General features: G+C 70.8%; 222 protein-coding genes and 3 tRNA genes (1 of these 225 running past the window's edge). 81 read left to right on the top strand and 144 right to left on the bottom strand.

The window, feature by feature from the left end:
* The 8 genes from AB0N73_RS02285 to AB0N73_RS02250 all read right to left on the bottom strand — a co-directional run.
* Window positions 1-233, bottom strand: partial view of a GAP family protein gene (locus tag AB0N73_RS02285; protein WP_363559913.1) — the 5' end (the start) only. The gene continues 439 nt to the left of window position 1, outside the view; 233 of the gene's 672 nt are visible here — the first part of the coding sequence; it begins with the start codon at window positions 231-233; the stop codon falls past the left edge of the window.
* Between the two features lie 2 nt (window positions 234-235).
* Complete coding sequence (locus AB0N73_RS02280) at window positions 236-1819, bottom strand: solute carrier family 23 protein (protein WP_363559911.1); 1584 nt, start codon at window positions 1817-1819, stop codon at window positions 236-238.
* A gap of 82 nt (window positions 1820-1901) precedes the next feature.
* Complete coding sequence (locus AB0N73_RS02275) at window positions 1902-2738, bottom strand: mechanosensitive ion channel domain-containing protein (RefSeq protein ID WP_363559909.1); 837 nt, start codon at window positions 2736-2738, stop codon at window positions 1902-1904.
* 25 nt (window positions 2739-2763) lie between these two features.
* Window positions 2764-3486, bottom strand: a complete 723-nt coding sequence (locus AB0N73_RS02270; protein WP_363559907.1) for a GAP family protein — start codon at window positions 3484-3486, stop codon at window positions 2764-2766.
* A gap of 50 nt (window positions 3487-3536) precedes the next feature.
* Entirely contained in the window at window positions 3537-3740 is a 204-nt protein-coding gene (locus AB0N73_RS02265; protein WP_363559905.1) for a hypothetical protein, read from the bottom strand.
* An 82-nt stretch (window positions 3741-3822) separates the two neighbouring features.
* Entirely contained in the window at window positions 3823-6294 is a 2472-nt protein-coding gene (locus AB0N73_RS02260; RefSeq protein WP_363559903.1) for a LuxR C-terminal-related transcriptional regulator, read from the bottom strand.
* A 119-nt stretch (window positions 6295-6413) separates the two neighbouring features.
* Window positions 6414-6710, bottom strand: coding sequence for an SHOCT domain-containing protein (locus AB0N73_RS02255; RefSeq protein WP_363559901.1), 297 nt, complete (start codon window positions 6708-6710; stop codon window positions 6414-6416).
* 10 nt (window positions 6711-6720) lie between these two features.
* Entirely contained in the window at window positions 6721-7125 is a 405-nt protein-coding gene (locus AB0N73_RS02250; protein ID WP_363559899.1) for a DUF6325 family protein, read from the bottom strand.
* A 202-nt stretch (window positions 7126-7327) separates the two neighbouring features.
* Between AB0N73_RS02250 and AB0N73_RS02245 the strand changes: the two genes are divergently transcribed.
* From AB0N73_RS02245 to AB0N73_RS02235, 3 genes are read left to right on the top strand one after another with little or no spacing between them, the layout of a single operon-like run.
* On the top strand, window positions 7328-7828 hold the full coding sequence (locus AB0N73_RS02245; protein ID WP_363559897.1) for a DUF1269 domain-containing protein: 501 nt from the start codon (window positions 7328-7330) through the stop codon (window positions 7826-7828).
* Between the two features lies 1 nt (window position 7829).
* Window positions 7830-10181, top strand: a complete 2352-nt coding sequence (locus AB0N73_RS02240) for an arylsulfatase (RefSeq protein WP_363559895.1) — start codon at window positions 7830-7832, stop codon at window positions 10179-10181.
* Window positions 10178-11119 carry an HAD family hydrolase gene (locus tag AB0N73_RS02235; protein WP_363559893.1) on the top strand — a complete coding sequence of 314 codons (942 nt, stop codon included), beginning with the start codon at window positions 10178-10180 and terminating at the stop codon, window positions 11117-11119. Before AB0N73_RS02240 ends, AB0N73_RS02235 begins: the two co-directional genes overlap by 4 nt.
* Before the next feature lie 9 nt (window positions 11120-11128).
* Here the strand turns inward: AB0N73_RS02235 and AB0N73_RS02230 are convergent, their stop codons facing one another.
* A complete protein-coding gene (locus AB0N73_RS02230; protein WP_363559947.1) occupies window positions 11129-12010 on the bottom strand; it encodes a formylglycine-generating enzyme family protein in 882 nt (293 codons plus the stop codon).
* 2 nt (window positions 12011-12012) lie between these two features.
* Complete coding sequence (locus AB0N73_RS02225) at window positions 12013-13665, bottom strand: SulP family inorganic anion transporter (RefSeq protein WP_363559891.1); 1653 nt, start codon at window positions 13663-13665, stop codon at window positions 12013-12015.
* 204 nt (window positions 13666-13869) lie between these two features.
* On the opposite strand from AB0N73_RS02225, the gene AB0N73_RS02220 reads away from it, so the two are divergent.
* Entirely contained in the window at window positions 13870-14307 is a 438-nt protein-coding gene (locus AB0N73_RS02220; protein ID WP_363559945.1) for a GNAT family N-acetyltransferase, read from the top strand.
* Window positions 14308-14324: 17 nt separating this feature from the next.
* Here the strand turns inward: AB0N73_RS02220 and AB0N73_RS02215 are convergent, their stop codons facing one another.
* The 4 genes from AB0N73_RS02215 to AB0N73_RS02200 all read right to left on the bottom strand — a co-directional run bounded on the left by AB0N73_RS02215 (window position 14325) and on the right by AB0N73_RS02200 (window position 16877).
* Complete coding sequence (locus AB0N73_RS02215) at window positions 14325-14879, bottom strand: dihydrofolate reductase family protein (protein ID WP_363559889.1); 555 nt, start codon at window positions 14877-14879, stop codon at window positions 14325-14327.
* Window positions 14880-14888: 9 nt separating this feature from the next.
* Window positions 14889-15053 carry a hypothetical protein gene (locus AB0N73_RS02210; RefSeq protein ID WP_363559887.1) on the bottom strand — a complete coding sequence of 55 codons (165 nt, stop codon included), beginning with the start codon at window positions 15051-15053 and terminating at the stop codon, window positions 14889-14891.
* A 68-nt stretch (window positions 15054-15121) separates the two neighbouring features.
* Entirely contained in the window at window positions 15122-16066 is a 945-nt protein-coding gene (locus tag AB0N73_RS02205; protein ID WP_363559885.1) for a redoxin family protein, read from the bottom strand.
* A 238-nt stretch (window positions 16067-16304) separates the two neighbouring features.
* Window positions 16305-16877, bottom strand: a complete 573-nt coding sequence (locus tag AB0N73_RS02200; RefSeq protein ID WP_363559883.1) for a CGNR zinc finger domain-containing protein — start codon at window positions 16875-16877, stop codon at window positions 16305-16307.
* Between the two features lie 64 nt (window positions 16878-16941).
* Between AB0N73_RS02200 and AB0N73_RS02195 the strand changes: the two genes are divergently transcribed.
* Window positions 16942-18198 carry an MFS transporter gene (locus tag AB0N73_RS02195; RefSeq protein WP_363559881.1) on the top strand — a complete coding sequence of 419 codons (1257 nt, stop codon included), beginning with the start codon at window positions 16942-16944 and terminating at the stop codon, window positions 18196-18198.
* 39 nt (window positions 18199-18237) lie between these two features.
* Here AB0N73_RS02195 and AB0N73_RS02190 read toward each other — a convergent pair whose 3' ends face one another.
* Window positions 18238-20610, bottom strand: a complete 2373-nt coding sequence (locus AB0N73_RS02190) for an excinuclease ABC subunit UvrA (RefSeq protein WP_363559879.1) — start codon at window positions 20608-20610, stop codon at window positions 18238-18240.
* 77 nt (window positions 20611-20687) lie between these two features.
* Here AB0N73_RS02190 and AB0N73_RS02185 point away from each other — a divergent pair, with 77 nt between their 5' ends.
* Window positions 20688-21602: an AEC family transporter gene (locus AB0N73_RS02185; RefSeq protein WP_363559877.1), complete on the top strand. Its 915-nt coding sequence runs from the start codon at window positions 20688-20690 to the stop codon at window positions 21600-21602.
* 87 nt (window positions 21603-21689) lie between these two features.
* Window positions 21690-22247 carry a DUF308 domain-containing protein gene (locus AB0N73_RS02180; protein WP_363559875.1) on the top strand — a complete coding sequence of 186 codons (558 nt, stop codon included), beginning with the start codon at window positions 21690-21692 and terminating at the stop codon, window positions 22245-22247.
* A 65-nt stretch (window positions 22248-22312) separates the two neighbouring features.
* On the opposite strand, the gene AB0N73_RS02175 is transcribed toward AB0N73_RS02180, so the two are convergent.
* Window positions 22313-23086 carry an SDR family oxidoreductase gene (locus tag AB0N73_RS02175; protein ID WP_363559873.1) on the bottom strand — a complete coding sequence of 258 codons (774 nt, stop codon included), beginning with the start codon at window positions 23084-23086 and terminating at the stop codon, window positions 22313-22315.
* A gap of 120 nt (window positions 23087-23206) precedes the next feature.
* Between AB0N73_RS02175 and AB0N73_RS02170 the strand changes: the two genes are divergently transcribed.
* Both AB0N73_RS02170 and AB0N73_RS02165 read left to right on the top strand, forming a co-directional pair.
* Entirely contained in the window at window positions 23207-23986 is a 780-nt protein-coding gene (locus tag AB0N73_RS02170; protein WP_363559871.1) for a glycerophosphodiester phosphodiesterase family protein, read from the top strand.
* A gap of 100 nt (window positions 23987-24086) precedes the next feature.
* Entirely contained in the window at window positions 24087-24461 is a 375-nt protein-coding gene (locus AB0N73_RS02165; protein ID WP_363559869.1) for an RNA polymerase-binding protein RbpA, read from the top strand.
* Window positions 24462-24512: 51 nt separating this feature from the next.
* Here AB0N73_RS02165 and lnt read toward each other — a convergent pair whose 3' ends face one another.
* From lnt to AB0N73_RS02120, 9 genes are all read right to left on the bottom strand, one after another.
* Window positions 24513-26048, bottom strand: a complete 1536-nt coding sequence (lnt, locus tag AB0N73_RS02160) for an apolipoprotein N-acyltransferase (RefSeq protein ID WP_363559867.1) — start codon at window positions 26046-26048, stop codon at window positions 24513-24515.
* Between the two features lies 1 nt (window position 26049).
* Window positions 26050-28512 carry a DEAD/DEAH box helicase gene (locus tag AB0N73_RS02155; protein ID WP_363559865.1) on the bottom strand — a complete coding sequence of 821 codons (2463 nt, stop codon included), beginning with the start codon at window positions 28510-28512 and terminating at the stop codon, window positions 26050-26052.
* A complete protein-coding gene (gene tatC / locus AB0N73_RS02150; RefSeq protein WP_363559943.1) occupies window positions 28509-29264 on the bottom strand; it encodes a twin-arginine translocase subunit TatC in 756 nt (251 codons plus the stop codon). The genes AB0N73_RS02155 and tatC overlap by 4 nt, the downstream gene beginning before the upstream one ends.
* Before the next feature lie 62 nt (window positions 29265-29326).
* Window positions 29327-29578 carry a twin-arginine translocase TatA/TatE family subunit gene (gene tatA, locus AB0N73_RS02145; protein WP_363559863.1) on the bottom strand — a complete coding sequence of 84 codons (252 nt, stop codon included), beginning with the start codon at window positions 29576-29578 and terminating at the stop codon, window positions 29327-29329.
* Between the two features lie 71 nt (window positions 29579-29649).
* Window positions 29650-30618, bottom strand: a complete 969-nt coding sequence (locus AB0N73_RS02140; RefSeq protein ID WP_363559861.1) for a WYL domain-containing protein — start codon at window positions 30616-30618, stop codon at window positions 29650-29652.
* A complete protein-coding gene (locus tag AB0N73_RS02135) occupies window positions 30615-31544 on the bottom strand; it encodes a WYL domain-containing protein (RefSeq protein ID WP_363559941.1) in 930 nt (309 codons plus the stop codon). The genes AB0N73_RS02140 and AB0N73_RS02135 overlap by 4 nt, the downstream gene beginning before the upstream one ends.
* A 118-nt stretch (window positions 31545-31662) precedes the next feature.
* The gene (locus tag AB0N73_RS02130) at window positions 31663-32583 is read right to left on the bottom strand and encodes a hypothetical protein (RefSeq protein WP_363559859.1); all 921 of its coding nucleotides are present in this window, start codon (window positions 32581-32583) and stop codon (window positions 31663-31665) included.
* Between the two features lie 4 nt (window positions 32584-32587).
* A complete protein-coding gene (locus AB0N73_RS02125; RefSeq protein WP_363559857.1) occupies window positions 32588-33607 on the bottom strand; it encodes a tRNA (adenine-N1)-methyltransferase in 1020 nt (339 codons plus the stop codon).
* Window positions 33604-34296, bottom strand: a complete 693-nt coding sequence (locus tag AB0N73_RS02120) for an HAD family phosphatase (protein WP_363559855.1) — start codon at window positions 34294-34296, stop codon at window positions 33604-33606. Before AB0N73_RS02120 ends, AB0N73_RS02125 begins: the two co-directional genes overlap by 4 nt.
* Before the next feature lie 96 nt (window positions 34297-34392).
* On the opposite strand from AB0N73_RS02120, the gene AB0N73_RS02115 reads away from it, so the two are divergent.
* A complete protein-coding gene (locus AB0N73_RS02115; protein WP_363559853.1) occupies window positions 34393-35256 on the top strand; it encodes a PAC2 family protein in 864 nt (287 codons plus the stop codon).
* Between the two features lie 11 nt (window positions 35257-35267).
* Here AB0N73_RS02115 and AB0N73_RS02110 read toward each other — a convergent pair whose 3' ends face one another.
* Entirely contained in the window at window positions 35268-36101 is an 834-nt protein-coding gene (locus AB0N73_RS02110) for an undecaprenyl-diphosphate phosphatase (protein ID WP_363559939.1), read from the bottom strand.
* Window positions 36102-36132: 31 nt separating this feature from the next.
* On the bottom strand, window positions 36133-37446 hold the full coding sequence (locus tag AB0N73_RS02105; RefSeq protein ID WP_363559851.1) for a M20/M25/M40 family metallo-hydrolase: 1314 nt from the start codon (window positions 37444-37446) through the stop codon (window positions 36133-36135).
* Between the two features lie 128 nt (window positions 37447-37574).
* Here AB0N73_RS02105 and AB0N73_RS02100 point away from each other — a divergent pair.
* Window positions 37575-37659, top strand: a tRNA-Leu gene (locus tag AB0N73_RS02100).
* An 84-nt stretch (window positions 37660-37743) separates the two neighbouring features.
* On the opposite strand, the gene AB0N73_RS02095 is transcribed toward AB0N73_RS02100, so the two are convergent.
* Window positions 37744-38841: a VIT1/CCC1 family protein gene (locus tag AB0N73_RS02095; RefSeq protein ID WP_363559849.1), complete on the bottom strand. Its 1098-nt coding sequence runs from the start codon at window positions 38839-38841 to the stop codon at window positions 37744-37746.
* Window positions 38842-38892: 51 nt separating this feature from the next.
* A complete protein-coding gene (locus tag AB0N73_RS02090) occupies window positions 38893-40734 on the bottom strand; it encodes a DEAD/DEAH box helicase (protein WP_363559937.1) in 1842 nt (613 codons plus the stop codon).
* A 152-nt stretch (window positions 40735-40886) separates the two neighbouring features.
* Here AB0N73_RS02090 and AB0N73_RS02085 point away from each other — a divergent pair, with 152 nt between their 5' ends.
* On the top strand, window positions 40887-41723 hold the full coding sequence (locus tag AB0N73_RS02085; protein ID WP_363559847.1) for an SGNH/GDSL hydrolase family protein: 837 nt from the start codon (window positions 40887-40889) through the stop codon (window positions 41721-41723).
* Between the two features lie 12 nt (window positions 41724-41735).
* On the opposite strand, the gene AB0N73_RS02080 is transcribed toward AB0N73_RS02085, so the two are convergent.
* Entirely contained in the window at window positions 41736-42545 is an 810-nt protein-coding gene (locus AB0N73_RS02080; protein WP_363559845.1) for an RNA methyltransferase, read from the bottom strand.
* 95 nt (window positions 42546-42640) lie between these two features.
* Between AB0N73_RS02080 and AB0N73_RS02075 the strand changes: the two genes are divergently transcribed.
* From AB0N73_RS02075 to AB0N73_RS02060, 4 genes are all read left to right on the top strand, one after another.
* The gene (locus AB0N73_RS02075; RefSeq protein ID WP_363559843.1) at window positions 42641-43483 is read left to right on the top strand and encodes a Sir2 family NAD-dependent protein deacetylase; all 843 of its coding nucleotides are present in this window, start codon (window positions 42641-42643) and stop codon (window positions 43481-43483) included.
* A 26-nt stretch (window positions 43484-43509) separates the two neighbouring features.
* Window positions 43510-44103: a histidine phosphatase family protein gene (locus AB0N73_RS02070; protein WP_363559841.1), complete on the top strand. Its 594-nt coding sequence runs from the start codon at window positions 43510-43512 to the stop codon at window positions 44101-44103.
* 54 nt (window positions 44104-44157) lie between these two features.
* On the top strand, window positions 44158-45918 hold the full coding sequence (locus AB0N73_RS02065; RefSeq protein WP_363559839.1) for an alkaline phosphatase family protein: 1761 nt from the start codon (window positions 44158-44160) through the stop codon (window positions 45916-45918).
* 73 nt (window positions 45919-45991) lie between these two features.
* Window positions 45992-46465, top strand: a complete 474-nt coding sequence (locus tag AB0N73_RS02060; RefSeq protein ID WP_363559837.1) for an Lrp/AsnC family transcriptional regulator — start codon at window positions 45992-45994, stop codon at window positions 46463-46465.
* On the opposite strand, the gene AB0N73_RS02055 is transcribed toward AB0N73_RS02060, so the two are convergent.
* Window positions 46437-47435: a DMT family transporter gene (locus AB0N73_RS02055; RefSeq protein WP_363559835.1), complete on the bottom strand. Its 999-nt coding sequence runs from the start codon at window positions 47433-47435 to the stop codon at window positions 46437-46439. The genes AB0N73_RS02060 and AB0N73_RS02055 overlap by 29 nt on opposite strands.
* 75 nt (window positions 47436-47510) lie before the next feature.
* On the opposite strand from AB0N73_RS02055, the gene AB0N73_RS02050 reads away from it, so the two are divergent.
* Entirely contained in the window at window positions 47511-48071 is a 561-nt protein-coding gene (locus AB0N73_RS02050) for a CGNR zinc finger domain-containing protein (protein ID WP_363559833.1), read from the top strand.
* On the opposite strand, the gene AB0N73_RS02045 is transcribed toward AB0N73_RS02050, so the two are convergent.
* A complete protein-coding gene (locus AB0N73_RS02045) occupies window positions 48031-48930 on the bottom strand; it encodes an alpha/beta hydrolase (RefSeq protein WP_363559831.1) in 900 nt (299 codons plus the stop codon). The two genes, AB0N73_RS02050 and AB0N73_RS02045, sit on opposite strands and share 41 nt — an antisense overlap.
* A gap of 69 nt (window positions 48931-48999) precedes the next feature.
* On the opposite strand from AB0N73_RS02045, the gene AB0N73_RS02040 reads away from it, so the two are divergent.
* Complete coding sequence (locus AB0N73_RS02040; RefSeq protein WP_363559829.1) at window positions 49000-49731, top strand: exonuclease domain-containing protein; 732 nt, start codon at window positions 49000-49002, stop codon at window positions 49729-49731.
* Window positions 49732-49790: 59 nt separating this feature from the next.
* Here AB0N73_RS02040 and AB0N73_RS02035 read toward each other — a convergent pair whose 3' ends face one another.
* From AB0N73_RS02035 to glgA, 3 genes are all read right to left on the bottom strand, one after another.
* Window positions 49791-50042: a type B 50S ribosomal protein L31 gene (locus AB0N73_RS02035; protein ID WP_363559827.1), complete on the bottom strand. Its 252-nt coding sequence runs from the start codon at window positions 50040-50042 to the stop codon at window positions 49791-49793.
* Window positions 50043-50139: 97 nt separating this feature from the next.
* Window positions 50140-50925, bottom strand: a complete 786-nt coding sequence (locus AB0N73_RS02030) for an ABC transporter ATP-binding protein (protein WP_363559825.1) — start codon at window positions 50923-50925, stop codon at window positions 50140-50142.
* Between the two features lie 38 nt (window positions 50926-50963).
* A complete protein-coding gene (gene glgA / locus AB0N73_RS02025; protein ID WP_363559823.1) occupies window positions 50964-52154 on the bottom strand; it encodes a glycogen synthase in 1191 nt (396 codons plus the stop codon).
* 46 nt (window positions 52155-52200) lie between these two features.
* On the opposite strand from glgA, the gene glgC reads away from it, so the two are divergent.
* From glgC to AB0N73_RS02010, 3 genes are read left to right on the top strand one after another with little or no spacing between them, the layout of a single operon-like run.
* Window positions 52201-53445 carry a glucose-1-phosphate adenylyltransferase gene (glgC, locus tag AB0N73_RS02020; protein WP_363559821.1) on the top strand — a complete coding sequence of 415 codons (1245 nt, stop codon included), beginning with the start codon at window positions 52201-52203 and terminating at the stop codon, window positions 53443-53445.
* Between the two features lie 44 nt (window positions 53446-53489).
* On the top strand, window positions 53490-54131 hold the full coding sequence (gene serB, locus AB0N73_RS02015; protein WP_363559819.1) for a phosphoserine phosphatase SerB: 642 nt from the start codon (window positions 53490-53492) through the stop codon (window positions 54129-54131).
* A 37-nt stretch (window positions 54132-54168) separates the two neighbouring features.
* Window positions 54169-54864, top strand: coding sequence for an alpha/beta hydrolase (locus AB0N73_RS02010; protein ID WP_363559817.1), 696 nt, complete (start codon window positions 54169-54171; stop codon window positions 54862-54864).
* 24 nt (window positions 54865-54888) lie between these two features.
* Here the strand turns inward: AB0N73_RS02010 and AB0N73_RS02005 are convergent, their stop codons facing one another.
* A complete protein-coding gene (locus tag AB0N73_RS02005; protein ID WP_363559815.1) occupies window positions 54889-55599 on the bottom strand; it encodes a beta-ketoacyl-ACP reductase in 711 nt (236 codons plus the stop codon).
* 133 nt (window positions 55600-55732) lie between these two features.
* Between AB0N73_RS02005 and AB0N73_RS02000 the strand changes: the two genes are divergently transcribed.
* Genes AB0N73_RS02000 through AB0N73_RS01985 form a run of 4 tightly spaced genes read left to right on the top strand, consistent with a single transcriptional unit; the run spans window position 55733 to window position 57798 of the window.
* The gene (locus AB0N73_RS02000; RefSeq protein ID WP_363559813.1) at window positions 55733-56323 is read left to right on the top strand and encodes a DUF4190 domain-containing protein; all 591 of its coding nucleotides are present in this window, start codon (window positions 55733-55735) and stop codon (window positions 56321-56323) included.
* A gap of 43 nt (window positions 56324-56366) precedes the next feature.
* Window positions 56367-56726, top strand: a complete 360-nt coding sequence (locus tag AB0N73_RS01995) for a DUF3099 domain-containing protein (protein WP_363559811.1) — start codon at window positions 56367-56369, stop codon at window positions 56724-56726.
* Entirely contained in the window at window positions 56723-56932 is a 210-nt protein-coding gene (locus tag AB0N73_RS01990) for a hypothetical protein (protein WP_363559809.1), read from the top strand. Before AB0N73_RS01995 ends, AB0N73_RS01990 begins: the two co-directional genes overlap by 4 nt.
* The gene (locus AB0N73_RS01985) at window positions 56929-57798 is read left to right on the top strand and encodes an SURF1 family protein (protein WP_363559807.1); all 870 of its coding nucleotides are present in this window, start codon (window positions 56929-56931) and stop codon (window positions 57796-57798) included. Before AB0N73_RS01990 ends, AB0N73_RS01985 begins: the two co-directional genes overlap by 4 nt.
* A gap of 7 nt (window positions 57799-57805) precedes the next feature.
* On the opposite strand, the gene AB0N73_RS01980 is transcribed toward AB0N73_RS01985, so the two are convergent.
* Window positions 57806-59404 (bottom strand): ABC-F family ATP-binding cassette domain-containing protein, encoded by a 1599-nt coding sequence (locus AB0N73_RS01980; RefSeq protein ID WP_363559805.1) that lies wholly within the window; start codon window positions 59402-59404, stop codon window positions 57806-57808.
* A gap of 140 nt (window positions 59405-59544) precedes the next feature.
* On the opposite strand from AB0N73_RS01980, the gene AB0N73_RS01975 reads away from it, so the two are divergent.
* From AB0N73_RS01975 to AB0N73_RS01960, 4 genes are all read left to right on the top strand, one after another.
* Window positions 59545-60582 (top strand): iron-siderophore ABC transporter substrate-binding protein, encoded by a 1038-nt coding sequence (locus tag AB0N73_RS01975; protein ID WP_363559803.1) that lies wholly within the window; start codon window positions 59545-59547, stop codon window positions 60580-60582.
* A gap of 106 nt (window positions 60583-60688) precedes the next feature.
* Window positions 60689-61663 carry an iron ABC transporter permease gene (locus AB0N73_RS01970; protein ID WP_363559935.1) on the top strand — a complete coding sequence of 325 codons (975 nt, stop codon included), beginning with the start codon at window positions 60689-60691 and terminating at the stop codon, window positions 61661-61663.
* A complete protein-coding gene (locus tag AB0N73_RS01965; protein WP_363559801.1) occupies window positions 61660-62718 on the top strand; it encodes an iron chelate uptake ABC transporter family permease subunit in 1059 nt (352 codons plus the stop codon). Before AB0N73_RS01970 ends, AB0N73_RS01965 begins: the two co-directional genes overlap by 4 nt.
* Entirely contained in the window at window positions 62715-63542 is an 828-nt protein-coding gene (locus tag AB0N73_RS01960; protein WP_363559799.1) for an ABC transporter ATP-binding protein, read from the top strand. The genes AB0N73_RS01965 and AB0N73_RS01960 overlap by 4 nt, the downstream gene beginning before the upstream one ends.
* Before the next feature lie 30 nt (window positions 63543-63572).
* On the opposite strand, the gene AB0N73_RS01955 is transcribed toward AB0N73_RS01960, so the two are convergent.
* From AB0N73_RS01955 to sufB, 7 genes are all read right to left on the bottom strand, one after another.
* Window positions 63573-64508 (bottom strand): siderophore-interacting protein, encoded by a 936-nt coding sequence (locus tag AB0N73_RS01955; protein WP_363559797.1) that lies wholly within the window; start codon window positions 64506-64508, stop codon window positions 63573-63575.
* Window positions 64509-64576: 68 nt separating this feature from the next.
* Window positions 64577-65731, bottom strand: a complete 1155-nt coding sequence (locus AB0N73_RS01950) for an aminotransferase class I/II-fold pyridoxal phosphate-dependent enzyme (protein WP_363559795.1) — start codon at window positions 65729-65731, stop codon at window positions 64577-64579.
* A gap of 39 nt (window positions 65732-65770) precedes the next feature.
* Entirely contained in the window at window positions 65771-66100 is a 330-nt protein-coding gene (locus tag AB0N73_RS01945; RefSeq protein WP_363559793.1) for a metal-sulfur cluster assembly factor, read from the bottom strand.
* Between the two features lie 9 nt (window positions 66101-66109).
* A complete protein-coding gene (gene sufC / locus AB0N73_RS01940; RefSeq protein WP_363559791.1) occupies window positions 66110-66880 on the bottom strand; it encodes a Fe-S cluster assembly ATPase SufC in 771 nt (256 codons plus the stop codon).
* A 14-nt stretch (window positions 66881-66894) separates the two neighbouring features.
* Entirely contained in the window at window positions 66895-67224 is a 330-nt protein-coding gene (locus AB0N73_RS01935; RefSeq protein ID WP_363559789.1) for a non-heme iron oxygenase ferredoxin subunit, read from the bottom strand.
* A complete protein-coding gene (gene sufD / locus AB0N73_RS01930) occupies window positions 67221-68402 on the bottom strand; it encodes a Fe-S cluster assembly protein SufD (RefSeq protein ID WP_363559787.1) in 1182 nt (393 codons plus the stop codon). The genes AB0N73_RS01935 and sufD overlap by 4 nt, the downstream gene beginning before the upstream one ends.
* Window positions 68402-69820 (bottom strand): Fe-S cluster assembly protein SufB, encoded by a 1419-nt coding sequence (gene sufB, locus AB0N73_RS01925; protein WP_363559785.1) that lies wholly within the window; start codon window positions 69818-69820, stop codon window positions 68402-68404. Before sufB ends, sufD begins: the two co-directional genes overlap by 1 nt.
* Window positions 69821-70066: 246 nt before the next feature.
* On the opposite strand from sufB, the gene AB0N73_RS01920 reads away from it, so the two are divergent.
* Together AB0N73_RS01920 and AB0N73_RS01915 are read left to right on the top strand one after the other, a co-directional pair.
* Complete coding sequence (locus AB0N73_RS01920) at window positions 70067-71023, top strand: COX15/CtaA family protein (RefSeq protein ID WP_363559783.1); 957 nt, start codon at window positions 70067-70069, stop codon at window positions 71021-71023.
* A gap of 84 nt (window positions 71024-71107) precedes the next feature.
* Window positions 71108-71506 (top strand): dinucleotide-utilizing enzyme, encoded by a 399-nt coding sequence (locus tag AB0N73_RS01915; protein WP_363559781.1) that lies wholly within the window; start codon window positions 71108-71110, stop codon window positions 71504-71506.
* Window positions 71507-71512: 6 nt separating this feature from the next.
* Here AB0N73_RS01915 and AB0N73_RS01910 read toward each other — a convergent pair whose 3' ends face one another.
* Window positions 71513-72439 carry a heme o synthase gene (locus tag AB0N73_RS01910; protein WP_363559779.1) on the bottom strand — a complete coding sequence of 309 codons (927 nt, stop codon included), beginning with the start codon at window positions 72437-72439 and terminating at the stop codon, window positions 71513-71515.
* A gap of 138 nt (window positions 72440-72577) precedes the next feature.
* Between AB0N73_RS01910 and tkt the strand changes: the two genes are divergently transcribed.
* The 6 genes from tkt to pgl are packed head-to-tail and all read left to right on the top strand — an operon-like array spanning window position 72578 to window position 80705.
* On the top strand, window positions 72578-74677 hold the full coding sequence (tkt, locus tag AB0N73_RS01905; RefSeq protein WP_363559777.1) for a transketolase: 2100 nt from the start codon (window positions 72578-72580) through the stop codon (window positions 74675-74677).
* Window positions 74678-74697: 20 nt separating this feature from the next.
* Window positions 74698-75804 carry a transaldolase gene (tal, locus tag AB0N73_RS01900; RefSeq protein ID WP_363559775.1) on the top strand — a complete coding sequence of 369 codons (1107 nt, stop codon included), beginning with the start codon at window positions 74698-74700 and terminating at the stop codon, window positions 75802-75804.
* Entirely contained in the window at window positions 75801-77423 is a 1623-nt protein-coding gene (locus AB0N73_RS01895) for a glucose-6-phosphate isomerase (RefSeq protein WP_363559773.1), read from the top strand. The genes tal and AB0N73_RS01895 overlap by 4 nt, the downstream gene beginning before the upstream one ends.
* A gap of 15 nt (window positions 77424-77438) precedes the next feature.
* Window positions 77439-78989, top strand: a complete 1551-nt coding sequence (gene zwf / locus AB0N73_RS01890; RefSeq protein ID WP_363559771.1) for a glucose-6-phosphate dehydrogenase — start codon at window positions 77439-77441, stop codon at window positions 78987-78989.
* A complete protein-coding gene (locus AB0N73_RS01885; RefSeq protein WP_363559769.1) occupies window positions 78986-79933 on the top strand; it encodes a glucose-6-phosphate dehydrogenase assembly protein OpcA in 948 nt (315 codons plus the stop codon). Before zwf ends, AB0N73_RS01885 begins: the two co-directional genes overlap by 4 nt.
* Window positions 79926-80705, top strand: a complete 780-nt coding sequence (gene pgl / locus AB0N73_RS01880) for a 6-phosphogluconolactonase (protein ID WP_363559767.1) — start codon at window positions 79926-79928, stop codon at window positions 80703-80705. Before AB0N73_RS01885 ends, pgl begins: the two co-directional genes overlap by 8 nt.
* Before the next feature lie 75 nt (window positions 80706-80780).
* Here pgl and AB0N73_RS01875 read toward each other — a convergent pair whose 3' ends face one another.
* The 14 genes from AB0N73_RS01875 to AB0N73_RS01810 all read right to left on the bottom strand — a co-directional run bounded on the left by AB0N73_RS01875 (window position 80781) and on the right by AB0N73_RS01810 (window position 94952).
* On the bottom strand, window positions 80781-81137 hold the full coding sequence (locus tag AB0N73_RS01875) for an RNA polymerase-binding protein RbpA (RefSeq protein WP_363559765.1): 357 nt from the start codon (window positions 81135-81137) through the stop codon (window positions 80781-80783).
* 2 nt (window positions 81138-81139) lie between these two features.
* Window positions 81140-81391 carry a preprotein translocase subunit SecG gene (gene secG / locus AB0N73_RS01870; RefSeq protein WP_363559763.1) on the bottom strand — a complete coding sequence of 84 codons (252 nt, stop codon included), beginning with the start codon at window positions 81389-81391 and terminating at the stop codon, window positions 81140-81142.
* Between the two features lie 109 nt (window positions 81392-81500).
* Window positions 81501-82292 carry a triose-phosphate isomerase gene (gene tpiA / locus AB0N73_RS01865; protein ID WP_363559761.1) on the bottom strand — a complete coding sequence of 264 codons (792 nt, stop codon included), beginning with the start codon at window positions 82290-82292 and terminating at the stop codon, window positions 81501-81503.
* A complete protein-coding gene (locus AB0N73_RS01860; RefSeq protein ID WP_363559759.1) occupies window positions 82280-83497 on the bottom strand; it encodes a phosphoglycerate kinase in 1218 nt (405 codons plus the stop codon). The genes tpiA and AB0N73_RS01860 overlap by 13 nt, the downstream gene beginning before the upstream one ends.
* Window positions 83498-83507: 10 nt before the next feature.
* The gene (gene gap, locus AB0N73_RS01855) at window positions 83508-84518 is read right to left on the bottom strand and encodes a type I glyceraldehyde-3-phosphate dehydrogenase (RefSeq protein WP_363559757.1); all 1011 of its coding nucleotides are present in this window, start codon (window positions 84516-84518) and stop codon (window positions 83508-83510) included.
* 146 nt (window positions 84519-84664) lie between these two features.
* Window positions 84665-85291 (bottom strand): superoxide dismutase, encoded by a 627-nt coding sequence (locus tag AB0N73_RS01850; protein WP_363559755.1) that lies wholly within the window; start codon window positions 85289-85291, stop codon window positions 84665-84667.
* Between the two features lie 130 nt (window positions 85292-85421).
* Window positions 85422-86399, bottom strand: coding sequence for a DNA-binding protein WhiA (whiA, locus tag AB0N73_RS01845; protein ID WP_363559753.1), 978 nt, complete (start codon window positions 86397-86399; stop codon window positions 85422-85424).
* A gap of 38 nt (window positions 86400-86437) precedes the next feature.
* Window positions 86438-87319, bottom strand: a complete 882-nt coding sequence (gene rapZ, locus AB0N73_RS01840) for an RNase adapter RapZ (protein WP_363559751.1) — start codon at window positions 87317-87319, stop codon at window positions 86438-86440.
* Window positions 87320-87346: 27 nt separating this feature from the next.
* Complete coding sequence (gene uvrC / locus AB0N73_RS01835; RefSeq protein ID WP_363559749.1) at window positions 87347-89263, bottom strand: excinuclease ABC subunit UvrC; 1917 nt, start codon at window positions 89261-89263, stop codon at window positions 87347-87349.
* 2 nt (window positions 89264-89265) lie between these two features.
* Window positions 89266-92163: an excinuclease ABC subunit UvrA gene (uvrA, locus tag AB0N73_RS01830; RefSeq protein WP_363559747.1), complete on the bottom strand. Its 2898-nt coding sequence runs from the start codon at window positions 92161-92163 to the stop codon at window positions 89266-89268.
* A gap of 93 nt (window positions 92164-92256) precedes the next feature.
* Complete coding sequence (locus AB0N73_RS01825; RefSeq protein WP_363559745.1) at window positions 92257-93114, bottom strand: hypothetical protein; 858 nt, start codon at window positions 93112-93114, stop codon at window positions 92257-92259.
* Between the two features lie 8 nt (window positions 93115-93122).
* Window positions 93123-93728: a signal peptidase I gene (locus AB0N73_RS01820; protein ID WP_363559743.1), complete on the bottom strand. Its 606-nt coding sequence runs from the start codon at window positions 93726-93728 to the stop codon at window positions 93123-93125.
* A gap of 60 nt (window positions 93729-93788) precedes the next feature.
* Entirely contained in the window at window positions 93789-94310 is a 522-nt protein-coding gene (locus tag AB0N73_RS01815; RefSeq protein WP_363559741.1) for a hypothetical protein, read from the bottom strand.
* 195 nt (window positions 94311-94505) lie between these two features.
* A complete protein-coding gene (locus AB0N73_RS01810) occupies window positions 94506-94952 on the bottom strand; it encodes a MarR family transcriptional regulator (protein WP_363559739.1) in 447 nt (148 codons plus the stop codon).
* Between the two features lie 38 nt (window positions 94953-94990).
* On the opposite strand from AB0N73_RS01810, the gene AB0N73_RS01805 reads away from it, so the two are divergent.
* Window positions 94991-95224, top strand: coding sequence for a hypothetical protein (locus AB0N73_RS01805; RefSeq protein ID WP_363559737.1), 234 nt, complete (start codon window positions 94991-94993; stop codon window positions 95222-95224).
* An 18-nt stretch (window positions 95225-95242) separates the two neighbouring features.
* Here AB0N73_RS01805 and AB0N73_RS01800 read toward each other — a convergent pair whose 3' ends face one another.
* From AB0N73_RS01800 to nirB, 3 genes are read right to left on the bottom strand one after another with little or no spacing between them, the layout of a single operon-like run.
* Window positions 95243-96388: a uroporphyrinogen-III synthase gene (locus AB0N73_RS01800; RefSeq protein WP_363559735.1), complete on the bottom strand. Its 1146-nt coding sequence runs from the start codon at window positions 96386-96388 to the stop codon at window positions 95243-95245.
* 19 nt (window positions 96389-96407) lie between these two features.
* Window positions 96408-97493 (bottom strand): uroporphyrinogen-III C-methyltransferase, encoded by a 1086-nt coding sequence (gene cobA / locus AB0N73_RS01795; RefSeq protein WP_363559733.1) that lies wholly within the window; start codon window positions 97491-97493, stop codon window positions 96408-96410.
* Window positions 97490-100054: a nitrite reductase large subunit NirB gene (gene nirB / locus AB0N73_RS01790; RefSeq protein WP_363559731.1), complete on the bottom strand. Its 2565-nt coding sequence runs from the start codon at window positions 100052-100054 to the stop codon at window positions 97490-97492. The genes cobA and nirB overlap by 4 nt, the downstream gene beginning before the upstream one ends.
* 189 nt (window positions 100055-100243) lie before the next feature.
* On the opposite strand from nirB, the gene nirD reads away from it, so the two are divergent.
* Genes nirD through AB0N73_RS01770 form a run of 4 tightly spaced genes read left to right on the top strand, consistent with a single transcriptional unit; the run spans window position 100244 to window position 106432 of the window.
* Window positions 100244-101314: a nitrite reductase small subunit NirD gene (gene nirD / locus AB0N73_RS01785; protein WP_363559729.1), complete on the top strand. Its 1071-nt coding sequence runs from the start codon at window positions 100244-100246 to the stop codon at window positions 101312-101314.
* A 17-nt stretch (window positions 101315-101331) separates the two neighbouring features.
* A complete protein-coding gene (locus AB0N73_RS01780; RefSeq protein ID WP_363559727.1) occupies window positions 101332-102747 on the top strand; it encodes an MFS transporter in 1416 nt (471 codons plus the stop codon).
* The gene (locus AB0N73_RS01775; RefSeq protein ID WP_363559725.1) at window positions 102744-104834 is read left to right on the top strand and encodes a molybdopterin oxidoreductase family protein; all 2091 of its coding nucleotides are present in this window, start codon (window positions 102744-102746) and stop codon (window positions 104832-104834) included. Before AB0N73_RS01780 ends, AB0N73_RS01775 begins: the two co-directional genes overlap by 4 nt.
* Window positions 104831-106432: an FAD-dependent oxidoreductase gene (locus tag AB0N73_RS01770; protein ID WP_363559723.1), complete on the top strand. Its 1602-nt coding sequence runs from the start codon at window positions 104831-104833 to the stop codon at window positions 106430-106432. Before AB0N73_RS01775 ends, AB0N73_RS01770 begins: the two co-directional genes overlap by 4 nt.
* 15 nt (window positions 106433-106447) lie before the next feature.
* Here the strand turns inward: AB0N73_RS01770 and uvrB are convergent, their stop codons facing one another.
* The 9 genes from uvrB to AB0N73_RS01725 form a co-directional block, all read right to left on the bottom strand.
* Entirely contained in the window at window positions 106448-108517 is a 2070-nt protein-coding gene (gene uvrB, locus AB0N73_RS01765) for an excinuclease ABC subunit UvrB (protein WP_363559721.1), read from the bottom strand.
* Window positions 108518-108564: 47 nt separating this feature from the next.
* Window positions 108565-109161 carry a dephospho-CoA kinase gene (gene coaE, locus AB0N73_RS01760; protein WP_363559719.1) on the bottom strand — a complete coding sequence of 199 codons (597 nt, stop codon included), beginning with the start codon at window positions 109159-109161 and terminating at the stop codon, window positions 108565-108567.
* Window positions 109162-109194: 33 nt separating this feature from the next.
* Window positions 109195-110382, bottom strand: coding sequence for a diguanylate cyclase (locus AB0N73_RS01755; protein ID WP_363559717.1), 1188 nt, complete (start codon window positions 110380-110382; stop codon window positions 109195-109197).
* Entirely contained in the window at window positions 110379-112127 is a 1749-nt protein-coding gene (locus AB0N73_RS01750) for an ATP-binding protein (protein ID WP_363559715.1), read from the bottom strand. Before AB0N73_RS01750 ends, AB0N73_RS01755 begins: the two co-directional genes overlap by 4 nt.
* A 17-nt stretch (window positions 112128-112144) precedes the next feature.
* Complete coding sequence (locus AB0N73_RS01745; protein ID WP_363559713.1) at window positions 112145-113350, bottom strand: hypothetical protein; 1206 nt, start codon at window positions 113348-113350, stop codon at window positions 112145-112147.
* Entirely contained in the window at window positions 113347-115119 is a 1773-nt protein-coding gene (locus tag AB0N73_RS01740) for a HAMP domain-containing sensor histidine kinase (protein ID WP_363559711.1), read from the bottom strand. The genes AB0N73_RS01745 and AB0N73_RS01740 overlap by 4 nt, the downstream gene beginning before the upstream one ends.
* A gap of 133 nt (window positions 115120-115252) precedes the next feature.
* Complete coding sequence (gene rpsA, locus AB0N73_RS01735) at window positions 115253-116713, bottom strand: 30S ribosomal protein S1 (RefSeq protein ID WP_363559709.1); 1461 nt, start codon at window positions 116711-116713, stop codon at window positions 115253-115255.
* A 212-nt stretch (window positions 116714-116925) separates the two neighbouring features.
* Window positions 116926-117588, bottom strand: coding sequence for a deoxyribose-phosphate aldolase (gene deoC / locus AB0N73_RS01730; protein WP_363559707.1), 663 nt, complete (start codon window positions 117586-117588; stop codon window positions 116926-116928).
* A 111-nt stretch (window positions 117589-117699) separates the two neighbouring features.
* A complete protein-coding gene (locus tag AB0N73_RS01725) occupies window positions 117700-118095 on the bottom strand; it encodes a DUF3054 domain-containing protein (RefSeq protein ID WP_363559705.1) in 396 nt (131 codons plus the stop codon).
* An 82-nt stretch (window positions 118096-118177) separates the two neighbouring features.
* Here AB0N73_RS01725 and AB0N73_RS01720 point away from each other — a divergent pair, with 82 nt between their 5' ends.
* Window positions 118178-118669, top strand: coding sequence for an FBP domain-containing protein (locus AB0N73_RS01720; protein ID WP_363559703.1), 492 nt, complete (start codon window positions 118178-118180; stop codon window positions 118667-118669).
* A gap of 22 nt (window positions 118670-118691) precedes the next feature.
* On the opposite strand, the gene AB0N73_RS01715 is transcribed toward AB0N73_RS01720, so the two are convergent.
* Together AB0N73_RS01715 and AB0N73_RS01710 are read right to left on the bottom strand one after the other, a co-directional pair.
* Window positions 118692-119195, bottom strand: coding sequence for a GNAT family N-acetyltransferase (locus AB0N73_RS01715; RefSeq protein ID WP_363559701.1), 504 nt, complete (start codon window positions 119193-119195; stop codon window positions 118692-118694).
* A 61-nt stretch (window positions 119196-119256) separates the two neighbouring features.
* Entirely contained in the window at window positions 119257-120645 is a 1389-nt protein-coding gene (locus AB0N73_RS01710) for a DUF222 domain-containing protein (RefSeq protein WP_363559699.1), read from the bottom strand.
* A gap of 62 nt (window positions 120646-120707) precedes the next feature.
* Here AB0N73_RS01710 and AB0N73_RS01705 point away from each other — a divergent pair, with 62 nt between their 5' ends.
* Both AB0N73_RS01705 and AB0N73_RS01700 read left to right on the top strand, forming a co-directional pair.
* A complete protein-coding gene (locus AB0N73_RS01705) occupies window positions 120708-121046 on the top strand; it encodes a DUF2834 domain-containing protein (protein WP_363559697.1) in 339 nt (112 codons plus the stop codon).
* A 29-nt stretch (window positions 121047-121075) separates the two neighbouring features.
* The gene (locus AB0N73_RS01700; protein ID WP_363559695.1) at window positions 121076-121975 is read left to right on the top strand and encodes a hypothetical protein; all 900 of its coding nucleotides are present in this window, start codon (window positions 121076-121078) and stop codon (window positions 121973-121975) included.
* A gap of 69 nt (window positions 121976-122044) precedes the next feature.
* Here the strand turns inward: AB0N73_RS01700 and AB0N73_RS01695 are convergent, their stop codons facing one another.
* Genes AB0N73_RS01695 through AB0N73_RS01685 form a run of 3 tightly spaced genes read right to left on the bottom strand, consistent with a single transcriptional unit; the run spans window position 122045 to window position 126488 of the window.
* Window positions 122045-124963 (bottom strand): DEAD/DEAH box helicase family protein, encoded by a 2919-nt coding sequence (locus tag AB0N73_RS01695; RefSeq protein WP_363559693.1) that lies wholly within the window; start codon window positions 124961-124963, stop codon window positions 122045-122047.
* 14 nt (window positions 124964-124977) lie between these two features.
* The gene (locus AB0N73_RS01690) at window positions 124978-125679 is read right to left on the bottom strand and encodes a CoA pyrophosphatase (protein WP_363559691.1); all 702 of its coding nucleotides are present in this window, start codon (window positions 125677-125679) and stop codon (window positions 124978-124980) included.
* Between the two features lie 14 nt (window positions 125680-125693).
* Entirely contained in the window at window positions 125694-126488 is a 795-nt protein-coding gene (locus tag AB0N73_RS01685) for an isocitrate lyase/phosphoenolpyruvate mutase family protein (protein ID WP_363559689.1), read from the bottom strand.
* 175 nt (window positions 126489-126663) lie between these two features.
* On the opposite strand from AB0N73_RS01685, the gene msrB reads away from it, so the two are divergent.
* From msrB to msrA, 3 genes are all read left to right on the top strand, one after another.
* Entirely contained in the window at window positions 126664-127116 is a 453-nt protein-coding gene (msrB, locus tag AB0N73_RS01680; protein ID WP_363559687.1) for a peptide-methionine (R)-S-oxide reductase MsrB, read from the top strand.
* 112 nt (window positions 127117-127228) lie between these two features.
* The gene (locus AB0N73_RS01675; RefSeq protein WP_363559685.1) at window positions 127229-128728 is read left to right on the top strand and encodes an MATE family efflux transporter; all 1500 of its coding nucleotides are present in this window, start codon (window positions 127229-127231) and stop codon (window positions 128726-128728) included.
* A gap of 167 nt (window positions 128729-128895) precedes the next feature.
* Window positions 128896-129444, top strand: coding sequence for a peptide-methionine (S)-S-oxide reductase MsrA (msrA, locus tag AB0N73_RS01670; RefSeq protein WP_363559683.1), 549 nt, complete (start codon window positions 128896-128898; stop codon window positions 129442-129444).
* A 120-nt stretch (window positions 129445-129564) separates the two neighbouring features.
* On the opposite strand, the gene AB0N73_RS01665 is transcribed toward msrA, so the two are convergent.
* Window positions 129565-130386, bottom strand: a complete 822-nt coding sequence (locus AB0N73_RS01665) for an SDR family NAD(P)-dependent oxidoreductase (RefSeq protein ID WP_363559681.1) — start codon at window positions 130384-130386, stop codon at window positions 129565-129567.
* A gap of 58 nt (window positions 130387-130444) precedes the next feature.
* Complete coding sequence (locus AB0N73_RS01660; protein ID WP_363559679.1) at window positions 130445-131332, bottom strand: aldo/keto reductase; 888 nt, start codon at window positions 131330-131332, stop codon at window positions 130445-130447.
* 143 nt (window positions 131333-131475) lie between these two features.
* Here AB0N73_RS01660 and AB0N73_RS01655 point away from each other — a divergent pair, with 143 nt between their 5' ends.
* The gene (locus AB0N73_RS01655; RefSeq protein ID WP_363559677.1) at window positions 131476-132990 is read left to right on the top strand and encodes a SulP family inorganic anion transporter; all 1515 of its coding nucleotides are present in this window, start codon (window positions 131476-131478) and stop codon (window positions 132988-132990) included.
* Between the two features lie 175 nt (window positions 132991-133165).
* A complete protein-coding gene (locus AB0N73_RS01650) occupies window positions 133166-133738 on the top strand; it encodes a hypothetical protein (RefSeq protein ID WP_363559675.1) in 573 nt (190 codons plus the stop codon).
* Window positions 133739-133758: 20 nt separating this feature from the next.
* Here the strand turns inward: AB0N73_RS01650 and AB0N73_RS01645 are convergent, their stop codons facing one another.
* Both AB0N73_RS01645 and AB0N73_RS01640 read right to left on the bottom strand, forming a co-directional pair.
* Window positions 133759-134274: an ACT domain-containing protein gene (locus AB0N73_RS01645; protein ID WP_363559673.1), complete on the bottom strand. Its 516-nt coding sequence runs from the start codon at window positions 134272-134274 to the stop codon at window positions 133759-133761.
* Window positions 134275-134296: 22 nt separating this feature from the next.
* Window positions 134297-134818, bottom strand: coding sequence for a bifunctional nuclease family protein (locus tag AB0N73_RS01640; protein WP_363559671.1), 522 nt, complete (start codon window positions 134816-134818; stop codon window positions 134297-134299).
* Window positions 134819-134935: 117 nt separating this feature from the next.
* Here AB0N73_RS01640 and AB0N73_RS01635 point away from each other — a divergent pair, with 117 nt between their 5' ends.
* On the top strand, window positions 134936-135979 hold the full coding sequence (locus AB0N73_RS01635) for an LLM class flavin-dependent oxidoreductase (protein ID WP_363559669.1): 1044 nt from the start codon (window positions 134936-134938) through the stop codon (window positions 135977-135979).
* Window positions 135980-136039: 60 nt separating this feature from the next.
* Window positions 136040-136837, top strand: a complete 798-nt coding sequence (locus AB0N73_RS01630) for an alpha/beta hydrolase (RefSeq protein ID WP_363559667.1) — start codon at window positions 136040-136042, stop codon at window positions 136835-136837.
* Between the two features lie 19 nt (window positions 136838-136856).
* Here AB0N73_RS01630 and AB0N73_RS01625 read toward each other — a convergent pair whose 3' ends face one another.
* Entirely contained in the window at window positions 136857-137318 is a 462-nt protein-coding gene (locus tag AB0N73_RS01625; RefSeq protein WP_363559665.1) for an ASCH domain-containing protein, read from the bottom strand.
* A gap of 44 nt (window positions 137319-137362) precedes the next feature.
* Here AB0N73_RS01625 and AB0N73_RS01620 point away from each other — a divergent pair, with 44 nt between their 5' ends.
* Window positions 137363-137806: a GNAT family N-acetyltransferase gene (locus AB0N73_RS01620; protein ID WP_363559663.1), complete on the top strand. Its 444-nt coding sequence runs from the start codon at window positions 137363-137365 to the stop codon at window positions 137804-137806.
* 12 nt (window positions 137807-137818) lie between these two features.
* Here the strand turns inward: AB0N73_RS01620 and AB0N73_RS01615 are convergent, their stop codons facing one another.
* From AB0N73_RS01615 to AB0N73_RS01560, 12 genes are all read right to left on the bottom strand, one after another.
* Window positions 137819-138379 carry an NYN domain-containing protein gene (locus AB0N73_RS01615; protein WP_363559661.1) on the bottom strand — a complete coding sequence of 187 codons (561 nt, stop codon included), beginning with the start codon at window positions 138377-138379 and terminating at the stop codon, window positions 137819-137821.
* Window positions 138380-138833: 454 nt separating this feature from the next.
* Window positions 138834-139883 (bottom strand): zinc-dependent alcohol dehydrogenase family protein, encoded by a 1050-nt coding sequence (locus AB0N73_RS01610; protein WP_363559659.1) that lies wholly within the window; start codon window positions 139881-139883, stop codon window positions 138834-138836.
* 41 nt (window positions 139884-139924) lie between these two features.
* Complete coding sequence (locus AB0N73_RS01605; protein WP_363559657.1) at window positions 139925-140518, bottom strand: YdeI/OmpD-associated family protein; 594 nt, start codon at window positions 140516-140518, stop codon at window positions 139925-139927.
* Window positions 140519-140554: 36 nt separating this feature from the next.
* Window positions 140555-141121 carry a ribonuclease H gene (locus tag AB0N73_RS01600; protein WP_363559655.1) on the bottom strand — a complete coding sequence of 189 codons (567 nt, stop codon included), beginning with the start codon at window positions 141119-141121 and terminating at the stop codon, window positions 140555-140557.
* A 33-nt stretch (window positions 141122-141154) separates the two neighbouring features.
* The gene (locus AB0N73_RS01595) at window positions 141155-141625 is read right to left on the bottom strand and encodes a hypothetical protein (protein WP_363559653.1); all 471 of its coding nucleotides are present in this window, start codon (window positions 141623-141625) and stop codon (window positions 141155-141157) included.
* A 37-nt stretch (window positions 141626-141662) separates the two neighbouring features.
* Window positions 141663-142571 (bottom strand): rhodanese-related sulfurtransferase, encoded by a 909-nt coding sequence (locus tag AB0N73_RS01590; protein ID WP_363559651.1) that lies wholly within the window; start codon window positions 142569-142571, stop codon window positions 141663-141665.
* A gap of 22 nt (window positions 142572-142593) precedes the next feature.
* On the bottom strand, window positions 142594-142812 hold the full coding sequence (locus AB0N73_RS01585) for a hypothetical protein (RefSeq protein ID WP_363559649.1): 219 nt from the start codon (window positions 142810-142812) through the stop codon (window positions 142594-142596).
* Window positions 142813-142840: 28 nt separating this feature from the next.
* Entirely contained in the window at window positions 142841-144334 is a 1494-nt protein-coding gene (locus AB0N73_RS01580; protein WP_363559647.1) for an amidohydrolase family protein, read from the bottom strand.
* On the bottom strand, window positions 144331-144966 hold the full coding sequence (locus AB0N73_RS01575) for an FMN-binding negative transcriptional regulator (protein ID WP_363559645.1): 636 nt from the start codon (window positions 144964-144966) through the stop codon (window positions 144331-144333). The genes AB0N73_RS01580 and AB0N73_RS01575 overlap by 4 nt, the downstream gene beginning before the upstream one ends.
* Window positions 144966-145961 (bottom strand): DNA-formamidopyrimidine glycosylase family protein, encoded by a 996-nt coding sequence (locus tag AB0N73_RS01570; RefSeq protein WP_363559643.1) that lies wholly within the window; start codon window positions 145959-145961, stop codon window positions 144966-144968. Before AB0N73_RS01570 ends, AB0N73_RS01575 begins: the two co-directional genes overlap by 1 nt.
* Window positions 145961-146503, bottom strand: a complete 543-nt coding sequence (locus AB0N73_RS01565) for a ribose-5-phosphate isomerase (RefSeq protein ID WP_363559641.1) — start codon at window positions 146501-146503, stop codon at window positions 145961-145963. The genes AB0N73_RS01570 and AB0N73_RS01565 overlap by 1 nt, the downstream gene beginning before the upstream one ends.
* A 36-nt stretch (window positions 146504-146539) precedes the next feature.
* Complete coding sequence (locus AB0N73_RS01560) at window positions 146540-147724, bottom strand: ferrochelatase (protein WP_363559933.1); 1185 nt, start codon at window positions 147722-147724, stop codon at window positions 146540-146542.
* Between the two features lie 167 nt (window positions 147725-147891).
* Between AB0N73_RS01560 and pepN the strand changes: the two genes are divergently transcribed.
* The 8 genes from pepN (at window position 147892) to AB0N73_RS01520 (ending at window position 157610) form a co-directional block, all read left to right on the top strand.
* Window positions 147892-150429 (top strand): aminopeptidase N, encoded by a 2538-nt coding sequence (pepN, locus tag AB0N73_RS01555; protein ID WP_363559639.1) that lies wholly within the window; start codon window positions 147892-147894, stop codon window positions 150427-150429.
* Window positions 150430-150567: 138 nt separating this feature from the next.
* Window positions 150568-151479, top strand: a complete 912-nt coding sequence (locus tag AB0N73_RS01550; RefSeq protein ID WP_363559637.1) for an ABC transporter ATP-binding protein — start codon at window positions 150568-150570, stop codon at window positions 151477-151479.
* Entirely contained in the window at window positions 151476-152327 is an 852-nt protein-coding gene (locus AB0N73_RS01545; protein ID WP_363559635.1) for an ABC transporter permease, read from the top strand. The genes AB0N73_RS01550 and AB0N73_RS01545 overlap by 4 nt, the downstream gene beginning before the upstream one ends.
* Window positions 152328-152337: 10 nt before the next feature.
* Window positions 152338-153588: a histidine kinase gene (locus tag AB0N73_RS01540; RefSeq protein WP_363559633.1), complete on the top strand. Its 1251-nt coding sequence runs from the start codon at window positions 152338-152340 to the stop codon at window positions 153586-153588.
* The gene (locus AB0N73_RS01535) at window positions 153585-154262 is read left to right on the top strand and encodes a response regulator transcription factor (RefSeq protein ID WP_363559631.1); all 678 of its coding nucleotides are present in this window, start codon (window positions 153585-153587) and stop codon (window positions 154260-154262) included. Before AB0N73_RS01540 ends, AB0N73_RS01535 begins: the two co-directional genes overlap by 4 nt.
* Before the next feature lie 23 nt (window positions 154263-154285).
* The gene (locus AB0N73_RS01530; protein WP_363559629.1) at window positions 154286-155479 is read left to right on the top strand and encodes a mechanosensitive ion channel domain-containing protein; all 1194 of its coding nucleotides are present in this window, start codon (window positions 154286-154288) and stop codon (window positions 155477-155479) included.
* Window positions 155476-155907 (top strand): globin, encoded by a 432-nt coding sequence (locus AB0N73_RS01525; RefSeq protein WP_363559627.1) that lies wholly within the window; start codon window positions 155476-155478, stop codon window positions 155905-155907. Before AB0N73_RS01530 ends, AB0N73_RS01525 begins: the two co-directional genes overlap by 4 nt.
* A 35-nt stretch (window positions 155908-155942) precedes the next feature.
* Window positions 155943-157610 (top strand): FAD-binding dehydrogenase, encoded by a 1668-nt coding sequence (locus AB0N73_RS01520; protein ID WP_363559625.1) that lies wholly within the window; start codon window positions 155943-155945, stop codon window positions 157608-157610.
* Between the two features lie 6 nt (window positions 157611-157616).
* On the opposite strand, the gene AB0N73_RS01515 is transcribed toward AB0N73_RS01520, so the two are convergent.
* The gene (locus tag AB0N73_RS01515) at window positions 157617-158282 is read right to left on the bottom strand and encodes a hypothetical protein (protein ID WP_363559623.1); all 666 of its coding nucleotides are present in this window, start codon (window positions 158280-158282) and stop codon (window positions 157617-157619) included.
* A 44-nt stretch (window positions 158283-158326) separates the two neighbouring features.
* Between AB0N73_RS01515 and AB0N73_RS01510 the strand changes: the two genes are divergently transcribed.
* Window positions 158327-159205, top strand: coding sequence for an acyl-CoA thioesterase II (locus tag AB0N73_RS01510; protein WP_363559621.1), 879 nt, complete (start codon window positions 158327-158329; stop codon window positions 159203-159205).
* A 10-nt stretch (window positions 159206-159215) separates the two neighbouring features.
* On the opposite strand, the gene AB0N73_RS01505 is transcribed toward AB0N73_RS01510, so the two are convergent.
* From AB0N73_RS01505 to AB0N73_RS01490, 4 genes are read right to left on the bottom strand one after another with little or no spacing between them, the layout of a single operon-like run.
* Window positions 159216-159707 carry a thioesterase family protein gene (locus AB0N73_RS01505; RefSeq protein ID WP_363559619.1) on the bottom strand — a complete coding sequence of 164 codons (492 nt, stop codon included), beginning with the start codon at window positions 159705-159707 and terminating at the stop codon, window positions 159216-159218.
* The gene (gene ettA / locus AB0N73_RS01500; protein WP_363559617.1) at window positions 159700-161379 is read right to left on the bottom strand and encodes an energy-dependent translational throttle protein EttA; all 1680 of its coding nucleotides are present in this window, start codon (window positions 161377-161379) and stop codon (window positions 159700-159702) included. Before ettA ends, AB0N73_RS01505 begins: the two co-directional genes overlap by 8 nt.
* Before the next feature lie 50 nt (window positions 161380-161429).
* Window positions 161430-161909: a hypothetical protein gene (locus AB0N73_RS01495; protein ID WP_363559615.1), complete on the bottom strand. Its 480-nt coding sequence runs from the start codon at window positions 161907-161909 to the stop codon at window positions 161430-161432.
* A 16-nt stretch (window positions 161910-161925) separates the two neighbouring features.
* On the bottom strand, window positions 161926-162405 hold the full coding sequence (locus AB0N73_RS01490; protein ID WP_363559613.1) for a single-stranded DNA-binding protein: 480 nt from the start codon (window positions 162403-162405) through the stop codon (window positions 161926-161928).
* Between the two features lie 218 nt (window positions 162406-162623).
* On the opposite strand from AB0N73_RS01490, the gene AB0N73_RS01485 reads away from it, so the two are divergent.
* Window positions 162624-162860: a hypothetical protein gene (locus tag AB0N73_RS01485; RefSeq protein WP_363559611.1), complete on the top strand. Its 237-nt coding sequence runs from the start codon at window positions 162624-162626 to the stop codon at window positions 162858-162860.
* A gap of 18 nt (window positions 162861-162878) precedes the next feature.
* Here the strand turns inward: AB0N73_RS01485 and AB0N73_RS01480 are convergent, their stop codons facing one another.
* The gene (locus AB0N73_RS01480) at window positions 162879-164312 is read right to left on the bottom strand and encodes a PLP-dependent aminotransferase family protein (RefSeq protein WP_363559609.1); all 1434 of its coding nucleotides are present in this window, start codon (window positions 164310-164312) and stop codon (window positions 162879-162881) included.
* Between the two features lie 62 nt (window positions 164313-164374).
* On the opposite strand from AB0N73_RS01480, the gene AB0N73_RS01475 reads away from it, so the two are divergent.
* Window positions 164375-165097, top strand: a complete 723-nt coding sequence (locus AB0N73_RS01475; protein WP_363559607.1) for a hypothetical protein — start codon at window positions 164375-164377, stop codon at window positions 165095-165097.
* A gap of 152 nt (window positions 165098-165249) precedes the next feature.
* On the opposite strand, the gene AB0N73_RS01470 is transcribed toward AB0N73_RS01475, so the two are convergent.
* Window positions 165250-165322 (bottom strand) — tRNA-Arg (locus AB0N73_RS01470).
* A gap of 208 nt (window positions 165323-165530) precedes the next feature.
* Here AB0N73_RS01470 and orn point away from each other — a divergent pair.
* The 5 genes from orn to AB0N73_RS01445 all read left to right on the top strand — a co-directional run bounded on the left by orn (window position 165531) and on the right by AB0N73_RS01445 (window position 167454).
* Window positions 165531-166160, top strand: a complete 630-nt coding sequence (gene orn, locus AB0N73_RS01465; RefSeq protein ID WP_363559605.1) for an oligoribonuclease — start codon at window positions 165531-165533, stop codon at window positions 166158-166160.
* Between the two features lie 37 nt (window positions 166161-166197).
* Window positions 166198-166273: transfer RNA gene (locus AB0N73_RS01460), tRNA-His, on the top strand.
* Window positions 166274-166316: 43 nt separating this feature from the next.
* Entirely contained in the window at window positions 166317-166658 is a 342-nt protein-coding gene (locus AB0N73_RS01455; protein ID WP_363559603.1) for a metallopeptidase family protein, read from the top strand.
* Complete coding sequence (gene clpS / locus AB0N73_RS01450; RefSeq protein WP_363559601.1) at window positions 166649-166960, top strand: ATP-dependent Clp protease adapter ClpS; 312 nt, start codon at window positions 166649-166651, stop codon at window positions 166958-166960. Before AB0N73_RS01455 ends, clpS begins: the two co-directional genes overlap by 10 nt.
* Window positions 166957-167454: a DUF2017 family protein gene (locus AB0N73_RS01445; protein ID WP_363559599.1), complete on the top strand. Its 498-nt coding sequence runs from the start codon at window positions 166957-166959 to the stop codon at window positions 167452-167454. The genes clpS and AB0N73_RS01445 overlap by 4 nt, the downstream gene beginning before the upstream one ends.
* Window positions 167455-167460: 6 nt before the next feature.
* Here the strand turns inward: AB0N73_RS01445 and AB0N73_RS01440 are convergent, their stop codons facing one another.
* From AB0N73_RS01440 to gatC, 6 genes are all read right to left on the bottom strand, one after another.
* Window positions 167461-167976, bottom strand: coding sequence for a hypothetical protein (locus AB0N73_RS01440; protein ID WP_363559931.1), 516 nt, complete (start codon window positions 167974-167976; stop codon window positions 167461-167463).
* A gap of 34 nt (window positions 167977-168010) precedes the next feature.
* Window positions 168011-168331, bottom strand: a complete 321-nt coding sequence (locus tag AB0N73_RS01435; protein WP_363559597.1) for a hypothetical protein — start codon at window positions 168329-168331, stop codon at window positions 168011-168013.
* A gap of 58 nt (window positions 168332-168389) precedes the next feature.
* Window positions 168390-169643: a DNA polymerase IV gene (gene dinB / locus AB0N73_RS01430; RefSeq protein WP_363559595.1), complete on the bottom strand. Its 1254-nt coding sequence runs from the start codon at window positions 169641-169643 to the stop codon at window positions 168390-168392.
* Window positions 169644-169726: 83 nt separating this feature from the next.
* Window positions 169727-171241 (bottom strand): Asp-tRNA(Asn)/Glu-tRNA(Gln) amidotransferase subunit GatB, encoded by a 1515-nt coding sequence (gene gatB, locus AB0N73_RS01425; RefSeq protein ID WP_363559593.1) that lies wholly within the window; start codon window positions 171239-171241, stop codon window positions 169727-169729.
* Window positions 171241-172755: an Asp-tRNA(Asn)/Glu-tRNA(Gln) amidotransferase subunit GatA gene (gatA, locus tag AB0N73_RS01420; protein ID WP_363559591.1), complete on the bottom strand. Its 1515-nt coding sequence runs from the start codon at window positions 172753-172755 to the stop codon at window positions 171241-171243. Before gatA ends, gatB begins: the two co-directional genes overlap by 1 nt.
* A complete protein-coding gene (gene gatC, locus AB0N73_RS01415; protein WP_363559589.1) occupies window positions 172752-173051 on the bottom strand; it encodes an Asp-tRNA(Asn)/Glu-tRNA(Gln) amidotransferase subunit GatC in 300 nt (99 codons plus the stop codon). The genes gatA and gatC overlap by 4 nt, the downstream gene beginning before the upstream one ends.
* 86 nt (window positions 173052-173137) lie before the next feature.
* Between gatC and AB0N73_RS01410 the strand changes: the two genes are divergently transcribed.
* Window positions 173138-174835 carry a long-chain-fatty-acid--CoA ligase gene (locus AB0N73_RS01410; RefSeq protein WP_363559587.1) on the top strand — a complete coding sequence of 566 codons (1698 nt, stop codon included), beginning with the start codon at window positions 173138-173140 and terminating at the stop codon, window positions 174833-174835.
* Window positions 174836-174877: 42 nt separating this feature from the next.
* Here AB0N73_RS01410 and ligA read toward each other — a convergent pair whose 3' ends face one another.
* From ligA to AB0N73_RS01390, 4 genes are all read right to left on the bottom strand, one after another.
* Entirely contained in the window at window positions 174878-177274 is a 2397-nt protein-coding gene (gene ligA / locus AB0N73_RS01405; protein WP_363559585.1) for an NAD-dependent DNA ligase LigA, read from the bottom strand.
* A 28-nt stretch (window positions 177275-177302) separates the two neighbouring features.
* Complete coding sequence (locus AB0N73_RS01400) at window positions 177303-177935, bottom strand: hypothetical protein (RefSeq protein ID WP_363559583.1); 633 nt, start codon at window positions 177933-177935, stop codon at window positions 177303-177305.
* 134 nt (window positions 177936-178069) lie between these two features.
* Window positions 178070-179164, bottom strand: coding sequence for a tRNA 2-thiouridine(34) synthase MnmA (mnmA, locus tag AB0N73_RS01395; RefSeq protein WP_363559581.1), 1095 nt, complete (start codon window positions 179162-179164; stop codon window positions 178070-178072).
* 10 nt (window positions 179165-179174) lie between these two features.
* Entirely contained in the window at window positions 179175-180356 is a 1182-nt protein-coding gene (locus AB0N73_RS01390; protein WP_363559579.1) for a cysteine desulfurase family protein, read from the bottom strand.
* A gap of 75 nt (window positions 180357-180431) precedes the next feature.
* On the opposite strand from AB0N73_RS01390, the gene glgX reads away from it, so the two are divergent.
* The 3 genes from glgX (at window position 180432) to glgB (ending at window position 186806) form a co-directional block, all read left to right on the top strand.
* Window positions 180432-182522 carry a glycogen debranching protein GlgX gene (gene glgX / locus AB0N73_RS01385; RefSeq protein ID WP_363559577.1) on the top strand — a complete coding sequence of 697 codons (2091 nt, stop codon included), beginning with the start codon at window positions 180432-180434 and terminating at the stop codon, window positions 182520-182522.
* A gap of 175 nt (window positions 182523-182697) precedes the next feature.
* Window positions 182698-184665: a maltotransferase domain-containing protein gene (locus AB0N73_RS01380; protein ID WP_363559929.1), complete on the top strand. Its 1968-nt coding sequence runs from the start codon at window positions 182698-182700 to the stop codon at window positions 184663-184665.
* Window positions 184662-186806, top strand: a complete 2145-nt coding sequence (gene glgB, locus AB0N73_RS01375; RefSeq protein ID WP_363559575.1) for a 1,4-alpha-glucan branching protein GlgB — start codon at window positions 184662-184664, stop codon at window positions 186804-186806. The genes AB0N73_RS01380 and glgB overlap by 4 nt, the downstream gene beginning before the upstream one ends.
* A gap of 6 nt (window positions 186807-186812) precedes the next feature.
* Here the strand turns inward: glgB and AB0N73_RS01370 are convergent, their stop codons facing one another.
* Together AB0N73_RS01370 and AB0N73_RS01365 are read right to left on the bottom strand one after the other, a co-directional pair.
* Window positions 186813-187748 (bottom strand): tetratricopeptide repeat protein, encoded by a 936-nt coding sequence (locus tag AB0N73_RS01370; RefSeq protein ID WP_363559573.1) that lies wholly within the window; start codon window positions 187746-187748, stop codon window positions 186813-186815.
* Window positions 187748-189544, bottom strand: a complete 1797-nt coding sequence (locus AB0N73_RS01365) for a glycosyl transferase (RefSeq protein WP_363559571.1) — start codon at window positions 189542-189544, stop codon at window positions 187748-187750. Before AB0N73_RS01365 ends, AB0N73_RS01370 begins: the two co-directional genes overlap by 1 nt.
* Before the next feature lie 151 nt (window positions 189545-189695).
* Between AB0N73_RS01365 and AB0N73_RS01360 the strand changes: the two genes are divergently transcribed.
* A complete protein-coding gene (locus tag AB0N73_RS01360) occupies window positions 189696-190751 on the top strand; it encodes an AI-2E family transporter (protein WP_363559569.1) in 1056 nt (351 codons plus the stop codon).
* Here the strand turns inward: AB0N73_RS01360 and AB0N73_RS01355 are convergent, their stop codons facing one another.
* From AB0N73_RS01355 to rpsB, 9 genes are all read right to left on the bottom strand, one after another.
* Window positions 190752-191471: an alpha/beta hydrolase gene (locus tag AB0N73_RS01355; RefSeq protein ID WP_363559567.1), complete on the bottom strand. Its 720-nt coding sequence runs from the start codon at window positions 191469-191471 to the stop codon at window positions 190752-190754.
* A gap of 1 nt (window position 191472) precedes the next feature.
* A complete protein-coding gene (locus tag AB0N73_RS01350) occupies window positions 191473-191760 on the bottom strand; it encodes a hypothetical protein (RefSeq protein ID WP_363559927.1) in 288 nt (95 codons plus the stop codon).
* 2 nt (window positions 191761-191762) lie between these two features.
* Window positions 191763-192461, bottom strand: coding sequence for a lytic transglycosylase domain-containing protein (locus AB0N73_RS01345; protein WP_363559565.1), 699 nt, complete (start codon window positions 192459-192461; stop codon window positions 191763-191765).
* A 48-nt stretch (window positions 192462-192509) separates the two neighbouring features.
* On the bottom strand, window positions 192510-193124 hold the full coding sequence (locus AB0N73_RS01340; protein ID WP_363559563.1) for a DivIVA domain-containing protein: 615 nt from the start codon (window positions 193122-193124) through the stop codon (window positions 192510-192512).
* Window positions 193121-194143, bottom strand: a complete 1023-nt coding sequence (locus AB0N73_RS01335; RefSeq protein ID WP_363559561.1) for a phosphatidate cytidylyltransferase — start codon at window positions 194141-194143, stop codon at window positions 193121-193123. Before AB0N73_RS01335 ends, AB0N73_RS01340 begins: the two co-directional genes overlap by 4 nt.
* Before the next feature lie 6 nt (window positions 194144-194149).
* The gene (frr, locus tag AB0N73_RS01330; protein WP_363559559.1) at window positions 194150-194704 is read right to left on the bottom strand and encodes a ribosome recycling factor; all 555 of its coding nucleotides are present in this window, start codon (window positions 194702-194704) and stop codon (window positions 194150-194152) included.
* Window positions 194705-194767: 63 nt separating this feature from the next.
* On the bottom strand, window positions 194768-195484 hold the full coding sequence (gene pyrH / locus AB0N73_RS01325; protein ID WP_363559557.1) for a UMP kinase: 717 nt from the start codon (window positions 195482-195484) through the stop codon (window positions 194768-194770).
* Window positions 195485-195565: 81 nt separating this feature from the next.
* A complete protein-coding gene (gene tsf / locus AB0N73_RS01320; protein ID WP_363559555.1) occupies window positions 195566-196393 on the bottom strand; it encodes a translation elongation factor Ts in 828 nt (275 codons plus the stop codon).
* Window positions 196394-196491: 98 nt separating this feature from the next.
* On the bottom strand, window positions 196492-197439 hold the full coding sequence (gene rpsB, locus AB0N73_RS01315; protein ID WP_363559553.1) for a 30S ribosomal protein S2: 948 nt from the start codon (window positions 197437-197439) through the stop codon (window positions 196492-196494).
* A 287-nt stretch (window positions 197440-197726) separates the two neighbouring features.
* Between rpsB and AB0N73_RS01310 the strand changes: the two genes are divergently transcribed.
* On the top strand, window positions 197727-198242 hold the full coding sequence (locus AB0N73_RS01310) for a M23 family metallopeptidase (protein WP_363559551.1): 516 nt from the start codon (window positions 197727-197729) through the stop codon (window positions 198240-198242).
* On the opposite strand, the gene AB0N73_RS01305 is transcribed toward AB0N73_RS01310, so the two are convergent.
* From AB0N73_RS01305 to AB0N73_RS01260, 10 genes are all read right to left on the bottom strand, one after another.
* Window positions 198239-198829 carry a DUF3060 domain-containing protein gene (locus tag AB0N73_RS01305; RefSeq protein ID WP_363559549.1) on the bottom strand — a complete coding sequence of 197 codons (591 nt, stop codon included), beginning with the start codon at window positions 198827-198829 and terminating at the stop codon, window positions 198239-198241. The genes AB0N73_RS01310 and AB0N73_RS01305 overlap by 4 nt on opposite strands.
* A gap of 37 nt (window positions 198830-198866) precedes the next feature.
* Window positions 198867-199772, bottom strand: coding sequence for a tyrosine recombinase XerC (locus tag AB0N73_RS01300; RefSeq protein ID WP_363559547.1), 906 nt, complete (start codon window positions 199770-199772; stop codon window positions 198867-198869).
* 17 nt (window positions 199773-199789) lie between these two features.
* Window positions 199790-200956, bottom strand: a complete 1167-nt coding sequence (dprA, locus tag AB0N73_RS01295) for a DNA-processing protein DprA (RefSeq protein ID WP_363559545.1) — start codon at window positions 200954-200956, stop codon at window positions 199790-199792.
* Window positions 200953-202482, bottom strand: a complete 1530-nt coding sequence (locus AB0N73_RS01290) for a YifB family Mg chelatase-like AAA ATPase (protein WP_363559543.1) — start codon at window positions 202480-202482, stop codon at window positions 200953-200955. The genes dprA and AB0N73_RS01290 overlap by 4 nt, the downstream gene beginning before the upstream one ends.
* A complete protein-coding gene (locus AB0N73_RS01285; protein WP_363559541.1) occupies window positions 202479-202841 on the bottom strand; it encodes a YraN family protein in 363 nt (120 codons plus the stop codon). Before AB0N73_RS01285 ends, AB0N73_RS01290 begins: the two co-directional genes overlap by 4 nt.
* Window positions 202842-202936: 95 nt before the next feature.
* Window positions 202937-203260 (bottom strand): DUF2469 family protein, encoded by a 324-nt coding sequence (locus tag AB0N73_RS01280; protein ID WP_363559539.1) that lies wholly within the window; start codon window positions 203258-203260, stop codon window positions 202937-202939.
* A 39-nt stretch (window positions 203261-203299) separates the two neighbouring features.
* The gene (locus AB0N73_RS01275; RefSeq protein WP_363559537.1) at window positions 203300-203959 is read right to left on the bottom strand and encodes a ribonuclease HII; all 660 of its coding nucleotides are present in this window, start codon (window positions 203957-203959) and stop codon (window positions 203300-203302) included.
* Window positions 203956-204711 (bottom strand): signal peptidase I, encoded by a 756-nt coding sequence (lepB, locus tag AB0N73_RS01270; RefSeq protein WP_363559535.1) that lies wholly within the window; start codon window positions 204709-204711, stop codon window positions 203956-203958. The genes AB0N73_RS01275 and lepB overlap by 4 nt, the downstream gene beginning before the upstream one ends.
* Before the next feature lie 122 nt (window positions 204712-204833).
* Window positions 204834-205181, bottom strand: coding sequence for a 50S ribosomal protein L19 (rplS, locus tag AB0N73_RS01265; RefSeq protein WP_363559533.1), 348 nt, complete (start codon window positions 205179-205181; stop codon window positions 204834-204836).
* A 163-nt stretch (window positions 205182-205344) separates the two neighbouring features.
* Window positions 205345-205848 carry an MFS transporter permease gene (locus tag AB0N73_RS01260; RefSeq protein WP_363559531.1) on the bottom strand — a complete coding sequence of 168 codons (504 nt, stop codon included), beginning with the start codon at window positions 205846-205848 and terminating at the stop codon, window positions 205345-205347.
* A gap of 120 nt (window positions 205849-205968) precedes the next feature.
* Here AB0N73_RS01260 and map point away from each other — a divergent pair, with 120 nt between their 5' ends.
* Window positions 205969-206751, top strand: a complete 783-nt coding sequence (map, locus tag AB0N73_RS01255; RefSeq protein WP_363559529.1) for a type I methionyl aminopeptidase — start codon at window positions 205969-205971, stop codon at window positions 206749-206751.
* 27 nt (window positions 206752-206778) lie between these two features.
* Here the strand turns inward: map and trmD are convergent, their stop codons facing one another.
* From trmD to rpsP, 4 genes are read right to left on the bottom strand one after another with little or no spacing between them, the layout of a single operon-like run.
* Window positions 206779-207468, bottom strand: coding sequence for a tRNA (guanosine(37)-N1)-methyltransferase TrmD (trmD, locus tag AB0N73_RS01250; protein WP_363559527.1), 690 nt, complete (start codon window positions 207466-207468; stop codon window positions 206779-206781).
* Window position 207469: 1 nt separating this feature from the next.
* On the bottom strand, window positions 207470-208114 hold the full coding sequence (gene rimM, locus AB0N73_RS01245; RefSeq protein ID WP_363559525.1) for a ribosome maturation factor RimM: 645 nt from the start codon (window positions 208112-208114) through the stop codon (window positions 207470-207472).
* Entirely contained in the window at window positions 208114-208344 is a 231-nt protein-coding gene (locus tag AB0N73_RS01240; RefSeq protein WP_363559523.1) for an RNA-binding protein, read from the bottom strand. Before AB0N73_RS01240 ends, rimM begins: the two co-directional genes overlap by 1 nt.
* 5 nt (window positions 208345-208349) lie before the next feature.
* Window positions 208350-208766, bottom strand: coding sequence for a 30S ribosomal protein S16 (gene rpsP / locus AB0N73_RS01235; protein WP_363559521.1), 417 nt, complete (start codon window positions 208764-208766; stop codon window positions 208350-208352).
* 180 nt (window positions 208767-208946) lie between these two features.
* Between rpsP and AB0N73_RS01230 the strand changes: the two genes are divergently transcribed.
* Window positions 208947-210101: a glutamate--cysteine ligase gene (locus AB0N73_RS01230; protein WP_363559519.1), complete on the top strand. Its 1155-nt coding sequence runs from the start codon at window positions 208947-208949 to the stop codon at window positions 210099-210101.
* 4 nt (window positions 210102-210105) lie between these two features.
* On the opposite strand, the gene ffh is transcribed toward AB0N73_RS01230, so the two are convergent.
* Window positions 210106-211650: a signal recognition particle protein gene (gene ffh / locus AB0N73_RS01225; protein ID WP_363559517.1), complete on the bottom strand. Its 1545-nt coding sequence runs from the start codon at window positions 211648-211650 to the stop codon at window positions 210106-210108.
* Between the two features lie 57 nt (window positions 211651-211707).
* Window positions 211708-212262: a helix-turn-helix domain-containing protein gene (locus AB0N73_RS01220; protein WP_363559515.1), complete on the bottom strand. Its 555-nt coding sequence runs from the start codon at window positions 212260-212262 to the stop codon at window positions 211708-211710.
* 53 nt (window positions 212263-212315) lie between these two features.
* Between AB0N73_RS01220 and lipB the strand changes: the two genes are divergently transcribed.
* Window positions 212316-212978, top strand: a complete 663-nt coding sequence (gene lipB / locus AB0N73_RS01215) for a lipoyl(octanoyl) transferase LipB (RefSeq protein WP_363559513.1) — start codon at window positions 212316-212318, stop codon at window positions 212976-212978.
* Window positions 212975-214006 carry a lipoyl synthase gene (lipA, locus tag AB0N73_RS01210; RefSeq protein WP_363559511.1) on the top strand — a complete coding sequence of 344 codons (1032 nt, stop codon included), beginning with the start codon at window positions 212975-212977 and terminating at the stop codon, window positions 214004-214006. The genes lipB and lipA overlap by 4 nt, the downstream gene beginning before the upstream one ends.
* Before the next feature lie 12 nt (window positions 214007-214018).
* On the opposite strand, the gene AB0N73_RS01205 is transcribed toward lipA, so the two are convergent.
* Genes AB0N73_RS01205 through smc form a run of 3 tightly spaced genes read right to left on the bottom strand, consistent with a single transcriptional unit; the run spans window position 214019 to window position 218975 of the window.
* Window positions 214019-214519, bottom strand: coding sequence for a DUF2004 domain-containing protein (locus AB0N73_RS01205; protein WP_363559509.1), 501 nt, complete (start codon window positions 214517-214519; stop codon window positions 214019-214021).
* 50 nt (window positions 214520-214569) lie between these two features.
* Window positions 214570-215442, bottom strand: coding sequence for a signal recognition particle-docking protein FtsY (gene ftsY, locus AB0N73_RS01200; RefSeq protein WP_363559507.1), 873 nt, complete (start codon window positions 215440-215442; stop codon window positions 214570-214572).
* 23 nt (window positions 215443-215465) lie between these two features.
* The gene (gene smc / locus AB0N73_RS01195; RefSeq protein ID WP_363559505.1) at window positions 215466-218975 is read right to left on the bottom strand and encodes a chromosome segregation protein SMC; all 3510 of its coding nucleotides are present in this window, start codon (window positions 218973-218975) and stop codon (window positions 215466-215468) included.
* Window positions 218976-219438: 463 nt separating this feature from the next.
* Here smc and AB0N73_RS01190 point away from each other — a divergent pair, with 463 nt between their 5' ends.
* Both AB0N73_RS01190 and AB0N73_RS01185 read left to right on the top strand, forming a co-directional pair.
* Complete coding sequence (locus tag AB0N73_RS01190; protein WP_363559503.1) at window positions 219439-219690, top strand: hypothetical protein; 252 nt, start codon at window positions 219439-219441, stop codon at window positions 219688-219690.
* Window positions 219691-219736: 46 nt separating this feature from the next.
* Complete coding sequence (locus AB0N73_RS01185) at window positions 219737-220816, top strand: GNAT family N-acetyltransferase (protein ID WP_363559501.1); 1080 nt, start codon at window positions 219737-219739, stop codon at window positions 220814-220816.
* 16 nt (window positions 220817-220832) lie between these two features.
* On the opposite strand, the gene AB0N73_RS01180 is transcribed toward AB0N73_RS01185, so the two are convergent.
* Genes AB0N73_RS01180 through rnc form a run of 4 tightly spaced genes read right to left on the bottom strand, consistent with a single transcriptional unit; the run spans window position 220833 to window position 223158 of the window.
* Window positions 220833-221207, bottom strand: coding sequence for a hypothetical protein (locus tag AB0N73_RS01180; protein ID WP_363559499.1), 375 nt, complete (start codon window positions 221205-221207; stop codon window positions 220833-220835).
* On the bottom strand, window positions 221204-221554 hold the full coding sequence (locus tag AB0N73_RS01175; protein WP_363559497.1) for a PadR family transcriptional regulator: 351 nt from the start codon (window positions 221552-221554) through the stop codon (window positions 221204-221206). Before AB0N73_RS01175 ends, AB0N73_RS01180 begins: the two co-directional genes overlap by 4 nt.
* Before the next feature lie 58 nt (window positions 221555-221612).
* On the bottom strand, window positions 221613-222518 hold the full coding sequence (gene mutM, locus AB0N73_RS01170; RefSeq protein ID WP_363559495.1) for a bifunctional DNA-formamidopyrimidine glycosylase/DNA-(apurinic or apyrimidinic site) lyase: 906 nt from the start codon (window positions 222516-222518) through the stop codon (window positions 221613-221615).
* Between the two features lies 1 nt (window position 222519).
* Window positions 222520-223158: a ribonuclease III gene (rnc, locus tag AB0N73_RS01165; RefSeq protein ID WP_363559925.1), complete on the bottom strand. Its 639-nt coding sequence runs from the start codon at window positions 223156-223158 to the stop codon at window positions 222520-222522.
* Window positions 223159-223229 lie beyond the last annotated feature (71 nt).

The following is a 223229-nucleotide window of genomic DNA, read 5'->3' as shown; positions in this document are numbered from 1 at the left end:
ATGACCCCGGCGACGGGCTTCGACCCGCCGTCGTCCTCATCCGGCAGGATCGAGGACAGGAGGGTGAACACCACGACGGCGACGACGATCCCGAGCACCCACCCGAGGAGGAAGCCGAGGCTCGTGCCGCGTGCCCGGGGGGAGAGCAGCATGAGGATGGCGGCGATGATGGGGATCGGACTGATCGCGATACCCAGCGCCAGGGGGAGGATCTCTCCGATGACAGCACCCATGGTCAGCTCTTCTCGGTGGTGAGGGCGGCGAGGGCCGCACGGTTCGTGGGGAAGACCGCTTCGTCGGCGAGCAGCGAGAGCGCGCGCAGACGGTCGATGATCTGCTGACGGGGTCGGCTGTACGAGAGCGCGACGGAGTGCTCCGCGAGCCAGGTCTTCAGAGCGGCGAACGATTCCGCGCCGGTGACGTCGATGTCGGTGACGGCTTCCAGGTCGAGCACGACGTGGCGCACCGCGGGCGATGCCGTGACGGCGCGCTTCACGGCGTCGGAGAGAACGGTGCCGTTCGCGAAGAACAGCGGCGCCGCCATCCGGATGACGACGACGCCGGGCGCCGTCGACGTGCCCGGCGGGGCGGGGTTCAGAAGCGACGAGCCGGGCTCGCCGTCGGCGGCGAGCACGTCGATCGCGGGTGTGGACGTGCGCTGCGCGAGATTGATCAGGGCCAGCACGAAGGCGACGACGATGCCGGGGATCGCGCCGATGAGCAGGGTCACCAGGAAGCAGACGGCGCCGATGACGAACTCGAACCGGTCCTGCCGCCAGAGCTGACGGAAGTCCGCGATGCCGAGCAGCGGGAGGATGGCGACGCCCACGATCGCCCCGATCGCCGGGGAGGGGATGTGTTCGAGGAGCCCGGTGCCGAACAGGAGCAGGAGCAAGGTGCCGATGGCGGCGATGAGCGTCGGCAGCTGCGTGCGCGAGCCGGCCTGGTCCATGGCGGCGGTGCGCGACGTCGACGATCCGACGGCGAAGCCGCCCGACGCGCCGGAGGCGATGTTCGCCGCGCCGAAGGCGAGCAGGTCGCGGTTGGGGCTGGTGGCGTACTCCCGCTTCTCGCCGTAGCTGCGGGCGACCAGAAGGCCCTCCGCCATCGTGACCATCGTGAGCGCGATCGCCGACGGGATGAGGGCGAGCCATGTGGACCAGTCGAGGACGGGCCACGTGAGAGCGGGGGGACCCGCGTCGACGGGGCCGAGGACGGCCACGCCCTCCCGCTCGAGGCCGGTGGTGACGACGACGACGGTCGCGACGATCAGGACGATCAGCGCCCAGGGGACCGCGCGCGCCAGGCGGCGCCCGACCAGCAGCACCACGACGGACAGCCCCGCGATGAGCACCGACCAGCCGTTCAGCGTCGGCAGACCCGTGACGAGACCGACGAGCTTGTCGACGAACTCGCCGCCGGAGTCGATCGACACCCCGAGCATCTTCGCGAGCTGGCTGACGAGGATGTCGAGCGCCAGCCCGCCGACGAACCCGACGAGGATCGGCTTGGAGAGGAAGGTGGCGAGGAACCCCAGTTTGAAGACCGCCGCGAGGAGGAAGAGCACCCCCGAGATGACCGCCTGCGCGAGCGCCATCGTCAGGTAGTCGGCGCTGCCCGCGACGGCGAGTCCGCCGATGGATGACGCGACGAGCGCCGCGGCGGCCGCGTCGGGGGAGGCGACCAGCTGGCGCGACGAGACCACGAGCGCGTACACGATGGCCGGCACCACGAGCGCGTACAGCCCCGCGGTGGGCGGGAGACCAGCGATCTGGGCGTAGCCGATGTTCAACGGCACGGCGATCGCCAGCAGCGTCACACCGGCGATGCTCTCGGTCAGGGCGTTGCGCCAGGTCAGGCCCGCCAGAGGCCGGCGCTGCGTCGTGGATGAAGCGGCGATGTCAGACCTCCGGAGGCAGGGTGAGGGGTGGGACCGGGATGTCGGAGGTCACCGTGGCGGCGATGCCCTGCTCGGTCAGAGCCGCGGCGATCCCGGCGACCACGGGCGAGACGACGGCGGGAGCCGCCAACGGATGGTGCCAGAATCGGACCAGGAGCGTCAGCCGCTCCGGCTCCACCGTCTGCACGAGAACGGCGACCGGCTCGCGCGTGTGGACGCCGACGACGGCGTGGACGGCATCCGTGATCGTCGCCGAGAGATCGTCCACGCGGGTGACCGACGCGCGCGCCCTCACCTGGACGTCCGATCGCCTCCGCCCGCGTTCGGAGTGGTTCGACAGCGGGCTCTCGAGCACCTGCGCGTTGGGGACGTGCACGGTGCGGCCGTCCCGGGTCACGATCACGACGCTGCGGCCGTTGAGCTCCCTGACCGTGCCGGTGACGTCGGCGACGGTGATCTCATCGCCCACCTTGATCGGGTGCCTCGACTGCAGCACGACGCCGGCCGCGAAGTTGTGCGAGACACCGCGCAGCGCGAGGACGATGACGGCGACGACGACGATCGCGACGGCGATGAGCGGCTGGATCGACGCGCCCAGGAAGGCGAAGGCCACGCCGACGCCGAGCAGCAGGATCGCGTACTTCACGATCCGCGCGGTGAGGATCGCGGCGCCCTCGGTGATGCCCTGCAGCTTCCGCAGGAGCGCGAGCACCGCCTTCTTGGCGATGACCGCGACGATCCAGGCGACGACGATCGACGCGGCGGCGAGGGCGAGATCCCACCCGCTGACCGACGGGGAGGCGAGGAGATCGCCGAGCTCCGGGGGCACGCTGCTCACGATGACACCGCCTGGATCGCCGGCGTCACGACGACAACAGCGCCGAGACGGCCTTCTGGAGCTGCAGCACCGCGATCACCAGGACGAGTGCGGCGTTGAGCACGCTGGTGTGCGACGCGATCCACGTGCGGACGCGGGCGAGCACCGGCGCGGCGGCTTCCCGACGGACGAGGACCAGGACGACCGGGAGGACGATCGGGAGAACCGAGGCCACCCCGAACGCGATCAGCACCACGGCGTCGGTTGTCGGGGCGAGGGCCGCCAACCGCGTGTCGAGCGCCGCCAGGACGGCGCAGGAGAGGTCGATGGGATTCAAGAGGAAGATGCCCAGCCCCAGCGCGAAGGAACGCGCCGGCGTGAACGTCTCGACGCTCCGCAGCCAGCCGGGGAGCTGCGGAGCGGCTGCCGTCACCTGCGCGGGTGTCTCGGCGGCCGCCATCCGCCTCGCGTGCCGTGTGCCCTTGCGATACACCCACCCCGCGCCCGCCAGGAGGAGAAGGCCGAGCAGAAGCCGCACGAGAGCCACCCAGACCGGCGGTGTGCCGACGTCGTGGAGATCCAGCAGACCGAGCACCCAGAAGGAACCCCCGACCGCCAGTGCCACGGCGGACACCCACCCGGTGAGGAAGGCGATCCCGTTGGCGCGGGCACGCCGGGACAACAGCACCGCCACGAGCGCCATGATCGCCAGGGGACTCATGACGATTCCCAGCGCGAGCGGGAGCAACGAGACGATCAGATCGGCCATGGCGTCCATCCTGAACACGGCGTCGTGCGGAGTCGGCGAAGGGGCTCGGGTCAGGCATCCTGTCGGACCTCGATGATCTCGAGCCCCATGTGGGCGATCCGCTGCAGCAGACCGTGCAGCTCGGTCTGATCGTGCAGAACACCGGTGAGAAGCGTCACCGTGGGGCCGATGGCGACGGCGGTCATCTCGGGGAAGGCGGCGGCGAGGTTGTCGGACCGTGCGTAGGGGAGCCGGATCTCGTAGCGTCTCACCACGCCTCCCTCCTCGTGTGCCGTGAGGCCATTGTGGTCAGCGCTCGCCCGCGGCACCTCACCTACAGCGGGTGACTCCTGAGGGTCACAGCAGGCCGAGGTCGCGAGCGGCGCTGACGGCGGCGCTCCGTTCGGCGACGCCGAGCTTCTGGTAGATCGCCCGGACGTGCGTCTTCACGGTGTTCGAGCTGAGGTGCTGGCGCGCGGCGATCTCCGCCAGCGACTGATGGAGCGGGAGCTCCTGGAGGATGTCGCGCTCACGGTTGGTGAGATGCACGAGGGCGGCGCTATGGACGGCGCCCTCGGATGGAGGGACGCATCGCTCGAGGATGAGCGCCGCGAACGGCTCGAGCGGCCCGAGCCGGCCACGACGGGCGGTGAGGAGTGCGGCGCCCTCGTCACCGCGGGCGCGGAAGGGGCGGATCGTGCCGAATCGCTTCGCGTGCGCCAGGGCTGAGAGGAGCCGACGATCCGCTTCGAGTGCTCGGCCGCGTGCCTCGGCGTGCGTCGCCAGCAGCAGCCACGCGCTGACGGTCGCCCCGGCGTGCCAGGACGGGACCCGCGCACGCGCCGCGGCGAGCAGGCGATCGGACGCGCTCGCGTCGACCGGAGACTCGACGATGAAGCGGGCCAGCCCGATCTCGAGGGCCGCGGCACCGAGGATCGGCTCCGCGACGTCGATCAGGGCGCGCGCGGCGGCCCGGCCATCGCGTTCGACACGGACCTGGCAGAGGCGGAACAGGGCGGCGGCGAGCAGGCGCGGGTACTGGCGGCCGGAGGCTCGGAGGAGCCCCTCGAGCTCGTCGACCGTGTCGCGCGCGCTCCCGGTCTCGTCCAGCGCATCGAGCAGGAGCAGGGATTGGGCGGGGACCCGCAGTCCCAGGGCGCCGTCGACGCCGTCGGTGCGGATGATGCTCTCGAGCGGGTCCGCGGGAAGCGGCAGGCAGCGCTCGTAGCGGCGCCCCGCCGCGATGACGACCGCAGCGTCGCGCACCCGCCCGGGTACCGAGCGGGTCGCGCTCTCGGCGCGCTCGGTCAGCGTGTCCTCGACCAGTGCCGCTTCTTCCCAGGCACCGGCCGCCCGCGCACCGTCGGCCGCCGCCAGCGACACCTGCCAGGACAGCCAGACATAGCCGGCATGGTGGGCGGAATCGGCGACCGCGCGCAGCGTCTCGGTTGCGCCCGCCGTCTCGCCGCGTGTCATCGCGGCGAGACCCTCCGCTCCGGTGCAGAGCAGGTCGACGCCGAAGCACCGCCGGCGTGCCGTCCGACCGGCGTTTGCGGTGAGTGCGGCCAGGTGCTCATCGACCTCGGGCGTCGCCGGCGCGGCCAGGACGTGGAGAGCCGCGAGAAGGGTCCGCCCCATGGGGTCGTCGGTGTGCAGCGCGGCCGCATCCGCCCGCCGGAGGAGGCGATCGACCGCCAGACGATCCGTGAACGGCACGCTGCACAGGAGGAGCGCGGTGCATTCGGTGAGGCCGTGGTCCCGCTCCGGGATCGCGTCCACCGCAGCGAGGACCGGCGCGCTGTGTCCGCTCAGGACGAGATCCACCGCGACAGCGGCCAGGAGCGTGCGCAGGACCTGCGTGTCGCCGGACACGATCGCGTGGCGCAACGCGCGCGCTCCGTCGCCGCGATCCGCGAACCACTGCGCCGCGCGGGCGTGGTCGTGCTGGAAGCGGGGGAGATCGCGATTGCGCGCCTCGGCGCGGAGGAAGTCGACGAGCGCGGGGTGGAAGACGACCTGCTCGTCGGCGATCGTCAGCATCATCAGGCGGCGGGAGAGGTCGACCAGGAGGGCGCCCGCGGCGGGTTCCCCCGCGAGCTCGACGACGAGCGGGAGCGGGACGACACCGGCCACAGCGGCCGTGAGGAGGAGGCGCTGCTCGCGGTCGGAGCACGCGCTCAGCACCTCGGAGGCGAGATAGTCGCTTACGGCGCGGTTGTCGCTGGCGAAGTGCCGCAGCTGAGCCCGCGGATCCGACGAGCGTGCCGCGAGCGGCAACACGAGGGACAGCCCGGTGATCCACCCGCCGGTGCGCCGCATGACGGCGTCGACGTCGTGTTGGTCGAGGACGAGGCCGTGCGAGGCCGCGAGCGCGAGGCATTCCTCCGGCGTGAACGCGAGATCGTCGGAGCGCAGTTCGAGAAGGCGCCCGGTGGCCGCGAGATGGGTGAGGCTGCGTCCGGGGTTGTGGCGTCCCGCGACGACGAGACGCAGATCGTCGCGCGCGAGCAGCGCCTCGAACACGGCGTCGGCGAGATGGCGCGGCGCACGATGGACGTCGTCGATCATGAGGACGCGCTGACCGCCGGGGGCCGCGGGCTCCGCGATGTGGCCCGCTTCCAGCGCGTCTCCGCTGACACGCGTCAGCGCGTGGCCGTCCTGTTCGAGCGTCCGCGCCCAGGCGTCCAGCAGCGTGCTCTTGCCCGTGCCGGCGCCGCTCCACACGACGATCGCGCGCACGTCGGGCCCCGACAGCGCCGACACGATGCGCGTCAGCCGATCGCGCCCCAGCAGATGCGCAGACCCGGCCGCACCGTCCCCCGAGCGCACGTGCATCGATCCTCGGACATCCCCCATGAGCCCCCCGTACACAGATCCGTGACCAGTGCGCTTCGGGTACGCGCAGCCAGGCTATCTCCCGTGCCACCGCGGCACCAGGGCCGCGGTCGTCAGGTCAGGAGCTTGGCCTTGGCGGCGGAGTACTCGGCGTCGTCGATCGCTCCCTGTGCATGGAGCGTGCTCAGCTTCTGCAGTTCGCCGACGATGTCGCGCCCCGGTGACGGCGCCGTCACGCTCTGCTGCTGCAGAGCGGTCTCGATCTCGGCCTGCTCGGCATCCTCTTGGGCGCGGCGCGCGGAGTGGCGCATGATGCCGCCGGAGACCGCGGTCGCGGTTCCGGCGACGACGGCGGTGCGCGCCGCCAGCCCCAACAGGCCCGGTCGGCCGAAACGTCGAATGAGCGGCATCGTCTTCTCCTCAGCTCGTGGCGGCGATGGCGTTGACCACGGCCGCGGGGATCCGGTCGGCGACGACGACGTGGCCACCGGCGGCGTCCGCCGCGCCGACGAGGTTCTTCAGCCACACCGACTCGATCGCCAGCAGGACCGCCGTCTGACCGGCGGGCAGCGCTGCCGCCAGATGCAGGGCATCCTCCTCCGCGGCGAGCCCGGGGGCGCCGAGCATGGTGTCGGCGAGGTCGTCGTCCGCGAGCTCGGCGAAATCCACATCTCCGCTGCGACTGCGCCGGATGATCAGCGCATCGAGGAGACGCACACCCGCGTTGTCCAGCTGCCCGCCGACCGCGGCGAGGACGGCGGGAGCCGCGCTATCGTCGGGGATCACCACGACGACGAACTCGAGGGGTCCGTATTCCTCGGCCATGGGTGCGTCCTCTCCGGGTATCGGGCTGTGGTGTCCACCCTCGTGCGGGCACCGCGGGGGAACATCGCCCGCATGGGGTGATATGCCGGGCTGGGGGCGCGCGGATACTGATCGGACCACGCACCGCATCGGCCTTCCGAGCGACGGCAGGCGCTGTGCACTCGTCGGTCGGCGTTGCCCGTCGACTCCGGAAAGGAACCCCATGGCTGATCTGATCGTCATCTCCTTCGACTCCGAGACCCAGGCCGAAGCGGCCTACAACGAGATCCAGGTGCTCCAGAACGATCTCGTCGTCGAGCTCGCCGGCCTCGCGCTGGTGACCGTCGACGGCGAGGGCAAGACCCATGTGCAGCATCCCGGCGCGGTGGGCAACGTCGGGCTCGGTGCGGCGGGGGGAGCGCTGTTCGGAACACTCATCGGCATCCTCTTCTTCGTCCCCTTCGTCGGGCTGGTCTTCGGCGGGCTGTTCGGAGCGCTGTTCGCGGGCATCGACAAGACCGGTCTGAACGCCGAGTTCCGTGAGCGGGTCAAGAGCTCGGTCACCGCCGGGCGGTCGGCCGTGGTCCTCTACGCCACCAAGCTGACCGAGGACAAGTTCGCCGCGGCGCTCGCGCCGTACGGGGGCACGGTGGTGCAGACGTCGCTGTCGGCCGAGGACGAGAAGGCCCTGATCCACGACCTCGACGCCGGCCCGCGGGGCTGACATGTCCGACCGTCGGCGCTCCCACCTGCCGCTTCCCGACCTCGCCTTCACAGGCACCGTCACCTACGACGCGACGGACCCCGACACCCGGTTTCCGCCGATCCAGCCGGTCCGGCCGCCCGAGGGCGCGCCGAATGTGCTCGTCGTCCTCATCGACGACACCGGGTTCGGCGCATCCAGTGCCTTCGGCGGACCCGTCCACACCCCGACGTTCGAACGCGTCGCGGCTGCGGGCTTGAAGTACACGCGGTTCCACACCACGGCGCTCTGTTCGCCCACGCGCGCGGCGCTGCTGAGCGGGCGCAATCATCACACCGTCGGGATGGGCGGGATCACCGAGATCGCGACGTCGGCGCCCGGGTACAGCTCGGTCCGCCCCAACAGCTGCGCGCCGCTGGCGGAGACCCTCAAGCTGAACGGCTACAACACCGCCCAGTTCGGCAAGTGCCACGAGGTGCCGGTCTGGCAGGCCAGCGCGATCGGCCCTTTCGACGGATGGCCGACACCCGGCAACGGGTTCGAGTACTTCTACGGCTTCATCGGCGGCGAGACGAACCAGTGGTATCCCGCGCTGTACGAGAACACGACGCCCGTCGAGCCATGGGGGACCCCGGAGGAGGGGTACCACTTCATGGGCGACATGACCGACAAGGCCATCGCCTGGACCCGGTCGCAGCAGTCGCTCGCGCCGGACGTCCCGTTCTTCACCTACTTCGCACCGGGGGCGACGCATGCGCCGCACCACGTTCCCGCGGAGTGGGCGGACCGGTACAAGGGCGCCTTCGACCAGGGATGGGATGCGCTGCGCGCCGAGACGTTCGCGCGCCAACTCGAGCTCGGGGTCATCCCGCCCGACGCCGTGCTCACCGAGCGGAGCCCCGGCATCCCCGCGTGGGACGAGATGAGCGACCTCATCAAGCCCGCACTCGCGCGCCAGATGGAGGTGTACGCGGGATTCCTCGCCTACGCGGACCACCACGTGGGTCGTCTTCTCGACGCCTATGAGGAACTCGGCATCCTCGACGACACGCTCGTCTACGTGATCATCGGTGACAACGGCGCCAGCGCCGAAGGGTCGATGCACGGCACGACCAACGAGGGCTTCACGATCAACCACATGAACGACCTCGAGACCGAGCAGTACGTGGCCGACCACATCGCCGACATCGGCACGCCGGCGTCGTACAACCACTACGCCGTGGGCTGGGCCCACGCGATGGACACTCCGTATCAGTGGACCAAGCAGGTGGCGAGTCACTGGGGCGGCACGCGGAACGGCACGATCGTCAGCTGGCCCGGCGGCGGAGTGGAGAAGGGCGGCATCCGACACCAGTTCAGTCACGTGATCGACGTCGCACCGACGGTCCTGGCGGCGGCCGGCATCCCGGAGCCGGAGACGGTGAACGGCGTCACCCAGCGTCCCTACGAGGGCACCGCGATGAACTACACCTTCGACGATGAGCAGGCGGAGGAGCGGCACGTCACCCAGTACTTCGAGATGGTGGGGAACCGCGCGATCTACCATCGCGGGTGGACGGCGGTGGCCAAGCACAAGGATCCCTGGCTCGGCTCCGATCACGGACTCGACGAGGATCGCTGGGAGCTCTACCACGTCGACAAGGACTGGACGCAGTCCACCGACCTCGCCGCCGAGGAGCCGGAGCGCCTCGCTCACCTGCAGCAGCTCTTCCTCATCCAAGCCGCCCGTTTCAACGTCCTGCCCCTCGACATCCGGACGGCAGAGCGGTTCAACCCCGACCTGGCCGGGCGGCCGCAGCTCGTCGTCGGCACGTCCCAGACCTTCTATCCCGGTATGCGGCGATTGAGCGAGAACACGACGATCAACATCAAGAACAAGTCGTGGACGGTCACCGCACGGACGACGATCGGGGAGTCCGGGGCGGAGGGGGTGATCATCGCCCAGGGCGGGGCGTACGGAGGGTGGTCGTTCTACGTCCGAGAGGGCGCGCTCGCGTTCGCCTACAACCTGCTCGGCATCCAGACCGACATCGTCCGGTCGGAGACACTCGTCCCGACGGGATCGCACGAGCTGCGCGCGCATTTCGGCTACGACGGCGGGGGACTCGGCAAGGGCGGCACCGTCACGTTGTTCGTCGACGACACGAAAGTGGGGGAGGGGCGTGTCACGCGCACGATCCCGTTCCAGTTCACCTTCGACGAGACGGTGGATGTGGGCGTCGATCTCGCCTCGCCCGTGTCGCCCGACTACGCGGCGACGGGCAACGCGTTCACGGGGGACATCGGGTGGGTGCGGATCGATCTCGGTGACGACGACCACTCGCACCTCATCGACGACGAGCACCGGCTCGCCGTGGCCATGCTCAAGCAGTGAGTCCCGGCGCCGTGCACGATCCGCTGCCGTCCTGGCGCGACACCCCGACCCGGCCGGCGATCCTCGACTTCGTCGAGGCGATCACCGCCGGGCCCGGCGCTCTCGCCCCGGCCGAGCGCATCGCGGTGTTCGACAACGATGGGACACTCTGGACCGAGAAGCCCATGCCGACGCAGCTGCACTTCATCGTCGAGCAGTGGGCTGCGGCAGCACGCGCCGATCCGGGCCTCGCCCCCGAGCAGCCCTATCGCGCGGCGCTGTCGGGAGATCTGAGCTGGCTCGCCGGTGCGATCGACGCGCACGAGGCCGGCGACGACACCGCCCTCCGCGTCATGATCGCCGCCCTCCTGCGGACGACCGCGGCCATGGGCGTCGAGGACTACCGCCGGACGGTGGAGGACTTCTTCCGCGACGCACGACACCCCGTCCTCCGGCGGCCGTACGCCGGCGTGGTCTATCAGCCCATGGTGGAGCTCCTCGGCTTCCTCGACGCGCGCGGCATCACCTGCTACATCGTCTCCGGCGGCGACAGGGACTTCATGCGGCCCATGACCGAGCACAACTACGGCATCCCGCCGGAACGCGTGATCGGATCCGCCGTCGGTCTCACCTACGACGGGGCACGCAACGACGTGCGGTACGGCACGACGTTCGGCTTCCTGGACGACGGCCCCGAGAAGCCGGTGCGGATCTGGAGCAGGATCGGCCGACGCCCGGTCCTCGCGGTCGGCAACTCGGATGGGGACATCCCGATGCTCCGGTACGTGCAGGCGCATCCGCGATCACTGAGCCTGCTCGTCCATCACGACGACAGCGGGCGCGGCGATGAGTCCTACGACACCGGGGCGCAGGCGGCGCTCGGCCAGGCCGCCCGGGCCGGCTTCACGATCGTCAGCGTCCGCGACGACTGGAACGCCGTCTTCCCGGTCGGAGACTGACTCTCGCGCTCATCGTGCGCACCGGAATCCGATGTGCGTCATGGACGTGTCGTCGGACTGCGGCGAGCGTGCCGCAGGTCGGTAGCGCAGGCAGTACTCGGGGGAGCACAGATGCGACCCGCCCTTCAGCACCCGGCGGGGAGAGGTCTCGGTCACGGGTGCGGCGAGATCGGGGCGATCGCCGCGGTCGGGCGCCCGGGACCCGGGAGGGAGGTGTCGCGCGGCGTAGGGGGAGTCCGTCCACTCCCACACGTTCCCCGTCATGTCGAAGAGACCGAAGCCGTTCGCCGGGAAGGTCGCGACGGGCGACGTGCCGACCCATCCGGCCGCGCCCGTGTTGAGGTAGGGGAAGCGGCCCTGCCAGTGGTTCGCGAGGAGCGCGTCGGGGGCATCGGGCTCGTCGCCCCAGGTGAAGTCGGCACCGTCGAGACCGCCCCGGGCGGCATACTCCCACTCCACCTCCGTCGGAAGGCGCTTCCCGTCCCAGGCGGCGAACGCCTGCGCGTCCCGGTAGGCGACCTGCACCACTGGGTGGTCGAGTATGTCCGAGATGTCGCTGCCCGGGCCGAAGGGCTCACGCCATCGGGCGCCGGGGACCCACGCCCACCACTGTCGCCAGTCCCGCAGGTCCACGGGCCCCTCCGTGGGGGTGAACACCATCGATCCGGGTGCGCGTTCCGCATTGCTCAGCTGTGGGAAGAGACGGGCATCGAGCTCCTCCTCGGCCACGGTGACGTAACCGGTCGCGTCGACGAACGCGGCGAAGCGCCGGTTGGTCACCGGTGCGTCATCGATCGCGAACGGCGCGACGGTGCGCTCGTGCACCGGGCCCTCGTCCGCGTAGAAGGCGCCGGAACCCATCGTGAAGGTGCCGCCGGGGAGCGACACCATGCTCATGACGTCCTCCCGAGCGCGTCGGCGGTCGTCGGGTGCGTTCGTCCCCCGGCGGCGAGTCCGCGGTACCAGTCGGTTCCCTGTGCCGTGCGCGCGGCGGCCTCGGGGAGGGCCGCCAGATGCAGGGTGCGTCCTGTGCCCGCGAGCTCGCGATCCAAGTCGGCGAAGGTGTCGAGCACCGTCGTGGAGGTCTCTTCGATCCGGCTCATGTCCACGACGATACGGCGCGCCTCGGGATGCGCGTCGGCCGCCGCGATCACGGCCTGCTCCGTTCCGAGGACGTTCGCGGTGTACAGCGGGGCGAGGAGGACGACGACGAGCGCCGAGCCGTGGTCTTCGGCGCGGATGCGGGGCTGGTTCAGTGCCCGCAGCACCATCAGGAGCGTCACCACGACCCCGGTCGCGACCGCAGCCAGCAGGCCCGCGGTGAGACCGACGACCGTGACGGCGATCGCGATCCAGAAATCTCCCTTTCTGATGCGCCACAGCCGCGCGATGGCGCGGATGTCGATCAACCCCAGGACGGCGACGAACACGAGGGCCGCCAGCGTCGCCTGCGGCAGGAGCGAGAGGACGGGTCCGAGGAAGAGGCCCACCATCACGGCCAGCGCGACCGTCACGAGCGTCGCGACCTGCGTGCGAGCGCCTGCGTTCTTGTTCACGGCGCTCTGCGAGAAGCCGCCCGCCGCAGGCAGGGCTTGGAAGAACGAGCCCACCAGGTTCGCCGCGGACGTAGCCATCAGCTCCCGGTTGCTGTCGATCGCGGGGTCGCCGGGGTCGCGGATGCCGCGCGCGACCGCCGCCGATTCGAGGAAGGCCATCACGGCGATCGCGAAGGCGCCGGGCAGGAGCGCGGGGATGTGGGCGAACGACGGCAGGTGGGGGAGGGGGAGGCCTTGCCCCACCGCCGGGATGAGGTCGATCCCGACAGCGGCCGACACCCCGAACGCCGAGACGAGGATCCCGCCGGCCACCACGATCAGCGGCGCCGGGATCCTCGGCGCGAACCGCTTCAGCAGCAGCAGCGCCAGCACCGATGCGGCACCGAGGAGCATCGTGCCGAGGTTGGCGCGGGGGATTGCTTCGGCCACGGCGACGAGGGAGCGGATGAATCCGTGCCCGGTCGGCTCGTCCTGTTCGCCCAGGAGCTTCGGCAGCTGACCCACGGCGACCGTGGCGCCGACGCCGACCTGGATGCCGGTGAGGGTGGGGCGGTTGATCACCTCGACCACGGCTCCGAGGACGAACAACCGCGCGACGAGGAGGATCACGCCGACCAGCAGCGTGAGAGTGATCAGATCCGCGGGCACCGCGTCGGCGCCGGTCGCCGCGGCCGACTCCGCCGCCACGGTGGAGGTGACCAGCGTCGTCGCGGTGAGCGTGGCGATCGTCGAGGTCGTCGACACGCTCATGGCGCGCGACCCGCCGAGGAGCGCGTACACCGCCATGGGAACGATGCACGTGTAGAGCCCGGTCTGCACGGGCAGGTTCGCGATGGTGGCGTAAGCCATGGCCTGCGGGATCACGACGGCCCCCGCGGTGATACCGGCCAACACGTCGTGGCGCAGGTTCGACGCCTCGTACGAGCGGAGCGTGGGCGCCAGCCACGGCCACCGGATCCTCCGCCCGCCGCGCGCGTCGGCGTGCGTCATGCCGTCGCGACCTTCTTCGCCATGACGTCGCGCCCCTCGTCTCCCGACAGCCCACGCGGCGCCGGTGAGTCGAGGTTAGGACGGGGGAGGGCGACCGCTCTTCGCCCGAAGGGGGTGAGGTGCGACAGCGGTGCCGCTCACTCGTTCGTCACGTCAGCGGCGCGGAGATGGTTGACTCGACGTGTGGATCTCGAGCGGTGCCGGATGGACGACGTGGCCGCCCTGACGGCCTTCCTGGCCGAGGTCGATCTCACCCTGAGCGGCCTGGATGCGCCGAGCGTCCGGCTGTGGATCGAACGCGACGAGAGCGGCGCGATCGTCGGCAGCGCGGGCTACGAGATCAGCGGCGATGGTCACCATGCGCTCATCCGGAGTGTGGCGGTCAGCCCGTCGCAGCGCTTGCGTGGTCGAGGTCGTGCCCTCGCCGGTTTCGCGCTCGCGCGTGCGGCCGAGGAGGGGGCGAGGAGGGCGTGGCTCTTCAGTCGTCGTTCGGGACCGTTCTGGCAGAGCCTGGGGTTCGAGGCCGCCGACCGTGCCGGGCTCGCCGAGGCGCTGGCGGATACGCATCAGGTGCGCTTGTTCCGGCAGACGGGGCAGCTGAGCCGCGAGGTCGCCTGGACGCGGCCGCTCGTCGTGGCCTGATCCAGGTCGAGCGGCGTTCAGCGCACCGAGAGCGAGAGCTGCGCGAACGGCCCGTCCATCGAGACCGACTCGATGGCGAGGCGGTCAGACCCGAACCGCCGGGGGAGCAGCGGCCGACCGCTGCCGAGCGTCGCGGGCGCGACCGTGACGATGATCCGATCCAACCGTCCGGCATCGGCGAACTGGCCCGCGAGATCCCCGCCGCCGACGATCCACACGTCGCGATCGCCCGCCGCGGCGACGATGTCCGCCCACCGATCGGCGACCGGCCCGTCGACGAGCCGGATGTCGGCGCCCGGGACCTCGGGGAGTGCCCGCGAGGAGAACACGTACGCGGGGCGGTCGCCGTAGGCGTCGCGCCAGCGCTCGGGATGCGCGGTGAGGTCGTCGTGCTCGACGACCCATCGATACGTCGTCGACCCCATCACGAGCACGCCGACCGTGTCGAGGAAACTCTCGAAGGCCGACGCCTGATCGGCATCAGGAACCGCGAAGAGCCACGCGAGCGAGTCGTCCTCATCCGCCAGGTAACCGTCGAGGGTGGCAGCGGTGCAATACACGGCGATCGTCATGGGGAGAGGCTACGACCCGCCGCCGACACCGACCGTCTGAACGGCGGTCGCGTCCATGTGCGGGTTCGCCGCGATGTCAGCCACGGCATCGCGCACGCCGCGCACACGGGGATCCGCACTGTCGGACTCGACCACGGCCCCATCGCGCACCACATCGTCCGAGGCCTTCTTCACCCGAAGTCGATTCGCTTGATGGGTCACGGGCTGACCCGTCACTTCACCACGGGCCACGCCAGAAAGTCCTACTTTGCAGGGTTGGCTCGCAGCCAGTCCAGGACCTGCTGAGCGTGGGTGTTCGGCGGGAAGATCGGGTAGAACACGTGCTCGATGCTTCCGTCTCGTACGACCAGTGTCAGGCGGCGGTACAGCCTCGGCTGGCCGTCAGCACTGAACGTAGGCAGCCCCAGCGCACGCTCGAGCTCGAAGTTCTCGTCCGAGATCATCGCGAACGGCAGACGAAGCCGATCTACGACCTCCGCCTGGTACGCGGTGTCCTGACTGGACAGTCCCCACACCGCCGTGACGCCTTCGGCGTGGAGATCGTCGTAGTGGTCGCGGAAGTCGCAGGCCTCGCTTGTGCATCCTCGGGCACCGGGGATGGAGTCCCATCCATCTGGCAGGTCTGCGTCCGGCCGCCCGGTCAGTGGATAGAGGTAGATCACCGTTCGGCCCACATCGAGCTGTGAAAGCTGGACACGACGCCCATCGCTCGTGGGCAGGGAAAGCTCGGGCAGGACTACGCCCGGAAGATGCGCAGCAGCACCGTCGTCCGTAGGCACCGGGAGATTGTCGGGGAGTCTTGTGTGATCGGTCATCGTCTTCTCTTTCGTGAATGTGCGAGAGGCGCTCTTCTCAAGCCGGTCGATCAGACGGGCACGGCGCTCCTGGAGGACTCCGATGGCGCGGTCGATCTCTGCGATGTTGTCGCGGTACGCGACGAGCGAGGACACGCAGTCGTCGCCGTGCTCGTGGCCCTGCGCGATGCAGTCGACGAACGGCATCGCATCACGGATCGCGATGCCGGTAGCTGCGAGGTCTCGAATCTCCGCGACCAACCGAAGATGGCCCTCGTCGTAGTCTCGGTACCCGTTGGACAGTCGTCGTGGCTCTAGCAGTCCGAGCCCTTCGTAGTACCGGAGCGCCTTCGTCGTCACTCCGGTGCGACGCGCCACCTCACTGATCTGCATATGGATCCTCCGCGTCAGAACGTAAGCCTTGCCCCAGAGGGCAAGGTCAAGTCGGTCGGTCCAGCATCTCAGTAAGAAGCGCCCCCATGAACGCGGTCATGGACGCTGACGCCAACGAGATCGTCATGGGGAGAGGCTACGACCCGCCACCGACATCACCCTCGCGATCATCGATCTGACATAATGTGCATTATCGGCATGTTCGCAGCGCCGCTACCGCCGGTCACAATCGAGTGACTTAATCGCGGTTTCGCGCATGGTGTCGCTTGACGCGGTTGCGATTCCCGCACCCCGCGGCGGTACACCAGATGCGGTTGTGGCGTGGCGAGGTGTCGAGATAGACCCAGCCGCACGCGTCGTCGCCGCACTGGCGTGCAGCGCGGAGGTCGGAGGTCAGCAGGTCGTGAGCAAGGAAGGCGATCGACGCACGCGGTCCGGTTGCGTCGGCGGGCGGATGCCAGTGCCACCGGTTGTCGCCGAGCTGCAGGCTCGAGCGGTTGAGGGCGTCGACGTGCTCGCGGGCGATGAGAGCCACGGCGTCCGGAGACTCGTCGAAGACCGCCTCGTAGACGGCTTCGCGGAGCGCGATGATCGCTACATGCTCCGCCGCGGTCGTCTCGGGCGTCGAGGAGGCGAGGGCGCGGAGGGCGTCGGGATCGGCGAGCAAGGCGATCTCGGCGCACCAGTCGAGCACCGCGCCGAAGTCCGGCAGCGTATCGATCGCGCGGGCATCGTCGAGTCGCCAGTGCACCGTGTCGACCAGGTCGAGGGCTGGGTGGCCCGCGACTCGCGGATAGGTCGTCGTGCCCATACTCGACAGTCTAATGCGAGCTGATCCGTTGACGCATTACAACGTGGAACGACATAGTTAACGTATGATCGAGCAATCACGCGTTAGCTCACGGTTGAGCCGCGACTTCGACCGATTCTGGCTGGCGCACGCGACCTCGGCAGTGGGCAGCCAGGTCGGCGATCTTGCCGTGCCCCTGCTGGCGGTCGTCGTTCTGCACGCGACGGCAGTGGAGGCCGGGCTCGTCGGAGTCGCCCGCTGGCTGCCGTTCCTTCTGCTCGCCCTTCCCCTCGGCGTCGTCGTGGACCGTTGCCGGCGGCGCCCCGTCCTCATTGTCGCGGACATCACGCGCGCGGCCCTCATCGTCGCTCTCGTCGCCGTCGCCGTGACCGGCGTGTTGACCTTCCCCGCCCTGTTGGGTCTCGTCTTCGTCATCGGAGCCTTCACCGTCGCCTTCGAGGTGGCGTACCAATCGTTCCTGCCCACGGTCGCCGCGCGGAACGAGCTCGAGAGAGCCAATGGGCGGCTGCAGGCGACGGCCTCCGCGGCTCAGGTCGGAGGGCCGGGTCTGGGTGGATGGCTGGTGCAGACCCTCACCGCCCCCTGGGCCTTGCTCTCGCAAGCCGTAACCTACGCGATCTCGGCTGTCGCGCTCCTCGACATTCGGTCCCGGGAACCGGACCATCCCCGCGTGCGCCGCGGCGCGGTCGCGGAGCTGCGGGAAGGCCTGCGGTACGTGCGTCGCGACCGCTACCTGGTCTCGCTCGTGGGCTTCTCGGCAATCTACAATCTCTTCGCTCAGTGGATCACGGTGCTGCTCCTCGTGCACGCCGTGCGCGAGCTCGGACTGACGGCAGGACATCTCGGCCTCATCTTCAGCCTCGGCGCGATGGGAGCCGTCGTCGGCGCTGCTGCCGCCCCCGCGAGCGTGCGGCGCTTCGGCGTCGGACCGGTCCTCATCGCCTGCGCCGGAGCAGAGAGCCTCGTGCTCGCGGCCATTCCCTTCGCGGAGGTCGCGTGGTCGACCCCCGTGATCGTCGCCGCGCTCGTGGGCGTGTTCGCCGTCAACGGCGCCGGCACCTCACTCTCGAGCGTCGTGGCCTTGACCTTGCGCCAGGTGCGAACGCCCGATCACCTCCTCGGGCGAGTCAACGCGACCATGCGATGGATCTCGTACGGAGTGGTCGCCATCGGCGCAGGCCTCGGCGGTCTTGCGGGCGAGGCGTGGGGCACGCGCACCGGCATCGCCGTGGGGTGCGCGGGCGTGTCGCTCACCCTGGTCTGGGTAACGGCCTCTCCCCTGCGCACCGTGCGCGACACCGCTAGTCTCGCGCTGACATAGCCATCCCTTATCGGCCGACGCGCGACGCGCCGAGAGGGGTCACGGGCCGATATACGCGGCCAGGTGCTGGCCGGTCAGCGTGGATCGGTCTGCGACGAGATCCGACGGCGTTCCCTCGAAGACGATGCGGCCACCGTCGTGCCCGGCGCCCGGCCCGAGATCGATGATCCAGTCGGCGTGCGCCATGACGGCCTGATGATGTTCGATGACGATCACCGACGTCCCCGCATCCACGAGCCGATCCAGCAGCTGCAGAAGCTGCGCGACGTCGGCGAGGTGCAGCCCGGTCGTCGGCTCGTCCAGCACGAGGACGCGACCCTTCTCCGCCATGTGCGTCGCCAACTTGAGTCGCTGACGCTCACCTCCGGAGAGCGTCGTGAGCGGCTGCCCGATCGTGAGGTAGCCGAGTCCCACATCCACGAGACGGCGCAGGATCGCGTGGGCTGCCGGGATGCGGGCGTCTCCGTCGGCGAAGAAGCGCTCAGCCTCCGCCACGGGCATCGACAGCACCTCGCTGATGTCCTTGCCGCCGAGGGTGTACTCGAGCACATCCGCCGAGAAGCGGCGACCCTCGCAGACCTCGCACGGCGTCGACACGCCCGCCATGATCCCGAGATCGGTGTAGACGACACCGGCACCGTTGCAGTTCGGGCAGGCTCCCGCGGAGTTGGCGCTGAAGAGTGCGGGCTTGACGCCGTTGGCCTTCGCGAAGGCCTTGCGGATCGGCTCGAGCAGTCCGGTGTAGGTCGCGGGGTTGCTCCGGCGAGAGCCCCGGATCGCGGTCTGATCCACCGAGACCACCTCGGCATCGGCGGGCAGCGAGCCGTGGACGAGCGAGCTCTTACCCGAGCCGGCGACGCCGGTCAGCACGACGAGGACGCCCAGCGGGATGTCGACGTCGACGTCTGCGAGGTTGTTGGCGGTCGCGCCGCGCACCTCGAGGGCGCCCGTGGCGGTGCGAACCGCGTCCTTCAGGACCGTCTTGTCACCGAGGTGGCGCCCCGTCAGGGTGTCGCTCTCGCGCAGGCCGGCGACACTCCCCTGGAAGCTGATCTCGCCGCCCGCGCTGCCGGCGCGGGGCCCGAGGTCAACGACATGGTCGGCGATCGCGATCGTCTCGGGCTTGTGCTCGACGACCAGGACGGTGTTGCCCTTGTCGCGCAGCTGCAGGAGCAGTGCGTTCATCCGTTCGATGTCGTGCGGATGAAGACCCACCGTCGGCTCGTCGAAGACGTAGGTGACGTCGGTGAGAGACGACCCGAGGTGCCGGATCATCTTCGTACGCTGCGCCTCTCCCCCGGACAGCGTGCCGGCGGGTCGGTCGAGAGAGAGATAACCCAGCCCGATGTCGACGAACGAGTCGAGGGTCTCGCCGAGGCCGGCGAGCAGCGGCGCGGCGGACGCGCGGTCGATGCCGCGTACCCACCGCGCGAGGTCGCTGATCTGCATCGCGCAGGCGTCCGCGATGCTGACGCCCTCGATCGTCGAGGTCCGCGCGGCCTCGTTGAGCCGTGTCCCGCCGCACTCGGGGCAGACCGTGTAGGCGACGGCGCGGTCGACGAAGGCGCGGATGTGGGGCTGCATCGCCTCGCGATCCTTGCTGAGGAACGACTTCTGCACCCGGGGCACGAGCCCTTCGTACGTGATGTTGATGCCCGAGACCTTCACCTTGACGGGCTCGCGGTACAACAGGTCCTCCCGCTGCTGCGCCGTGAGCTCGCGCACCGGCACATCACCCGGGACGAACCCCGACTCGGCGTACATGCGGACCGCCCAGCCGTCGGCCGTGAAGCCCGGGACCGTGATGGCGCCGTCGTTCAGCGACAGCGACTCGTCGAGGAGCTGGCTCAGATCGATGTCGGTGACCGAGCCCATCCCCTCGCAGCGCGGGCACATCCCGCCGAGAACCGTGAACGAGCGTGCCTCGGGAGCCGCGGAGGCCCCGGCGCGCTCCACCGTGATGGCCCCGGATCCCGTGGCGCTCGCGACGTTGAACGAGTAGGCCTGGGGGCTTCCCAGCCGCGGCTGCGCGAACCGGCTGAAGAGGATCCGCAGCATCGCGTTGACGTCGGTGGCGGTGCCGACCGTCGAGCGGCTGTTGGCGCCCATCCGCTCCTGATCCACGATGATCGCCGTCGTGAGGCCTTCCAGCCGATCCACGTCCGGCCGGCCGAGCGAGGGCATGAACCCCTGCACGAACGCGCTGTAGGTCTCGTTGATCATGCGCTGCGACTCGGCGGCGATGGTGCCGAACACGAGCGAGCTCTTGCCCGACCCCGAGACGCCGGTGAACACGGTCAACCGGCGTTTGGGGATCTCGAGCGAGACGTCCTTCAGGTTGTTCTCGCGCGCGCCCTCGACACGGATGACATCGTGCTGATCGGCGGGGTGCTCGTGCGGTGCGTCCCTCATCCGGCTCAGCGTACTTCGTCGACGCGCGGCAGGTTGGCGAGGAACTCGCGCGTCGCCCGGTCTTCTACGCTGGGATGATGCTCGAGAGTCTGACCGGATTCGCCGTGGTCGGCGTCGCGATCCTCGTCGGCTACATCCTCGGCCGCATCGATCTGCTCGGGCCCCACGCCCGTCACGTGCTCAGCAGGCTGACGTTCTACGTCCTCTCCCCCTTCCTCCTGTTCGCCGTGCTGAGCCAGGCCGACGTGACCACGCTGTTCTCGGCACTGCTGCCCGTCTCGGCGGTCGCGGCAGCGGCCGTGATCCTCCTGCAGGCCGTGCTGTCGCGGTTCGTCTGGCGACGCGGAGTGGGTGACACGGTCATCGCCGCGCTCTCGGCCGGGCAGGTCAACTCCAACAACATCGGCATCCCGCTCTCGCTCTACCTGCTGGGCAGCGCGGCGTTCCCGGCGCCCGTCATCCTGCTGCAGCTTCTGATCTTCACCCCGATCGCGCTGGCGATCCTGGATGCGGCGACGTCGGGTTCCCGCTCCTTCGGCCGCATCCTGGTGCGCACCGTCACGAACCCCATCGTCGTCGGCTCCGTCCTCGGAACCCTCGCCTCGCTCGCTCCCTTCGAGCTGCCGCCGCTCGTGGTCGCACCGATCGACCTGATCGCCAACGCCTGCGTGCCGGTGCTGCTCATCAGCTACGGCATCTCGCTGCACGGCCAGCGCGTCCTCGGTGAGCGCGCGCATCGGGGCGAAGTCATCGTGGCGAGCGCCCTCAAGCTCGTGGTCATGCCGGTGGTCGCATGGGGTGTGGCGACGCTCTTCGGGCTCTCCCCCGCCGACGTCCTGGTCGTCACCGTGCTCGCGGCACTCCCGACGGCGCAGAACGTCTTCAACTACGCGCAGCGCTACGGCGTCGGCGAGGTGGTGGCGCGGGACACCGTCTTCGTCACGACGGTGGGCTGCGTCCCCATCCTGCTGGCGATCGTCCTCATCGGGTGAAATCGGGCGTCACCCTCCCCCGCGATGCCGGAAGTCGCGCTACGGTGAGGGCGAACCCTCCCAGGTTTCTCACAGAGAGAGCAGCACATGTCCGAAACCCTCAGCTCTGACGGCAAGTCCGTCGTCAACGGCATCCGTACCGCCTTCGGCATCGGCGGCGTCGTCGCGCTCATCGTCGGCATCCTGATCCTGGTCTGGCCGCTCAAGACGGCCGCCGTCGGCACCGCGATCATCGCGATCTACGCCATCGCCTCCGGCCTCGTCTACGCCGGCATCGGCATCTTCTCGAAGACGCTCAGCGGCTGGGCGCGCGTGGGCCACATCGTGCTCGGCGTGCTGTTCGTCGTCGCCGGCATCGTCGCGCTCACGAACCTCGGCGACACCACGGTGTTCCTCGCGATCTTCGTCGGCGTCTTCATCGGCATCACCTGGATCGTCGAGGGCGTCGTGGCGCTCACGACGCTGGGCGCGGCCGGTTCGAAGGGTTGGACCGTGTTCTATGCGATCGTCAGCCTGATCGCCGGTGTGCTGCTGCTCTTCTCGCCGCTGTACGTCGCGCTGCTGTGGCTGTTCGTCGGCGTCTCGCTCGTGGTGCTCGGCATCGTGCAGATCGTCCGTGCCTTCACCTTCGGCAAGGGCGTCTGACACCTCCGCCGTACGAGGAAGGGCCCCGGATCCAGCGATCCGGGGCCCTTCCTCGTACGCGGGTGTCAGCCCGCGAGGAACGAGGACGTGTCGCCCACGAGACGCGTGTTGTCGGCCGGAACAGGATCGACGCCGGCCCGTGCCACCTCGGCGGCGAACTCGGCGACGTTGTAGAGCTTGCCGGCGTCCTCCCGGCGCAGCGCGATCGCCCCGGGGTTGGCGCGCTCCAGCAGGGTCGCGGTGATCGTGCCCTCGATCATGTCCCCCGACACGACGACCAGATCGACACCGCGCTCGGCGAGGGCCGGGATGCGCTCCCGCAGGGCGTCCTCGCCCGCACGCTTGGACAGCGCGACGGGCTCGTACTCCGCCATCGTCGCGGTGGTGCGGATGAAGTGGGCCTGGTGGCTCGTGACGAACACGACCCGCGAGCCCTCGTGCAGGAGCGACGAGGCCGACTCGAGCACGTTCACCTGGGCGTCGCGGTTCAGCGCGAGCGCGTAATCGGCGGCCATGCCGCTCTCCATGCCGCCGGAGGCGTTCAGCACGAGGATGTCGAGGCCGCCGAACGTGCGCTCCACCTCGTCGAACATCGCGCGGACGGAGGCGGGATCGGTCAGATCCGCACCGATCACCAGCGCCTCCACACCGAGTCCGCGCAGCTCCGTCGCCAGCTTCTCGGCGCGAGGCGCCTTGTTGCGGAAGTTGATGACGACGTTCGCACCGGCCTGGGCGAAGTAGCGCACCGTGTCGGCACCGATGCCGCGGGAGGACCCGGTGACGAGGGCGGTCTTCCCCGCCAGGCTGCCGGGTTCGAGGGGGGTGAGGGTTTCGGGCACAGGTACTCCAGATGTCAGCGGGCGAGCATCATCGCGTCGGAATCGAGCGTCACGATGCCCTCCGACCCTACCAATCCCGCTCCCCCATCCACCCCGGTACGGTGGGCGGAGGAGGCAGTCGTGACACACCCATACCTGCAGGACGCCCGGCACCCGAGGGTTCTCGCGCACCGCGGCCTGATGCCCGCCGGCAGCTCTCACATCGCCGAGAACTCGTTCGCGGCCGTCGCCGAGGCGCAGGCCGCCGGCGCCGAGTTCATCGAGTCGGACTGCCACCTCACGCGCGACGGCGAGGTCGTCCTCTTCCACGACGAGGACCTGTCGCGCGTCGCCGGCGACCCGCGTCTCGTGCGTGACGTCACGCTCGCCGAGCTCGAAGCCCTGATGGCCGACCGCGGTGGTGTGATCTCGCTGCGCCAGGCGTTCGAGGCGTTCCCGCTCACCCGCTTCAACATCGACATCAAGGCCGAGGATGCGGCGGCGCCCGCCGGCATGATCCTCGCGGACTATGCGGAACGCGCGCTCGTCTCGAGCTTCTCCGACCGCCGCCGACTGCGCGCCCTCGCCGTCGCGGCGGGCAAACGGCCGGAGCTGCTGCCGGCTACCTCGCCCGGCAGCGGCCGCCTGGCCCGCGTCCTCGCCGCCGTGGCATCCGGCTCCCGGCCGCTCATCGCCCGCGCCCTGCACGGCCTGGATGCGCTGCAGATCCCCGAACGGCAGGGCCCCCTCCCCGTGCTCACCCGCCGCCTCCTGGCGGCCGCGCATGCGCACGGTGTGGAGGTGCACGTCTGGACGATCAACGATCCGGACGACATGCGCAGACTCCTCGCCCGCGGCGTCGACGGCATCGTCACCGACCGTGCGGATGTGGCGCTGAAGCTCATTACCCGCGAAAGCTGAAAATCAGCTGTGAGTCGAAGCCCGAATGCGGTGCTTCGGATGATCCTCTCAAGTCCGCACGTTATACCGGACAAGCACCACGCGATGAGAGGACCACAAAATGGCAGACCGCAGTCTTCGCGGCATCCGACTCGGCGCCCAGAGCTTACAGAGCGAAGAGGGCGTCGTTTTTCATGACCGCACGCAGCACTCTTACGTCTGCAGCACCTGCAGCAAAGAGACCACGCTGACGTTCGCGGCCGACGCTGAGCCGCCCCAGACCTGGGAATGCCGCGCCTGCGGCGGAGAGGCCGCACTCCGTGTCGGTGACACGACCGTCGTCATCGACCACAGTGACGAGAAGGCCGCTCGCACCCACTGGGACATGCTGCTCGAGCGTCGTTCGATTCCCGAGCTGGAGGAGCTCCTCGAAGAGCGCCTCGCCTTCATCCGCGCGCGTCGCGGAGCCGGCGAGACCGCCAAGAAGAGCGCCTGACCGCTAGCCACTTACGGCGCCGTCCCCTCACGGGGTCGGCGCCGTTCTGTGTCACACCCGACGGCGGCGCCACGACAGGAGACCGGCGGCCCCGAGCGCGGCCAGGCTCCCGAACGCCAGCAGCGCGTGGATGGCGGGCCCCAGCGCGATGGCCGGCGTGACGCCCGTGTGCAGGGGGACGTCGGTGAGCATCGCGCCGGCGACGTCCGCCGGCAGCGCATCGATCACACCGCCGTCCGCGGCGATGACCTGGCTCGTGCCCACGGTGGAGATGTTGACGACGGCACGCCCCGTCTCGATCGCCCGCACCCGGGCGAACGCCAGCTGCTGCAGGTTCTCGTCGGTCCCGCGGAAGTCCGCGTTGTTCGTCTGGAACATGAAGACCTGGGCGCCGTCGTCGATCCCGGCCCAGATGACGTCGTCGTAGATCACGTCGAAGCAGATGGCCAAGCCGATGGGCACATCGTCGACCGTGATGACCGGCGCAGCGGTTCCCGGCGTGTACTCGCGCTGGATCATGCCGATCAGGTCGGGAGCCAGCATCTCGAACACGCGGCGATCGGGCACGTACTCGCCGAACGGCACGGGATGGATCTTGTCGTAGGACTGCGTCGCGCCCAGGCCCGCCTCCCACAGCAGCGACGTGTTGAAGTAGCGGTCGCCGCGGGCGGTCGCCGCGTTCACGAGCAGCGGCGCGTCGAGCCGCTCCGCGAGACGGTCGAGGATCGCGGCCGTCGCGGGGTTGTTCGTCGGGTCGGAGTCGATCCCGCCCTCCGGCCACAGCAGCAGGTCGACGTCCTCGTCGAGCACCGGAGCGGTGGCGGAGCGCTGAGCGCTGAGGACCGAGTTCGCGCCGCGCTCGTCGAAGTATCCCGCCGGGCCGTTGCCCTGCACGGCGGCGACCCGCATGGATCCCGCGGACGCGGTGGGGAACGCCGGCACGAGCAGGAGGAGGGCGAGGGCGCCGACGGGGACCGCCAGCATCCACCGCGTGCGCAGCGACCCGAGGCGCAGGAACTCGACGACCATGGCGCACACGAGGACGACGACGAACCCGACGCCCGACATCCCCACCCACGACAGCAGCTCGGCGAGGGGCCCCGACACCTGCGTCACCCCGATGCGACCCCACGGGAACCCGCCATACGGGAAGGTGCCGATCCACTGCTCACGGAGCACCCAGAGGCCCGCGACCACCGCGGGCAGCAGCAGGAGGCGCGCCCAACGGCCGGGGGCCGCGGCGGGCACCCAGCGGTACGCCCGGGCGATCAGGATGGCGGCCACGCCGGTGAGGAGCGCTTCGAGGAAGGACAGCGCCAGCCACGGCACGGGACCGAGGTAGCGCGCGGTGAACGAGACGTTCACGAGGAAGAAGGCGGCCCCGAAGACCGAGCCCACGAGGAGCGCACCGCTCCATCGGCGGCCGATGAGCGAGACGAGCGCGAGCGGCACGGCCACGAACGGCGCGAACCACCAGCCCAGAGCGGGGAACGCGGTGGTGAAGACGAGTCCCGCGAACGCGGAGACGATCACCGCCGCCCAGAGCGGAAGGGGCGCAGCGGAGGACCCCCAGACCCGACGCGCCATCTCAGGCTGCCGCGTAGGCGACGATGCCGCGCCGGACCGCGTCGAGCGCGGTACGGGCGGTGGCGGCGACCGGGGCGTCCGCGACGAGCGAGAGCTGGTCGAGGAGGTCGATGGTCTGCTTGGTCCAGCGCACGAAGTCTCCTGCTGCCATGTCGGCCTCGCTGAGCACCTGATCGAGGCTCGCGCCCCGCGCCCACGAGTACATCGCCTGCGACAGCCCGGGTGCCGGTGGCTCCGAGCCCGGCAGGCGGTTCTCGCGTTCGAGGTCGTCCAGCCGCTGCCAGAGATCCTCGGTGCGGCTGAGTGCCTCGCGGAACGCTCCGCGGGGCAGGCCCCGCTCCCCCATCCCCGACTCGTCGCGGCGCGGTTCGTACACGAGCGCGCAGACCAGGGCGGCGAGTCCGGGCGCGTCCAACCGTTCCCAGATCTTGCTGCGCAGGGACTCGGCGACCAGGAGGTCGCGTTCGCCGTAGATGCGACGCATCGTCCGACCGGCCTCGGTGAGCACCGTCTCGTCCTCGCTCATGCGCACGTAGTCGAGGGCCGTCAGCACCTGGACCACGCGATCGAACACGCGTGCCACGGTGCCGGTGCGGGTGGAGATCTGCGATCGCATCCGATCGGCCTTGGTGCGCAGCTTCGTGTAGCGCTCCACCCAGCGGGCATGGGAGTCGCGTTCCGGGCAGGACTGACAGGGGTGCCGCTGCAGTGCGCGCCGCTTCTCCTGCATCTCGCGCTGACGTCGATCCCGCGTGGCACGGGACGCATTCGCGTCCTTGCGATTGAGCTTCTCGAGTTCCGCGAGCTCGCGGCGGATCTCCGCGTACTCCAGGAAGTCGCCGCGGTCGCACGTCATCGCCTCGCGGTATCCGGCGAGGGACTCCTCGGCGGCGCGCACCTCGCGCGCGAGCCCGACGACCGAGCGGTCGGCCTGGAACTGCGCGAAGGACGACTCGAGGATCTCGCGGGCGCGCGGGCGCCCGAACTGGTCGATGAGGTTGACCGCCATGTTGTAGGTCGGACGGAAGCTGGAGTTCAGCGGGTACGTGCGCCGGGATGCGAGCGCCGCGACCGCCTGCGGGTCCATGCTCTCGGTCCACTGCACCACGGCGTGACCTTCGACGTCGATTCCGCGGCGGCCCGCGCGTCCGGTGAGCTGGGTGTACTCCCCCGACGTGATGGCCACCCGCGCCTCGCCGTTGAACTTCTCCAGCTTCTCGAGCACCACCGTCCGGGCCGGCATGTTGATGCCGAGGGCCAGAGTCTCGGTCGCGAACACGACCTTCACGAGCTTGCGTCGGAAGAGCTCCTCGACGATCTCCTTGAACGCCGGCAGAAGGCCCGCGTGATGGGCGGCGACTCCGCGCTCTAGGTTCTCGCGCCACTCCCAGAACCCGAGGACCGCCAGGTCGGGTTCGGGCAGCGCGCGCGTGCGCTCCTCCACGATCTCGCGGATGAGGCGACGTTCGTCGGCGTTGGTCAGCCGCAGCCCGGAGCGGCGCACCTGCTGCACGGCCGCGTCGCAGCCGACGCGACTGAAGATGAAGAAGATGGCCGGCAGGAGATTCGCGCGATCGAGGAGATCGACCACGTGAGGGCGATCGATGCGTTCGATGCGCCGGGCATGGGACGGCCGCACCGGACGCGCGGTGTGATGCGGCTTGCGCTTGCCGTCGTCGCGTCGGGACTGCATCGCGCGGCGGTTCTGCTCGTAGGTGCCCGCCGATCCGGAACGGATCCGCATCAGCTCCTGGTTGACCTGCGCCGTGGCCACACCGGCGCGATCATCGAACAGCGGCAGCAGATCGCCGCGCACCAGCACGTGTTGCTCGAGCGGCACCGGTCGTGTCTCCGACACGATGATGTCGGTGTCACCGCGCACCGTGTCGAGCCAATCGCCGAACTCCTCGGCGTTCGACACGGTCGCCGACAGCGACACCAGCGACACCTGCGAGGGCAGGTGGATGATGACTTCCTCCCACACGGCGCCGCGGAAGCGATCCGCGAGGTAGTGCACCTCATCCATCACCACGTACCGCAGGTCGCGGAGCGCCGACGACGACGCGTACAGCATGTTGCGCAGCACCTCGGTCGTCATCACCACGATGCGGGCGTTGGCGTTGATGTTGGTGTCGCCGGTCAGCAGTCCGACGTTCTCGGGGCCGTAGACCTCGCCGAGCTCGCGGAACTTCTGGTTGGAGAGCGCCTTCATCGGCGTCGTGTAGAACGCCTTGTCCCGCGAGGTCTGCATCGCGAGGTGGATCGCGAACTCGCCGACGATCGTCTTGCCCGCGCCGGTGGGCGCCGCCACGAGCACGCTGCGCCCCTCCTCCAGCGACTCGCAGCCCTCGATCTGGAACGGATCCAGCGTGAAGGCCTGCAGAGCCGCGAAGGCGGCGGTCTGCGGATGCTGCTGGCGGCGTGTGGCGCGCGCGAACCTCTCGGCCGGTCCGGGTTCGCTCACGCGCCGGTCTCTTCGAGCAGGGCGGCCTCTCGCTTGCGGCGGCGGCGGTCGAAGAGCAGCGACAGGCCGGCGGCGGCGAAGAACAGCACGATCAGGATCCCGCCGAGCAGCAGCATGCTGATCACGTCCGCGGCGGGCGTGGCGATGGCGGCGAAGATCGTCGCGGCCAGCACGGCGATGCGCCAGCCCTTGAGGATCGCCATCCCCGTCATGATGCCGGCGAGGTTCAGCGCGACGAGGAAGACGGGCAGCACGAACGAGACGCCCATGACGATCAGCAGCTTGAACACGAAGTCGTAGTACTCGGTCGCCGCGTAGAAGTTCACACCGCCCTCGGGGGTGAACGACCACATCACCTCGATGACGTGCGGCATGACGAGGATGCCCATGTAGCACCCGGCGAAGAACAGCGGGATCGCGGCGGCCACGAAGCCGACGGTGTACCGAACCTCTTTGCGCGTCAGGCCGGGCATCACGAACGCCCAGATCTGCCAGAGCCAGACCGGCGCCGAGAGGAAGATGCCGATCGAGAAGGCGATCCGCATCCGCATGTCGAACGGGCCGGTCACGGTGCCGAAGTTGATGGCGGAGAAGTCGTCGCCGCGCTTCTCCGCGATGATGCGGATGGGCTGCTGCAGCCACTCGATCACAGGGCCGCTGATGATGAAGCCGACGATCATGGCCACGACGAGGGCGATCGCCGCGATCATGAGCCGCTTGCGCAACTCGATGAGGTGCTGCCCCAGCGACATCCTCTTCTCGCGACGGGGCTTCTCAGGCTCCTCGACGCGCGGGAGTCCTGTGGTCACGTGGGTCAGTCTTTCGTGTCGGGCACTCCGCCCGACGCCGACGGGGCGTCGTTACGGACCACCGGAGGGACGTCGGTGACGACCGGCGTCGCGGTCGTGGCCGGCGCGTCGTCGTCCTTCATGGCCTTCATCTCACCCTTGAAGACGCGTGCGGACTGACCGACGCTCTTGGCGAGGGCCGGGAGCTTCGCAGCGCCGAAGAGCAGCAGAATCACCGCGAGGATGATGAGAAGGTGCGGCCATCCGAATGCGCCCATGGAGATCTCCCGAAGTGTTCGACGAGTCCTCAGTCTAACCCGCGTTCACTTTGCGGGCCCTGTGCGACGTGTCAGAGATCTCCATATTGGGAAAGGCCCGCGCGGGCCCAGTCCGCGGCGGCGACGCGCGCCGCCGGTGGCGACAGGATCTCGACCTCGCCGGCGCGCCGTGCCGCCAGGCGCCGGAGAGCCCGCTCGTCGACGAGGCGCACGGTGGCCGTGATCGTCCCGTCGTCGTCGTGCAGGTCGGCGTGGGCCAGGAACTCGCCGAGCAGCGACGCGACCGCCGCCGGGAAACGCAGGCGCGCCACGATGTCGGTGTCGCCCGGCTCGAACAGCGGCGGAAGCGCGTCGCCGGCGTGGGTGATCGCGAGGTCGGTGAGACGGAGGTCCGACACGCGGTCGAGATGGAAGGTCCGGGTGGCCTGACGCAGGTGGCACCAGCCCTGCAGGTACCACTGGCCGTCGGCGATGTGCACCTTCACCGGATCGACCGTGCGGGTCGTCGCCGCATCGTCGGGCGCCTTGTAGGTGAACGACACCGCCACCCCGCGGCGGAGGGCCTCATCGACGCGTACCCGCACCTCGTCGACCGCGCCGGGGGCGACGATGACGTCGGCCGGCGTGGCGCCGGCGCCGCGTGCGAGCTTGGTGAGCAGGCCCTCGAGCACCTCGCTCGAGGCGAGACCCGGCAGCGACCCGGTGAGCTGGAGTCCGGCCAGCAGTGCCGCCGCCTCGCGCGCGGTGAGACGCGGCGTGCGTTCGAGACCCACGGTGTGGGTGAGGGCGAGACGATCGTGATTGTCGAGGAGATCCCAGTCGATGTCGAACAGGTCGTTCGCCATCTGCCAGTAGCCGCCGTCGCCCGGACGCCCGATGACGGTGAGCCGCTCGGCCATCTCGCGCATCTGGGCGGGCGAGATCTCGAAGTCGGCCGCGGCGTCGGCGACGGCGACGTCGCCGCGCTCCAGCAGGTACGGCACGAGCTGCATGATGAGCGCCGCACGTTCGGTGGCGATCAAGGGGCGCCGGGCGCTCATGCGACGTCCTCGTGGCGGGCGATCGTGGCGCGCAGGCGCTCGATCACGAGATCGCGCAGCCGCGTCGGCTCAACGACCCGCACCTCGGGGCCGTAGGAGGCGAGCTCGTCCGCGAGCACGTGCGCGTCGACGAACGGCACGTACAGGCCCTGGGCGGCGGGCGCCCCGCGGCGCGCCAGACGCAGCGCCGCCTCCGTCCCGGGGTGCACTTCGACGAGCGCCTGCTGGGCGGATGCGAGATCGCGCAGGCCCGCGAGCGCTCGCTCGCCCGCGCCCAGCCGCAGGGACGGATCGAAGCCGTCACGCGTGAGCTGCACACCGTCGGTGATCCGCGAGAGCAGGAAGGTGCGTTCGGCGCCGAGACCCGTGTCGATGCCGAACAGGTGCCAACGCGCCTCGTACTCGACCAGCGCGAGCGGCTGGATGCGGCGCACCCGGGCCGCGCTGTCGCCGGGTCGGAGGTAGGTGAAGGACACGACGCGCGCTGCCTCGATCGCGCGTTGGAGCGGTGCGAAGGCGGCGTCCCTGACGCTGATCCGAGGCGCGTAGCCGACGATCTCGGCATCGACGTCGTTGCCGAGGGCGCGGATCTTGCGCAGGCCGCTCCGCGCGGGCTCGGACATGCTCTTCTCGCTCCACACGCTGCCCGCGAGGTTCAGCAGCGCGACCTCGGCGGAGGTGAAACGGATGTCGGCCGGCAGTGCGTACTCGGCCGTGGGCACACGGTACCGGGCCTCCCGCAGATCGTCCGGATCGGCGTGGTCGCCGATCGTCTCGATCGGCACGCCCATGCCCCGCAGATTCTCCTTGTCGCGCTCGAACATCTTCTCGAGCGCTTCCTTGGATGCGCCCGCGGCGGCCTGTTCACGGTACCCGGCGACGGAGCTGAGGATGGTGTCCTTCGTGAGGCCCTGCTCGGTCGCCATGAGGGCGACCGCGAGGTTCACCAAACGCTCTTCGGGCGCATTTCGCGCAGCGTCGATCGGGGGCACTCCCCCATCCTAGGCGCGCGCCGTCGGGCGGGATCGACGCCGCGCGACCGTGTCAGCCGAGGGTTCCGAGAACGTCGAAGACGTAGACGGTAGGGCCGTCGGTGGCGTCGGCGGTCGGCGGTGCGACCAGCAGGATCTGCGATCCGATCGTCGCGCCGCGGAGGGCGTTCAGGACGGGGTCGTCGCCCGGGGCGAGGGTCACGGGCTGCGGTGCCGCGTCCCACGAGGTCTGGAGCGTGGCCGCGGGGTCGTCCCACGACACGGAGCTGAAGTGGACGTAGACGGTGTCGCCGTCCTCGATCGTCGCGCCGTCGCCGCGCTTCAGCGTCTGGATGACGGCGGCATCGGGTGCCTCCGCCTCGGGGACGATGATGCCGGGGCGGCCATCGGGTGCGCGCACGACCGTCGGCAGGCCGTGGCTCTCGTTGAACTGCTCGGCGCCGTTCGCCGCCGACAACAGCACGTCACGGACGTCGATGATGGCGACGACCGGGGTTCCCTCGTCGACGCCGAAGGTCTCCAGCACGGTCGGGGCGATGTCGCCCTCGGCGAGGCCGGCGACGATGCGGGAGCCCGCGGTCGCGCAGTGGAGCACCTCGTCGAACGCCGGGATCGTCTGCGCGTAGGCGTCGATCGCGGAAAGCGCGCTTTGGCCGTCGTAGCCCAGATCGACGATCGTCTCACCGGTCGTGCCGTTGATGAGCGTGAGCCCCAGGTCCAGGCCCTGGTTGGAGGACACGATCGTCGTTCCGTCGCCGGTCACCACGTCCTGGTACTGCAGCGAAGAGATCCGCAACGGCGAGGGGACGTCGGCGTCGGGACGCTGCCCCGGCTCGCCCTCGACCGTCACCAGGTCGCCGATATCGCCGACCGAAGCCGTCCGATCGCAGGTCGGGGTCTGGGCGGCGGAACATCCGACGAGAGCGAGGGCGACGAGCCCGAGGCTGGCGGCGGCGGCGGGGAGTCTGCGCACCGGATCAGTCTAAGCGCTCGGTGCGCTCGTCCTCGCCGCCGCCCGCGGCGAGCGAGGCGTCGGCTGCGCGTCGGGCCTCCCGCACGCGCTTGCGCAGGTTCTTGTCGGTGATCTGCCGCTCGCCCACCGCGCCCGGCGTCCACAGCTCGACGTCGTCGTCCGTGTAGCTCGTCTTCGACGCGCGGCGCTTCTGCTCGGGGGCGATCGTGCCGGGCGCGAGGCGGCGTGCGCTGAGCAGGAACCCGGTGTGCGCCACCATGCGGTGGTCGGGCCGCACAGCGAGACCCTCCACGTGCCAGCCGCGCACCATCGTCTCGTTGGCCTCGGGCTCGGTGAACAGTCCCGTCGCGCGGATGTACTCCGCCACGCGGCTGAGCTGGGTCGCAGTCGCGACGTAGCAGATGACCACGCCGCCGGGGGCGAGGGCGTCCGCGACGACGTCGATGCAGTCCCACGGCGCCAGCATGTCGAGCACGACGCGGTCGACGCTCCCGGGCTCCGCCGCGACCGGCAGGCGCTCGACGAGATCGCCCACCTCGACGCTCCAGTTGTCGGGAGCGTCGCCGAGGAACGTCGCGACGTTGGCGCGCGCCACCTCGGCGAAGTCCTCACGACGCTCGAACGAGAGCAGACGGCCGTCGGGGCCGACGGCGCGCAGCAGCCAGAGCGCGAGCGCGCCGGAGCCGACGCCGGCTTCGACCACGACGGCACCGGGGAAGATATCGGCCTGGGCGACGATCTGCGCCGCGTCCTTGGGGTAGACGATGGCCGCGCCGCGCGGCATCGACATGACGAAGTCGCGCAACAGCGGCCGCAGGGCCAGGTACTCGTGCCCACCGCTGTTGGCGGCGACCGAGCCGTCCGGGAGCCCCACCAGGTCGACGTGTCGCAGCACCCCGTGGTGCGTGTGGAGCTCGCCGCCCTCACGGAGCGTGATCGTGTGCAGACGCCCCTTCGGACCGGTGAGCTGCACCCGATCGCCGTATCGGAAAGGGCCGCGCGGGGCGGCGGAGACAGAGGTCATCGGGTCACGTCCTGAGAGGTCGGCGCCGCATGGGCGGAGAAGAGATCGGCGATGTCGGCCGCGGTGGTGCCCTCGAGCGTCGCCCACAGCGCACGCGCGCCGACGCCTTCGAGCGAGACCATGTGGGGGACGCCGAGCGAGACGGTGCCGGCGGCGACGGCGGAGCGGAGCCCGTTCGGGGAGTCCTCGATCGCGACCGTCCGGGCGGGATCGACGCCGAGAGCCTCGCAGGCCTGGAGGTAGGGATCGGGGAAGGGCTTGGGGCGCGCGACGTCGTCGCCGGCGACGATGAGGTCGAACGCGTCGAAGTCGATCAGATCGACGACCGTGTCGGCCATCCGCCGCAGCGACATCGTCACGAGCGCGGTACGCACGCCCGCCGCGCGAAGGCTCGCGAGCAGCTCGCGTGCGCCGGGCCGGAACGGCACGCCGTCGGTCGCGAGCGAGGTCATCACGCGCGACGTCAGGGTGTCGATGATCTCGCCCTCGCCGAGCGCGACTCCGGCCTGCTGCAGCAGACGCGCGGCGTCGTCGAGACCGAGACCCACCATCTGCAGCGCCTGCTCGTGCGACCACGTCCCCCCGAAGCTCTCGACGAGGGGGCCTTCGGCCGCCATCCAATAGGGCTCGGTATCGACGAGAGTGCCGTCCATGTCCCACAGGACGGCGTCGGGAAGGAAGGCGCTCACCGTCCCATGCTACGAGGCGCGCGACGAGGACCGAGCCGCGCGGGGCGTGCTGCGCCTATCCTGGAGGGATTCTGTTGCGCCAGGAGGGAGTACTGCGTGGAAGGACTCGGACGCCGCGTTCTCATCGCCGCATTCGACGGCTGGAACGACGCCGGCGAGGCTGCCTCGGCGGCGCTGTCGCTGCTGCGCGCGGAGGGCTCGTACGAGCAGATCTACTCCGTCGACCCCGAGCTCTACTTCGACTACCAGTACACACGGCCGCAGGCGGGCTTCGACGAGGACGGCCGCCGCACCCTGACCTGGCCCGAGACCGTTCTGCTGCGCCCGACCGGCCCCGCCGACGGCACGCAGATCTGGCTGCTGCTGGGCGTCGAACCCGCCCGCGCCTGGAAAGCGTTCGCGTCCGAGATCATCGACATCGCCCTCACCGAGGACATCACGGGCTTCGTGGGGCTCGGATCGATGATGTCGGATGTGCCGCACACCCGGCCGATCTCGATCTTCGCCGGGAGCGACAGCGAGAGCCTGCGCACCGGGTTCGACCTCGAACGCAGCACCTACGAAGGCCCCGTCGGCATCCTCAGCGTCCTCTCGCAGATGGCGGATGCGGCCGGCATCCCCTCCGCCAGCCTCTGGGCGAGCGTCCCGCATTACGTCGCCGGGCACACCCCGTCGCCGAAGGCGACCCTCGCCCTGCTCGACCGGCTCGAGAAGCTCACCGGCGCCGTCATCCCCCGCGCCGACCTCGCCCTCGAATCGGTCGCCTGGGAGGCCTCGATCGACGCGGCGGCCGCCGACGACGAGGAGATGACGGAGTATATCCACCAGCTGGAGCGCACCCGTGACACGTGGGACTCCCCCGAGGCGTCCGGCGACGCGATCGCCCAGGAGTTCGAGCAGTACCTGCGCCGTCGCGGCGACGGCCCCGGCAAGCCCGGCCCGGGCGACCCGCGGCGCTGACCTCCGGCTCGTCAGGCGGCGATGACGCCCGTCGCGAGCATCACCATGACGAAGGCGCCGAGCGCCACCCGGTAGATCACGAACGGCAGGAAGCTGCGCTTCGAGATCCAGGCCATGAAGAACCGGATGACGAACAGCGCGACGACGAACGCGACGACCGTGGCCGCTCCCGTCTCCCACAGCGTGAACGGCGGGTCGACCTCGGGCTCCCGGATGACCTTGAAGAGCTGGTAGAAGCCGCTGCCGAACACCGCGGGAATGGCCAGGAGGAAGGCGTACCGCGCCGCCGCGGCACGCTCGTACCCGAGGAAGAGCCCCGCGGTGATCGTGCCGCCCGAGCGGGACACACCGGGGATGAGGGCGAGCGACTGCGCGAGGCCGAACACCACGCCGTCGCCGACGGTGAGGTCCTTGAGCTTGCGACGACGGGCGCCGACCGCATCCGCGATGCCGAGGAGCACGCCGAAGAAGATCAGCATCCCGGCGACCAGCCAGAGCGAGCGGAAGACGCCCTCGATCTGGTCCTGGAAGAGGAGCCCCAGCACGACGATCGGGATCGAGCCGATGATGATCATCCACCCCATGCGGGCGTCGGGGTCGTTGCGGGGGATGCGGCCGCTCAGCGAGCCGAACCAGTGCGAGACGATCCGCACGATGTCACGCCAGAAGAAGATGACGACGGCGGCTTCCGTGCCGATCTGGGTGATCGCGGTGAACGCCGCCCCGGGGTCCTGAGCCGTCGGCAGGAAGGCGCCGAGGATGGCGAGATGGCCGCTCGAGGACACGGGCAGGAACTCGGTGAGTCCCTGGACGAGTCCGAGCAGCAGCGCCTCGAGAAAATGCAGCATCGACGGTCCTTCGATGATCGGGGTGCGGTCAACAGGTGCGGAGCAGATCGGTCAGCACGCGCTGGCCGAAGACGAGTGCTTCGAGTGGCACGCGCTCGTCGACTCCGTGGAACATACCGGTGAAATCGAGTCCCGCGGGGAGGCGCAGCGGAGCGAATCCGTATCCGGTGATGCCGAGCCGCGAGAGCGCCTTGTTGTCGGTGCCCGCCCCGAGCAGGTACGGGATGACCGGCGCCTCGGGGTCGTGGCGCGACAGGGCGGCGACCATGCGGTCGACGAGGTCGCCCGCGAAGGGCGTCTCGAGACCCACATCCCGCACGACCGTCTCGATCTCGATCCCGTCGCCCACGATGCGCCGGATGTCGGCCAGCGCCGCGTCCTCGGTGCCCGGGAGCACGCGGACGTCGATCAGGGCTTCGGCGCGGTCTGGGATCACGTTGTGCTTGTAGCCCGCGGTCAGCCCGGTGGGGTTCGCGGTCGTGCGCAGCGACGCCCGGAGGAAGGCGGAAGCGGGGCCCGCCGCATCCGCGAGCGCGTCGGGGTCGTTCGTGGGTAGCCCCGTGAGCGCCGACATCTCGTCGAGGAAGTGCCGGGTGGTGTCTGTCAGTCGAAGCGGCCACTCGGTCCGGCCGATCGCGGCGACAGCCTCCGCCAGCCGGGTGACGGCGTTGTCGGGATGGTGCCGGCTGCCGTGCCCCGCCGCCCCGCGGGCGACCAGTCGCAGCCAGAGCAGTGCCTTCTCGCCCACCTGCAGCAGGTAGGCCCGCCGGTCCCCCACATCGACCGAGAAGCCACCGACCTCGCTGATCGCCTCGGTCGCGCCCGCGAACCACTCGGGGCGGTCGCGCACGACGAGCGTCGACCCCTCGACGCCGCCGTTCTCCTCGTCGGCGAAGAATGCCAGGACGAGGTCGCGGGCGGGGCGCTCGCCCGCGCGCAGGAGCTCGGCCACCGACGCGAGGATCATCGCGTTCATGTTCTTCATGTCGACCGCGCCGCGCCCCCACAGCATGCCGTCGCGCACGACACCGGCGAAGGGGTCGACGCTCCAGTCCTCCGCCACAGCCGGCACGACGTCGAGGTGACCGTGCAGCACCAGGGCGGGGCGCGTGGGATCGGCGCCGGCGACGCGGGCCATCACGTTGGTGCGCCGGGGAACCGGTTCGTAGTAGTCGGGCGTCAGCCCCAGCGACGCGAGGTAGTCGCCCACGTACTGCGCGGCCTCGCGCTCCCCCGCCGCCCGGCCGCCGCCGAAGTTCGTGGTGTCGATGCGGATGAGGTCTCGCGCCAGTCGCGCCACCTCGGGGAGCTCCTGCTCCGCGGGGTCGAGGTCATCCGTCATGTCAGCCAGGCTAGCCGCTCGTCACGGGTCCCCCGGCGCCGGCGACACACGCGGGAACGGCGCCGGATTCTGGTCGGGTCCGAGGACGTGCTAGTGTCGATCCTCGGTTGCGAAACCGAAAAAAAGATGCGCGGGTGGCGGAATAGGTAGACGCGCTAGCTTGAGGTGCTAGTGCCCGTATAGGGCGTGGGGGTTCAAGTCCCCCCTCGCGCACAGAAGGAAAAAGGGTCCCGACAGGGGCCCTTTTTCCGTTGTCGGATGCCGTCGGCACCGCGGCACCGACCCGCCCCGGCGGCATCAGCCCAGGGCGACGCCGAACAGCAGCCCGAGCCCGTACGTGACGGCGGCCGCGCCGTAGCCGATCAGGAGCTGGCGCAGCGCTCGTCGCAGCGGCGGCCCGCCCGAGAGCAGGCCGACGGTCGCCCCGGTGCCCACCAGCGCCAGACCCACCAGCACGAGCGCCAGAACGACGGCCGGCGCTCCGTTCATCCCGAACAGCCACGGCAGCACCGGGATGATCGCGCCCGACGCGAAGCAGAGGAAGCTCGACAGCGCTGCGGTCCACGCGCCTCCGACGATATCGTCGTCCGACCGCGGCACCACGCCGTGACGCCGCGCGAGCGGCGGTGCGGCCTCCGCCGCTCGGCGCAGCGCATCGTGCGCCTGGCGGTCGGCCTCGACGGGATCGATCCCGCGGGCCCGGTAGACCAGCGCCAGCTCGTTGGCATCGAGGTCGAGATCGCTCAGGACATCGTGCGCATCCTCGTTGGGCTCGGTCGCGGCGAGCATCTCGCGCTGCGACCGCACGGACACGAATTCACCGGCGCCCATCGACAGCGCGCCCGCCAGGAGTCCCGCGATGCCGCTGAACAACACGACCTGCGACCCGACGCCCGTCGCACCGATGCCCAGGATGAGCGCGAGGTTGGAGACGAGCCCGTCGTTCGCGCCGAACACGGCGGCGCGGAATCCTCCGGACAGCCGTCGGCGTCCGCGGGCCGCCAACCCGCGCACGACCTCGGCGTGGATCTTCTCGTCCGCCCGCATGGCGGGCGTCGCGGCGGGATCACCGTCGTAGGGCGAGCGACGCTCGGCGTTCTGCGCGAGGGCCAGCACGAAGATGGCTCCGAAGTGGCGCGCCATCCATCCGAGCATGCGGGTACCGACCGATGCCCGGGGAAGCCGTGCGGGCTCGCCGCCGAGGAGCGCGAGCCAGTGCGCCTCGTGGCGCCCCTCGGCCTGTGCGAGCGCCCGCAGGATCTCGCGCTCCTCCCCCGTGCGCCTCTCGGCGAGCTGCCGGTAGACGGCGGCCTCGGCCCGTTCGTCGACCAGATACCGCGCCCATCGGCGGCGGTCCCGCGCGGTCGCACCCTCAGGCGCGGGCGATCCGGTCACGTCCGTTCCCTTCGACGGTGCCCACCGCCGACGCGGCGGTGGACGCGGTGCTCAGCTTCGCACGCGGCGGCGCAGCACGTCGATGCGGGCCTGCAGCTGCGACACGGAGGCGTGCGAGACGGCAGGCCCGCCGCAGATCCGCCGCAGCTCGGCGTGCACCAGGCCGTGCCCCTCGCCGGACTGGCGTGCATACAGGCCCACGAGGCTGTTGAGCAGCTGCCGCTGCTCTTTGAGGGTGCGGTGCAGCGGCGCGGGGATGTCGGGCGCCGGCTCCTGCTCGCCGGCGCTCTCCCGCGCCTCGCGCACCTGACGGTGCCGGCCCTGCCGGCTCTGGCGCTGCATGAGCAGCTCGTGGACGTGCTCGGGCTCGAGAAGGCCGGGGATGCCGAGGAACTCCTCCTCCTCCGGCGTGCCGGGGACGGCGAGCTGGCCGAACTCCTTGCCGTCGAACAGGACGCGGTCGAAATGCGCCTTCGCCCCCAACGCCTCGTAGCTGAACTCCTGGGTGAGAGCGTCCGAGGCGCGATCTTCGCGTTCGGCCGCGTTCATCGCGTCCTCTTCGGCGTCCCACATGTCCTCGGCGTCGCTCTCGCGGTCGAGCGCGTGGTCGCGTTGGCGCTCCATCTCGCTCGCGAGCGCCAGCAGCTGCGGAACGTTCGGGAGGAACACGCTCGCCGTCTCGCCGCGCCGGCGGGCGCGCACGAAGCGGCCGATCGCCTGGGCGAAGAACAGCGGGGTGGATGCGGAGGTGGCGTAGACGCCGACCGCGAGCCGCGGCACGTCGACGCCCTCGGACACCATCCGCACCGCGACCATCCATCGGTCCTCGCTCGCGGAGAAGTGCTCGATGCGGCTCGACGCCTCGGCCTCGTCGGAGAGCACGATGGTGGGCTTCTGCCCGGAGATCTGCTCGAGGAGCTCGGCGTAGGCGCGCGCCGCGGTCTGGTCCGTCGCGATGACGAGGCCGCCCGCATCCGGCACCTGGGTGCGGATCTCGCTCAGACGGCGGTCCGCGGAGCGCAGCACCGCCGACATCCACTCGCCGTCGGGACTGAGCGCGGTGCGCCAGGCCTGCGCGGTGATGTCCTTGGTGTTGTCCTGGCCGAGCTGAGCCTCCATCTCGTCGCCGGTCTTGGTGCGCCAGCGCATCTGCCCGGCGTACACCATGAACAGGACGGGGCGAACGACGCCGTCCTCGAGGGCGCGGCCGTAGTCGTAGCGGTAGTCGGTGCGCGAGACGCGGACGCCCTGATGATCGGGGTGGTACTCGACGAACGGGATGGGGGCCGTGTCGGAGCGGAAGGGCGTTCCCGACAGCAGCAGCCGCCGTGTGGCGCGGCCGTAGGCCTCGCGCAACGCGTCGCCCCAGCTGAGGGCGTCGCCGCCGTGGTGCACCTCGTCGAGGATCACGAGGGTGCGCTTGTCCATGATCAGGTACTGGTGGACGGACGCCTTGACGGCCACCTGCGCGTAGGTCACGGCGACGCCGTGGTACTGCCGGGACGGCAGCGCGTGCCGGTTGCTGAAGTGCGGGTCCAGCCGGATGCCCACCCGGGCCGCGGCATCGGCCCACTGCGTCTTCAGGTGCTCGGTCGGGGCGACGACGACGATGCGGTCGATCACCCCGCGCCGCATCTGCTCGCTCGCCAGACGGAGGGCGAACGTGGTCTTCCCGGCGCCCGGGGTGGCGGCAGCGAGGAAGTCCCGCGGGCCCTTGCCCGGCCCGTCCGGGCCGTCGAGCGAGAAGTACAGATCCAGCGCCTCGGCCTGCCATGCGCGCAGGCGCTGCGCGGTTCCCCAGGGGGCGCGCTGCGGGTAGGTGGGCGACAGGTGCTCGGCCGCGAAACTGCCGATGTGCTCGTGCTCGGCGGAGAACGGATCGCCCTCGGCCACATCCCGCAGGGTGGGTTCGTCGGGAGTCGTCTCGTCGGTCACGACCTCTCCCTCCGTCTCGAACGCGAGAATCAACGATAGGCGACGTTTCGGACACTCCGACCCGGGGACTCCCGTCCGCCGCCGGTTACCCTGAAGAGGAAGGAGGAGCGATGACGACGGATGCCCAGGTGCCCAGCCAGAACCCCGACGCAGCGAACCCCGGGGTCCACCCGTGGCGACGTTTCGTGGCGATCGGCGACTCGTTCACCGAGGGGATCGGCGATCCCTCGCCGGATTCCCCGGGCGGCAACCGCGGCTGGGCGGATCGCGTGGCCGAGGTGCTCTCCGGCGGCGTCGATGACTTCGCGTACGCGAATCTCGCCGTCCGCGGCCGCCTCATCGGCCAGATCGTCGCGGAGCAGGTCGAACCGGCACTCGCCCTCTCCCCCGACCTCATCAGCTTCTGCGCGGGCGGCAACGATGTCATCCGTCCCGGCGCGGACCCCGACGAGATCGCGCAGCTCTTCGAGGACGCCGTCATCCGGCTCACCTCCTCCGGCGCCACGCTCATCGTCTTCACCGGGATCGACACGAACTTCTCACCGGTGTTCCGCTCGTTGCGCGGCAAGGTCGCGATCTACAACGAGAACCTCCGCGCCATCGCCGAGCGCTACGACTGCATCGTGGCCGACCAGTGGGCGCTCAAGGAGATCCAGGACGCGCGCTTCTTCGCCGACGATCGACTCCACATGAACGCGCTCGGCCACCACGAGGTGGCGCGGATGGTGCTGCGCGCCCTCAACGTGCCGAACGAGCTCGCCCCGATGCAGCCGCGGGCACTCGCGCACGCGACGTGGCGCTCCGCCCGGACGGACGACCTGGTCTGGGCGCGCAACTACCTGGTGCCGTGGGTGCTCCGCCGCGTCCGCCATCAGTCCTCCGGCGACCACGTGCAGGCCAAGCGCCCCGCGCCGTCGCCGATCGCCGCCTCCCCCGACGAGCGCTGAGTCCGCCCGGTCTCAGGCCGGCGGGTGGGCCAGCGCCCACAGGGCGACCGCGCCCGCGGAGGCGACGTTGAGCGAGTCGACGCCGCCGGCCATGGGAATCGTCACGATCGTGTCGGCCGCCGACAGTGCTCCCCGGCTCAGGCCGTCGCCCTCGGCGCCCAGCAGCAGCCCGACCCGTTCGGGGCGCGCGCGTGCGAAGCCGTCGAGCGGGACCGCGCCGTCGGCGAGGGCCAGAGCGGCCAGGTGGAACCCTGCCTCATCGAACACCCGGCGCGCATCGGGCCACCGGGGCAGGCGGGTCCACGGCACCTGGAACACGGTGCCCATGCTCACCCGGACGCTGCGTCGGTACAGCGGGTCGGCGCAGCGCTCGGTGATGAGCACCGCGTCCGCGCCCATGCCGGCCGCCGCACGGAAGGCCGCACCGACGTTCGTGTGGTCGACGAGGTCCTCCAGCACCAGCACGGTGCGCGCGGTGGCGAGGATGACGGCCGGATCGGGCATCGGCGGGCGGTGGAGCGATGCGAGGGCCCCGCGGTGCACGGCGTAGCCGGTGAGCTGCTCGGCGACCTCCGCGGTGACCACGTAGATCGGCGCGTCGGATCCGGCCAGCAGCGCCTCGAGCTCGGGGAGCCACTTCTCCTGGACGAGCACGGACCGGGGCCGGTGGCCCGCCGAGAGGGCGCGCGCGATGACCTTCGCGGACTCCGCGATGTACAGGCCCTCCGCCGGCTCGCTCACGCGGCGCAGCGCCACGTCCGTCAGATCCCGGTAGTCGCGCAGACGCGCGTCCTGCGGATCGGTCACCGTCTCGATGCGCATGTGCCCTCCCCATCCAGCTAAGCAGGCGCGGGCGCACGACGCGAACACACCGACGGGCGGGCGTAGGCTCGGGAGGAGGAGGTACTGTGCCAGTCGTGACGGATCCCGACCCGACCGCGGCCGACGCGTTCGAGCGCGCGGTCGAGGCCCTCGCCGGTCGACGAATCGCGGTGCTCACCGGCGCCGGCGTGTCGACGGACTCGGGGATCCCCGACTACCGCGGCCAGGGAGCGCCCGCGCGCACCCCGATGACCGTGCAGCAGTTCCTGACGGACGAGGGCTCGCGCCGCCGCTATTGGGTCGGCAGTCACCTCGGATGGCGCCGGTTCGACGCCGCGCGTCCCAACGCCGGCCATGCCGCCCTCGCCCGCCTCGAGCACAGCGGTGTCGCGAGCGGCGTCATCACCCAGAACGTCGACGGTCTGCATGTGCGCGCCGGCAACCGTCGGGTCGTCGAGCTCCACGGCACGATGCGCCGCATCGGCTGTCTGCAGTGCGGCCAGATCTTCGATCGGCGCGACCTCGCCGCCCGCATCGAGGCCGACAACCCGTGGCTCGCCGGCACCACCGATCTGCCCCTCGGCCCCGATGGCGACGTGGCCCCCGAGGCGGTCGGCGATTTCGCGATCCCCGCATGCAGCGTCTGCGGCGGCACGCTGAAGCCCGACGTCGTGTTCTTCGGAGAGTTCATCCCTGCCGAGAAGTTCCGCGAAGCCGAGCAGCTGGTGCGCGGTGCCGACGCGTTGCTCGTGGCCGGTTCGTCGCTCGTGGTCAACTCGGGGATCCGCCTGGTGGAGCGTGCGCGGCGCCGGAAGCTCCCCGTCGTCATCGTCAATCGCGGCGAGACGCGCGCCGACGCGCGCGCGAGCGTCAAGGTCGACGCCGGCACGAGCGAGATCCTCACCCGTCTGGCGGCCACGCTTCCCGCGCCCCACTGACCACCCCTCGACACCCCGGCAGGCCTGTGACCTCTCTCATCCTCATCCGACACGGCGAGACCGACTGGAACCGCGCCCGGCGCATCCAGGGCACCACCGACATCCCCCTGAACGACACCGGGCGCGCGCAGGCGGCGGCGCGCGGCCGCCAGCTGCTCGAGACCCTCCCCTCGGGCGTCCCGCTGCGCATCGCGTCGAGCGACCTGTCGCGCGCCCGCGAGACCGCCGAGATCATCGCCGATGCCCTGAGCATCTCCGCACCGCGCACGTTCCGCGACCTCCGGGAGCGCAACTACGGCGAAGCCGAGGGCGTGTCGATCGAGGAGTTCGCCCAGCGTTGGGGCGCCTGGCACGACGCGGAGGTGCCGGGGGCCGAATCCCGCGCCGACCTGCGGGTGCGGGCCCTCCGAGGACTCGCCGCGGCCGTCGACGACGGCGACACGACCGATCCCGATGCGCACGTGCTCGTCGTCGCGCACGGCGCCCTCATCCGCGAGGTGCTGGGGCACGCGTCCGACGACCGGCTGCCGGCGGCGGGCGAACGGCTGCACAACGGGTCGGCGCAGCGCTTCGTCTGGCAGGACGGCTCGCCGAGGCTCGTCGAGTACGCGCCCGTCTGAGCCGCGCGTCGGAGCACGCCGGGCGTGCGCCCCGTGTCGTACTCTGTGACGATCATGACTCCTCGTGACCGTTCCCCGGAGCCCGCCGACACGTCCGCGACCTCCCGCCGAGACTTCTTCCGTGTCGGGGGCCTCGCCCTCGGCGGCCTGGCGCTGGGAGGCGCCGCCGGAGCCGCAGCGACGACGCTGACCGTGTCCGGGCGGGACGCGAAAGTGGGGAACGAGCCCGGGTTCGCCCACGTCGTCGTGCTCATGGGCGAGAACCGCTCGTTCGACAACATGCTCGGCCACCTCTACACCCCGGCGAATCTTCCGTCCGGGGCGACGTTCCACGGCCTGGCGTTCGGGACGTACGCGAACACCGCCCCCGACGGGCGGAGCGTCCCCGCGCACATCTACACCGGCGCGACGGACGACATCATGTGCTCGCCCGATCCCGACCCGGGCGAGACCTACCCGCACGTGAACACCCAGCTGTTCGAGACGGTGTCGCCCGCATCCAACGAGACGGCGTGGCACCGTGCCATCCGCTCCCCGTACAACGCGCCTCCGGAGGGCGCCACGGCGACCATGGGCGGGTTCGTGCGCGACTACATCGCCAACTACCGCCGCACGAGCAAGGGGGCCGAGCCGTCGACCGCGGAGGCGGATGTGATCATGGGCGGGTTCTCGCCCACCATGCTGCCCGTGCTCTCCACGCTCGCGTCGCAGTTCGCGGTGTTCGATCACTGGCACTGTGCGGTGCCCAGCCAGACGTACTGCAACCGGTCGTTCTTCCACGCCTCCACCTCGCACGGCTTCGTGACCAATCGCGGCGGCGGCGGGTACGAGAAGTGGCTGGATGCCCCGGACACCCCCACGATCTTCAACCGCCTGGATGACGCCGGCGTGAGCTGGCGGATCTACTTCGACGAGCAGCAGCTGGTCTCCCTCACCGGGGTGATGCACGCACCGGCCCTCGAGAAGTACTGGAAGACCGAGCACTTCGCCTACATGGATCAGTTCTTCGAGGACGCCAAGAACGGCACGCTCCCGGCCTACGCCTTCATCGAGCCGCGCATGGTCTACAACCACAACGACTTCCACCCGCCGTTCGGGGTCGTCCGCGGGAGCGATGTCGATGGCTCCCCCGTCTTCGACTCCGCGATCTCCGACGTCCGTGCCGGTGAAGCGCTCGTGGCATCGGTGTACGACGCCGTGCGGACCGCCGACTCGTCGACTGGATCACACGCGATGAACACGCTGCTGCTCATCACCTTCGACGAGCACGGCGGCACCTACGACCACGTGCCGCCCCCGGCGGCGGTCGCTCCCGATCCCGACGAGCCGGAGGGCGAGATGGGCTTCCGGTTCGACCGCCTGGGCCCTCGTGTGCCGGCGATCGCCGTGTCGGCATACACCCGCGCCGGCACCGTCATCAACGACGAGATGCACCACGCCGCCGTGATCGCGACGCTGAGTGCGCTGCACGGTCTCGAACCGTTGACCGACCGCGATCGAGGAGCGCGGACGCTGTTCGACGTGACCAACCTCGACACCCCGCGCCACCCCTCGACCTGGCCGAGCGTCACCCCGGCCTATGTCCCGCCGCTCCTGGACGAGGACGAGGTGGTCGAGCTCAAGACCTCTCTGAAACCCCTGACCTCCCCGGCCAAGGGCCTGCTCGGGCTGCTCCTCGCGCGCTACGCCGGGCCGGGGCACCCCGATCCCGAGACGTACGCCGACGCGTACGACATCCTCACCACGCACGGGCTCGGGCTCTTCACCGCCGACGCCGGCACGAGCGGACCGACCCCGTCGCCCACCCCCTCGTGAGCGGCGGCGTACGCGGCGTGCACTGAGCAGAGTGCGCATAACGGAGGGTGCCGGCGCTGCTATCGTCAGCACTGTGCCAAGCCTCGACCGCATAGACCTCGAACTCCTCAGTGCCCTGGCCGAGGATCACCGCGCGACCGTCGTCGCCCTCTCGGAACGGCTCGGGCTCTCGCGCAACACGGTGCAGGCGCGGATGACGCGGCTCGACGCATCCGGTGCGTTCCTCAGCTATCAACGCGCCCTGTCGCCCCAGGTTCTCGGGTTCCCCATCGCGGCGTACATCAGCGTCACCGTCCGTCAGCACGAGATCCCCCGCATCCGCGAGCATCTCGCTCAGGTGCCCGAAGTGCTGCAGGCCCACGGCCTGTCGGGAGCGGTCGATCTGCTCGTCCGGGTGGCGTGCCGAGACGCGCAGCACCTCTTCGACACCGACGCGCGGATCCTCGCGATCGACGGGGTCGAGCGCACCGAGACCTCGCTCGTGATGGAGGAGATCATCCCCTACCGGATCACGCCGCTCATGGCGCTGGCACGATCGGGACGATAGCCGCCTCCCCGCGGGGTTGGGCGGCCGACGCCCGGTCGAGTCGGACGAACACCACGCCGACGATGATGAGCGCTCCGCCCACGATCTGCACGGGCGCGGGCGCCTCGCCGAGCAGAAGCCACGCGAACATCAGCGCGAAGAGCACCTCGGACAACCCCACGAAGGACGCGAGGCGCGATCCGATCATCGGGATCGCCATCACCCCCAGCGCGTAGCCGAGGGTCGTGGCGACCGCACCGACCCAGAGGATGGCGACGAGGCCAGGGATCTCCATCCCGCCCAGGACCACCGTGGTGGGCGGGGCCGCGAAGGGCATGAGCCCGCTCACGCAGAGCACGGCCATGAGCGCGGCTCCCACGATCAGGCCACCGGCGGCCAGCGCGAGCGGGGGCAGTTCGTCGCCCGCTTTGTCGGCCAGGAGGAAGTACGCGCACACGCACACCGCTGCTCCGAGCGCGAAGAGGGTGCCGAGCGCGTCGAACCGGGCGCCCGAGATGTCGACGACCAGAACGAGGCCGACGATCGCCGTGACCGAGCCCACGAGGACCGTGCGCGAGGGCGCCCGGCGCGTGCGCACCCACGCGAGCAGCACGAGCATGACCGGGGCCAGGTACTGGATCAGCAGAGCCACGGCGACGGGCATCCGCTGCATCGCCGCGAAATAGAAGATCTGGCATCCCGCGACGGCGGTCAGCCCGAAGCCCACGATCAGCGGCCACTGGCGGCGGAGCATCCCCGGCCGACGGCGGAGCGCGATCACGAGCGCCGGCGACAGGATGAGAGCGGCGACGCTCATCCGCAGCAGGAGCGCGGCACCGAGGGTCCATCCCGCTTCCAGCAGCGGCTTCACGACCGGACCGCTGGAGGAGAACGCGAGCGCCGACGCGAGCGCCACCGCCAGCCCCGCGAACCGCGGAGCCGGGGAGGACACGGGCGCGGAACGCGGAATCGTGGCGGTGGGATCGGCCATCGTGCGGCTCCAGCTGTCAGGAGTGAGTTGTGGGTACAGTGGTGACAGTAGACCGCGCACGAGTCAGGAGTCAAGATGATTTTCAGTGATGACACGCGATCCTCGCTCTGGATGACGGCCGACCTCGTGAACACCCTGCCCGGCACCGCGGACGACGCCGTCGATTCGCTCGTGTCCGTCGCCGAGCTGACCGCCTACCTCCAGCAGCACCCCTACTCCGGGCGCATCCGGGCGGATCAGGCCGAGCTCGACGACATCCGCTCCATCCGTCCGCGTCTGCGCGCCCTCTGGGACGCCGACCGCGACGCCGCCGTCCCCCTGGTCAACGCGATGCTCGCCGACGGCCGAGCCCTGCCGCGGCTCGTGCGTCACGACGCGTACGACTGGCACATCCACGCGACCGACGACGACGCCCCGCTGGCGACGCGCATGCTCGTGGAAGCGGCCATGGCCGTCCTCGACGTCATCCGCTCAGATCAGTACGACCGCATGCGCGTGTGCGAGGCGGACGACTGCGGCGCGGTCTACGTGGACTACTCGCGCAACGGCTCGAAGCGCTACTGCGACACCGGCAACTGCGGCAACCGCATGAACGTCAACGCGTATCGGCGTCGGAAGGCGCAAGAAACCGCGTGATCTCCGCCGCCGCGGGCTGCGGCGTCTCGTAGTGGATGAGGTGACCCACCTCGGGGATCTCCACGAGCTCTGCGTCGGAGAACATCGCGCGCAGCCGACGTTCGGCCTCGATCGGGGTGATGTCGTCGCGCTCCGCCGCGATCAGGAGCGTGGGCTGAGCGATGTCGGGCGCGAACTCGCGCACGTCGTGCGACACCGACGCGAGGAACGCGTCGCTGAGGACGTCGCGGTTCGCGAAGCTCGAGAAGTAGCGGTCGTGCTGGTCGTGCACGAAGCGGCGGAGGGTCTTGTCACGGGTCTTGACCATGACCACGCTCATGCCGCGCACGATCAGGCGATTGCGGAGGACCCCCTCCCCGATCGGACGGGGAAGGCGCGCGGCCGCGCGGTAGTAGAGGACCGCCAGACGCGTGAGGACCCCCCGGGGTCCCTCGAGCGCGGGTGCTCCGATGGGGTTCACGAGGATGAGGCGCGGCACGGCGAGGCCGCCGGCCACGGCGGCGGAGGCCACGATCGATCCGAACGAGTGCCCGAGCAGGTCCGCCCCGGGCGCGACCTCGGTGGCGAACGCGGTGAGCCACGCGGCATACGTCTCCAGGTCGTGCGCACGGCCCGGCAGCGCCGCCGAGGCCCCGAAGCCCGGCAGATCCGGAGCGATGATGCGAAGACCCGGCAGGAAGGCGACGACAGGCTCGAGGCCGTGATGGTCGCCCCGGAACCCGTGCACGAGCAGGAGGGTCTGAGCGGCATCCGGGTCGCCGTAGACCCAGTACGCCGTCTCCGCGCCCAGGATGTCGACGCTCCGACGCTCCACCGGGATCGCGGCGAGGCGTTCGGCGTAGGGATGGGGCGCACTCATCCCCCGAGTCTACGAGGGCGGCGGCGTGCCCCCGGCAGCGTGTCGGCGCATCCGCGTACCGTGAACGGCATGCACGCGTTCCCGGCCGCCCCGCTCCCCCTGTTCGAGCGGCCCGAGTGGGCCGGCCGCGTGGGCGTCTTCGATCTCGAGACCACCGGGGTCGACGTGCGCCACGACCGGATCGTGTCCGCGCACGTCGGCGTCCTCGACGCGGACGGCGCGGTGCTCGAGTCGCGCAGCTGGCTCGCGGACCCCGGCATCGAGATCCCCGCCGGCGCCAGCGCCGTCCACGGCATCTCGACCGAGCGCGCACGCGCGGAAGGCCGCGCGGCGGACGTCGTCGTGGCGGAGATCACCGCCGCGCTCCGCGACATCTTCGGGCGAGGACTGGCCGTCGTCGCCTACAACGCTCCGTTCGACTTCTCGCTGCTGCGGCACGAGGCCGAGCGCCACGGCGTCGATCCGATCATCGACCCCTCCCCCGTGATCGATCCGCTGGTGCTCGATAAGGCCGTCGACCGGTTCCGTCGCGGCAAGCGCACGCTCGGCGTCGTCGCGGAGCACTACCGGGTCACCCTGACGGGCGCGCACGAGGCGGCGGCCGACGCCATCGCCGCGGGACGCGTGGCGCAGGCCCTCGCCGATCGCTACGGCCCCTGGCTGCCGCCGGCCGCCGCTGAGATCCACACGCGGCAGGTGGGCTGGGCGCGGGAGCAGGCCGACAGCCTCACCGAGTACTTCGTGAAGATCGGCCGCATCGACCCGGCGGACCCGGTCGACGGGCGCTGGCCGATCCGGTAGCGCACCGCACCCGACAACGAGAAAGACCCCGCCGAAGCGGGGTCTTTCTCGAAGATGGCTTACTTGGAGCCGAAGTTCTTGAAGCGCTGGTTGAACTTCTCGACGCGGCCGGCCGAGTCCATGATGCGCTGCTTGCCCGTGTAGAACGGGTGCGATGCGGACGAGATCTCGACGTCGATCACCGGGTACTCGGTGCCGTCGAGCTCGATCGTCTTGTCGCTGGTGACCGTCGAACGCGTGAGGAAGGTCTCTCCCGAACCGAGGTCGCGGAAGACAACGGCGCGGTAGTCGGGGTGGATGTCAGTCTTCATGGGAATTCCTTGCGGGAGTGCTTCGGAGGAAAGTCTGTGGTGCGGCGTGCACCAAAAGACGAGTCTAACAGGAGCGGGAGCAGTTTCCCGCATCGGGTCAGCGTGCGGCGCGCGCCGCGTACCGCCCGTCGGCCTCGGTGACGGTGATCGGCATGCCGAAGGTCGTCGAGAGGTTGTCCGCGGTGAGCGTCTCGGCGATGGGCCCGGATGCCACGGCGGCGCCCGCGCGCAGCAGCAGCACGTGCGTGAATCCGACCGGGATCTCCTCGACGTGGTGGGTCACCATGACCATCGCGGGCGTCGACGGCGCCTGCGCGTAGCCGCTCAACAGCTCGAGCAGCTCTTCGCGGGCGCCGAGGTCCAGGCTCGCCGTCGGCTCGTCGAGCAGCAGGATCTCGGGGTCGGTCATGACCGCCCGGGCGATCTGCACGCGCTTCTGCTCGCCGTCGGACAGCGTGCCGAACGTGCGGTCGGCCAGGTGGTCGAGCTTCCACTCGCCGAGCACGCGGAGCGCGCGTCGCTCGTCGATCCGGTCGTACTGCTCGTTCCAGCGGCCCAGCACCGAGAAGGCGGCCGTCAGGACGACGTTCAGGACCGTCTCCTCGCCGGGGATGCGCTTGGCCATCGCGGAGGAGGCGAAGCCGATCCGCGGCCGCAGCTCGAACACATCGGTGCGTCCGAGACGCTCGCCGAGGATCGTGACCGAGCCCGACGTGGGGTGATCGAGCGAGGCCGCCAGCTGGAGGACCGTGGTCTTGCCCGCGCCGTTCGCGCCGAGGATCACCCAGCGTTGGTCGCCCTCCACCCGCCAATCGAGATGCGAGACGATGTCCTTCGCATTGCGGCGGACGACGACATCGGAGAAATCGAGCACCTGCGGCATACGTCCACCCTACCCGGCACGATCCGCCGGGGCCCGCGTCAGCGCGCGTCGAGCACGGAACGGTAGAGCGCCTCGGTCTGCTCGGCGATGCGCTCCCAGCTGAAGTCCTCGGCGGCGCGGCGCCGCCCGGCCTCGCCGAAGGCGGCTGCGCGCGCCGGATCGGTGACGACCTCGGTGAGCACGCGCGCGAGATCGGCGACGAAGCGCTCCGGATCCGTGGGGGTGCCGGTGCCGTCCTGCGCCTGGTCGATCGGCACGAGCCGGCCGGTCACGCCGTCCACGACGACCTCGGGGATGCCGCCGGTCGCCGTGCCGACTACGGCGGCGCCGCACGCCATGGCCTCGAGGTTGACGATGCCCAGCGGCTCGTAGATCGACGGGCAGACGAACGTCGTCGCCGCCGTCAGGATGGCCGAGAGCTCGGCGCGCGGCAGGTGCTCGTCGATCCAGACCACGCCGTCGCGCGAGGCCTGCAGATCGCGGACCAGCACCTCGACCTCCGCGAGGATCTCGGGCGTGTCGGGCGCGCCGGCGCACAGCACGAGCTGCACGTCGTCGGGCAGCAGACGCGCCGCGCGCAGCAGGTAGGGCAAGCCCTTCTGACGTGTGATCCGGCCCACGAAGACGACCGCCGGGCGCCCCGGGTCGATGCCCCAGCGCGCCAGCACGTCGGCGTCCTCGGTCGGATGCCAGGCATCGACGTCGATGCCGTTGTAGATCACGTGCACCTTGTCGGGATCGATGTGCGGGTAGCTGCGGAGGATGTCGGCGCGCATGCCGCCGCTCACCGCGACGATGGCGGCCGCGGACTCGTAGGCAGTGCGCTCGATGTAGCTCGACACGGCGTAGCCGCCGCCGAGCTGCTCCGCCTTCCACGGGCGCAGCGGCTCGAGCGAGTGCGCAGTGACCACGTGCGGGATGCCGTGCAGCAGGGAGGCGAGGTGGCTGGCGAAGTTGGCGTACCAGGTGTGGCTGTGCACGAGGTCGGCACCGGCCACGTCGTCGACCATCTCGAGGTCGGTGCCGAGGGTCTGGATCGCGGGGTTGGCGGCGGCGAGTTCGGCAGGCACGCCGTACGCGGTCGTACCCTCCTCGTCGCGCGCCGCGCCGAACGCGCGCACACGCACGTCGATGCGCTGACGCAGTGCAGCGACCAGCTCGGCGACGTGCACGCCGGCCCCGCCGTAGATCGCCGGCGGGTACTCCTTGGAAATGATGTCGACGCGCATGTCAAGGACGCTAGTACAGCCCTCCGGCGCGGCATAGTGTGGTGCCATGCCGGCCACACCCAAGGTTTTCGGAATCATCCTCGCGGGCGGCGAGGGCAAGCGCCTCATGCCGCTGACGGTCGACAGGGCGAAGCCCGCCGTGCCGTTCGGCGGTCAGTACCGCCTGATCGATTTCGCCATCTCGAATCTCATCAACTCGGGGCTGCGTCAGCTCGTCGTCCTGACGCAGTACAAGTCGCACAGTCTCGACCGGCACATCTCGCAGACCTGGCGGATGTCGGCTCTTCTGGACGCCTACGTCGCCTCCGTGCCCGCGCAGCAGCGCCTCGGCAAGCGGTGGTTCTCGGGCTCGGCCGACGCGATCCTGCAGAGCCTCAACCTGATCAACGACGAGAAGCCCGACATCGTGGTCGTGGTCGGCGCCGACCACGTCTACCGGATGGATTTCGGGCAGATGCTCGACGCGCACATCGCCTCCGGCGCACGCGCGACCGTCGCCGGCATCCGGCAGCCCATCGGCATGGCCAATCAGTTCGGCGTGATCGACGTCGACCCGAACGACCCCACGCGCATCCGCGAGTTCCTCGAGAAACCGCAGAGCCCCGCCGGCCTGGTGGACGCGCCGCACGAGGTGCTGGCATCGATGGGCAACTACATCTTCAACACCGACGCGCTGATCGAGGCGGTGGAGGCGGACGGCGAGCTGCCGACGTCCAACCACGACATGGGCGGCGACATCATCCCCTACTTCGTCAACCGCGGCGAGGCGAGCGTCTACGACTTCATCCGCAACGACGTGCCGGGCTCGACCGACCGCGACCGGTCGTACTGGCGGGACGTCGGCACGATCGACTCGTTCTACGACGCGCATCTCGACCTGATCTCCACCCTGCCCGTGTTCAACCTGTACAACATGCAGTGGCCGATCCACTCGCAGCTGGTGAACTCGCCCCCGGCCAAGTTCGTGCGCGACGCCGTCGGGCGCATCGGCAACACGATCGACTCGATCGTGTCGCTCGGTTCGGTGCTCTCGGGAACGCACCTCGAACGCAGCGTCGTGGGACCGTGGACCCTCGCGGGCGGCGGGTCCACCATCACGGATTCGGTCGTCTTCGACCGCGTGCGGGTGGGAGCGGGAGCGCGCATCCACCGCGCGATCCTCGACAAGAACGTCGTGCTCGCCGACGGCGCGACCGTCGGGGTCGATCGGGAGCGTGATCTCGAACGCGGCTTCACGGTCACCGATTCCGGCATCACCGTCGTCGGCAAGAACGTGCGCGTCGACCCCTGACGCACGGCGTCGCCCGTGCGCATGCGGGCGCTAGCGTGGGAGGCATGCCCGACTCTTCTGCGCGCCTGCTCGTCGTCCTGGACGCCGACTCCACCCTCATCCGCAATGAGGTCATCGAGCTCCTGGCGGATGAGGCCGGCCGTGGCGCCGAGGTCGCGGCGGCCACCGAGGCGGCCATGCGCGGTGAGGTCGACTTCGCGACGAGCCTGCGCAGCCGCGTCGAGCAGCTGCGCGGTGTTCCGGTGAGCGCCTTCCCGCGCGTACAGGCACGGATCGAGCCGACACCGGGCGTCCACGACCTCATCCGCGCCGTGCACGATCGCGGCGGCGTGGTGGGCGTCGTGTCGGGGGGATTCCACGAGATCCTCGATGACCTCGCCCCCGTTCTGGGCGTGGACGTGTGGCGCGCGAACCGCCTGGCGGTCGCCGACGGGCGGCTCACAGGTGCCGTCGACGGTTCGATCGTGGACGCGGCGGCGAAAGCCGACACGCTGCGGGAATGGGCGGCGCGCTTCGGTGTGGACCCGCGGCGGACCCTCGCCATCGGGGACGGCGCGAACGATCTGCAGATGCTCGACGCCGCTGCTCTCGGGATCGCGTTCAACGCCAAGCAGACGGTCCGGGCGCGCGCCGATGTCGTGGTCGGCGCGGTCGATCTCGCGCAGGTGATCGCGCTCCTGCCGTGACCTGGCCGGTGTCGGCGCACCGCGGTAGCGTCGGTGCATGGACGTCATCCTGGTTCCCGGCCTCTGGCTCGCCGCCGACTCCTGGCGGGAGGTCGAGCCGGCTCTTCGCGCGGCCGGCCACCGCCCTCACGCCCTGACGCTCCCCGGCGTCGGGGCCTCCGCCGGCGCCATCGCGGAGGTCGGGATCGCGGACTGGGTGGACGCCGTGGTCGCCGCGATCGACCGTGCCGCGGCTCCCGTCATCCTCGTCGGCCACAGCGGCGGCGGCAACGTCGTCTGGGCGGCCGCCGATGCGCGGCCCGATCGCGTCGCGCGGATCGTCCTGGTCGACACGGCACCGCCGCCCGACGGGGCCGGTATCTCGGAGTTCCCTGTCGTCGACGGCGTCATCCCGTTCCCCGCGTGGGATTTCTTCGACGACGCCGACATCGCCGACCTCGACACCGAGACACGGACGCTCATGGCGTCCATGGCGCATTCCGTTCCCGCGCGGGTGCCCACCGACCCGGTGTCCCTCCGCGACGATCGTCGTCATCGGATCCCGCTCACGGTGCTGTCCGGGCAGGCCGACGCCACCGCCTTCGCGGCGATGCTCGCGCAGTGGCCGTCCTACGCGGCCGAGTGGAACGCCATCGACACCTCGGAGGTGCGCGTCCTCGGCTCCGGCCACTGGCCGCAGTACTCGAAGCCCGCAGCCCTCGGCGCGGCGATCGTGGACGCCATCGCCGGGTGAGCGAGCCCGCTCAGCGGAGCGGTCTCAGTGCCCCATCCCCAGGCCGCCGTCGACGGGGATGACGGCTCCGGAGATGTACGCCGCATCGTCGGAGGCGAGCCACGCGACCACGCCGGCGACCTCGTCTGCGGTGCCGTAACGCCCGGCGGGGATGGCCTTCTTGTACTCGGCCTGCGTCTCGTCCGACAGGGTCGCGGTCATGTCGGTCTCGATGAAGCCCGGCGCGACGACGTTCGCGGTGATCCCGCGTGTTCCGAGCTCGCGGGTCAGCGAACGCGCGAACCCGACCAGTGCGCTCTTCGAGCTGGCGTAGTTGATCTGTCCCGCGGAGCCGTAGAGGCCGACGACGCTGGAGATCAGGATGACGCGGCCCCACCGCGCGCGCAACAGTCCCTTGGCCGCGCGCTTGACGACGCGGAAGGTGCCGCCGAGGTTGGTCTCGATCACGTCGTCGAAGTCGTCCTCCGACATCCGCAGCAGCAGGGTGTCGCGGGTGATGCCCGCGTTCGCGACGACGATCTCGACCGGACCGAGCTTCTGCTCGACCTCGGAGTAGGCGGCGTCCAGGGCCGCGGAGTCGGTGACGTCGGCGCGGACGGTGAGCGTTCCCTCCGGACCCTCGCCGGAGCGGGCTGTGACGGCCACTTTGTAGCCGTCGGCGACGAAGCGCCCCGCGATCGCGCGACCGATGCCGCGGTTGCCTCCGGTGATCAGCACGACTCTGTCGCTCGACATGGACTCTCCTCGACTCGGAACTCTCGACCCTCCACCCTAACGAGGACCGTCACGGATGACGCGCGTGCACGATGCCGTTTGACACCGCGCCGTCCGCACTGGAACGCTGAACCCAGTCGACGAAAGGCGCACCATGAGCGATCAGAACCCGGACCGTCCCGAGCAGCCGGCCGTCCCCGGCGCGGGATCCGACCTCCCGCCCCAGCCCCCCGCAGCACCGCCCGCAGCGCCGCCGGTGCCTCCGACCGCTCCCCCGGCACCTCCGGCCGCCCCGCCGGCCGCGCCCGCGTACGGTGCGCCCGCGTACGACGCACCGGCTCCCGCCGACGCACCGCCCTACGCCCAGCCCGGCGCGTACCCGCCGCCGGTCTACGGCACCCCGGGTGCGTACCCGCAGGCGCAGGCCTACGGCTCGGGTGCGTACACGCCCTACCCGACGGGGCCGAAGACGAACTCGCTCGCGATCGTCTCGCTCATCTTCTCGATCGTCGGCATCATCTTCATCCTCCCCTTCATCGGGTCGGTCGTCGCCGTCATCACGGGCCACATCTCGCTGAAGCAGATCAAGACGCGTAGCGAGGGCGGCCGGGGCCTGGCGCTGGCCGGCACGATCATCGGATGGGTCGGCGTCGTCCTCGCGCTCATCGGCATCGTGAGCATCATCGCGTTCGTCGCCTGGGCGTCCTCCAACCCCGGCTACTACGAGTACGGCTACAGCTCCTGAACCGCGTCTTCACGGTGTAGCCCGGCGTAGGCTGGGCTACACCGTGAAGAACGCCGCATCGCAGTCCGCGACCTCTCTGCCTCGCGCGCCGCGCGAGGACTCGAGCGCGCGGTTCGTCAAGTACATGATCATGATGGCCATCCGTGTCGGGTGCTTCATCGCGATGGTGCTCATCACCCCCTACGGCTGGTACACGTGGGTGTTCGCCGCGGGGGCCGTCTTCCTGCCGTACATCGCGGTCGTCTTCGCCAACGTCGGGCAGGAGGGCACCGCGTCCCGCGCCGTCGACCCCGGACGGGCGATCGACGCACCGCCGGCCGCGCCCGTCGTCGCGGAGGCGCCGGACGCCGCGCATCCCGACATCATCCGCATCACCGAGACACCGCGGGAGAACGAGGCATGACCGAGGTCGTCCGCTGCTCGCGCGCCGGTTGCCGCGAGAGCGCGCTCTGGCGCATCGAGTGGCGCAACCCTCGCATCCATCGCGAGGACCGCCGCAAGGTCTGGGTCGCCTGCGCGGAGCACGTGGACTACCTGCGCGACTTCCTCTCCTCGCGCTCCTTCCCGGTCGCCGTGTCGGCGTTGGCCGTCGGCGGGGCCGCGACATGACGGCTGCGCGGTCTTCCTCCGTTCTTCGCTGGACCAGCTACGTCCTCGTCGGCATCCTGTTCGCCGTCGCCTGCTTCTTCCTGTCGCAGTGGCAGTTCGCGCGGAACGCCGAACGCAGCGCGCAGCTCGAACTCGTGGAGCGGAACTACGACGCGGCGCCGCTCCCGCTGGACGCCGCGCTGCCCGACGACACCGCGTTCGACGGCGAGCTCGAGTGGCACCCGGTAGAGATCCGCGGCACCTACGACGTCGACGACCAGGTCGTCGTGCGCAACAGACCGCACGGCGGCACCGCGGCGTTCGAGGTCCTGACGCCGCTGCGCACCGACGACGGTCGCACCTTCATCGTCGACCGCGGCTGGGTTCCGCCCGCCGAGACCGGCGAGGGGACGGCCGCCGTTCCCGCACCGCCCACGGGCGAGGTGACGGTCGTCGTGCGACTCCGCGCGCCCGAGGCACTCCCCACCTCGGGTCGTAGCGCCCCCGCCGGGCAGGTTCCCACGATCCACCTGCCCCTCGTGGCCGAGACGACCGGCGCCGGCACGATCACCGGGGCGTACGGCATCCTCGTCTCCGAGACACCCGCGCCCGACACCACGCCGTACCCGCTCGGGTCGCCGTCCGAGGATCCGGGACCGCATCTGTCGTACGCCGTGCAGTGGATCCTCTTCGCCATCATGGGCTTCATCTTCATCGGCTACATCATCCGCACCGAGCGACGTCTGCGTCGTGAGGACGAGGGTGACGGCGAGGAAGCCGACGCCGAGCAGCAGTCTCGGACTCCGCGCCGCCCCCGGGCTCGCCGGGAACGCGTCGATCGCGACGCCGACGTGGAGGACGCCCTCCTCGATCGCGCCGGGCGCTGAGCTGCGCTCAGGCCAGTTCGACGAGGTCCTGGTAGTCGCGGCCCCAGAGGTCCTCGACGCCGTCCGGCAGGATCAGCACACGCTCCGGGTTGAGTGCCTCGACGGCGCCCGGGTCGTGCGAGACCAGCACCACGGCGCCCTCGTAATGCGAGAGAGCTCCGAGGATCTCCTCGCGCGAGGCCGGGTCGAGGTTGTTGGTGGGCTCGTCGAGCAGGAGCATGTTCGCGCTCGAGACCACGAGGGTGGCGAGCGAGAGGCGGGTCTTCTCGCCGCCCGAGAGCACGCCCGCCGGCTTCAGCACGTCGTCGCCGGTGAAGAGGAAGGATCCCAGCACCTTGCGGGCCTCCGTCGCGTTGATGTCGGGCGCGGCGGCCATCATGTTCTCGAGCACCGAGCGCGACACGTCGAGGTTCTCGTGCTCTTGCGCGTAGTAGCCGATCTTGAGCCCGTGACCGGGCTCGAGCACGCCGGTGTCGGGGGTGTCGACGCCGGCCAGCATCCGCAGGAGCGTGGTCTTGCCGGCACCGTTGAATCCCAGCACCACGACCTTGGATCCGCGGTCGATCGCGAGGTCGACGTCGGTGAAGATCTCGAGCGAGCCGTACGACTTCGACAGCCCCTTCGCCATGAGCGGCGTCTTGCCGCACGGCGCGGGCTTGGGGAAGCGGAGCTTCGCGACGCGCTCCTCCTGGCGCACGTCGTCGAGACCGGACAGCATCTTCTCGGCACGAGCGACCATCTGGTGCGCGGCGGCGGCCTTCGAGGCCTTCGCGCCGAAGCGCGCGGCCTGGAGCTGCAGCGCGGTCGCCTTCTTCTCGACGTTGACGCGCTCCTTCTTGCGGCGCTCCTCGTCGGCCACCCGCTGACGCAGGTAGTTCTTCCAGTTCATGTTGTAGACGTCGATGACCTGACGGTTGGCGTCCAGGTAGAAGACACGGTTGACCGTCTCTCCGACGAGTTCCACGTCGTGGCTGATCACGATCAGGCCGCCGCGGTAGGTCTTCAGGAACTCGCGCAGCCAGACGACGCTGTCGGCGTCGAGGTGGTTGGTGGGCTCGTCGAGGATCATCGTCTGCGCGTCCGAGAACAGGATGCGAGCGAGCTCGATCCGACGGCGCTGGCCGCCCGAGAGCGTCTTCAGCGGCTGATCGAGGATGCGGTCGGGAAGCGACAGGTTGTGAGCGATCGAGGCCGCCTCCGCCTCGGCGGCATACCCGCCGAGCGCCTCGAAGCGCTCGGTGAGGTTTCCGTAGCGCCGCATCGCCTTCTCGGCGACGGCGGGATCGTCGTCGCCCATCTGCAGCGACGCCTCGTGCATGCCGAGCGCGAGGGTGCCGAGGCCGCGCGCGTCGAGGATGCGCGTGCGGGCCAGCATCTCGGGGTCGCCCGAGCGCGGGTCCTGCGGCAGGTATCCCAGCTCACCCGAGCGGTCGACACCGCCTTCGGCGGGCAGCAGGTCGCCCGCGAGGACCTTGGTGAGCGTCGTCTTGCCGGCACCGTTCCGGCCGACCAGTCCGATCTTGTCCCCCGGGGACACACGGAAGGCGACATCGGTCATCAGGACGCGAGCGCCGACGCGGATCTCGAGGTCGTGCACGGCGAGCACAGCGTACGTCCGATCTGAAAGAGGAAGGTCGGCCGAGTGGCCGTCTTCCAGTCTATCGCGCACCCGGCGCCGCGGATTCGTCGCTCCTGAAAGGTTAGGGTAGCCTTTCCTCGCACCATTCCCCCTGCGAAAGGCATCTCATGCAGATCAAGCGTTGGGCCGCGATCGCGGTCGCGGCGATCTCTCTGACCGCTCTCACCGCGTGCAGCACCGGCTCGGCCGACAGCGACTCGGATGCGGGCGGCGCCGCCGGAGACGCGGGCGCCTTCCCGCTCACGATCGAGAACGCCTTCGGCGAGACCACGATCGACGCCGTGCCCGAGCGGGTCGTCACGGTCGACTGGGGAAACCAGGATGTGGCACTGGCCCTCGGCATCGTGCCGGTGGCGATGCCCAAGGTCACCTACGGCGACGAGGACGGCGACGGCCTCCTCCCCTGGGTCAAGGACAAGCTCGACGAGCTCGGCGCCGAGACGCCCACCCTGATGGACGAGACCAACGGGTACGACTACGAGGCCATCGCCGACGCGCAGCCCGACGTCATCCTCGCGGCGTACTCGGGGATGACCGAGGAGCAGTACGACACGCTCTCGAAGATCGCCCCGGTCGTCACCTACCAGGACATGGCGTGGGGAACCACCTGGCAGGACATGACCGTGCTCAACGGCACCGCGCTCGGCCTCGAGGACGAGGCGACCGATCTGGTCGCCAGCCTGGAGCAGCACGTGACCGAGACCGCCGCCCAGTACCCGGCGCTCGAGGGCAAGACGACCCTCCTCAGCTACTTCGACCCGACCGACCTCAGCACGCTCGGGTTCTACAACACCGCCGACCCGCGCGTGGGCTACCTCGAGGAGTTCGGCCTCGTCCCCTCGAGCTACGTCGACGAGCAGTCCGCGTCGTCGGACGAGTTCTGGATCGTCACGAGCACCGAGCAGATCGAGAGCTTCGACGACGTCCAGGTCATCGTGGCCTACGGCACCGAGGACACGATCGCCCAGTGGCAGGCCGACCCGCTGCTCTCGCGCATCCCCGCCGTCGCCAACGGTGCGGTCGCGATCATCCTCTCGGAGTCCACGGCATCCTCGGCCATCACGCCGTCGCCGCTCTCGATCGGCACGTCCTACGGCGACGAGTACATCCAGCTCGTCGGCGAGGCCGCAGCGAAGGCGTCCTGACCTCGATGCACGCACCGATCACGCGGTCGTGACCGCACCGCTGGAGACCGCTCCGTCCGCCGCCCCCGGCGCGCCTTCCCGGCGCCGCTGGGGGCGGCGGCGAGCCGTGTGGCTGCTCGTCCTGCTCGTGGGCCTCGTGGGGATCGGCGTGCTCTCGATCACCTTCGGCGCCCGCGCCGTGACCTGGCAGGACGTCTGGGCGGCCCTCGGCGGCGGGGTCGACACCGCCGGCTCAGCCGCGGTCGCCAAGCGCATCCCCCGGACCGTGCTGGCCATGCTCGTCGGCGGTGCGCTCGGCGTCACCGGCGCTGTCCTGCAGGGGGCCACACGCAACCCGCTCGCCGATCCTCAGATCCTGGGGATCAACGGGGGCGCCGCGCTGGCCGTGGTCATCGGGATCGCCTTCCTCGGGCTGTCGTCGCCCGCCGACTACATCTGGTTCGCGATGCTCGGCGCGGCCGGCGCGGCGCTGTTCGTCTACGCCATCGGGTCGCTCGGCCGCGGCGGCTCATCGCCCCTCAAACTCGCCCTCGCGGGGGCGGTGACCGCGGTCGCCTTCTCCTCGCTCGTGAGCGCCATCCTGCTCCCCCGCGTCGACGTCATGAGCGTCTTCCGCTTCTGGCAGGTGGGTGGCGTGGGCGGTGCCACGTGGACCTCGATCGGCCAGGTGCTGCCGTTCCTGATCGTGGGGCTCCTGATCTGCCTGATCTGCAGCCCGTCCTTGAACACGCTCGCGCTCGGCGACGAGCTGGCCGCCGGCCTCGGCGAGCGGGTGCGCACGGCACGACTCGTCTCGACGTTCGGTGCCGTCATCCTCTGCGGCGCGGCCACGGCGGTCGCTGGTCCCATCGGATTCGTCGGCCTCGTCGTCCCCCACATGTGCCGCCTGCTGATCGGCGTCGATCACCGGTGGCTGCTCCCGTTCTGCGCGGTCGGCGGTGCCGTGCTGCTCACCGCGGCTGATGTCGTCGGGCGTGTCATCGCCCGACCGGAGGAGATCGAGGTCGGCATCGTGACCGCATTGCTCGGCGCGCCGTTCTTCATCGCCATCGTGCGTCGGCAGAAGGTGCGGGCCCTGTGAGCGCCCTCGACACAGCCGCCGCGACGCAGACCCGCCGGCGCGTGCACGCCGGTCGGGCGCGCCGCTCGCGACGGTGGCTGATCGTCACGGGATCCCTCCTGGCCGCCGTGCTCGTCGCGTACGCGCTCTCGCTCATGGTGGGTCAGACCTTCTACTCCCCCGCCGAGGTGTGGGGGGTCCTGGTCGGTGAGCGCGTGCCGGGCGCCTCGTTCACGGTCGGCGAGCTCCGCTTGCCGCGGGCGACGGCAGCCCTTCTCACCGGGCTCTGCTTCGGCATGGGCGGTGTCGTCTTCCAGACCATGCTGCGCAACCCGCTCGCCAGCCCCGATGTCATCGGCATCAGCTCGGGCGCGAGCGCCGCTGCGGTCATCGGCATCGTCGTCCTGTCGCTGAGCGAGACGGCCGTGTCGTTCCTCGCCACCGCCGCGGCGCTCGGCGCGGCGATGCTGATCTACCTGCTCGCCTACAAACGCGGCGGATCCGGGGCGCGCCTCATCCTCATCGGGATCGGCGTCGCGGCGATCGCGAACAGCATCGTCGCCTACGTCATCTCGCGCGCCGCCGACTGGGATCTCCAGGTCGCGATGCGCTGGATCACCGGGAACCTCAACGATGCGACCTGGAACCGCGTCATCCCGCTGGCTCTCGTGATGATCGTGGTCGTCCCGCTGCTGCTGATGCGCGGCCGCGACCTCGAACTCATGCGTCTGGGCGATGAGACGGCGTCGGCGCTGGGGCTGCGGGTCGAACGCCAGCGCGTCCTGCTGATCGTCCTGGCCGTCTGCCTGCTGGCCTTCGCCACCGCCGCGACCGGACCCATCTCGTTCGTCGCCTTCCTCTCCGGGCCGATCGCGGTCCGCATCCTCGGTCCCGTCGGCTCGCCCCTGCTGCCCTCGGGGCTCGTCGGCGCCCTCCTCGTCCTCGTCGCGGACTTCTGCGGGCAGTACGCCTTCGGCACGCGGCTGCCCGTCGGCGTCATCACCGGTGTGCTCGGCGCGCCGTACCTCGTCTACCTGCTCATCCGCAGCAGTCGAACCGGAGGTTCGTCCCTATGACCGCGCAACGCTCGCTCGTCGTCGACGACGTCTCGCTCGCCTACGGCGACCGCGTCATCGTCGAGTCGCTCGCGCTCACCGTCCCCGCCGGACGCATCACGACCATCGTCGGAGCGAACGCGTGCGGCAAGTCGACGCTCCTGAAGTCGATGGCGCGCCTGCTCACCCCGTCCTCCGGTGCGGTGCTCCTGGACGGCAAGGCGATCCATCGCCAGCCCACCCGTCAGGTCGCCCGCACACTCGGGCTGCTTCCGCAGTCGCCCATCGCGCCCGACGGCATCGCGGTGTCGGACCTCGTGAGCCGCGGACGTCACCCGCATCAGGGCGCGCTCGCCCGCTGGACGCGCGACGACGACGACGCTGTGGCTCACGCGCTCGACGCGACCGGCACGGCACACCTGGCCGACCGCCCGGTGGACGAGCTGAGCGGCGGGCAGCGGCAGCGGGTGTGGATCGCGATGGCCCTCGCGCAGCAGACCGACATCCTGCTCCTCGACGAGCCCACCACGTTCCTCGACATCAGCCATCAGATCGACGTGCTCGATCTACTCACCGACCTCAACCGCGAACGGGGCACCACCATCGTCATGGTGCTGCACGACCTGAACCTCGCCGCCCGCTACGCCGATCATCTGGTGGCGATGGCCCACGGCCGGATGCTGGCCGCCGGATCCTCGGCCGAGGTCCTGACGGAGGACACGGTGCGGACGGTCTTCGGACTCGACAGCCGGGTGGTCGCCGATCCGCTGACGGGCCGGCCGATGGTCATCCCGATCGGGCGTCACCACACCGTCGGGACGCGCGACGATCCCGCATCCGACTGACCGCGTGACGCGAGTCGGAACAGCGACGGCTCACTCGACGCGTTCGGCCACTCCCGCACGCCAGTACCCCATGAACGCGACGCGCTTGCGGTCGACCCCGTGCTGCTGCACGAGCAGCCGGCGCAGCGTCTTGACGGTCTGCGACTCACCCGCGATCCAGGCGTAGAACTCGCCCTCGGCGCTCTCGGGGCTGTCCCAGAGCAGCTGGGTGTCGACGTCGATCTCCTCGAGCTCCTGGGGCCGGGGCGCGGCGGCCCGGGCCAGCACGCCACGCGCATGCGCGTCGGCCCACTCCGACACGGCGGCGATGAGCTTCTCGCCGTGCGGCGCCTCGCCCCGCACCACCCAGTGGACCTGCGCCGCGACGGAGAGCGGCAGGATGTCGTCGGCCGTGGGCACCTCGATGAAGGCGTCCGCGCGCACCTCGACGCCGAGCGACTCGAGGATCCCGCTGATGGCGGGCGTCGCGGTCTCGTCGCCGACGAGCAGCACGCGGCGCGCGGTGCCGGGGTGCCAGTCGATGCCGCCGTCGCTCCCCTCGGCGCGCTGGTCGGGCCCGACAATCACGAGCTCGTCGCCCGACTGCGCAGCCTCGGCCCAGGCGCCGGCGGGACCGGGATCGTGGTGCAGCACGAAGTCGATCTCGAGGAGGCGGGAGGTCGGGTCGATCCGTCGCACCGTGTAGGTGCGGAACGGCGTCCGTGCCTCCGCCGGGAGCGCTCGCCACCGGGTGTACCAGTCACCGGCGGCGATGGATGCGGGATCGTGCTGGCCGATGTCGCACACGACGCCATCCGCCGAGGGGAAGACGAGCTTCAGGCGCTGGTCGAGTCCCGACGTGCCGAAGTCGACGAACTCGGGGCACGTGAAAGCGATCCGGACGAAGTGCGGTGACAGGCGCTCGACGTGCGACACCGCCGCGATGTACGGACGGTACGCGGGACGGGTCACGAGCGCAGAGGACATGCGATAAGGCTACCCTTACCTTCGGCGCACGCCAAAGCGCTCGGCCTGCAATGAACAGCGTGCCGTGGTCAACGCAGCGCGGCGATCCGCTCCACGGCCTCGCGCAGGACGTCGGGAGAACATCCCAGGTTGATCCGCACGTGACCGCGCCCCTCGTCGCCGAAGGCGGGACCGTAGTGCAACGCCACGCGCGCCTCCGTCAGGATCCGCTTCGCCGGGTTGTCTCCCCACCCCTGTGCGGTCAGGTCGACCCACGCGAGGTATCCGGCCTCGGGGCGGCGATACCGTGCCCCGGGAAGATGTTCGGCGAGCAGATCGTCCAGCAGCACGGCGTTCGCCTCGATGGCGGCCAGCAGCGAATCCAGCCAGGGGTCGCTCTCGGGATCGAATGCGGCCACCGCGGCGATCGCGCCGAAGTACCCGGTGCGCCACTCGATCTCCTCAGGCATCCCCCGCAGCACGGCGGCCGTCTCCGGGGCGGCGGCGACCATGAGGGCGCACTTCAGTCCCGCCAGGTTGAAGGCCTTGCTCGCCGACACGAGGGCGTAGCCGAGCGCCGCGGATGCCGCCGAGGCCGCGAGGAAGGGCGTGAAGACGATGTCGGTGCGCGTGAGCGGCGCGTGGATTTCATCGCTCACGACGACGGCGTCGTGCCGCGCGGCGATCTCGGCCAGCGCGGCGAGCTCCTCCCGTGTGTGGACGGTGCCGGTCGGGTTGTGCGGATTGCACAGCAGCAGGGCGCGTGCCCCGCCGGCGAACGCGCGTTCGATGCCGTCCAGATCGAGGCGATAGTCGCCGGCTCCCTCGACGAGCGGCACACGCTCGACGACACCGCCCGCTTCGGGCACCGCTTCGTAGAACGGCGGATACACCGGTGGGGTGACGACGACGCGGTCCCCCGGGCTGATCGTCCGCCGGAGGATCTCGACGACGCCCATGATGACGTCCCCGGTGGAACGCATCCGCGTGGGATCGGGGCGCCATCCGAAACGCCGCCCGGCGAACGCCGCGTACGCCGAGCGCACACCGGACTCGCCGGGCGTGTACCCGGTGTCACCGCGCTCGACGGCGCCGTGAAGCGCCGCCGTGATCGCCGGGGCCAACGGGTAGTCGGTCTCGGCCACGAACAGCGGCAGCACGTCGCGGGGGTAGGTTCGCCACTTCGCGCTCCCCCGCTCGCGGAGGAGATCGAGCGGCAGGGCTTCCAGAGGCGCAGCGGTCACACCACCGAGCCTAACGGCGCCGACGGGGCGGCCCCGGGGTCAGATCGCGAAGCCGAGGGCGCGCATCATGTCGCGCCCGTCGTCGGTGATCCGCTCGGGACCCCACGGCGGCATCCACACCCAGTTGATCCGGAAGCGGTCGACCACGCTGTCCAGCGACTGCGCGGTCTGCTCTTCGAGCACATCGGTCAGCGGGCAGCCAGCCGATGTGAGCGTCATGTGGATGACGAGAGCGTCGTTCTCGTCATCCCAGGCGAGGTCGTAGATCAGCCCGAGGTCGACGACGTTGATCCCGAGTTCGGGATCCATGACGTCCTTGAGCGCCTCGGTGACCTCGTCGTACTTCTCAGGAGTGAGCGTCGCGGTCATGATCGGAGTCTACGCGTCCGCCGCGGTGGCGGCCTCGAGGAACCGGTCGTAGCCCTCGTTCTCGAGACGCTCTGCCAGCTCCGGACCGCCCTCTTCCGCCACCCGGCCGCGCACGAGCACGTGGACGAAGTCGGGCCGGATGTAGTTGAGGATCCGGGTGTAGTGCGTGATCAGCAGCACGCCCAGGTCGGTCTCGCTCTTGGCGCGGTTCACACCCTCGGACACGATCTTGAGTGCGTCCACGTCCAGGCCGGAGTCCGTCTCGTCGAGAACGGCGATCCGGGGCTTCAGCAGCTCGAGCTGCAGGATCTCGTGGCGCTTCTTCTCGCCACCCGAGAAGCCCTCGTTGACGTTGCGCTGGGCGAACTTGCCGTCCATGCGGAGGTTCGACATCGCGGACTTGACGTCCTTCGTCCACGTGCGGATCGAGGGCGCTTCGCCGTCGATCGCCGTCTTCGCGGTGCGCAGGAAGTTGGTGACGGTCACGCCGGGGATCTCGACGGGGTACTGCATCGCCAGGAACAGACCCGCGCGTGCGCGCTCGTCGACGGTCATGGCGAGCACGTCCTCGCCGTCGAGCGTGATGGAGCCGCTCGTGACGGTGTACTTGGGGTGGCCGGCGATCGTGTACGCGAGCGTCGACTTGCCCGAGCCGTTGGGGCCCATGATGGCGTGCGTCTCGCCGGTGCGGATGGTGAGGGTCACCCCGTTGAGGATGGGGGTGGTTCCTTCATCGGTCTCGACCGTCACGTGGAGGTCGCGGATCTCGAGGACAGACATGTCGGATTCCTTCGTCAGTTCACAACTTTGGTCACGGCCGGATCGATGAAGACATCGTCGGCGTCGATCGTGACCTCGAAAACGGGCACCGGCTCGTAGGCCGGCAGGTTGAGCGGGTGACCGGTCTGGAGCGAGAACGCCGAGCCGTGGGCCCAGCATTCCAGCGTCTCGCCGTCGACGAAGCCGTCGGACAACGAGACGTCGCCGTGCGTGCAGCTGTCACCGATCGCGTGCACGTCGCCGTTGCCGTCGAGCACGATGGCGATCGCGACCCCGTCGACCTCGACACGGCGGGCTTCATCCTGCACGAGCTCGCTGAGCGCGCAGACGCGCGTCGCGGTCATCGGGCCGGACCCTGTTCGAGCTCGGCCTCGATCGCGGCGACCAGACGCTGCTCGAGCTCCGGAACGCCCATCTTCTGCACGATCTCCATCAGGAAGCCGATCACGACGAGTCGACGTGCTTCTTCCTCGTCGATCCCCCGCGCCTGCAGGTAGAACAGCTGCTCGTCGTCGAATCGACCGGTCGCGCTCGCGTGTCCGGCGCCGCGGATGTCGCCCGTCTGGATCTCGAGGTTCGGGATCGAGTCGGCGCGAGCGCCGTCCGTGAGCACGAGGTTGCGGTTCGCCTCGTACGAGTCGGTGCCGACCGCATCCGGGCCGATGAGCACGTCGCCGATCCACACCGAGCGGGCGGTGTCGCCCTGGAGCGCACCCTTGTAGAGCACGTCGCCCGAGGTCTGTGCGCCGTGGTGGTGCAGGAAGACCTGGCTCTCGAGGTGCTGTCCGGCATCGGCGAACGACAGCCCGTACAGCTCGCCGCGCGAGCCGGTTCCGGCGAGGTCGACGCTCGGGTTGATGCGCACGAGCGACCCGCCGAAGCTCACGACGACGTGGCGCAGCGTCGCATCGCGGTCGACGCGCGCCTGGTGAGCGGCCACGTGGACCGCGTCGTCATCCCACTCCTGCACCGCGACGACCGTCAGCGATGCACCGTCGCGCACGATGATCTCGACGTTCTCCGACAGCGCGGCCGTGCCGGCATGCCGGAGCACGATCGTGCCCCGCGCGTTCGGCTGCGCCTCGAGCACGATGTGCGCGTGAGCGACGCCGCCCGCACCGCGGAGGTCGACGATCGTGGGCTCCTCGAGCTCGACGCCCGCCGGGATGCTCAGGTAGACCGCCTCGGTCGCTCGCGACCACGCGATGGCGGCCGTGACGTCCTCGGCGACGAAGACGTCGCCGCGCGGCGCTTCGCCGTGCCGGAGCCCGGCAGCGGCCAGCGGTCCGGCCACGGTGATCGAGACGGCGGCTTCGGCGCCCGGGGCGTCGGTCAGCAGCGACGCGATCCGGTCGAGCGGCGTGTGCTTCCAGTTCACCTCGCGCCCGGACGGAACCGGGAAGGACGCGGGGTCGTTGGAGCGCTCGCGCGCCGAGCGGGTCTGCACCGGTACGAATGCGGCGGCAGGGTCAATATGCCCCGTCACGGTGGATGCCGTGGGGGCTTCGGCCTGTGCGGTCATCAGCCGACGGATCCTTCCATGCCCATCTCGATGAGCTTGTTGAGTTCGAGTGCGTACTCCATGGGCAGTTCCCGCGCGATGGGCTCGATGAACCCGCGCACGATCATCGCCATGGCCTCGTCCTCGGCGAGTCCGCGGCTCATGAGATAGAAGAGCTGCTCCTCGCTGACCTTCGACACCGTCGCCTCGTGGCCCAGCTGGACGTCGTCGACACGGATGTCGATGGCGGGGTAGGTGTCGGAGCGCGAGATGCTGTCGACGAGCAGCGCGTCGCAGCGCACGGTGTTGGCGGAGTGGTGGGCGTTGGCGTCCACGCGCACCTCGCCGCGGTAGCCCGCGCGACCGCCGCCGCGCGCGATCGACTTCGAGACGATCGAGGACTGCGTGTACGGCGCCATGTGGATCATCTTGGCGCCGGCGTCCTGGTGCTGGCCGGGGCCCGCGAAGGCCACGGACAGGGTCTCGCCCTTGGCGTGCTCGCCCATCAGGTAGATCGAGGGGTACTTCATCGTGACCTTGGACCCGATGTTTCCATCGACCCATTCCATCGTGGCGCCCTCGTGGGCGACGGCACGCTTGGTCACGAGGTTGTACACGTTGTTCGACCAGTTCTGGATCGTCGTGTACCGCACCCGGGCGTTCTTCTTGACGATGATCTCGACGACCGCGGAGTGCAGCGAGTCGCTCTTGTAGATCGGCGCCGTGCAGCCCTCGATGTAGTGGACGTAGGAGCCCTCGTCCGCGATGATCAGGGTCCGCTCGAACTGGCCCATGTTCTCGGTGTTGATGCGGAAGTACGCCTGCAGCGGGATCTCGACGTGCACGCCCTTGGGGACGTAGACGAACGAGCCGCCGGACCAGACCGCCGTGTTCAGCGCGGCGAACTTGTTGTCGCCGGCCGGGATCACGGTGCCGAAGTACTCGTGGAAGAACTCGGGGTGCTCGCGCAGCGCCGTGTCGGTGTCCATGAAGATGACGCCCTGTGCCTCCAGATCCTCCTGGATCTGGTGGTAGACGACCTCGGACTCGTACTGAGCGGCGACGCCCGAGACCAGGCGCGAGCGCTCCGCCTCGGGGATTCCCAGCTTCTCGTACGTGTTGCGGATGTCCTCCGGCAGGTCCTCCCAGGTCTGGGCCTGCTTCTCGGTGGAGCGCACGAAGTACTTGATGTTGTCGAAGTCGATGCCGCTGAGATCAGCACCCCAGGTGGGCATCGGCTTGCGCCCGAAGAGCTGGTAGCCCTTCAGCCGGGCGTTCAGCATCCACTCCGGCTCGGCTTTCAGCGCCGAGATGTCACGGACACCGGCTTCGCTGAGGCCGCGCTTCGCGCTGGCGCCGGCGGCATCGGGGTCGTGCCACCCGAACTCGTAGACACCCAGCCCCTCCAACTCGGGACGATCGATAAGCACATCCGACATGGCGTGTCACTCTCCTCTTAGAACCGAACGGTGTCATCCGCTCCGGCATTCCGCTCCTGGACGTCGATCTCAGGGGGGTGCCGTCTTCGGCTCGATCAGAAGGCGCAGGCGTGCACCTAAACTGTGGGTGACGTGGAACGCTCGGGCGCCGCGTCACGAACCCCTTGATTCTACAGGGTCGCCCTCGCCTTCGGGCGGGCCGACCCCGCGCGCCACCCGATGCGCGCGTCGCGCAGGAGGCGCACGATGGCCGTCGACACCCGTCCGGAGAAGGACACCCGCCTGCTCGAGCGCTTCGTCGCCTGGCTTCCGACCGCCGTCGATCGCCGCATCCGCGTCTTCGCGTGGCTCTCGTTCCTGGCCGAGGTGTTGATCATCGCCACCGGCGGCGCCGTGCGCCTCACCGGGTCGGGCCTGGGCTGCCCCACCTGGCCCACCTGCACCGCCGACTCGATCGTGAACACGCCCGCGATGGGCATCCACGGGTTCATCGAGTTCGGCAACCGCACGCTGACGGGCCTCGTCGGCATCCTCGCGCTCGGCGTGGTCGTGCTCCTCTGGCGCCTGCGCCGCGAACGCCGCGACCTCTTCGTGCTGGGCTCGATCGTGCTCGGCGGCGTCGTCGCCCAGGCGCTCGTTGGCGGCGTCACGGTGCTCACCGGCCTGAACCCGTTCATCGTCGGATTCCACTACGTGGCCTCGCTGAGCCTCGTCTGCGTCTGCGCCGCCTTCCTGGTGCGGATGAACGCCCCCGCCGGCCCACGGGTCGCGGCAGCGCCCCGCTGGTACGCCATCACGACGCACTTCACGACGCTCGTGCTCGCCGTGACGATCGTCTTCGGTGTGCTCACTACCGGCGCCGGGCCCCACTCGGGCGACGCTGACGCCGGTCGCAACGGATTCGACGCCGAAATCCTCGAGCACATCCACGCGTGGCCGGGATACGTCCTGCTCGTGCTGACCGTTCTGCTTGCGGCGGTCGCGTGGATCCGCCGGCTTCCGGTGCGACGTTGGATCACCGCGCTCCTGCTCGTCGAGATCGTGCAGATCCTGGTCGGGCTCTACCAGGCCCGCAATGGCCTACCCGAGTTCGCCGTGGGCGTGCACATGGTGCTGGCCGCCCTCACCGCCGCGGCCATGACCGCGGTCGTGCTGGGGCTCAAGAAGCCCGCTCCGGCACCCGCATCCTCAGCGACCGCATAGGCGACTCATCGCGCGCACCTCAGTGGCGCCGCGAGGGTGGCGGACGGCGCGGCAACCGTTGTCGCCCGTAGAGGAGCCCCGCGCATGAACATCCGCCCCCGCCCGACCCGCAGTATCCCGTTCTGGATCCTCGTCGCAGGCTCGGCCGCGAGCCTGGGCTACGGCCTCTGGCTGACCTCCGACAAGATCTCGGTGATGACCTCGACGCTGCTCGACGGTTCGGCCAGCGGCGTCGAGGTGTACGCCGGCCAGGCATGGGCCGTGTTCGCCGCGGCATTCGTCGGCGCGGGCCTCATCGGCCTTGTCGCATCGCTCTCGCTCGTGGTTGCGGCATCGCTGTTCGCGCGGCCCGCACCCGAGACCGAGGTAGCGGACGACGAGATCGCGGACGAGCCCGTTGACGAGTCTGTGCCGGTGGACGAGGTCGAGGTCCTCGCGGACGACGGCGTCACCGCCGAAGAGAACGTTCCCGCCGCGCGCTGAGCGCGATCAGAACGGCAGCAGCGGGTCGACCGCGATCGCGACGAACAGCAGCGTGAGATACGTGATGGACGCGTGGAAGACGCGCATCGGTCGCGGCTCGGTCCCGCGCACGGCCCGGTTGTAGAGCCGGTGGGATTCGTAGAGGAACCATCCGCCGAAGACGACTGCGGAGGCCGTGTACACGAGTCCCATCGGTGCGACGGGGATGAGGAGCAGCGAACAGGCCACCGTCGCCCAGGCGTACAGGATGACCTGCAGACCGACCTGGGACCCCGAACGCGTGGCGCCGAGCATCGGCACGTCCACGTCCTCGTACTGGGTCTTGTACTTCATCGAGAGCGGCCAGTAGTGCGGCGGCGTCCACAGGAACACCAGCACGAACAGGATCGCGGCCGACCACGAGAGGGATCCGGTGACCGCCGACCAGCCGATGACCACAGGGAAGCAGCCGGCGATGCCGCCCCAGACGATGTTCTGCTCGGTGCGGCGCTTCAGCAGGATCGTGTAGATCACGACGTAGAAGAAGATGGCGGCCGCGGAGAGGGCGGCGGTCAGCCAGTTCGTCATGAGGAGCAGCCACACGGTGGAGGAGACCGCCAGCGACCAGGCGAAGATCAACGCGCCGCGCGGCGACACCTCGCCCGTCACGAGCGGACGGTTCTCGGTGCGCTGCATGTGCGCGTCGATGTCGCGGTCGAGGTACATGTTGAACGCGGCGGCGGATCCGGCGCTCAGCGATCCGCCGATCACGGTGGCCAGCACGAGCCAGATGTCGGGAAGACCGTTCTGGGCCAGGATCATGACGGGAACCGTCGTGACCAGCAGCAGCTCCAGCACACGCGGCTTCGTCAGCGTGATGTAGGCGCGGACCGTCCGGCCGAGCGGCCGTCGGACGGTGGATGCGGTGGCGCCCGCGCTCGTCATGGTGTCCATCTGCGTCGTAATCGCCCCTCGTCGACCTCCGGACCAGTCTATGCTGAAACGACACGCGCGCCTCGCGCGGGCGGGGCCGTCGCACGGCCCGCACACCCGCATTCATAGGCGCACTCCTCTTTCTGGAAAGGCGGTCCTGTGGCCGATTTGCGTTGGGACGAGACCGATGGGCGCGCCGTGGACACGGCACGCATCCTCGCGGCGGATGCCGTGGAGAAGGTGGGCAACGGCCACCCCGGCACCGCGATGAGCCTGGCGCCGGCGGCGTACCTGCTCTACCAGCGGGTGCTGCGCCACGACCCCGCCGACCCGCACTGGCTGGGCCGCGACCGCTTCATCCTCTCGGCGGGCCACTCCTCGCTGACGCAGTACGTGCAGCTCTACCTGGGAGGCTTCGGGCTCGAGCTCGACGACCTCAAGGCGCTGCGCACCTGGGGCTCGCTGACCCCGGGCCACCCGGAGTACCGCCACACCAAGGGCGTCGAGATCACGACCGGCCCGCTCGGACAGGGGCTGGCCTCGTCGGTCGGCTTCGCGTACGCGGCCCGCTACGAGCGCGGCCTGTTCGACCCCGAGGCCCCGGCCGGCACGTCCCCGTTCGACCACTTCGTCTACGTCATCGCCTCCGACGGCGACCTCGAAGAAGGCGTGACGAGCGAGGCGTCGTCGCTCGCCGGACACCAGCAGCTCGGCAACCTCGTCGTCATCTACGACTCCAACCAGATCTCGATCGAGGACGACACGAACGTCGCCTTCACGGAGGACGTCGCCGCGCGCTACGAGGCGTACGGCTGGCAGGTCATCACGGTCGACTGGAAGAAGACCGGGCAGTACGTCGAGGACGTCGCCGAGCTCTACGCCGCGATCGAGCAGGCCAAGGGCGAGACCGACAAGCCCTCGCTCGTGATCCTCAAGACGATCATCGGCTGGCCGTCGCCCGGCAAGCAGAACACGGGCAAGATCCACGGCTCCGCACTCGGCGCGGACGAGCTCGCGGCCACCAAGAAGGTCCTCGGCTTCGACCCGGAGCAGAGCTTCGAGGTCGCCGACGACGTCCTGGCCCGCACCCGCGACCTCGTCGCCCGCGGCGAGCAGGAGAAGGCCGCCTGGCAGGAGTCGTTCGACGCCTGGGCCACCGCGAACCCGGAGCGGAAGGCGCTGCTCGACCGGCTCCTCGCGCGGGAGCTCCCGTCCGACATCGCCGATGCGCTGCCGGTTTTCGAGTCCGGCAAGGAGGTGTCGACCCGCGCCGCATCCGGCCAGGTCATCAACGCTCTCGCGGCACAGCTCCCCGAGCTCTGGGGCGGGTCGGCCGACCTCGCCGAGTCGAACCTGACGACGATCAAGAACGCGCCTTCGTTCATCCCCGAGGAGTGGTCGACGCACGAGTGGCAGGGCTCGCCCTACGGCCGCGTCCTCCACTTCGGCATCCGCGAGCACGCCATGGGGTCCATCCTCAACGGCATCGTGCTGCACGGACCGACCCGCCCCTTCGGCGGGACGTTCCTGATCTTCAGCGACTACATGCGCCCGCCGGTGCGTCTGGCCGCTCTCATGGACATCCCCACGATCTTCGTCTGGACCCACGACTCGATCGCCCTCGGCGAGGACGGCCCGACGCACCAGCCGATCGAGCAGGTCGCCACGCTCCGTGCGATCCCGAACTTCGCGCTCGTGCGTCCGGCCGACGCCAACGAGACGTCGGTGGTGTGGCTCGAGATGCTGCGTCGCACGGCGGGGCCCTCGGGCATCGCCCTCACGCGTCAGAACATCCCCGTGTTCGAGCGCGGCGACGGCCCGGCCACCGGCGAGCAGTTCGCCTCGGCCGAGCTGGCCGCGAAGGGTGCGTACGTCCTGGCCGAGGCGCCCGGCGGCACGCCCGACGTCATCCTCATCGCCACCGGCTCCGAGGTGCAGCTGGCCGTCAGCGCCCGCGAGACGCTCGCCGCCGAGGGCGTCAACGCCCGCGTCGTGTCGGCCCCCTCGCTGGAGTGGTTCGCCGAGCAGGACGAGGAGTACCGCGCGTCGGTGCTCCCCGCCTCCGTGCGGGCGCGCGTGTCGGTCGAGGCCGGCATCGCCCTGCCGTGGCGCGGCATCGTCGGCGACGCGGGACGTTCCGTGTCGATCGAGCACTTCGGCGCCTCCGCCGACTACAAGACCCTTTTCGAGAAGTTCGGCATCACCGCTGAGGCGGTGGTGGCAGCCGCACGCGAGAGCATCGCGGCCGCCGCCGAGTGAGCACCAGGAGTTCCATCACCATGAGCACCCCCACTGCCCAGCTGTCCGCCGCCGGCGTCAGCATCTGGCTCGACGACCTCTCGCGCGAGCGCATCACCTCCGGCAACCTCGCCGGCCTGATCACCGAGCGCAACGTCACCGGCGTCACCACCAACCCGACCATCTTCCAGGGCGCCATCTCGGCCGGCGTCGGCTACGAAGAGGCGCTGGCCGCCCAGGCCGCCGCCGGGGCATCGGTCGACGACGCGATCTTCGCGATCACGACGACCGACGTGCGCGACGCCAGCGACATCTTCCGTCCCGTCTTCGACGCGACGAACGGTGTCGACGGACGCGTGTCGATCGAGGTCTCCCCCGACCTCGCCCACGACACCGCCGCGACCGTGGCACAGGCCAAGGAGCTGTGGGCGACCGTCGACCGCCCCAACGCCCTGATCAAGATCCCCGCGACCAAGGCCGGGCTCCCCGCCATCACCGAGGTCATCGGTGCCGGCATCTCGGTGAACGTCACGCTGATCTTCAGCCTCGAGCGCTACGCCGCCGTGATCGACGCCTACCTCGCGGGCGTCGAGAAGGCCAAGGCCGCGGGCATCGACATCTCGACCCTGCAGTCGGTCGCGTCGTTCTTCGTGTCCCGCGTGGACACCGAGGTCGACAAGCGCCTCAAGGCCATCGGCACGGATGAGGCCACGGCACTGCTCTCGAAGGCAGGCGTGGCGAACGCCCGCCTGGCCTACGAGCTGTTCGAGACGTCGTTCGGCACCCCGCGCGCGCATGCCCTGCTCGAGGCCGGCGCCACCCTGCAGCGGCCGCTGTGGGCGTCGACCGGCGTCAAGGACCCGGCGCTGCCCGACACGCTCTACGTCACCGAGCTCGTCGCCCCCGGCACGGTCAACACCATGCCCGAGAAGACGCTCGAGGCGACCTTCGACCACGGTGAGATCACCGCGGACACGATCACGGCCGGCATCCCGTCCGCGCACGAGGTGTTCGCGCAGCTCGCCGCGGTAGGCGTCGACTTCGACGACGTGACCCAGGTGCTCGAGGACGAGGGCGTCGAGAAGTTCATCGTGTCGTGGCACGACCTCAAGGGCACGGTGGAAGCGGCTCTGAAGGACGCCCGATGAGCTTCGACATCCACCTCAGCGGACACGTCCGCGATGTGGTCGACCAGACCCTTCCCGGTCTGGTCGCATCGCTGGTGGCCTCGGGCATCACAGCCGGCGATGCCGAGCTGTGGGGCCCGGCGGCCGCCGACGAGGCGTCGCGCCGTCTCGGCTGGGTGGATGCGGTCACGATCTCGCGCCCGCTGGTGAGCGAGATCGAGACCCTGCGCGATGTGCTGCGCGCCGACGGCGTGACGCGCATCGTGCTGGCGGGCATGGGCGGATCCTCCCTCGGGCCCGAGGTGATCGCGCAGACCTCCGGTGTGCCGCTGGTCATCCTGGACTCGACGGCGCCCGGCGAGGTCCTCGCCGCGCTGGAGGGCGATGCCGAATCGGGCTCGCTCGCCCAGACCGCGCTCGTCGTCTCGTCGAAGTCCGGCTCCACCATCGAGACGGACTCGGCCAAGCGCGCCTTCGAAGCCGCCTACCGCGACCTGGGGATCGACCCGGCGTCCCGCATCGTGGTCGTCACCGATCCGGGCTCTCCGCTCGAGCAGTCGGCGATCGAGGACGGCTACCGGGTGTTCACCGCCGACCCGAACGTCGGCGGTCGCTACTCGGCCCTCACCGCCTTCGGCCTCGTCCCGACGGGGCTGGCGGGCGTGGACGTCTCGGAGCTGCTCGACGAGGCCGAGGCGACGCTGCTCGAGGTCGCCATCGACGACCCCCGCAACCCGGCCCTGACGCTCGCCGCCGCGATCGCCGGCGGAACCCCGCGACGCGACAAGCTGGGTCTGGTCACCGACGGCACCCACATCGTGGGACTGCCCGACTGGATCGAACAGCTGATCGCGGAGTCCACCGGCAAGGACGGCACGGGCATCCTGCCCGTCGTGCTGCTGCCGGTCTCGCCCGAGATCGAGCAGGCGCCCGAAGACCTGCAGATCGTGCGCCTGGTCGACGACGTGCGCCACGACCACCTGTTCGAGCACCACCGCGGCGAGATCCTCGTCGCGGGCTCGCTCGGCGCACAGCTCGTGGTCTGGGAGTATGCGACGGCGATCGCCGGACGCATGCTCGGCATCAACCCGTTCGATCAGCCCGACGTCGAATCCGCCAAGGTCGCCGCTCGGGGTCTGCTGGATGAGCGCCCCGCGCCCGTCCCAGCGGTCTTCACCGCGGACGGCATCGAGGTGCGGGTCTCCGACCCGGAGCTCGCCGCATCCGGCACGGTCGCGGGCGTCCTCGACGCCCTGTGGACGCGGCTGGGCGCGGACGGATACGTGTCGCTGCAGGCCTACGTCGACCGCACGCGGTTCGACCGTCTCTCGGGACTGCGCGAGCTCGTCGCCGCGGACTCCGGACGCCCGACGACCTTCGGATGGGGACCCCGGTTCCTGCATTCGACCGGTCAGTTCCACAAGGGCGGCCCCGCGACCGGTGTCTTCGTGCAGATCCTGCAGCGCACCGACACCGACGTCGAGATCCCCGGCCGACCCTTCACCTTCGGTCAGTTGATCGAGGCGCAGGCTGCAGGAGATGCCGCCGTGCTCTCCGACAGCCACGGCCGCCCCGTCGTCACGCTGACCCTGATCGACGCGCAAGCCGACGTGCTCGCGTTGTTCGAAGCCGCTCAATAGGAGACGAATTCCTCGATGACTGCCGAGATCTCGCGGGGGCACAACCCCCTCCGCGATCAGGATGACCGGCGCCTGAACCGCATCGCCGGTCCGAGCGCCCTCGTGATCTTCGGTGTGACGGGCGACCTGTCACGCAAGAAGCTCATGCCCGCCGTGTACGACCTCGCCAACCGCGGTCTGCTGCCGCCCGGTTTCGGTCTGGTCGGCTTCGCCCGACGCGACTGGGCCGACGAGGACTTCGCCGAGGTCGTGCGCCAGGCCGTCAAGGAGCATGCGCGCACCGAGTTCCGCGACGAGACCTGGGAGCAGTTGCTGCAGGGCATCCGCTTCGTCCAGGGCGAGTTCGACGACCTGGAGGCCTTCCAGCGCCTGCGCGAGACCGTCGAGCAGCTCGACGAGCAGCGCGGCACGATGGGCAACCACGCGTACTACCTGTCGATCCCGCCGAAGGACTTCCCGATCGTCGCTCAGCAGCTGAAGGCGTCGGGGCTCGTCGACGACAGTGCCGGGGGCGACGACCGGTGGCGCCGCGTCGTCATCGAGAAGCCGTTCGGTCATGACCTCGACTCGGCCCGCGCGCTGAACGATGCGCTGCGCTCGGCGTTCCCGGCCGACTCGATCTTCCGCATCGATCACTACCTCGGCAAGGAGACCGTCCAGAACATTCTGGCGCTGCGCTTCGCGAACGAGCTCTACGAGCCGATCTGGAACAACAACTACGTGGACCACGTGCAGATCACCATGGCCGAGGACATCGGCGTGGGCGGTCGCGCCGGCTACTACGACGGCATCGGCGCGGCGCGCGACGTCATCCAGAACCACCTGCTGCAGCTCCTCGCGCTCACCGCGATGGAGGAGCCCATCACCTTCGACGCCGCTCAGCTGCGCGCCGAGAAGGAGAAGGTGCTCGCTGCCGTGACGCTGCCGGACGATCTCGGCACCGCCACCGCGCGCGGCCAGTACGCGGGTGGCTGGCAGGGCGGCGAGAAGGTGCTGGGCTTCCTCGAAGAGGACGGCATGGCGCCCGACTCGGGCACCGAGACGTACGCGGCGATCAAGCTCGACATCAACACGCGTCGCTGGGCGGGGGTGCCCTTCTACCTGCGGGCTGGAAAGCGCCTCGGCCGGCGGGTGACCGAGATCGCGGTCGTGTTCAAGCGCGCACCCGAGCACCTCTTCGGTCGCAGCCAGACCTCGGGCCTCGGCCAGAACGCTCTCGTGATCCGCGTGCAGCCGGATGAGGGCGTCACGATCCGATTCGGCTCGAAGGTCCCCGGCGCCGACATGCAGGTGCGCGATGTGACGATGGACTTCGGCTACGGCCACGCCTTCACCGAGGCGAGCCCCGAAGCCTACGAGCGCCTCATCCTCGACGTCCTGCTGGGCGACCCGCCGCTGTTCCCGCGGCACGAAGAGGTCGAGCTCAGCTGGAAGATCCTCGACCCGATCGAGAAGTTCTGGGAGGCTCAGGGCGGCCCGCTCGAGCAGTACTCCCCCGGTTCCTGGGGGCCGCACTCGTCCGACGAGCTGCTGGCCCGCGATGGTCGCACCTGGAGGCGCCCGTGATCGTCGATCTGCCCGACACCACCGTCAGCAAGATCTCCCGCTCGCTCGTGAGCGTGCGGGAGGAGGGCGGGGCGGTTGCGCTCGGCCGTGTGCTGACGCTCATCATCGCGACCCGTCACGGCATCGAGGAGGAGGCCATCGAGGCCGCCAACGATGCCTCGCGCGAGCACCCGATGCGCGTCATCGTGCTGATGCTCGACGACCCCGACGGCGAGCCCCGCCTCGACGCGCAGATCCGCGTGGGCGGCGACGCCGGAGCCAGCGAGGTCGTGCTCCTGCGGGCCCACGGCGCGGCCGGCTCCAATGCCGAGAGCCTCGTCACGGGGCTCCTGCTGCCCGACGCTCCGGTGGTCGCCTGGTGGCCCGCCGACACACCCGAGGTGCCCTCGCGCTCGGCGATCGGCCGCATCGCTCAGCGCCGCATCACCGACGCCGCCACGCAGCCCGATCCGCACGAGTGGGTCCTGAATCTCGGAGGCCACTACGCCCCCGGCGACACGGATCTGGCGTGGACGCGGCTCACGCGCTGGCGCGAGCAGCTCGCCGCCGTCCTCGACCAGCCCCCGTACGAGACGGTGACCGCGGCCGAGGTGCTGGGCGCCGAGGACTCCCCCTCGACGCCGCTGCTCGCGGCATGGCTCACTCTGCAGCTGAAGATCGACGTCACCTGGCGCTACCTCGACCCGCAGGAGTGGGAGAGCGGCATCAAGTCGGTGCGTCTGACGCGCGCGAGCGGCGACATCGTGCTCGAGCGTCCCGAGTCGAGCACGGCCATCCTGACCCAGCCGGGTCAGCCGAGCCACGACCTCGCCTTCCCCCGTCGTTCGCTGCGCGAGTGCCTGGCAGAGGAACTGCGTCGCCTTGACCCCGACGTGCTGTACGGTCGGGTCGTGACCGAAGGATGCGCCCTCGCCGAGTCGACGCAAGCGGAACCCCGTGGCTGAGTACGTCGACAAACAGGTCGTCGTCCGCGCCGACCCCGACCGGGTCGCGCATGCCGTGGCCACGCGGCTGCTGAGCCGGATCGCCAAGCGCATCGTCGAAGGCAAGAAGGCGCACATCTCCCTGACGGGCGGTTCCATGGCGGCGCGTGTGCTCTCGGCCGTCGCGGCGCACCCGCGCTGCCGCGAGATCGAATGGGCGTCGGTGCACTTCTGGTGGAGCGACGAGCGCTTCGTGCCCCGGGGCGCCGCCGACCGCAACGACACGGATGCGTTCTCGTCGCTGCTCGATCTGATCGACATCCCGCGGGGGAACGTCCACACGATGGCCGCGAGCGACGACGGCATCGACCTGGATGCGGCCGCCGAGGCCTACGCGCGCGAGCTGGCGACGTTCGCCGATCCGGCGGTCGGTGAGTGGCCGTCGTTCGACGTCTGCTTCCTGGGTGTCGGACCCGACGCGCACATCGCGTCGCTGTTCCCGGACCGGCCCGAGATCCAGGTCACCGATCGCGCGGTCCTCTCGGTGCGGGACTCCCCCAAGCCCCCCTCGGAGCGCATCACGATGACCCGCCCGGTCATCAACTCCTCCAAGCGCGTCTGGCTCGTCCTGGTCGGTGAGGACAAGGCGTCCGCGCTGGGTCTGGCTCTCGCCGGCGCCAGCTACCAGAGTGTGCCGGCCGCCGGCGCCAAGGGCCGCAAGCGCACGGTGTTCTTCGTCGACGAAGCCGCGGCGGGCAAGGTGCCGCCGGAGCTCATCGACAGCGAGTACTGACGGTTCGCGTCATTCGACGCGAATGACGAAGGGGCGGATGCTGATGCATCCGCCCCTTCGTCGTCGCTCGTGCGGTCAGCTCTGGCCGCGACGCTCACGGACCTTCTGCATGGCCTCGTCGAGGAGCTGTTCCGCCTCGTCGTCGGTGCGACGTTCCTTCACGTAGGCGAGGTGGGTCTTGTAGGGCTCGCTCTTGGCGAGCGCCGGCGGGTTCGCCTTGTCGCGCCCGGCGGGCAGCCCGGAATGAGGCGAATCGATCGTCTCGGGGATCTCGTCCTCGGGGATTCCCGCGGCGAAGTGACGGACGGTCTCGTTGCCGAGCGCGTCCCAGTACGAAACGGTGAGCCGGTCGGCGTGATAGCCGTGATCCTGCTCGCCCATCGGCCCCGCGCCGACGCGCGTGCCGCGAATGGCATTCCCCCCGGTGGCCATGGTCAGACCAGCCCGGTGAACTTGGTGACGAGCCCGATACCGACGATCGCGACGAACCAGACGAGCGCGAGCACGACGGTGAAGCGGTTGAGGTTGCGCTCGGCGAGCCCGGAGGACCCGAGAGAGGAGCTCATGCCGCCGCCGAACATGTCGGAGAGGCCGCCACCGCGGCCCTTGTGCAGCAGGATGAGCAGGGTCAGCAGCAGGCTCGTGATGCCGAGAAGCACCTGGAGCACGAACTCGAGGATCTGCACTGTAGTTGACGACCTTCCCAGCGATCCCGCGGATCGCACGACGTTCTACTATATCGGGCCGGAGACGCCCTCCGTGGGAGGCGGGTCCGCCGCCTCCCACGGAGAGATGTCAGACCCCGACGTGCTTCTGGAAGCGGATGATCGCCGCGAACTCGTCTGCGACGAGGCTCGCGCCGCCGACGAGCGCGCCGTCGACATCCGGTTCCCGCATGAAGGTGGCGATGTTGCTCGACTTGACCGATCCGCCGTACAGCACGCGCGTGCGTGCGGCGGCGTCCGCGCCGAGCTTCTCGGCGACGACACCGCGGAGAGTGGCACACACATCCTGCGCCTGCTGGGGCGTGGCGGCCTGACCCGAGCCGATGGCCCAGACCGGCTCGTACGCCACGACGATGTCGGCGTCGGCGGCGACACCCTCGAGTGCCACCGTCAGCTGGGCGACCGGAACGGCGCTCGCGCCGTGCTTCTCCAGGTCCTCTGCCGTCTCGCCCACGCAGATGACGGGAACGAGCTGGTGGCGGAGAGCCGCCTGCACCTTGGCCGCGACGACCTCATCGGTCTCCGCGTGGTACTCGCGACGCTCGGAGTGGCCGATAATGACGTACCCGCAGTCGAGCTTGGTCAGGAACGCACCGGAGATCTCCCCCGTGTACGCGCCGGCGTCGTGCGTCGACAGGTCCTGCGCGCCGAGGGCGAACGGGATCTTGTCGGCGTCGATGAGGGTCTGCACCGTACGGAGATCGGTGAACGGCGGGAAGACCGCGACCTCGACGCTGTCGAACTCGTGCTTCGCGTCCTTCAGCGTCCAGTGCAGCTTCTGCACCAGCGCGACCGCCTGCAGGTGGTCGAGGTTCATCTTCCAGTTGCCCGCGATCAGCGGGGTCCGGGTCACTGCGCCCATCCGAGCACCTCCAGTCCAGGGAGCTTCTTGCCTTCGAGGAACTCCAGGCTCGCTCCGCCACCCGTGGAGATGTGACCGAACTGGTCGTCGCGGAAGCCGAGCTGACGCACGGCGGCCGCGGAGTCGCCGCCGCCGACGACCGACAGGCCGTCGACCTCGGTGAGCGCCTTGGCGACGCGACGCGTGCCCTCGGCGAACGACGCCATCTCGAACACGCCCATCGGCCCGTTCCAGAACACCGTCTTGCTGTCGGCGATCGCGGCGGCGAACAGCTCCGCCGTCTTCGGTCCGATGTCCAGGCCCAGTCCGGACGCCCCGAAGGGGGTGTCCTCGAGGGCGTCCGCCGGTGCGACGACGTGCTCCGCATCGGCGGAGAAGGACGCGGCCACGACGGCGTCGACCGGGACGACGAGCGTGACGCCGCGTTCCTCGGCCTCACGCAGGTAGCCCTTGACGGTGTCGATCTGGTCGGCTTCGAGCAGGCTCGCGCCCACCTTGTGGCCGAGCGCGGCGAGGAAGGTGAACATCATGCCGCCGCCGACCAGGATCGTGTCGACCCGGGGCAGCAGGTGCTCGATGACACCGAGCTTGTCGCTCACCTTGGACCCGCCCAGCACGACCGCGTACGGACGCGTCGGGGTCTCGGTCAGGCGGTCGAGGACCTCGACCTCCTTCTCGATCAGGAGTCCCGCCGCCGACGGCAGCAGTTCGGCGAGCTCGTAGACGCTCGCCTGCTTGCGGTGCACGACGCCGAATCCGTCCGACACGAGCGCGTCGCCGAGCTCGGCGAGCTGCGCGGCGAACACGCCGCGCTCACCGGCATCCTTGGCCGTCTCGCCCGGGTTGAACCGCAGGTTCTCGATCACGGCGATCTCGCCGTCCTCGAGGGATGCGGCGGCCTCGCGCGCGGACTCGCCCACGGTGTCGCGGGCGAAGGCGACGGGCTTGCCGAGCAGCTCGGAGAGGCGCTGAGCGACCGGCTCCAGGCTGTAGGCGGGGTTGGGAGCGCCGTCGGGTCGTCCCAGGTGGGAGCAGACGACGACGCGAGCGCCCTGGTTGAGCAGGGCGTTGAGGGTGGGCAACGTAGCCCGCACACGACCATCGTCCGTGATGACCCCGTCCCGCAGAGGGACGTTCAGGTCAGCACGGACGATGACGCGGCGGCCTGCGAGCGACCCGAGCGAATCGAGGGTGCGCAGTGCCATGGTGAGACGCTTAGAGACGCTCGGCGACGTACTCGGTGAGGTCGACGAGACGGTTGGAGTAGCCCCACTCGTTGTCGTACCAGGCCGAGACCTTGACGAGGTTCCCGCTGACGTTGGTCAGCTCGGAGTCGAAGATCGACGAGTGCGGGTTGCCCTGGATGTCGCTGGAGACGATCGGGTCCTCGGTGTACTCGAGGTAGCCGGCGAGACGGCCGTCGGCCGCCGCTGCCTTGTAGGCCGCGTTGACCTGCTCGACGGTGAGGCCCTCGGTCGGGGTCACGATCGTGAGGTCGACGATCGAGCCGGTGGGAACCGGCACGCGGTACGACGAGCCGCTGAGCTTGCCGTTGAGCTCGGGCAGCACGTGCCCGATCGCCTTGGCCGCACCGGTCGAGGCCGGAACGATGTTGATCGCGGCGGCGCGGGCGCGACGCAGGTCGCTGTGCGGGCCGTCCTGCAGGTTCTGGTCGGCGGTGTACGCGTGCGCCGTCATCATGAAGCCGCGCTCGATGCCGAAGTTGTCGTTGAAGACCTTCGCGAGGGGCGCGAGGCAGTTCGTGGTGCACGACGCGTTCGAGATGATGACGTCGGTCTCGGGGTTGTAGTCGCCCTCGTTGACGCCCATGACGATGGTGACGTCGTCGCCGGTGGCGGGAGCGGAGACGAGCACCTTCTTGGCGCCGCCCGCGATGTGCTTCTTGGCGTCCTCCGCCTTGGTGAAGCGGCCCGTGGACTCGATGACGACGTCCACACCCAGCTCGCCCCACGGCAGGTTCGCCGGGTCGCGCTCCGCGAGGACCTTGATCTTGCGGCCACCGACCGTGATCGAGTCCTCGTCGTACGTGACCTCCTCGGCGAGCGGCCCGCCCACGGAGTCGTACTTCAGCAGGTGCGCCAGGGTCTTGTTGTCGGTGAGGTCGTTCACCGCCACGATTTCCAGGTCAGCGCCCTGCGCAAGTGCTGCGCGCAGGTAGTTGCGTCCGATTCGGCCGAAGCCGTTGATGCCGATCTTGACAGACACGGTGTCTCCCGTTTTCTCGTCGCGCCGCAGCGCCATTTCCTTCCCGAGGATTACCCCCGGGGTGAGTCGTGCAGCAGTCGCACCGACTCGGAGAGGAGGATGCCGGAGCCCCCGCGGGGCGAGGGCTCCGAGGCATCCTCACCTGATCATGACCCTACCAGCAGGCCTGCCGTCTTCTCCCGCGCCGTGACAAAGCGCGACTGTACGTTCGACCAATTCGCGATGTTCCAGAACGCCTTCACGTAGTCCGCGCGGACGTTCTTGTAGTCGAGGTAGTACGCGTGCTCCCAGACGTCCAGGAGCAGCAGCGGCACCGAGCCGGCAGCGAACTGCGACTGCTGGTCGAAGAACTGCTGGATGATGAGGTTCTCACCGATGGAGTCCCAGAACAGACCCGCCCAGCCGGACCCCTGCACGCCGAGCGCGGCGGCGGTGAAGTGCTTCTGGAACTTGTCGAACGAACCGAAGTGGTCGTCGATCGCGGACTCGAGCTCACCGGTGGGCTTGTCGCCACCGTTGGGCGAGAGGTTCGTCCAGAAGATCGAGTGGTTCGTGTGGCCGCCGAGGTTGAACGCGAGGTCCTTCTCGAGCTTGTTGATGTTCGCGAGGTTGTCGCTGTCGCGCGCCTCCGCCAGCTGCTCGAGCGCGGTGTTCGCGCCCGTCACGTAGGCCTGGTGGTGCTTGCTGTGGTGCAACTCCATGATCGCGCCGCTGATGGAGGGCTCCAGCGCTGCGTAGTCGTAGGTGAGTTCGGGCAAGGTGTACTTCGCCATGTTCTCTTCTTCCTGTCGGAGGCCGCGCAGAACGCCTCGGCGCGGCTCGGGTGACATCCGTCATCCTATCGAGGGGCAACTCCGTGCCGCAGGGGTTGATTCCCCCGCGTGACGCGGTACGGCGCGCGGATCAGCCCTCGGCGCCCGCGGGGACCGCGGACTCCGTGCCGGGCACGCCGTCGATCTCGGCCTTCTTGTCGGCCATCGCCAGCAGGCGCCGGATGCGGCCGGCGACCGCATCCTTCGTCATGGGCGGGTCGGCGTGGTGGCCGAGCTCGTCCAGGCTCGCATCGCGGTGCGCGAGCCGGAGGTCGCCCGCCGCCTTGAGGTGCTCGGGCACCGTGTCGCCCAGGATCTCGAGCGCGCGCTCGACGCGGGCGCAGGCGGCGACGGCGGCCTGTGCGGAGCGGCGGAGGTTGGCGTCGTCGAAGTTGACGAGGCGGTTGACCCCGGCGCGCACCTCGCGGCGCTGGCGCAGCTGCTCCCACTCCTCGGCGGCGCGGCGCGCTCCCATCTCGGCGAGGGCCGAGCGGATGGCGTCGCCCTCGCGCACGACGACGCGCGGCAACCCGCGCACCTCCCGCGCCTTCGCCGCGATACCGAGGCGGTGCGCCGCGCCCACGAGCGCCATCGCCGCCTCGCCGGAGGGACAGGCGATCTCGAGCGCCGCGGAGCGGCCCGGGTCCGACAGCGAGCCGGCGGCGAGGAATGCTCCGCGCCAGATCGCGGCGAGGTCGGGACGTGAGCCCGTGGTGAGCCGGTTGGGCAGCCCTCGCACCGGACGGCGGCGCTGGTCGAGCAGACCGGTCTGACGGGCGAGCGTCTCGCCGCCCTCGATGACGCGGACGGCGTAGGTGCCACCGGTGCGACCCGACGTGCCCTGGACGTGCGCGAGTTCGGGCCGCACGCCGTACAGCTCGACGACCTCGCGCGCGACGCGACGGGCGAGGGCCTCGGAGTCGAGCTCCGCCTCCACGGCCACGCGACCGGCGATGGCGTGAAGACCCCCGGCGAAGCGGAGGATCGCCGTGAGTTCGGCGACACGCGCTGTCGGACGCGGATCACGGCCGGCGATCAATTCGGCCTTGACATCGGCGGTCAGGGGCACGGCACTCCTCGGGTCGGGGTCGGAAACGACGTTCCAGCCTACTCGCGCCCGAGGTCGCGATGTGTGACGCCCACGGCCACACCGGGAACCTCGGCCAATCGCGCCGCGATCTCCCGCGCCATGACGACCGAACGATGCTTACCGCCCGTGCACCCGACGGCGATGATCGAGTGGCGCTTGTTCTCGCGCTGATACCCCGCCAGCACCGGCAGGAGGGCCGCCGAGTACGCATCGAGGAACTCGCGGGCCCCGGTCTGCTCCAGCACGAAGTCCTGCACGGCGGCGTCCTCGCCGGTGAGGGCGCGCAGGTCCTCGGTCCAGTACGGGTTCGGCAGGAACCGCATGTCGGCGACGAGATCGGCGTCGGGAGGCAGGCCGTACTTGAAGCCGAAGCTCATCACGGTCGCGGTGTGGTGCGCGCTGCCCTCCTCGGAGAAGAGCTCGGCGACGCGGGAGGTCAGCTGGTGGATGTTGTACGACGAGGTGTCGATGATGAGGTCGGCGCTCTCGCGCAGCGGTGCCAGCCGCTCGCGTTCGCGGCGGATCCCGTCGACGATCGTGCCGCTCGCCTGGAGCGGGTGCGGCCGGCGGACGGCCTCGAATCGACGCACCAGGACGGCGTCGCTCGCGTCGAGGAAGACGATCCGCAGGTGCCGGCCGTCGCGGAGCGCCTGGGCGATCTCGGGCACGCGTCCGAAGAGCTCTCGACCGCGCACGTCGACCACGACGGCGACGCGCGGAGCGGCGCCGCCCGCCATCTCCGCGAGCTCGAGGAGGGGACGCAGCATCTGCGGCGGCAGGTTGTCGACCACGTACCAGTCGAGGTCCTCGAGCGCGTTGGCCACGGTGGAACGTCCCGCGCCGGACATGCCGGTGACGATGAGCACCTCGCCGGTGGTCGTCGTCGTCGGATCGCTCATGCGTCTCCCCTGTCGTCCCGACCCAGCCTACCGAGTCACGTGCTCGTGGACGGCGGCCGCGAGCTTGGGCCCGATGCCGGGAAGCTCCGCGATCTGCTCCGCCGAGGCCTCGCGCAGCGCGGTGACCGATCCGAAGTGGCGCAGCAGCGCCTTGATGCGCGCCTCGCCGAGTCCCGGGACCTCGGTGAGCACACTCGAGATGTCGCGCTTGCGGCGCTTGCGCTGGTGGGTGATCGCGAAGCGGTGCGCCTCGTCGCGCAGCCGCTGCAGCAGGTACAGCGCCTCCGAGGTGCGCGGCAGGATGACGGGGTACTCCTCCCCCGGCAGCCAGACCTCCTCCAGCCGCTTGGCGATGCCGCACAGCGCGATCTCGGTGTGACCGGAATCCGCCAGCGCGCGGGCGGCGGCGGCGACCTGCGGCTGCCCGCCGTCGACCACGAGGAGCTGCGGCGGGTAGGCGAACCGCGGGCGCTTGCGCACCGTCGCGACCTCCCCGTCGGCGCCGGCGGTGGCGGGATCGATCGCGGCGGCGGCCACGTCGACGTCCTGCTCTTCCGGACGATCGAGGTGGGCGAGGCGGCGGGTGAGGACCTGGTGGATCGAGTCCGTGTCGTCGGTCGTCTCCGCGATCGTGAACGAGCGGTACTGGTCCTTCCTCGGCAGGCCGTCCTCGAACACGACCATCGACGCCACGACATTCGTGCCCGACAGGTGCGAGACGTCGAAGCACTCGATGCGCAGCGGTGCCTCGGCGAGATCCAGCGCCTCCTGCAGATCCGTGAGCGCCTGCGTCCGGGCGACGTAGTCGCTCGTGCGGCGGGTCTTGTAGAGCATGAGGGCCTGCTGCGCATTGAGGCTGGCGGTCTTCATCAGCTCGGCTTTGCGGCCGCGCTGCGCGATCTGGATCGTGACGCCGCGGCCCCGCTTGTCGCGCAACCACTGCTCGAGCTCGGCGACGTCGTCCGGGAGGGACGGCACGAGGACCTGCTTCGGGATGTCGGCGGCCGACGCATCGCCGTAGGTGCGCTGCAGCACCTGGTCGACGAGATCGGCGCCGGTGATGTCGATCTCCTTCTCGATCGTCGTCGCCCGCACACCCCGCACGCGCCCGCCGCGCACCACGAAGTGCTGCACGGTCGCGGCGAGCTCGTCCTCGGCGATCCCGAACAGGTCGGCGTCCGTGTCGTCCGCCAGCACGAGGGCGCTGCGCCCCAGCACGGCCTCGATGGCCTGCAGCTTGTCGCGGTAGCCCGCCGCGGACTCGTAGTCCATCGCGGCGGAGGACTCCTTCATCCGCGCGGTGACCTCACGGGCGAAGCGCTGGTCGCTGCCCGACATGAACGCCACGAAGTCGGCGACGATGGCCCGGTGCTCCTCGATCGTGACCTTCATCGAGCACGGTCCCCCGCACCGCCCGATCTGACCCGGGAAGCAGGGACGCCCGGTGGCCATCGCCTTCTTGTAGGAGGCGTCGGAACACGTGCGGATGGGGAACACCTTGATCATCAGGTCGATCGTGTCGTGCACCGCCCAGATCTTCGGGTACGGCCCGAAGTACTTCGCGCCGCGGATCCGCCGGTTGCGCGTCACGATCACGCGGGGCGCCTCATCCGCCAGCGTGATGGCCATGTACGGGTACGACTTGTCGTCCTTGTAGCGGACGTTGAAGGTCGGCGTGTACTCCTGGATCCACATGTACTCGAGCTGCAACGCCTCGACGTCGCTGCCGACGACGGTCCACTCGACCGCCGTCGCCGTCGTGACCATGCGCCGGGTGCGCTCGTGGAGGGTGTGCAGCGGCGCGAAGTAGTTCGACAGTCGCGCCCGGAGGTTCTTCGCCTTCCCGACGTAGAGGATGCGGCCGTCCGCGTCGAGGAAGCGGTAGACCCCGGGGGTGGTGGGGATCTCGCCCTGCTTGGGCCGGTACGGCAGCGCCGACGCCACGCTCAGCCCGCCTTGCGCTGCTCGGCGACGTCGAGCACCTCCGCGAGGAACACGCCGGTGTGGCTGCCCTCGGTGCGCGCGACCTTCTCGGGCGTGCCGGTGGCGACGATCGTGCCGCCCCCGGAACCGCCCTCGGGGCCCATGTCGATGACCCAGTCCGCGGACTTGATGACGTCGAGGTTGTGCTCGATGACGATCACGGTGTTGCCCTTGTCGACGAGGCTCCCCAGCACTTCGAGGAGGCGCCGGACGTCTTCGAAGTGCAGACCGGTCGTCGGCTCGTCGAGGACGTAGACGCTGCGGCCGTTGGAGCGGCGCTGCAGCTCGGTGGCCAGCTTCACGCGCTGCGCCTCGCCGCCCGACAGGGTCGTCGCGGACTGACCCAGGCGCACGTAGCCGAGGCCGACGTCGACGAGGGTCTTCATGTAGCGGTGGATGGCCTGGATCGGCTCGAAGAAGTCCGCGGCCTCGGCGATCGGCATCTGCAGGACCTCGGCGATGTTCTTGCCCTTGTAGTGCACGGCGAGCGTGTCGCGGTTGTACCGCTGACCGTGGCACACCTCGCAGTCGACGTAGACGTCGGGCAGGAAGTTCATCTCGATCTTGATGGTGCCGTCGCCCGAGCACGCCTCGCAGCGGCCGCCCTTCACGTTGAAGCTGAACCGGCCCGCCTGGTACCCGCGCACCTTGGCCTCGGGCGTCTCGGCGAACAGCGTGCGGATGCGGTCGAAGACACCGGTGTAGGTGGCGGGGTTCGAGCGCGGTGTGCGTCCGATCGGCGCCTGATCGACGTGCACCACCTTGTCGAGGTTCTCGAGGCCCGTCACGCGGGTGTGCTTGCCGGGCACGCGACGAGCGCCGTTCAGGCGCGACGCGAGGACCTCGTAGAGGATGCCGTTCACGAGCGACGACTTGCCGGAGCCGCTCACCCCGGTGACCGCGGTGAGAACGCCCAGCGGGAAGGTGGCGGTGACGTTCTGCAGGTTGTTGGCCCGCGCGCCGACGACCGTGATCTGGCGCTTCTTGTCGATCGGGCGGCGCTTCTTCGGCACCGCGATGCTCCGACGTCCCGACAGGTACGCCGCCGTGAGCGATTCGGGCTCCTCGAGCAGCTGCGCGTACGTCCCCGAGTGCACGACACGGCCGCCCTCGACGCCGGCGCGAGGTCCGATGTCGACCACCCAGTCGGCAGCGGCGATCGTCTCCTCGTCGTGCTCGACCACGAGCAGGGTGTTGCCGAGGTTCTTCAGGGCGACGAGCGTCTCGATGAGGCGTCGGTTGTCGCGCTGGTGCAGCCCGATCGAGGGCTCGTCGAGCACGTAGAGCACACCCGTGAGACCGGAGCCGATCTGGGTGGCGAGGCGGATGCGCTGGGCTTCACCGCCGGACAGGGATCCCGCCGCGCGCGACAGGCTGAGGTAGGTCAGTCCGACCTGCAGCAGGAAGTCCAGCCGCACCCGGATCTCGCGCAGCACCGCCGCGGCGATCTTCGCCTCGCGGTCGGTCAGCTCGAGGTCGGCGAAGAACTCCTGCGCCTGCGCCAGGCTCATGCTCGACGCATCCGCGATGGATCGCCCGTGCACGAGCACCGCGAGGACCTCGGGCTTCAGACGCGCGCCGTCGCAGACGGGGCACGGCACTTCGCGCAGGTACTCCCCCCACCGCTGGCGGGCGCTGTCGGACTCGGCCTGCTGGTACTGCCGTTCGATGTAGGGCACGACGCCCTCGAAGCCCGAGGTGTACCGCATCTCCCGCCCGTACCGGTTCTTCCACTTGACCGACACCTTGAAGTTGTCGCCGTGGAGCACCGCGTCCTTGATGTCCTGCGGGAGCTTGCGCCACGGGGTCGTGAGAGAGAACCCGAGGTCGTCCGAGAGCCCCTCCAGGAGCCGCTCGTAGTACTGGAACAGGCCCTTGCCCTGCGTCGTCCACGGCACGATCACACCGTCGCGGATCGAGAGGTCCTCGTCGCCCAGCATCAGGTCGACGTCGACCGACATGCGCGTGCCCAGACCGGAACAGGCGGGGCAGGCGCCGAACGGGGCGTTGAACGAGAACGTCCGCGGCTCGATCTCGGTGAGCTGCAGCGGGTGACCGTTCGGGCACGAGAGCTTCTCGCTGAAGTTCTGCCACGCGTCGTCGCCCTCTTCATCGACGAAGTTCACCTGCATGACGCCGCCGGCGAGTCCCAGCGCCGTCTCGACCGAGTCGGTGACCCGCGTCAGGATGTCGGGACTGGCGACGAGGCGGTCGACCACCACCGCGATGTCGTGCTTGTAGCTCTTCTTCAGCGTCGGGGGCTCCGACAGCTGCACCATGTCGCCGTCGACGACGGCGCGGGCGTAGCCCTTGGCGCTGAGCTCCTTGAAGAGGTCGACGAACTCGCCCTTCTTCTGCGTGACCACGGGCGCGACGATCTGGTAGCGCGTGCGGTCTTCGAGCGTCATGAGCTGATCGGCGATCTGCTGGACGGTCTGACGCTGGATGCGCTCGCCGCACTCGGGGCAGTGCGGCACGCCCACACGCGCCCACAGCAGACGCATGTAGTCATGGATCTCGGTGATCGTGCCCACGGTGGACCGCGGGTTGCGGTTGGTGGACTTCTGGTCGATCGAGACGGCCGGGCTGAGCCCTTCGATGAAATCGACGTCGGGGCGGTCGACCTGCCCGAGGAACTGCCGGGCGTAGGAGCTCAGCGATTCGACGTAGCGGCGCTGGCCCTCGGCGAAGATGGTGTCGAACGCGAGGCTCGACTTGCCCGAGCCCGACAACCCGGTGAAGACGACCATGCAGTCCCGCGGGATATCGAGGTCGACGTTCTGGAGATTATGGACACGGGCACCGCGGACGCTGAGCGTCCCGGAGGCATGGGAGAGTTCCGACACGGGCGAAATGGGCACCCGACAAGTCTAGGCAGCACCACCGACACGGGCGTCGTGCTTCGCTTCCGGCGCAGCGATGCGCTAGGCCCTTCCGGGGCGGCGCGTCGCTCCTCAGAACCCGTTCACGCAGGCCGTCACGACGAAGGACGCGGCTCCCCGCAGCTCCGCCGCGACGCCGCTGGTCAGGTCGTACGCCGCAGCGACATCGCCCACGACACGTCGGCCGGCGCGCGGCGTGAGCGTGTATCTGTTGCCGGCGCCGCCGTCCGGATCCCACGAGACGTGCGTCGGTGTGCCGCCCGCCGCCCGGACGGCGTCCTCGGCTCCGGACAGATCGACCGTCGCGGTCCACGCGAACGCGTAGGGGTAGGCGTCGGGGTCGACGACGCTGCGCACGGTGGTCAGCACGCAGGCCTGGGTGCGGGTCCACGGCCCGGCAGCCGCGGTGTCGACGGTGTACCAGGACGGATCCCCCACCGGCGCCGGCATCGCACTTCCGGCGCAGAGGCGCACGATGATCGGCGTGCCCGCCGACACGACGGCGGCTCCCCCGCTCCCGCGCAGAACGGCCCGACCGGAGGTGCCGGGTACGGCCGCGATCGTGCCCGCACCACTCTCGACCCACATCCCGGAGGGGGCCGCACCCCAGAAGGGAGCGCTGTCGAGGGCGACGAGGATCGACCAGCGAGTCGCCGCGGCGGAGAGCGTGGAGACCGGGATATCGGCGCAGAAGCCGGTCGTGTTGTTCCTGTCGAACGTCCACGTCGGGGTGCCGACGATCGTGGTGGCCTCCCCCGGCGCGAACGGCGAGACCGGCCGCTGTGCGACCCAGTGGCCGGCCGACGCCGCGGCGGTGGCGAGGATGTCGTCGGTCCACGCCGCGGCGGTCGTCTGGCTGACGGAGCATCCGAGCAGCACGGCGCAGGCGGTCAGGAGGGCGGCGACACGGCCGCCGCTGCGGGTTCGCATGTCCGCTCCTAGCGTGCGTCCGTGCGGGCGTGCCCGCGGATGCCATCCGTGTCGGCGGACTCCTCGAGCTCCGGCTCGGGCCCCGCGCCGGGCAGGGCACCGGAACGCCGCGGCCAGGACATCTGCGAGAGCGCCACGAGTGCGAGCAGACCGACGACGAGCGGGACCGCGACCGCCGGCCTCATGAGCACCATCACCGCATACCCCGCACCGTGCAGGTGGAGCACCGGATCCCAGAACCGCCCCTCGGCCGCCAGGACGTAGTCCTCGGCGTCCTCGACGTTGTTCGCATCGCCCTTCATCCGCACCGAGACGGTGTCGCCCGTGCGGGACACGGCCACCACCCGATGGGTGACCAGAACACCGGTCGCCGGGCTCGGAAGAGTCGCGACATCGCCGACCGCGAGATCACCGGCCTCCGAGGGGAAGGCGATCAGGAGATCGCCGACCGCGATCCCCGGAGCCATCGACCCGGAGACGACGACCAGCGGTTGCACGAGCCCGGCGGTGTTCCCCACCCACACCAAGGCCGACAGGAGTCCGAACGGGGCGAGGATCCAGAGGATGATCGAGCCGAGGACACGGAATGGCCGACGATGCGTCGACGCAGACATGAGACGCTTCCCTTCCTGGGGGGCGAGGGGCACCGGGCAGGTGTCCCCCACCCCGGATCGTCACGCGGTGGCGCCCGTCACGGTGACCAGAACGGTTCCCGTGGCGCTTTGGAGGGAGTCGGGCATCGCGCCCGGCGTCAGCGTGATCGTCACCGGCGCGACGGCGCCGGGGGCGACCGTCGTCGTCGCAGGGGTGGCGACGAGGGTCACGGTCGAGTCGGCGGCCGTGAACAGCGTGCCGGACGTCGTGGCGTCCACCGTGAGCTGTGCCGGAACCGACGACGCGTTCTTCACGTACACGTCGACCGACAACGGCGCGTCACCGGGGACGAGGTCGCCGAACTGCGACGTGGCCAGCGGGATCGTGAGCGCGTCGCCGGCGGTCGCGTTCTCGGTGAAGGGACCCGTCTCGGACAGGCCGGCCTGGAGGTCGAAGCTCGCGGCGGTGGCCGGCGCACTGAAGAACGCCTGGTCGGTCCACGCCGCCGTGGTGATGGCGCCGGCGAGCCCGAGCACGGCAAGCGCGCCGATGGACGAGCGGATGATGATGCTGCGACGATCTTTCACGTCGGTGTTCGACATTGTTCTGACTCCTGAGTGAGGGGCCTTGTGGGCCCGTGGTGGCGACGGAGGCTAATCCGTGCCCATCGGTTCTCGATGCATCACCCATGGTAGGTAGTGGTCTGACCACTCCCCGGAATGTTGTCAAGATCAACATATCCGGTGGCGCAGGCCCCTGCGAGGTTGTGAAACACACACAAACGGGTCTTTAACCACTCATTCGGACATGCGCTCGGCACCCGCCGACCCCGAGAAGGGGGCGAGCGCGTCGCGGAGCACCTGCAGCCCGCCGGCATCGACGCCGACGCGCGCCATGACCTTCGCGGGCACCTCGAGTGCCCGCGTGCGCAGGGCCCGCCCCTCCTCCGTGAGGCCGATCTCGAGCACGCGTTCGTCGCTCTCGCGACGCGTTCGCGTCACCCGCCCCTGCGCCTCGAGGCGCTTCACGAGCGGTGACAGCGTGGCGGGCTCCATCGCGAGCTCCGCCGCGAGCTCTCCGAGCGCGCGCGGCGATCGCTCCCAGAGCGCCAGCATCACGAGGTACTGCGGATGAGTGAGGCCGAGCGGCTCGAGCACCGGGCGATAGATCCCCACCACGTTGCGCGCCGCGGTGACGAGGGCGAAGCAGACCTGGTTCTCCAGGCGGAGCAGATCGTCGGACATGCGACCATGCTACGGGAATAGTTAGTACACTAATGGTTATGGCACACAAGGAACCCCGACCGCCCCTGCGCCAGCGCGTGCGCGCGGCCGGCGGGTGGTACGCCTGGGTGAACGCCACGCTCATCCGCGCCGCCGGCCCCGCGTCGGTCGGGCCCTACGAGAGCACGCCGGAGCCGGTGCGCACCGAGCGCCCCTGCCCCCTGTGCGGACTCGCGATGTCGGCGCACACCTTCGACCGTTCGGGCCCCAAGCCCCTCATGCACTGCCCCTAATCCGGTCGTCCCCGCCGCTCAGAGCGGGACGGCGATCCGGTAGCCGCGCTTGATCACGGTCGCCACGACCCGCGCATCCGGCAGCGACTGGCGGAGCCGGCTGATCGCCACATCCACCGCGTGGTCGTCCAGGCCGTCGGGGGTGACCTCGGCGAGCTCCTGCCGCGACACCGTTCCCCCCTCGGCGCGCATCAGCGCACGGAACAACGCCCGACCCACAGGATGCAGTGCCACGCTCTGCCCGGCGACCGTCGCGAGCCGGCCACGGAGCTCCACCGGCCCCGCCACCGTGTCGAGCGATCGCACCCCGGCGGTCTCGAGGTGCTCGCACACGAGGCGGATGAGAGCCCCCATCCGGAATCGGTCCGGAACGATCGGGAGGATGCCGGCCTCGACCAGCGGCGCCGCCGTCACCGGCCCGACCGCGGCCGCCGTGACCTCGTCGCGGAACGCCGCCTGCAGGTCGTCGAGCCGCTGCAGCGCGTCGGCGACGGAGAACAGCGCGTCCACGGCCGGCGCGCTCGTGAACGTGACGGCGTCGACGCCGCCGGAGCAGATGAGGTCGATGAGCCGGCCGACGCGGTCGGCGTCCTCGTGCGCCGTCCACCGGTAGGGCGCCACCGCGCAGACCCGGGCGCCGGCGGCGGTCAGCCGCTCCAACTGCGCGGGGTCGGTAAAGCCGTGGAGCTGGACCGCGATCGTGGCACCGCGCACGTCGTGACGCAGCACCAGATCGACGAGGGACGTCGTGGTCTCGCGCTCGCTCATCCCGGCGTCGTCGAGCCCGATCGCCCGCACCGCGCCGCGGGCCTTGGGACCGCGGACGAGGATCCGCGCTGCGGCGAGCACGGAGATCAGGTCTTCACCGACCCCCGCGGCATCCGCGGACTCCACCCACCGGCGCATGCCGTACGACGTCGTCGCGAGCAGATAGTCGGGCCGGGCCGCGATGATCGCCGCCGTCTCGGCCACGACCGCGGCGTCATCGGCCGCGCCGGTCATCCGGATCGTGGGCGCGTGCACCACCTCGGCGCCGCGGCGTTCGAACGCCGCGATCAGGTCTTCGGAGCGGCGATCGGACGTGACGCCGATGCGGAAGCCGCGCAGCTGGTCCGGCCGGAATCCCAACGCGGATGCGGCGTCCGCTCGTGAGCTGTCGTCCACGGAGACCTCCGGTCCGTCGTCAGGGTGACACGTCGGCGACGAGGCGCAGGAGGTGATCCGGCGCAGAACCATTGTGCGCCGCGCCGAGCGCCTCGTCGGCATCGACCGGCCCGATCGAGCCCACGACATCCCCGATCACGATGATCGCGGGCGAGGAGGGACGCTCGTTCGCGAGCAGCGCGACGACGCCCTCGAGGGTCGTGGCGTGCGCCCGCTGCTCGGCGCTGAAACCCTTCTCCAGAACCGCCAGCGGCATGTCGGCACGCATGCCGTGGCGACGGAGCCCGGCCGAGAGGTGCGGCAGCGTCGCGACGCCCATGAGCACGACGATCGTGCCGCCCAGTCCGACGAGGTGCGCGAGCTCGTCCTCGCCGAGCGGCGTGTGCCCGGATATCACGGTGAACGCCCGTGCGACATCGCGCTGCGTCACGGGGATGCCGGCGGCGGCCGGCACCGCGATCGCGCTCGTCACGCCCGACACCACCGTGACGGGCACGCCGGCGGCACGGCACGCGACGACCTCCTCTCCCCCACGCCCGAAGACGAAGGGGTCGCCGCCCTTCAGGCGCACGACGCGCTGGCCGCGGCTCGCGGCCGCCAGCATGAGACGTTCGATCTCGGCCTGCGGCACAGCGTGATGCCCGGGGGTCTTGCCCACATCCACGATCTCGGCTCCCGGCGCGTACGCGCCGATGACGTGCGACGGTCCGAGCCGGTCGTGCAGCACCACATCCGCGTCAGCGAGAGCGCGCAGGCCCGCCAGCGTCATGAGCTCGGCATCGCCGGGACCGCCGCCGACGAGTGTCACGTGCCCGCGGGGCGTCGGCAGGATCGGCTCGTCGCGCAACAGCATGATGCGCCGTGCCCGGGCGATCGTCGCGAGACGCGCGCGGATGGCCTCATCCCCCTCGACCCACGCGAGCGCGTCGGGAGACGAACCGCGCCCGTCCTCCCCGTCCGCGAGGAACGCCTCGGCGGCGGGGGCCTCGAGGCACACCACCTGCGCGCCGGCCGCGCGGTACCGCGCCAGCGCGCGACGGCTGCGATCGAGCCGACCGATCACCAGGACGACGCGGCCATCGAGATCCACCGTCGCCCGGATCATCGTGCACCCGCCGAGACCTCGTCGCGCAGCGGGATACGCGGCCCGGTCAGCAGCACGCGCTCGTGGGCGAAGGCGGGGCGCTCCTGCCCGCGCTCCTCGACCTTGCGGATGCCTGGATCCGGCGTCGTGGGTGCGTTGACGAACGAACGGAAGCGGCGCAGGCGCTCCGGGTCGGCCAACGTGGCGGCCCACTCGTCCCGGTAGGTGCCCACGTGTCGTGCCATCGCTTCCTCCAGCTCCGCCGCAAGACCCAACGAGTCCTCGCAGACGACCTCCCGCACGTGCGCGAGGCCACCCGGCAGATCCTCCTGCCATCGTGCGGTGCGCTGCAACCGCTCCGCCGTACGGACGTAATACATGATGTAGCGGTCGATGTACCGCACCAGCGCCTCATCGTCGAGGTCCCCGGCGAGCAGCTGCGCGTGTGCCGGCTGGTAACCGCCGTTGCCTCCCACGTACAGGTTCCATCCCGACTCGGTCGCGATCACCCCGATGTCCTTGCCGCGGGCTTCGGCGCACTCGCGCGCGCAGCCCGACACGCCCAGCTTGAACTTGTGCGGCGACCGCAGGCCCCGGTACCGCTCCTCGAGGAAGATCGCCATGCCGACCGAGTCCTGCACCCCGTATCGGCACCAGGTCGAGCCGACGCACGACTTGACCGTCCGCAGCGACTTGCCGTAGGCCTGACCGGACTCGAGGCCCGCGTCGACCAGGATCCGCCAGATGTCGGGCAGCTGCTCGAGGCGCGCGCCGAACAGGTCGATGCGCTGGCCACCGGTGATCTTCGTGTAGAGCCCGAACTGCTCCGCCACCTCGGCGATGACCTTGAGCTTCTGGGGGGTGATCTCGCCACCCGGGATGCGGGGGACGACGGAGTAGGTTCCGTCGCGCTGCATGTTCGCGAGGGCGCGGTCGTTGGTGTCCTGCAGCGGGCCCTGACCCGCGTCGAGGATGTAGGCGTTCGTCTGCGTCGCCAGCACCGAGGCGACGACCGGCTTGCAGATGTCGCACCCGAGACCGCTGCCGAACCGGGCGTAGATCGCGTCGGCGCTCGTGAGCCCCAGCACGCGCACGGATTCGAAGAGCTCGGATCGGCTCAGCTCGAAGTGCTCGCACAGCGCGCGCGACACCTCGACGCCCGCGGCCTCGAGCTCGGTCTCGAGCAGCTTCTTCACGAGCGGCACGCACGAGCCGCACTGCGTTCCGGCGCGGGTGCACGACTTCAGCTCGCCCAGATCGGTGCACCCGTCCTGCACCGCATGCCGCACCTCGCCCACCGAGACGTTGTTGCACGAGCACAGCTGGGCGTCGTCGGGCAGCTCGGCGCCGACGGCCTCGCCCGACTGCACGCTCGAGAGGAACGCGCTCGGCTCGGCGCCGAGCTCCCGGCCGAGCAGCGGACGCAGCGAGGCGTACGGTGCCGCGTCGCCGACGAACATGCCTCCCAGGAGCGTCTTGCCGTCGTTCGCGACCACGAGCTTCTGGTACAGACCGCGCGCCGGATCCGCGTAGACGACAGCGAGCGCACCGTCCGCGCGGGCGTGGGCGTCGCCGAAGCTCGCCACATCCACCCCGGCGAGCTTGAGCTTGGTGGCGTCGTCGATGCCCCCGAAGCGGGCGTCACCCCCCGTGAGGCGGTCGGCGACGACATCCGCCATCGCGTTGGCGGGTGCGACCAGACCGACGGTCCCCGCATCGCCGAAGGCCGCGACCTCGCCGATCGCCCAGATGCCGGGCGTGTCCGAGGCGCACGTGTCGTCGATCCGCACCCCGCCGCGCTCCCCCAGGGCGACGCCCGCCGTGCGGGCAAGTTCGTCTCGCGCGGTGATGCCGATCGAGAAGACGACGATGTCGGCGCCCACCGCGGTCCCGTCCGCGAGCTCCACACCGAGCACCCGCCCGGAGGGCCCGCGGAGGACGCGCGTGGGGCGCTGACCGAGGTGGAGCGCGATGTCGGATGCCCGGATGATGCGGCCCAGGGCCTGCCCTGCCCCCTCATCGAGTTGCGCCGACATGAGCCAGCGTCCGGAGTGCACGATCGCGGCGCGGGCTCCGCGCCGCGCTGCGCCCCCGGCGGCCTCGAGACCGAGGAGTCCGCCTCCCACGACCACGACGTTCGCGGGGCGTCGCTCGCGTGCCGCCACGGCATCGATCTCGGCGACGAGAGCGGCGACATCGTCGAGCGTGCGGAACACGTGCGCGGCATCCGCGTGCTCGATGGGAGGAACCGTCGCGGACGATCCGGTGGCGAGCACGAGCTCGTCGTACCCGGTCACCCCCTGCGCGGTCGTGACCGTGCGGGAGGAGGGGTCGATGGCCTCGACCGCCTCGCCGATCCGGAGGGTGACCTGCGGATGCGACCAGACCGCCGCGTCCAGCGTGAGGTCCGTCTCGCCGTCGTCGATGCGCCGGCTGAGCGCCACGCGGTCGTAAGGGACATGCGCCTCCTCCGCGAAGACGGTGATGCGCAGGGATGCGTCCTCTGCTCGCAGCAGTGTGGCCACGAGCCGGTGCGCGGCGGGCCCGCCGCCCACGACGATGATGCGACGGATGTCGGCCATGGCGTGCTCCTCAGGGTCGGGACGGCGATGACCGACACGCTACGCAGGGGCGGTTCCGCCGGCATTGCCCCCGCGTAACGTCGTGTGACGCCCACCTCACGGCAGCATCGGGCCCGTGTGAGACAGACGTTACGGCGCCGTCACGGCCCCGCGCCTTCCGAGGAAACACGGCCCTCCTAGCGTTCGAGCATGACCATCATCGAGCAGACCGCGACGGTGTCACCCGGCGAGCGGCGGAGCGTGTGGCACCCGGTGTGCGCGCTCGCAGACCTCGAGCCGCTGTGGGGCGAGGCGGCACTGGTCGGCGCCTCGCAGGTCGCACTCTTCCGGCTCCCCGACGACCGGCTGTTCGCCGTCGACAACGCGGATCCGCACACCGGCGCCTTCGTCATGTCGCGCGGGATCGTGGGATCCCGCGGCGCGACGCCCACGATCGCCTCGCCGCTCCACAAGGACGTCTACGACCTCGAGACCGGCGCCTGCCTCACCCGCCCCGACGGCCCGCGCCTGGCGACCTGGCAGGTGCGCGTCACCGACGGCGTCGTCGCCGTGCGCTCGACCCGCGTCCTGGTCGCCGCCTCCCACGGCACGTCGGATCTCGCGGGACGCCGGGCCGTGGCGGCGCTGGTCGAGGCGGTGCGTCTGGCACGCCCCGAGATCGACGTGCGCGACAGCTTCGTCGACGTGCAGGAGCCGTCGGTGCCCGACGTCCTGGGGATGCAGGACGACCGGGCGACGGCCACCGTCGTCCCCCTGCTGCTGTCCGAGGGGTACCACGTGCACGTGGACCTGGCCGACGCCGCCCGCGACGCGCACATCCCGGTGCGGGTGACCGGCGCCCTCGGCCCGGATCGCCGTCTCGCGCAGGTCCTGGCGCGGCGCCTCCGCGAAGCGGGCGTCGCCGTCCCCGGTACGGGCGAGGAACGGATCGTCCTCGCCGCCGCCGGCTCGAGCGACGCCGGCGCCGTCGCCGCCTGCCACGTCATGGGCGGGATGCTGGCGGCCGAGCTGGGTCGCGATGTGACGGTCGCGTTCGTCTCCGCCGCGCACCCGCGCGTCGGCGACGCGGTCACCGCCCTCCGCGAGGCGGGAGCGGGTCCCGTCGCCGTCAGCACCTACCTGCTCGCCCCCGGATACTTCGCCGATCTCATCCAACAGGCCGGCGCGGATGTGGTGTCACGTCCGCTGCTCGTCACCGATGCCCCACCTCCCCCGGAACTCGTCGCGCTCGTCGGCGAACGTTTCGACACCCTCACGTGACCTCGACAGGAGAAGCCATGACCGCTCTCGATGCGCAGCCCGTCACCTCACCCCCGTCGCCTCCCGGCGACGCAGCAGCTCCCGCGCTCAGCGTCCGCCCCGGCCGGTGGATCGAGGGCTGGAATCCCGAGAACGACGCGCAGTGGGAGTCCGTGGGCCGTCCCATCGCCGCCCGCAACCTGCGCTGGTCGATCTTCGCCGAGTTCCTCGGCTTCGTCGTCTGGCAGCTGTGGTCGATCGTGGTCGTGTCGCTCCCGGCGGCCGGATTCACCTTCGACACCTCGCAGATCTTCTGGTTGATCTCCATGCCGAGCCTCGTGGGTGCCACGCTCCGGTTCCCGTACACGTTCATGGTGCCGCGTCTCGGCGGGCGCAACTGGACGATCATCTCGGCCGCGCTGCTGCTGATCCCCTCGATCGGACTCGCGCTCTGCGTGGGCAATCCCGACACCCCGTTCGGCGTCATGCTGTTCGTCGCCGCGCTCGCCGGATTCGGCGGCGGGAACTTCGCCTCGTCGATGGCCAACATCACCTACTTCTACCCGCAGCGCGAGAAGGGCTGGGCGCTGGGCCTGAACGCCGCGGGTGGGAACCTCGGCGCCGCCGTCGCTCAGCTGGTGGTGCCCGTCGTCATCACCATCGGCGCGGGTGTGACCCTTCAGCTGCCCCTCGCCGGCTGGATCTGGGTGCCGCTCATCCTCGTCGCCATCGTCGGCGCGGCGCTGCGCATGGACAACCTCTCCCACGCTCGCGCCGACTTCGCCGCCTCGGTCGCCGCGTTCCGCGAACCGCACCTGTGGGTGCTGTCGCTGCTGTACCTCGGCACGTTCGGATCCTTCATCGGCTTCGCGGGCGTCTTCCCCAAGCTGATCGCCGACCAGTTCCCGGAGTACTCGCAGATCCACCTGGGTTCCGTCGCCCTCTCGCTGGCCTTCCTCGGCGCCCTCTGCGGGTCGCTGGCCCGGCCCTTCGGCGGGCGCCTGGCCGACCGATTCGGCGGCGCCGTCATGACGATGAGCGCGTTCGCGGTCATGGCCGTCATCACCACCGTCGTCATCCTCGTGCTCCCGCACGTCTCGTTCTGGGGCTTCCTCGCCCTCTTCGTCGCGCTCTTCATCGTCGCCGGCATCGGCAACGGGTCCACGTACCGGATGATCCCGACGGTGTTCGCCTGGCGATCGGGTGCCGCCGATGCGCACCGCACGTCGGGCGACATGGGCTCGCAGCGCAAAGCCTCGGCGGCACTCGGCATCATCGCGGCCATCGGCGCCTACGGCGGGTTCCTCATCCCCCAGGCGCTCGGACTGTCGAAGTCGTCCACCGGCGGCTACGAGGCCGGGCTCTCCTGGTTCGTCGTGGCCTACCTGCTGATGCTCGTGGTCACCGGCGTGGTCTACGTGCGGGGCGGGCGACGCAGCGGAACGCGCCTGTGACGCCGGCCGCGGTCCGGGGCGGCCGCCCCACCCACTGCCCGTACTGCGCGCTCCAGTGCGCGATGACCGTCACCCCCGGGCCCGCCGGTGCGACGATCACCGGACGGGACTTCCCCACCAATCGCGGCGGTCTCTGCAAGAAGGGGTGGACCTCCGCCGAACTGCTGGCGCACGACGACCGCGTCCGCGAGCCGCTGCGGCGGACCGCGGACGGCTTCGAGTCGGTCACCTGGGAGGACGCACTCGACGAGATCGCGGACCGGCTGCGGGATCTCCGCGCCAGCCGCGGCCCCGACGCCGTGGGCGTGTTCGGCGGCGGTGGCCTCACCAACGAGAAGGCCTATCAGCTGGGGAAGTTCGCCCGCATCGCTCTCGGCACGAGCCGGATCGACTACAACGGCCGGTTCTGCATGTCGAGCGCCGCCGCCGCCGGCAACCGCGCCTTCGGCATCGACCGCGGGCTCCCCTTCCCCGTCGAGGACCTCGACGGGGCGCACACGATCCTGATGCTCGGCTCGAACGTCGCGGCGACGATGCCCCCCTTCATCGGGCACCTCGCCGGTGCCCGGGAGCGCGGCGGACTGATCGTGGTCGATCCGCGCCGTTCCGAGACGGCACGGCTCACCGACGACGACGGCGGCATCCACGTGCAGCCCGCCCCCGGAACGGATCTGGTCGTCCTGCTGGGGCTGACCCATGTCGTCCTCGCGGAGGGGCTCGCCGACGCCGACTACGTGGCCGCGCGCACCGAGGGGTTCGATGCCGTCCGGCGGGTGGCGAACGCCTGGTGGCCGGAGCGCGTCCAGGAGGCGACGGGGGTGCCGGCCGCTCAGCTCCGGACCGTCGCGAGGCGGCTCGCCGCGGGCGGCGGGACGTTCATCCTGACCGGCCGCGGTGTCGAACAGCACGTCGACGGCACCGACACGGCGACCGCAGCCATCAACCTCAGCCTGATCCTCGGCCTTCCCGGGCGGCGGGGATCCGGATACGGCACGCTCACCGGCCAGGGCAACGGCCAGGGCGGCCGGGAACACGGTCAGAAGTGCGACCAGCTCCCCGGCTACCGCAAGATCACCGACCCTGCCGCGCGCGCGCACGTCGCCGCCGTGTGGGGCGTCGATCCCGCCTCGATCCCCGGCCCGGGCGTCCCCGCGGTCGAGCTGCTGTCGATGCTCGGCACCGAGGTGGCGGCGCTCCTCGTCCACGGTTCGAACGTGGTCGTCTCCGCGCCGGACGTCGCGGCGGTCCGCGCCGGCCTCGGCGCTCTCGACCTGCTGGTGGTGTGCGACTTCTTCCTCTCCGAGACCGCGCAACTGGCGGACTTCGTGCTCCCGGTCACGCAGTGGGCGGAGGAGGAGGGGACGATGACCTCGCTGGAGGGACGCATCCTGCGTCGCCGCCGCGCGGTGGAGGCGCCCCCGCTCGCCCGCAGCGAGCTGTGGATCATGCGCGAGCTCGCTGCACGCCTGGATGCGCCCGGTGTCTGGGCGACGGATGCCGCAGAGGTCTTCGACGAACTCGCCCGCGCCTCCCGCGGCGGCATCGCCGACTACTCCGGGCTCAGCCACGCCGCGCTCGACGACGGCCCCGCCGCGTACTGGCCGTACCCCGAGGGCAGCAGCGGGACCCCCCGCCTGTTCCTCGAGCGGTTCGCGCACCCCGACGGGCGCGCGCGCATGGTCGCGGTGGCGCCCGCCGCCCGCACCGCGTCCGCGGACACGGCCGGCCATCTCACCCTCATCACCGGGCGGTTGCTGGAGCACTACCAGTCCGGTGCGCAGACGCGACGGGTCCCGGAGCTCCTCACGGCCCGCCCCGAGGTCACCGTGCAGCTGCACCCCGCCACCGCCGCGCGCCTGGGCATCACCATGGACGACACCGTCGAGCTCAGCAACGACCGCGGCATCGTCCGCGCCCGCGCCGAGGTGACCACCGGCATCCGCCACGACACGGTCTTCCTGCCGTTCCACTTCGCCGACGACGGCTGCGCCAATCTGCTGACGGAGGCCGCGGTGGACCCCGTATCGGCGATGCCCGAGTTCAAACGGACCCGCGTCGTGGTCGCACGCGCCGAGGTGCTCCGATGATCCGCGTCGTCGTGGTCGGGTACGGCCCGGTCGGTGCGCGGTTCGTCGAGGGGATGCTCCCCGCGGTCCGCGCGGGCCAGGCGCAGGTCACGGTGGTCGGCGCCGAAGCGGACGACGCCTACAACCGCGTCCTCATCGCCGAGTACGCCGTCGGACGCGCCGCACGGGACCGCCTCGACATCGCGGACGCCGAGGGATGGCGCGCCGCCGGAGTGGATCTGCGGCTGGCCGAGGCCGCCGTCGCGATCGACCGCGACCGACGCGTCGTCCGGACATCCGGCGGGGAGCGCCTCGCGTACGACCGGCTGGTGCTCGCGACCGGATCACGCGCCAACATCCCCACGATCGCGGGGATGGAGCGCGCCCGGCGGGAACGGGACGTCCGCGCGCAGACGGCGGATGCCCTCGATCTCGGCGCGAGCGCGCTGCCCCGCGGCGTCTCCGCGCTCCGCGACCTCGCCGATGCGCGCCGCGTGGCGGCGACCGTCGCCGCGGGAGGACGCATCGTCGTGCTCGGCGCCGGCGTGCTCGGACTCGAACTCGCCCTCGCGGCGCGCGAACAGGGCGCGGAGGTCGTCGTCGTGCATCACGGCGATGTGCCCATGGCGCGCAACCTCGACACCGCCGGCGGGCGCATGCTCGCGCGGGCCGCGCGCGCGGCAGGCATCGAGATGGCCCCGCACTCCCGCGCCGAGAGCCTGCTGCTGCGCACCGACCCGCTCGACGGTCACCCGCGCTTCGACGCTCTGGTGTGCGCGGACGGCAAGCAGATCCCGGGCGACCTGTTGCTGCTGTCGGTGGGAGTCTCCCCCCGCGTCGAACTCGCCGTCGCCTGCGGCCTGCGCGTGTCGACGGGCATCCTCGTCGATCACCGGCAGCAGAGCTGGACCGATCCGGCCGTGTTCGCGATCGGCGACTGCGCCCACGTCGCCGCTCCCGACACCGTCGGCGCGGAGGGGAGGGTGCCGGGAGGCCCGTCCGGACTCATCGGTCCGGGCTGGCAGCAGGCCGATGCGCTGTCCGCGCGCTGGATCGCCGGCGCCGCCGACGACGAGCTCTCCACGGCGGATGCGGCGGAGTCTCCCGCGCCGGACCGCCCCCTCGTGGTCATGCTGAAAGCGGAGGGCATCGACGTCGTGGCCGGCGGTGTCGTCGACGCCGAGCCCTGGGACGACGACGTGCACGCCGCCTCGTGCGGCGCCGCGCGGCAGGTGACCGTCTGGGCCGATCCCGCGCGCGGCGGCTACGTGAAGATGGTGACGCGCGACGGCGTGCTCGAAGGTTTCGTCTGCGTCGGTATGCCGCGGGCCGGCGCCGAGCTGACCCTGCTCTACGAGCGGCGCAGCGAGCTGCCTGCAGACCGCGCGGCCCTGCTGAGGCTCGACGCCGAGCATGCCGGCGCGCCCGTGGCCACGGATGCCCTCGCGCCCGAGTCGACCGTGTGCTGGTGCAACGGCGTCACCGCGGCGCGGATCACGGACGCGGTCGCCGCCGGCGCCGACACCGTCGAGTGCATCGGCAGCGCCACCCGCGCCGGCACCGGGTGCGGCGGGTGCAAAGGTCGCGTCGCGGAACTGCTCGCCCGCGCCTCGACCTGACGCCGCGGCACGCGCTCAGGCGTGCCCGGCGCGCTCCATGGCCCGCAGCTCCTTCTTGAGGTCCTGCACCTCGTCGCGCAAGCGTCCGGCGAGCTCGAACTTCAGCTCGGATGCGGCCGCCAGCATCTGATCGGACAGATCGCCGATCATCGCCTCGAGCTGCGTGGCGCCCTCCGCGGCCAGCCCCTCCCGGCGGAGATTCGGCGTCGGGGACTTGCCCTTGCCCTTGCCGTTGTCGCGGGTCAGCAAGGCCTTCGTGTCGGCGCCCTCGCGCATCAGCGCGTCGGTGATGTCGGCGATCTTCTTGCGCAGCGGCTGCGGGTCGATGCCGTGCTCGAGGTTGTAGGCCACCTGCTTCTCGCGCCGGCGATCGGTCTCGTCGATGGCCGTGCGCATCGAGTCGGTGATCTTGTCGGCGTACATGTGCACCTGGCCGGACACGTTGCGCGCCGCACGACCGATCGTCTGGATGAGGGAGGTTCCGCTGCGGAGGAAGCCCTCTTTGTCCGCGTCGAGGATCGACACGAGCGACACCTCGGGCAGGTCGAGTCCCTCACGCAGCAGGTTGATGCCGACCAGCACGTCGTACACGCCCGCGCGCAGCTCGCTCAGCAGCTCGACACGGCGGAGCGTGTCGACATCCGAATGCAGGTAACGCACCCGCACGCCGTGCTCGCCGAGGAAGTCGGTGAGCTCCTCGGACATCTTCTTGGTGAGCGTGGTCACGAGCACGCGCTCGTCACGCTCGACGCGGATGCGGATCTCCTCCAGGAGATCGTCGATCTGCCCCTTGGAGGGCTTGACCACGATCTCGGGGTCGACGAGCCCGGTCGGGCGGATGATCTGCTCGACGATCCCGTCCGCGATGCCCATCTCGTACCGGCCCGGCGTCGCCGACAGATACACCGTCTGGCCGACGCGGTTCTTGAACTCGTCCCACCGGAGCGGACGGTTGTCCATCGCCGACGGCAGCCGGAACCCGTGCTCGACCAGCGTGCGCTTGCGCGATGCGTCGCCCTCGTACATCGCCCCGATCTGCGGCACGGTCACGTGCGACTCGTCGATGACGAGCAGGAAGTCGTCGGGGAAGAAGTCGAGCAGCGTGTGCGGCGGCTCCCCCGGAGCACGACCGTCCATGTGGCGCGAGTAGTTCTCGATGCCCGAGCAGAAGCCCAGCTGCTGCATCATCTCGAGGTCGAAGGTGGTGCGCATGCGCAGCCGCTGGGCCTCGAGCAGCTTGCCCTGCTTCTCGAACTCGCCGAGCCGCTCTTCCAGCTCGTGCTCGATCGTGCCGATGGCACGCTGCACGACGTCGGTGCCGACCACGTAGTGGGAGGCCGGGAAGATCGGCACCGACTCCATGCGCTGGATGATCTCGCCGGTGAGCGGATGAAGGGTGTACAGCGCCTCGATCTCGTCGCCGAAGAGCTCGATGCGGATCGCGTACTCCTCGTACACCGGGATGATCTCGATCGTGTCGCCGCGCACACGGAAGTTGCCGCGCGAGAAGTCGACGTCGTTGCGGTTGTACTGCATGGCGATGAACTGACGGATCAGGGCATCGCGGTCGTAGCGCTCGCCCACCTGCAGGGCGACCATCGCCCGGAGGTACTCCTCGGGGGCGCCGAGACCGTAGATGCACGAGACCGTCGAGACCACGATGACGTCGCGCCGGCTGAGCAACGAGTTCGTGGTGGAGTGACGGAGACGCTCGACCTCGGCGTTGATCGAGGAGTCCTTCTCGATGAACGTATCGGTCTGCGGCACGTAGGCCTCGGGCTGGTAGTAGTCGTAGTACGACACGAAGTACTCGACGGCGTTGTGCGGCATGAGCTCCCGGAACTCGTTGGCCAGCTGCGCGGCGAGCGTCTTGTTGTGCGCCAGCACCAGCGTGGGGCGCTGCACCTGCTCGACGAGCCACGCCGTCGTCGCCGACTTGCCCGTGCCCGTCGCGCCGAGCAGCACGACGTCGGTCTCACCCGCATTGATGCGCGAGGCGAGGGCGGCGATCGCCTGCGGCTGGTCCCCGCTGGGGACGTACTCGCTGACGACCTCGAAAGGACGGACGGATCGCGTGGTCTGCACTCATCCAGCGTACGGCGGGGCACCGACACCGCGGGCCGGACGGGTGGTCAGACCCGGACGCGCTCCCAGAGCGCATCCGTCTGCGCGACGGTGTGCGCGAGTGTTCCCGCTGTGTCGATGACGACGTCCGCCACCGCGAGACGGGCGTCATCCGAGGCCTGCGCGCCGATCCGCGCCCGAGCGGCGTCACGGGTGAGTCCGCGTTTGGTCACGAGGCGCTCCTCGCGCACGGCGGCGGGAGCCGCCGCGACGACGACGAGGTCCCACGGGTCGCTGCTGCGCGTTTCGACGAGCAGCGGCACGTCGTACACGACGACGGCATCGGGATCGGCCGCGAAGGCAGCGGCGAACCGCTCTGCCGAGGCCCGGCGCACGGCGGGGTGCACGATGGCGTTGAGCCGTTCGCGCGCGGCGTCGTCGCCGAAGACCACCGCTCCCAGCGCCGCGCGATCGAGCTCGCCCGACGCCGTGATCATCGCCGCGCCGAACGCGGCGCCGATCTCGGCCAGGACCGGCGACCCCGCCGCCTGCACCTCTCGGACGAGGGCGTCGGCATCGACGATGATCGCGCCGTGCTCCGCCAGCCGTCGGGCGATCGTGGACTTACCGGACGCGATGCCCCCGGTGAGCGCGAGAAGTGGCATACCTCGAGCATGCCATGCCCCGCACGGCCGCCGTCAGGACAGCGCGTCGCGGATGGGGGCCGTGCCGCCGAACACGACGGAGGTCTCGACGCTGCTCGCGGCAGACGCGCCCGCGGCGCGCGCGCTGGCGAGGAGGGCGTCGGCGTCGTAGCCGACCGTCTCGGTCAGAGCGACGCCCACGCCCACGACGGGGATGACCGCCTGGGTGACCGCTCCGAGGGACTCCAGAAGACCGCGGTAGATGCCGCCCGCCTGACGCCGCGCATCGGCGGCCGTCGATGACCGGGTGACGACCAGCAGCCCGACGTCGCCGTCCTCCCCGACCACGCTGATGGACGCGGCGTAGCGCCGCACACCCTGGCGGAAGGCGTGCAGGACGTCGCCGGCGACATCCGCGCCGAAGGCGATGCGGATCTGGCGCAGGTCCTCCAGGCGCACCGAGATGAGGGCGACCAGCTCGCCGCGCCACTGCGCCCGCTCGACCACGTCGCGCAGCGCGCTCTCGAACGTGCCCGAGAGCATGAGGCCGTCGGAGGTGATCCCGACGGCGCTCATCCACGCGTAGGCACGGAGGTCCGACTGCGTGCCGCGCAGCATCGAGGTCACGACCACCGCGACGATCGACAGCACGACGGTCAGGTAGCTCGCCATGACCGACCCGAACCAGGTGAGGAAGACATCGCTGTCCGGCCCCGCGGCCACGAACACGATGCTCCGCGCGAGGTAGGCCACCGCGACCACGAGGAACACTCCGCCGAGCACCGCGGCCGTGCCGAAGCGCACCAGGGGCGCGCGGAAGCACTCGATGCCCGCGAGGACCGAGAAGACCGTTACCGAGAGCGCCATGGCCAGCCAGCCCGCCCAGTCACCGCCGTCAGGGCCCTCGAGCGCGGCCGACGCCGCCACGATCACGATGCCGACGACGGCTACGACGACCGCGGCGCGCAGGGAGCGTTCGTTGAAGCGCCGTGCCCCCAGCCACATCACCGCGGTCGTGGCGACGAACAGCGCGTTCCCGAGCGAGATCGCGACGAATCCCCCGGTCCCGGCCGCCCACATCATGTAGGCGATCGTGGTGGCCATGCCGCACAGGAACGCGATCGCCCAGACGCGGCCCGGCCCGTCGTCGCGGCGCAGGAGCGTGTCGATGATGTAGATCGCGCCGCAGACGTTCGCCACGAGCGCGGCCATCAACGAGGCCGTGAACAGGTCGAGGCTCACCGGTCGCCCTCCCGCTCGATCGCCGCACCGGAGGCCGCCGCGTCGAGGGCCGGTGCGGGGATGTCGCCGCCGTCGGCGTTGACGGGCAGGGAGAGCATGAACGTGGACCCCACCCCCCGCGCCGACCGCACGGTGATGTCGCCGCCGAGGGCACGGGCGATGTCCCGGCTGATCGACAAGCCGAGCCCGGTGCCGTCGACGTCGGTGTGGGCGCGGAAGTAGCGCTCGAAGAGCCGGTCCAGATCGTCCTCGGCGATCCCCGATCCGGTGTCGCGCACGAGCACCCACGTCGTCGTACCGTCCGAGGTGCAGCCGAGTGCGATCTCGCCGCCGTCGCGGTTGTACTTCACCGCGTTGCTGATGAGGTTGTCGAGCACCTGCCGGAGCCGCAGCGGGTCGGCGAAGGCGTGCGCCGGCTCGATCCCGGCGGTGTCGATCGTCAGCGCGTTCATCGCCGCCCGTGCACGCCACGCCTCGGCGGCCGCGCCGAGCGCCTCGGCCACATCCACGTCCTCGGGCGAGACGGTCATGTCGATCGACATGCGGGAGGCGCTGGAGGCCGCGAGGATGTCGGCGACGATCTCGAGCAGGCGCTCGCCGTTGCGGGAGGCCACCTCGAGCGACGACCGCGCGTGCTCGGGTCTGTCCAGGCTGTCCAGCGCCAGGTCGATGTAGCCGAGCACGGAGGTGAGGGGCGTGCGGAGCTCGTGCGAGACGGACGACACCAGCCGGTCGCGGGCCCGCAGCGCCGTCATCTCCGCGGTGACGTCGCGGGCGATCAGCACGGCACCCGCATCCGCGCCCTGCGCGTCCCGCATCCGCCGCACCGTGAAGCTCAGCGCGTGCCGCCGCTCGTCGGGGTGCCCGAACCACACGATCTGATTGTCGAACACCTCGCCGTGCAGCGCGCGGATCAGGGGGCGCTCGGCGCGGGGCAACGGCGTGGAGCCGTCGAACCGGTACGCGTTCTCCAGCTCCTGATCGCGCGATCCGAAACCCGGGATCGAGTTCTGGAAGCGTCCGAGCGCCTCGTTCACGACGGCGACGGTGCCCTCGGGTGAGACGCGCAGCACGCCGAAGTCCACCGCGTCGAGCACCTCGTGCACCAGCTCCTCCTGACGCTGCGCGCGCTGCAGCGCGCCCGAGAGGACCGTGGCCTGGGTGTCGAGCAGCGACTGCTGGGCCTGGTAGCGGCGCGTCGAGACGTACATCGTGGTGGCGATCGCGAGGATCACCGCGGGCAGGAGCACGCTGGCATAGGTGACCGTCTGTGCCGGCCCCACCGCGACGAGCCACCAGTACGTGCCCGGGATGACGACGCACTGCACGATGTATCCCACCGTCCCGAGGGCGGCCAGCCAGATCGCGGGGAACGCCCAGAGCAGCCCGAGCCCGCCCATCGGCTCGGCGAGGCGCATGAGGGCGATGGCCGCCACATCCACCAGGGGGACGACGAGGATCCAGCCGCGCGCGATCGCCGCCCAGGGCACGACGAACGTCGCGACGCCCCCGGCGAAGACGATCATCGCGCCGGCCAGGAACGCGGGGATGTTGCCGGTGTCGCCGATGAACAGCGAGATCGTCGCGACGACCAGGGTGATGACGCACAGCATCAGCTGGTTCAGCACCGCCGTCCGACCGCGCCCCGCGCTCTGACGCGATCCGGGCGTGCCGATGAAGGTCTCGTGGAGGAAGCCGCTCACCCGTCCAGGACCGGGAGCGGTCGGTGCGGGGTGGCTGTGCATGATTCGGAGGGTATCGGTCAGGGGCGATCGGCGGGGAACGGGTCGTGCGGCAGCGACGTCACGGCCGCGAAGACGACAGAGGTCTCATCGCTCTCGGAGGCGGAGAGCGCCGCGATCGTCGCGCCTTCCACCAGGATCTCCGCCCTGTACCCGAGGGTCTGGCTCGTGGCGACCCCCACACCGACACCGGGCACCACGATGCCCTTCGACTCCACGAAGCGTTCGATGACACCCCGGTACAGCAGGCCGGCCTGACGTCGCGCGTCCGCGGGGCTCGTCGCGCTCGTCGCGACGAGCATGATCGTGCGATCCTCGCTGTCGCCCACGAGGGCGATCGGGGAGGCGAACTCCCGGGTCGCCGACCGCAGCACGCGCGTCGTCGCATCGGCGACCTCCTGACCGAAGGAGGCGGTGATCGCCCCCACGTCATCGACGAGGACCGCGATCACGACGACCAGGTCGGTGCGCGAGGCGGCCCGTCGGAGAACGCCGCGTAGCGCGTCGAGGAAGATGCTCACGGGGAGGACGTCCGGGAGGTCGTAGTACTTCCGCGCGACCCGCTCGTTCGCCAGCGCACTGCGCAGGACGAACTGCGCGATCGAGACGACGAGCCCGACGCTGAGATACCAGAAGTTCTCACCGACCTGACCGAACCAGGCGTCGTAGGTGTCGCTGTCCATGCCGTCGATGAGGATCACGGCGGCGCGCAGCATCGAGACGATCGCGGCGACCGCCATTCCGCCCGCGAGGACCCATCCCATCGCGTGGCGCCGCGCGGGACCTCCCAACGCGTGGATGACGGTGCCCGCGGCGATGCCCGCGAGCACCAGCGACGACAGCACCGATCCCCCGCTGCCGTCCGACAGGGGCGAGCCGAGCACCGTGGCCGCACCCGTGAGGAACGACAGGGCCACGATCATGAGCGACGGTCCGGGCACCGGCTGAGCGTTGTAGGCGCGGAACCCCAGCAGGATGCACCCGACCGACCCGATCGTGGCCGTGTTGGCGAGGGCGAACGCCCAGGTCGATCCCCACAACGAGGTCTCCACGAACGCGGCGACGACGTAGCTGAGCACCGCCACGATCTGGAGGACGAACCCCACCCCCCAGATGGGGGCGCCCGCGCGGTACCTGCTGGACGTGGACGTGCCGATATAGGCCAGGCTCGTGACGATCATGACGATCGCGGCCGCGATCGCCGCGGTGGGTCCGTCGAGGATCATCGCGCACCCCCCTCCCGCAGCGGCGAGTCCGTCGCGCCGCGCGTGTCGGTGTCTTCGGGGTCGTCGAGACTGTCGGCGGTGGCCGGCAGCAGGACGTGGAAGTTCGAACCCACCCCCACCGTGCTCGTGACCGAGATGTCACCGCCGTGGGCGCGCACCAGATCGCGGCTGATGGCCAGGCCCAGCCCCGTCCCGGTCGCGCCGTCGCCGACGCGGAAGAAGCGTTCGAACACCCGGGACAGATCGTCCTCGGTCAGCCCCACGCCCGTGTCACTGACCGTGATCGTCGTCGTGACGCCGTCGGAGGCGGTGGTCAGGCTCACGCGCCCGCCGTCGCGGTTGTACTTCACGGCGTTGCTGATGAGGTTGTCGATGACCTGACGCATCCGCAACGGGTCGGCGTAGGCCGGCGCGGCACGGATGCCCGACAGGTCCAGCGCGATCGCCCGCTCGCCCGCCGACGCGCTCCAGGCCTCGCCGCTGGCCCGCACGACGTCGGCGATGTCGACCTGCTGCTGCGAGATCGTCAGGTCGGCCGACATCTCGGAACGGCTCGAGGCGGTCAGGATGTCGGAGACGATCTCGAGCAGGCGAGCCGCGTTGCGCTCCGCCACCTCGAGGTACTTGCGCGCGCCGTCGGGCACCGAGGTGTCGTCGACCGCGAGCTCGAGGTACCCGATGATCGACGTCAGAGGCGTGCGCAGCTCGTGCGACACCGACGAGACCAGCGAGTCGCGAGCCCGGAGCGCCGTCAGCTCGGCGGTCACGTCGCGCGAGACGATCACGGCACCGCTGTCGGAGCCGTCGACGGCGCGGGTGCGGCGCGCCGTCACGCTGAGCGCGCGGCGGCGCGTTCCTGCGCCGCCGAACCAGACGATCTGGTTGTCGAAGACCTCCCCGCGCGCCGCGCGGGCGAAGGGGATGTCGGCACGCTCGAGTGCCGTCACGCCGTCCGCACCGAAAGCGGCACCGCGCCCGGACCCGCCGACGTCCGCGGTGCGGGCGGCGCGTTGCAGCCGCGCGTGGGCCTCGTTGGCGAGCGTCGTCGACCCGTCCGCGGCCAGACGGATGACGCCGAAGTCGATCGTGTCGAGCACTTCCGCCAGGAGCTCCTCCTGCTTCTGCGCCCGGCGGAGGGTCCGCGCCATCGTGCGGGTCTGGCGGGTGAAGAGCAGACGCTGGGCGGTCATCTGCCGCGCCAGCGTGGCGCCGATCGAGCCGACGACGATGATCATGATCGGCAGGGTGACCGTCTGGAGCCCGACCTCCTGACGCGGATCGATCACGGAGCTCGCGATCAGCACGATCGGGACGGAGATGGCTCCCAGCAGGTAGCCGCCCAGACCGTAGAAGACCGACAGCCAGATCACCGGCAGGAAGAACAGGGCGCCGAAGCCCGACGCCGGCTCCGACAGCGTGATGAGCGCGACGCCCACGATGTCGATGATCGGGACGAGGGACACCCACCAGGCGGAGATGCGCGACCACGGCACGAGGAGCGCGGCACCGCCGCCGCCCAGCACGACGATGGCGCCGAGCCAGAACATGCCCAGGTCGTCGGGGAACCCGTACGGCACCGCCAGAGCGACGAAGACGAGCACGACGGCGCAGAGCGTCAGCTGCAGGAAGGCGGTCGTGCGGGTGCGTCCGCTGTCGAGGAACGGCGGGAGCGCGAAGTAGCGCGGAAGGCTGCCCAGGAATCGGCGGATGCGCCGTGAGTCGACGACCTGATCCGCGACCGGATAGTCAGCGATGTCGTCGGTGCCCATACCGCGACGCTACCGCGCCTAGACGGACGGCGTGGCACGCACACCCGGAGGTCCCCCGAAGAGGGGACAGCGGAAACGGCGAAAGGGCCGGAACCCGGAGGTCCCGACCCTTTCGCGTGGTGTGATCAGCTGATCAGCGGCCCGACAGCTTCTCGCGCAGCGCCGCGAGCGCGGCGTCGTCGGCGAGGGTTCCGCCGCCCGACGAGTCGCTCGAGAACGACGAGGAACCGGTGCTGGAGTCGACCGTGCTCGGGTTGGCGGCTTCCGCCTCCTGAGCCTTGATGACGGCAGCCTTGTGCGCCTCCCAGCGACCCTGGGCAGCGGCGTACTCCTGCTCCCAAGCCTCGCGCTGAGCGTCGAAGCCGTCCTTCCAGGCGTTGGTCTCCGGGTCGAAGCCCTCGGGGTACTTGTACTCCCCGTTCTCGTCGTACTCGGTGACCATGCCGTAGAGGGCCGGGTCGAACTCGGTGCCGAAGGGGTCGACCGACTCGTTGGCCTGCTTGAGCGACAGCGAGATGCGGCGACGCTCGAGGTCGATGTCGATGACCTTGACGAAGACCTCTTCGCCGACCGACACGACCTGCTCGGCGAGCTCGACGTGCTTGCCGGAGAGCTCCGAGATGTGCACGAGGCCCTCGATGCCGTCTGCGACGCGGACGAACGCACCGAACGGAACGAGCTTGGTGACCTTACCCGGGGTGACCTGGCCGATGGCGTGGGTCCGGGCGAAGACCTGCCACGGGTCCTCCTGCGTCGCCTTGAGCGAGAGCGAGACGCGCTCGCGGTCGAGGTCGACCTCGAGGATCTCGACGGTGACCTCCTGGCCGACCTCGACGACCTCGGAGGCGTGCTCGATGTGCTTCCACGAGAGCTCGGAGACGTGCACGAGGCCGTCCACGCCGCCCAGGTCGACGAACGCACCGAAGTTGACGATCGACGAGACCGTGCCCTTGCGGACCTGGCCCTTGTGCAGGTTGTTGAGGAAGTTCGAGCGCGACTCCGACTGGGTCTGCTCGAGCAGCGCCCGACGCGACAGCACCACGTTGTTGCGGTTCTTGTCGAGCTCGAGGATCTTCGCCTCGATCTCCTGGCCGAGGTACGGCGTCAGGTCGCGGACACGACGCAGCTCGATGAGCGACGCCGGGAGGAAGCCACGCAGGCCGATGTCGACGATGAGGCCACCCTTGACCACTTCGATGACAGAACCGGTGACGACGCCGTCGTTCTCCTTGATCTTCTCCACATCGCCCCAGGCGCGCTCGTACTGTGCACGCTTCTTGGACAGGATGAGGCGGCCTTCCTTGTCCTCCTTCTGGAGAACGAGGGCCTCGACGTGGTCGCCGACGTTGACGACCTCGTTGGGGTCGACGTCGTGCTTGATCGAGAGCTCACGCGAGGGGATGACGCCCTCGGTCTTGTATCCGACGTCGAGGAGGACCTCGTCGCGGTCGATCTTCACGACGGTGCCTTCGATGAGGTCTCCGTCGTTGAAGAACTTGAGCGTCTTCTCGACCGCGGCCAGGAAGTCCTCGGCAGATCCGATGTCGTTGATCGCGACCTGCTTGGTGGCCGGGGCGGTCGTTGCGGTAGTCATGTAGTGGGTTGTCCTTGTTGGGTTGGGTCTCAGGCCGCGGCAGAGCACAGGGGCGATAGCCGAAGCGAAGCGGATTGTTGTGGAACGGTGTCACTCGCGCACGCCGGAAGGCGCGCCAGTCGAGTGACACTCAAGGCTAACAGAACCGCTGCCTGCTCGGAAGCGCTCCCCGAGGGGTCCGTCACGCGCCGTCACGCGACGCTCGCGGGGGCTCAGTAGCCCGCGGCGGCCTCGCCGTCCTCGACGATCGTGCGGGTGCTCGAGAGCCCCAGCCGCGTGGCACCGGCGGCGATCATCGCCTCGGCGTCCTGTCGTGTGCGGATGCCGCCGGACGCCTTGACCTCGAGACGGTCCCCGACGGTCTGCTTCATCAGGCGCACGGCATGGACGGAAGCGCCCCCCGCCGGGTGGAAACCCGTCGACGTCTTCACGAAGTCGGCACCGGCGGCCTCCGCGGCACGGCTGACGGCGACGATGGCGTCGTCGCTCAGGGCGGCCGACTCGATGATCACCTTCAGAACGGTCGGGGCGGGCGCGGCCTCGCGAACCGCACGGATGTCTGCCTCGACGGCGTCGTAGCGTCCTTCGATCGCAGCGCCCACGTCGATGACCATGTCGATCTCGTCCACCCCCTCCGACACCGCGAGCGCTGCCTCGGCAGCCTTGATCTGCGAGTGGTGCTTGCCGCTCGGGAACCCCACCACGGCGGCGAGCTTGAGGCCGGCCGGCAGGTCGACGGGAAGCACCGACGGAGAGAGGCACACGCTGTACGCACCGAGCGCCGCGGCTTCGGCGATCGTCGCCGCGACGTCGGCGGTCGTCGCCTCCGGCTTCAGCAGCGTGTGGTCGACGTAGCGGGCGAGGTTCTCGGTCATGGTGTCTCCTAACGGGGGGCGCGGTTCAGGGACGACCGATGCCCTCTCCAGGATCACACCTCGCGCGCTCATCCGCACACCGACGCGGCATCTCGGCCGATGCGTCGGTGCTCAGGAACCGACCGCCTGCCGCCGCGCCACCGCGTACCGGACGAGTGCGACGAGCGCCCGCCAGCCGATGAGGACGAACGCCAGAGTGCCGCCGGCGACCAGGATGAACGCGAAGGCCGTCCCCTGTCCGACGAGGGCGCGCAGCAGCATCCCGCCGGCGAAGGTCACCGCCCACACCGGGATCCCGGTGCGCCACGGTGCCGCCGGAGCGCGCCAAGCGCGGCTGACCAGCCACCCGGCCACGAGCGCGGCCAGGAACGGCCACGCCGTCGTCCAGAGCCCCGCGAGCACATCCGAATCGTGGCTGGCTCGGCCCGTCGCCGCGAAACCGACGACCAGCAGTGCGTCGACGACGAACGCCACGATGATCGGAACGGGACGTCGACGCCGGGTCATGCGTCCCAGCCTACGGATGCGGCGTAGCGTCGAGTGTTCGATGCGCGCCACGCCGGCGGCATCTCGAGAGGAGAACGACACCATGATCCCGCTGTCCGAGTCGGCCGTTCGCGCCGCGTTCACGAACGTCTCGCTTCGCGAACGGAAGGCGGTCGTGCTGCCTCCGGCCTTCGACGAGATCGACTGGGAGCGGCGGGACTACCTCGGCTGGCGCGATGCGAAGCAGCCGCAGGTGGGGTACGTCGTGGGCGAGATCGACGGCGATCCGGTCGGTGTGCTCCTGCGGGAGACCGAGGCGCGCCCGCTCCGGCGGCCGCAGTGCGCGTGGTGCAACGACGTGGAGCTCCCGAACGACGTGGTGATGTTCAGCGCGAAGCGGGCGGGCGACGCCGGCCGCCGCGGCGACACGGTGGGCACATTGCTCTGCGCGGAGTTCGAGTGCTCGCGGAACGTGCGCCGGCTCCCGCCGTCGGCCTACCTGGGGTTCGATCGCGAAGCGGCGCGGCAGCGACGGATAGATGCGCTGCGCGACAACGTGGCGCAGTTCGTCCGGGGCATTCGAGACGGCGCCTGATCCGGTCGGTGGGTGATCGCGGTCAGCGTGCGTTGGCCAACGCCCGCAGGTCGGCACCGCTCAGCCGCTGCGTGGTCCACTCGCTCATCGGCTCTGCGCGCAGCGACCGGTAGAACTCCACCGCGGGCGTGTTCCAGTCGAGCACGGTCCATTCCAGGCGGGAATAGCCGCGCTGCACGCAGATGTCGGCGAGGGCGACGATGAGCGCCTTGCCGTACCCGCGGCCGCGTTCCGCGTCGTCGACATACAGATCTTCCAGCCAGATGCCGTGGCGACCCGTCCACGTCGAGTAGGTGAGGAACCAGAGCGCGATGCCCACGATGCGTCCGTCGCGTTCGACGACGTGCGCGAACGCCTTCGGATCCTCTCCGAACAGGGTCGCCGTGAGGGCGTCCTCGGTGTTCTCGACGGCGTCCGGCTCACGCTCGTAGACGGCGAGGGCGGTGATGCACGCGAGGATTCCCGCCTCGTCTCCGGGACGCGCCGGGCGGAGGACGGCGTCAGCCGCAGCATCATCGGATGTCATGGTCCGACGATAGCGGCCGGGCCGGCGAGTCTCGGGATCGTGACGCTCGGGATCGTGACGCTCAGAACGGCGCGAGCACGGGGGCACCGGGCGGCTGCACCGCGGTCGCCGGGCGGAACACCGGCATCCGTCGTTCGGGTTCGACCAGGTAGCGCCTGCCCGCGGGCGAGGTCCACTCCACGGCGCCGCTGCGGTCGCCGCGCTGGCGCAGCGTCCACCCACCGTGGTGCTTCACGGTGTGATGCCCGACGCAGAGCGGGGCGAGGTTGTCGCTCGAGGTCGGACCACCACGGGAGTAGGCGATCGTGTGATCGATCTCGCATCGGTCGGCCGGCATCCCGCATCCCGGAGCCATGCATCGTCCGGCTCGCCACCGCACGAGACGGCGGAGTTCGGGTGGGGGGCGGTACAGCTCCCGCCCCACGGAGAGGACCACACCGGTCTCGGGGTGGGTGAGCACACGCATCCAGCCGGTTGCTCCGCCGCAGAGCTCACGGGCACGCTCGTGGGTGATCGGTCCGACACCCTCGACCGTCGCGGGGGCGGCATCGGCGGCATCGGAATCGAGGAGCGAGAGCACGGGCACCGTGACCGCCACGGTGGCGCGGATGCCGTGCGTCGCGTCCGGATGTGCGCCGACGACGCCGTCGATCAACAGGTCGGCGACGACGTCGGCGCGCGCCTGATCGAGCGTGCGCACCGTCGCCGCGTCGTCGTTCGCGGTGTCGTCGTTCGCGGCGACGCGGGCGTCCGCCTCGACCAGCACCCACGCGAGAGCGGTGACCCGGTTATGGATGGCGCGGGCTTCGACCGCGGGCAGATGGATCAGATACCAGGCCATGCCGTCATCGCCCGGCTCGAGCACCGTCCGTCGGCGTGCGACCGCTTCGGTCTGGCGCTCCACCAGCGTCTGCGCCCGGGCCGCGTCGACGAGGGCCCGCACCGCGCGCCGGAACGTGCCGATGGGCATCGTCTCCGCCAGTGCGAGCGCGCATGCCGCGAGCTCGTCGCGGAGCCACGCTTCGGCGGTGTCGACGACGTCGACGAGGATGTCGGCGTGGCGCTCGGTGATGCGCGCCCTTCCGAGCGCCTCGAGCACGGCCGGGTATCGGCGGGTGAGCGCCTCGGCCCGGGCGAGCAGGCTGCCCGCGGAGGACTCGGTGATGCGGAGGGCGCACGCGAGCTCGAGGCGGATCGAGCGTTCGATCACTCCCCGATCGACAAGCCCGTCGCGATGCGCCCGAGTGACCGCATCCCGGTGCATCTGCGAGACGGCGACCAACCGCTGCGCGGCGAAGACGGCCTCCATGGCGGCGACCTCGATCACATGATCGACGGCATCCCACGGCTCGACGGGCAGGGTCGCGAACGGCTCCTCCCCCGGCGACGCCGCGTCCACGCGATCGGGATCAGCCGCGCCACGCGGGTCGATCTCGTCGTCGATGAACATGCTTCCAGCGTAGGGAGGGCCACCGACATCCGACCGCCGCCATCACGGGCTAGCCTCACGGGATGAGAGGTCACTGGAGGCCCTTGGCCATCGGTTACGCCGTGCTGGCACTCGTCGGCCTCGTGGCGACCTTCGTCTTGAACGTGTGGAGCGTGGTCGCGGCCCGCAACTACCTCGCAGACATCGTCGGCAGCGGCCCGGCGGTCTCGTCGATCGGCGTGGACCTGCTGGTCGTCGCGGCGGCCGGCGTCGTGTTCATCGTCGTCGAAGCGCGGCGGCTGGGCATGAGGCGGGCGTGGCTCTACATCGTCCTCTCGGCGGTGACGGCCTTCGCGTTCACCTTCCCGCTGTTCCTCGCGATGCGCGAACGCCGACTCGCGGCGCGACGCGCGGACGGCTGATCGGCGCGGGCGCCCTACGCTCGGATGTCGTGACCTCCTCTCTTCCGCCGCGCATCGGCATCGTCGTGACCGATCTGTACGCGGGTGACGACCCCGACCGCGACACGCCCCTTCTCCTGCCCGCACTCGCGGAGCGCGGCGTCGACGCCCGTGCCGTGGTGTGGCACGCGGACAACGACCTCGGTGAGCTCGACCTGCTCGTGATCCGCTCGCCGTGGGACTACCCGGAGCGCTTCGCCGAGTTCGCCGCGTGGCTCGATCGCGCCGAACGGGCGACGCGGGTGGTGAACTCCCCGGCCCTCATGCGCTGGAACCTCGACAAGCGCTACCTCGCACAGCTCGAGGCCGACGGCGTCCCGGTCGTGCCGACCGTGTTCTGCGAGACCCCGGATGCGGCCGCCCGCGCGATCGCCGCACACGAGCCGGGGCGCGTCGTGGTCAAACCGACGGTGTCGGCCGGCGCGCGCGACACGGGCCTGTTCGACGCGACCGACCCCGCCGCCCGGCAGCTGGCGGATCGGATCCTTGCGCGCGGCGGCGTCGTGATGGTGCAGCCGGAGATCGAGGAGCTCAGCCGGGGTGCGGAGAAGGCGCTGTACGCGATCGACGGCGTCCTGACGCACGCGATCGAGAAGGGCGCGCTGCTGGATGTCGGCGGCGGGCTGCTCGGGGGAACGTATGTGGAGAACCCGGTGGCGGTGGCCATGTCGGCCGAGGAACAGGCGTTCGCCCACCGCGCCCTGACCGCGGTGGCGCGCGCCGGACACGAGCGACCGCTCTATGCGCGCATCGACATCGTCGACTCCGCCGCCTTCGGCATCGTCCTCCTCGAGATCGAGCTGGTCGAGCCCGCGCTGAACCTCCACGTCGCCCCGCACGCGCTGGCGCCGGTCGTGGACGCGATCCTGGCCGCGACCGCACCCCGGTGACATCGCCCGCCATCGTGCGGATACGCGCGGCGCGCTGACGGCGCTCAGCGCCAGCGTTCCCGAACAGCCTCAGCGCCAGCGTTCCCGAACGGAGGGGGCAGCCTCGACGCCCTCGCGACGCGCGCGGGCGATGAGGCCCAGCCGGTCGGGATGATCCATGGCGTGCAGAGTGCACGCCCCGACGCTCTCGCGCCATGCGCCGGCGAAGCGCTCCGCGTCGGCGGCTCGTCGGCCGATGGCTGTCGGCACGGCGAGGTATTGACGCGGCGACGGCCCTCGCGCCGCGGAGCGCAGCAGGCGCTCGACGAGCCCGGAACCACTCCCCTGGCCCACCTCCAGCAGGAAGCGCGGTGCACGGACCGCTCCGAACAGCTCGGTCAGGGCGTCGGCCGCCACGCGCTGATCCGCGGTGCTCGCTCCCACGAGCTCCACGTCCACGTCCTGGCCGCCGTCGCCGCTCACGCGTGTCGTGACGCGCGGCTCGCCCGTGGCCGTTCCGACACGACCCGCCTCGCCGAGCGCCCGCCAGAGAACCCGGGCGATCCGCGCCGTCGCCGCCCCGACGTCGCGGGACTGCTCGCGCGATCGCCGCCACTCCCGCGCGATCGGCACCCCCGCCCACACCGCTGCCGCGATCAGCACCGCTCCCACTCCCAGACCCCACGCCGCGCCGCCGAGGAACGCGAGCGCCGTTCCGACGAGCGCCGTCGCGCCGAGCCCGACGAGCGCCCCTCCCAGACGCCGGGCGGCGGGGACGCTCGTGCGGAACACGGGCGCGCCCTGCCGCCGTGCCACGAGCGCGCTGACCGCCTCGTGGTCGTCGTAGTCGTCGCCGATCCGCCACTGCGCGTGCGTCGTGCGCCGCTCCGGCACCGTCAACGCCGCGTTGATCCGGGCCACCGACGCCGTGGGCCGGCGTGCCTCCACGTCGCGCAGCGCCGTCCGTTGTTCGAGGGTCATCGCGGACGCGAGACCCCGGACGACGAGCGACGGGTCGTCATGATCGAGCCCCCAGAGCGCCGCATGCTTCCGCCGCAGCCGCGCCGCATCCGGCGCAGCATCCAAGGGCACGGTCGCCGGCAACAGGGCCGTGACCGTCCAGTTGTGCGCCACCTTCTCGGGCCACGCGGGATCGAGGCGCAGGGTGCGACCACGCAGCTGCTGCGTCGCGGATGCCGTGGCGACCGCCGTCAGGTCGATGAGGGTGTTGACGGCAGGACAGTCCCACCCCTCGCCCAGGAGTCCCCGTGTTCCGACCACCACGTGCACGATGCCCCGTTGGAGGAGCCCGGAGACGGCTCCGACGATCGCCGCCGCTCCCGCGCCGGGCGCGTGCACGGCCGAGACGTAGGGGGCATCGGCGAGCGGAGTCGACGCCACCGGGATCGCGAGCTCCCGGCCGAGCTCCCGGACGAGGACGTCGGCGTCCTCCGTCCGCACCCTCGTCTCACGGCCGGTCACGAGCACCGCCCGAAGACCGCGCGCGCCGGGATGGGTCGCCACCACGTCGAAGGTGCGCAGCGCGCCCGCCGATCCCACCAGACCGCCGTGGGTGTTGCCGTGTCGTGCGAAGTCCGTCACGACGAGGGCCCGCAGCGCGTCGTCGCCGATCGCGGCCCGCTCACGCGCCAGGATGTCGCCGGCGCCGATGTCCTTCGCCCGCGACGACGCGAGCATCGTGTCGACCGGATCACGGGTTCGACGCACGCCCCGGTCGGTCAGCGCATAGCCGAAATCGGCGAGCGTCCGGCGGATGCGGTGCCACAACGGGCCGAGCGCCGCATCCGGCAGCACACGGTCCAGCGCGAACCGCGACAGCAGCCGCACGGCCTCATCCGTCGTGGGCTGCCGACGAGCGACCTCCGGGATGCGGGTGGTCAGCGGATCGTCGGGCGCCACGGCGAAGAGCATCGCCGCCGCGGCCTCCGCCGCGGGGAAGTCCGCGCTGAACGCGGTCGCGAGTCGGGCATCGATCGCGTCCTCCGGCGCGGCCGGTGGCGGGTCGAGCGGGTCGCGGGACGTCGGCGGATCGACATCGGGCAGCAACGTCTCGCGCAGGTAGGCGAGCCCGGTGTCACCGCCGAACGTGCGTCGCAGCAGCACGTCGAGGCCGACGGCCTGCCCGTTGAGGAAGGCGATCTCGGCGGCCGTCGGCTCCACGGCGAGCACGAGGTCGCGGTACGGAGCCAGGTTCCCCTCGCGCACGACGGCCGGCACGGGCACCTCGTAGTCCACGTCGCCGAGGAGCGCGGTGTAGTTGTCGTACTCGTGCGCGTCGTCCGGCGACGGCAGCGTCGCCGTGAGCCCGATCACCAACGGCGCTCGCCCATCGGCACGCAGACGCGACACGAGCGCCGCCACCACGAGCGCCCAGTGGTCGAGCAGGTGATGGCACTCGTCGAGGACAATGGTCTCCACGCCCGCCGCGACGAGCCGCTCGACGAGGGCGAGAGCGCGCGGATGCAGCGCCGCGGCGAGCACTCCCGGGTCCTCGCGCACGAGTCGTCGGCGCACGGCCCGGGATCGCCGAGCGATGCCCGCGACGTAGGCACGGCTATTGTTCGAACGCAACTCCTCCAGCCACGCGGCCGCAGCCTCCGGCGAGCGGTCGTCCGCCTCGAGCTCCTCCCGCCAGCGGTCGGCCGCGATCGTCTCGAGCGGCATCCCCCGATCGAGCACGCTCAGCGCCTGATACGTCAGGGCCGTCAGGTCGCCGGGATGCTCGCCGTCATCCGAGACCCGCGCCGGATCCGGCGCAAGGGCGGCGGCGGCACGCATCCACTGCGCGCGGATGGTGAGCGTCGGCGCCAGCACGAGGGTCCGGCGTCCGCGGCGAGCCGCCAGCAGCAGCCCGAGAAGCGTCTTGCCCGACCCCGGAGGGGCGACGATGTGCAGCGGCTCTCCCCCGTCCACGTCGACGCGGTCGAGCACGTCGGCCTGGTAATGGCGGAGAACGCCGTCGAAGCTCCAGGACGCGAGCGGGGCCATGCGATCAGTCTGCCTCAGGCGGGCACCGCGAACTCGCGCAACCGATCCCACGGCTCCGTCCACGCCAGAGCGTCGAAGATGCCGTCCAGGAGCATGGCCGTGAACCCCCAGACCAGGTGTTCGCGCGCCCCATGCCGGACGAGGAACGCCGGCCCCTGCCACCGACGGCCGTCGCGCCGGATGACGGTGCTCCCCCGGTTCGCAGGATTCAGCAGATCGGCGACGGGCACCCGGAAGACGTCGGCGGATTCGGCCGCGTCAACCACGCCCACCTCCGACGGATGCGACCACCACCCGACCACGGGCGTCACCACATGACCCGAGAAGGCCAGCGGCACCTCGGGCAACGCACCCAGCACCTCGACGCCCGCAGCGTCGAGTCCGGTCTCCTCGACCGCTTCGCGCAGCGCCGCCGACACCGGACCGTCGTCGCCCGGATCGAGGCGTCCGCCCGGGAAGGCGACCTGCCCCGGATGCGCACGCAGGGTGGTCGCGCGTGCCAGGAGGAGCACATCCAGGTCGCTGCCCACGCGGCCCGCGCGCGGACGGTGCGCACTCGGCGTCGCATCGAGCACGCCGAAGAGCACGAGGACGGCCGCCGCCCGCGGGTCCGCCGAGGTCGGCAGCTCCGCGAACGCCGCCGGCACCTCGGCCCCGCGGGCGAGCCATGCCTCGAGCTCGGCGCGCGCCGGATGGGGCCCGGACACCGAGGTCATGCCGCGACCGTCGATCAGTTGAGTGCGCGCGTCGACGCGGGGATCACACCATCCGCGTAGAGGCTCTTCGCGACGTCCTGCAGCGCGGTCAGCGCGACGCGCTGGGTCGTGGGGCCGTAGGAGATTCGCGCCACGCCGAGCGCCTCGTACTCCGCGGCGGTCAGCGCACCGGGGAGCCCGATCACGCTCACCTTGCGCTCGCCGATGCCGTCGACCAGCTGACGGGTCACGTCGGCGTCGAGGATGCCCGGGACGAAGACGACATCGGCACCGGCCGACAGGTAGGCCCGCCCACGCTCGATGGCGTCGGCGATCGACTCCTCGACCGGACGGTCGCCGCCGCGGACGAACGCGTCGGTGCGGGCGTTGAGCGCGAAGGGCACGCCTTCCGCGTCCGCCGCGGCGAGGATTGCTTCGACGCGCGCCGCGGACTCCGCGACCGGACGCAGGCGGTCCTCGACGTTGGCGCCGACGATGCCGACACCGATCGCGCGGCGTGCCGTCTCTCCGGCGTCGGCGTACCCGTCGTCGAGGTCCGCCGTGACGGGGACGTCACCGGCAGCCGCGACGATGCGGCCGACCAGATCGAGGGTGATGTCGAGGGGGATGGTGCCGTCGTCGTAGCCGAAGGTCGCGGCGATCGAGTGGCCGGCGGTCGCGAGGGCCTTGGTCTCGGGCAGCGCGAGGATGGCCTTGGCCGACACCACATCCCACACGTTCACCACGCGGAGGATCTCGGGAGCGGCGTGGAGCGATCGCAGCGTCTGCGCGCGGTCGGACAGGGACAGCTTCTGTTCGTTGCTCGTCATGCCTCCACGCTAGGGCAGCGCCGCGGTCGCCGGGGCGGGCTTGCCACGCACCGTCATGCGTGACGGCGCGTGCGTCGAACTCGCAGTCCGCTCCCAGGTTCGCGGGACCACACCGGCACCTCGGGGTGTTGTGGTCTGTGACGCCGCAGCCGGCGGCGGACACCGAGGAGGAACCATGTCGAACGACTATCGCAAGACCGCAGAGGCACTCAGCCGTCTCACCCCGCTCCAGTACGACGTGACCCAGGAGGATGCCACCGAGCCGCCCTTCCGCAACCGTTACTGGGACAACCACGAGCGCGGGATCTATGTGGACGTCGTGTCGGGACAGCCGCTGTTCTCGTCCGCCGACAAGTTCGAGAGCGGATCGGGATGGCCCAGCTTCACGCGTCCGATCTCGGCCGATGCCGTGATCGAGAAGAGTGACCGGACTCTCTGGATGCGGCGCACCGAGGTGCGCTCGTCCGGGGCGGACAGCCACCTCGGACACGTGTTCGATGACGGCCCGCGCGATGCGGGCGGCCTCCGCTACTGCATGAACTCCGCCGCGCTGCGCTTCATCCCGCTCGCCGAACTCGACGAGCAGGGGTACGGCGACTTCCGGGCGCTCTTCTCCGACGAGGGCTGATCCGCTCTGACGAGGGCCGATCTTCCGCGGTGCGAATCGATTCGATACGCTGAGAGACGGGTGCCTTGCGCGGCGCCCGTCTCCCCGCCCGCACCATCTCGAGAGCCCGCGCATGTCCAGAACCCTCACCACGGGCCGTCCGTGGCGTGTCATCCTCGCCTTCTCCGTCCCGCTCCTGATCGGCAACGTCGTCCAGCAGCTCTACCACGTGGTCGATGCCGTCGTGGTGGGACGCCAGATCGGCGTCGACGCCCTCGCGGCGGTGGGCGCCACCGGCAGCCTCCTGTTCCTGCTCATCGGCTTCGCGTGGGGTCTCACCTCGGGCTTCGCGATCCCCACGGCGCAGGCGTTCGGGGCCGGCGACCACGCCGCCGTGCGCCGCTCGGTCACGACGGGCACCATCCTCACGGCCATCACGAGCGCCGTACTCACCGTCGGCGCACCGTTGATCTCCGAGCCGCTGCTGCAACTGCTGCAGACCCCGCCCGAACTGCTCCCTCAGGCCACGGTCTTCGCGCAGGTCAGCTTCCTCGGCGCCGGCGCGACCATGTTCTTCAACTACCTGTCCGCGATCATCCGCGCGATCGGCGATGCGCGGACCCCGCTGCTGTTCCTGACGCTGGCCTGCATCCTGAACGCGGGTCTCGTGGTCGTCATGGTCGGTCCGCTGGGATGGGGTGTCGCGGGCGCCGCGCTGGCCACCGTCCTCTCGCAGGCCGTCTCGGTGATCCTCTGCCTCGACTTCATGCGCCGCCGCATCCCAGTGCTGCTGCCCCGCCGCGAGGACTGGCGGCTCACGCGCGCCGACTACGCGCTGCACCTGCGGCTCGGGCTGCCCATGGGATTCCAGGCCTCGATCATCGCCATCGGCACGCTCGCCGTGCAGGTGCGGCTGAACGAGCTCGGCGCGGACGCCGTCGCCGCCTACACGGCGGCCTCCCGTGTCGACGGTCTCGCCGTCGCGCTCCTCCAGTCCCTCGGGCTCGCCGTCTCGATGTTCGTGGCGCAGAACCACGGCGGCGGACGGCCCGACCGCATCCGGCGCGGGGTCGTCCAGGCGACGGGGATGGCACTGGCCGGGTCCGTCGTCCTCGGCGCGGTGCTCATCGCCTTCGGCGCGCCGCTGGTCCGGCTGTTCGTCGGCGACGGCGTGGCCGACGTCGTCGACCTCGCCCACGTGATGCTCGTGATCAACGGCGCGACCTACTCGCTGCTGGGCGTCCTGTTCATCCTCCGCGGCGCGCTGCAGGGGCTCGGGCACACCATGATCCCGACCGTGACGGGCGTCGTGGAGCTGGGGATGCGGGTGGCCGCGGCCGTGGTGCTCGGTGCGGCGATCGGGTTCGCCGGTGTGGCGTGGAGCAACCCCCTCGCCTGGCTCGGCGCCGTTGTCCTCCTCATCCCCGCCTACGTGCGCGCCCACCGCGAGCTGGCCGACGCGCCCGTCGCCGTCGACGACCACATCTCGACCGAGACGACCCCCATCCCCGTCGTCGGACCGACCGACGGGTCGATGACGGTCGATGCGGTCGTCACCCGCCCCGTGCCGATCCAGCCGATGCGCGCCTCGCGCCGCCGTTCCGACCGGCGACGGCGGACGCTCCGGCGCTGACCCTCCCCTGCGGCGGATCGATCCGCGGCATCGGGACCAAAACGGAGCACCCGCGCGTTGTATCCGTCGACGCCGCAATCCGGCGGCGTCGACGACCAGACGGAACGTACACTCGGGGTGTCACCGCCCCGGACCACCCGCATCCGTCGCAGCAAGGAGCAGGCATCATGACCACCGACACCGGCACCATCACGCAGACCCCCGGCACCGAGACCGCCGTCCTCGCGGGCGGGTGCTTCTGGGGCATGGAAGACCTCATCCGCCGCCAGCCCGGCGTGCTCGACACCCGCGTCGGCTACACCGGCGGCACGAACGACCACGCGACCTACCGCAACCACCCCGGCCACGCCGAGGCCGTCGAGATCGTGTTCGACCCGGCGCGGACGACGTATCGCGACATCCTGGCGTTCTTCTTCCAGATCCACGACCCGTCGACCCTGGACCGTCAGGGCAACGACATCGGCTCGAGCTACCGGTCCACGATCTTCCCGTTGACCCCGGAGCAGGAGACGGTGGCGCGCGAGACGATCGCCGACGTGGACGCCTCCGGTCTCTGGCCCGGTAAGGCCGTCACCACGATCGAGCCCGCCGGCCCGTTCTGGGAGGCCGAGCCCGAGCACCAGGACTACCTGCTGCGCATCCCCAACGGCTACACGTGCCACTTCCCGCGCGCCGGATGGGTGCTGCCCGCCCGCCGCGAGAACGCCGCCGTCTAACCCGCTTCTCCCCCTCCCCCTCACCACCCTGTTCATTCGTCGCGAAAGCGGGGTCGCCGCGCCGCGGTCCCCGCATTCGCGACGAATGAACGGGGGTGAACGGGCGCGCGGGGTCGGGGCTCAGAGTCCGACGAGCGCTTCGCTCTTCTCCCACAGCGCGCCCGCGAGCACCGCGTCGGATGCCACCGGATGCGTCCGGGCGAGGCGGTTCGACGAGTAGAACTCTCCGGGCGTCCAGGTCTCGCCGGGCGTGCCCTGCGCGAGCCAGGTGAGGCGCGACCCGCCCTCGTCGGACGAGGTCATGAACAGCTTCGTGAGGGGGTTGTGGTATAGAAAACGCCACGGCCCCGTCGAGGCGGCGGCGAACCCGGTGGCCACGACGCCCGGATGGAAGGCGACGGCGTTGAGACCCCGCTCGTGGAAGCGCAGGTGCAGCTCCTTCGTGAACAGCACGTTGGCGAGCTTGCTGTTTCCGTACGCGCGACTGGCCGAGTAGTTCCGCTCGCCCTGCAGATCGTCGATGTCGAACTTCGAGAACCGTTCGGCGGCGACGCTGGAGGTCTGGATGACGCTCGCGCGGCTCTCGATCAGCACATCCAGCAGCAGGTGGGTGAGGAGGAAGCCGCCGAGGTGGTTGACCTGGAACGTCAATTCGTTGCCGTCCACCGTCGTCCGTCGCTTCTCGAAGACCCCGCCGGCGTTGTTGGCCAGCACGTCGATGCGGGGATGGGCTTCGCGCAGGCGCGCTGCGAGGTCGCGCACCTGGGCGAGATCGCCGTAGTCGGCGACATGGAACTCTGCCCCCAGAGCGCGGGCGACCGCGGCCGTCTTGTCGGGATTGCGGCCCACGATGACGACCCGGTCTCCGCCCGCGTGAAGCTGACGCGCGGCGGCGGCGCCGATCCCGTCGCTCGCGCCGGTGATCACGATGGTGCGGGGCATGGCATCTCCTCGAGAAGGGGGCGGGTCCCGGTACCTCGACGGCACCGGGACCCGGGGGTCAGTTGAGCTCGGACGGGTGGGCGCCCACACGCCCGGAACCGTCGCCGGGATCGAGCGCCGTGATCGCGTCGCGCTCGGCATCCGAGAGCCGGAAGTCGAAGACCTGCAGGTTCTCCACCATGCGGTCGCGGTTGACCGTCTTCGGGAACACGATGTTGCCCCGCTCCAGGTGCCAGCGCAGCACCACCTGTGCCGGTGTCTTGCCGTGCGATGCCGCGGCGTCGCGGATGGCGGGAGTGCCGAAGAGGTCGTACTTGCCCTGGCCGAGCGGCCCCCAGGCCTCGATGTGCACGTCGCGTGCCGCGCACCATTCGACGACCTCGCGCTGCTGATAGGCGGGATGCAGCTCGATCTGGTTCACCGCCGGCAGCACCCCGGTCGCCGCTTCGATGCGTTCGAGGTGCTCGACCAGGTGGTTGGAGACACCGATCGACCGGGCGAGCCCCGCCTCGTTCAGCGACACGAGGTGCGTCCACGCGTTGACGTACTGATCGTTCGCGGGCGCCGGCCAGTGCACCAGGTACAGGTCGACGTGCGCGAGCTGGAGCTTCTCAAGGCTCTCCTGGAGCGCTGCAGGCGGCTGGTCGCCACCCTGGCGGTCGTTCCAGAGCTTGGTCGTGATGAAGAGCTCGTCGCGCGGGATGCCGCTCGCGGCGATCGCGCGTCCGACACCCTCCTCGTTGCCGTAGACGGCAGCCGTGTCGATGTGTCGGTACCCGACCTCGAGGGCCTCGCTCACGAGACGCTCGGTCTGGCCCGGATCCACCTTGAAGACGCCGTACCCGAACTGCGGAATGTCGTAGCCGGAGCGGAGCGCCACGGCGGGGATGCGTGCGCTGCCCGCGGCCTTCTCGTCGGCGCGATGATCTGCGTGATGTTCTGACATGGTCCCAGCCTACGAACGCCGCAGGACACCGGGGCCGGGGTTGCGCCCGCGGCTAGACTCAGGCGGTTGCGCCCGTCGCAGCTCCCCCTTAATCTTCGGTGGATGCGTCGTGCCCGCGCCTCCGGCAACGCCCAGGAGGCCCCATGACCCGGATCGCTCCCGCGCGCGCCCGCACCCGCATCGAGCCGACCGTCCTCCAGGCGCTGCGGAGCCCGCGCCTGCTCAGCCGCGAGGTCCTGGCCGGACTCGTGGTCGCCGTCGCCCTCATCCCCGAGGCCATCGCGTTCTCGCTCATCGCGGGCGTCGATCCGCGCGTGGGGCTGTTCTCGTCGTTCGTGATGGCGGTCGCGATCGCGTTCGTCGGTGGCCGACCCGCGATGATCACCGCCGCCACGGGAGCGGTGGCGCTCGTCATCGCCCCGATCGCACGCGAGCACGGCATCGACTACCTGATCGCGACCGTGCTCCTGGCCGGCGCCATCCAGATCGTCCTCGCCGTCCTCGGCGTCGCGCGGCTGATGCGATTCATCCCGCGCAGCGTCATGGTGGGCTTCGTCAACGCTCTCGCGATCCTCATCTTCCTCGCGCAGCTGCCGCAGCTCACGCAGGTGCCGTGGGCGGTCTACCCGCTGGTCGCCGCGGGCCTGGTCGTGCTGTGGCTCTGGCCCCGCCTGACGCGCGCGGTTCCCGCTCCCCTGGTCGCCATCGTCCTGCTGACGGGCGTCGTGGTCGTCTTCGGCATCGCCGTGCCCACCGTCGGCGATCAGGGGGAGCTCCCTCGCAGCCTTCCCGACCTCTTCCTGCCGAGCGTGCCGCTGACCGCCGAGACGCTCGGCATCATCGGTCCGACCGCCCTCGCGGTCGCCGTCGTCGGCCTGCTCGAATCGCTCATGACCGCGAAGCTCGTCGACGGCCTCACCGACACGCACTCCTCGAAGACGCGCGAGGCGTGGGGGCAGGGCGTGGCGAACATCGCGTCCGGCTTCTTCGGGGGCATGGGCGGCTGCGCCATGATCGGGCAGACGATGATCAATGTGAAGGCCTCGGGGGCGCGCACACGCATCTCGACCTTCCTCGCCGGCGTGTTCCTGCTCATCCTCGTCGTGGCGCTCGGCGACCTCGTCGCGATCATCCCGATGGCGGCGCTCGTGGCGGTCATGATCTTCGTGTGCGTCGCCACCTTCGACTGGCACAGCATCCGCCCGGCCACGCTGCGGCGCATGCCCGTCGGCGAGACGGTCGTCATGGCGCTGACCGTCATCGTCACCGTGTGGACGCACAACCTCGCCATCGGCGTCGGGGTCGGAGTGCTCGCCGCGATCGTACTCTTCGCGCGCGGCGTCGCCCACGTCACCTCCGTCACCCGCGACGTCGACGGCGAGGTCGCACGCTACCGAGTGGAGGGCGCCCTCTTCTTCGCCTCGAGCAACGACCTGACGACCCAGTTCGACTACGCGCACGACCCCGCCCGCGTCGAGATCGACTTCAGCGACGCGCACATCTGGGACGCGTCGTCGGTGGCGGCATTGGATGCGATCGTGAGCGGATACGAGCGCCGCGGCATCGCCGTGACCCTGACCGGAATGAACACCGCCAGCGCGTCGGTGCATCGACGCGTGAGCGGACGCGGCCCCGACGGCGCCGGCCGGGACGACTGATATACCGGTCTTCTCGTCCGCACAGAATCGGCTTCTGACCCGGAGCTTATGCGCGCCTATGGTGCGTCCGGACACGCTGCGGGTCGCTCGTCGCCTTGACGCACCTCCGCGACGGGAACAGGATGGAACGAACCCGAACCGACCGGCATTCCCCCGTGCCGAGACTTGGAGAGTCGTGCCCGCGCCCCGATTGCTCGTGACCGCTGCGGTCGCATCGGCAGGCGCGCTCGTCCTCTCGACCACGGCGGCGTTGACCTATTCGGCGGCGGAGACGCAGTCGTCTCTCGCGCGGTTCATCGACGCGAGCCAGTCGCTGCCCGCCGTCGCCCTCGATGCCCCGGACGAGCTGGATGCCGCGATCGGCGTCGAGCCTCCGCAGGCGACGTCCACGCCGACCCCGCCCGCGTCGTTCGAGCGCCGTGTCGTGCCCCTGGCTCCCGCCCCGGTGCGCGGCGGCGACGCCCCCGGAAACGCACCGGCACCGGCACCTGCGCCCGAGCCGGTGTCCCCGAACGAGCCGCCGGTCGCGACGCCCACCCCCACTCCGGCACCGAGCGAGGGAACCCCCACCCCGGAGCCCACTCCCACCCCCGATCCCGGTGCGACGCCCGGCGAGCCCGAGGAGGAGTCGCAGCCCGGAACCGGCGAGGGCGTGCAGGAGGAGGCGCCCCCGGCGCCGGAGTTCTTCGCGCCGCCGTTCGACGACGCACTGCCGTCCTGGCTGCTCCCGTCGAAGAACGAGGGCTGAGAGCGCGGCACGCCGCGGGCCTAGTCGGCCGCGAGCACCTGCACGTCCACCTGGATGTCGGTGGCCAGATCCTCCAGCCGTGACACCACGGCATCCACGTCTGTCGACACCGGCACACTCGCCGTGACCGCGGCCTCGAAGAGCCGCCCGCCCGCCATCGCGGCGTCTCGACTGGATGTGGTCATACGCTCGATGCTGATGCCGCTGCCGGAGAGCACCGCGGTGATCTCGCGCACGATGCCGGGCCGGTCGTTTCCGAGCACGCGCACCACCAGCCTGCGCTCCGTCGACGGAACGGCCGCCTGCCCGGTCGGCACGACGACCGTGACGAACCCGTCGACGACCGTCAGGGCCTCGCGCAGCTCGTCCGCGCGCTGCGGGGGGACCGACACCTCGATGACGCCGGCGAACGTGCCCGAGAGCTCGGCGAGCTCGCTGCGCTCCCAGTTGCCGCCGTGCGCGTCGACGACCTCGGCGACGGTGGCGACCAGACCCGCCCGGTCGGCTCCGACGACGGTCAGCACGAGAGAAGTCATGCCGCCAGCGTAACGAGGGGCGTCAGCCCTGGAAATCCTCCGGCTCGATCTCGTCGAGGAACCGGCGGAACTGCTCCACCCGCTCCTCCTGCACCTCGGCCGGTTCGGGAACGACCGTGTCGTCCACCTCCGGCGTGTCGGAGATCGTGTCGGGGATGCCGGCCGCATCCAGCACGTCGTCGGCGACGAAGATCGGCGCACCCGCGCGTGAGGCGAGGGCGATCGCATCCGAGGGCCGGGCGTCGATCACGCGCTCCCCCGCGACCGTGTCGAGCGTGACGGCAGCGAAGAACGTCCCGTCCTCGACGCGGGTCACCTCGACGCGGCTGACCTCGCCGTCGAGCGCATCGAGCATCGACAGCATGACGTCGTGCGCGAGGGGGCGGGGCGAGTCGGCTCCCTGCACGGCGATGAGGATCGACGTCGCCTCCTGCGCACCGATCCAGACGGGGAGGATCCGGTCGTCCGGCGAGGCGACGGGTTTGAGCAGGATGACGTGCTCCTGCTCGGGATCGAGCGCGACACCGAGCACACGGACGAGCATCTGGACACCTCCCGGATCGAACGTCCTGCCATGCTACGCACGAGATCCGTACCGCGGGGCGATACGGCGACCTCCATTCACGGGAATGCGTCTCCGCCTCGCGCTGTTGCACCCCACATGGAACGCTTCGGCACACTCTCGTTCGGTCATTACGGTCCCCTGGGTGGCGGCCGCATCCTCACCGCGAAGGACTCGATGCTGCAGGCGATCGACCTCGCCGTCGGGATGGATGAGCTCGGCGCCGATGGCATCTACTTCCGCGTGCATCACTTCGCCCGCCAGCAGGCCTCGCCGATGCCGCTGCTCGCCGCGATCGCCGCGCGCACCTCGCGCATCGAGCTGGGCACCGGGGTGATCGACATGCGCTACGAGAACCCGCTGTACCTCGCAGAGGAGGCGGCGGCCGTCGATCTGATCAGCGACGGCCGACTGGCGCTCGGCGTGAGCCGCGGCTCACCCGAGTCTGTCGTCAACGGCTTCGAGGCGTTCGGCTACACCGGATCCGAGGATCCCCGCGGCGCCGACATCGCGCGCGCACACTTCGACCGCTTCCTGCGGGCGATCGACGGCGAGGGGATGGCGGAACGCGACCCCTCGAGCCCGTTCGGCGGAGGCACCGGCATGCAGGCGATCGAGCCGCAGTCGCCCGGTCTCCGATCCCGTGTGTGGTGGGGCGCCGGCAACCGCGACTCCGCCGAGTGGGCGGGTCGCGTCGGCGTCAACCTGATGTCGTCCACGCTGTTGACCGAGGCCGACGGCACGCCCTTCGACCTGCTGCAGGCGCAGCAGATCGACGCGTTCCGCGCCTCGTGGCGTGAGGCGGGCCACGCCGGTACCCCCCGCGTCTCGGTCAGCCGCAGCATCTTCCCGATCACGACCGCCGAGGACGCCATGTACTTCGGCGGCTCGCAGGGCGGCGACCAGATCGGCGTCATCGACGGCATGCGGTCGACCTTCGGCAAGACCTACGCCGCCGAGCCCGACGCGCTCGTCGAGCAGCTGCTGCAGGACGAGGCCATCCGCTCCGCCGACACCCTCATGCTCACCATCCCGAGCCAGCTGGGCGTCGAGTTCAACCTGCGGGTCGTCGAGTCGTTCGCGAAGTACGTCGCCCCTTCGTTGGGCTGGTCCTCGAAGCTCGCCACGACGAGCGTCTCCTGACCTCCTCGCGCCCGCCGCGCTCTCACGCACGGCGGGCGCGACGTCCGCGAGAATGGGGACATGACGGCGCTCACGGTGACCACACCCCGTGACGGCACTCGCATCGCCGTCACGGATCACGGCGGTCACGGACGCACGACGCTTCTGCTGCACGGGCTGGCCGGCAGCGCGCGTGAGCTGCGTCCGACGGCGGAGGCGCTGACGGACGCGTTCCGGGTGCTCTCGATCGACCAGCGCGGGCACGGACGCAGCACACGTCGTCCCAGTGACCTGTCTCGCGACGCCTTCGTCGCCGACGTGGTAGCGGTCATCGAACGGGTCTGCCCCGGAGAACGGGTCGCTCTCGTCGGCCAGTCCATGGGGGCGCACACGGCGGTCCTGACCGCAGTCGCGCGACCCGACCTCATCCGTCGCGTCATCATGCTCGAAGGACACGTGGCGGGCAGCGACCGATCCGAGGAAGCCGCTGAGCTCGGCCGCTACTTCGCGTCGTGGCCGCGGCCGTTCGCCGATGCCGCCGCAGCGCGAGCCTTCCTGGGAACGTCGGCACTCAGTGACGCATGGATCGCCGATCTGGAGCCACGGCCCGACGGACTGCATCCACGCTTCGATGCCGACGTGATGGAGACGGTGATCGCCGCCGTCCACGAGGCGCGGTGGGCGGAGTGGGACGAGCTCCGCGTTCCGACCACGGCGGTGTTCGCCGACGGCGGGATGTTCACCGCGGCCCAGAAGGACGAGCTCATCTCGCGTCGTCCGAGTACCCGGCGCATCGACATCGCCGGTGCGAGCCATGACGCCCATCTCGATGCCTTCGAGCGCTGGGTCGAGATCCTGCGCGCCGAGCTCTCCGACTGAGGTCGAGGCGCAAGCGAGGTCAGTCCGCCGGCACCCAGACGAGGCGGAACCGCTCGCACACGACCGGCATGTCGGCCGCGTACCCGCGCGGGTTCTCGGAGTGGGCCCGCCAGTATCGCTCGTGCACCTCACACCAGTGAGCCAGCGTGCGGTCGCCCTCGCCCTCGGCGTGCGCGTGCGCCGCGTCGACACGGTCGAAAGGCACGATCTCGATGGCGGTCGTCTCGATCACGGCGCGCGGCTCGCCCGCACCGTCGAGGATGATGCTGAACTCGCCCGCCTGCGGGAGCGGCTCGTCCGCGTGCTCGTAGTCCCAGAGCGAGGAGGCCGTTCCGGTCTTGATCCCGGAGAGGACGAGGCTCAGCAGGCCGTCGGCGTGCGCTGGAGTCGCGCCGAACGCCCACGCCGACGGCACCGCCTCGGCGAGATGCGGGTGTTCCCGACGGCACGTGTTCCAGAAGTCCGCGACGGAGAGGGGCATCGCCTCAGAATACGTGAGGGCCGCTGCCGACCTAGGCTGGAGCGATGCCCGACATCACGCCCCTGCGGTCCGAGGATCACGCCGAATGGCTGGCTCTCTGGCGCGGATATCTCTCGTTCTACGAGTCCGCTCTCGACGACGCGACGACGCAGCACACGTTCGACCGTCTGACAGATGCCGCATCCGACCTGCACGGTGCGATCGCCCGTTCGGCGGACGGCCGGGCCATCGGTCTCGTGCACTGGCTGACGCATCCGGCCACGTGGACGAGCACGGACTACTGCTATCTCGAGGATCTCTTCGTCGCCTCCGACGCGCGCGGCGAGGGCGCCGGCGAGGCGCTGATCGCGCACGTCCGTGACTGGGCGACCGCGCACGGCTCGGCGAAGGTGTACTGGCTGACGGCGCAGACGAACGAGACGGCCCGCCGTCTCTACGACCGCGTCGCCGCGCGCAGCGGCTTCATCCACTACCAGATCGCGCTCTGAGCGCCGCCGGCCTCAGAACAGGAACTGAGCGGGGTCGAACTCCTCGATCGGGATCACGCGGATCCGCGGGAGCGGCGCATCGAACGCCTTCGCATCGAACTCCAGGTCGAAGAAGGTGAGCCCGGGCAAGGCCGCATAGTCGGTGTTGCGGAACTCGTTGAAGGCGATGAGACCGACGCGGCGCTCGCCGTCGAGCAGCGGCTCGACGTCCTCGACGAAGTCCCCGTCGTGGCTGACCAGGATGACGTCGTCGTCGCGCTCCTTGAGCGCACGCAGGGTGCGCTGGATGGCGATGTCGACGACCTTCGCGTCGGCCGGGCCCGACAGGGGCACCGGCTCGTAGCCCAGCGCCTTGAGCGCCTGGACGAAGGTCATCGGCAGGTTCGTCGAGGCGTTGAGGAAGAACAGCCCACGGGCGGTGTTCCCCCAGGTCCGCTCGGCGAACGCCAGCAGACGGTCCCAGCGCGGCCGCTCATCGGGCTGCGGGCGGCGTCCGAGGATCGAACCGCCCAGCGTCGCGTCGATGTTCTCGCCGTCGACCAGCAGCCAGGTGTTCCGTTCGCTCGCGTGCATGGTGCCCGCCTTTCCGCTCCCCTCGATCCTCGCAGACCGGACGCGGGTTCCACGCCCGAGCGCCGTCATTGGTACTGAGGTGAACTGACGCGCTCCGCATCCGCTCGTCATCCAACCCTGTTCACTCGCCGCAAAGGCGGGGTCATAGCCGGCGCGACCCCGCATTTGCGACGAGTCGACAGTCGTGCCGCCCGGCGCGACCCGCCCCGCCCGACTGGACCCGCCCCGCCCGATCCCGTGACGCGCGCGGAGTGCACCCGCCTGGCAAGCCGTGCATGTCGTCACGGCTCCCCCGCATACCCCGCCTGATTCGTCGCAAAAGCGGGGTGCGCGGATGTTGCACCCCGCATTGGCGACGAATGAACAGGGAGGAGAGGCGCGGGTTTACGCCACGACGCGACGCGACGACGCGACGCGGCGAAGCGGCGCGGCGCGGCGACGCGACGAGGCGGCGTCAGGGGCGCAGCAGCACCTTGGTGGCGCGGCGCTCGTCCATCGCGGCGTAGGCCTCCGCCGCCTCGGCGAGCGGCAGTTCGAGGTCGAACACCAGACCCGGGCGGATCGCCCCGGAGCGGACGTCGGGAAGCAGTTCCTCGACGTACCCGCGCACCGGCGCGACGCCACCGTTCACGCCCACGTTCGAGCCGAACATCGTGCGCACCGGCAGCTCGGGACCGCCGTTGGGCACGCCCACGTAACCGACCATCCCGCCGGGACGCGCCGAGCGCAGCGCCTGATCCATCGACTCCTTCGTTCCGACGCATTCGAGCACCCGGTCCGCGCCGATGCCGCCGGTGAGCTCCTTCACCCGCGCGATCCCCTCCTCGCCTCGCTCGGGCACGATGTGCGTCGCGCCGAACTCCCGCGCGAGCGCCTGTCGTTCCGGGTGACGCGACATCGCGATGATCGTCGTCGCCCCCAGCCGCTTGGCGGCGATGATCGCGCAGAGGCCCACGGCGCCGTCGCCCACGACGGCGACGCTGTCGCCGGCGCCGACACCCGCCGAGACCGCGGCGTGGTGCCCCGTGCCCATGACGTCGCTGAGAGTCAGGAGACCGGGGATCTCCTCGTCGCGCACCGGTCCCGGAACGACGGCCAGCGTGCCGTCCGCGAGCGGGACGCGCACGAACTCCCCCTGCCCGCCGTCGGCGAAGCCGTCGTCGTGCACGTCCGAGCCCCACCATCCCCCGTGCAGGCACGATGTGCTGACGCCGTTGCGGCAGTTCACGCAGGTGCCGTCGCACACGTAGAACGGGGCGATCACGAAGTCTCCCGGCGCGACCGAGGTCACCTGCGCACCGACCGCCTCCACGATGCCGACGAACTCGTGCCCGATGCGGTGCGGGGCGTTCGTCGGTGTCACGCCGCGATAGGGCCAGAGGTCCGATCCGCACACGCAGGCGGCGACGACCCGCACGATCGCGTCGCGTCCGGTGGAGAGTTCGGGCGTCGGAACCTCCTCGACGCGGATGTCACGGGCAGCATGGATGACGGTGGCGAGCATGTTCCGAGCCTACGCCGCGATGCCTGGCGGGGCCCGGCGGCTCAGCGGCGGCCCGTGCGCGGGTAGGGTGTCTCCCCGGCCTCCAGAATCCCCACGAGCTTCGCGATGCGGTTGGCGCGACTGGTCGCACTCGGCGCCGTCGCCACCCGGTGCAGGACGGCATAGCGGTTGGTGCCGTCGAGGTCGGCGAACAGCTCCGCCGCGGCCGGTGCGGCAGCGAGGGCGGCCGCGAGGTCGTCGGGAACCGTGGCGGTGGCCGCCCCCGCGTACGCGCGCTCCCACCGCCCGTCGGCCTGGGCGCGGGCGATCTCGTCGCGGCCCCGCTGCCGGAGGCGCCCCGCCGCCTCGAGCGTGCCCACGAGCCCGATGTTGCGTTCCGACCAGAGCGACGCCCGGCGCCGCGGCGTGAACCGCTGCAGGAACGTGTCGGCGTCGCGCCCGCGCTTCTGTCCGTCGATCCACCCGCTGCACAGCGCCTCGTCGAGTGCCTGCGCGTACGTCAACGAGGTGGGCTGCACGACGCCCTTCTTGGCCAGCGCCAACCAGACGCCGTCGGACGTTCCCTCGTTCGCGTCGAGCCAGCGCCGCCATGCCGCGGCGTCGGCCAGGATCAACGGGTCATCGACGGTGGCCATGCGCCCATCCTGCCGGACGGCACCGACAGCCGCCGCTCAGCGCTTGGCGTTGCGATCGCCCGCGCCGCGGGGCGGGTCGACGCTCACGTCGAGCGGATCGAGGCCGCGCAGCGACGTCCACACCAGCTCCTCGCCCTTCGCGGCGTGTTGCGAGGCGCGAACGGCGCGCTCGTCGGCCCAGCTGTTGAGACGGTGGCCGCTGTGGCCGCGCACGTGCTCGAGGACGACGTCGGGCATCCCCGCGGCGCGACGGGCGTCACGGGCGGCGATCAGCTGCTCGAGGATGTCGCGATTGGCGGTGGGCTTCTTCCCGCTCGTGACCCACCCGCGCCGGGCGTGGCCGTCCATCCACGAGGAGTAGGTGTCGATGGCGTACTTGGAGTCGGCCTGCACCACGAGCGTGCGCACGTTCTCGTGGTCGCGGATCGCGTACAGCAGTCCCAGCAACTCGCCGATGTTGTTGGTGCCGGCGGGCAGGGACCCCGCGGCCCAGTGTCCGTCCTCGCCGACCCACGCCCATCCCGCGGGACCCGGGTTCCCCTTGCACGCACCGTCCGTGGCGACGATGTAGCGGTCGATCGGCTCAGCGGATGCAGCGGGCATCCGTCCATTCTCTCAGGCGATGCGACGCCCCCGTCACGGCGCGAGCACGGAGCCGATGACGGCGACGAGGCCGGCGCCCACCGCCACGAACACGAGGAGGTCCGTCCACGTGGCGACGATCTCCTCCGCGCCCTTGTTCTTCTTGGCGATATGGCGTACCCCGGCGAGACCGAGGTAGAGCGCCCCGGGAAGCGCGGTGAGGATCCCCCAGACCGGAACGAACGGCGCGGCGAGAGCGACGATCCCCAGACTCAGATTCGCGTAGCCGAGTTCGTGCACGACCTGATCGGCGCCCGCGTCCTCGATGCCCAGGATGCCCTTGGCCGTGCGCGACGGGTTCGCCAGCTGGCTGATGCCCGCCACGGCGAGTCGCGTGCCCACACCCCAGAATCCCCACCAGATCCCCGCGACGACGAACGGGTCGCCCCCGACGAGCAGAATCTGCACGACCGTCGATGCCACCGGCAGGATCGCGGTCTGCAGCACAACCAGAACGATGTACATGATGCCCCCGCGCCCATTCTGGCCGAGGCCGTGGGCGTCACGCCAGGGCGAAAGGGTCCGGGACGTGGCGCGGGCATCGCGGCGAGATGTCGCAGGAGGCGCAGTGGACGACGCGCTCCTCGCACGCGTCGGCTCCGCAGGTGCTGGTGTCGGCGAGCGACCGGCCGCATCCCCGGCACGTCCCGAGGGCTCCGTCCGCCGCACCGAAGCTCACGGCGCCGCGTCCGTCGAACACGTAGAGCGAGCCGTCCCACAACCCGTCCTGGCCGAATGCCTCGGCGTAGCGCACGATGCCGCCCTCGAGCTGGTAGACCTCCTGGAAGCCGCGGGCGACCAGGAGGCTGGAGAGCACTTCGCAGCGGATGCCGCCGGTGCAGTACGTCACGACGGGCTTGTCCTTGAGGTGGTCGTACCGACCGGAGTCGAGCTCGGCGACGAAATCACGGGTGGTGGCGACCGGCGGCACCACGGCGTCGCGGAACCGGCCGATCTCGGCCTCGAACGCGTTCCGTCCGTCGAAGAACACGACGTCGTCGCGCTCCGCTACCAACCGGTGCACGGCCTCCGGCGCGAGCGGCGTGCCCCCGCCGATGACACCGTCGGCGTCGACCCGCAGGTCGTCGGGAGCCCCGAAACTGACGATCTCGTCGCGCACCTTGACCGACAGCCGCGGGAAGTCGCGGCTCCCGCCGGTGTCGTCGAGCCCCGTGCCGTCGGACCACTTCAGATCGGCGTCCCTGAACGCCGCGTACTGCCGGGTCTTCTTCGCGTAGACCTTCATGGCGCCGAGCTCGCCGCCCACAGTCGCGTTGATGCCGTGGCGGGAGATCAGGATGCGGCCCCGCAGCCCCAGCGCCTCGCACAGGTCGCGCTGCCAGAGACGGACCGCCTCCGGATCGGCGAGGGGCGCGAACCGGTAGAACAACAGGATCTTCGAGAGGGCCACCGGGTAAGCGTAGGCGCTGTCGTCAGCCGGCGATGAGCGCCCAGACGCCGGCGACGGCCGACACGAGTGCCAGCAGCAGGGCGATACCGATCAGCACGGCGTGCACTCTCAGGAACGCCGTCGCGGTGCCGTCCGCAGCGCGCGCCCGCGGGTCCTTCGCCACTCGCGCGTAGAACCGCGGCCAGACGACGGCGTTGAAGAGCGCGTTGAGCAGCAGGAGGACGCCGAGAAGAATGTGCATCGTTCGAGCGTAGGCGGATGAACGGCCCTCAGCCGCCGTGCGTCACCCGGCCCCCGAGCAGCGTCGCGACGACGGGCATCTCGCGGAGCGCTCGCTCGTCGGCCGCAGCGGGGTCGGCGCCCGTGAGCACCAGGTCGGCCACGGCCCCGGGGGCGATCTCCGAGGGACGGAGCGAGCCGCCCGCCGTCGAGGCCGCCAGCGCGACCGCGATCGGCACCGCCTCGTCGGGGCGCCACGGCTCGCGGCCGTCGCGCGTGCGGTGCACGGCCGCGGCGATCGCCGCCCACGGGTCGAGCGTCGACACGGGCGCGTCCGACCCGAAGAACAGCGCCGCTCCCCCGTCGGCCAGCGCGCGCAACGGGTACGGGATCGCCGTCTGCGCCGCCCAGAGCGAGTCGGTGAGATCGCGGTCGTCGAGCGCGTGTGCGGGCTGAACGCTCGCGGCCACGTCCAGACGCGCGAACCGCGGGACGTCCGCCGCAGCGACGAGCTGCGCGTGCTCGATCGTGCCGGTCGCCCCGGTGACCGCGAACGCGTCCAGGGCGTGACGCACGGCGTCGTCGCCGATGGCGTGCACGGCCGCGGCGAGACCGCCGCCCGTGGCGCGGATGAGCAGGTCCCGCAGGGTCTCGGGATCGACCGCGAGGACTCCGTGGTCGTGCGGGTCGCCCGGATAGGCGACGGAGCACGCGGCCGTGCGGGTGCCGAGCGAGCCGTCGGTGATGACCTTCAGCGGGCCGACGTGCACGAGGTCGCCCGTGTCGCCGCGCAGCGGGTCGCCGGTCACGAGACCCGCTGCGAGGGCGCGGTCGAGGTGCTCGGGGTAGATGCCGAACCGCACGCGCAGGGTGTCGAATCCGTCGGCGCGTCGACGCTGCCAGACGCTCTCGTTCTCCGCCATGTCGAGATCGACGAGACCGACGACGCCGCGTGCCGCCGCCCGGCGGGCGAGGTCGGCCACCGCGGCGTCGACGAGGTCGGCCGGCACGGCGCCGAGCCGACGCGACACCTCGAAGGCCGCCTCCTCGCGCAGCACGCCGTCCGGCGAGGTCATCCCCTCGCGCGCGAGGGCCGCGGAGTTCAGCCACAGGCTGTGCAGGTCGGCGTTCACGAGGTAGGTCGGCACCGCGCCGGTGCGCTCGTCCAGCAGGTGCAGAGTCGGCGCATCCGGCCAGAACGCGTCGCGGAACCCCGCTCCCACGCGCCGGCCGTCCGGACCGACCAGGGCATCGGCCATCACGGCTGCCGCGGCGGCGGCGGTCGTCACGTCCGCGAGGTCGACGCGGAGCGCGGTGAGCGCCGCCTGCCCGACGTGCACGTGGTGGTCCCACAGTCCGGGGATGAGGAAGGCGCCGTCTCCGGGCAGGACGTCGCCGGTCAGGCGCAGCGCCCCGGCCGGGGCGATGTCGACGATCCGCCCGTCCGCGAGCAGGACGTCGTGCAGCCCGGTCGTCGGGGCGCGTTCCGCGCCGGGCCCCGCCAGCCGCACGCCCGCGATGGCGTCGATGTGCCGCGCGTTCATGCGCCCGGCCGTGCCGCGCGGGCGCGGGTCATCTCGTCCGCGAGGGCGGGGTTGTGGTGCGGGCCGGGCGCGGAGAGCATGTCGATGATGTGGTCGACGGTCTCGGCCGGGCGATTCTGGCTGAGCTTGCGTTTGGCCACGACGCGGCCGGGCGTGAGACGGAATCCCACCGTGCCCCGCTCCAGCTTCTCCACGAAAGCCGGATCGTTGGGGCGCTCCCACATCCGCCGCGGCGCGGGCATCGGGTCCTCGAACCGGTCGACGAGTCGCTCGAGCACCCGGAGGTTCTCCGCGGGAGCGAGGATCTCGGGGGTGCCGGTGAGGTGCGCAGAGACGAAGTTCCAGGTGGGCACTGCCGGGCCGTCGCCGTACCACCCGGGCGACACGTAGCCGTGGGGCCCCTGCACGACGACGAGCAGCTCGCGATCGCCGAGGCCGTGGATGAGGTCGTCCGGGCGGCCGACGTGACCCACGATCGTCAGATCGTCACGCGTGTCGTCCAGCAGCACGGCGTAGTGCGACGCGACGAGGCCGTCATCGGTCGCGCTGACCAGGGTGACCCACGGGTTGAGGTCGATCAGCCGGCGGAGCTCGGCCACATCCGTCATCGCGAAGCTGGGATTCTGTCGCATCACGCCACCTGACACACGGGGCACCAATAGAGCTTGCGGGCGCCCATCTCCTCCAGCAGCACGGACGTGCCGCAGACCCGGCACGGAAGCCCCGCCCGGTGATAGACCCAGTGACGGTCGTCGCGGTGGGCCATGGCGGCACGCCACTCATCCGGCGACAGATCGTCCATCGTCATCATCTGCCCGGTCTCGACGCCGATCGCGAGCAGGCGCACCCAGTCGCGCCACAGCCCTCGCACCACGTCCTCCGGGAGGTCCCGCCCGGGGGTGTGCGGATCGACCCTCGCCCGGAAGAGCAGCTCGGCGCGGTAGACGTTGCCGATGCCGCTGACGACCGACTGGTCCATGAGCAGCAGTCCGATCGGGGTGGGCTTTCGCCGCACGACCTCGACGAAGCGCTCCTCGCCGGCCGCCACGTCGTCGACGAGCGGGTCGGGGCCGAGCTTCGCGATCGTGGCCGCCACCTCGTCCGGTGTCTGCACCTGGCAGGCGGTCGGGCCGCGCAGATCGGCGCACGTCACCTCGGTCAACAGCCGCAACCGCACCTGCCCGACGACGGGCGGAGGCCACTCCTCGTCCTCCCGGGTCAGGCCGGAGGTCTGCTCCGACATCCGGACATGCCCCCGCGCCCGCCGCGGCGCACCGATCGAGCTGAGCGAGTTCTCGCCCGCGTCGTCGAGCACCGCATCGTCCGTGCCGCGCTGGTTGGTCTGCCCCATCCGGCCGTTCGCCGAGGCGATGGTCGGGTCGACGAGGATCTCGCCCGAGAAATCCCAGGCGCCGTACATGCCCAGGTGCACGCGCAGCCAGGTGTCGCGCTCGAACTCGAGGAACATCTGCTTGCCCACCGCGCGCACCGACAGGACCTCGAGTCCGTCGAGGACCGCTGCACCCTCGACGAACCGCCCCTGCGGGCTCGACGCTGCCACGCGACGCCCGACGTAGTTGCGATCGAACTGCCGCGCGATGCGATGGACGGAATGCCCTTCGGGCATCAGCCCGCTTCCGGGTCGAAGCTGCTGGATGCGTCGGCGACGACATCGGGAGCCAGTCCCGCACGCGGGTCGGGCAGCAGGGAGCCGTCGGTCTCGTAGGCGGCGACCTGCGCGATGCGGCGCACGTGGCGCTCCTCGTTCGAGAACGGCGTCGCGATGAAGCGGTCGATGAAGCCCGAGGCCTCCTCGAACGTGTGCTGACGGGCGCCGATGGCGATCACGTTCGCGTCGTTGTGCTCGCGGGCGAGCTCCGCGGTGGGGATGTTCCACACGAGCGCCGCACGCACCCCGGTGACCTTGTTCGCCGCGATCTGCTCGCCGTTGCCCGAGCCGCCGAACACGATCCCCAGCGTCTCGATCCCGGCTGCCTGATCGCGCACGACCGCCTGGGCGGCGCGGATGCAGAAGGCCGGGTAGTCGTCGACCGCGTCGTACTCGAGCGGGCCGTGGTCCACGACGTCGTGACCCTGCTCGGCGAGATGGTGCTGCAGGCGGGTCGAGAACTCGAGGCCGGCGTGATCCGTGGCGATATGGATGCGCATGGCCCCCATCCTAGAGACGGTTGGCACCCCGGCGGATCACGGCGCGATCCCCGCCGCTGCGGGCTTGAACCCGGCGCGCACGTTCTCGCAGCAGGCGGGCCGGCACACGTCGAACCAGGGCCCGAGATCGGTGCGGTGCGGGCGGATGCCGGGGGCATCGCCGTGCAGGCGTTCCTCGACGAGATCGACGAGCCCGGACACGTACTCGGGGTCGATGCCGGGCGTCGGGGTGCGCGTCGCGGCGAGCCCCGCTTCCGCTGCGGCATCCATCGCCTCGGTGTCGAGGTCCCAGAGGACCTCCATGTGGTCGCTGACGAACCCGAGGGGCACGATCACCACCGCCGTCGCACCGCGCGCGGGCAGCTCGTCGATCACGTCGCAGACGTCCGGCTCGAGCCAGGGCTGCGAGGGCGGGCCGGACCGCGACTGGTAGACGAGCTCCCACGGCACCGCGGTCGCCGCCGGATGCGCCTCGGCGACCTCGCTCATGACGTACGACGCCACCGCCTCGTGCTGCGCCGCGTACGCGCCGCCCGGGCCGAAGTCGATGTCGCGCGGGCCGGAGCGCTGCGCGTCCGCCACCGGGATGCTGTGCGTCGAGAACAGCACCGTGATCGCCTCGGGGGCGTGTCCGTCCGCGAGCATCGCGGCGACCGCGTCGCGCACACCCCGGGCGAACGGGGCGACGAATCCCGGGTGGTCGAAGAACTGCCGCACCTTGTCGATCGTGACGGTGCCGACCAGATCGGTGTCGGTGAGCACCCGCGCGAAGTCCTCGCGGTACTGCCGGCAGCTGGAGAAGGAGCTGTAGGCGCTCGTCGCGATGGCGAGCAGCGTGCGGTCCCCCGCGGCCGCCGCCTCGGTCACGGCGTCCTCCAGGTACGGGCCCCAGTTGCGGTTGCCCCAGTAGACCGGAAGCGCCAGCTGCCGGCGCTCGAGCTCGGCCTCGAGCGCCGCCTTCAGCGCGCGGTTCTGCGCGTTGATCGGGCTCACACCGCCGAAGTGCCGGTAGTGGTGAGCCACTTCCTCGAGCCGTTCGTCCGGGATCCCGCGACCGCGGGTCACGTTCCGCAGGAACGGGATGACGTCGTCCTGCCCCTCGGGTCCCCCGAACCCGGCGAGGAGGATTCCGTCGTACGCGGTGGGAACCTCGACCCATGCGGGGCCGGTCACGGCCTCGGCGGAAGCGAAGGGAACGCCATCGGGGGCGTCGGCGGTCACGGACTGTTCGAACTCGTGGGGGGTCACCTCCTCATCCTCCCACCGGTTATCCACGACGTCCCTTTGATTCCGCCGGACGCCGACGAACCGTAGGCTGGACGGATCGACGGTGTGGCCAGCAGCTTCGCCGCGCAAGAATTCACCCCACACCCCACGGGAGTCACGCAGTGCCTGGAGAGAACCTCACCCGCATCGAAGCGCAGGAGCGCCGCGCGATCGTCGACACGAACGCGTACGAGATCGCCCTCGATCTGACCACCGGCGCCGAGCTGTTCCGCTCGACGACCACCGTGCGCTTCACGGCCACGCCCGGAGCTGCCACCTTCATCGACCTCATCGCCGAGCGCGTGCACCGCATCACGCTCAACGGGCGCGACATCGACACCGCGGCCTTCGCGGATTCGCGCATCGCCCTCGACGCGCTCGAGGCCGACAACGTCCTCGTCGTCGATGCGGACTGCCGATACACCAACTCGGGCGAGGGCCTGCACCGCTTCGTCGACCCGGTCGACGGCGAGGTGTACCTGTACTCGCAGTTCGAGGTGCCGGACTCGCGGCGCGTGTTCGCGGTGTTCGAGCAGCCCGACCTCAAGGCCACGTTCCAGTTCACGATCACCGCGCCGGCCGCGTGGCAGGTCGTGTCGAACTCGCCCACGCCCGACCCCGTCACCACGGGCGAGAGCGCCACGTGGTCGTTCGAGCCGACCCCGCGCATCTCCTCGTACATCACCGCGCTCATCGCCGGCCCCTACGAGGTCACCCGCTCCGAGCTGACCAGCTCCTCGGGACGCGTCATCCCCCTCGGCGTCTTCGCGCGCAAGAGCCTGTGGCAGCACCTCGACGCGGACTACGTCTTCGATAAGACGCGCCAGGGCTTCGCCTACTTCGAGGAGAAGTTCGGCGTCCCCTACCCGTTCGCCAAGTACGACCAGCTGTTCGTGCCCGAGTTCAACGCGGGTGCCATGGAGAACGCGGGCGCCGTCACGTTCACCGAGACGTACGTCTTCCGCAGCAAGGTGACCGACGCCGTCAAGGAACGTCGCGTCGTCACGATCCTGCACGAGCTCGCCCACATGTGGTTCGGCGACCTCGTCACCATGAAGTGGTGGAACGACCTCTGGCTCAACGAGTCGTTCGCCGAGTGGGCATCGACGATCGCGACCGCCGAGGCGACCGAGTGGACCGAGGCGTGGACCACGTTCAACGCCATGGAGAAGTCCTGGGCGTACCGCCAGGACCAGCTGCCCTCGACCCACCCCGTCGTCGCCGAGATCACCGATCTCGAGGACGTGCAGGTGAACTTCGACGGCATCACGTACGCCAAGGGCGGCTCGGTGCTCAAGCAGCTCGCCGCCTGGGTGGGCGTCGAGGCCTTCTTCGCCGGAGTCTCCACCTACTTCCAGAAGCACGCCTGGGGCAACACCGAGCTGAGCGACCTGCTCGTCGAGCTCGAGGCCACCAGCGGTCGCGAGCTCACGGAGTGGTCGAAGAAGTGGCTGGAGACGGCCGGCGTAAACACGCTGACCCCGGCGGTGGATGAGGCGGCGGACGGCACGATCCGCAAGTTCTCGATCATCCAGACCGCACCCGCCGACTACCCCACGATCCGCCCGCACCGCCTGGGCGTCGGCTTCTACGCGCTGCAGGGCGACAGCCTCGTGCGGGTGCATCACCTGGAACTCGACGTCGACGGTGACCGCACGGATGTCGCCGAGCTCACCGGGCTCCGCCGACCCGACCTCATCCTGCTGAACGACGAGGACCTCGCCTACGCGAAGATCCGACTCGACGACCGTTCGCTGCAGACCGCGATCGCGCATCTCGCCAAGATCAGCGACCCGCTGGCCCGCTCGCTCGTATGGGGCGCCGCCTGGGACCAGACGCGGGATGCCGAGGCCGCTGCCTCCGCCTACGTCGACCTCGTCCTCGGCAACATCGGCACCGAGACCGAGTCGACGACCGTGCGCACCACGCTCGCGCAGCTGCAGCTCGCTGCCAACGCCTACGTCGCGCCGGAGAAGCGCGACGCCACGCGCGCCGCCGTCGCCGACGGCCTCTGGGCGCTCGCCCAGGCCGCCGAGACCGGCAGCGACAGCCAGCTGCAGTTCACGACGGCGTTCGCATCGGCGGCGTCGACGCCCGAGCAGTTCGCCGCCGTGCGTTCGCTCCGCGACGGCGAGATCTCGCTCGACGGTCTCGAGATCGACGCGGACCTCTCGTGGGCGCTCCTGGTGTCGCTGGCCGCGGGCGGCCTCGTCACCGCGGCGGACGTCGATGCGGCGCTCGCCGCCGACAACACGGCCAAGGGCGGCGAGTTCGCGGCGCAGGCCAAGGCCGCGCTGCCCGACGCCGCGGCGAAGAACGCCGCGTGGAGCTCCCTCGTCGACAACAGCGACCTGCCGAACACCGTGGTGCGCTCGGCCGCAGCCGGGTTCACCCACCCGGCGGGCGTCGCACTGCTCGAGGAGTTCATCCCCGCGTACTTCGACATGCTGCTGCCGGTGTGGGAGAGCCGCACGTACCAGATCGCGAGCTACCTCATCGTGGGCCTGTACCCGGCGCCACTCGCCAACGTCGCGCTGCGCGACGCGACGCGCAGCTGGCTCACCGAGAACCGGGAGGCCCCGGCCGCCCTCCGCCGCCTCGTGGCGGAGAACCTCGCCGGCGTCGAGCGCGCGCTGTCGGTCCAGGACGCCGACGCGTAAGCATCCCTGACGAAGGCCCCGCCCGGTCACCGGGCGGGGCCTTCGCCGTCTCCTCCCCCGGCGGAAGGAGGCGGGCCGCGCGGATCCGGTACCACGGGGGGACGCGCGGGCTCCCCTCGCCTCCGTAGCGTGGGGACCATGATCGTCGCAGAGAACCTCAGCAAGCAGTTCGGGGACAAGCACGCCGTCTCCGACATCAGCTTCACCGTCCAACCCGGCAAGGTCACGGGTTTCCTCGGCCCCAACGGCGCCGGCAAGTCCACCACCATGCGCATGATCGTCGGACTCGACCGCCCCACGAGCGGTCGCGTCACCGTCGACGGGCGCGAGTACCGCTCGCTGCGCTCCCCCCTCACCGAGGTGGGCGTGCTCCTCGACGCCAAGGCGGTGCACACCGGTCGCAGCGCACGCAATCACCTCCGCGCGCTGGCGGCGACCCACGGCATCCCGCAGTCCCGCGTCGACGAGGTCATCGCCCTCGCCGGTCTCGAGAACGTCGCGCGCAAGCGTGCCGGGGGCTTCTCGCTCGGGATGGGGCAGCGGCTCGGCATCGCCGCGGCGCTGCTGGGCGACCCGCGCACCCTCATCCTCGACGAGCCCGTCAACGGCCTCGATCCCGAGGGCGTGCGCTGGGTGCGTCAGTTCGTGCGCTACTGCGCCTCGGAGGGACGCACCGTGCTGCTCTCGAGCCACCTCATGAGCGAGATGGCGATCACGGCCGACCAGATCATCGTGCTCGGCAAGGGCCGTGTGCTCGCCGACGCGCCCGTCGCCCAGCTCGTCTCCGAGTGGACCGGCACGCGAGTGCGGGTGCGCAGCCCCCGTCTCGAGGCGCTCGTCCCCCTCATCTCGGGACCCGGTGTCGAGATCACCCAGACCGCCCCCGGCGTCGCCGACATCGTCGGCGCGACCGGCGAGGCCATCGGCGATGCCGCGGCCGCCGGCGGCATCCCCCTGCACGAACTGAGTTCGCAATCCGGATCCCTCGAGGACGCCTACCTCGCCCTCACCGGCGAATCCGTCGAGTACAAGTCGAAGGACATCGCATGAGCACCTCCGCCACCACCCCCGCGCCTACCCGGTCCGCACTGCGACCGGCCGATTCGACGTACCGGCTCTCCTTCCTGCGGCTCGTCCGCAGCGAGTGGATCAAGCTCGCGACGCTCCGCTCCCCCTGGTGGTCGATCGGGGTCGTCGCTCTCCTGTCCATCGGGATGTCGCTGCTGCTGGCATGGGCCTTCACCAGCTTCGACGGCCCCGCCGGCGCTCCCGGATCCGAATCGCTCGCGATCACGGTGATCCTCTCGCCCACGAGCTTCACGGTGCTTCTCGCCGTGATCCTGGGCAGCATCCAGGTCACCGGCGAGTACTCCACGGGCATGGTCCGCTCGACCCTGACCGCCGCCCCCGGACGCATCGGCTCACTGCTGGCCAAGGCCACGGTCGTCGCGCTGTTCGTGTTCCTCTCGAGCCTGGTCATCTTCCTCATCGCCGCCCTCGTGACGGCGCCCATGCTCTCGGGAGCGGGCATCGGCCTCGACTTCTCCGACCTCGCGTCGTGGATGCTGCCGCTGCTCGCGGGAGCCTTCACCATGGCCGTCATCGCCCTGATCGGCGTCTCGGCCGGTTACCTGCTGCGCAACGGCCCCGGTGCGATCGCCCTGGGCGTGGGCCTGGTCTTCGTCCTGCCGCTGGTGCCCGCCTTCTTCGCGGCGCTGCCGGACTGGGGCTGGATCCAGGACGCGGCACGCTTCCTGCCCACGAACGCCGGCAACGCGCTCATGAATCCGGGCGGCACGGGCTCGCTCGAGCCGTGGGTCGCCGGGCTGACGCTCGTCGTCTGGGTGGTTGTCGGCCTCGTCGGGGCGGGCGTCGTCCTCAAGAGCCGCGACGCGTAAAGTCGGGCGGATGAGCGCAGAGCATCGGGCCGTCGTCGGACGGGAGGACACTCCCTCCGACGACGGCCTGTTGCTGCCGCGTCCGCCCGGCGTCATCCGCCGCTACTGGGCCCGGCATCCCCGCTTCGCCGACGTGCTGATCTGCGTCAGCGCGTTCATCCTGTCGGTGCCGCGGTACGTGACCGCCACCGACGCCCCCGGCGCCTGGCAGCCGGCCGCCCTCATCCTCGCCGTCGCGATCCCCACGAGTACGGCGGTCGCCCTGTTCTGGCGCCGGCGGTATCCGATCGCGGTCTACGCGGTCGCGGTCGTACCGTGCCTCCTCGCGCCGCCGTGGCTCATGCCCTCGGGCGCGGGCCTCGCCTTCGCGCTGTACGCGGTCGCCGTGTACCGGTCGTCCCGCGCGACCGGTATCGCCTTCGGCACAACCCTCGTGCTGTTCGCCGTGGCCGGCCTCGCCCGGATCGCGCTGGGCGAGGCGTGGAGCGACGTGCTCAACGCAGCGCTCGCGACCCTCGTCGTGCTGATCATCGGCGCGCTGATCGGGATCAACGTCGGCGGGCGCAAACGCTACGTCGATGCGCTGATCGATCGTTCCCGACAGCTGCGGATCGAGCGCGACCAGCAGTCGCAGCTCGCCGCGGCCGCGGAGCGCACGCGCATCGCGCGCGAGATGCACGACATCGTCTCGCACTCGCTGACCGTCGTCGTGGCCCTCAGTGAAGGCGCGGCGGCGACGAGCGACCCCGAGCGGGCGCGCAGCGCCGCGCGGACGGCGGCCGACACTGCGCGCGACGCCCTCATCGAGATGCGCGCCATGCTCGGCGTCCTCCGCACCGACGACACCGGCACGGCCGCCCCTCTCGCCCCGGCAGGTGCTCCCTCGCCCCGGGAGGTCGTGACCACGGCGCAACGCGCGGGGTACCCCGTCGCCCTCCGTGTGACCGGCATCGCGCCGCCGCTGGCACCCGCCGCCGACTTCGCCCTGGGCCGGGTGGTGCAGGAGGGCGTGACCAACGCGATGCGGCACGCCCCTCGCGCCACGCGAGCGACGGTCGCCATCCACTACGGGGCCGACGCGGTCGAGGTGACGATCATCAACGACGGCGTCCGTACATCGGCCACGGGCACCGCCGGATTCGGTCTGCAGGGCCTCACCGAACGCGTGACGCACGCCGGCGGTCACCTCGATGTGCGCTCCGCCGACGGCGTGTGGACACTGGCGGTCACCCTTCCCCTCACCACCGAGGACACCGCATGACCGAGACGATCCGCATCCTGCTCGCCGACGATCAGGAGCTCATCCGTCTGGGCTTCCGGATGGTGCTCGACGAGGAGGCGGACCTCGAGGTCGTGGGCGAGGCCGCCGACGGCGAGGATGCGGTCGCTGCGGTGCAGCGGTTGCGTCCGGACGTCGTGCTGATGGACGTGCGGATGCCGCGCCTGGACGGCATCGGGGCGACGGCGCGCATCGTGGCCGACAGCCCCGACACCCGCGTCCTCGTCCTGACCACCTTCGACCTCGACGAGTACGCCTTCGGCGCGCTCCGAGCCGGCGCGAGCGGATTCCTGCTGAAGGACGCGCAGCGGCACGAGCTGGTCGCCGCCATCCATGCCGTGCACCGCGGCGACGCCACACTCTCGCCCCGCGTGACCCGCCGCATGATCGAGATGATGGGGAGCCCCTCCCCCGTCGCGGCCGATCCGACCGGCGTACTCACCGAGCGGGAGCGCGACGTCTTCCTCGCGATCGGCCGCGGTCTCAGCAACAGCGAGATCGCGGAGGAGCTCTTCCTCGGCGAGTCGACCGTCAAGACGCACGTCGGCCGCATCCTGGCGAAGCTGGGGGCGCGCGACCGCGTGCACGCGGTGATCCTCGCTCACCGCAGCGGCCTCATCCCGCCCGACGACCCGGCGCGTCCAGCCACGTCCTAGCCGCGCTCGGTAGCATCGGGTCGATGGTAGATCTCACGACGACCCCGCCGGATCTGACGTCCGCCGATCTCTGGGCGGATGTCGGCACGTTCCTCGCCGAGGCGGGTTTCAAGCTCCTCGGGATCCTCGTGATCATCGTGGTCGCGCTGCTGGTGGCCTGGATCCTCAAGCGGATCATCCACCGCGTCGTCGAGCGCATCGTGCGCGGGGCCAAGTCCAAGGCGCGCGTCGACGACACGCAGGCGCTCGACCGCTCGCCGTTGGCCGCCGTGCGTCTGGTGCAGCGCACCCGCACCCTCGGCTCGATCCTGCAGAACATCGCCGGCGTCACGATCGTCATCATCTCGATCATCCTGATCGTCAACGTGATCGACGCGAACATCCTCGGATCGTTCGCCCTGCTGACGGCGGCGATCGGTGCTGGCCTGGGCTTCGGCGCGCAGAACATCGTCAAGGACGTCCTGAACGGCATCTTCATCGTGGCGGAGGACCAGGTCGGCATCGGCGACGTGGTGGACCTCGGACTCGCGACCGGCGTCGTCGAGTACGTCAGCGTGCGGGTGACGCACGTGCGCGATGTGAACGGCACCCTCTGGTACGTCCGCAACGGCGAGATCACCCGGATCGGCAACATGTCGCAGGGATGGTCGCGGGTGATCATCGACCTCGCCGTGCCCGTCCATGCGGATCTGGACGCCGTCGAGAAGGCCATGCTCGACGCCGCCAAGCAGCTCGCGAAAGACCCGAAGTGGCGCACCCGCATCCTGGAGCAGCCGGAGATCTGGGGCCTCGAGTCGATCTCCGGAGACGCGCTGGTCATCCGGCTCGTCCTCAAGACGCGGTCCAACGCCAAGGACGACGTCGCCCGCGAGCTGCGCGTGCGCCTGAAGCGGGCGATGGACGCGATGGACATCACGCTGCCGCAGCTCAACTCGATCACCCTGACCGGAGTCGAAGGAGCCGGACGCGTGCGCGGTGCGAACCCGCCGCGGACCCGCCCCATCCCGGTCGAGGCGGCCGAGCGTCCGGTCTGGCGTCCGAAGCGGGGCGCCCGCGGCCGGACGGCGGATGCGCCGGGCACCGCGGACGACGCCGCGCCGGCCCCCGAGCCCGCCTCCGAGGCGGCCGCGCATGCGGCCGAAGCGGATGCACCGCCGACGAAGCCCCGTCGCGCGCCGCGGAAGAAGACCGCACCTCCCGAGGAGGACCCCGCATGAGCGACGCACCGATCAGCTTCTACGACCAGGTCGGCGGGCACGACGTGTTCGTGCGTCTCGTCGACGTGTTCTACGAGGGCATCGCCGAGGACGAGGTGCTGCGCCCGATGTACCCGGAGGCGGACCTGGGGCCGGCCAAGGAGCGCATGCTCCTGTTCCTCGAGCAGTACTGGGGCGGCCCGACGACCTACAGCGAGCGGCGCGGCCACCCGCGATTGCGCCAGCGGCACGCCCCGTTCACCGTCAACCCGGAGGCGCGCGATCGGTGGCTCTCCCACATGCGTCGTGCCGTGGATGCGGTGGACCTTCCGCCGCTCATGGAGGCGACGCTCTGGGACTATCTGCACCGTGCCGCCTATGCCATGGTGAACACGTTCGAACCGACCGGCATCGGCCCCGCCGCCGAGGGACGCGCTCCGCTCGCCTGAGCCGCCGGTCGGTCACGCGCTGCGAAGGAGGAGCCGTGCCCACATCCACCGCCCATGCCACCGACGTCCTCGTCATCGGATGGGGGCTCGCCGGCCTCGTAGCCGCCGCGGAGGCCCTCCACGCCGGTCGACGCGTCGTGCTGGTCGACCAGGAGCCCCGCGCGAATCTCGGCGGGCAGGCGTGGTGGTCGTTCGGGGGTCTGTTCCTCGTGGACTCCCCCGAGCAGCGCCGGATGGGGATCCGCGACGGCATCGACCTCGCGCGCCAGGACTGGGCAGGCACGGGCGGGTTCGACCGCGACGAGGACGCGTGGGGCCGGCGGTGGGCCGATGCCTACCTCGACTTCGCGGCGGGCGAGAAGCGGACGTGGCTCCGCTCCCTGGGAGTGCGGTTCTTCCCGGTCGTGGGGTGGGCGGAGCGCGGCGGGTACACCGCGACCGGTCCCGGCAACTCCGTACCGCGCTTCCACATCGTCTGGGGCACCGGACCCGCGCTCGTCGCCCCGTTCCAGGCGGTTCTCGAACGGGGCGAGTCCGAGGGGCGCCTCACGGTGCTCCCCCGCCACCGCGTCCGCGAGCTGGTGCGGGAGGACGGCGCCATCGTCGGGGCGGTCGGCGACATCCTCGACCCGGCGTCCCAGCCCCGCGGCGTAGCCACCTCACGAGAGTCGGTGGGCGACTTCCGCGTGCGCGCGGGCGCCACGATCATCGCCTCCGGCGGCATCGGCGGCAATCACGAGCTGGTGCGCTCGCAGTGGCCCGCGCGTCTCGGCACCCCGCCCGGGCAGATGCTCTCCGGGGTGCCCGCCTACGTCGACGGCGCCATGCTGGACGTGGCGGCCGCGGGCGGGGCGCGACTGGTCAACCGCGACCGGATGTGGCACTACGTGGAGGGCGTGCAGAACGTCGATCCGGTGTGGCCGCGCCACGGCATCCGCATCCTGCCCGGCCCGTCCTCGCTCTGGCTCGACGCCCGCGGCGACCGGCTGCCGGTGCCGCTGTTCCCCGGCTACGACACCCTCGGCACCCTCGCGCACCTGCGCACGACGGGAGCCGACCACTCCTGGTTCGTCCTGTCGCAGCGCATCGCCGAGAAGGAGTTCACCCTCTCGGGGAGCGAGCAGAACCCCGACCTCACCGGCAAGGACATCGGGCTCCTGGTGCGCTCCCGACTCGGTCGTGGTGCCGCCGCGCCCGTCGCGACGCTGCTCGACCGCGGCGCCGACGTGGTCCGTGCCGCCACCCTCGACGCGCTCATCGCGGGCATGCGGGAGCTGCCCGGCGGCGACCTGCTCGATCCCGCCCGTGTCCGCGCCGAGGTCACCGCCCGGGATCGCGAGATGCGCAATCCCTTCACCAAGGACGCGCAGATCGCGATGCTCCGTGCCGCGCGTTCCTACCGCGGCGACCGTCTCGTGCGCACCGCGGCGCCCCACCGACTCCAGGACCCCGCCGCCGGCCCGCTGATCGCGGTGAAGCTGCACATCGTCACCCGGAAGTCGCTCGGCGGCATCCAGACCGATCTCGACGGACGCGCGCTGGATGCCGACGGCGCCGCCGTTCCCGGGCTCTACGCCGCGGGCGAGGCAGCGGGCTTCGGCGGAGGCGGGGTGCACGGCTACCGCGCGCTCGAGGGCACGTTCCTCGGCGGCTGCCTGTTCTCGGGGCGCGCCGCCGGGCGCGCGGCCGCCCACGCGGTCTGACGCCGCTCAGGCGCCCGTCTCGCGCACCGCCGTCAGGCCGCTGCGCACCGGACCGCGCACCAGGATGTGGCCGCGGCGAAGGGTGATGCGGGTCCAGCCCGGTGCCGTCACCACGCGCGCCTGCTCCTCGCCGTGCACGAAGCCCATCGACACCGCGGCGAACGCCACGCCGCGCACGAGCCCGCCGAGATCGTCGTCGACCTGGCCCCAGATCCGCGCCCGCACCGAGCGCACGATGTCCTCCCCCGGATCCTGCGGCAGGTCGTGCGCGACCGCGGCCATCCCCCACTGCGCCCGTGCGGCGAGCTGCGCGGAGGTGAGAGCGCCGGCCGCGGTCCACGAGCCCCGGGGCGGCGACATCCCGGTCCAGGCGGGTCGCACGGCGGTCTCCGGCAGCGCGACCTCCGCGGTGCCGGCTGCCACCAGCGCGCTGGCCGTGACCGCCAGGTCGCACTGCAGCTCGGGGTCCACCGGGAGGACCCGCATCGCGAGCACCGTGGGCATGGCATCGAGCAGGCCGCGCGGGGCGAGCACCGCTGTCGTCATGGCCAGGACTCCCGCGTGCGCCTGCAGGGACACGGCGGCATCGGAGTCGAGGGCGGCGGATCGGCCGGCGAACGTGAGCGCGTCCGCGGCGGCATCCGCATCCGGGAACACGAGTCGAGGAGGCATCGGTTCTAAGCTATCAAGCGGCCCACACGCGAGGAGCACCACCCATGACGACACCCCGGACGGACGACGTCGACCCGGTCGCCGCGCTCATCGACGTGCTGTCGTTGACCTCCACCGACGCGCGGACCACCGAGGACATCTTCACCGGCGGCTCCCACGCGATGCCGCTCGGACGGGTGTACGGCGGGCAGGTGCTCGCGCAGACCGTCGTGGCGGCATCGCGCACGGTCGGCGACGATCGGCCCATCCACTCGATGCACGGGTACTTCCTGCGCCCGGGCGACTCGTCGCGCGGGTTGACCTTCTCGGTCGACCGGCTGCGGGACGGCCGGTCGTTCTCGGCGCGACGCACGCAGGCCTACCAGGAGGGCGTGCCGATCTTCTCGATGATCGCGTCGTTCCAGACCGAGGACGAGGGCCTGGACCACGCCGAGCCCGCCCCCGAGGTCCCCGGCCCCGACGACCTGCCCGCAAACCCTCTGGACGAGCTGCATCCGCTCTCGATGCGCAGCTTCCGCGAGCTGCCTGTGGAGGTGCGCCACGTGCCGGGCACGCTCTACCGCAGCGGCAGCGTCGAGCCCGAGGCCGCGCAGGCCGTGTGGATGAGGACCCGGCGCGCCCTGCCCGACGAGCCCGTCCTGCAGCGGGCCGCGCTCGCGTACCTGTCCGACATGACGATCCAGGAGTCGATCCTGCGCGCGCACGGACTCACCTGGACCACTCCCGGGCTGAGCGTCGCCAGCCTCGACCACGCGATGTGGTGGCACCGGCCCGCCCGGGTCGACGAGTGGCTCCTCTACGCGCAGTCCTCGCCCACGGCGCGCGGCGGACGCGGACTCGCGACCGGCCGCATCTACACGCGCGACGGCGCGCTGGTCGCGAGCGTCGCGCAGGAGGTCATGGTCCGGCTGCCGCGGGAGTGAGCGCGGGAGGTCAGCGGCGCCGCGCGTACGCGATCGGCTCGCCGACGTACGGCGCCCAGGCCGCCCGCATGCGCTCGGTCAACCGCACCGGTCGGCCCGTCGCGGCGTCCACCGTCACGACGACGGCGGACGAGCGCGCGTACAGCGTCTGCGGGTTCGCTCCGGCCGGGCTGAAGACCTCGTAGCAGACCTCCATGCTCGACCCGCCGAGCGATCCGAACCACAGCTGCACGTCCAGAGGCGCACGCTGGTAGGGCACCGGGCGCAGGTACTCGATCTCCTGGCGGGCGATGAGCGTCAGCACCTCGGACCCGACTCCGGCCGCGACCACCGCGGTCGGGTAGGTCGGCTCGTCGTCGCCGGGCTCCCAGAAGGCGCGCACGCGCGCCTCCTCCAGGAGCTTCAGCATCGAGGTGTTGTTGACGTGGTTGAACGCGTCGAGGTCCCCCCACCGCAGATGGATGGGGATGTGGACCCGTCGGCCGTCCGGACTGTCAGTCACGCGTGAGCTTGCGGTGGGTCGACCGGTGCGGGTTGGCCGCATCGGGCCCGAGCCGCTCGATCTTGTTCTGCTCGTACGCCTCGAAGTTGCCCTCGAACCAGTACCACTTCGCGGGGTTCTCGTCGGTGCCCTCGTAGGCGAGGATGTGCGTCGCGATGCGGTCGAGGAACCACCGGTCGTGCGTGATGACCACGGCGCAGCCGGGGAACTCGAGCAGCGCGTTCTCGAGCGAGCCGAGGGTCTCGACGTCCAGGTCGTTCGTCGGCTCGTCGAGGAGCAGCAGGTTGCCGCCCTCCTTGAGGGTCAGCGCCAGGTTCAGACGGTTGCGCTCACCACCGGAGAGCACGCCCGCCTTCTTCTGCTGGTCGGGACCCTTGAAGCCGAACTTCGACACGTACGCGCGCGACGGGATCTCGATCTTGCCGACCGTGATGATGTCGAGGCCGTCCGACACCACCTCCCACAGCGTCTTGTTGGGGTCGATGTTGCCGCGCGACTGGTCGACGTAGCTGATCTTGACCGTCTCGCCGATCTTCAGATCGCCGCCGTCGAGGGGCTCGAGACCGACGATCGTCTTGAACAGGGTCGTCTTTCCGACACCGTTGGGGCCGATCACGCCGACGATGCCGTTCGGCGGCAGGCTGAAGCTGAGTCCGTCGATGAGGGTCCGGTCTTCGAAGCCCTTGTTGAGCTTCTTGGCCTCGATCACGACGCTGCCCAGGCGCGGGCCCGCGGGGATCTGGATCTCCTCGAAGTCCAGCTTCCGCGTGCGCTCGGCCTCTGAGGCCATCTCCTCGTACCGCGCCAGACGGGCTTTCGACTTCGTCTGCCGGCCCTTGGCGCTGCTGCGCACCCACTCGAGCTCGTCCTTCAGGCGCTTGGCGAGCTTGGCGTCCTTCTTGCCCTGGACGTCCAGTCGCTCGGCCTTCTTCTCGAGGTAGGTCGAGTAGTTGCCCTCGTAGCCGATGAGGCGCCCGCGGTCGACCTCGGCGATCCACTCCGCGACGTTGTCGAGGAAGTACCGGTCATGGGTGATCGCGATGACGGCGCCCTTGTAGGACTGCAGGTGCTGCTCGAGCCAGAGCACGCTCTCGGCGTCGAGGTGGTTCGTGGGCTCGTCGAGGAGCAGCAGGTCCGGCTTCTGCAGGAGCAGCTTGGCCAGCGCGACACGGCGACGCTCACCACCGGAGAGCGGGGCGATCGCGGCGTCCCCGGGCGGGGTGCGGAGCGCGTCCATGGCCTGCTCGAGCTGGGAATCGAGGTCCCAGCCGTCGGCGGCGTCGATCTCCTCCTGCAGCACGCCCATCTCGGCGAGCAGCGCGTCGAAGTCCGCGTCGGGATCGGCCATGAGCGCCGAGATCTCATTGAAGCGGTCGAGCTTGGGCTTGATCGCCACCCCGTCCTGGATGTTCTCCAGCACGGTCTTCGACTCGTCGAGCTCGGGCTCCTGCATGAGGATGCCCACCGTGTAGCCGGGAGAGAGCTTCGCCTCGCCGTTCGAGGGCTGGTCGAGACCGGCCATGATCTTCAGGATCGTCGACTTACCGGCACCGTTCGGACCGACCATGCCGATCTTGGCGCCCGGAAGGAACGCCATCGTGACGTCGTCGAGGATCAGCTTCTCGCCCACAGCTTTGCGGGCACGGACCATGGAGTAGATGTACTCAGCCATAACCGGTCCATCCTATCGGCCCGCACCGCTGACGCGGCACGCGACCGTGGCTACCAGTCGATCGGACGCGTCTGACCGAGCAGGCATCCGCCGTCGGGCAACCCGGGGAGGACGGTGGTCACCGTTCCGCCGGTCGCCGGACCCACCTGGCCGACCAGGCATTCCTCGCCCCATCGCACCGAGAACTGGATGCTCTCGGCCGCGTTGCCGACCGTGGACTGGTCCTCGGTGACCTGCATGGCCGCCTTGTCGAACCCGATGGTCGTCAACGCGTCGACATAGGCGCGCCCGGACACCTGATCGGGACCGGCCCAGACCTGCTCGACCACGGAACGGAAGACCGGAAGGTTCTCCTCGGCCGTCCCGTCGGGAACCAGTTCCACCGCCGGCTCGACGGCCGCCGTCTCGGAGGGAGTGGGCGTCGCGCTCGGCGCAGGCTCCGCCGGGGCGGTGCAGCCCGCGATCAGAACGGCCGCGAAGGTCAGGCCGACGGCGGATACGGCCCAGCGGCCGGCGCGGTGCGAGGTCACCGGGCCAGTCTAAGCATCAGAAGGGCGTCTCCCCCGCGGCCACCAGATCGGGGGCCGTTCCGGGCGCCGCCCAGCCCGCGGTCTCGACCGGCGCGGCTGCCTGGCTGCTCGTCGAGTCGGACGCCGATGCGGACTCGGCGGCCGAGGCCCGCCGGTAGACCGTCGTCCCCCAGAGGAGATCGGGCCCCAGCGCCTCGGCGTCGATCGAGGCCGTGACACCGCGCTTGGTGTCGTTCTCCCACTCCTGCAGGGTGAACCGCCCGGAGGCGATCACCCGGTCACCCACGTGCAGCGACCGGTGCGCGTTCTCGCCGAGCCCCCGGAACGCGTTGACCTTGTACCAGCTGGTGTGCCCGTCGACCCAGGTGGACGACTCGCGATCCTGGCGACGCTCGGTGACCGCGAGCCGGAAGCTCGTGACCGGGTCTCCGTTCGGCAGCCGGCGCAGTTCCGGCGCGCTGGCGACGTTCCCGACCACGGTGATGCGCTCTTTCATGATGTCTCCTCTCCCGCGGGGTATCTCCCCGCCGGTCGCGGCGCCCGGGTGCCCGCCGGACGCCGCGACCGGGACCCACTCTGGAGGGGGCGGCGACCGGGTCGCGCGGTACCCGGGCCGACTGGGGAGATCTGCGGGCCACGCGGAGGCTGGGGAGAAGGCAGCGCCCCGTGTCGGAGCCCCCGCGTACCGTGGCGATCGACGCAGAGGAGACCCGCATGACCACGATCGCGCACGCACGTCCCTCGTCCGCCGGCCGCCTCGTCCCGCTCGGGATCGACCGGTGGCGGGTCCTCACACCGGACGGCGCCGTCGCCGGGCTCGTGTCCGCGCGCATCGACCCCGACGGCACCCGGTATCTCGCGCAGCGCTACCGCTGGAGCAGCCACGCGTTCGTCGACGTCGGCGAGTTCTGGCGCCTCGACGACGCGGCCGCGGTCCTCCGGGCCGCCTGAGCGTCGTCGACGCGCGCGTCAGACGAGCGCGTCGACGCGGTCCTCGAGCAGCGGTGCGGCACCCGAGCGCACCTTCTGCCACGCCCGCGCGATGCCCCCGACGGCTCGGGTGAGGTCGGGCACCGTGCCGGTGAACGGGATGCGGATGTTCCGCTCGTACCCCCCATCCACCGAGAACCGCGGTCCCGCCGAGAGCAGGACGCCCTCGGACCGGGCAGCCATCGCCAGCGCGCTGCTGAGCGGCGCATCGAGATCGACCCAGAGCGCGACGCCGCCGTCGACCGCGGGAACGCCCCACGCAGGCAGCAGACGCTCGAGCGCGAGCACGGCGGCGTCACGGCCCGCGCGCAGCACGGCGGCGCGCTGGGCGATGATCTGCGGCAGGTGCGGGAGAAGCATCCGTGCCACCAGCTGCTCCCATTCGGGCGTTCCCAGCTCGATCGCGAACCGCGCGGCGACGACCCGGCGGATGAGTTCGGGGCGCGCGCGGATCCAGCCCACCCGGAGCCCGCCCCACGCGGTCTTCCCGAACGAGCCGACCCGCACGATCGAGGCGGGGTCAGCCACCCCCTCGCCGAACATCGGGAACTCCCCTCGCCGATCGATCGAGAGCTCCGCCGTCGTCTCGTCGACGATGACCGTCGTGCCGGCGCGCTCGGCAGCCGTGGCGATCTCGTGGCGCTCCGCTGCGCTCATCGACCGGCCCGTCGGATTCTGGAAGTCGGGCATCAGGTAGGCGAGGGTCGGCAGCACCCGGCCGAACGCCTGCGAGGCGCGGTCCAGGTCCCACCCGTCGCGCACCGTCACCGGCACGCTCACCAGGCGCGCCCCGGCGCCCCGGAACGCCTCGGCGGCGTGCGGATACGTGGGCGACTCGATGAGCACCCGGTCGCCACGGCTGATGAGCGTGCTCGCCAACAGGTGCAGCGCGCTCTGTGCTCCGTTCGTGATCATGATCTCGGACGCGTCGGTGGGAAGACCCGCGGCCACGTACCGCGCGGCGATCGCCGCGCGCAGCGTCTCGTTGCCGACGACGTCGTAACCCGGACGCGCGAGGATCGCCGGCGCGGCCATGGCCGCCTCGGAGAAGACGCCGGCCAATCCCGGCCACGCCGCGGGGCTCGCCTGCTGGAGGTCGATCGCGTCCTCATCCGACACGGACGTCCGGGCGACGCCGCCCCGCCCGAGCGGCTCCGTCACGCTGCCGGATCCGCGGATGCTGCGGATGTGGCCGGTGTCGCGCAGGCTGCGGTACGCGGCGGCCACGGTGGTGCGGCTCACACCGAGGGCGGCCGCCAGCTCGCGCTCGGCGGGCAGTGCCGTGTGCGCCGGGATGCGGTTGTCGAGGCACAGCAGCCGCACACCGTCGGCCAGCGCCTCGTAGGCGGGTTCGCTCGTCCGCCATCCACCGAGCCGGGTCGACAGGGTGCGCGCGGAGATCCGGGAGTCCATCGGTCCAGCGTAGCAAAATTGGCATCTTTCCCACAGTCCAATCCGGTGATTGGATGCATCCCATGATCCGCCGCATCCTCCAGCTCGTCCTCGGCCTCCCCCTGTACGGAGCGGGCTGCGCCTTCGTCGTGGCCGCCGGGTTGGGCGTGGACCCCTGGACGGCGCTCGCCGAGGGGATCGCGCTGCGTTCGGGATGGGGCGTCGGATGGGTGACGAACATCATCGGGCTCGGCGTGCTGGCGTTGTGGATCCCCCTCCGCCAGCGCCCCGGGGTCGGGACACTGGCGAACATCCTCCTCGTCGGCACGGCCATGCAGCTCGTCCTCGACGTGCTGCCGCCCATCGACGGACTGCTGGCGCGGATCCTGCTGCTCTGCGGCGGCGTGCTGACCGTGGCCGTGGCCAGCGGGCTCTACATCGGCGCGTCGTTCGGCTCGGGACCGCGGGACGGGCTGATGACGGGACTCCGCGATCGACTCGGCTGGCCGCTGTGGGCCGCACGCGGCAGCGTCGAGATCACGGTGCTCGTCATCGGCTGGGCGCTGGGCGGCACGCTCGGCATCGGCACGGTCGTGTTCGCCCTCGCGATCGGCCCGCTGGTGCACGTGTTCCTGCCGCTGCTCGCCGTCGACACGGCACGAGCCGGCCGCGCCCGCGCCGCCGCCGTCAGTGCTGTTGGAAGCGCGGCCAATCGGCGCCGGGCCGCAGGTGCGCGTGCAGCGCACTCTTCGCGATCTGCATCGTCGGGAAGCGCCCCAGACTCGCATCCGCTCCGGCCATCGTGACCCCGTAGCCGCTCTCGTCCTTGCGGATGCTTCCCACCACGCCGGACTGGCCGTACGCCACCCACAGTGCTGTCGCGCTCATCGTCGAACTCCTTCGTCCGTGACTGTGCGCCCGAGGCTACGCCGACCCGCGGCTGTGCACCAGAGCTCGGTGCCCCCGGCAGGAATCGAACCTGCGACCGTCAGATTAGAAGGCTGCTGCTCTATCCGCTGAGCTACGGGGGCCAGAGCTCATACGCTACCGCCCGGTCCGGGCACACCGGTACTCGGACCCGCGCATCCGGACCGTGCCGACGGGGCGATGCCGCCCTTGCCGCGGGTAAAGTCATGCGCACAGGGTCCCCAGCGACCGCTGCTCCCCCGCTTCCGGCGGGCGGGCGCGTCGCCGCGCGGGACCGAGATTCCGGCGTCCGTGTCGGAACCCGCGAGGAGGATGAACGACGTGAGCGCTGAAGGCGACCGACTGGTCTGGATCGATTGCGAGATGACGGGGCTCGACGTGGCCGTCGACCAACTCGTCGAGATCGCGGTGGTCGTCACGGACTTCGAGCTCAATCCGCTCGACGAAGGCTTCCAGGTCGTCATCCGCCCCGACGCCTCGGCGCTCGAGAACATGAACGACTTCGTCACCCAGATGCACCGGACTTCCGGTCTGCTCGAGGAGATCCCCGGCGGGATCAGCGTGGCCGAGGCCGAGTTCCAGGCGCTCGAGTACATCCAGCGCTTCGCGCCGGTCGAGGGCAAGGCACCGCTCGCCGGCAACACGATCGGCACCGACCGCGCGTTCCTGGCCCGGTACATGCCGCGCCTGGACCGCTGGCTGCACTACCGCAACGTCGACGTCTCGAGCATCAAGGAGCTCTCGCGGCGGTGGTACCCCCGGGTCTACTTCAACGCGCCGGCGAAGAACGGCGGCCACCGCGCCCTCGCCGACATCCAGGAATCGATCCGCGAACTCGCCTACTACCGCGAGGCGGTGTTCGTCGACCAGCCGGGGCCGAGCAGCGACGACGCGAAGGCCGTCGCCGCCTCCGTGGTGTCCGCATTCGCTCCGCAAGTGTGAGAGAATCTTTCAGTTGCCCGCGCAGGCGGGAGACATGGTGGGTATAGCTCAGTTGGTAGAGCGCGGCCTTGTGGTGGCCGATGTCGCGGGTTCGAGCCCCGTTACTCACCCCAAGATGGCGGGATCTCCTCGGAACGACGGGATGCGCTGATGCAGATGGATGACGACGGATTCGAGCGCCTTGTGATCGAGGAGCTCGACCGGTTGCCCGACGACATGGTCGCGGGCCTGGACAACGTCGTGTTCGTCGTGGAGGCTCGCTCGGAGAACCCGGACGAAGAGCTCTTCGGGCTCTACGACGGCTGGTCGCTGACCGAGCGCGACCGCTACGGCATGGGCGAGCTGCCGGATCGGATCATCGTGTACCGCGAGGCGCATCTGAACGTCTGCGAGGATGAGGCCGCGCTGCGGGACGAGGTCCACACCACCCTGGTTCACGAGATCGCGCACTTCTACGGTATCGACGACGACCGACTGCACGAATTGGGATGGGCATGATGGCACCGCTGGCCGCACCCGAGATCGATGAGCGAACGGACCTCGATCCTGCGGACGCCATCGATCCCGGTTGGCAGACGGTGGTCTGGAACGATCCGGTCAACCTGATGAGCTACGTCACGCACGTCTTCCGCGAGTACTTCGGGCATCCGCTCGACGAAGCGACGAGGCTCATGCTCTGCGTCCACCACGACGGTCACGCCGTGGTCTCCGAGGGGATGCGGGAACAGATGGAGCTCCACGCCCAGGCCATGCACGACTACGGCCTGTGGGCGACCGTCCGGAAGGTTCCGGCACCGTGACCGAGTCGCCCTCGACCCTCGTCGAGATCACGCGCCTCGAGGCGGTGCACCTGCGCGGTCTCGTCAGTCAGTTCGTCGACCTGCTCTCCGGCACGACCGATGCCTCCTCCGATCCTGCGGTCGCCCGCCTGGTGCCGTCGGCGTATCCCGACGACGAGGAGGCGGCGGGCCAGTTCCGCGCCACCACCGAGTCGGAGCTGCTGCGTCGTCGGACGGCGGATGCCGCCGTCGTGCTCGCCGACCTCGCGACGGCGGGAGAACTCGACCTGCAGGCCGCGCCCGCCGAGGAGTCGCTGACCGAACTGGTCATCGACCTGGATCGTGAGCGCGTGGACGCCTGGATGCGCACGCTCAGCGCGGTTCGCCTCGTCCTGGCGTCACGGCTGGAGATCACGACGGAGGACGACCACGACCCGTCCGACCCCCGCTTCGGCGTCTACGACTGGCTCGGCTATCGCCTCGAAGGGCTCATCAGCGCCGTCACCCCGGACTAGCGGAGTTCAGCGGACGTCGACGACGAGCGTCGCCCAGCGTCGGGGCTCGTGCGCCGCCAGGTGCTTCTCCTCCTGCGCCGCCCACCCGTCCCAGTGCGGGACGTACGTCTCGCCGTCGCGGGCGAGGGCGCGCACGCGTCGGTCGACATCAGGCGCCTCGACCCACACGGGTACGTGTGCGAGCTGCGCGCTCCGACGAGTGAGGATCCCCGCCCCCTCGACGAGCAGCGGGCGGGCGGGGTCCACCTCGGACCAGCCTCCCGGCCGGTCGGCCGACCAGTCCCACGCCTGCCACGTACCCGCCTCACCGCGTGCGTGCGGGGCGAGGACGCGATCGAGGGCCGCATCCGCACCGGCACGCAGACCGTCCCATCCGGGATAGATCATGTCGAGGGCGACGATCTGCACGTCCGGCGCCCGCGCGGCCACGAGCGCCGCCAACGTCGTCTTGCCCGCTCCCGACCGGCCGTCGATGACGATCCGGTACGCGGGCACAGCACTCTGCGCCGCTCGCGCGAGGATCTCGGCGGCGGCGTCGTCCAGGCTCAGGCGCGCGTCACTTCTTGAGCGCGCGGATCACGCGGCTCAGCGCGCGGCCCGCCACCCACAGGAACGGCACTGCCACGGCGAGCACGGAGACCGGGTTCGGCTCGAAGCGGAGGTCGTCGCCGCGGCGCACGTAGGCGCCCAAGGGAACGGCATATCCGCCGCCTCCGCCGCCCGTGTTGCCGGAGTCGTCGGTGCCGCCGCCGAAGCCGTGCCAGGACAGCGCGACCGGGATGATGCGCACCCCGTCGACGTCCTGCTGCTCACCGTAGACCGCGTTGACGCCGAGGGATGCGGACTGCTTGCCGAGATCGAGTACGAAGTTGCCCATGCCCTCACGGTAGCGGGCCCGGGTGCCGCGTGCAGCAGGCTTGACGTACCGGAGAAGTTCAGGGAGCGGGCGGGCGGGGATGTGACGGCAGGCTCGTGCCGCCGCGGCGGGGCCCGAGGAGCGCGGCTCGCGTGATCGCCCCGGTGCCGAACCGTGTCGAGGCGCCGTCGAGGGCTTCTTCCACGCGTCGCCACTCCGCGTCGTCGTCCCAGAGCGTCGCCGCCATCGAGACGGGGCGCAGGTTCTCGGCACGCACGCCGATCAACCGCACCGGCAGCGGGCGCTCGAGCGCGCCGAACAGCTCGAGAGCGGCGTCGCCGATGCGCTGGCCGACCGCGGTCTGCTCGGTGAGGGTCACCGATCGCGACACGGTGCGGAAGTCGGCGAAGCGGATCTTCAGCGCGACCGTCGCCGCTTCGACGTCGTGGGCGCGCAACCGGGCGCCGACGCGATCGGCGAGCCGCCGCACCTCGGCGCGCAGGACGGCATCGTCGTCGATGTCGTCGTGGAACGTCTCTTCGTGGCCGATGCTCTTCTCGACCCGCTCGGTGGTCACGTCGCGGGCGTCCTCGCCCCGAGCCAGATGCCAGACGCGCTCGCCCATCGAGGCTCCGAGCGCCCGCTCGAGCATCGCGCGCGGCGCCCGCCGGGCGTCGTCGATCGTGCGGATGCCGCGCCCCTCCAGTGCTTCGGCCGACTTCGGACCGACCCCCCAGAGCTCGCGCACCGAGCGCGGGCCGAGGAACGCCGCCGTGTCGCGTGCGGCGATGATCAGCAGCCCGTCCGGCTTGCTCGCGGTCGAGGCCATCTTCGCGACGTGCTTCGTGGCGGCCACTCCCACGCTGCAGGTCAATCCCGTCTCGGCGAGGACGCGGGCGCGGAGAAGACGCGCGATCGTGCCCGGGCTCCCCCACAGCCGCCGCGCGCCGCGGACGTCGAGGAAGGCCTCGTCGATCGAGAGCGGCTCGACGAGCGGAGTGAACTCGGCGAAGACCGCCATGACCGCGGCCGACAATGCCCGATACCGGTCGAAGTGCGGCGGCACCACGATGGCGGAGGGGCACAGGCGGAGCGCCTGCGACACCGGCATCGCCGAACGGACCCCGAAGCGTCGCGCCTCGTACGACGCGCTGGAGACCACGCTGCGACCCTCGGGCGAGCCGATGATGAGCGGTTTGCCCGCCAGCGAAGGATCGTCGAGCACCTCGACCGCGGCGTAGAACGCATCCATGTCGACGTGCAGGATGCCCGCACCCGTGTCGTCCGCGTCGGCGGGCGACACGATGCGCCCCGATCCGTCGCCGCGTCCCACGCTTCTATTGTCGCGCGAACCACCGACACCGGTCGCAGCGATGCGGGGGCGCTCCGCCGGAGGGCCCCCGCATCGTCCGGTCGTTACTGGCCGGCGCGCTCCAGCACGAGTTCGCGCACGCGAGCGGCGTCCGCCTGGCCCTTCATGGCCTTCATGACGGCGCCGATGACGGCGCCGGCCGCCTGGACCTTGCCGTCGCGGATCTTCGCGAGCACGTCGGGCTGTGCGGCGAGGGCATCGTCGATCGCCGCGATCAGCGCGCCGTCGTCCGACACCACTGCGAGGCCGCGGGCGTCCACGACCTCCTGCGGTGACCCCTCGCCCGCGATGACGCCCTCGAGCACCTGGCGGGCCAGCTTGTCGGTGAGCGTCCCGCCGTCGATGAGCAGCTGCAGCGCGGCGACGTGCGCCGGGCTCACCAGGCCACTGGGCTCGCGGTCCTGCGCGTTCGCGACACGGGTGATCTCGCCCGTCCACCACTTGCGCGCGGTCGCGGGGCTGGCACCGGCCGCGATCGTGGCCTCGACCTCGGCGAGCAGACCGCCGTTGGCCACATCCTGGAACTCCAGGTCGGTGAATCCCCAGTCCGCCTTGAGGCGTCGCCGGCGCACCGCGGGCTGCTCGGGAAGAGCGGCGCGGAGCTCCTCGATGAGCGCGGGATCGGGCACCACGGGAAGCAGGTCCGGCTCCGGGAAGTACCGGTAGTCGTCGGCGTCCGACTTCGGACGCCCCGGCGACGTCGTTCCGGTGTCCTCGTGCCAGTGACGGGTCTCCTGCGTGATGCTGCCACCGCCGGCGAGGATGTGCGCCTGCCGCTGGATCTCGTAGCGCACGGCGCGTTCGACGGAGCGCATCGAGTTGACGTTCTTCGTCTCGGTGCGCGTGCCGAGCTTCTCCTGCCCGCGCGGTCGCAGCGACACGTTGGCGTCGCACCGCAGGTTGCCGCGCTCGAGCCGCGCCTCCGAGATGCCGAGGGAGAGCACGATGTCCCGGATGGCGGCGACGTAGGCCTTCGCGATCTCGGGGGCCCGGTGCTCCGCGCCGAAGATCGGACGCGTCACGATCTCGACGAGCGGCACGCCGGCGCGGTTGTAGTCGACGAGCGAGTACTCCGCGCCCTGGATGCGACCCGTCGCGCCGCCCATGTGGGTGAGCTTGCCCGCATCCTCTTCCATGTGGGCGCGCTCGATCGGCACGCGCACGAGGGTGCCGTCGCCGAGCTCGATCTCCACCTCGCCGTCGAAGGCGATGGGCTCGTCGTACTGCGAGATCTGGTAGTTCTTGCCGAGGTCGGGGTAGAAGTAGTTCTTCCGCGCGAACCGGCTCGAGGGCGCGATCGAGCATCCGAGCGCGAGGCCGAGGCTGATCGACGAACGAATGGCCTCGGCGTTGACCACGGGCAGGGACCCCGGGAGCCCCATGTCCACCGGAGCGACGAGAGTGTTGGGCGCGGCGCCGTGGTTGGCCTCGTGCGCGGGGTTCGGCGCGGCCGAGAACATCTTCGTGACGGTGTTCAACTCGACGTGCACCTCGAAGCCGAGCACCGGCTCGAACATCTCGAGGGCCTTGTCGAAGTCCATCAGCTTGTCCTTGGCCATCAGCGGGCCCCTCCCAGGATCGGCGCGCGCTCGAGCAGCGGCGCACCCCACGAATCGACGAGGAGCGCCTCGACGGCCGCTCCCACCCGGTACAGGCGAGCGTCCTCGCGAGCCGGGGCGAGGAACTGGATGCCGACCGGCAGCCCGTCCTCGGCCGCGAGCCCCGAGGGCACCGAGATGCCCGGGACGCCGGCGAGGTTCGCCGGGATCGTGGTCACGTCGTTGAGGTACATCTGGAGCGGATCGTCGATCTTCTCGCCGATCCGGAAAGCGGTCGTCGGCGCGGACGGCGTGGCGATCACGTCGACCTTCTCGAACGCCGCGTCGAAGTCCCGCTGGATGAGGGTGCGCACCTTCTGCGCGCTGCCGTAGTAGGCGTCGTAGTAGCCCGCGGAGAGCGCGTAGGTCCCGAGGATGATGCGGCGCTTGACCTCCTCGCCGAAACCGGCGTCGCGGGTCGCGGCCATGACGTCCTCGACCGTGGCGCCGGCGTGCGGGGTCACCCGCATGCCGAAGCGCACCGAATCGAACTTCGCCAGGTTGCTCGAAGCTTCCGCGGGGAGGATCAGGTAGTAGGCGGCGACGCCGTACTCGAAGTGCGGCGCGCTGATCTCGACGATCTCGGCGCCCTGCGCCTCCATCGCCGCGAGGGCGTCGCGGAACGAGGCCGACACTCCGGCCTGGAAACCGGTGTCGTCCAGCTCCCGGATGACGCCGACCTTCAGGCCCTTCAGCACCTGCCCGGTCGCACCCTCGCGCGCCGCGGCGGCGAAGGACGGCCACGCGTCGGTGAGCGAGGTCGAGTCGTGCGGGTCGTGGCCGCCGATGACGTCGTGGAGCAGGCCCGCGTCCAGCACGGTGCGCGTGACGGGACCGACCTGGTCGAGGCTCGATGCCAGCGCGATCGCGCCGTAGCGGCTGACGCCGCCGTACGTGGGCTTGACCCCGACCGTCCCCGTCACGTGCGCGGGCTGACGGATCGACCCGCCGGTGTCGGAGCCGAGCGCGAGCGGCGCCTCGAAGGCCGCGACGGCCGCAGCCGAGCCGCCGCCGGATCCACCCGGGATCCGGTCGAGGTCCCAGGGGTTGTGCGTGGGACCGTACGCCGAGTGCTCGGTCGAGGAGCCCATCGCGAACTCGTCCATGTTGGTCTTGCCGAGCGGGATGAGCCCGGCGGCCCGCGCACGGGCGACGACGGTCGCGTCGTAGGGCGACATATACCCCTCGAGGATCCGCGATCCGCTCGTGGAGGGCATGTCCGTCGTGACGAGGACGTCCTTGATGGCCAGCGGCACGCCGGCGAGCTCGCCCAGCGCTTCGCCCGCGGCACGCCGGCGATCGATGTCGGCCGCGGCGTCGAGCGCTGCGGCGTTGACATGCAGGAACGCGTGCACATCGCCGTCGACGGCGGAGATCCGGTCGAGGTGCGCCTGCGTCGCCTCGACGCTGGACACCTCCCCGGCCGCGAGGGCGGAGGCCAGGTCGGCGGCGCTCAGGCGCGTGAGGTCGCTCACTGCTCCTCCCCCAGGATGGCGCTGACGCGGAAGCGGTCGTCCGTCGCGTCCGGCGCGTTCTGCAGCACCTGCGCGACGGTGAGCGCCACCGGCGCCTCATCCGCGCGGAAGACGTTCTGCAGCGGGATCGGGTGGCTGGTCGCGGGGACATCCGGCGTCGCCACACGGGAGACTTTCGCGATGTTGTCGACGATGGCGTCGAGCTGACCGGTGAGGCGCCCGACCTCCTCGTCGCTCAACTGGATCCGGGCGAGGACGCCGAGATGGCGCACGAGATCTGGGGTGATTTCCGACACCCCCACAGTCTAGTTCGGCCCCGGACGCGCGCCCGGCCCGCCGCCCCTCCGCTGCCGGGTCGACCTCTACCCGTAGGCTGTGGCGCGTGACGACGTTCGAGCCGCCTCGCCCCTGGACCCACAGCTACGCCGACGGTGTTCCGGAGGACCTCGGTCCCGTCTCCGGCTCGCTGGTCGACATCGTGCACGCGTCTGCGCGGGAGTACCCCGACGCCGTCGCCCTGCAGTTCTTCGGCCGTGAGACGACCTACCGCGAACTCGACGCCCAGATCGCGCGTGCCGCGGCCGGGCTCCGCGCGCGCGGCGTCGGCGCCGGCGATCCGGTGGCGATCGTGCTGCCGAACTGCCCGCAGCACATCGTCGCCTTCTACGCGGTGCTGCGGCTGGGCGCCGTCGTCGTGGAGCACAACCCGCTCTACACGCCGCGAGAGCTGCGGAAGCAGTTCGAGGACCACGGCGCGAAGCACGCGATCGTCTGGAACAAGGTCGTCCGCACGGTGCAGGACTTCCCCGCCGACCTGCGCGTCGACACGCTCGTCTCGGTCGACGTCACCCGCGCCATGCCGTTCACGATGCGCGCCGCGCTGCGGCTTCCCGTGGCGAAGGCGAAGGAGTCGCGCGCGGCGCTCTACGAGCGGGTGCGGGGCACCGTGCCGTGGGAGGACATCCTCACGGCCGAGCCGCTGCCGGCCGGACATCCGATGCCGGCCACCGATGATCTCGCGATCATCCAGTACACGAGCGGGACCACGGGGACGCCCAAGGGCGCCGCGTTGACGCATCGCAACCTGCTCGCCAACGCCGCGCAGTCCCAGGCCTGGGTGCCCTCCATCCACCGCGGCGAAGGATGCGTCGTCTACGCCGTCCTTCCGATGTTCCACGCGTACGGTCTGACCCTCTGCCTCACGTTCGCGATGTCGATGGGCGCCCGCCTCGTGCTCTTCCCCCGATTCGACCCCGACATGGTCCTCGCCGTGACGAAGAAGCACCCCGCGACCTTCCTCCCCCTCGTCCCGCCCATCGCCGATCGGCTGCTGCGCGCGGCCGAGGAGAAGGGCGTGTCGTTGGCGGGGACCCACGTCGCGATCTCGGGCGCGATGCCGCTCCCCCACGATCTCGTCGTGCCGTTCGAGGCCGCGTCGGGCGGCTATCTCGTCGAGGGGTACGGACTGAGCGAGTGCTCGCCCGTGCTCATGGCGAATCCCGTGGCCGACAACCGCGTCCCCGGCACCGTGGGGCTGCCGTTGCCCGGCACGGAGTGCCGCGTCGTCGATCCCGATCAGCCGACGCGCGACGTGCCCGCCGGTGAGCGCGGCGAGCTTCTCGTCCGCGGTCCGCAGGTGTTCTCGGGCTACTACGGCAAGCCCGAGGCGACGGCCGAGGTGTTCGTCGACGACTGGTTCCGCACCGGTGACATCGTCACGATCGACGAGGCCGGTTTCGTGCGGATCGTCGACCGCATCAAGGAGCTCATCATCACGGGCGGCTTCAACGTCGCCCCCACCGAGGTCGAGAGCGTGCTGCGCCAGCACCCGCAGGTCGCCGACGTCGCGGTCGTGGGTCTTCCCGACGAGCACGCCGGCGAGGAGGTCGTGGCGGCGATCGTGGTGGCCCCCGGCAGCGAGATCGACACGGAGGCCATCCGCGCGTACGCGCGCGGCATCCTCACCCCGTACAAGGTCCCGCGCCGGATCTTCGTCGTCGACGAGCTCCCGAAGTCGCTGATCGGCAAGGTCCTGCGGCGACAGGTGCGCGAGCGACTGCTCGCCGACCAGACGCACTGAGCCGGGCGACAGGCAGCGGGACGCCGGAGCGGCGCCCTCGTCCTAGTCGGCGTCGTCCTCCGCCGCCGGCGCCACCCCGTCGAGAGCCGCCGGCCCCTGTTCGACGAGGATGCGGAACTGCGCCGCATCGATGATCCGCAGACCCAGCTGCTCGGCCTTGCCGAGCTTGGATCCGGCGCCGGGCCCCGCGGCGACGAAGTCCGTCTTCTTCGACACGCTCGACGCCGCCTTGCCGCCCGCCGCCATGATGGCCTCCTGCGCGCCCTCGCGGCTGTAGCCCTCGAGCGCACCCGTCGCGACCACGGTGATGCCCTCCAACACGCCCCCCGCCGACGCGGCCGCACCGGGACCCGGGTGCCCGGGCGTCGCGAGCTGCGCACCGGCGCGCTCCCACCGCTCGACGATGTCGCGGTGCCAGTCGATCTCGAACCAGGCCAGTACGGCGTCGGCGATGATTCCGCCGACGCCGTCGACCGCGGCCAACTCGTCGCGCTCCGCCGCGCGGATCGCGGCCACCGACCCGAACCACTGCGCCAGCGCCCGTGCGGCCACCGGGCCGACGTGGCGGATGTTGAGCGCCACGAGGAAGCGCCAGAGCTCCTTCGTCTTCGCCTTCTCGAGCTCGTCCAGCAGCTTCACCGCCGCCGCCGCGAGCATGTGGTCCTCGTCGCCGTCGAACGGGCCCTCGGGATCGAAGACGGGATCGGGCCGCGACTTGCTGGCGGGCTTGCCCGGCAGCGGCGCCTTCCGCTGCCGCCGGAAGGGGGCCCGTCGGTCGGGCGTGCCGTCGTCGAGGAGCCGGGGCGCACCCGTCTCGGCATCGCGCACGGTGACCTCGATCGGGAACAGGTCCTCCGCGCGCAGGTCGAAGAGACCGGCCTCGGTCACCAGAGGCGCGACGGTCGGGACGTCGGGCTGTGTGAGAGCCGCGGCCGTGACCTCGCCGAGGACCTCGATGTCGAGGGCGCCACGGGATCCGATGTGCTCGACCCGACCGCGCACCTGGGCGGGGCACGACCGCGTGTTCGGGCAGCGCAGATCGATGTCGCCCTCTTTCGCGGGCGCGAGCGGCGTGCCGCACGCCGGGCAGTCGGCGGGCATGACGAACGCGCGCTCGGTGCCGTCGCGGAGCTCGGCGACCGGGCCCAGCACCTCGGGGATGACGTCCCCCGCCTTCCGGAGCACCACCATGTCGCCGATCAGCACGCCCTTGGCCTTCACGACGTCCTGGTTGTGCAGCGTGGCCTGGCGCACCACCGACCCCGCGACACGCGCCGGTTCCATGATCGCGAACGGCGTCGCGCGGCCGGTGCGACCGACCGACACGACGATGTCGAGCAGCCGGGTGTTCACCTGTTCCGGCGGGTACTTGTAGGCGATCGCCCACCGCGGCGCGCGGCTGGTGGCACCGAGTTCGGCGTGGAGGGCGAGGTCGTCGACCTTGACCACGACGCCGTCGATCTCGTGCTCCACGTCGTGACGGTGGTCGCCGTAGTGGCTGACGAACCCCCGCACGCCCTCGATGTCGTCGAACGTGCGGAAGTACGGGCTCGTCGGCAGGCCCCAGGTGGACAGGAGCTCGTACACCTCGCTCTGCGACGCGACGGGGGGCTCGCTCCACGCTCCCACGCCGTGCACGAGCAGACGGAGCGCGTCGAGCCGCGCCTGGCCGGCCTCGCGTTCCAGCCCCTGCTTCTTGTCGAGCTGCTGGCGGAGACCGCCGCTGGCGGCGTTGCGCGGATTCGCGAAAGCCGGGAACCGCCGCTCGGCGGTGGTGCGGGCGCGCACCTCGTCGAACGTCGCGCGCGCGCGGGCATCGTCCACGACGCGCTCGCGCATCCGAGCCTGCAGCTCGTTGAGCTCGCCGAACGCGGCGACCGGGATGAAGACCTCGCCCCGCACCTCGACGAGCGGCGGGTGCCCCGTGCCCGCGAGCCGCTCCGGGATGCCCCGCACGCGGACCGCGTTGACGGTGACGTCCTCCCCCACGCGTCCGTCACCGCGCGTGGACGCCGACACCAGCACGCCGTTCTCGTAGCGCAGGTTGATGGCCAGACCGTCGATCTTCAGCTCGCTCAGCCACCGGACCCGGCGCCCCGCCGCCGCCTCGGCCTTGGCGCACCACTCGGTGAGCTCATCGAGGCTGAAGACGTTGTCGAGGCTCAGCATGCGCTCCGCGTGCTCGACCGGTGCGAACATCGTGGACGTCGCCGCCCCGACGCTGAGGGTCGGCGAGTCCTGGCTCTGGACCTCGGGGTGCAGACGCTCCAGCTCCTCGAGGCGGCGCACCCACCCGTCGTACCGCGCGTCGTCGACGAGCTCGGCATCCTGCCCGTAGTAGCTCTCGCGGGCGGCGAGGATCCGCTCCGTCAGCTGCGCCGCCTCGGCGCGCGCCTCGTCCAGGGTCAGGTCGTCCGTCGCACCGGTCTGTTCGTCCACGGGTCCAGTCTAGGAAGGACCCGTGACATCACAGCGGGCTTCCGTCGGGGCGGGTGAGTGTGCCGATGATGTCGCTCGCGAACCCCTCGTAGTCCGGCGACCACATCGTCGTCACCACCACGGCTCCCACCGTCTCGCCGCGCCCGAGCACCCCCGAATCCGGGTACGGGACGACATACGACACGTACTCGAGCCCGGTCCCCTCGCCGAACGGTGCCACGACCCGCGCGGCCTCCCGACCGCCGATCGTGACGAGCTCGGCCGTCGGGGGTGCGCCGCCGGGCGCGGTGCCGTCGGCGAGTTCGGCGCCGAGCTCGGCGAGCGTCCCCGAACTCGTCACCGCGGTGACCCGGACCTCGGTGAGGATGTCGGCACCGAAGGTCACGGTGGACGCGCATCCCGCCGATCCCGGCACGAGGGTCCAGGACGGGTCGGGGACACGGTAGACGAAGCACGGCGTCGTGACGATCCCGCCGGCGAGCTGGACCGGCGCTGCCTCATCGACCTCGATGCCCGCCGCCGGATGCGGGGCCGGTGCCGCGGAGTCGCCGACGGTGCGCGCGCCCGGGTCCGTCCCGGACGCGCAGGCCGCCGCGGCGAGGGCGGCCGCCAGGATGACGGCGGCGCTCGTCGCCCGCCGTGCCACGGATGGGTCTGTCATGATCGCTCCTCTCGGTGGGGGTGCGATCACGCTAGGGACGGCCCGCGCCCCGTCGTCCGCTCTGCCGCAGGACCGGGGAGGACGCGCCGAGGCTGCGCGCCTGGGGAGGAACCGTTCGGGCCCGGGGTCGGACCTCAGCCGACGGGGACGGCCGAGACGGTGCGGTCGACGGTGAACTGACCGATGACGCGCGTGCCGTCGTAGAGAACGGCGGTCTGCCCGGGTGCCACGCCGTCGAACGGCACGTCCGGCCGGACGACGAGCTCGCCGTCCGCCAGCTCGGCGTGAGCCGGAACCGGCTCGGCGTGCGCGCGGATCTGCGCTGTGCAGGCGAACGACGTCGACGCGGGCGACCGCCCGGCCCACGTCATCCGGGAGCCGGCGATCTCCGCCGTGGCGAGCGCCTCCTTGGGGCCGACGACGACCGTGTTCGACACCGGACGCACCTCGAGGACGAACCGCGGCTTGCCGTCGGATGCCGGGACGCCCAGCTGCAGGCCACGGCGCTGCCCCACGGTGAACGCGTGCGCGCCCTCGTGCCGGCCGACCACCGCACCGGAGCGATCGAGGATCTCGCCCGTCTCCGCTCCCACGCGCTCGGCCAGCCACCCTCGGGTGTCGCCGTCGGGGATGAAGCAGATGTCGTGGCTGTCGGGCTTCTGCGCCACGGTGAGGCCGCGCTCCGCCGCCTCTGCGCGAACGATCGCCTTGGAGGGCGTGTCGCCCAACGGGAAGTAGGTGTGCGCCAGCTGCGTGTTCGTCAGGACGCCGAGCACATAGGACTGGTCCTTGGCCTCGTCGGAGGCCCGGTGGAGTTCGCGCCCCTCGGCCGTGTCGACAAGGGTCGCGTAGTGCCCGGTGCAGACGGCGTCGAAGCCGAGCTCGAGGGCGCGCTCCAGGAGCGCCGCGAACTTGATCTTCTCGTTGCAGCGCATGCACGGGTTCGGGGTGCGCCCGGCCCGGTACTCCGAGACGAAGTCGTCGATGACGTCGTCGCGGAACCGCTCGGAGAAATCCCACACGTAGAACGGGATGCCGAGGCGGTCGGCCGCGCGGCGCGCATCCATCGCGTCCTCGATCGTGCAGCAGCCGCGGCTGCCGGTGCGCAGCGTCCCGCCGGCGCGCGACAGCGCCAGGTGGACGCCCACGACGTCATGACCGGCATCGACGGCGCGCGCCGCCGCCACAGCCGAATCGACACCACCGCTCATCGCCGCCAGAACACGCATGTGCTCCAGTCTACGAGCGAGCGGCCCCCGCGGCTCCGGCGGCCCGCGCCCGCCCGACCGCATCCGGCAGATGCGCCAGCACGGCGTCGACGTCGGCGGCGGAGCTGGTCCGACCGAGCGTGAGGCGCAGCACCGATCGCGCCGCGTCGTCGTCGCGGCCGAGGGCCCGGACGACGTGCGAGGGCTCGGGGATGCCCGCCTGACACGCCGAGCCGGTCGACACCGCGATCCCGTCCTGGTCGAGCAGGAACAGCAGCGTCTCGCCGCGGGCACCCGGGATCAGCAGGTGCACATTCCCCGGGACGCGCTCGTCCGGGTCGCCGAGCGGCTCGATGTCCGGGACGCGATCGAGGATGCCGCGCAGCAGTCTCTCGCGCAGCCCGCCCAGGCGGATCGCCTCCTCCGCGCGCTCGGCGACGGCGAGCTCGGCCGCCACGGCGAAGGCCGCGGCGGCGGCAACATCCTGCGTCCCCGCACGGAGACCGCGTTGCTGTTCGCCGCCGTGCACCTGGGCGTCGAGGCGCGCCGATCGTGCGACGACGAGCGCCCCGATCCCCACCGGGCCGCCCACCTTGTGCGCCGACACGCTCAGGGCCGCCAGGCCCGCGGCCGCCGGTGCCGAGCCGCGCCAGGCACGGAAGGACACCGGGAGATGCCCGAACGCGGCGACGGCGTCGAGATGCAGCGGCACGCCCGCGTCGGCGGCCAGGGCGGCCAGGCGCGCCGCATCGGACACCGTCCCCACCTCGTTGTTGGCGACCAGAGCCGTCGCGAGGGCGGCGTCCGGGAGCGCCTCGGCGAATCGATCGACGTCGACGGCACCCGTGGCTGTGAGCGGGACCGCGGCGACGGTCGCACCGCGCTCCGCGAGCCACGCGACCGAGTCGAGCGTCGCGTGATGCTCGCCGTCCGGAAGCACGATCGTGGCGCGGCCGGCGGCGCGTCCGGTCCACAGCCCCTTGATCGCCAGGTTCACCGCCTCGGTGCCGCCCGAGGTGAAGACGACCTCCACCGGATCCGCGTCCAGAGTGGCAGCGACGCGCTCGCGCGCGTCCTCGAGGATCCGTCGAGCCGACTGCCCGCCCCCGTGGATGGAGGAGGCATTGCCCACGACGAGCGATGCCTCGAGCCACGCATCGCGGGCCTCCGGGCGCAGCGGTGAGGACGCCGCGTGATCGAGGTAGATCTGCACCTCTCCACTTTCCCACGCCCATCCGGCACGGGCGCCGTCATCAGAGCGACATACGGCCTCGTTAGGGTAGTGCGCATGGTCAGCCCGAATCCGACCGCCGTTTCGTCCAGCCCGCTCGAGCACGTCCTCGATCCCGCGCTCGACGATCTCGGCGTGCACCTGCACGACGGCGGCGGCACGCTGCGGGTCTTCTCCCAGGCCGCCGATGCGCTCGAGGTCGTGTTCTTCGACGAGAGCGATCTGGACTGGGCCACCGCGACGGTTCCCCTGCAGCGCCGCGAGCGCGGGGTCTGGGAGGCCACCTCCGAGTTCTTCCGCCCCGGCGCGCGCTACGCGATCCGGGCGGCGGGCCCGCACGGGCACGGCAACGTGTTCAACCCGCAGACGCTGCTTCTCGATCCGTACTCCCGAGGGATCGTCAACGGCGGTTTCGGGGACTGGCGCTCCGTGGTGGTCGACCGCGGCTTCGACTGGGGCGACGTCGGCAAGCCTCGCATCCCGCTCGATCGGACCGTCATCTACGAGGGCCACGTGAAGGGCATGTCGAAGCGGCATCCCGGCGTGCCCGCGGCCCTGCACGGCACGTACGCCGGACTCGCGCACCCCGCGATGATCGAGCACTTCCTCTCGCTCGGCGTGACGACGATCGAGCTCCTGCCGATCCACGCCTTCGCCTCGGAGCCGCGACTGCTGCAGCTCGGGCTCGACAACTACTGGGGGTACAACACCCTCAACTTCTTCTCGCCCCACGCCGCGTACGCCACCGAGGAGGCCCGGCGGCAGGGCCCCGACGCCGTTCTCCGCGAGGTGAAGGGCATGGTCAAGCTGCTGCACCAGGCGGGCCTCGAGGTCGTCCTCGACGTGGTCTACAACCACACCGCGGAGGAGGGCATCGGCGGCCCGCGGACGAGCCTGCGGGGGCTGGACAACCGGACGTACTACCGACAGCAGGAGGACGGCACCTACGTCGACGTCACCGGCTGCGGCAACGCCGTGGACACGTCCACCGACGCCGGCTCGCGCCTCGTGCTCGACTCGCTGCGCTACTGGGCGCGCGACGTGCAGATCGACGGGTTCCGCTTCGATCTGGCGGCGACGCTCGGCCGGGATGCCGGTCACGCATTCACCCCCGATCATCCGCTCCTGCGCGCGATCGCGGAGGATCCCGAGCTCGCCGACACGAAGAAGATCGCCGAGCCGTGGGATGTCGGCATGGGCGGCTGGCAGACCGGCAACTTCGGATCGGGCTGGCACGAGTGGAACGACCGGTACCGCGACCGCGTGCGCAACTTCTGGTTGTCGGATGTCGACTACGCGCGGCGGGCGTCGGCGGCCCCCGTGGGCATCGGCGGCTTCGCCACGCGGCTCGCGGGGTCCTCGAACACCTTCAGCTCCGAACGCGGCCCGCTGGCGAGTGTCAACTTCGTCACGGCGCACGACGGTTTCACGCTGCGCGACCTCGTCTCCTACGACGTCAAGCACAATCTGGGCAACGGCGAGCACAACCGCGACGGCACCGACACCAACCGCTCGTTCAACCACGGCGCGGAGGGCACGACCGACGACGAGCGGATCCTGGCGACGCGCCGGAAGGCGATGCGCAATCTCCTGGGCACGCTCCTGCTGTCGGCGGGCATCCCGATGATCACCGCGGGCGACGAGTTCGGCCGCACGCAGCGGGGCAACAACAACGCGTACTGCCACGACTCGGCGCTGACCTGGCTGTCGTGGGAGCACCAGCCCTGGCAGCAGGACCTGTTCTCGCACGTGCAGCGCCTGCTGCAGCTGCGACGCGAGAACCCGGCCCTGCGCCCGGTGCACTTCGCCCGGCTCGAGGAGGAGATCCCCTCCGCCTCGGTCATGGAGTGGTACGACGAGAACGGCCTGACCATGTCGGGCGAGCGGTGGAACGATCCCGCGCATCGCACGCTGCAGTACGTGGCCACATCCACCCCCGAGTTCGAGGCGGCCAACCGGATCCTGCTCATCGTGCACGGCGATGAGACGCCGATCGACGTCCGGCTGCCCGAGGTCGAGGGCGTCACCCGGTACGTCTCGCTGTGGTCGAGCGCGGAGGACGCGCCTTCCCCCGAGGAGCCCGTCCTCGCCGTCGGCGACGTCGTGCCCACACCGCCGACGTCGATGCACCTCTTCCGCGCCGAATAGCACGTGCGCGGCGCGCCCGCCGCTCCTGTCGTCGACCGCACGCGCGCGATAGGTTCGGAACGTGGCCTCACCCAAACGCTCGACATCCCCGGCGTGGCGCAGCGCCGCCGCCATCCCCACCCGTACCGCCGGACCGGCGAGCGGCTCGACCGACACCCTCACCGGGCGCGTGCCGATGGCGGATCCGCATCCCGCGACGCCGGATCCCCGCTTCCGCCCCAGTGCCTTCGCGGGCGAGGCCGTGCCGTTCCGCGTCACCGCGTTCCGGGAGGGGCACGACCGCATCGGCGTGCAGCTGCGGCTGACGGCCCCGGACGGATCCGAGTCGCTGCACCGCCTGCGCGCCCTCGCGAACGGGCTCGATCACTGGAGCGTCCTGGTCAGCGTGCTCGCCACAGGCGTGTGGTCGTACCGGTTCGAAGCGTACGGAGACGACTACGCCACCTGGCGCCACGCGGCGGATCTGAAGATCGCCGCCGGTGTCGACGTCGCCCTCATGAGGGAGATGGGGGCCGCGCTGTTCGAGCGCGCCCGGGCCGAGAAGGATCGCCCGGTGGCCGAGCGACGCGTTCTGGGCGAACGGGCGCGCGAGCTGCGCGATGCCGATCTCTCCGACGAGTCCGCGCTCGCGATCGTGCGCGACGACGTCCTGGCCGGGTTCTTCACCGAACGTCCGCTGGCCTCGCTCTGGTCGTACGGCGACACCCGCGAGCTCCTGGTCGAGCGCGAGCGCGCGGGCGTCGGCGCCTGGTACGAGTTCTTCCCCCGCTCCGAGGGAGCCGAACGCCTGGCGGACGGCACCATCCGCAGCGGCACCTTCCGCACCGCCGCCGGCCGGCTGCCCGCCGTCGCGGCCATGGGGTTCGACGTGCTGTACCTGCCGCCGATCCACCCCATCGGGCGCACCCACCGCAAGGGGCCCAACAACACCCTGACCGCGCTCGAGAACGACCCCGGCTCGCCGTGGGCCATCGGCGGACCGGACGGCGGCCACGATGCCGTGCACCCCGACCTCGGCACGCTGGATGACTTCCGCGCCTTCGTCGCCGCCGCCGACGCCGAGGGCATCGAGATCGCCCTGGACCTCGCCCTCCAGGCATCGCCGGACCACCCGTGGGTGACGGAGCACCCGGAGTGGTTCACGACTCTCCCGGACGGCACGATCGCCTACGCCGAGAACCCGCCCAAGAAGTACCAGGACATCTACCCGGTCAACTTCGACAACGACCCCGAGGGCATCCGCGCCGAGGTGCTGCGCGTCGTCCGGCACTGGATCGCCCAGGGCGTGCGCATCTTCCGCGTCGACAACCCGCACACGAAGCCGCTGCAGTTCTGGGAGTGGCTGATCGCGACCGTGTCGGCGGAGCATCCCGACACGGTGTTCCTGGCCGAGGCGTTCACCCGCCCGGCGCCGCTGCAGGGCCTCGCGCAGGCCGGTTTCCAGCAGAGCTACACCTACTTCACGTGGCGGAACACGAAGGCGGAGCTGGAGGAGTTCCTCGGCGACCTCGCGCACGAGACGGCCGACTTCCTCCGCCCGAACCTCTTCGTGAACACGCCTGACATCCTCACCGAGTACCTGCAGTTCGGTGGTCGCCCCGCGTACAAGATCCGGGCGGCGATCGCGGCGACGGCGGCCCCCAGCTACGGCGTCTACGCCGGATACGAGCTCGTCGAGAACGTCGCGCGCCCCGGCAGCGAGGAGAACATCGACAACGAGAAGTACGAGTACAAGCTGCGCGACTGGGACGGCGCCGTGCAGACCGGCCAGTCCCTCGCGCCGTATCTCACCCGTCTGAACGAGATCCGCCGCGCGCACCCGGCCCTCCGCCAGCTCCGCAACCTGGCCGTGCAGTGGAGCGACGACGAGGCGATCCTCGTCTACGTCAAGCACCTCGACGCGGCGCTCTCCCCCGACGGCGTCGCCGACACGGTCATCGTGGTCGTCAACGTCGACCCCCACTCGGCGCGCGAGACGACCGTGCACCTCGACCCCACGGTCTGGGGCGGCACACCCGGCGACTCCTTCCTGGTCGAAGACCTCATCACCGGCGCGCACTGGACATGGACGGACCACGCGTTCGTCCGGCTCGACGCCTTCCAGGAGCCCGTCCACATCCTGCACGTGAAGGGCCTCGCATGAGCTCCATCGACCCCACGGTCCTCGACACCGTCGCGACCGGATCCTTCTACGCTCCGCACGACGTCCTCGGACTCCACGCGGACGGCGCGTCGGATGACCGTTGGATCGTGCGCACCCGGCGCCCGCTCGCCGAGAGCGTCACCGCGGTGTTCGCCGGCGGAGAGCGCATCCCGCTCGCACACGTGCGCGCGGGCATCTGGGAAGGCCGCTACGAGGGTCCGTTCACGGCCTACCAGGTGGTCGCGACCTACGAGGACGGTCCCACGCACGTCGCGGACGACCCCTACCGCTACGCCCCCACCATCGGCGAGCTCGATCTCCACCTGATCCGCGAGGGTCGTCACGAACAGCTGTGGGACGCCCTCGGATCCCATGTCCGCCACCACGGCGGCAGCGAGGGGACGTCGTTCGCGGTCTGGGCCCCGAACGCGCGGGCCGTGCGCCTCATCGGCGATCTGAACGGATGGGACGGGCAGGGCCACGCGCTCCGCTCGCTCGGATCCAGCGGCGTCTGGGAGATCTTCGTTCCGGGGGTCGGCGCCGGGGCCACCTACAAGTACGAGATCCTGACCCAGGACGGGCGGTGGATCGCGAAGGCGGACCCCATGGCCCGGCTCGCCGAGGTGCCGCCGGCGACGGCCTCGGTCGTCACCGCGTCGGCCTACACCTGGCAGGACGACGCCTGGCTCGCCGCGCGCGCCGAGAGCCACCCGGTCGCCGAGCCGATGTCGGTGTACGAGCTGCACCTGGGCTCGTGGCGCCCCGGGCTCAGCTACCGCGAGGCCGCCGACCCGCTCGTGGAGTACGTGAGCGCCCAGGGGTTCACCCACGTCGAGTTCCTCCCCCTCGCCGAGCATCCGTTCGGGGGCTCCTGGGGCTACCAGGTGAGCGGCTACTACGCACCGACGAGCCGGTTCGGCAGCCCCGACGACCTGCGCTATCTCATCGACCGCCTCCACGCCGCAGGCATCGGCGTCATCATGGACTGGGTCCCCGGCCACTTCCCCCGCGACGCCTTCGCGCTGGCGCAGTTCGACGGCCAGGCGCTGTACGAGCACCCCGATCCCCGCCGCGGCGAGCACAAGGACTGGGGAACCCTCATCTTCGACTACGGACGCAACGAGGTGCGCAACTTCCTCGTCGCGAACGCGCTGTACTGGTTCGAGGAGTTCCACGTCGACGGGCTGCGCGTGGATGCCGTGGCGTCCATGCTGTACCTCGACTACTCCCGCGAGGCGGGCGAGTGGGAGCCGAACGTGTTCGGCGGCCGCGAGAACCTCGAGGCGAAGCGTTTCCTGCAGGAGACGAACGCGACGGCGTACAAGCGGTACCCCGGCATCGTCATGATCGCCGAGGAGTCGACGAGCTTCCCCGGCGTCACGCAGCCGACGAGCGCGGGCGGACTCGGGTTCGGGTTCAAGTGGAACATGGGGTGGATGAACGACTCGCTCGTCTACATCTCCCGCGATCCCATGTACCGCGCCCACCACGAGGGCGAGCTCTCGTTCTCGTTCGTCTACGCCTTCAGCGAGAACTTCATCCTGCCCATCAGCCACGACGAGGTCGTCCACGGCAAGGGCAGTCTCTTCACACGGATGCCGGGCGACCACTGGCAGAAGCTCGCGGGGATGCGGCTCTTCCTGTCGTACATGTGGGCGCACCCCGGGAAGCAGCTGCTGTTCATGGGCCAGGAGTTCGGGCAGATGTCCGAATGGTCGGAGTCGCGCGCGCTCGACTGGTGGCTGCTGGACCAGCCGTCCCACCGCGAGCTGCACGACTTCGTCGCCGCCCTCAACGCCGCCTACCGCGCCGAGCCGGCGCTCTGGTCGCGCGATTCCGACGGCGACGCCTTCGCCCGGATCGGCGCGCCGACGTGGGACCCGAACGTGTCGGCCATCATCCGTCGTTCCTCGGACGGCGATGTCGTCGCCGCCGTCAGCAACTTCTCGGGCGTCCCGGTCCACGATCTCGAGCTGGATCTGCCCCACGCCGGGGTGTGGGAGGAGATCCTCAACTCGGATGCCGGAGAGTACGGCGGTTCGGGCGTCGGGAACTTCGGTGCCGTCACCACGGATGCGGCCGGTCGCGCTCGACTGAGCGTCCCGCCGCTCGGAGCGATCTGGCTGCGGCTGCGCCGCTGAGGCGGGTCAGAACAGCAGCGAGGCCAAGCGACCGCGGGCGCGGAGGACCCGCGGATCCGCGTCGCCGATGAGTCCGAAGAGCTCGAGCAGACGCTCCTGCACCACGCCGCGCTGATCGGGCTCGAGCGCCGCGAACAACTCCAGCAGACGCGCGAAGGCGTCGTCGACGTGGCCGCCGGTGAGGTCGAGGTCCGCGACCGCGAACTGCGCGTCGACGTCGAGCGGCGCGGCCGCGGCCGCGGCACGCGCCTCCTGCAGGTCGAGGTCCTGCACACGCTGCAGCAGCGTGACCTGACCCAGGCCCGCCTTCGCGTCCGCATCGCGGGGGTCCTCGACGAGCGCCTGCTCGTAGGCGGCGATGGCGCGCGCGTAGTCGCCCGCCTCGATCGCCGCGAAGGCCTCGGCGTGCAGCGGCGGGAGCTCGGGCTCCTCGGGCGCGGACTCCTCGGTCGGTGCGCCCACCTCGATCGAGCCCGTCACGCCGTTCTGCGCGGCGAGCTGGAGCAGTTGCGCGAAGACCTCGCGGACCTGCTGCTCGGGCACGGCACCGGTGAACAGCGGCACCGGCTGACCGGCGACGAGAGCGACGACCATGGGGATCGACTGCGCGCGGAACCCCTGCGCCAGCTGGGGGTTCGCGTCCACGTCGACCTTGGCCAGGACGACGCGCCCCCCGAGCTCGAGGACGACCTTCTCCAGGATGGGGCTGAGCTGCTTGCACGGCCCGCACCACTCCGCCCAGAGGTCGACGACGACGGGAACCGTGCGCGAGAGCTCCAGCACCTGCGGGAAGCTCGCATCGGTGACGTCCATCACGAGGGACGGCCCGTCGCCGGTCGGCGCGGACGCCGGTGCGTCGCCGGTGGGCGCGGCCGGGCGGTTGCGCAACGAGGAGAGGTCGACGGCGCCGCGCATGACGGCACCCAGGGCCTGATCGGACATCAGAGAACCTTCGCTTCGAGGATGTTGGAGGAGAACCCGAGCAGCCGCACCTTCTCGGTGGAGCCCTGCGCGGGGACGTAGAAGAAGAGCTGGTCGGCGAACGTCGAGCTCACGCCCGTGGCCGACTCGCTGACCCCGGTGAGCGCCTGCACCGTGGGGTTGCCGTCGAGCTTGATGACGACGTCCTCGTTGGCGGGCTTCACGGTGTCGACCTCGTTGACGGTGACCGCCACGATCGCGCCGCTCTCGAGCGTCGCGAGTGCCAGCGGTGTCTGCGAGCCCGGCTGCGCCGCGAACTCCAGGGTGCCGGTCGAGGCCGCCGTCTGGTTGAAGGCGTCGAGCCGCTTCTGCCGGTCGGCGGCGACGCCCTGGCTGAACAGGTCGGACTGCTCGTCGAACAGCCCCGCGTAGGTGCTGTTCGCACCGTTGTTGAGCACATCGGCGTAGGCCGCCGACAGATCATCGGGTGCGATCGCGAGGAAGGAGGTGTCGGGCGGCACCTGAGAGGCGCCGATGTAGGCGGGCGCGAGGTCGGGCATCTCGACCGAGCCCCCCAGCGCGGCGCTGTACGACAGCGTGTACGGCGCCCACGGGTCGTTCTGGGTCATCAGCATGATCGTCGACTCGCTCCCGGCGTCGCCCTGCGTCTGCACGACCGTGAGGACGGTCCGGGGCCACTCGTCGACCGCCTGCGGGAGGATGATCTGCGTCGGCTCCGCCGGGATGGCGGGAAGGGCGGGCACGTCGGCGACCGCTGCCCGCAGCGCGTAGTTCGTGGTGCGCTCGGCGAGGGCAGCGCCGCTCAGGCGCGTGGCGGCGAGCGTGATGTCGCTCGCGCTGTCCGCCTGGGCGACGGTCTCCGAGATCCGCGCGAGGATCGTGCGTGCCTGCGCCTCCGTGACGGCGGGCGCCTGCTGGTCGTCCGAGTCGACGACGGCGGCCGAGCCGGTCGGGGTGGGTGTCGGCCCGAGATCGGGCCATGCGTCGGCCGAGCACCCGGCGAACAGCAGCGAGCCGATCACGAGGGCGGGAAGGGCGACGAACGCCTTGCGCGACGACCGGCGGGACGACGGTCCTGCGGTGATCACGCCTTTGTCGCCCTGTTCGACGGCCAGATCGATGGGCTGGGTGACCGGCAGGGGCGGCGGCGCCTTCCGGCGCGGGCCGCGCGATCGGCGTGCGTGCCGGATGGCGAGCAGGTACAGGACGATGCCGCCCACGAGCACCAGCCCGCCGAGGAGCATGAGGGGCCCGGCCCACGGCGTCGTCTGCGAGATGTCCCAGGTCACGCTGACCTCCGCCGGCGCGGGCGCCGTGCCGTCGGCCGCGATGAGGACGCTCATGGTGTCGGGCAGCTGCAGCGGTACGCTCACCGCGCCGTCGTCCTGATACTGCGCGAGCCACAGGTCCGACCCGGCCGGGTTGCGCCCGGCGGCGGCATCCGCGGCCGTCTCGTCGGCCACCGCGGTCGCCGTCGGCTCGACGAGAGAGGAATCCAGGGTGCCCTCGTCTCCCGCGGTCACCGCGGTGTAGCTCTGGTCGGACAGCCATGCCGAGACGTCGGCGGTGCGGCCGTACGCGACGAACACACCGTCGTCACCGGCGACGCGCAGCGTCTGCGTGCCCGGCAGCTCGGTCAGCACCGATCCGTCGACGAGCGTGTAGCGGGTGTCGTCGGTGAGGGCGATCTCCGCCGTCTGCGTCGACGGCCCGTGGAACACGGTGCGCTGGGCGATGCCTGCTCCGATGAGCACGGCTGCGAGCACGAAGGCCGCCACGGCCCACACAAAACGCACGACATATCCTCCCGATGCCTCGGTGGCACGATCCGACGTTCCAGCCTAGCGGACGGGGCTGTGTGTTGTTCGAGAGGGGGCGCCTGCCACGTCCCGCGCCGATCTGGCCGTAGTCTGACCAGCAACGTGCCGGCGAGCAGGAGGACCCATCGTGAAGCTGCACAACCCGTTCCGGATCGCCTTCGTGGGCACGCTGGGCGTGGGCCTCGGCCTGCTGCTCATCGGCAGCGTCCAGACGCTGTCGACGATCCTGCTCTACATCGGCACGGCGCTGTTCCTCTCGCTCGGCCTCGAACCGGTCGTCGCGTGGCTCACCCGCCGCAAGCTCCCCCGCTGGTCCGCCGTGCTGATCACGGTGCTCGCCGTCCTCGCGATCTTCGCCGGGATCGTCTGGATGGTCGTCCCGATCATCGTCAGCCAGGTGAGCCAGCTGGTCGAGGAGATCACCCGTTTCCTGCAGAGCACGTCGCTCGACGACGTCAAGGAATGGATCCACTCGGTCTTCCCGGGCATCCAGGTCAGCACGATCGACGACACGATCTCCAACGCCCAGCAGTGGCTGCTCCAGAACTGGGGCGACATCACCGGCGGCGTGATCAACGCCGGCATCGCGTTCTTCGGCGGGCTGACGGGCGCGTTCATCGTGCTCATCCTCACGATCTACTTCACGGCGTCCACCCCGCACCTCAAGGCGGCGGTCTACAGTCTCGTTCCCGCCTCCAAGCGCCCGCGGTTCGTCGACCTGTCCGAGCAGATCACCGACTCGGTCGGCTACTACGTCATGGGCCAGGTCTCGCTCGGTGTCATCAACGGCGTGCTGAGCGCGATCCTGCTGACGATCATCCAGGCGCCGTTCCCCGCGGTGCTGGCCGTCGTGGCGTTCTTCTTCTCGCTCATCCCGCTCGTGGGTACGCTCACCGGCTCGGTCATCATCGTGCTGACCTGCCTGATCCCCGGACTCGGCTCCCCCACGACGGCGCTCATCGCCGGCATCTACTACGTGATCTACATGCAGCTCGAGGCCTACCTCGTGTCGCCGCGCATCATGAGCCGCGCGGTCGCCGTGCCGGGCGCCGTCGTCGTCATCGCGGCCCTCGCCGGCGGCTCGCTGCTGGGCCTGCTGGGTGCGCTGGTCGCCATCCCGGTGGCGGCGAGCATCCTGATCATCTACCGCCAGGTGGTCGTGCCCCGGATGAACGCGCGCTGATCAGGCGGTCGCGCCCGGCCATTCGGTCGGCAGGGGCGCGGCCGACGGGTTCACGACGCGCACGACCTCGTCGAGCACCCGACGGGTCTGCGTCTCGCCGACCCAGAGGTGCTTGCCGTCCTCGACAGGGATGAGATCGATCTCGGGCACCGATGCGAAGCGCTCGCGCGCCTCATCCGGACGCAGATAGTCGTCGTGCTCCGGGATGAGTGCCACCAACCGGCGCGGGTCGCCCCGCCAGGCCGCGACCTCGTCGGCCGTCGCGCGATGCAGCGGCGGGGACAGCAGGATCGCCCCGTCGATCGCATGCTCGCGTCCGTACTTGAGGGCGAGCTCGGTGCCGAACGACCAGCCGAGGAGCCAGGGATGGGGCAGCTCCCGCTCCGCGACTAATGCCATCGCCGCCGCGACATCGGCACGTTCGCCCACGCCGCCGTCGAAGGCGCCGTCGCTCTGTCCGCGCGGCGACGACGTGCCTCGGGTGTTGAAGCGCAGGACGGCGAGATCGGCCAAGGCCGGCAGCCGCGCGGCGGCCTTCCGCAGGATGTGGGAGTCCATGAAGCCGCCGTGCGTCGGCAGCGGATGGAGCGTCACCAACGTCGCCACAGGAGCGGCGGTCTCGGGCAGCGCGAGCTCCCCCACGAGCGTCAGGCCGTCCTCCGTCTGGAGGACGATGTCCTCCCGTCGGGCGGGCAACGCCACAGCGCCTCGGATCTCCATGTCAGTACACCTTCCAGCAGTGCGTGTGCCAGTGCCGTCGCGCAGCGAGGTCCGCCGCGTCGCCGAGAACGCCGTCCGAGCGCCAGATCACCAGATGCGCGGTGCCTTCCGCGATGGTCTGGTGGCAGCCGGGACAGGTGTAGGGCTTGACCGCGCGAGCGCCCGACACGGGTTGCACGGTCCACTCGCCGCCGCGCTTGGTCTCACTGCGCTTCCAGCCGGCGAGGAACCTGTCGAAGGAGTCGTCGCCCCCCGTACTCGCGGGACCCCGACGACGCGAACGCGCCACACTCACCACCAGTGGTTGCGCGACCAGAAGTCGAACGCCGCCGCCCAGCTGCCGTAACGCCCGATGGCGTACCCGTTGCCCCACCGCAGGTTGTCGACGGGGTCGTAGCCGTTGCCCGGGACCTTGCTGCAGGGATAGGCCTGCACGAGCCCGCAGGCACCCGACGACTTGTTCGTCGCGTTCGGGTTCCAGCCGCTCTCACGGCCGACGATGTAGTCGACGTACGCCATGTCGGCCTCGGCGATGCCCGCTGCCGCCATCCACTCGGCCGGCGCACCGCCGCCGGTGTAGTACGGCAGCGACGCCGCCGGGGAACCGGAGCTCTCGGACTGGGAGGCGGTGGGGGTGGGCGTCGGCTTCGGCGTCTCGTAGGCGGTGTAGCCGCCGCGGTTCAACTCGGCGGCGACGACCGATGATTCGGCCGTCAGCAGCGTCTGCGCGTCGTCCATCGTGCTCGCGTAGACCGTGGTGGTCTCGTCGGAGGCGGACGGCGTCTCGCTGAGGGCGAAGGCCGCGGGTCCGACGTACGCTCCCGCGAAGGCGAGGGCCGCCGCGCCCGCGAAGACGCCCAGCACGCCACGGCGACGCGACCAGCGCGTCGCTGCGGCCGGGGGCGTCCGCCGGGCCGGCGAAACCGCCGTCGTCCGCGTCGACCGTCGGGTCAACGCGGAGCGGTCAGAGGAGTGGTCGCCAGAAGTCACAATGACCCGAGTGTAACGATCCGGTCCTGGGTGTGCCATCCGAGGATGTCAATTCACCGCCAGCATGATCTCGATCACCGCGTCGAGCAGCGCATCCACCTGCGCCTCGCGGTACCCGCCGCGCTGCATCCGGAACGCCACCGACCGGACCTGCTCGACGGTCACGCCGGTGCCGTCGGCGAGGTACCCGGCGATCTTGTCCGCGACGAGGTCGACCTCCTCCAGGCGGTAGCCGTACCGCACGACCGACACGCGGTCGAAGCGCCGGCGTCGCGGGCGGGCCAGGCGGTCGAGGACCACCTGCGCGTCCGCACGCTTCTGCTCCACCCAGGCGCGGGCGCCGAGGCGCGCGATCGCCGCCTGACGCTCCTGCACCGCGAACGCATCCTCGACGCGACCGAGAGCCGCATCCACCGGATCGATGGCGTAGCCGCCGCGCACCAGGGGGAACGAGACGTCGCGCACATCGGCGGCGCTCACCGTCTCGTCGTCGGTCTGCGCGTTCTCGAACGACGCACGGGCCCGCGCGAGGAACGCGTCGACGGCTGCCGGCTCGTACCCCTTCTCGCGACCCTGCGTGCGCGGGAACGCGTCGTGGCTGCGTTCGACGTCCGTCGCGGCGCCGGACAGCTGCTCGAGCGTGGTGTCGTCGGAGAGCGTCATGAGACCGCCAGGGGTGTGAGCAGGTAGAAGAGGGCGAGCGCGGCCACCGCCGACGGCAGGATCGAGTCGAGCCGGTCGAGGACGCCGCCGTGGCCGGGCAGCCACGAACTCATGTCCTTGATGCCGAGGTCGCGCTTGAGCATGGACTCGCCGAGGTCGCCCGCGGTCGCGGTGGCCAGCACCACGAGTCCGAAGATGATGCCCGTCCACCACGGCAGACCGAGCATGAGCCAGGCGAGGAGGACGCCGGCGACGACGGAGGCCAACGCGGCACCCGCGAAGCCCTCCCACGTCTTCTTGGGGCTGATGCGCGGAGCCATCGGATGACGGCCGAACGTCAGACCCGTCGCGTAGGCGCCGGTGTCCGACGCGATCGCGACGATCAAGAAGGACAGCACCCACCACTCCCCGCCCTCCTGGCGCAGGAGCACGAGAGCGAGGCTCGCGAGGAAGGGTACGTAGATCGGCAGGAATCCGGCGATCAGCACGTCTTCGACGACAGCGGCGTACACGCGACCGTCCCGCACCACCATCTGCGCGATGAGACGCCAGACGATCGCGACCACGACCGTGACGATCAGCGCGACCCAGTGCAGCCACAGGTCCAGGTAGTACGCGGAGAGCAGGATGAAGACGGCACCCAGCAGCTGCGGGATGACGTCGACCCGGCGTCCGGCCGACTGCAGCGCGCGCGAGAACTCGAAGACCCCGAGAAGGGCGACTCCCCCGCCGACGATGACGAAGGGCCACTTCACGAACAGCAGCGAGGCGAGCACGACCGCCCCGATCGCGAGGCCGATGACCGTCGCGAGGATCAGGTCGCGACCGGTGCGCTGCTTGATCCGCGCGTTCGCCTCTTCGAACTCGGCGCGCGCGTGCGCGACCTGCAGTTCGAACTCGCTGCGCGCGGCGCGGATCTGCGTCTGCAGCCCCGGGTCGGCCGCATCCGGGGTCGACGGAACCGCCGAGCCGCGAGCGGGCACCGGCGGGATCACTCCGTCATCGGATGCGTCGGTCATGACGAGTCAGACCTCGAGGAGCTCTGCCTCTTTGCGCTTCAACGCGTCATCGATCGCGTCGACGTGCGCCCGGGTGACCGCGTCGAGTTCCTTCTCGGCGCGGACCAGTTCGTCCTCGCCGACCTCGGACTTCAACGCGTCCAGGTCGTCCTTGGCCTTGCGGCGGATCCCGCGCACGTGGACCTTGGCATCCTCGCCCTTGCCGCGGACGAGCTTGACGTACTCCTTGCGGCGTTCCTCGGTGAGCTCCGGCATCGTGATGCGCACGATGTTGCCGTCGTTCGTCGGGTTCACACCCAGGTTGGGCATGTCGCGGATGGCCTGCTCGATGGCCTTGAGCGCCGACTTGTCGTACGGCGTGACGATGATCGTGCGCGCCTCGGGGTTGTTGAGCGAGGCGAGCTGCGCGAGCGGCGTGGGCGTGCCGTAGTACTCCACGTTCAGCTTCTGGAAGAGCTGGGGGTTGGCGCGCCCCGTGCGCACGGTCGCGAAGTCGTCCTTCGCGGCCTCCACGGCCCGATCCATCCGGTCAGCGGTCTCGGCCATTACTTCGGCGATCACGGTTTCTCCCTCGTGTACAGCGGTATTCCAGTCTAGAGGGGCGACGGCCCCGAACAGCGGAGGTCAGGCCGTGACGAGCGTGCCGATCTCGTCACCGCGGAGCGCGCGCGTGACGTTGCCGGCGGGCTCCATCCCGAACACGCGCATGTCGATGCGGTTGTCCATGCAGAGGCTGAAGGCGGTCGAATCCACGACCTTGAGCCCCTTCACCAGGGCGTCGCTGTAGGTGACGCGGTCGAGCTTGACGGCGGAGGCGTCCTTGTTGGGGTCCGCGGTGTAGACGCCGTCCACGCCGTTCTTGGCCACGAGCACCTCGTCGGCGCCGATCTCGAGCGCGCGCTGCGCGGCGACGGTGTCGGTCGAGAAGTAGGGAAGCCCGGCCCCGGCGCCGAAGATGACGACGCGACCCTTCTCCATGTGGCGCTGCGCGCGGCGCGGGATGTACGGCTCCGCGACCTGCGTCATCGAGATCGCCGACTGGACGCGGGTGGCGGCGCCGGCCTGCTCGAGGAAGTCCTGCAGCGCGAGGGCGTTCATCACGGTGCCGAGCATGCCCATGTAGTCGGCGCGCCCGCGGTCCATGCCGCGCTGGCTGAGCTCGGCGCCGCGGAAGAAGTTGCCGCCGCCGACGACGATCGCGATCTCGACCTCATCGACCGCGGCGGCGATGTCCCGCGCGATCTGGCCGACCACATCCGGATTCACGCCGAGGGATCCGCCCCCGAAGGCCTCGCCCGAGAGCTTCAGGAGGACGCGACGGCGTCCGGTGGTTTCGTCCATGGGGAGGGGTCCTCTCGTCGGGGTCAAAGCTACGGCATGCGAAAGGCCCGCACCGGCGACGATGCGGGCCTTCCGAGCGACTTACGCGCCGACCTTGAAGCGGGCGAAGTCGGTGATGGTGATGCCGGCGTCCTGTGCGACCTTGGCGACGGACTGCTTGTTGTCCTTCGCGTAGTCCTGGTCGAGCAGGGCGACCTGCTTGAAGAACGCGTTGACGCGACCCTCGACGATCTTCGGCAGGGCGGCCTCGGGCTTGCCCTCGTTGCGCGAGATCTCGGTGACGATCTCGCGCTCCTTGTCGACGTCGGACTCGGGCACATCGGCACGCGACAGGTAGGACGGGTTCGCGAACGAGACGTGCTGCGCGAGGCTGCGCGCGGTCTCCGCATCATCGCCCGAGTACGCCAGGACGACGCCGATCTGGGGCGGGAGGTCCTTGCTCGTCTTGTGCAGGTAGACCTCGAAGTTGTCACCCGAGAGGGTGCGCACGCGACGCAGTTCGACCTTCTCGCCGATGATGGCGGCCTCGTCGTTGATGAGGTCGGCGACCGTCTTGCCACCGGCGTCGGCGGCGAGGGCGGCCTCGACGGACTCCGCGGCCACGGCGGCAGCGGCGTCGGCGACCTTGTCGGCCAGAGCGATGAAGCGCTCGTTCTTGGCGACGAAGTCGGTCTCGGTGTTGAGCTCGATCAGCGTGACCTTCCCGTCGACCTCACGAGCGGCGACGAGGCCCTCGCTGGTGGAACGGTCGGCGCGCTTCGCGTTGCCCTTCGCGCCCTTGAGGCGCAGGATCTCGACGGCCTTCTCGAGGTCGCCGTCGGCTTCCTCGAGCGCCTTCTTGGTGTCGACCATGCCCGTGCCGAGCTGTTCGCGCAGCGCCTTGATGTCGGCGATGGTGAAGTTTGCCATGAGTGGCGGCTCCTTCTGTCTGGGAGTTCTCGTGGATGCCGATCGGCGCGGCCGGGGGCCGGCCGCGCCGATCGTAGCGGGTCCTGGGGACGCGCTGATTACTTGTCGGTGGCCTCGGCGGCGACGACCTCTTCGACGGCCTCGCCCGACTCGGCGGCGACGGCCTCGACGGCGGCTTCCGCACCGGCTTCGTCCGCGGCGGACTCGGTCGCGACGACCTCGGCCTCTGCACCTTCGACGACGGTCTCGTCGGCGGCGTCAGCGGCGGGAGCCTCGTCGGCGGGCTTGCCCTGCTCGAGCAGGTCGCGCTCCCACTCGGCCAGGGGCTCGGCGGGCTCGGCCTCGCCGGCGGGCTGGTGGCGCTGGATGAGGCCCTCGGCGGCGGCGTCGGCGACGATGCGCGTGAGCAGCGAGACCGAGCGGATCGCGTCGTCGTTACCCGGGATGGGGAACTGGAACTCGTCGGGGTCGGCGTTCGTGTCGAGGATGCCGATCACGGGGATGCCGAGCTTCTTGGCCTCGTTGACCGCGAGGTGCTCGCGCTTGGCGTCGACGATCCAGATCGCGGACGGCGTCTTGGTGAGGTTGCGGATACCGCCGAGCGACTTGTGCAGCTTGTCGAGCTCGCGCTTCTTGAGCAGCAGCTCCTTCTTGGTGAAGCCGCTCGCGGCCGGGTCCTCGAAGTTGAGCTCCTCGAGCTCCTTCATCCGGGCGAGGCGCTTGCTCACGGTCGAGAAGTTGGTGAGCAGACCGCCGAGCCAGCGCTGGTTCACGTAGGGCTGGCCCACGCGCGTCGCCTGCTCGGCGATGACTTCCTGCGCCTGCTTCTTGGTGCCGACGAAGAGGACGGTGCCGCCGTGGGCGACCGTCTCCTTGACGAACTCGTACGCCTTGTCGATGTACGACAGCGACTGCTGGAGGTCGATGATGTGGATGCCGCTGCGCTCCGTAAGGATGAAGCGCTTGACCTTCGGGTTCCACCGGCGGGTCTGGTGTCCGAAGTGGACGCCGCTGTCGAGCAGCTGGCGAATGGTGACGACGGCCATGGCCGTTCTCCTATCGTTACGGTTGTTTCGCGTCGGACCGAAGGGCCGACGAGCCTGGTGCCCGGCGCACACCCGCCCGTCGTGAGACGGGACCGGAGGGTGTTCGCGCCGCGAGGGATACTCGCTCTGGGCACGCGGAGTCACCTCGACATGCGAGGCGCTCCACAAGTGTATCAGTCAGCCGCCGCGGCGACGGCGACTCCTCCCCCGCCGTGCGCACCCGGCGTGTCCGCCACTGATCGCCCTGCGTTCCGCCGGTCCTCGCGCTCTGCGGTCAGCATCGGAGGATGCCGTCGCGCCCTCGTTCTCCGCTCCGCCTGCCGGCCGTCGCCGTCATGCTCGCGGCCACCGTTCTGGCACCTCCCATGGGTGCGGAGCGATCCGGGCTGCCGCACGACGCCCCCTGGGCGTGGCCCGTGATCGGTCCGGTCGTGCGCCCGTTCGTGCAGCCCGCCACCCCGTACGGACCCGGACACCGCGGCATCGACATCCGGAGCGCGGACGGGACGGTGCGCGCTCCCGCCGCGGGCGAGGTGCGCTTCGTGGGCACGGTGGTCGACCGTCCGTTGATCTCGCTCGACCACGGAGACGGATACGTCAGCTCCCTGGAGCCCGTGCGCGCGAACGTCACCGCGGGGAGCGCCGTCGAGCGGGGACAGGTCATCGGCGTGGTCGATCGCGGCGGTCACGTGCGCGACGGCGAGGTGCATTTCGGGGTGCGGCGGGACGGCGAGTACATCAACCCGCTGCTGCTGCTCGGCGGCGTCCCGCGCGCGGTCCTGCTGCCCTGCTGCGACGACTAGCGCGCGGCCAGGGTGTTGCGCTGGCCCTGGTCGGCTACGGTCCCCAGGGAGCCGGCCGTGACACGGTTGTCGTTGCCCGAGACGGTGACCGCGTCGATGCGCCCGTCGGCCTCGACCTCGTTGCGTTCCCCATTGAGCGTCAGCTGCGTCACCGCCGACGCATCGATCTCGTTGTCCTGCCCGCCGACGACGATCGCACCGACGGAGGCCACGTCCACATCGTTGCGATCCCCGTTGAGGAGGAAGGTGCCGACGGTGGCCCGCGTCATGTCGATGTCGAGCTCGGTGCCCCCGGCCGTCACCTCGGGGCACTCGCCCACCAGGGTGAAGTCCTGATCGGCGCCGCTCAGCTGGACGGCAGCCCCGCCGCAGTCCATCTCGTCGCCGACGACCGCAGGGGGCGCCGGGACGGGAGCCGCCGTGCTCGGGGCGACCGTCGGCACGGATGTGGAGGCCACCGGCGCCGGGGCGGGCGGCAGGACCGTCTCGCGGGCCGACGGAACCAGCGCGCAGCCGGCCAGGGCAACGCCGACCAGCGCTGAGACGGCGGCGAGGGCGGCGGGACGACGGAGCGCACGGAAGGACATGCCCCCTACGCTAACCCCGCCGCATCCCGTGGCGCACTCATGCGCGCGGGTGCGCCTGACGATAGGTCGCGGTGAGCCGCTCGGTCGACACGTGCGTGTAGATCTGTGTGGTGCCGAGGCTCGCGTGTCCGAGCATCTCCTGGACGGCCCGGAGGTCGGCGCCGCCGTCCAGCAGATGGGTGGCCGCGGAGTGGCGCAGGGCGTGCGGACCGACGCCCGCGGTGCCGACGAGCGGTCCGAGCGTGCGCGCGACGAGGTCGTACACACTGCGCACGCCGAGATCGCCCCCGCGCGCGCCGAGGAAGAGGGTGGTGCGCGGTCGGGGGCTCCGTGCGAGGAGCACGGGGCGGGCGCGGACCAGATAGGCCTGGACCGCCGCATCCGCGGGGGCTCCGAAGGGGACCACCCGCTGCTTGTCTCCCTTGCCCGTCACGCGGACGGTGCGGCGCGCCCTGTCGATGTCGTCGACGGCGATGCTGCACAGCTCGGACACCCGCAGCGCCGAGCCGTACAGCATCTCGAGCACCGCGTGATCGCGGAGGGCGAGGGGGTCGCCGTCGGCGGCCTCAGCCGCCATCCGGGCGAGGAGGTCCGAGAGGGCCGACGCGGAGGCGATGGTGGGAAGCGTGCGTGCCCGTTTGGGGGCGATCAGGCGCAGGCTCGGGTCGACAGCGAGCTCCCCCGCCTCGACCGCCCAGCCGAAGAAGGCCCGGGCAGATGCCGTGCGACGAGCCAGCGTCGCCCGCGCGTCGCCGCGCGACGTCGCCGCCCACAGCCATTCGCGGAGCTCCTCCAGATCCACGCGGTCCAGCGGCACGTCCTCGCCGACGGTGCGCGCGAGGTCGGCGAGGTCGGAACGGTAGGCGCGCACGGTCGCCGGCGACAGGCGGCGGACGTCCGCGAGGTGCGACACCCACCGCTCGATCGCGTCGGTGAGCAGCATGCCGCCAGCATGCCACCTCAGCGGCTGCCGGCCAGTCGCCACCCGCCGTCATCGCGGAGGACGCTCGCATCGAGGAGCAGGATGCCGAGCACCGCCTCGACGTCGCGTTCACTCATTCCGCTCTGCACCGCGACCTCCGTGACGGTGCGCGATCGCCGCACGCTCAACGCATCCCGCACCCGCGTAACGTTGTCCGTGCGCGGACCCGCACTCCGGGGCACGAGGGCGCCCGGCCCCATCCCCGCCAGCTCGAGCGCCTCCGCCGCGTCGGTGATGCAGACCGCGTCGTACTCGCGCAGCAGCCGGTGCGTGCCGGCGGACGAACTACTCGTCACCGGCCCGGGAACCGCGCCCAGCGGGCGGCCGAGCGAGACCGCGTGCCCCGCCGTGTTGAGCGACCCGCTCCGCGATCCCGCTTCGACCACGACGGTCGCGGCGGATGCGGCCGCGATGAGGCGATTGCGCGCGAGGAAGCGCCACTTGGTGGGGGCGGAGCCGCACGGGACCTCCGACGCCACCGCGCCACGGTGCAGGATGCGCTCCAGCAGATCCTGGTGCCCGGCGGGATAGGCGCGGTCGCATCCTCCGGCGAGGAAGGCGATCGTCGTACCGTCCTCGGCGAGGGACGCGCGATGCGCGGCACCGTCGATGCCGTACGCCGCCCCGGAGACGACGTTGACCTCGGCGCGCGCCACGCCCGCGGCGATCTCGCCGGCGACGTGCTCGCCGTAGGGGCTCGCGGCGCGTGCGCCCACCAGCGCGATGCCCGGGTTCCCCAGCTCCTCGGGGTGTCCGCGCACCCAGAGGCAGACCGGGGCGTGGTCGCCCAGATCGTCGAACGCCGTCGGCCAGACCGCGTCACCGGGGATCACGATCTGCGCACCGATCGCCTGCGCAGCGCCGACGGCGTCGAGCGTCGTCGGCGCGGAGGCACGCGGCCGCCAGCGTTCCCGCGCCTCGGCCACCGTCCGTGGCGCGGTCTCGATCCGCCGGGCGATGCCGGCCGCATCCGTGTCGAGGAAGGCGAGGCGATAGGCCTCGACGGGCCCGTAGGCACGGATCAGCGCGCCGGCCACGCGATCGCCCGGCTCGCTCACCCCGCTCCACGCGATCCGCGCGGCGCGCTCCCCGTCGGCCGGGCTCCCCAGGCGCTGGGCGATCGCGCGGAGGGTTCCCTCGCTCATGTCGCGATCCCCTTCTTCATGAACAGCGCACGGCCGACGTCGGCGGCGGTGAGCCGCGGTCGCTCCTCGAGATCGGCGAGCGTCCAGGCGACGCGGAGCACTCGGTCGTATCCGCGGAGCGTCAGCATCCCGCGCTCGAGCGCCGCATCGAGCGGTGCGCGCACCGCGGGCTCGGGCGCCGCCGGACCCTCGCGGAGCCACCGTCCCGGCACATCCACGTTGCGACGCCACGGCGTGCGGGCGAGCCGAGCTGCGGCGCACGCGCGGGCGGAGGCCACCCGGCGGGCCGCTCCCGCGCTCGTGATGCGTCCCTCGGCGGGGTCCCGCGTGGTGGCCGACACCCGACGCAGCGGCAACTCGATGTCGATGCGGTCCAGTAGCGGGCCCGACAGGCGTCCGAGGTAGCGGCGCACCGCCGCCGGAGGGCACTCGCACGAGGCGCCGCGGACGCCGTGGTTGCCGCACGGGCAGGGGTTGGTCGCCAGGACGAGCTGGAACCGCGCCGGATAGCGCACGCTCGTCCCGGAGCGGTGGATCTCGATGTCGCCGCGTTCCAGCGGCTGGCGGAGCGCATCCAGCACCGACGCGGGGAACTCCCCCGCCTCGTCGAGGAGGAGGACGCCCTCGCTCGCACGCGCGATCGCACCCGGACGGATGACGCCCGACCCGCCGCCGACCAGCGCCGCGACGCTCGCGGTGTGGTGCGGGGCCTCCAGCGGCGGGAGGCGCGTGAGGTGGGTGACCCGCTGCCCCGAGAGCGAGCGCACCGCGGCGACCGCCAGCGCCGCCGACTCGTCCAGCGGCGGGAGGATGCCCGGCAGCCGCCGGGCCAGCATCGTCTTGCCGGCACCCGGCGGGCCGCTGAGCAGCAGATGATGGCCGCCCGCAGCCGCCACCACGAGCGCCTCGACGGCATCGCGCTGGCCCACGACGTCCGAGAGATCGAGCAGCTCGGATGACGCCGCGTCGCCCGGTGCGGCCTCGGGGCCCGGCGGGATGTCCGGGACGACGACGTCGGCGCCGTGTCGCGACGCGACCTGCGCGAGGCAGGTCGCCGCGACGACCTCGATGCCCGTGACGAGCTCCGCCTCGCGGCGGTTCGCCTCGGGAACGACGATGCACCGGTGGCCCGCCTTGGCGGCGGCGAGGACGGCGGGGAGGACGCCCGCGACGGGGCGGAGCCGGCCGTCCAGGCCGAGTTCGCCCAGGTGCACCGTGCGCGCCACCGACTCGCCGTCCATGACCCCGTCCGCCGCCAGCGCCGCGATGGCGATCGCCAGGTCGAACCCGGAGCCGTGCTTGGGCAGGCTCGCGGGCGACAGATTGACCGTGAGGCGTCGGCGCGGAAGCCGGAGGTCGGAGTTCGCGCAGGCGTTGTGGACGCGCTGGACCGCCTCTCCGAGCGCTCTATCGCCCAGACCGATGATGCGGAACTCCGGCGTCTGCTGGCTGAGATCCGCTTCGACCTCCACGAGGGCTCCCTCGAGCCCCTGCAGCGCGACCGCCCACGTGCGCGCGACGCTCATCGGAGGTCCCGCAGGTGTTCGACGCCGCGCTCGTCGTCGCCCGTCCCGATGATCGCCACGGCGTCCAGACGCACGCCTCGTCCGCGGGCGAGGTCGGGATGCTGCCGGCACCACACGCCGGCGAGCCGCCAGAGCCGCGCCCTCTTGCGTGCGTCGACGGCTTCGAACGGGTGGCCGAATCGTTCGGAGCTCCGCGTCTTCACCTCGACGACGACGACCTCGTCGCCGTCGAGGGCGACGATGTCGATCTCACCGTCGGCGCACCGCCAGTTGCGCTCGAGGACGACGAATCCCGCGTCGTCGAGGTAGGTCGCGGCTCGCTGCTCGCCGTCGCGTCCGAGGTCGTCTTTTGCTGCCATGACGACAGCGTGCCGATGCGGCATCACCGGGGGTCGTCATCGGCGCCCGTCCGTGGACGGCGCGCCCCGCGAACCCGCCTGGGGAGAGCGGACGCTCAGTTGTCGAGCGAGAGCTCTTCGGGAAGCTGGAAGTCCCGACGGGAGAGCTCTTCGACGTTGACGTCCTTGAACGTCAGCACGCGCACGCCCTTGACGAACCGATCGGCACGGTAGATGTCCCACACCCACACATCGGTCATCGAGATCTCGAAGTAGAAGTCGTGCTCGGTGTCACGGCGCACGACGTTGACGTCGTTGGCGAGGTAGAACCGTCGTTCGGTCTCGATCACGTACTGGAACTGCGAGACGACGTCGCGGTACTCGCGGTACAGGGCGAGTTCGAGTTCGCGGTCGTAGTCTTCGAAGACATCGTCATCCATGGTGCCTCCAGTCTACGGCGCGACGCCCGCACCCGGAGTTCAGAACAGCGTCGGTGCGGGGGCGATCGCCCACGACGCGCGGTGGTGGGCGCTCATGCCGTGGATGTCGATGGCCGAGCGGTGTTCGAGGCTCGCGTAGCCCTTGTTGCGCTCCCACCGGTAGACCGGCTCGTGCTGGTGCAGATCGACCATGAGCGCGTCGCGGGCCACCTTCGCGACGACGGATGCCGCGGACGCGCTGGCGCAGTCCCGGTCCCCCTTGATGATCGGACGGACGGCGCATGCGAGGGGCGCGACGGGCGAGATGTAATCGTGGTTTCCGTCGAGCAGCACGACCGCGTCCGCGAAGCCCACGCCCTGTCCGCGCAGGGCGTCCAACGCCCGGTGGGCGGCGAGCCCGAGCGCCCGGGTGATGCCCACGGCGTCGATCTCCGCCGCCGTCGCCCAGCCCAGCGATGTCGCATCCACCCAGGCGCGTGCGGTGTCGGCCATCGCGGCGCGCCGCGCCTCCGGGATGAGCTTCGAGTCGCGGAGGCCCTCGGGCACGCGGACGCGGCGGGTGCGCGGTGCCATGACGGCCGCGCCGACCGCGACGGGCCCGGCCAGCGCGCCGCGACCGACCTCGTCGCAGGCGATGACGGTCCGGCCTTCGGCCCACAGCGCCTTCTCGACGCGGAGGGAGGGGCGCACGGGTGTCACGGCGTAGCGGCGGCCGGCACGCCGGAGAAGACGTCGTGGTGGAAGTCGATGCCGCCGAACCGGTCGAGCGGCCACGTGATCAGGAAGGCACGGCCCACCACGTTGTCGAGGGGCACGAAGCCGCGGCCGGGCTGGTCCTGGTTGTACCGGGAGTCCTTGGAGCGGTACCGGTTGTCCCCCAGCACCCAGAGCGACCCGTCGGGCACGGTGACGTCGAACTCGAGCGACGACGCGGGCGCCCCGGGTTCGGGCAGCAGCAGGTACGACGTCTCGTCGATCGGGGCGCCGTTGACCGTGATCTGACCGAGCTCGTTGCAGCAGACCACATGGTCGCCCGGAAGCCCGATGATGCGTTTGATCAGGTGGTCGTCGCTGTCGGGAGCGGCGAGACCGACGAGCGAGAGCACCCACTCGATGCCGTCCACGAGCGGGCCCTGCGACGGCGCTGCCATCTCGGGCCCGAGCCATCCGCCCGGGTCGCGGAAGACCACGACATCACCGCGCTCGTAGGCGCCGAAGCGAGGGGTCAGCTGGTCGACGAGGATCCGGTCCTGCTCGATCAGCGTGTTCTCCATCGATGCGGAGGGGATGTAGAACGAGCGCACCAGGAACGTCTTGACCAGGAACGACACCAGCAACGCGATCACCAGGATGATGACCACGTCGCGCAGGAACATGACGAGTCCCCGTCGGCGGCGCGGACGCTGATCCCCCGAGGAAGCGGCCTCGGGGTGGGTGTTCTCGATGGTCATGCACGTCCTCGCGTCTCGGGTGGCTCACGCCATCGTCTAGCGTCGCACACCCGCACCTGCCGACGTGCCGTGAACACGACGAAGCCCCGGCGTCGAGACGCCGGGGCTTCGTGTGACACGAGTCAGTGCTCGCGCTTCTCCTTGATCTTGGCCTTCTTGCCACGGAGGTTGCGCAGGTAGTAGAGCTTGGCGCGGCGCACGTCGCCGCGCGTCACGACCTCGATCTTCTCGATGACCGGGGAGTGGACGGGGAACGTACGCTCCACACCCACCTGGAAGCTGATCTTGCGGACCGTGAAGGTCTCGCGGACGCTGTCGCCCTGGCGGCCCAGGACGATGCCCTGGAAGACCTGCACACGGGAGCGGTTGCCCTCGGTGATGTTCACGTGCACCTTGACGGTGTCACCGGGGCCGAAGACGGGGATGTCGGAGCGGAGCGAAGCCGCATCGACGGAGTCGAGGATCTGCATTCTGGATCTCTTCCTGCAACCGCCACAGGTCGGCTGCGAAAATGGGTGTTCAACGAAGGTGGAGTGGTGCCCGCGCCGCTCGAGAGCGGCTGACTCCCCTGAGGCAGAGATCTGTCAGGGCACAAACGCCTATTCTGCCATGCCGCGGCGCCGCGGCCAAACCTCAGGCCTCGGAGCGTCGGGTCTCGGTCACCACGATGATCTCGTGGGGATCGGGGTTCGCCGTGCGCGAGCTCTCCCGGTCGACCGGCGGGATGTACGGACTGCCGTCGTGCGCCCGCAGGATGATGGCCGGCGTCCGTGCTTCGCGCCAGAGCTGCCATCCCTGCAGCCAGATCATCCCGACGCCCACCAGCACCGTGAGGATCATGACCGGCGCCCACCACCGCTCGTCGTAGAACCCGAGGGAGATCGTGAGGGCGTGCCAGAGGCCGTAGCCCGCCACATCCCACCACGACACCGCGCGCTCGGCGCGGACGCTCGGACGCGACCGGGTCAGCATCGTCAGCACCAGCTGACCGACGAGCACCGAGGGCACCGCGATGAACAGCACCCAGAGGAACGCCCATCCCCCGGCGTTGAACACGCCCCATCCGACGAACAGCCAGAGCGGGAGGAGGAAGGCCGCAGGCAGAAGCCAGCGGAAGATCGCACGCCGGAGCCACATGCCTGAGATCGTACGCGCCCCGACCGGCGCGCACCTCGTCGTACGCCAGACTCGCGGCGGACGCCCAGCGGCATCGCGGCGGGTGATCGGGAGAGAATGGAGGAGAACAGAAGGAGCACCATGATCGAACTGCGCACCCCCGCCGAGATCGACCAGATGAGGCCGGCCGGCCGCTTCGTGGCCGAAGTCCTGGCGACGCTGCGCGCCGACACCCGAGTCGGCACGAACCTGCTCACGATCGACAAGCGCGCCCACGAGCTGATCCGCAAGGCCGGGGCCGAGTCCTGCTACATCGACTACCACCCCTCGTTCGGCGCGAGCCCCTTCGGCAAGGTCATCTGCACGTCGGTCAACGACGCCGTCCTGCACGGGCTCCCCCACGACTACACGCTGCGCGACGGCGACCTCGTCACGCTGGACTTCGCCGCCTCGGTCGATGGATGGGTGGCCGACTCCGCCGTGTCGTTCGTCGTGGGTACGCCGCGCGACGAGGATCTCCGCCTCATCGACACCACCGAACGCGCCCTCGCCGCGGCGATCGACGCGGCGACCGTCGGCCACCGCGTCGGCGACATCTCCGCGGCGGTCGCCGCGGTCGCGCACGGAGAGGGGTACTCCGTCAACACCGACTTCGGCGGTCACGGCGTCGGGCGCGTCATGCACGGCGACCCGCACGTGCCCAACGACGGCAAGCCCGGGCGCGGCTTCCCGCTGCGTGCGGGCCTCGTCGTCGCGCTGGAGCCGTGGTTCCTCGCGACCACCGACGAGCTCGTCACCGATCCCGACGGATGGACGCTGCGCAGTGTCGACGGGTCGCGCGGATCGCACAGCGAGCACACGATCGCCGTCACGGCGGACGGTCCGCTCGTCCTGACCGACCGCTCGTTCCTCGGCGTCGACTGACACCGGCGACTCCGCCGGTCGGATCCCTCAGTCGCTGAGCAGATCCGGTCGGCGGGTGCGGGTGCGCTCGATCTGCTGCTCGTGACGCCATTCGGCGACGCGACCGTGGTGGCCGCTCAAGAGCACCTCCGGCACATCGAGCCCCCGCCAGGACGCGGGCTTCGTGTACGACGGGTACTCGAGCAGGCCGTCCTCGTGCGACTCCTCGACCAGGCTCTCCGGGTTCCCGACGACACCGGGCACGAGGCGCCCGACGGCTTCGATCATGGCCATCGCGGCGACCTCGCCGCCGTTGAGGACGTAGTCGCCCAGACTCACCAGTCGCACCTCTCCGAGCGAGGCGGCGTAGGCGAAGACGCGTTCGTCGATGCCCTCGTACCGACCGCATCCGAAGACGAGGTGATCGTGGTCGGCCCATTCCCGCGCGCGGGCCTGGGTGAACAGCTCGCCGGCCGGCGACGGGAAGACGAAGGTCGGGCGGGAGGGCGAGTCCGCGGCGATCGCGTCCAGCGCGGCGCCCCAGGGCTCCGGCTTCATGACCATGCCCGCGCCGCCGCCGTAGGGCGTGTCGTCCACCGTGCGGTGACGGTCGGTGGCCTGGTCGCGCAGATCGTGGACGCGGACGTCCAGAAGGCCGCGACCCCGCGCCTTGCCGAGGAGCGAGACCTCGAGGACGTCGAAGAACGCCGGGAAGATCGTGACGACGTCGATACGCACGTCAGTGCTCGTCGGGGGTGTCGTCCGGCTCCGGAGCGGCGTCCGACGACTCGTCGTCGTCGGCGGGCAGGTCTTCGAAGAGACCCGCCGGCGGGGTGACGACGACGCGGCCGGCGGCCACATCCACCTGCGGGACGATGGCCTTCACGAAGGGAACGAGGACCTCGCGCTCGCCCAGACCGACGATGAGGAGGTCCTGCGCCGGGAAGTGGTCGACGCGGACGACGCGACCGATCACGTCGCCGTCGCGGACGACGTCCAGGCCCACGAGCTGGTGATCGAACCACGCGTCGTCTTCTTCGACGACGGCGGACGGGTCCTGGTCGATCCAGAGGATGGCCCGCACGAGGGTCTCGGCGGCGGAGCGGTCATCGACGCCGTCGAGGAACACGACGGGATGCGAGTTCATCCATCGAAACTCGCGAACGGTGACCGACTTGCCGAACCACGGCGAGGAGTCGGGGACCTGGAGAGTGAAGGACGCACCGGGGACGAATCGTCCGTTCGGGTCGTCGGTGTAGAGCTCGAGCTTGAGCGCGCCCTTGAGGCCGTGCGCCTTGACCAGACGCCCCACGCGCAGCTGCGTCTTGGTGGGATGCGGCGGCCGTGCGGCGGAGCTGTCGGCGGCAGAGGATGCGTCGGACATCAGTCGTCGGCGACGTCGACGCGCACGCGCGCGCCGTCGGCCAGAGCGCTGACGACGGTGCGCAGGGATTTGGCGGTGCGACCGCCGCGCCCGATCACGCGACCCCGGTCATCGGGGTGGACGTGAACCTCCAGCACATCGCCGCGGGGCGATGTGGACGAGAGGATACGCACGTCATCCGGGTGATCGACGATCCCCTTGACGACGTGCTCGAGCGCGGCAGCCAGCACGATGATTACGCCTCGGTGTTCTCGGCAGCGTCGGCGTCGGCAGCCTCGGCGGCGGGCGCCTCGGCCTTCTTCTCGGCCTTGGGCTTGATGACCGACTTCTTGGCGGAGTCGACCTCGAACGCGGGCTTGGGCTCGCGGACCTTGACGGTGCTCACGGCGTTGGCGTCGCCCTTGAAGCGACCCCAGTCACCGGTGAGCTTGAGGATGGCGAGAACCTGCTCGGTCGGCTGTGCGCCGACGCCGAGCCAGTACTGCGCACGCTCGGAGTCGACCTCGATGAACGAGGGCTCCTCGGTGGGGTGGTACTTGCCGATCTCCTCGATGACACGACCATCGCGCTTGGTGCGCGAGTCGGCCACGACGATGCGGTAGTACGGCGCACGGATCTTTCCGAGGCGCTTGAGACGGATCTTGACAGACACGGTTCTCCTGGATTTATGAAGCGAACGAACTGATCGCCTGGAGCGTGGGGTGCACACCCGGCGGAAGCTCTGAGGGTCGGGCGCCTCCGGTTAGAGGGTCGGAAGGCGGTCCAACCGTCTATTTTGCCAGATGAAGCGCCCGGTGGCGAACCGATCGGCACCGCGTGTCAGACTGAGCGCGTGACCGTGCCCTTCGTTCCCTCGCGCCGCTCGACTGTCGGGGTGGAGTGGGAGGTGATGCTGGCGGACGGCGAGACCGGCGATCTGGTGCCGCGCGCCCCCGAGATCCTCGCGGATATCGAGCCCGCCGTCCTGGGCGAGCGGTTCTCGGTGACCGGCGAGCTGTTGACCAACACAGTCGAGGTCACGAGCGGGATCGGCACGACCGTCGAGGCGGCCATCGACGACATCGCCGATGCGATCGCCGCCGTCCGTGCCGCCTCCGACCCCCGCGGGATCGAACTCCTGTGCGCGGGAAGCCACCCGTTCGCGCAGTGGTACGACCAGGAGGTCACCGACAAGACGCGGTACCACGCCCTCATCGAGCGCACCCAGTGGTGGGGACGCAACATGATGATCTGGGGCATCCATGTCCACATCGGCGTCGACGACGTCACCAAGGTGCTGCCGATCATCGGGGCGCTCTCGACCTACCTTCCCCACCTGCAGGCACTGTCGGCGTCGAGCCCCTTCTGGGCCGGCGAACGCACCGGGTACGCGTCCAACCGCGCGCTCGTCTTCCAGCAGCTGCCGACCGCGGGTCTGCCGTGGGATCTGCGCGACTGGGCGCAGTACGAGTCCTATCTCGACGACATGGTGCGTACCGGCGTCATGGAGGACGCGACCGAGGTGCGCTGGGACATCCGCCCGGCGCCGCGGTGGGGCACGATCGAGATCCGGGCCTGCGACGGGATGTCGACGCTCCCCGAGCTCGCCGCCGTCGCCGCTCTCGTCCAGTGCCTCGTGGAGGACTTCTCGCAGCGCCTGGACCGCGGTGAGGAGCTGCCGCGCCTGCAGCCGTGGTTCGTGCGCGAGAACAAATGGCGCGCCGCGCGCTACGGGCTCGACGCCCGAGTGATCGTCGACGCGGACGGTCGGCAGGAGCCGGTCGTCGACCATGTGCGCGAGACGCTCGAACGCCTGACCGAGGTGGCCGAGGTGCTCAAATGCGCGCCGGAGCTGGCCGGCATCCGCACGACCCTCGACCAGGGCGCGAGCTATGCGCGGCAGCTGGCGGTCGCCGACGCATCGGGCGGCGACCTGCGGGCCGTCGTCCACCACCTCATCCGCGAGTTCCGCGCCGGGCCCGAGCGCCGCGCGCCGCTGGCGGTCTAGCGGCTCAGCCCTTGCCGAGCATCTTCTGGAGCTCGGCGAGGTCGGCCGCCGTGGGAGCCTTCGACGCGCCGCCGAGCCCGAAGCCCGACCCGGTGGGTGCCGCGGCCTCGACCGCACCCGAGTTCTCCGCCGCCCGCTTGGCGGGGTTGCCCGAGCGGGACCCCTTGGCCTTCTGCTGCTTGCCGCGCTTGCTGGAGGCGCCGGGCTTGCCCATGGCGCCCATACCGGGCACCGTGGGGACGCCGCCGCGCGCGACCGTCTTCATCATCTTGGCGGCCTGATCGAAGCGCTGGACGAGCTGGTTGACGTCGGTGACCGTCATGCCGGATCCCCGTGCGATGCGCAGGCGACGTGCGCCGTTGAGCACCTTCGGGTTCCGACGCTCGCCGGGCGTCATCGAGCGGATGATGGCCTCGGTGCGGTCGATCTCGCGCTCGTCGAAGTTGTCGAGCTGCTGCTTCATCTGCCCCATGCCCGGCAGCATGCCGAGCATCTTCTTCATCGAGCCCATCTTCTTCATCTGCTGAAGCTGGTCGAGGAAGTCCTCGAGCGTGAACTGCTCGGTGGCGAGCTTCTCGGCGACCTTCATCGCCTCGGCCTCGTCGAAGGCCTCCTGCGCCTGCTCGATCAGGGTGAGGATGTCACCGAGGTCGAGGATGCGGCTGGCCATGCGGTCGGGATGGAACGGCTCGAGCTCGTCGAGGCCCTCACCGGTGGAGGCGTAGATGATGGGGCGCCCGGTGACGGAGGCGACCGACAGGGCCGCACCACCGCGGGCATCACCGTCGAGCTTGGACAGGACGACGCCGGTGAAGTCGACGCCCTCCTGGAAGGCGGTCGCCGTGTTGACCGCGTCCTGACCGATCATCGCGTCGATGACGAACAGGACCTCGTCGGGGTTCGTGGCGGCGCGGATGTCGGCGGCCTGCTTCATCAGCTCGGCGTCGACGCCGAGGCGTCCCGCCGTGTCGATGATGACGGTGTCGTGCTGCTGACGACGTGCGTACTCGACCCCGTCGCGCGCGACCTTCACGGGGTCGCCGACGCCGTTGCCGGGCTCGGGGGCGTAGATCGCCGCACCGGCGCGCTCAGCGACGACCTGGAGCTGGTTGACGGCGTTCGGACGCTGCAGGTCGGCGGCGATGAGGAGCGGCGTGTGCCCGTCCTTCTCCAACAGACGCGCGAGCTTGCCCGCGAACGTCGTCTTTCCGGATCCCTGGAGCCCCGCGAGCATGATGACGGTCGGCGGGTTCTTGGCGAACTGCAGCCGGCGCTGCTCGCCGCCGAGGATGCCCACGAGCTCCTCGTTGACGATCTGCACGACCTGCTGGGCCGGGTTGAGCGCGCGGCTGACCTCGTCGCCCAGCGCGCGTTCGCGCACCTTGGCGGTGAAGTCCTTGACGACGACCAGGGCGACGTCGGCATCCAGCAGCGCACGCCGGATCTCGCGCACCGTGCCGTCGACGTCGGCAGGGCTGAGCTTCCCCTTGGTCCGCAGATTGCGGAAGGTCTCTGTGAGCCGGTCGGAGAGGGTGCCGAAAGTCGCCATGATGGGTCGAGTTTACGCGAGCGGCGACCCCTGCGAGAGCGCTGCCGTCCGGCGGCCTCAGGCGTGGGCGACCAGCAGGGGGCGCAGCACCGCCAGAGCCTCGGCCAGAACGGCGGGCAGACGCGTGCGCCCGGCACCGTCACGGGCCCATCGCTCGACCGCGGCGAGCACCGCCGCGCCGTGCGCGGCACCCACCACATCCGCGGCCAGGGCGCCCATGCCGTCCGCCCGGAGGCGCGTCGACACCGCGCGGCCGATCCGTGCACGACGCAACGCCGACTCGCGGTCGAGCTCGTCGCCCAGGAGCATCTGGTCGGCGTTCACGAAGGCGAGGGCCAGACTGTCCGGCTCGAAGCCGTCGGCGAAGGTCGCGAGGGCGTCGACCCTGGCCCCTGCGGCCTCGAAGGCGTCGATGCGCTCGTCGAATCCGCTCCAGAAGACGTCCGACTTCGACGCGAAGTAGTTGAAGAAGCTCGATCTGGCGACACCCGCGCGGCGGGTGATGTCGGTGATCGAGGTGCCTTCGTACCCCTGCTCGAGGAAAAGCTCGCAGGCCGCCTCCGAGATGGTCTCGCGGGAGGACGCCCTGGGCCGACCCGCTCGTATGCTCACGACCTCAGCGTACGGGAGCACCTGGACCCGGTATTGTTGTACTCAGCGCAACAATGCCGACGCGGGGAGATCAGATGGATGTGGAGACGCTGGGACTCGCTCCCGCGCTCGTGCCGTACGCCGAGGGCTGGGCGATCCAACGGCGGGTGCACGACGACGTGGTCGCCGACCGGCGTGCCGACACGCTGCTGCTGCTCGAGCACGAGGCGGTCTACACCGCCGGGACCCGTACCCGACCCGCCGATCTGCCCTCCGACGGCTCACCCGTGATCCCCGTCGACCGGGGCGGCAGGATCACCTGGCACGGCCCCGGACAGCTCGTCGGCTACCCCGTGCTCCGGCTGCCGGAGCCCGTCGACGTCGTGCAGTACGTGCGCGGCCTCGAGCTCGCCCTCATCGCGGCGCTCGGCCGTCACGGCGTCGCCGGCCGGCAGGTCGCCGGACGCAGCGGCGTCTGGGTCGCAGGACCCCGCGGCGAGGACAAGGTGGCCGCCATCGGCGTCCGGGTGGAGAAGGGGGTGACCATGCACGGGTTCGCGATCAACTGCGACAACACGCTCGACGGCTTCGCGGCGATCGTCCCGTGCGGCATCGCTGATGCCGGCGTCACGACGATCTCGCGCGTGCTGGGACGCGGGGTGTCGCCGGCCGACATCCACGACACGGTCGTGTCCGAGGTGTCCCGCCGCTTCGACCGGACGGCGGTCGCCGCATGAGCGGGTGCGCGTCGGGCGCACCGGCGTCCTCCGCTCGTCCCCCGCAGGGCAGGAAACTGCTGCGGCTGGAGGTGCGCAACGCGCAGACGCCGATCGAGCAGAAGCCCGAGTGGATCAAGACCCGCGCCCGCACCGGACCCGAGTACGGGCGACTGCGGTCGCTCGTGACGACGGAGGGGCTGCACACGGTCTGCCAGGAGGCGGGTTGCCCGAACATCTACGAGTGCTGGGAGGACCGGGAGGCGACGTTCCTGATCGGCGGCTCGCAGTGCACGCGGCGCTGCGACTTCTGCCAGATCGACACCGGCAAGCCGGCCGCCTACGACACCGACGAGCCGCGCCGCGTGGCCCGCAGCGTGCAGCAGATGGGGCTGCGCTACGCCACCGTCACCGGCGTCGCGCGCGACGATCTCGAGGACGGCGGCGCGTGGCTGCACGCCGAGACGGTGCGCCGCATCCACCACGACAATCCCGGGACCGGTGTCGAGCTGCTCGCGACCGACTTCAACGGGGATGCGGCGCTGCTGGGCGAGATCTTCGATGCCCGCCCCGAGGTCTTCGCACACAACGTCGAGACCGTGCCCCGCCTGTTCACACGGATCCGTCCCGCCTTCCGCTACGAGCGCTCGCTCGACGTGCTCTCGCAGGCGCGTGCGGCCGGACTCATCACGAAGTCGAACCTCATCCTCGGCATGGGAGAAGAACCCGACGAGGTCGTCTCGGCCCTTCACGACCTCCGGGAGGCCGGCACCGACATCATCACCATCACGCAGTACCTGCGGCCGTCGCCGCGGCACCTCCCGGTCGCGCGGTGGGTGCCGCCCGCCGAGTTCGTCGCCTTCCGTGAGGAGGCGGAGCGCATCGGGTTCCTCGGTGTGCTGGCGGGTCCGCTGGTGCGCTCGTCGTACCGCGCGGGACGGCTATGGGCCCAGTCGATGCACGCGCGCGGTCAGGAGATCCCGGAGGACCTCGCGCACCTCGCGACGGAGATCACCGCGGCCGGCTCCGGGTTCGCCCAGGCGGTCTGAACCGGAACGCCGTCAGTCGGCGCTCGTGACCGACTGGACCTTGCCCTCCGAGTCGAGGTTCACCAGCAGGACGTCGTCGGTGGAGTCCGCGTCGAGGGCGTACTCCATCACGGCGAACGGGTCGCTGCCGCCGTGCTCGTCGGCGAGGATCGTCATGCTCGTGAACTGGAGCGAGCGGATCACGTCGACGTGCACGTCGCCGGAGAGGTCCACGAGGAACTCCTCGATCCCCTCCCCCAGCGTCGCCTGCTGCTGAAGGATGTACTCGGTCACTTCGCTCGTGCGCGAGTCGAGCTCGGACACCATGGCGTTGCGCGCAACGAGGTCGAGCTGCTCGAGCGAGGAGACCAGGGACGCCGCCACATCCAGGGCGGCTTCCGACACGTCGTCCTGGTCGGGCGCGGTCAGATCGACCGTCACGGTCTGGTCGCCGAACTCGACGTTCTCCGACCAGAAGATCGAACCGTCGGGGCCGGACTCGAGGAGTCCGAAGAAGTCGTGCTCGATCGCCATGTCCCCATGAAACCAGCACGCGCGCTCGGACGGTAGTCCGGCGCGCCGGGTCAGGAGACGAGTGCCTCGACGAACACGTGCGGGGTGAAACCGGTGAGGTCGCCGATGCCCTCGCCCTGGCCGAGCAGCTTCACCGGGATCCCGGTGCGCTCCTGCACGGCCAGCACGAAGCCACCCTTCGCGGATCCGTCGAGCTTGGTCAGCACCAGGCCCGTCACGCCCGCGTGCTCGAGGAACGCCTGCGCCTGCAGGACCCCGTTCTGGCCGGTCGTCGCGTCGAGGACGAGCAGGACCTCGCTGATGGGCGCCTGCTTCTCGATCACCCGCTTGATCTTGCCCAGTTCATCCATCAGCCCGCCCTTGGTGTGCAGGCGGCCGGCGGTGTCGACCAGGACGATCTCGGTTCCGGTGCGCTGGGCGAACTCCACCGTCTGGTAGGCCACCGACGCGGGATCCTGGCCCTCGTGCTGCGGACGCACGATCTGCGCCCCGCCGCGCTCCGCCCAGGTGGCCAGCTGGTCGACGGCCGCCGCGCGGAACGTGTCGGCGGCCCCCACGACGACGGTGCGCTCGTAGCGGCGCAGGAAGTTGGCGAACTTGCCGATCGTCGTGGTCTTGCCGACGCCGTTGACCCCGACCACCAGCACGACCGCCGGGCGCTCCGACAGGCGAAGGGTCGTGTCGAAGCGCGCGAAGTGCTCCTCCAGGGTCTCCCGCAGCATCCGCTGCAGGTCCTTGGGGTCGGTCGTGCGGAACCGATCGACCTTCTCGCGCAGCTCGTCGATCAGGCGCTCGGTGATGTCCGGGCCGAAGTCCGCGGTCAGCAGCGCCGTCTCGAGGTCTTCCCACGTCGCCTCGTCGATGACGGGCTTGACGAACATTCCGCGCAGGGCCCGGCCCAGCGACCACGATCTCTCGGCCATGACTCCAGCCTAGAGGTCGCCGCTCACGCGCTCTCGCGCTCCCGCACCCGCTGGCCGATGACCGCGGAGACGCCGTCCTGGCGCATGGAGACGCCGTACAGCGCATCGGCGATCTCCATCGTGCGCTTCTGATGGGTGATCACGATGAGCTGGCTGGACTCGCGCAGCTGCTCGAACACGCTCAACAGGCGCCCGAGGTTCGCGTCGTCGAGCGCCGCTTCGACCTCGTCGAGGATGTAGAAGGGACTCGGGCGCGCTTTGAAGATCGCCACCAGCAGCGCGACCGCCGCCAGCGACCGCTCGCCGCCGGAGAGGAGCGACAACCGCTCGACCTTCTTGCCGACCGGGCGCACGGCGACGTCGATGCCCGTTGTCAGCGGCGAATCCGGATCCGTCAGCGCGATGCTCCCCGTCCCTCCCGGGAACAGGATGGGGAAGACCTCGGTGAAGGCGACGCGCGTGTCTTCGAACGCCTCCAGGAAGATCGACTCCATCCGCTCGTCGAGCTCCTGGATGATGGTGAGGAGGTCGGCCCGCGTCTGGGTCAGATCTCCCAGCTGCTCGGTCAGGAAGGCGTGCCGCTGCTCCAGGGCCGAGAACTCCTCGAGCGCCAGCGGGTTCACCCGGCCGAGCTGCGCGAGGGTGCGCTCCGCCTCCTGCAGCCGGCGCTTCTGCTGCGCGCGGTCGTAGGGCACGGTTGTGGGCTCGGCGTCGCCGTCCGAGGTCGATTCGACGGGTACGGCCTGATCGGGGCCATATTCCGAAATGAGAATGTCCTCCTCGAGCCCGAGCTCGCTCTGCACGCGCTCGCGGAGCGCGCCGGCGTGGAGGCGCTTCTCGTGGATGCGCAGCTCCAGCCCGTGGACGCTCTCGGTGAGGCCGTTCAACCGCTCGCGCAGCTGACTCTCCTCGCGCCGGACGTCGGCGAGCTCGGCCGTCACCGCGGTGCGCGCGGATTCCGCGGTCGCGAGTTCGAGTCGCGCCTGGCTCACCGACCGGTCGACGGAGTCGAGCAGCGCGGGCAGCTGCTCCGCCACGGATGCCGCGATCTCGCGCTGGCGTCGTCGGATGACGGCACGCCGCGCCGACTCCTCGGCGGCGGCCCGTTCGCGCTCGCGCTGACGTTCGAGTCCGACGATGCGCGCGTCGGACGCGCGGATCCGCTCGCGCAGCGTCTCGACATCCAGTCGCGCCCGCATCTCGGTGTCCCGCGCGGCGTCCAGCGCCGCGAGCAGGCCGTCGCGCGAGGAGACGTCGAGGATGGGGCGCGGAGCCTCCCGGGCGTTCGTCAGACGGTCCTCGGCCACGCGCGCGGAGTCCTCCGCCTCGGCGACGGCCGCCTGGGCCTGGCGGAGCGTGGCGGTGAGACGCTCGCACTCGGCGACCGCCGCCTCGTGGCGCACGGTGGCCCGGTTGACCTTCTCGGTGTGGGCGGCGAGGGCGGCGTCGTGCGACCGGAGCGCGGCGAGCGACGCGGTGGTCCGCGCGCGGGCCTCGTGCAGCGCCGCCGTGCCGTCGGTGAGCGCTTCGCGCAGCGAGTCGGCGACGACGGTGAGCTCCCCCATCCGCTCGGCGGCCGCGTCGCGTTCGGCGGCGAGCTCGAGGCGCGACCGCCCCTGTCCGCTGCCGGCGCGGATGGAGAAGCGGGTGATGATCTCGCCGCCGCGGGTCACGACGGTCACGTCCTCGACCTCGTCGACCACGGCGCGGGCGGCGTCGACGTCGTCGACGATCACGACCCGCGCGAGCAAGGCCATGACGCCGTCGGGCGCCGTCACGACGGATGCGGCCGCCGTCACGCCCGAGCGTGTGGGCACCGACGCGAGGGGCACCGAGACATCGCCGATCACGATGTCGACGACGCCGAACTCGCCGCTGCGCGCCGTCTCGGCCGCGCGTTCCGCGTCGACGCGGGAGTCGACCAGCACGCCCTCGGCGACCGCTCCCAGGGCAGCGGCGACAGCGGCCTCGAAACCGGCCGTGACCTGCACCGCGTCACCCACGAGACCGCGCACCCCCGCGCCTCCGGCGGCGATGAGCTCGGAGGCGCCGGTGCGCACGTCGAGCGCGCGTCCGAGCGTGGTCACCTCGGCCGTCAAGGCGTCGACCTCGCGCTCGGTGGCGTGGAGTCGTTCGCGGATGCCGGCGACGGAGCTCTCCGCGTCGGCCGCACGCCGTTGCGCCTGCTCGTACGCGGCGGCGTGCTCGGCGGACGAGGTCTCGGGCACCATGTCCGGATCGACGCCGGCGAGTTCCTCCTCGGCCTCCGCGCGGCGCGCCAGCGCGGCGTCGAGGGCCTTCTGCTGCCGTTCGACCGCGGCGCGAACGGCGGCCAGCGCGGACGCGGCCGCCTCGGCCGTGCCGCGCAACGCGGTGAGCTTCATGTCGTGCTCGGAGACGAGTGCGCTCTGCGCCGAGATGTCGACGTCGAGGGCATCGAGTTCGGCTCGGGCCTTCGTGACCTCCCGCGCCGCGGCCGCCGCGGCGTCCTCGGCCTCGCCGACGCCCGTCGCGACGAGATCGAGTTCGGCGCGCGCATCGTCGATCGTCGACTGCGACACGGTGGCGGCGGGGATCAGCGCATCGTCATCGGCCGAGAGGAGCGTCAGTCGCTGCCCGGCGAGGCTGTAGAAGCCGCGGAGTCGCTCCTGCACCCGCTCCAGTCCGAACGTCACCGCGCGCGCGGCGTCGACGGCCGCCGAGCGCTCCTGGGTCTCGAGTGCCGCGACCCGCGCCCGCACCTGGTCGACGCGGTCCTGGACGAGCGTGCGCTCGGCGCGGCGGTCCTGCTCGTTGCGCGCGAAGTCCTCGAGCTCGGATCGGAGGGCGGCGAGCTCGTCGGCGAGAAGCCGTGCCCGTGCATCGCGGACGACGGCGGCGATGGTGGCGGCCTGCCGGGCGATGTCGGCCTGACGCCCCAGCGGCTTCAGCTGTCGGCGGAGCTCGCCCGCCAGGTCGCTCAGGCGGGTGAGGTTGGCCTCCATCGCCTCGAGCTTTCGGAGCGTCTTCTCCTTGCGGCGACGGTGCTTGAGGATTCCGGCGGCCTCCTCGATGAACCCGCGGCGGTCCTCCGGGCTCGCCTGCAGCACCGTGTCGAGCCGGCCCTGGCCCACGATCACGTGCATCTCGCGACCGAGGCCCGAGTCGCTCAGGAGCTCCTGCAGGTCGAGCAGACGGCAGGACTGGCCGTTGATCGCGTACTCGCTCGAGCCGTTGCGGAAGAGCGTCCGACTGATCGTGACCTCGGCGTACTCGATCGGAAGCGCCCCGTCGCTGTTGTCGATCGTCAGCTGCACCTCCGCCCGCCCGAGCGGTCCGCGCGTGGAGGTGCCCGCGAAGATGACGTCCTCCATCTTCCCGCCGCGGAGCGTCTTCGCGCCCTGCTCCCCCATCACCCACGCGAGGGCGTCGACGACGTTCGACTTGCCGGAGCCGTTGGGCCCGACGATCGCGGTCACGCCGGGTTCGAGAGCGAAGGTCGTCGCCTGCGCGAACGACTTGAAACCCTTGAGCGTCACGCTCTTCAGGTGCATGCGGTTCCTCCGGTCGACGAGCTCTCCTCACGGTACCGGAGCACCCCCGTGCGAGCCGGCAGCGACGCCGCGGCACGCCCGCGACACGCCCGGGATGTTGACAGCGTCTTCTCAGGTGCGCTAGCGTCCTGACCGCTGAACAACGTCCGACGTCGAGAAAGGAGATCGCCATGACTGTTCGACAGACCATGACCGACGCGCCCATCGTGCGCGCGTCCACCGCGATCGCCTCCGTCGGTGTGTTCCAGAACGGCCGCGTCCACACCGCACGCTGACGGTCTCCGGCCAGGACTCCGCCCGCTCTCGGGCCGGTGACGCCTGACGGCCTGCCGCCGTCCGTCGCGCCGCTTCCTCGCCGGAGCCTCCCGCCGCCCCGCCGCGCGCATCTGCGCGACGCCCGGCATCCGTGCCCATGGGCACCGCTCCCCCTTCATTACTTCTTCTCCACCCCTTAAGGAACATCGTGAATACGCTCTCCGCACCCCGCTCCACGGTGCACATCTCGTCGCCCCCCGCGACCGGTGCCCGGCGTCGGCCCTCGCTCGTCGACCGGCTCGCCATGCACGTCGGCCTTCGCCTCCTGCTCTGGGGCCGCCATCGCGCACGTCTCCGCTCGCTGCGGGACGCCGCATCCCGGCGCCTGCTCGCCGAGCAGGTCCGGCAGGACTACGACCGGACGCACGCGCACAGCGCGGGCACCCTCACCATCCGATGACCGCGCGGCGCCGCCCGCGCACGACACCGCACCCCGGAGGTGCCTCATGACCACGACCCACGACGTCGAGTTCCGCCCGGTCCTCGTCCCGTCGGACGCCCACGGCGCGGATGCGGCGGACTTCCGGCGGATGACGGCGATCCGAAACGACGTGTACCGGGAGATCTCCGGGTTCGACGACCAGCGGATCTCGCCCGAGGAGCTGCTCCCCGTCTACCGCCCCGACGAGCACCAGCGCAGATACCTGTGGCTGGTGCTCGTCGGCGGCGAGGTGGCCGGGCGCATCGGCCTCGACATTCCGCTCGAGGAGGGCTCGCGGACCGCGTACGGGCTCATCGAGCTCAGCCGCTCGGTCTGGGGGCGCGGCGTCGGCACGCAGGCCCACGCGCTCTTCGAGACCGGTGCGCGCGCGGCGGGGCGCTCCATCCTGCAGACCTGGGTGGAGCACCCCGCCGCCGCGGGCGAGCAGCTCACGCCGCCGACGGGCTTCGGGCACCTGCCGCGGGACCATGCCGCGCGGTTCCTGCTGCGTCACGGGTACACGCTCGAACAGGTCGTGCGCGTCAGCGCCTATGACATGGGCGCCCCCGTCGCCGACCTCCGCGCGCACCTGGCCGAGGCCGAACGCGCCGCCGCCGGATACCGGGTCCTGCAGTGGACGCTCCCCACCCCCGAGGCCGCCGTCGCGGGATACGCCTGGATGAAGTCGCGGATGTCGACCGATGCGCCCTCGGCCGGACTCGTCAGCGACGAGGAGGTCTGGGATGACGATCGCCTGCGCGCCCACGACGCGCGCTACATCGACGGCGGCCGGACGATGCTGGTCACGGCGGCGGAGCACATCGCCACCGGCGAGCTGTGCGCCTTCAACGAGCTGGTCATCGGGACCGACGGGAGCGCGGCGTCCTCGCAGGAGGACACCCTCGTCCTCGCGTCCCACCGCGGACACCGCCTGGGCATGCTGGTCAAGGCCGCCGGGCTCCTCGCCTGGCGCGACGTGGCCCCTCGCTCACCGCGCGTCACGACCTACAACGCCGAGGAGAACCGTCCGATGCTCGACATCAACGAGGCGCTCGGATTCGTGCCCCGTTCATACGAAGGAGCATGGAAGAAGGTGCTGATCTAACCGCGGGCGCCACGGATCAGAAGTCTTCGGGGAGCCGGCGACTCACCCCTCGTGCCACGAGATCGCCCGTCAGGCCGATCACGACGAACACGGCGACGCCTTGGAGCACACCCCAGGGGAAGAACTCCACGCCGCGCAGCACAGTCAGTCTGAGCGCCACGAGCACCGCGATCGAGAGGAGCAGCGCCGCGCCGCGGACCAGCTGCATCGGCGTGAACGTCCGCGAGCCGGAGAAGTTCTCGGCGTACTGGCCGGCCGGGCCGAACTCGTCCTCCGGTGGCAGGCCGCTGTCCGTGCTCGTCTCTCGCACGGTTCGAAGGACATCCAGCACCTGCTCCTCTGAGCTCTTCCGCGCACGGAGCGCGGCGGCGAGGTCGGCGTAGTAGGTCATCGTTCGTCGTCTCCCTGTGTCATGCCGCCCAGCGCGGCATCGATCTGGTCGCGGAAGACGCCCCACTGACGGCGGAGCACCCGCAATCGTTCGCGCCCCTCCGGTGTGATGGTCATCACCTTGCGGGCGGGGCCGCTGTCGGGGGCGTGCCACTCCGACTCGATGTATCCGTCTTCCTGCAGGCGGTTCAGATGGGGGTACACGGTCGCGCCCTTCACCTCGAAGCCCTGCGCGCGCAGCGACTCCATGAGTCCGTAGCCGTGCTGCGGCGCGTGGGACAGATGCGTCAGCAGCACCAACGGCAGCGCCGATCTGAACCAGTCGCCGATCGATCTATCCTGCGTCACAACTAGAACGTAGCACGTACTAGTTGCGTCAGTGAATAGTTGCGTCTCGCGGGTTGGATCAGGCGATGCGTTGGCAGTGCGCGCAGAAGTGGCTGGAGCGGTTCGTGAAGGCGACCCTCATGATGGGGCGGCCGCACCGGGGGCACGGCTGCCCCGTGCGACCGTAGGCGTTCAGCGAGTGCGCGAAGTAACCGGCCTGACCGTTGACGTTCACGTACTGCGCGTCGAAGCTGGTGCCGCCCTCGGCCAGCGCCTTGGCGAGCACGGCCCGCACCTCGGCCAGCAGCCGGCGGACCGCGCGCGTGCTCAGCGCGGCGGCGGGCGTCTCGGGATGGATGCGCGCAGCCCACAACGCCTCGTCGGCGTAGATGTTGCCGATCCCGCTCACGACGCCCTGATCGAGCAGAACGCGTTTGATCGCCGACCGCTTGCCCGCCAGGGCACGGATGAGCACGGAGTCGTCCACGGCGGGGTCGAGCAGGTCGCGCGCGATGTGCGCGACCTGCGCAGGCACGAGCGGCAGCGCCGTTCCGTACCCGCCGGCCGCGCCGTCGGGCGTCGGCACGAGTGGATCGATCGCGAGCGAGCCGAACGTCCGCTGATCGGCGAAGACGACGGCGAGGTCGCCGTGCGCGGGGTGGCGGATGTCGATACGGATCCGTTCGTGGCGCTCGGGGGCGGCGCCCGACGCTCTGAGCAGCATCTGCCCGCTCATGCCGAGGTGCGCCACGATGCTGCGGGCACCCGCATCCCCGTCCTCGCGCAGCGGGATCCAGAGGAACTTGCCGCGACGGGCGGGCTCGGCGAGCAGCCGTCCGAGCAGCGCGGCTTCGAAGTCGGGCCCGGTGCCGCGATGCCGCGTCAACGCGCGCTCATCACGCACATCGACGCCCACGATGTGCGCGCCCGTCACGGCGGGCGCGAGCCCCGCACGGACGACCTCGACCTCGGGCAGCTCGGGCACGTCAGTCCCGGCCGCTGAGACGACGCCAGGTCTGCAGCGCCGCCGCCATCTCCGCCTGCTTCTTGCTGGTCCCCGCGCCGACCGCGTGGATGGGGCCCACCGTCACCGTCGCGGAGAAGTGCCGCGCGTGATCCGGGCCGGTGGACTCGACCCGGTAGACGGGGGCGGGATGACCGAGCTGCGCCGCGATCTCCTGGAGCGCGGTCTTCGGGTCGACCGCCGCGTCGTAGCGCTCCGGATCGGCCAGCAACGGCTCGATCAGCCGCAGCACGAGCGCGGTGGCGGCGTCAGGACCCGCGGAGAGGTAGGTCGCACCGATGAGCGCCTCGGTGGTGTCGGCGAGGATCGAGTCCTTGTCGTCACCGCCGGTCAGCTGCTCACCCCGACCGAGCCGGATGTGGCGGCCGAGCCCCATGCCGCGCGCCACCTCGGCGAGGGCCAGCGTCGACACCACGCTGGCGCGCCGCTTGGCGAGCGAGCCCTCGTCGAGTTCGGGATGCGTCGTGTACAGACGCACCGTCACCGCCTGACCGAGCACCGAGTCACCCAGGAACTCCAGGCGTTCGTTGTGCGGGATCTGCCCGTGCTCGTACGCGTACGAGCGGTGCGTGAGCGCCAGAGAAAGAAGCTCGGGGTCGATATCGACCCCGAGCTTCTCGGAAAGTGCGGAGAGATCCGCAGATCGGAAGAGCGTCGGGGGGGGAAAGAGTG

Origin of the sequence: Microbacterium sp. NPDC089189 (assembly GCF_040685095.1) — a bacterium.
GTDB lineage: Bacteria > Actinomycetota > Actinomycetes > Actinomycetales > Microbacteriaceae > Microbacterium.
Note: the sequence above shows the minus strand (reverse complement) of the source record. Positions and strands in the feature narration are given on the sequence as shown.

What these genes read in the sequence shown, in the direction of transcription:
- AB0N73_RS02270 (WP_363559907.1), bottom strand. Translation starts at nt 3,486, where the DNA reads ATGGCCGATCTGATCGTCTCGTTGCTCCCGCTCGCGCTGGGAATCGTC.
- AB0N73_RS02255 (WP_363559901.1), bottom strand. Translation starts at nt 6,710, where the DNA reads ATGCCGCTCATTCGACGTTTCGGCCGACCGGGCCTGTTGGGGCTGGCG.
- AB0N73_RS02250 (WP_363559899.1), bottom strand. Translation starts at nt 7,125, where the DNA reads ATGGCCGAGGAATACGGACCCCTCGAGTTCGTCGTCGTGGTGATCCCC.
- AB0N73_RS02245 (WP_363559897.1), top strand. Translation starts at nt 7,328, where the DNA reads ATGGCTGATCTGATCGTCATCTCCTTCGACTCCGAGACCCAGGCCGAA.
- AB0N73_RS02240 (WP_363559895.1), top strand. Translation starts at nt 7,830, where the DNA reads ATGTCCGACCGTCGGCGCTCCCACCTGCCGCTTCCCGACCTCGCCTTC.
- AB0N73_RS02230 (WP_363559947.1), bottom strand. Translation starts at nt 12,010, where the DNA reads ATGGTGTCGCTCCCCGGCGGCACCTTCACGATGGGTTCCGGCGCCTTC.
- AB0N73_RS02225 (WP_363559891.1), bottom strand. Translation starts at nt 13,665, where the DNA reads ATGACGCACGCCGACGCGCGCGGCGGGCGGAGGATCCGGTGGCCGTGG.
- AB0N73_RS02220 (WP_363559945.1), top strand. Translation starts at nt 13,870, where the DNA reads ATGGACGACGTGGCCGCCCTGACGGCCTTCCTGGCCGAGGTCGATCTC.
- AB0N73_RS02215 (WP_363559889.1), bottom strand. Translation starts at nt 14,879, where the DNA reads ATGACGATCGCCGTGTATTGCACCGCTGCCACCCTCGACGGTTACCTG.
- AB0N73_RS02205 (WP_363559885.1), bottom strand. Translation starts at nt 16,066, where the DNA reads ATGCAGATCAGTGAGGTGGCGCGTCGCACCGGAGTGACGACGAAGGCG.
- AB0N73_RS02200 (WP_363559883.1), bottom strand. Translation starts at nt 16,877, where the DNA reads ATGGGCACGACGACCTATCCGCGAGTCGCGGGCCACCCAGCCCTCGAC.
- AB0N73_RS02195 (WP_363559881.1), top strand. Translation starts at nt 16,942, where the DNA reads ATGATCGAGCAATCACGCGTTAGCTCACGGTTGAGCCGCGACTTCGAC.
- AB0N73_RS02190 (WP_363559879.1), bottom strand. Translation starts at nt 20,610, where the DNA reads ATGAGGGACGCACCGCACGAGCACCCCGCCGATCAGCACGATGTCATC.
- AB0N73_RS02185 (WP_363559877.1), top strand. Translation starts at nt 20,688, where the DNA reads ATGCTCGAGAGTCTGACCGGATTCGCCGTGGTCGGCGTCGCGATCCTC.
- AB0N73_RS02180 (WP_363559875.1), top strand. Translation starts at nt 21,690, where the DNA reads ATGTCCGAAACCCTCAGCTCTGACGGCAAGTCCGTCGTCAACGGCATC.
- AB0N73_RS02165 (WP_363559869.1), top strand. Translation starts at nt 24,087, where the DNA reads ATGGCAGACCGCAGTCTTCGCGGCATCCGACTCGGCGCCCAGAGCTTA.
- lnt (WP_363559867.1), bottom strand. Translation starts at nt 26,048, where the DNA reads ATGGCGCGTCGGGTCTGGGGGTCCTCCGCTGCGCCCCTTCCGCTCTGG.
- tatC (WP_363559943.1), bottom strand. Translation starts at nt 29,264, where the DNA reads ATGTCGCTGGGGCAGCACCTCATCGAGTTGCGCAAGCGGCTCATGATC.
- tatA (WP_363559863.1), bottom strand. Translation starts at nt 29,578, where the DNA reads ATGGGCGCATTCGGATGGCCGCACCTTCTCATCATCCTCGCGGTGATT.
- AB0N73_RS02140 (WP_363559861.1), bottom strand. Translation starts at nt 30,618, where the DNA reads ATGAGCGCCCGGCGCCCCTTGATCGCCACCGAACGTGCGGCGCTCATC.
- AB0N73_RS02135 (WP_363559941.1), bottom strand. Translation starts at nt 31,544, where the DNA reads ATGGCGACCGAGCAGGGCCTCACGAAGGACACCATCCTCAGCTCCGTC.
- AB0N73_RS02125 (WP_363559857.1), bottom strand. Translation starts at nt 33,607, where the DNA reads ATGACCTCTGTCTCCGCCGCCCCGCGCGGCCCTTTCCGATACGGCGAT.
- AB0N73_RS02105 (WP_363559851.1), bottom strand. Translation starts at nt 37,446, where the DNA reads ATGACGGATGACCTCGACCCCGCGGAGCAGGAGCTCCCCGAGGTGGCG.
- AB0N73_RS02085 (WP_363559847.1), top strand. Translation starts at nt 40,887, where the DNA reads ATGACGACGGATGCCCAGGTGCCCAGCCAGAACCCCGACGCAGCGAAC.
- AB0N73_RS02080 (WP_363559845.1), bottom strand. Translation starts at nt 42,545, where the DNA reads ATGCGCATCGAGACGGTGACCGATCCGCAGGACGCGCGTCTGCGCGAC.
- AB0N73_RS02065 (WP_363559839.1), top strand. Translation starts at nt 44,158, where the DNA reads ATGACTCCTCGTGACCGTTCCCCGGAGCCCGCCGACACGTCCGCGACC.
- AB0N73_RS02055 (WP_363559835.1), bottom strand. Translation starts at nt 47,435, where the DNA reads ATGGCCGATCCCACCGCCACGATTCCGCGTTCCGCGCCCGTGTCCTCC.
- AB0N73_RS02050 (WP_363559833.1), top strand. Translation starts at nt 47,511, where the DNA reads ATGATTTTCAGTGATGACACGCGATCCTCGCTCTGGATGACGGCCGAC.
- AB0N73_RS02045 (WP_363559831.1), bottom strand. Translation starts at nt 48,930, where the DNA reads ATGAGTGCGCCCCATCCCTACGCCGAACGCCTCGCCGCGATCCCGGTG.
- AB0N73_RS02040 (WP_363559829.1), top strand. Translation starts at nt 49,000, where the DNA reads ATGCACGCGTTCCCGGCCGCCCCGCTCCCCCTGTTCGAGCGGCCCGAG.
- AB0N73_RS02035 (WP_363559827.1), bottom strand. Translation starts at nt 50,042, where the DNA reads ATGAAGACTGACATCCACCCCGACTACCGCGCCGTTGTCTTCCGCGAC.
- AB0N73_RS02030 (WP_363559825.1), bottom strand. Translation starts at nt 50,925, where the DNA reads ATGCCGCAGGTGCTCGATTTCTCCGATGTCGTCGTCCGCCGCAATGCG.
- glgA (WP_363559823.1), bottom strand. Translation starts at nt 52,154, where the DNA reads ATGCGCGTCGACATCATTTCCAAGGAGTACCCGCCGGCGATCTACGGC.
- glgC (WP_363559821.1), top strand. Translation starts at nt 52,201, where the DNA reads ATGCCGGCCACACCCAAGGTTTTCGGAATCATCCTCGCGGGCGGCGAG.
- serB (WP_363559819.1), top strand. Translation starts at nt 53,490, where the DNA reads ATGCCCGACTCTTCTGCGCGCCTGCTCGTCGTCCTGGACGCCGACTCC.
- AB0N73_RS02010 (WP_363559817.1), top strand. Translation starts at nt 54,169, where the DNA reads ATGGACGTCATCCTGGTTCCCGGCCTCTGGCTCGCCGCCGACTCCTGG.
- AB0N73_RS02005 (WP_363559815.1), bottom strand. Translation starts at nt 55,599, where the DNA reads ATGTCGAGCGACAGAGTCGTGCTGATCACCGGAGGCAACCGCGGCATC.
- AB0N73_RS02000 (WP_363559813.1), top strand. Translation starts at nt 55,733, where the DNA reads ATGAGCGATCAGAACCCGGACCGTCCCGAGCAGCCGGCCGTCCCCGGC.
- AB0N73_RS01990 (WP_363559809.1), top strand. Translation starts at nt 56,723, where the DNA reads ATGACCGAGGTCGTCCGCTGCTCGCGCGCCGGTTGCCGCGAGAGCGCG.
- AB0N73_RS01985 (WP_363559807.1), top strand. Translation starts at nt 56,929, where the DNA reads ATGACGGCTGCGCGGTCTTCCTCCGTTCTTCGCTGGACCAGCTACGTC.
- AB0N73_RS01975 (WP_363559803.1), top strand. Translation starts at nt 59,545, where the DNA reads ATGCAGATCAAGCGTTGGGCCGCGATCGCGGTCGCGGCGATCTCTCTG.
- AB0N73_RS01960 (WP_363559799.1), top strand. Translation starts at nt 62,715, where the DNA reads ATGACCGCGCAACGCTCGCTCGTCGTCGACGACGTCTCGCTCGCCTAC.
- AB0N73_RS01955 (WP_363559797.1), bottom strand. Translation starts at nt 64,508, where the DNA reads ATGTCCTCTGCGCTCGTGACCCGTCCCGCGTACCGTCCGTACATCGCG.
- AB0N73_RS01945 (WP_363559793.1), bottom strand. Translation starts at nt 66,100, where the DNA reads ATGACCGCGACGCTCACTCCTGAGAAGTACGACGAGGTCACCGAGGCG.
- sufC (WP_363559791.1), bottom strand. Translation starts at nt 66,880, where the DNA reads ATGTCTGTCCTCGAGATCCGCGACCTCCACGTGACGGTCGAGACCGAT.
- AB0N73_RS01935 (WP_363559789.1), bottom strand. Translation starts at nt 67,224, where the DNA reads ATGACCGCGACGCGCGTCTGCGCGCTCAGCGAGCTCGTGCAGGATGAA.
- sufD (WP_363559787.1), bottom strand. Translation starts at nt 68,402, where the DNA reads ATGACCGCACAGGCCGAAGCCCCCACGGCATCCACCGTGACGGGGCAT.
- sufB (WP_363559785.1), bottom strand. Translation starts at nt 69,820, where the DNA reads ATGTCGGATGTGCTTATCGATCGTCCCGAGTTGGAGGGGCTGGGTGTC.
- AB0N73_RS01920 (WP_363559783.1), top strand. Translation starts at nt 70,067, where the DNA reads ATGGCCGTCGACACCCGTCCGGAGAAGGACACCCGCCTGCTCGAGCGC.
- AB0N73_RS01915 (WP_363559781.1), top strand. Translation starts at nt 71,108, where the DNA reads ATGAACATCCGCCCCCGCCCGACCCGCAGTATCCCGTTCTGGATCCTC.
- AB0N73_RS01910 (WP_363559779.1), bottom strand. Translation starts at nt 72,439, where the DNA reads ATGGACACCATGACGAGCGCGGGCGCCACCGCATCCACCGTCCGACGG.
- tal (WP_363559775.1), top strand. Translation starts at nt 74,698, where the DNA reads ATGAGCACCCCCACTGCCCAGCTGTCCGCCGCCGGCGTCAGCATCTGG.
- AB0N73_RS01895 (WP_363559773.1), top strand. Translation starts at nt 75,801, where the DNA reads ATGAGCTTCGACATCCACCTCAGCGGACACGTCCGCGATGTGGTCGAC.
- zwf (WP_363559771.1), top strand. Translation starts at nt 77,439, where the DNA reads ATGACTGCCGAGATCTCGCGGGGGCACAACCCCCTCCGCGATCAGGAT.
- AB0N73_RS01875 (WP_363559765.1), bottom strand. Translation starts at nt 81,137, where the DNA reads ATGGCCACCGGGGGGAATGCCATTCGCGGCACGCGCGTCGGCGCGGGG.
- tpiA (WP_363559761.1), bottom strand. Translation starts at nt 82,292, where the DNA reads ATGGGCGCAGTGACCCGGACCCCGCTGATCGCGGGCAACTGGAAGATG.
- AB0N73_RS01860 (WP_363559759.1), bottom strand. Translation starts at nt 83,497, where the DNA reads ATGGCACTGCGCACCCTCGATTCGCTCGGGTCGCTCGCAGGCCGCCGC.
- AB0N73_RS01850 (WP_363559755.1), bottom strand. Translation starts at nt 85,291, where the DNA reads ATGGCGAAGTACACCTTGCCCGAACTCACCTACGACTACGCAGCGCTG.
- rapZ (WP_363559751.1), bottom strand. Translation starts at nt 87,319, where the DNA reads ATGAGCGATCCGACGACGACGACCACCGGCGAGGTGCTCATCGTCACC.
- AB0N73_RS01825 (WP_363559745.1), bottom strand. Translation starts at nt 93,114, where the DNA reads ATGCGAACCCGCAGCGGCGGCCGTGTCGCCGCCCTCCTGACCGCCTGC.
- AB0N73_RS01820 (WP_363559743.1), bottom strand. Translation starts at nt 93,728, where the DNA reads ATGTCTGCGTCGACGCATCGTCGGCCATTCCGTGTCCTCGGCTCGATC.
- AB0N73_RS01815 (WP_363559741.1), bottom strand. Translation starts at nt 94,310, where the DNA reads ATGTCGAACACCGACGTGAAAGATCGTCGCAGCATCATCATCCGCTCG.
- AB0N73_RS01810 (WP_363559739.1), bottom strand. Translation starts at nt 94,952, where the DNA reads ATGTCCGACGATCTGCTCCGCCTGGAGAACCAGGTCTGCTTCGCCCTC.
- AB0N73_RS01805 (WP_363559737.1), top strand. Translation starts at nt 94,991, where the DNA reads ATGGCACACAAGGAACCCCGACCGCCCCTGCGCCAGCGCGTGCGCGCG.
- cobA (WP_363559733.1), bottom strand. Translation starts at nt 97,493, where the DNA reads ATGATCCGGGCGACGGTGGATCTCGATGGCCGCGTCGTCCTGGTGATC.
- nirB (WP_363559731.1), bottom strand. Translation starts at nt 100,054, where the DNA reads ATGGCCGACATCCGTCGCATCATCGTCGTGGGCGGCGGGCCCGCCGCG.
- nirD (WP_363559729.1), top strand. Translation starts at nt 100,244, where the DNA reads ATGACCATCATCGAGCAGACCGCGACGGTGTCACCCGGCGAGCGGCGG.
- AB0N73_RS01780 (WP_363559727.1), top strand. Translation starts at nt 101,332, where the DNA reads ATGACCGCTCTCGATGCGCAGCCCGTCACCTCACCCCCGTCGCCTCCC.
- AB0N73_RS01770 (WP_363559723.1), top strand. Translation starts at nt 104,831, where the DNA reads ATGATCCGCGTCGTCGTGGTCGGGTACGGCCCGGTCGGTGCGCGGTTC.
- coaE (WP_363559719.1), bottom strand. Translation starts at nt 109,161, where the DNA reads ATGCCACTTCTCGCGCTCACCGGGGGCATCGCGTCCGGTAAGTCCACG.
- AB0N73_RS01750 (WP_363559715.1), bottom strand. Translation starts at nt 112,127, where the DNA reads ATGCACAGCCACCCCGCACCGACCGCTCCCGGTCCTGGACGGGTGAGC.
- AB0N73_RS01745 (WP_363559713.1), bottom strand. Translation starts at nt 113,350, where the DNA reads ATGATCCTCGACGGACCCACCGCGGCGATCGCGGCCGCGATCGTCATG.
- AB0N73_RS01740 (WP_363559711.1), bottom strand. Translation starts at nt 115,119, where the DNA reads ATGGGCACCGACGACATCGCTGACTATCCGGTCGCGGATCAGGTCGTC.
- rpsA (WP_363559709.1), bottom strand. Translation starts at nt 116,713, where the DNA reads ATGACTACCGCAACGACCGCCCCGGCCACCAAGCAGGTCGCGATCAAC.
- deoC (WP_363559707.1), bottom strand. Translation starts at nt 117,588, where the DNA reads ATGACCGAGAACCTCGCCCGCTACGTCGACCACACGCTGCTGAAGCCG.
- AB0N73_RS01725 (WP_363559705.1), bottom strand. Translation starts at nt 118,095, where the DNA reads ATGACCCGGCGTCGACGTCCCGTTCCGATCATCGTGGCGTTCGTCGTC.
- AB0N73_RS01720 (WP_363559703.1), top strand. Translation starts at nt 118,178, where the DNA reads ATGATCCCGCTGTCCGAGTCGGCCGTTCGCGCCGCGTTCACGAACGTC.
- AB0N73_RS01715 (WP_363559701.1), bottom strand. Translation starts at nt 119,195, where the DNA reads ATGACATCCGATGATGCTGCGGCTGACGCCGTCCTCCGCCCGGCGCGT.
- AB0N73_RS01710 (WP_363559699.1), bottom strand. Translation starts at nt 120,645, where the DNA reads ATGTTCATCGACGACGAGATCGACCCGCGTGGCGCGGCTGATCCCGAT.
- AB0N73_RS01705 (WP_363559697.1), top strand. Translation starts at nt 120,708, where the DNA reads ATGAGAGGTCACTGGAGGCCCTTGGCCATCGGTTACGCCGTGCTGGCA.
- AB0N73_RS01695 (WP_363559693.1), bottom strand. Translation starts at nt 124,963, where the DNA reads ATGGCCCCGCTCGCGTCCTGGAGCTTCGACGGCGTTCTCCGCCATTAC.
- AB0N73_RS01690 (WP_363559691.1), bottom strand. Translation starts at nt 125,679, where the DNA reads ATGACCTCGGTGTCCGGGCCCCATCCGGCGCGCGCCGAGCTCGAGGCA.
- AB0N73_RS01685 (WP_363559689.1), bottom strand. Translation starts at nt 126,488, where the DNA reads ATGACGAGCAACGAACAGAAGCTGTCCCTGTCCGACCGCGCGCAGACG.
- msrB (WP_363559687.1), top strand. Translation starts at nt 126,664, where the DNA reads ATGTCGAACGACTATCGCAAGACCGCAGAGGCACTCAGCCGTCTCACC.
- AB0N73_RS01675 (WP_363559685.1), top strand. Translation starts at nt 127,229, where the DNA reads ATGTCCAGAACCCTCACCACGGGCCGTCCGTGGCGTGTCATCCTCGCC.
- msrA (WP_363559683.1), top strand. Translation starts at nt 128,896, where the DNA reads ATGACCACCGACACCGGCACCATCACGCAGACCCCCGGCACCGAGACC.
- AB0N73_RS01665 (WP_363559681.1), bottom strand. Translation starts at nt 130,386, where the DNA reads ATGCCCCGCACCATCGTGATCACCGGCGCGAGCGACGGGATCGGCGCC.
- AB0N73_RS01660 (WP_363559679.1), bottom strand. Translation starts at nt 131,332, where the DNA reads ATGTCAGAACATCACGCAGATCATCGCGCCGACGAGAAGGCCGCGGGC.
- AB0N73_RS01655 (WP_363559677.1), top strand. Translation starts at nt 131,476, where the DNA reads ATGACCCGGATCGCTCCCGCGCGCGCCCGCACCCGCATCGAGCCGACC.
- AB0N73_RS01645 (WP_363559673.1), bottom strand. Translation starts at nt 134,274, where the DNA reads ATGACTTCTCTCGTGCTGACCGTCGTCGGAGCCGACCGGGCGGGTCTG.
- AB0N73_RS01640 (WP_363559671.1), bottom strand. Translation starts at nt 134,818, where the DNA reads ATGCTCGTCCGTGTGCTCGGTGTCGCGCTCGATCCCGAGCAGGAGCAC.
- AB0N73_RS01635 (WP_363559669.1), top strand. Translation starts at nt 134,936, where the DNA reads ATGGAACGCTTCGGCACACTCTCGTTCGGTCATTACGGTCCCCTGGGT.
- AB0N73_RS01630 (WP_363559667.1), top strand. Translation starts at nt 136,040, where the DNA reads ATGACGGCGCTCACGGTGACCACACCCCGTGACGGCACTCGCATCGCC.
- AB0N73_RS01625 (WP_363559665.1), bottom strand. Translation starts at nt 137,318, where the DNA reads ATGCCCCTCTCCGTCGCGGACTTCTGGAACACGTGCCGTCGGGAACAC.
- AB0N73_RS01620 (WP_363559663.1), top strand. Translation starts at nt 137,363, where the DNA reads ATGCCCGACATCACGCCCCTGCGGTCCGAGGATCACGCCGAATGGCTG.
- AB0N73_RS01615 (WP_363559661.1), bottom strand. Translation starts at nt 138,379, where the DNA reads ATGCACGCGAGCGAACGGAACACCTGGCTGCTGGTCGACGGCGAGAAC.
- AB0N73_RS01610 (WP_363559659.1), bottom strand. Translation starts at nt 139,883, where the DNA reads ATGCTCGCCACCGTCATCCATGCTGCCCGTGACATCCGCGTCGAGGAG.
- AB0N73_RS01605 (WP_363559657.1), bottom strand. Translation starts at nt 140,518, where the DNA reads ATGGCCACCGTCGATGACCCGTTGATCCTGGCCGACGCCGCGGCATGG.
- AB0N73_RS01600 (WP_363559655.1), bottom strand. Translation starts at nt 141,121, where the DNA reads ATGCCCGCTGCATCCGCTGAGCCGATCGACCGCTACATCGTCGCCACG.
- AB0N73_RS01595 (WP_363559653.1), bottom strand. Translation starts at nt 141,625, where the DNA reads ATGTACATCGTTCTGGTTGTGCTGCAGACCGCGATCCTGCCGGTGGCA.
- AB0N73_RS01585 (WP_363559649.1), bottom strand. Translation starts at nt 142,812, where the DNA reads ATGCACATTCTTCTCGGCGTCCTCCTGCTGCTCAACGCGCTCTTCAAC.
- AB0N73_RS01580 (WP_363559647.1), bottom strand. Translation starts at nt 144,334, where the DNA reads ATGAACGCGCGGCACATCGACGCCATCGCGGGCGTGCGGCTGGCGGGG.
- AB0N73_RS01575 (WP_363559645.1), bottom strand. Translation starts at nt 144,966, where the DNA reads ATGCGACAGAATCCCAGCTTCGCGATGACGGATGTGGCCGAGCTCCGC.
- AB0N73_RS01570 (WP_363559643.1), bottom strand. Translation starts at nt 145,961, where the DNA reads ATGCCCGAAGGGCATTCCGTCCATCGCATCGCGCGGCAGTTCGATCGC.
- AB0N73_RS01565 (WP_363559641.1), bottom strand. Translation starts at nt 146,503, where the DNA reads ATGCGCATCCATATCGCCACGGATCACGCCGGCCTCGAGTTCTCGACC.
- AB0N73_RS01550 (WP_363559637.1), top strand. Translation starts at nt 150,568, where the DNA reads ATGATCGTCGCAGAGAACCTCAGCAAGCAGTTCGGGGACAAGCACGCC.
- AB0N73_RS01545 (WP_363559635.1), top strand. Translation starts at nt 151,476, where the DNA reads ATGAGCACCTCCGCCACCACCCCCGCGCCTACCCGGTCCGCACTGCGA.
- AB0N73_RS01540 (WP_363559633.1), top strand. Translation starts at nt 152,338, where the DNA reads ATGAGCGCAGAGCATCGGGCCGTCGTCGGACGGGAGGACACTCCCTCC.
- AB0N73_RS01535 (WP_363559631.1), top strand. Translation starts at nt 153,585, where the DNA reads ATGACCGAGACGATCCGCATCCTGCTCGCCGACGATCAGGAGCTCATC.
- AB0N73_RS01530 (WP_363559629.1), top strand. Translation starts at nt 154,286, where the DNA reads ATGGTAGATCTCACGACGACCCCGCCGGATCTGACGTCCGCCGATCTC.
- AB0N73_RS01525 (WP_363559627.1), top strand. Translation starts at nt 155,476, where the DNA reads ATGAGCGACGCACCGATCAGCTTCTACGACCAGGTCGGCGGGCACGAC.
- AB0N73_RS01515 (WP_363559623.1), bottom strand. Translation starts at nt 158,282, where the DNA reads ATGCCTCCTCGACTCGTGTTCCCGGATGCGGATGCCGCCGCGGACGCG.
- AB0N73_RS01510 (WP_363559621.1), top strand. Translation starts at nt 158,327, where the DNA reads ATGACGACACCCCGGACGGACGACGTCGACCCGGTCGCCGCGCTCATC.
- ettA (WP_363559617.1), bottom strand. Translation starts at nt 161,379, where the DNA reads ATGGCTGAGTACATCTACTCCATGGTCCGTGCCCGCAAAGCTGTGGGC.
- AB0N73_RS01490 (WP_363559613.1), bottom strand. Translation starts at nt 162,405, where the DNA reads ATGAAAGAGCGCATCACCGTGGTCGGGAACGTCGCCAGCGCGCCGGAA.
- AB0N73_RS01485 (WP_363559611.1), top strand. Translation starts at nt 162,624, where the DNA reads ATGACCACGATCGCGCACGCACGTCCCTCGTCCGCCGGCCGCCTCGTC.
- AB0N73_RS01480 (WP_363559609.1), bottom strand. Translation starts at nt 164,312, where the DNA reads ATGGACTCCCGGATCTCCGCGCGCACCCTGTCGACCCGGCTCGGTGGA.
- AB0N73_RS01475 (WP_363559607.1), top strand. Translation starts at nt 164,375, where the DNA reads ATGATCCGCCGCATCCTCCAGCTCGTCCTCGGCCTCCCCCTGTACGGA.
- orn (WP_363559605.1), top strand. Translation starts at nt 165,531, where the DNA reads ATGAACGACGTGAGCGCTGAAGGCGACCGACTGGTCTGGATCGATTGC.
- AB0N73_RS01455 (WP_363559603.1), top strand. Translation starts at nt 166,317, where the DNA reads ATGGATGACGACGGATTCGAGCGCCTTGTGATCGAGGAGCTCGACCGG.
- clpS (WP_363559601.1), top strand. Translation starts at nt 166,649, where the DNA reads ATGGGCATGATGGCACCGCTGGCCGCACCCGAGATCGATGAGCGAACG.
- AB0N73_RS01435 (WP_363559597.1), bottom strand. Translation starts at nt 168,331, where the DNA reads ATGGGCAACTTCGTACTCGATCTCGGCAAGCAGTCCGCATCCCTCGGC.
- gatB (WP_363559593.1), bottom strand. Translation starts at nt 171,241, where the DNA reads ATGGCCAAGGACAAGCTGATGGACTTCGACAAGGCCCTCGAGATGTTC.
- AB0N73_RS01400 (WP_363559583.1), bottom strand. Translation starts at nt 177,935, where the DNA reads ATGACAGACCCATCCGTGGCACGGCGGGCGACGAGCGCCGCCGTCATC.
- mnmA (WP_363559581.1), bottom strand. Translation starts at nt 179,164, where the DNA reads ATGCGTGTTCTGGCGGCGATGAGCGGTGGTGTCGATTCGGCTGTGGCG.
- glgX (WP_363559577.1), top strand. Translation starts at nt 180,432, where the DNA reads ATGGTCAGCCCGAATCCGACCGCCGTTTCGTCCAGCCCGCTCGAGCAC.
- AB0N73_RS01380 (WP_363559929.1), top strand. Translation starts at nt 182,698, where the DNA reads ATGGCGGATCCGCATCCCGCGACGCCGGATCCCCGCTTCCGCCCCAGT.
- glgB (WP_363559575.1), top strand. Translation starts at nt 184,662, where the DNA reads ATGAGCTCCATCGACCCCACGGTCCTCGACACCGTCGCGACCGGATCC.
- AB0N73_RS01370 (WP_363559573.1), bottom strand. Translation starts at nt 187,748, where the DNA reads ATGTCCGATCAGGCCCTGGGTGCCGTCATGCGCGGCGCCGTCGACCTC.
- AB0N73_RS01355 (WP_363559567.1), bottom strand. Translation starts at nt 191,471, where the DNA reads ATGGAGATCCGAGGCGCTGTGGCGTTGCCCGCCCGACGGGAGGACATC.
- AB0N73_RS01340 (WP_363559563.1), bottom strand. Translation starts at nt 193,124, where the DNA reads ATGACGCTCTCCGACGACACCACGCTCGAGCAGCTGTCCGGCGCCGCG.
- AB0N73_RS01335 (WP_363559561.1), bottom strand. Translation starts at nt 194,143, where the DNA reads ATGACCGACGCATCCGATGACGGAGTGATCCCGCCGGTGCCCGCTCGC.
- pyrH (WP_363559557.1), bottom strand. Translation starts at nt 195,484, where the DNA reads ATGGACGAAACCACCGGACGCCGTCGCGTCCTCCTGAAGCTCTCGGGC.
- tsf (WP_363559555.1), bottom strand. Translation starts at nt 196,393, where the DNA reads ATGGCAAACTTCACCATCGCCGACATCAAGGCGCTGCGCGAACAGCTC.
- rpsB (WP_363559553.1), bottom strand. Translation starts at nt 197,439, where the DNA reads ATGGCCGTCGTCACCATTCGCCAGCTGCTCGACAGCGGCGTCCACTTC.
- AB0N73_RS01310 (WP_363559551.1), top strand. Translation starts at nt 197,727, where the DNA reads ATGCCGTCGCGCCCTCGTTCTCCGCTCCGCCTGCCGGCCGTCGCCGTC.
- AB0N73_RS01305 (WP_363559549.1), bottom strand. Translation starts at nt 198,829, where the DNA reads ATGTCCTTCCGTGCGCTCCGTCGTCCCGCCGCCCTCGCCGCCGTCTCA.
- AB0N73_RS01300 (WP_363559547.1), bottom strand. Translation starts at nt 199,772, where the DNA reads ATGCTGCTCACCGACGCGATCGAGCGGTGGGTGTCGCACCTCGCGGAC.
- dprA (WP_363559545.1), bottom strand. Translation starts at nt 200,956, where the DNA reads ATGAGCGAGGGAACCCTCCGCGCGATCGCCCAGCGCCTGGGGAGCCCG.
- AB0N73_RS01290 (WP_363559543.1), bottom strand. Translation starts at nt 202,482, where the DNA reads ATGAGCGTCGCGCGCACGTGGGCGGTCGCGCTGCAGGGGCTCGAGGGA.
- AB0N73_RS01285 (WP_363559541.1), bottom strand. Translation starts at nt 202,841, where the DNA reads ATGGCAGCAAAAGACGACCTCGGACGCGACGGCGAGCAGCGAGCCGCG.
- AB0N73_RS01280 (WP_363559539.1), bottom strand. Translation starts at nt 203,260, where the DNA reads ATGGATGACGATGTCTTCGAAGACTACGACCGCGAACTCGAACTCGCC.
- lepB (WP_363559535.1), bottom strand. Translation starts at nt 204,711, where the DNA reads ATGACCATCGAGAACACCCACCCCGAGGCCGCTTCCTCGGGGGATCAG.
- rplS (WP_363559533.1), bottom strand. Translation starts at nt 205,181, where the DNA reads ATGCAGATCCTCGACTCCGTCGATGCGGCTTCGCTCCGCTCCGACATC.
- AB0N73_RS01260 (WP_363559531.1), bottom strand. Translation starts at nt 205,848, where the DNA reads ATGTGGCTCCGGCGTGCGATCTTCCGCTGGCTTCTGCCTGCGGCCTTC.
- map (WP_363559529.1), top strand. Translation starts at nt 205,969, where the DNA reads ATGATCGAACTGCGCACCCCCGCCGAGATCGACCAGATGAGGCCGGCC.
- rimM (WP_363559525.1), bottom strand. Translation starts at nt 208,114, where the DNA reads ATGTCCGACGCATCCTCTGCCGCCGACAGCTCCGCCGCACGGCCGCCG.
- ffh (WP_363559517.1), bottom strand. Translation starts at nt 211,650, where the DNA reads ATGGCGACTTTCGGCACCCTCTCCGACCGGCTCACAGAGACCTTCCGC.
- lipB (WP_363559513.1), top strand. Translation starts at nt 212,316, where the DNA reads ATGCCGACGCGGGGAGATCAGATGGATGTGGAGACGCTGGGACTCGCT.
- lipA (WP_363559511.1), top strand. Translation starts at nt 212,975, where the DNA reads ATGAGCGGGTGCGCGTCGGGCGCACCGGCGTCCTCCGCTCGTCCCCCG.
- AB0N73_RS01205 (WP_363559509.1), bottom strand. Translation starts at nt 214,519, where the DNA reads ATGGCGATCGAGCACGACTTCTTCGGACTCCTCGAGTCCGGCCCCGAC.
- ftsY (WP_363559507.1), bottom strand. Translation starts at nt 215,442, where the DNA reads ATGGCCGAGAGATCGTGGTCGCTGGGCCGGGCCCTGCGCGGAATGTTC.
- smc (WP_363559505.1), bottom strand. Translation starts at nt 218,975, where the DNA reads ATGCACCTGAAGAGCGTGACGCTCAAGGGTTTCAAGTCGTTCGCGCAG.
- AB0N73_RS01185 (WP_363559501.1), top strand. Translation starts at nt 219,737, where the DNA reads ATGACCACGACCCACGACGTCGAGTTCCGCCCGGTCCTCGTCCCGTCG.
- AB0N73_RS01180 (WP_363559499.1), bottom strand. Translation starts at nt 221,207, where the DNA reads ATGACCTACTACGCCGACCTCGCCGCCGCGCTCCGTGCGCGGAAGAGC.